Raw genomic sequence first — 230686 nt, 5'->3', positions numbered from 1 at the left:
ACAATGTGGCAAATCACAGGCATGTGCCCGAGATGGTTCAGGAACTTTCCAAGGCATCGGGAGAAAAGGTATCGGTGGTTTTTGCACCTCACTTGACACCTATGACCAGGGGAATTTTGAGTACAATGTATTGCAAGCTAAGAGAAAATTTAAATCAAGAGGAAATTTATGAGGTTTTCGCTGAATTTTATAAAAATGAGTATTTTGTGAAGGTGCTAAAGCCTGGGGCTTATCCTTCTACTAAAAATGTATATGGTTCGAATTTTTGTCACATAGGTTTTGAAGTTGACAAAGCGACAGGTACTTTAGTTGTAATGACTGCCATTGATAACTTAGTAAAAGGAGCATCAGGTCAAGCGATACAGAATATGAACATAATGTTCGAAATAGAAGAAAAAGCAGGGCTTGATATAGTGCCAGTATATCCATAAATAAAGCATTAGTATTAGAAGGGGTGTAAGAACGAGGCGATGGAGCAGATGGAGATTTTAGATGGGAAAATAGAATTGCCCAAAGGTTTTGTGGCTTCAGGTGTATTTGCAGGCATAAAGAGAAGTAAGAAGGATTTGGCTTTAATATATTCTGAGCGATTGGCGAACATATCGGCAGTGTTTACTACAAACAGGGTAAAAGCAGCTCCTGTCATTCTAGATATGGAGAGGGCAAAAAAGGGGAAAGCCCAGGCAATTGTAATAAATAGCGGCAATGCAAATGCGTGTACAGGGGAGAAAGGAATTGAGGACGCAAAATCTATGGCAAAAAAGGTAGCAGAAGTCCTCGAGATAGAGGAAGAAGATGTCCTAGTTTGTTCTACAGGAGTGATTGGCGTACCTCTTCCAATGGAAAAAGTGTTGAAAGGAATTGAAGTGGCGGCATTGAGCCTATCAAAAGAAGGAGGATATGATGCAGCCCATGCTATTATGACGACAGATACATTTTTGAAGGCTGTTACTGTGAAATTTAATGTTGAAGGAAAAGATATTACAATGACAGGTTTTGCAAAAGGTTCCGGAATGATACATCCTAATATGGCTACAATGCTTTCTTTTGTACTTACAGATGCCAGTGTGGAGAAGGCTACGTTGGATAAAGCCTTTAAAAATACTGTCAATAGGACTTATAACATGATTTCTGTTGATGGGGATATGAGCACAAATGATACTGCGATAGTGATGGCAAATGGAATGGCAGAAAATAAAGCCATTCAGGAGGGGACCTATGAATTTGATTTATTTTACAAAGCCTTGGAATACGTCAATAAAACTCTTGCCAGACTCATCGCAAAAGACGGTGAGGGAGCGACTAAGCTTATAGAAGTAAATGTAATAAATGCTAAGACGGAAAATGACGCAAGACTTGCAGCTAAAGCCATTGTAAATTCAAACCTTGTGAAGACAGCTATCTTTGGGGAAGATGCCAACTGGGGAAGGATACTGGCAGCAGTGGGCTATTCTGGAGCAGACTTTGATGTGGACAAAGTGGACATATATCTAAAAAGCGCAAAAGGGGAAGTTAAGGTTTGTGAAAATGGCAGTTTTTTTGCCTTTGATGAATCTTTAGCTAAGGAAGTTTTGAAAGAAAAGGAAATTTTCATAATAGTTGACATGAAAGCCGGAGAATTTATGGCTACTTCATGGGGATGCGACCTCTCTTACGATTATGTAAAAATAAATGGGAGCTACAGGACATGATAAGGAAAGAAAAATTCGGAGATGAAATTTTAAAAGCACATATCCTTGTGGAGGCGCTCCCCTATATAAAAAAATTCTCCGGCAAGACAGTTGTGATAAAGTATGGCGGCAGTGCCATGCTGGACTGTAATTTAAAGAAAATGGTTATGCAGGATGTAGTACTTATGAAATTTGTGGGTTTAAATCCTGTGATAGTTCACGGTGGAGGGCCCGAAATCAGCAGCTTTTTAAAAAAACTGGGGATAGAATCAAAGTTTGTAAATGGGCTGAGGGTAACAGATGAAAAAACTGCAGAAATTGTAGAAATGGTTCTTGTTGGAAAGATAAACAAAGAGATAGTTTCAATGATAAACGAACTGGGAGGCATGGCTGTTGGAATAAGTGGGAAAGACGGAAAACTTTTAAAAGCAGAAAAAGACCTGTCAAACGGAGACCTGGGGTATGTTGGCAAAATAGTTGAAGTAAACATTGAGGTTATAGAGATGCTTATTGATAGAGGCTATATACCTGTTATAGCTCCGGTTTCCTTTGGGGATGATGGAAAGACTTACAATGTCAATGCCGACACGGCTGCTGGCAAGATAGCAGAAGCCTTAAAGGCGGAAAAATTGATTCTCCTCACAGATGTTGAGGGGGTTTTAGAAAATGTGGAGGACAAGACGAGTTTGATTTCCAGAATGGACTTGGAACATGCTAAAAAATTGATGGATTCTGGGCGAATAAACGGGGGAATGATTCCAAAGCTTAAGTGCTGTATAAAAGCTGTAGAAAATGGTGTAAAAAGGGCACACATAATAGATGGAAGGCTTACCCATTCTCTTCTTTTAGAAATTTTTACGGATGAGGGGATAGGGACAATGATAGGAAAGGAATGTTTTGATGATGATAACCTATGAAAAGAAATATTTGATGGATACTTACAATAGATATCCTATTATGCTTGTCAAGGGAGAAGGTACAAGAGTATGGGATAGTGAGGGAAATGCTTACCTCGACTTCGTGGCAGGTATTGCTGTGAATTCTTTGGGGCACTGTCATCCTGCACTGGTCGAAGCTATTAAAAAGCAAGCAGAGACTTTAATTCACTGTTCAAATCTTTACTGGAATGAAAAGCAGATAGAGCTTGCCAGAATGATTTCAGAAAATTCTTTTGGAGGGAAGGTGTTTTTTGCGAACAGCGGTGCAGAGGCAAATGAGGGGGCTATAAAGCTTGCTAGAAAGTACGCCTCGTTAAAATACGGCGGCAAAAGGTATAAAATCATAACCGCCAAAAATTCCTTTCACGGGAGGACATTTGGAGCGCTTACTGCGACAGGGCAAGAGAAGTATCACAAAGGTTTTGGACCGCTCCTTGCCGGGTTTAAATATGTGCCTTTAAATGACATTGAGGCCCTTTATGAGGCTGTCGACGATGAAGTGTGTGCAATTATGCTCGAGGTTATCCAGGGGGAAGGAGGTATCCATGAGGCTACACCAGAGTATGTAAAAGCGGTAAGGAAGATATGCGATGAAAATGACCTCCTGTTTATATTGGATGAGGTTCAGACAGGAATAGGGCGTACAGGAAAGCTTTTCGGATATGAGCATTACGGTGTAGTTCCAGACATTATGACTTTAGCCAAAGGGCTAGGAGGTGGTTTTCCGATAGGAGCGATAGTAGCAAAAGAAGATAAAGCTGTTTTTAAGCCAGGAGATCACGCTTCTACTTTTGGCGGTAATCCTCTAGCTTGTGCGGCTGGGATTGCAGTATTAAATGAGGTGACAAAGGATGGATTTTTAGAAGGTGTTGATAAAAAAGGCAAATATTTTAGAGAAGGGCTAGAAACTTTGCAAAAGAAACATAAAGTCGTGAAAGAAATAAGAGGAAAAGGACTTATGGTGGGATGTGAAGTGGATTTGGAGGATGCATCGGAGATTGTTTTAAAAGCACTTGAAAAAGGACTTTTAATAAATTCCGTAAGTCACAATGTCTTGAGGTTTGTACCTCCACTCATCGTGACGGAGGAAGAAATTGATGAAGCTTTACAGATACTAGATGATGTGCTTAGTGAGATAAGATTTTAAACTTGCTACTCTTAAAATTATCAACGATTTTGCCTGAAAAGTCGGTGTTGATAGATAAGTATATAGAGAGCGAAAAGGCAATATAGAAAATTCTCTTTCGTGAGGAGTGTGAAAAATGTTAAAAGGTGAAAAAGTGGTACTGGCATATTCGGGAGGACTTGACACCTCAGTGATTATACCATGGTTAAAAGAAAATTATGAATGTGAAATAATAGCGGTATGCGTGGATGTAGGGCAAAGGGAAGACCTAAGGTATATAAAAGATAAAGCTTTAGCAAGTGGTGCCAGCAAAGTATATATTGAAGATGTCAAAGAGGAGTTTGTAAAAGACTATATATTTCCTACATTAAAAGCGGGGGCTATATATGAAGGAAAATACCTTCTGGGAACTTCAATGGCAAGGCCTTTAATTGCCAAAAAACTTGTAGAAATTGCTCACAAGGAAGGTGCCAAGGCGATAGCCCATGGTGCGACAGGCAAAGGCAATGACCAGGTGAGGTTTGAAGTTTCAATACGTGCTCTTGATCCTTCAATAAAAATAATAGCACCATGGAGAATATGGGAATTAAAATCGAGGGAAGATGAAATAGAATATGCTAAAAAGAAAGGAATACCTATTCCTGTAACTAAAGAAAAAATATACAGTGTAGACAGCAATCTGTGGCATGTGAGTCATGAGGGAGGAGACCTTGAAGACCCGTGGAATGAGCCTAAAAGTGATATTTACGATATAGTTACTCCTCCAGAGAAAGTCTCAGATAAGCCGGAATATGTCTATATAGAGTTTGAAAAGGGCATTCCTGTAAAGGTAAATGGAAAAACGCTAAGCCCTGTCAAATTAATAGAAGAATTAAATGAAATTGGAGGAAGAAATGGGGTAGGGATAGTTGACCTTGTTGAAAATAGACTTGTAGGAATGAAATCTCGTGGTGTTTACGAGACTCCTGCAGGAACGTTACTTTATATTGCTCACAGAGAACTTGAGTACCTTGTACTTGATAAAGAAACGATGAGGTTTAAAGAGTTGGTAGCACAGAAATATGCGGATCTGGTCTATAACGGCCTCTGGTTTTCACCTCTCAAAACAGCTTTGGATGCTTTTATTGATGAGACGCAGAAAAATGTAACGGGTGTTGTAAGGCTAAAGCTTTATAAAGGAAATGTCATAAATGCGGGTGCAAAATCTCCCTATTCTCTTTACAACGAAGAATTCGCAACTTTTGGTAAAGATGAAGTTTACAACCAAAAAGACGCAGAAGGATTTATAAACCTCTTTGGGCTTTCTTTAAAAATTAGGGCTTTGATGGAAATGGGAAGGAAGGATATGGATGAAGCTGTGGGGAGGTAGGTTTAAAAAGGACTTGGACAAACTGATGGAGGATTTCAATTCCTCCATTTCTTTTGATATAAGGCTTTTAAAGTATGATATAATGGGCTCTATTGCCCATGCAAAGGGTCTTTACAAGGCTGGCGTTTTAACAGAAGAGGAGCTTAATTTGATAGAAAAAGGGCTTAAAGAAATACTTGAGGAATCCGAGTTAAAAGAAATACCTCAGGATGAAGATGTTCATTCCTATGTAGAAAGGCTTCTTGTAGAGAAAATAGGCGATGTAGGGCGTAAACTTCACACAGGAAGAAGCAGAAACGACCAAGTTGCGACGGATGAAAGGCTTTATTTAAGAGATGAGATAGACAAAATAAAAGAGGATTTAATAAAGCTTATAGATACTCTAAAAGAAATGGCTGAAACTTATAAAGAAACAATTATGCCGGGATATACGCATTTACAGAGGGCACAGCCTGTGACTTTTGGACATTATCTTCTTGCCTATGTTGAAATGTTTAAAAGAGATTTGTCAAGGCTTGATGATATGATGAAAAGAGTCAATGTAATGCCTTTGGGTTCTGGTGCTCTTGCAGGTACTACCTTTAATATCGACAGATATTATGTCGCTTCTCTTTTAGGGTTCGATGATATAACCTTAAACAGTATGGACGGGGTTAGTGATAGAGATTTTGTGATAGAATTTTTAAGCTTTGCTTCTATAACAATGATGCATTTGAGCAGATTCTGTGAGGAATTAATTTTGTGGTCTACAAAGGAATTTGACTTTATTGAAATGGACGATAGATTTTCAACAGGAAGCAGTATGATGCCGCAAAAGAAAAATCCTGATGCAGCAGAATTAATAAGGGGCAAAACCGGCAGGGTTTACGGCGATTTGATTACAATACTTACCGTGATGAAAGGACTCCCTCTTGCATATAACAAAGACATGCAGGAGGATAAAGAGGCCTTGTTTGACGGAATAGACACTTTAAAAATGTCTTTGAAAGTATTTACAGAAATGATAAAGACAATTAAAGTAAAAACAGACAACATGGAAAAAGCTGCAAAATATGGTTATATGAATGCTACAGATTTTGCAGACTATCTTGTACAAAAAGGTATTCCTTTTAGGACCGCCCATGAAATTGCAGGCAAAGTTGTCTTATATGCGATAGAACGAAACTTACCAATTGAAGAGTTATCACTTGAAGAACTTAAAAAATTCAGCGATGTAATAGAAAAAGATGTATATGAGGCGATAGATATAAAAAATATTTTAAAAAAGAGAAAGACAATAGGTTCACCGAGGATATTCTAATCTTATCAAGATATATGAGCTCCTGTCTTTGAGAATAAAAAGCAGGAGCTTAAATTTTGCTCTGTCAAATAAACTTAATCCTTTTTGATTAAAGTTTAAGTTATTTTTTGTCTTTTTATGTAAAGATAAATCGAGTGTTAGTTGTAGTAATTTTGTAACCTAATTAAGAATTTTTTAATAAATTTTTGCACTTTAAGTGATATAATAAAGAAAAATGGAATATGCACGGGAACTATAAATGAGATATGGATTTGTCGTCTTATTTTTATTGTTCCTTTCTCTGGTTTTTACTGGATGCGGTGCTAAAGCTGTTGGGCAAGTAAATGTGGAAGAAGCGCTATCCTTACCAGAAAAGCATTATCCTGTTGGTTTTGACCCCTATGGCAAAAGAATTCTTCTTGCAGTGCTGGGTAACGAAGGAGCAAAATTAGAGTTTTATAGCATAAAAAACAAAGAAATAGAAATCGCAGTGGAACCAGCAATAAATGGGAAAAGCATAAAAAATGCGGTTACAGATGGGAAGTACATAGCCTGGGTGGAAGCCACAGATGGCAATAGAATGTGGTCGGATGACTGGAGGATATATGTTAAAAATTTAAAATCTGGAGAAATAAAAAAGTTGGTGAGAGCAGATTTGCAGAAAAAGGAGTTTCAGAGGGGCAATTTAGTGTTGAACCCAAATTGTTAATTGATGACGGCAAACTTGTCTGGTCTATGTACGAATCTGATGGGAGGCATGAATTTAGCTCTATAAAATTGTATGATTTGGTTAATGGAATAGAAATAAACTTGCGCACTTCAGAAGGCGTAGGTGTTTCCAGATTTAGTGATCCAAATATCCATGGCGACTATGTAGTTTGGAGTGAGGACAGCTTAAAGGCAGCAGGTGAGACAGAAGGGGTATACCTTTATAGTATTAAAGAAAATAAAGTTTACAAATTGTCTGATAAAGGAACATCCCCTAATGTATGGGGTAGCAGTGTTGTGTGGATAGAAGGGAATAATAAGCTGGTGCTTTATAATATCAAAAATAAGAAAGAAGTGGATATTCCCACGTATAGTAAAGAGGTATGGGCGATTTCGCTGAATAAAGATTACGTCACGTGGTATAGCAGTGAATACAACATGAAAGTTTATAATATTCAAAAGAACGAGACAAATATCATTAATGTTCCAGTGATAAGTGGAGCGACCATCTATGGGGATATCCTAACATGGGTTCAGGAAGAGGGTAAAAGGGCGATACCAAAATTTTTATTGCTTTATAAATAAGCTATTTTTTAATAGAGGGAGCATTCCTGTAATGAATAAAAAATAAGGGAGAATGGACTTTGAAAAAATAAGTACCTCCTGATAAAATACAGAGTGTAAGTTTAAGAACTTACCTCGAATTATCAAAATAGGTAGCGTCAAGTAAGAACATGAGGATTCCCTAAAAAATAGAAATTGTAGGTAGTAGTTAGCAAAGAAATCAGTGATTATTAAATCAATAACTTAAAATGACACCTAGGGAAAAACTATAAGTAAATAAAATCTAAGCTTTTATGGGCAAAGAAGGCAAATATCACCCTATGGTAAGCTAGACTATTTCAAATACAGTCTAACTTACCACATAAAAGTTGTCAAGATTATAGAGTTTAATTAAGCTCAACAAACCATTGAATCAGTTTAGCCCAATTATCCACTTGGTGGCCATGTTTATCTTTAAGGGGTGCAAGTACTTTGCCATCGGAAGCCTCATGAGGTTTCAAGTGATTGTAGTACAGCTGATATAGCAATGCATGAGCGATAGCACCTTCAAAAGAACTAAAAGACTTATGGCGCTTGTAATGAGCCTTGTAAGAGCCAAATAAGCGTTCTAAACGGTTTTTATACGGTCTGTAAGTATGACTGTCACCACCGGGTGGAGGAGAGATTCCCAACACAGGTCGATGACGGATATTGGCTCCAAAGAAAACCGAAGCGAAATGGACTGCCACATCATAAATAGGCGCTTTATCTGTGACTAAAATGAATTCTCGGTTGTTGTAACGGTCAATGACCTCTTTAAGGATTGTCAAAGCAGCTAAAGCATCCCTATGAGGAGAAAGGTGCTGTGAGATAATAAAACCTCTCAAGCCATCACAGGCAGTAAAAAGGTAATGCCACTTACCTTTGACCTTTATGTAAGTCTCATCAATAACAACAAGGCCTGACAAAGGGAGGTTGATAGACTTAACAAGCGGAGCGAGTTTAGAGGCCAAGGAAACCACCCAGTTTTGTATAGTCTGATGAGAGAGTTGAACTTGCCATATATGCTGTAGTGCAGAGACAGTTTGCCTTAAAGAAAGACCGAGACCTACGTATAAATTAACAGTTTGTGCTATCAAGAATGGGCTAAAATGGCTTTTTGCGAGGTTAACAGGGGCAGCATTTGGAGAAGAAGAAGAGAGTTCATCAAAATCAACATCAAAAGCTCTGAAGCGATATCTTTTACGGTGGTTAAGCCACTTAGGGCAATTATCATTGCGACACTTAAACACAGTAAAATTCTTTCTAGTTTTATCCTGAATAAGTGCAGACCCGCAGAAAGGGCAGCGGTAAGTAGGGCGAGACTTTTTAGGAGCAGGTTTACCAGGAGCCCATTGATGTTTACACACTTTACACTGTAGTTTTTGAAAGCCGTCAGGGTCTTTACCAAAACTGTACAAATAATCAGGAGGGGCACCGCAAACAGGGCACTTATCAACATCAACACAAAGGGGTTTAATACGTCTAACATGAGAGATAGGCTTACCTTGAGCTTCAGCTTCGGCAAGGATTTTCTTGTAATCTTTTTTCTCAACAACTTTTTCAACAAGTGGCAAAGGATCCTCTAAAGGTGACAAAACTTTGTAGCCTGAAGGTTGGAGGTCAACAGGCGGCTGAATATCTACTTTAAAGTGTTTGAGAGCGAATAGAGAAATTTTAAGCAAAAAATTTAATAAATGAGTAAGAAGGAAAACGGGTAGTAGTTGTCGAAACATAAATTAGGATTCCCTCCTTTGGGTTGATGGTGTTTGTTTTTGCTACAACTACTACCTACGACACCAAGGGGAGGGAATCCTCCTTTTTCTCGAAAAAATTTTTATTCCAATGTTTTGGAGACTATAGATACGCGAATTTAAGGCTTTAATTTGACGTTACATCAAAATAAACAGGAGGTACCTAAAATGAAGTATACACAAAATGAAAAGATTTTGCAAGTAACGGAAGACACATGATAGTGTCAAGATACTGTAGGATTTTTTTAAGACAACCCCTGAAACTTAGTTAATTTCAGCCTTCAACTTATCATGCTTTTTTATATAACTTGTGCATATTTTAATGCTCTTAAAACCCTATATATTGGCGTTACTTTCCCTATATTCAAAACCGTAATATTATTTATCTTTTCATTTGTAGACGTTTTAACTCTCCTTACCGCTTCTTTTATTTGCTTCTTCGTTAATTTGTAACTTCCTGCATTTATATTCTTTTTCTTGCCCCATTCTACTTCTCTTAAGTCTCCTCCATTCTTGCTAAATACCCTTAATTTCGCCATTAGTTTTAATCCTTCTCTGCTCCACCCTAATGGATTCCTGCTTAGTCTTGCTGAAAATACATGGCTTATATGTCCTTCTGCACTGCACCCTATTACATCTTCGTCTTCACTGTATATCTTTATCCCTTCCCAATTGTTTAGTATGTATTTCTTTGCTTCTTTTATCTTCTCTTTCTCTCTCTCTTCCTCTGCTGCCTTTATTAACTCATCAAATACCTTCTTTACTCCTTCTTTATCCCCTTCATTTATTGCTCTCCATATCTTATCCCTATACTTTGGCTCTTTTGATGTAGCTTTTAATACGTATTTGTTTAAATGATATCTGTCTAGTACAAACCTTGATTTTACTATCCACTCTAATCCCTCTTTTATCCACGGTGCCCCATCTCCTGCTATGTATATCTTCTCTATCTTCTCTTCTTTGTAATTGTCTTCTATGTAATTTGCTACATCTATCCATATGTCTTCAGGTTTCTCTCCTACATATGCTTTGTAATAGACATTCTTCAGTACGTTCCTTCCGTTTTTCTCTTCTCTACCTTCATGTATGTATACTAATCGTGGAGTTTCATCTCTCCCGTCCTGTAAAGGTACATGGTCCTCGTCTGCCTCTATGTATAAACCCCTTACTTCTTTCTTTTCTTTTATTTCTCTCTTTACTTCTACTTCCCCTATTTCCCTTATTGCATTTAATACCGTCTGTTTACTTAACTCCTCTGGACATGCTTTTTTACTACTTCTCTCATATGATTCTTCTATTGCGTTTTCTACTAACTTTATCTTTACTCCCTTTTCTATCCTATCGTGCCGTCCTATCTCTAATGCATCATCCACCAAATATGTATATCTCCCATCCTCTTTAGATTTGTAATATGTCCTCTCATATTCAATATCCCCAAGGACTGTCGTTAATCTCTTTTTATCTTTCCTCTCTACTACCCATTTTTCTTTCCTTCTCTTGTCTTCTTTTATTATCCTATCTAACTCTTCAATAATTGCTTCTATTGCCTCTCTACCTAGTTTGTCCGTGAGTTCCTTTATCCTTGCTACAAGCTCTGTAATATTCATTCCTTTGTTTAACAAATCACCAAAAATTTCTACTACTTCCTCAGTGAAATTTAGAGCATTTTGTAAGTATAATATCCTCAAAGATATGTTTTTTCACAAGAGACCCCCCTTTCTGTGATGTTTTGTTTCCAAGTTCTATTTTATCACAGGGGTTGTCTCTTGTTTTTTTCACTCAAAAAATCCTACGATAATTTTACACTATGGGTTTCAAAATATTGTATCTTTTATAATGAATCAATCAGATACAGTGAAAATGTTGTTTATAATTGCTTTGGTCCTTATTGTGCTGACAGTTTCATGTCTATTATCTGTTAAATTTTATGAAAATAGGGAGTTTTAAAATATGAAAGGGGACCGCTCTTTGTACAAAACCCGGGTCCCCTTTTAGATATTTTACTTCAAAATAAAATTCGAATGAGAAGAACCTCTTCCAGTGTTTGAATTATATTAAAGATATAAATTGGTTGATTTCTTCTTTTATGACATCTAAAGATTTTCTCCAGAAGTCTTTAGAGTGCAAGTCAAATCCTACGATTTTTCCTAAATCATAGAGATTTTTCTTCCCTGTCTGAGGAAGAAGGTTTTTATATTCTTCTACAAATTTTTTGCCTTCTTGATTGTACTTGTAAATTAGGCCTTTTACAAATAATTCCCCAAATGCATATGGGAAGTTGTAGTAGTTTAAATCGGCATCGTAATAATGGGGCTTGTTTATCCACATGTAAGGGTGCAGGTAATTTTGGTCAAGGCCATCCCCGTATGTTTTCTTCTGAGCCTCTATCATAATTTGTTTTAATTCTTCAACAGATAAAGAATGGTCTTTTCTTCTTTTTATGACTTCATCTTCAAATAAGAATCTTGAGTAAATGTCTACGATGGTTTGTGTTGAGCGCTGCAGTGAGTTTTCTATAATTGATAATTTCTCTTCTTTAGAAGCCGTTTTTAATGCAGAATTCACTATAATATGCTCGTTGAAAATTGATGCTGTTTCCGCTATAGGCATCGGGTATCTTGAATTTATTAATGTTTCATTTGCTAGCAAATGGCCGTGATATCCATGCCCTAATTCATGAGCCAGAGTTAGAACATTAGAAAAACTCCCATCAAAATTTGCCAGTATTCTGCTTTCTTTTATTGGATGGAGGTTGTAGCAAAAGGCTCCTCCTCTTTTGCCTTCTCTTGGCTCTGCATCAATCCAGCTGTTTTCAAAGGCTTTTTTAGCAAATTGTGCAAGGTCCTCACTGAAGGAGTTAAAATTTTCTACTATAAATTCTTTCGCTTCATCAAATGTAAATTTTTTGTCCAATTTTCCTACTGGAGCAAAAAGGTCATAGAAAGGTAGTCCATCTTTATGACCTAAAAGGCGGGCTTTTTCTTTTAAATATCTTCTAAATTCTGGCAAATACTCTTCTATAGCTTCAAGCATTGCCTCAAGTGTTTCAGAGTCCATGCGGGAACGCTGAAGAGTCATCTCTAACGGAGAGGAATATTTTCTTAATTCTGTAACAGTCAGTACCTCGCCTTTTATTCCATTAAGACATGCTGCTGAAGCGTCTTCTATTTTTTTATAGGAATTTAATTCGGCAAAATAAGCTGTCTTTCTTATGTAAGGGTCTTTGTCATAAGCCATATTTCTTACAACGGAAAGAGGCAATTTTTTCTCTTCGCCGTTTATATTTATGTCTACAAGGAGTGTAGAGGTCAAAAGGTCATGAAGTTTTGCCCAAGCTTCTGACCCTGTGTTTTTCATCTTAGCTATTATCATCTCTTCTTTTTCTGAAAGTAGGTGCATTGCTTCTTTGACTGTCTCTTTTATAAAAAATTCGTGTTCCTTAAGATAGGAGGAAGACTGGATTGTTTCTTCCAAGTTCGGCATGTTCAAAAGCCATCTTTTGAATTTGGTCTCTGGCTCTGCAAGCATTGTGCTGATGTTTTCAAGAGATTCCAAAGCTTTTAATGCCTTTTCATTTTTTACATCCACGCTTAAAGATAAAGCAGAATATCCTCTTACTTTTACCATTAAATCTCCCAGTTCATTTTTAAATCTTATGTAGTATTCGAGTTTTTCTTTGGACTTTTCATATGTTGTAAAGTTTTCTTCAGTCCAAGACCGTATGTGTTCGATTGATGAAGTTATTTTTTCGACATCTTTTTGAAATTCTTCACTGTCAAAGGAAGTATAAAGAGCTTCTAAAGACCACCTCATTTACCTCTCCCCCATTTTGTATAATATTTGCCAATTTGATTGTAAAATATTTTTAAAGATAAGTCAAACCTTTTCAGGGAAATGGTGTAAGAGCTTTTTGTTGTGTTTATTTATTCAATGAGGTATAATAAAAATAGCCTTTTGGAATAAAATTTAAAGACGAGAAGGTGGTGTAGCATGTACAAAGTAGTTTTACTTCGCCATGGAGAAAGCATATGGAACATGGAAAACAGGTTCACAGGTTGGACAGATGTAGACCTTTCGCCGAAAGGAATTGAAGAGGCAAAGCAGGCAGGAAAGATTTTGAAAGAGAAGGGATTTACTTTTGATGCGGCGTTTACTTCAGTTTTGAAGAGGGCAATAAGGACTTTGTGGATAGTTTTAGATGAGCTGGACCTCATGTGGATACCAGTTTACAAGTCCTGGCGGTTGAATGAGAGGCATTATGGAGCTCTTCAGGGGCTTAATAAGGCAGAAACCGCAAAAAAATATGGAGAAGAGCAGGTAAAGCTTTGGAGAAGGTCTGCAGAGGTTAGACCTCCTGCTTTGACTAAGGATGACCCGAGATATCCTGGCAATGACCCAAGGTACGCCGACCTTTCTGAGGATGAAATTCCTCTCACAGAGAATTTGATAGACACTATAAATAGAGTTATTCCCTACTGGGAGTCCACAATTGCACCGACTATAAAGTCTGGCAAGAGAGTGATAATAGCAGCTCATGGAAACAGTTTAAGAGGCCTTGTGAAGTATCTGGACAATCTTTCTAATGAGGAAATAATGGAGCTAAATATTCCTACAGGTATTCCTCTGGTTTATGAGTTAGATGAGAACTTAAAGCCTATAAGGCACTATTATTTAGCTGATGAAGAGGAGCTCAAGAAAAAACAGCAGGAAGTTGCGGAGCAGGGCAAAGCGAGGGCTTAAGGGGCCTTTTGGAAAAGGATGATTTTGCGTGGAAAGAAGAGTGTTGAAGAGGCAATGAAAGAATTTGAATAAAGGACTTTTTAATAGATAAGGTAGGTATTTTTTAAATACCTGCCTTTATTTGTTATATTAAGGATTTTTATTTAGTAGGTGCGTTTCATTAATTTTTCCGTATGCGAAACAGTGCAGGAAAAAACAACACTAAAGTTTTAATCAATACCGGGTGGGGGTATATTTTTTTATAAACGATGCTTTCAAAAATTTTTTAGTGAAAAAGACAACGTTTTTATTGTCAGACCATAGACAAAATGTAATTTGTATGATAAAATATTGACTAGAAAAGTTGTTATAATTATATCAATCAAAGAGGTGTTTATATGGGTAATAACAAGAAAATTGTCATCATTGGGGCCGGGTATGGGGGCTTACATGCAGCGAAATTACTGAATAAAAAATTAAAAAATAATCCTGATATAGAAGTAACACTTATAGACAAGAAACCTTATCATACTTTGTTAACAGATTTACATGAAGTAGCTGGTTCTAGAATAGAACCTGACAGTGTCCGCATTTATTTACATAAGGTTTTTGCTGGCAAGAGAGTAAACATAATACTTGACGAAATAGAAAAAATTGATCATGAAAAACAGCAAGTGATTGGGAAAAAAGGCGCATATCAATACGATTATTTGATTTTAGGCATTGGCAGTGAGCCATGTGATTTTGGTATACCAGGTGTATTTGAATATGGCTTTAATGTAGGGAGTTTGGAGGCAGCTATTAGAACGAGGGAACACATTGAGGAAATGTTTAGAAAGGCTAGTGTAGAAAAGGATCCGGATGAAAAAAAGAAGATGCTTACTTTTGTAATAGCTGGAGCGGGATTTACAGGAATTGAGACTGCGGGCGAATTGATGGAATGGACAAAAAGTTTGTGTGATAAATATAACTTAGACCGCAGTGAAATCAAGATTATGGTAGTAGAAGCTTTAAATACAATACTTCCCAATTTAAATGCTAAACTGGCTATTAAAGCGCAAAGGTTTTTAAATAAAAAAGGAGTAGAGGTCTTAACTAATTCCCCTATTGTGGAAGTAGCCAGGGATTATGTTGTGTTAAAAGATGGGAGAAAGATTGAAACAAAAACTTTAATATGGACATGTGGAGTTCAAGGCAATAAATGCGTTGAAAATTTTGGGCTGGAATTAAATAGACGGTGCAGAGTCCAAACAAACGAATACATGCAAGCAGTAGGAAAAGAAAACATTTATGTGATAGGTGACTTGGCGTATTATGAAATAGATGGGAAACCTATACCTCAAGTTGTAGAGACGGCGCTGCAATCAGCGGAAACTGCTGTTCATAATATAGTGGCAGACATAAAAGGGGAAGAGAAAAAACCTTTTAAGCCAAAATATCATGGATTTATGGTATCCATAGGAAGTAGATATGCAGTGGCAGAACTTATGGGTGTGTCTTTGACGGGTTTTTTAGCAATGGCTATTAAACATCTTGTGAACATGCACTACCTTTTTGGGGTAGCAGGCATTGATGCTGTGTTATCGTACATTTATCATGAGTTTTTTGAAGTTAAGAACAATCGATCAATATTGGGAGGGCATATTGCAGCCCATGTTCCTACTTTTTGGCTTGTCCTTTTGAGAATATATGTAGGCGCTTTGTGGCTTATTGAAGGCATAAATAAAATACAGCAAGGATGGCTTGACCCGTCAAAAATATTTATCATAACTGCTTCTGATGTATCCGGCGCAACTGCTAATGCTACTTCTGGAGCTACTGCTGTTCAAACTTTGCAACCTCTATTAAAGGAACCGCCGGCTTTTTATAAGTGGTTTATGGATACTTTTGTAGTACCCCATGCTTTCTTATTCCAAGTTATGGTAGTATTAGCAGAGGTGGCAATAGGATTGGCTTTAATAGCGGGTTTGTTTACTTTCCTTGCATCTGCTGGTTCTATATTTTTAGCACTTAATTTCATCTTGTCAGCAATGGCAGATAAGTCAATATTGTGGTATATCTTCGCTGCTATAGCTTTAATGGGAGGAGCAGGGAGGTCTTTTGGCCTCGACTATTATGTAATTCCATGGATAAAAAATTGGTGGAAGAAGACTACCTTTGCTCGAAAAACATATCTTTATATAAGTTGATAAAAGTTAAAGAGAGGGCTATTTGATGTGAAAAAAGGTGATATTTTTATTATACTTTTTGTGGCGGTTTTATCTGTTGGGTTGTTGGTGTTTTATAGAATATCAGCAACCCAACAGTATCACCATAAATATGCGGTAATAATGATAGATGGTAAAGTGTACAAAAAGGTGTCATTGGATGATGTAAATCATAAAGAAGAAATACCTATAGTTACAAAACAAGGTAAAAATATATTGTTAGTCAAAAATGGGGGAGTTCAGGTTATTCATGCCGAGTGTCCGGATAAAATCTGTATGAAAGAAGGATTTATTGATAAACCAGGGCAAAGCATAGTGTGTCTCCCCTTTAGGATTGTGGTAGAGATAAGGGGGGATAAAAGTGTCGAGGTCGACGAAGTTACCTATTGAATATACAAATATGTCCAGGACTAAGAAAATGGTTTTTTTATCAATACTAGTTTCTACTTCATTGATTTTATATATTATAGAAGGAATGCTGCCTGTTCCTTTTATTGCTCCTGGAGCTAAATTAGGCCTTGCTAATATAATCACTGTTACCTCTTTGTATTTATTTGGTTTTATTGATACATTAATTGTTCTCATTGTGAGAATACTATTAGCTACTTTTTTTGCTTCTTCGCCTTCTACCTTTTTCTACAGTTTAGGAGGGGGCTTGTTAAGTCTTATTGTTATGTATCTTGTCAAAAACATTGGGAAAAATCATGTTAGTGAAGTAGGAGTAAGTGTTTCAGGGGGAGTATTTCACAATATTGGGCAGATGTTGGTGGCTTCTGCAATAGTTCAAAATATAAAGATAATGATATATCTGCCTGTGTTGATGATAGCGGGGATAGGAACTGGTATCTTTGTGGGTTTATCTTCTAAATTTCTTTTAAAACACTGGAACAAATTAAAAATATTAAAATACTAAATTTTTCTTGATAAAGGTTAAAGGTGGTTAAATGGATAAGTTTTGGAATGACAATTTAGAGGTAAAAGAAGAACTTGTAGAAGTTGTAAAAATCATGAAAAAGCGTGTAAAAAGTTCAAACAAATTAATTAGCGATATACTACTAGATATGGTAAATAATAGTGGCAAAATGTTAAGGCCTGCTTTTGTAATTATATCGGCTAAATTTGGAAATTATGATAGAAAAAAGATATTACCTTTAGCAGCTGCTATTGAGATGCTTCACATGGCGACTTTAGTGCATGACGATATAATTGACAATGCTTTAATAAGGCGCAGTAAACCTACTATTCAGGCAGAATATGGTAAAGATTATGCAGTGTTTATTGGAGATTTTCTTTTCTCTCAAAGTTTTTTGCTTTTATCAGACAATATCAATGTTGCGAATTTAAAAAAAGTCTCTAAAGTGGTTTCAAGAATATGCAAAGGAGAGATTGATCAATTTGAAAGCCGATATGACATAAATATTACAATAAACGATTATTTAAAAAGAATAGCTGCAAAAACTGCTGCTCTCTTCGCTTTAAGTTTTTATGTGGGAGCTTATGAAAGCAACTGTGGAGAAGAGTTGGCCAAAATATTGGGTAGTATAGGCTATAATATTGGGATAGCTTTTCAAATTATAGATGATATTTTAGACTATACTGGGGAAGAAAGTGTTGTAGGGAAGCCTTTGTGTAATGATATAAGACAGGGTGTCTTTACACTTCCTTTAATCTATTCTTTAGAAAGGAATAGAGATGAAAAAATTATATCGTTGATAAAAAAGAGAAATTATTGTGAGGATGACATAAAACGCATTGTTGCATTTGTTCAACAAAATGGTGGGATAACCCAATCAAAAATGTTAGCAGAGAAGTATACTAAAAAAGCTTTTGACAAAATAGCTATGTTAAAAGATTCTCCACCAAAACAAATTTTAATTGATGTGACGACTAAGCTTTTATATAGAAATTACTAAAATTGGTTAAAGGCCTTATTTTTGGAGGAGTTATTATATGAAAAAATTTATAGTACTTTTTAGTATTTTTCTACTAATATTTATATTTTCTGGGTGTTCAAATAAAAATTCTCAACCTATATCTGATACTAAATTTGCACTGGATACTTATTGTACTTTGACTGTATACGACAAGGTTCCCAAAAAAGTATTGGATGATGGATTTAAAGCCATTGAAGATATAGAAAAGAAAATGAGCGTCACTATAGAGGATAGTGAAGTAAGTGAAATTAATAAAAACGCAGGGATTAGACCCGTAAAAGTGTCTCCTGATACTTTTTACGTTATAAAAAAAGCAATACATTTTTCTGAAATTGAAAAAGGTTATTTTGATATCACGGTAGGTCCTATAGTAAATCTTTGGAATATTGGTACCGATAAAGCCAGAGTGCCTTCAGCGGAAGAAATAAAAGCTAAACTTCCTCTTGTAAACTATAAAAATATAGTTTTAGATGAAAAGAATATGACCGTTATGTTAAAAGATAAAGGTATGAGCATAGACTTGGGAGGTATTGCGAAAGGCTATGCTGCAGATAAAGTGGCAGAAGTTTTAAAAAAAGAAGGTGTAAAGCATGCTATTATAAATTTGGGCGGTGATGTCCTTACAATTGGTACAAAACCTGATGGAACTAATTGGCGCGTAGGGATTCAAACTCCTTTTAAACCCAGAGGTGAATATTTTGGGATAGTAGAGGTTGGTGAAAAAGCTGTCGTCACTTCAGGGATATATGAAAGATATTTTGAAAAAGACGGGAAATTATATCATCATATATTAAATCCTTTTACCGGTTATCCTGCAGATAATCACTTATATAGCGTTACTATAATAACAGATACTTCTATAGATGGTGATGCACTAGCAAAAATTTTTGTTATGGGTTTAGATGAGGGTCTGAAGGTTGCAGAAAATTTACCTGGAGTAGAAGCAATATTTGTGACAGATGATAAAAAAGTGTATATAACTTCTGGGTTAAAAGGAAATTTTAGGATTACCGATCCAGAATATACTTTAATGACTAAGTAATTCCATTTTTCTGGAGGAAGTTTTATGGATAAAAAGGAATTTTTAAGGGTATGGAAGGGTTTTTGGCAGTTGGCAGACCCTAAGATATGGATAGCATCTACTGTGCCTATGTTTGTAGCGACTGCCTATGCTTATGGTAAAACGGGAGAGTTTGACTTATTCTGGTTTGTTGTCTCAGTTATAGGCATTTACCTTATTGAGATAGGTAAAAATGCAGTCAATGAATTTGTTGATTATAAATCTGGTGTAGATACTTTTGTAACTCCAGATAAAAGAACTCCTTTTAGTGGAGGGAAGAAAACTATAGTCGAAGGTAAACTTACAGTCGAAGAAACAATAATTATTGCTTTAGTAACAATACTTGTTTCTTGTGCTATAGGGCTAGCTATTGTCATATTTAGAGAACCTCGTGTATTTATTGTAGGGCTTGCTGGAGTTTTAATAGCAGTTTTTTATAGTTTGCCTCCTTTTAAATTAAGCTACAGAGGCTTTGGAGAAATAGCTGTAGGAATAACTTTTGGGCCTTTGATAGTTATAGGGATGTATTTAGTGATGACTCATCATGTAAGTATAGATGTTTTATTAGTTTCTTTGCCTATAGGGTTTTTAATAACCAATGTTCTTTGGATAAACCAGTATCCAGATTATGAAGCAGACCTCAAAGGACATAAATACAATTTGTTAGTTAGAATTGGCAAACAAAAAGGAGTGATAGTGTACGCAGCTCTTTATGTAGCAGCCTATCTGTCTCTTGCTTTAATAGCTTTAGTTACTAAAAATCCAATATGGCTTATGACCTTTATAACAATTCCATTAGCTGTGAGGTCTGTAAATGTTGCCCGCAAATATTATGACGAAATACCAAAACTGGTAAAAGCAAATGCCGATACGATAAAAATATATCAAATTGTAGGACTCATAATGATTTTATCTTCACTGGCATCAAGATTTTAGGTTTTATTAAGATATTTTTAGAGGGGAGGTGAAGTGAAAAACATTGACATTATTTTAACAAAACAGTATAATATTTTTACACAAAATTTGTATTAAAAGGGAGGCTGTGATTTTATGAGAAGGATTTTAACACTTGTATTAGTGGGATTATTTTTGTTGTTTGCAATAAGTGGCTGTTCTTCTAAAACAGCAACTGGTACTTACAAAGATGGTACTTACAAAGCGGAACAACCTAATTTTGACGAGCACGGATGGAAGGGACAGATTGAGATAACTGTAAAAGACGGTAAAATAGCATCCGTGACTTATAATGAAGTAAACAAGGATGGCCAGTTAAAGAGAGATGACCAGCAATATGCAGAAAATATGAAGGCTAAGACAGGTGTTACACCAAAAGAAGCATATGAGAAATTGGAACAGCAGCTTATTGAGAAGCAAGACCCTGATAAAGTAGATACTGTTACTGGAGCTACACATACATCCCAAACTTTTAAAGAATTAGCTGCAGAGGCTTTAAAGAGTGCAAAGTAATTTTTGAGTAGATAGAGAAAATAAAGGGGACAGTTTTTAAAGCTGTCCCCTTTAAAATTTATTAAGACATAAGCCTCTTTTCTCCTTCTATTGCTTTTATAGGAGCGATATCCTGTGTCACCTCTAAAGTACCTATGTATTCACCGTTTTTATCTCTTATAGCAAAATATCTTATAAATACATATTTGTCGCCCAACTTTATCCAGAAGTCTTCATGACTTTTTTTGCCTGATTTAAAGTCCTGAAGCAGCTGTTCAACAATATGGACACTTGCAGGTGGATGACAATATTGAACTTTTCTACCAATGACGGATTTTGTCCTTGCAAATATTCTGTCTTTTGTGTTGGAAAAATATTTTACTATGTCATCTTTGTCTACAAATGTTATGTCAAAAGGGAGATTATCAAATATGGCACTTATTTCTTCTGGCTTTAAAATGCCTGTATCAAATTTTATATAACTCTGGGATGCTTCATCACTAAATTTTTCTTTTTTCTCAACATTGACACGTTCTGGGTGCCACTTTATCTCTGGTTCAATAAGGCAATATCCTATTTCATCACTTTCTTCCATTATACTTATCCATTCATCTTCTGTAAGGGTGTCTAATGCCATGGGTAAAAGTATATTTTCTTCTTTAAAAATCATGTCTAATATTTTGTTTAATGTAGCATTGGCATGCTGTAATATTTCTTCTTTTTTTGAATTATCATAATTAATAAGGGTTGTTCTCAAGTCTTTGAGCATTTTCCTTATTTCATCATCAACACCCCACATGACAGAGGGAGGTCCCGTTATGCCGTATTTTTCAAGGTACGGAAAGAGCAAGTTTTCTTTTCTCGAATAATGCTTGTCTATATCCATCAAAAGATTAATATGCTCTAATAGCTTTTGAGCGTCTTCAAAACTTCCGCTGCTTTTTAATTTTTCAAGAGCAGGTTTTATATTTTCATTAATGTGTTTTTCTATTGCTCTGTTTTCTTCTTTAAAGGTGTGTACTGGGTGCCCCGGAATTGTTTCGGGCTTTTTTAGCTGTTCTAATGACTCTCTAAACACTTCAGCATGGACATCACATAGCCTTTGTACTTCTTTTACGTCCAGTCCCTCATTTATTAGTTCTTGTTCTATTGCTGACAATTCTGTAGAAGTTATTCCGTCTATGACATCTTTAAATTTTTCTTTAACTTCCGCAACACTTTTACCTCTATGAAGTTCTTTTATAACTTCTTTTAAAAGTTTTCTCCTGTATTCTCTATTATTAATAACTTCACTCATGGAAAGTACCTCCTCTTTGTTAACATACCTGATTATATTTTACCCTGTATTAAAAATTTTACTGTGATATATCTCACAAATTTAAATAATTTTTATGAATTTTTATAACGAGTTGTTAAACTGTTGACAATCAACTGAGATTGTGATATCTTAAAATAAAATCATAGTATTCCTATCTAAATACTATGAATTAAAAGGAGGCAAAAAAATTATGTCGGGAAGAGAAAATAAAATTTATGAGGATATAACTCAGCTTATAGGCAATACACCTATGATTAGGTTGAATAAAGTTGTTCCTGAAAATTCAGCGGAGGTCATAGTAAAATTAGAGTCTTTTAACCCAGGTGGAAGTGTTAAGGACAGAATTGCATTAAATATGATAAAAAGAGCTGAGGAAGAAGGAAGATTAAAACCTGGTGGGACAATTGTTGAACCTACCAGTGGAAATACAGGCATTGGTCTTGCGATGGTTAGTGCTGTAAAAGGGTATAAGTTGATTCTTGTAATGCCTGATACGATGAGTATAGAACGACGAAATTTACTTTTGTCATATGGAGCAGAGCTTGTTTTAACACCCGGTGCAGAGGGTATGAAAGGAGCCATAAAAAAGGCACAAGAAATTTTGGAATTAAATCCTGATTATATAATGTTAGATCAGTTTAAAAATCCTGCGAATCCAGAAATACATGAACTTACAACGGCAAAAGAAATATTAAAAGATACAAATGGAATAGTAGATGCATTTGTAGCAGGTGTAGGCACAGGGGGAACAATATCCGGAGTAGGGAAAGTTTTAAAGCAATATAACAAAGATATAAAAATTTTTGCAGTAGAACCAGAGGAATCTCCTGTATTGTCAGGCGGCAAACCTGGACCTCATAAGATACAAGGAATAGGAGCTGGATTTATTCCTGACACATTAAATCTTGACGTTATCGATGAAATTATAAAGGTAAAAGAGAGAGATGCTTTTGAAATGTCAATGAAACTTGCAAAACAAGAAGGGATTCTTTGTGGTATTTCTTCAGGCGCAAATGTTTTTGCGGCAGTTGAAGTTGCAAATCGCCTCGGGAAAGGAAAACGAGTTGTAACAGTACTACCTGATACTGGGGAAAGATATTTAAGTATGCACAAATTTTTTGAATATTGAACGCCATAATGAATTTAATCCTAATGGAAGAATGACAGCACTTCGTTGTGGAGCAAATGTTGTAATGCCCAATGTGACAGAGGGAGAATGCAGAAAGTTGTACGCATTATATCCGGCTGTATCCGGGAAAAATTTGTGTTGCTGATACTCCTGCTCATTGCTTTAGTTGTATAACTGCCAGGATAAATAGTATTGGAAGAGTAGTTTCAGAAAGTTTTGGTTATAGAAAAAAGAGAGTGTAAAATCTGCACTCTCTTTTTTTACAGATTATTTTGCAGAGTAATAGCATCTTTTAGGAGACATTATTAAATCTTCTTTTTTTAATTCTTTAATAGCCTTTTCAACTTCTTTTTTGTCAAGGCCTGATTTTTCCACAATATCACTAGGACGCAGAGGCTCTGAAGATTCTCTTAAAGTTTTTAATACTATCTCTTTGGCATCCATTTTATTTTTCCTCCTTAATACACATTACAATTTTATATTGATTACGATTCCATTATAATATCAATTCTTATTTTTGACAAGAACTTCTAAAATAATTTTTTAACGATAAAATTAAGATTTCACTGGCTTCCCCAACTACTGCTTTTGCAGCTTTTCAACAAAGGGTATAACTAAAGATTTAATCTATTATACAAAAGGGGGTTATCAAAAATCTGTGATTATTGTCACTTATTATACTAAAAAAAGGCAAATTATATACAAATACAGCCCCCCTTTTCTGTATTCAGAAAAATGGGGGGTTTTCAATCTGATTATTTAGCTCACTTTTTTAAAGTTTTAGTTATTTCTATATACTCATCTAAGGTGATTTCACCGCGAGCGTACCTTAACTTGGCAATTTCTAATGCTTCATTATTAGGATCTGTATCGTGTTTTTTAAAAAAGTTAACATTTCTAATCTGTTTTACTAGCAAGTAAATTACTACGCCTATTAAAATTAAGAACAATATATTGGTAAGTCCACCACCGAACCAAGTTCCATAACCACAAGGATAATATCCTCCAAACCAACGACCTAAACCACCCATCATATATCCTCCAAACATTATTTTCTCCTCCTCTCCAAATATTTATATTTTACAAAATGCTTTTTAATTTGTTATATTCTTCTACTGTAATTTCTCCCTTGGCTAAACGTATATCAAGTATTTTCTTTGCTTCATTCACTTGGCAATCTTTGTTTGCATTTAAATTATTAATTATTCTTTGCAGATCACCTGTTTTGTACAAATAAAAGCCAATTGCCAAGATTAATATAAGCCCCATACATTTCAACTCCTTTCTATTTATCAAAAAACTGTTAACTTGGGTTCATTTTTATTTTAAGGCTTACTTTTGAAGAAAATATGAAGAGAAAATAAATACAGTTTAATTAAAATAATTTCCAAAAGTAGGCGATTAGATTTTTGCAAACTGTGATGTATAATATATTAAAAGAAGTTTATCAAGCTATCTTCATAAGTTATTCATAATTTTGCTGCAAAATAATAAAGGGTGGATGGAAGATGAATAAGAAAATACTTGTGGTTGATGACGAAATAAAAATACTGGAAGTTGTAAAGTCATACCTTGAGCGTGAGGGATTTAGCGTTATTACTGAAACTAATGGCAATAACGTTTTAGATACATTCAAAAAAGAAAAACCAGACCTTGTTATATTGGACCTCATGTTGCCAGGTATTTCAGGAGAGGAACTGTGTAAAAGGTTACGTCAGTTTTCCAATGTTCCGATATTGATGCTTACAGCAAAAGTTCAAGAAAGTGATAAAATTAATGGATTTTCTATAGGTGCTGATGACTATATTACAAAACCATTCAGCCCACGTGAATTGGTTATGAGAGTGAAAGCAATATTAAGAAGAACAACTGATGATGTGCCTCTTGCTGAAGTAATGTCTTTTAATAATGATGACCTTGTGGTCGATTTAAGAGCACATACAGTGAGGAAAAAGGGTGTGGTTGTAAATCTTACTCCAAATGAATTTAAAATTTTAAAGATTCTAATTCGCAATCCAAATAGGGTCTTTACAAGAGAAGAATTAATTGAAAAAGTTATGGGATTTGACTATGAAGGCTATGACAGGACGATTGATGCACATATTAAAAATTTAAGACAAAAAATTGAAGACGATACGAAAAATCCAGTGTATATTAAAACGGTGTATGGCGTTGGATATAAATTTGGTGATGGAAATGTTTAGAAATAATTTAAGAACAAAGACGGCTATTGTATTTATTTCAATAGCTCTTATATCGATTGTTATTGTAAGTATTACAACAAACATCTTAATAATAAATAGCTTTGGAAATTATGTTACAAAGTCAACAGATAAAGAATTTAGCAATATAGCTAACACTCTTGCTGCAGTGTATAAATCTGAGGGAGGTTGGAAAAGTACAACAGGGCGTGAAATTGGTCATGCAGCTATGATGGAAGGATATGGATTAAGGCTTAGAGATAAAGATGGCAAAATTATATGGGATTTTTCTTCAATGTCATATATGATGAATATGATGGGAAAATGGAATAAGAAAAATATTTCTGAAAAAACTCTTCCCATCATTGTAGATGAAAAAACAGTGGGATATGTAGATATAATTTATTATGGGCCGATAATGATGAGTGACTTGGATTTTAAGTTTTTATGTGATATTAGCAGATATAATGTTATAGCAACGGTGATAGCTATTTTTATAGCATTGACTATAAGTATTTATGTGTCAAATTATATTACAAGACCGTTAATTAATATTACGGAAGTTGCTAAAAAGCTTGAAAAAGGTGATTTTACTGCAAAGGTTTATGATATACCTAAAGAAGATGAGCTATTTAAGCTCACAGCTGCAATAAACCACCTTGGAGAATCTTTAAAAAATCAAGAAATACTAAGAAAACAAATGACCTCTGACATTGCACATGAGCTTAGAACACCATTGACAACATTGCAGAGTCATATTGAAGCAATGCTTGATGGGATTTGGGAGCCGACGCATGAAAGATTGAAGAGTTTAAATGAAGAGGTCTTAAGGCTTATAAATATTGTAAAAGACCTTGAAACATTGAATAAATTTGAATCTGATATGTTAAAGCTTAATAAAATCAAATTTGACGCAAGCGAATTAGTAAAGAGCATTTTGACAAATTTTGAAGCATCTTTTGCTGAAAAAGAACAAGAAGTTGTAAAGAACATCGAAGATAACATTATGTTGTTTGGTGATAAGGACAGGATAGCACAGGTTTTCGTTAACCTAATATCAAATTCAAATAAATATACTCCTGTAGGTGGCAAAATAAAAATAGACTTTTATAAAGATGGCGATTATGCAGTATTTGTAATAGAAGATAATGGAATGGGCATATCAAAAGATGATATTCCTTTTATTTTTGAAAGGTTTTACAGAGGAGAAAAATCAAGAAATCGTGAAACAGGTGGAAGTGGAATAGGGCTTTCGATTGCAAAAGCTATAGTACTAGCCCATGGAGGCGAAATAAGCGTTGAAAGCGAGATAAATAAAGGGAGTAAGTTTACTGTTAAAATTCCTTTGTAAAGGAGGAGAGACAATTGATGCGTATGATGTGTGCATGGGGATATAGAGCGGATGTATTCATTTGGGGTATTATTTGGTCAGCAATAGAAATAGGTTTAATAATTGTAGCAATCTATTTTATTATATCATCATTTCGAGGTACGAAAAGTAGAAGTCACAAGAGTGATGCATTAGAAATTTTAAAAGAAAGATATGCAAGAGGGGAAATAAGCGAAGAAGAGTATCTGGAACGAAAAAAAATACTTGAAGAAAAATAATTATATCATCATTTTTACTCCAGCTCATTTATCATCCTTAATACTTCATCTGCTTGTATTGCGGCAACTGCCATGACTTTGGGTGCCAAAGGTTTCTTTTCATTAATCGATGTAACAAAATCACCCACAATTGAAAAGTTTTTACCCCGTTTTATTTTAATATTTTCGCAATCACCAAATCCTGCGACACCTGAAGCCAAAACCACTTTTTTATTATGTTTTTGGGCTTTTTTAAAAATCAGCGTTTTGGTAAATTCATTGTCAACAGCTTCCACAACTATATCATGTTGAGGGATTAACTCATCTAAATTTGACTCATCAATTTTTATATTTTTGGCTGCTATGTTTGCGTGGGGGTTGATTTTAAAGAGAGTATCTTTAAGGGCTAATACCTTTTTTTCTCCTACCTGGTGTAAAAAGTAATTTTGTCGGTTGAGATTTAAGATGTCTACCTCATCAAAATCGACTATTGTGAGGTTTTTAATACCACTTCTTATAAGCATCACTGCAACATTTGAACCAAGTCCACCACAGCCAATGAGAAGAATTTTTACTCTTGAAAGCTTGTCAAGCATCTTTTCATCAAAATAATTTTTAAGCATTACATCAAAAGGATTCATGCATTTTTCACTCTCCTTACTTTGTTTGTAATTTTAAATGTTGACTTTTGTGTAAGAAAAAAGGCTGGTTTTAAGAATTTTTTATACTACCAGCCTTAGGTACAATCTCTACACTAGCTAACGGTATTAGAAACTTTTGTAAGTCTGCAAAAAGAACATTCTTCCGTTGTTGTGACATGGCCACAAGTTTTGCATTCCTTCAATTCAATATTTTCTACCTCTTTGAAATGCTTTTTGCCCTTTTCAAGGAAGCCAATCAAAAAACGCTGTTTTGTGCCAGGACTTTTTTCTTCCAGTTCATTTAGCAATTCTTTATAAAGAATTGAACGAGCTCCAACTGAATAAGGACACTCTTCATGTAAAAATTCAATTTTGTTTAAAAGTACGTAATACATGTTTTCTTTTTCTGTTAAAGTATAAAGAGGCTTTACTTTTTTTATGAGTTTCGGGTGAGTTTGAGGTAAAACTGGTCCCTGTCTTGCAAGATAGCTTTCTCCCCAATTCAAAATATTGCCTAAAAGTGTTGCTGCTTCGTCATCTAAATTGTGACCTGTTGCAATAACTGAAAATCCATTGTCGTAAGCTACTTTGTTAAACAGGTATCTTTTAATTGTTCCACATACGGAACAGGGGCTTCGTTTTAAAGTCTTTGAAAGCTTGTATATATCAAGCCCGAATTCTTCTTTAATATTTTTTACAATGAGTGGAAGATTATTTTTCTTTGCAAAATTTTCAACCACCTCTTGAGACCTGTTTGAATACTCTCCAATTCCAAGATTTATATACATTGCGACAACGTTATAACCTTCCTTGACTAGAACGTCCCACAGAGCCATACTATCTTTGCCGCCAGATACTACCACTAAAACTTTATCGTCTTTTTTAAACATTTTATTTTTTTGAATGTTTTTTAAGACTTGGTTTCTATAATAATGTAAAAAACACTCAGCACAGAAGGCTGCATTATGCCTTTTTAGAGTGATAACTGCTTTTTTCTTACATCTTATGCACTTCAATTGGTAAAGCCTCCTTCTACTAACCTCCAGAAACTACTGATATTATCTCTACTACATCATCATCTTGAAGAATTTCATCTGGAGTAACTATTTCTCCATTTTTTATAAAGACATGTGATTCTAAATTTATATCCAACTCTTTCGCGAGTTTTTCAACATTTTTTGGAGCTTTTATTGTAATTTGATTGTCTTTTCCTACAAATATTACTGTCATTCTTGATACCCCCGTAGAAACCAAATCTCGAAAATTGTGTGGTAAGATTATTTATAACACATTTGAATTATTCGGTCAAGAATTTTAAAAGGAAATAGAATGTTCAACAAATATTTTAGCTTGGAAGTTGTATTTTAGTTTTTGGATTAGAGATTGAAGTTCTTGAAAGGAAGCAAAAATTATTATATAATAAAGTATGAACAATTATTCATATATTAAAGCAAAGAGGAGATACCTATGAAAAGAGAAGACAGCAAAATCCCAATCTGCGAAGTTAGCGTAATACATGAAGATATTATAAATAAAGTAAAAGAAGCTATGCCAGAGGAAACAAAATTGTATGACCTTGCAGAATTGTTCAAAGTATTAGGAGATACTACAAGGATAAAAATTCTTTATGCATTATTTGAATCAGAAATGTGTGTTTGTGATATTGCTGCACTTCTTGGTATGAGCCAGTCTGCAGTTTCTCATCAGCTTCGGATACTAAGGCAAAATAAGCTTGTTAAATTCAGAAAAGAAGGAAAAGTGGTTTATTATTCTTTGGCGGATGACCATGTAAAGAAAATATTTGAACAGGGTTTTGACCATATTAATGAATGAATCAGGAAAGGTGAATATTATGCAAAATAATAAAAGGGCCTTTGTTTTAGAGAGGTTTGGCTGTAAAAGTTGTGCCCTAGATGCAAAAGAAAGTCCACTGAACGCAAATTGTGATTCTGATAGTTGTAAGCTTTCTTTTGAGAATGATGACTCTAATAAAGTATACAGGAGAATCATTCAATATGGGATTTCTGCTATCTTGTTTGCAATAGCATTGCTATTTAATTTATTGGGTTATATCAAATTTACCTTATTTTTTATAAGTTATATAATCGCAGGAGGAGATGTCGTCTTAAAAGCTACCAAAAATATTTTGAAAGGGCAGATTTTTGATGAGTATTTTCTCATGAGCATAGCGACAATTGGTGCTTTTGCTATTGGAGAGTATCCTGAGAGTGTAGCTGTAATGCTTTTTTACCAAATTGGGGAACTTCTGCAGGATATTGCTGTTGATCATTCGAAAAGGTCTATTAAAGAGTTAATGAATATTCGTCCCGATTATGCTAACTTAAAAATTGGATATAAAATAAAGAGGGTTTCACCACAAGAAGTAAGACCGGGAGACGTCATCATAGTAAAGCCTGGTGAAAAAATACCACTTGATGGGAAGGTAATCGAAGGGGAATCGATGGTGGATACTTCTGCATTAACAGGAGAATCTGTTTTAAAAGAGGTTTATAAAGGCGCGGACGTTTTAAGTGGCTTTATAAATAAAAATGGACTTCTCACAATAGAAGTAACCAGAGAGTTTGCAGAATCAACTGTTTCAAAAATACTAGGACTTATTGAAGAGGCTAGCAGTAAGAAAGCTCCTACAGAAAAATTTATGACAAAGTTTGCCAAATATTACACTCCTATTGTTGTTTTTTTGGCATTGATTATTGCAGTAATTCCTCCTTTAATTATACCAGCAGCAACCTTCAAGGAATTTATATATAGAGCACTTATTTTTCTTATTATATCGTGTCCCTGTGCACTGGTGTTATCGATTCCTTTAAGCTTTTTTGCTGGTATAGGTGCTGCCTCAAAAAATGGCATCCTTGTAAAAGGAAGTAACTATTTGGAAGCGTTAAGCAATGTAGAAACTGTTGTATTTGATAAAACAGGTACCCTTACAAAAGGGGTATTTAAGGTGACGAAAATTAAATCTGTAAATGGCATGAGCAGGGATGCGCTTTTAGAATATGCGGCATATGCCGAAAGTTTTTCAAATCATCCTATAGCAGAATCCATTTTAGAAGCCTATGGGAAAGAAGTAGACAGATCTAAAATAAAAAAGTATGAAGAAATTTCAGGAAATGGCGTAAGAGCAAATATAGAAGGAAAAGAAGTCCTTGTGGGCAATGCTAAATTAATGAAGATGGAAAATATTGATTGTGTTACCGGTGACTCAACAGGCACTATCATCCATGTAGCTATAGATAACAAATACTGTGGTTATATCCTCATATCTGATGAGGTAAAGGAAGATTCCCCAAAAGCTATAGAAAGTCTCAGGAAAATGGGCATTAAAAGGATTGTCATGCTTACGGGGGATAACAAAGTTGTAAGCGATAAAATCGCTGCTTCATTAGGGATTGATGAAGTGTATTCACAACTTCTTCCAAATGAGAAAGTTGGCGTACTTGAGAAATTGTATGCTGACAATAAAAAAGGCAAGCTCATATTTGTCGGTGATGGCATAAATGATGCACCGGTTTTAGCGAGATCTGATGTGGGTGTTGCAATGGGAGGAATCGGGTCAGATGCTGCTATAGAAGCAGCCGATGTAGTTTTAATGACAGATGAACCGTCAAAACTGGTAACAGCTATAAAGATATCCAAAAGGACAAAGTTAATAGTATGGGAAAATATTCTTCTTGCATTAGGAGTAAAAATAGTGGTTTTAGCACTTGGTGCTTTAGGGGTTGCTACAATGTGGGAAGCTGTGTTCGCCGACGTAGGTGTTGCACTCCTTGCAGTCCTTAATTCCTTAAGATTGCTTAATAAAAAATAAAAATATTATTAACTTTTAAAAAAGGAGGATATGAATCATGGGTTTGTTTGGACCTAAGGGTGAGACTATCGTCATAAATGTTAAGGGGATGACATGCAACCATTGCAAAATGTCTGTTGAAAATGCACTAAAGAAGTTAAATGGGGTATTGAAAGCTGTTGTTGACCTTGATAAAGGTAATGTTACGGTAACATATGACCCTGCTAAAGTTTCTGTCGATGATATGAAAAAAGCAATTATTGATACAGGATATGAAGTGTAATACCTATTAAAAAATTTAAAGTGTAAAGTAGGAGGATGTTTTGTGGAATTTGTGAAACATCGATGTTAACTTTTCTAAATAATTTGCAACTGACTAAGGAAAAGATATGTTGGGCGGCTTGATACCGCCCATTCAGTTTGATAAGGAATAGCAATTTGGATGCGTAAATGCACCTATTGACATTGAGATAAGATTGTGATACCTTAAAAAGAGAAAATTTATAATTCTTATCGGAATACTCGGAATTAAGGTACAAGGAATAGGAGCTGGATTTATTCCTGACACATTAAATCTTGACATTATCGATGAAATTATAAAGGTAAGAGAGAGAGGCTTTTGAGATGTCAATGAAACTTGCAAAACAAGAAGGAATTCTCTGTGGTATTTTATATTTAAGTATGCACAAATTTTTTGAATAAAAAATGTAAAATATGAACAGATACTAAGAAGTAGAAAATAATAGAGAGAGGCGATTTTTGTGGATAGAATTTATTTAGACAATGCTGCGACTACACCAGTTGATAAAAGGGTATTAGAGGCGATGTTACCATATTATAGTGATGTTTTTGGTAATCCATCTTCCCTGTATTCATATGGACAAGAAGCGAAAAAAGCTATTGAAGAAGCGAGGGAAAAAGTGGCAAAAGCACTAGGGGCAGATTCTGACGAAATATATTTTACCAGTGGTGGGTCTGAGTCTGATAATTGGGCATTAAAAGGTGTAGCATATGCGTTAAAAGATAAGGGAAATCACATTATTACAACGGAAATTGAACATCATGCAGTACTTAATACTTGTCGATATCTTGAAAAAGAAGGATTCAAAGTAACATATCTTCCAGTTGACGAATATGGACTTGTAAAACCTGAAGATTTAAAAAAGGCAATTACAGATAAAACAATCCTTGTTTCTATAATGTTTGCCAATAATGAGATAGGTACGATAGAGCCAATTGAGGAGCTTGTCAAAATAGCTCATGAGAAAAATGTATATTTTCATACTGATGCTGTGCAAGCAGTTGGTAATGTACCAATAGATGTAAAAAAATTAGATGTTGATTTGTTATCTCTATCTGCCCATAAAATATATGGACCTAAAGGCGTGGGAGCATTATATATAAAGAAGGGTGTAAAGATTCATTCGCTTATACAAGGTGGAACACAGGAAAGGAATAGAAGAGCGGGCACAGAAAATGTTCCAGGAATAGTAGGACTGGGAGAAGCGATGGAGCTTATCACGAAAAATTTGGATTCTCATATAAATAAACTTACATTTTTAAGAGATAAACTTATAAATGGAATATTAGAAAAAATACCATATGCGAGGTTAAACGGGCATCCAACAAAAAGGCTTCCAGGCAATGTTAATGTATCATTTGAATTTATAGATGGCGAATCCCTTATTTTAAACTTAGATATGGCAGGAATATGTGCTTCAAGTGGTTCAGCATGCACTTCTGGTTCATTGGAGCCCTCTCATGTGCTTCTGGCAATTGGGCTTCCTCGCGAATTAGCTCGAGGGTCGTTAAGACTTACAATTGGTAAAGAAAACACGGAAGAAGATATAGATAAAGTTTTAGAAGTACTTCCACAAATTATTAAAAGATTAAGGTCAATATCACAGATTGTATGAGAGAATCTACAAGGAGGTTAGAGAATTTATCTATGCAGAAAAACAACAGAGTAGTTGTGGGAATGAGCGGAGGTGTCGATAGCTCTGTTGCGGCATATCTTTTAAAAGAACAGGGATATGAGGTTATAGGTGTTACGATGCAAATATGGCAGGACAAAGATGAGGAAGCAGTAAGAGTTGAAGGCGGCTGTTGTTCATTGGCTGCTGTTAATGACGCTAGAAGAGTAGCGAATAAGATTGGCATTAAATATTATGTAATGAATTTTAAAGATGTTTTTAAAGAAAAAGTAATAGATTATTTTGTAGATGAATATTTAAGAGGTAGGACTCCCAATCCTTGTATTGCTTGCAATAAATATATAAAATTTGAAGAACTTTTGAAAAGAGCTTGGATGATAGATGCGTATTACGTAGCAACGGGCCATTATGCGATTAAAGAGTACGATGAAGAGAGAGGAAGGTATTTATTAAAGAAGTCTGTAGATACTTCAAAAGACCAGACGTATGTCCTATATAATCTTACTCAGACTCAGCTTGAGCATATTTTGTTTCCACTGGGTAAATATAAAAAAGATAAAGTCAGAGAGCTAGCTAAAAATTTAGGCCTTCCTGTTGCATCAAAGCCAGACAGTCAAGAAATTTGTTTTGTAACTGATAATGATTATGGAAAATTTATTAGAGAAAATGCCAAAGAAGAAATAAAACCAGGAGAATTTCGTGATACGCGAGGCAGATTTTTGGGTTATCATAAGGGAATTATACATTATACAATAGGACAAAGGAAAGGCCTGGGAATCTCAGTAGGTAAACCTCTTTATGTTGTCGATATCGATGCAGAAAATAATGTGGTAGTATTAGGATACGGTGACGAAGTATATGGAGATGAACTCATTTCCTACAATAATAATTTTATTTCAATTGACAAACTTGAAAAAGAAATGAGAGTAAAAGCAAAGATACGGTATACTGCAAAAGAGCAAGATGCAGTAATACGACCACTTGAAGATGGGAGGGTTTTTGTGAAATTTGACAATCCACAAAGGGCTATTACACCGGGGCAGTCAGTAGTTTTTTATGATGGAGATATTGTTGTGGGAGGCGGAATAATAGAAAGAAAAGTTAGATAAAATTTTGGAATTTCCTTTTATGTGGAAGAATTTCCTATAAGAATACTGAGAGATGAAGAGGAGATGAAAATATGGCCGAAAAAGCTAATTTAAAAATAACTGGGATGTCTTGTGCAGCTTGTGCAACCAAAATAGAAAAAGGGCTTAAAAGCTTAGATGGAGTTTTAGACGCAAATGTAAATCTTGCCGTTGAAAAAGCAACAGTTATATATGATCCAGATAAAATTAATATATGCGATATTGAGAAAAAGATAGAAGATATAGGATATGGTGTAATAAAAGATAAAGTAGAGCTTGCACTTATGGGTATGTCCTGCGCATCCTGCGCTGCCAAAATCGAAAAAACCTTAAAAAACCTGCCTGGTGTAAGCAATGCATCAGTTAATTTTGCAGCTGAGACGGCAATTGTCGAATATGATTCAAATGAAATTGATACAGAAAAAATGATTAAAGCGATAAAAGATATAGGATATGATGCAAAAGAAAAGACTGGAGTAGGTATTGACACAGAAAAAGAGATAAAGGAGAGAGAAATAAATACATTAAGGAAACTTGTAATATATTCAGCGATTTTAACTGTGCCGTTAGTAATATCAATGGTTTTGAGAATGTTTAAAATTTCAGGTGGAATACTTGATAATCCATGGTTACAGGTATTTTTATCTTCACCTGTTCAGTTTATTGTAGGTTTTAGATATTATAAAGGTGCTTGGAACAATTTAAAAAATATGACGGCAAATATGGATACTTTGGTAGCTATGGGAACATCTGCAGCATATTTTTATAGTTTGTACAATGTATTTACTAAACCCTCTCATGAGATACACAATTACTTGTATTTTGAGGCATCAGCAGTTATTATAACGCTTGTAACATTAGGTAAGCTGCTTGAAGCTATAGCCAAGGGAAAAACGTCTGAAGCAATAAAAAACCTCATGGGACTACAAGCAAAGACCGCAAGAGTGATAAGGGATGGGCAAGAATTAGATATACCTATTGAAGAAGTCAAAGTCGGGGATATCGTTGTTGTAAGGCCGGGCGAAAAAATACCAGTTGACGGTAAAATAGTTGAGGGTAGTTCCACAATAGATGAATCTATGATAACTGGTGAATCTATTCCTGTAGAAAAAGGCGTTGGTGATGAAGTAATTGGCGCTACGATAAATAAAACAGGAACGTTTAAATTTGAAGCGACAAAAGTGGGTAAAGATACGGTACTATCGCAAATTATTAAAATGGTAGAAGATGCCCAAGGATCAAAAGCGCCAATTCAACAAATTGCTGATAAAATCTCTGGTATTTTTGTACCCACAGTTATAGCCATAGCTGCTACCACATTTTTAATTTGGTATTTTGGGTATGGAGATTTTAATGCGGGCATAATAAATGCAGTATCAGTACTTGTAATTGCCTGCCCGTGTGCGCTTGGACTTGCAGTTCCCACTTCTGTGATGGTAGGGACAGGAAAAGGAGCAGAAAATGGTATACTCATAAAGGGAGGAGAACATCTGCAGAGGGCAGGGAAAATAACGGCAATAGTATTTGATAAGACTGGGACGATAACAAAAGGAGAACCGGAAGTTACAGACATAGTAACTTTTGGAGATTTCACCGAAGATGAGATTTTGAAAATTGCGGGAATTGCGGAAAAAAATTCTGAGCATCCATTGGGACAAGCAATTGTCAATAAAGCAAAAGAAAAATTCAAAATATTGGAAGACCCTGAGAAATTTGAGGCTGTACCAGGCTATGGTATATGCATTACGATAAATGAAAAAGAGTTTTATATTGGCAATAGAAGGCTCATGGACAGACAAAATATTGATATAACGTCAATTGAAGATAAGGTTGAAGAACTAGAATTACAAGGTAAAACAGCAATGATATTGGCATCTCACGACAGAGTTTATGGCATTATAGCTGTTGCAGATACTGTAAAGAGTGACTCGGCAAAAGCAATTCAAAAGTTACAAGCTATGGGTATTGAAGTATACATGATTACGGGAGATAATAAAAGGACTGCTGAGGCAATAGCAAAACAAGTTGGTATAAAAAATGTGTTGGCAGAAGTATTGCCAGAACATAAGGCTTTGGAGATTATGAAGCTTCAAAAAATGGGAAAAGTAGTTGCAATGGTGGGAGATGGTATTAATGATGCTCCTGCTTTAGCTACTGCGGATGTTGGCATAGCGATAGGTACAGGTACAGATGTGGCGATAGAAACCTCAGATATAACGCTTTTAAGTGGAAATCTTATGGGTATTGTGACCGCTATAAAATTAAGCAAAGCTACGATGAGAAATATATATCAAAATTTATTCTGGGCTTTTGTATACAATACAATCGGCATACCATTTGCTGCGATGGGCCTTTTAACTCCAGCTATAGCAGGAGGGGCAATGGCATTTAGCTCAGTGTCAGTTGTAACAAATGCTTTAAGACTGAGAAGATTTAAAGTATAAGTTAAAATCATGTTATGCTAAGCTTTAGAACAAAGGAGTATGGGGATTATGGAGGAAAAGATTTTAAATAAATTTTGTGAAAGTGCCGCTATGGTTTAAGAAAGATGCTAATCCTAAATATGCTTGTTATTGCAGCAGAGTGACAAAAGAAGAAATTATAAAGGCAGTAGTAGAATATGGTGCCAACACTATGGAAGAAGTCATAAATCTTACTGGTGCAATGAGTAATTCTGATTGTCAAAAGAAAAATCCTCTAGACAAGTGCTGTCATAAAATAGTGCAGGATGCCATTGATAAGGGGTTAAATATTCGCAGTAGGTTGGCATAATAGGCGAAAAAGTATTCGCCTATTTTTTATCTTTTTATTTACCTATTTTAGAAAAAATAGTACAATTAAGGTGAAAACTTTTTTTCAAGATAAAAAGAAAATTAACAGGAGGGGTTAGGGTGAATAAAATTGTTACACGACCCAGTGAAATTGACAAAAATATGAGGGTATTGTATGCTGGAAATCACTATATAAGTTTGCCTGAGATAGATATAAATGATGCTTCTATAAAAAGTTTGAATTTTGTTTCTCTTTCAAATAAAGGACTTGTTGAACTTTCTGGAGAAGAAGCTTTGTTTGAACCCCGTTTTTACAAAAAAGGTGAGGGACTTGAAATAGTCAAAAGTGAGATAGAAGAGATATTTTCTTACATTCCTTCTATCAAATTATACCTTTCGGATGGAAGTCGTGTTTTAATAAAAATTTACGCTGATCTGAAAGAAAAAGGTTTTGTCTACGAATTTGAAAGTTCTGAAGAAATGGAAGTATACCTAATAGTTCATCCTGACAAATTGAGCTTTTTGCGTTTTAATTCCCATGAGATTGATTTTAAAAAAGAGTTTAAAATTGACAAATGGCTTAAAAACCCTGCTTTAAACGTCTATTCTTATAATGTAGCCTTTTCTCTAGCCTTTGGAGCAGAAAAGGGGTTTGACTACAGCGATGAGGGAGAAGGTGTTATCCTTAAGCTAAAACTTAATGGCAAAAACTGCTTTTACATAGCGGTAAATTCTGATATGGATGGAGCTTCTACCACTTTGATTCATCTCAAAAGAAAAGGTTTTGAAAGGATATACGAGGAAGTTTACAGATGGCTTGAGAAGAAATACATAAAATACTCCCAAGATGAATATCTGGAGAGATTACTTAACAAGAACCTATTTTTCAACTACTTTTTTGCGGTAGGCAAAGACATGGAATCGGATAGCTATGTGGCTTTAACATCAAGGAGCCCGAGGTATTACGTTTCAGGCGCTTTTTGGGAAAGAGACAGCTTTCTTTGGTCTTTTCCAGCAATAAAGCTTATTGACAGGGAATTCCACAATCTTATTGCGAGGGAGATGATATTAAGGCACAGCAAAAATGCTGGAGACCATGCTCATTACATAGACGGCACAGTGCTTTATCCAGGATTTGAATTAGATGAGGCAGCTAGCTATTTTATACTGCTTAAGGAGATGGATGTGGATTTGGATGATTTGGAGCTTATAAAGGCATTGGAGATGGTGTATAGAAGGATTGAGGAAGAATATGACCCCAAAACAGGGCTTTATAAAACTTTTCTGCTGCCTTCAGATGACCCTTCAGAATATCCTTTTGTGACAATAGACAACGTAATACTCTGGAGAGGGCTTATCAATTTAAGAGACCTTTATGTAAAGCTTAACTGGTACAAAAAAGCAGAAGAAGTTGAAAAGAAGATAAGGGGGATAGAAAAAGGAATATACGAATACTTGGTGGTAGAAGTAGAAGGGAAAAAGATATTTGCCTGGTCTTCTGATGGGGAGGGAAACTATAGGCTTTACAATGACCCGCCAGGCAATCTAGGGCTTATGTATTATTACGGTTTTGTTGACTGCAAGGATGAGATATTTAAGAATACGATTGATTACTATTATTCGCCGAAATACAAGTATTACTTTAAAGATGCGAAGATAAAAGAATTAGCCTGTGACCATCATCCGAATACTCCGTCAGGTTTAGGTCTTTGTGGAAGTCTACTAAATCCTTTAAAGAGGGAAGAGGCTTTAGGCTGGCTTAAGATGGCTAATATGGATTACGGGCTTTTAGCGGAGAGCGTTGACAAAGACACAGGAGAAGCGAAGACCGGGGTTGGCTTTGCGACAGGAGCAGGGTATCTTGCAATGGCTCTTTACAAAGTGCTTTTTGAGGAGTGAATTTTATGAAGGTTGCCTCTGTAGTTTTGAAAAAAGACGTAGTTTACAAGCTGAAATCTCAGAAAGACTGGATTTGCTGGTATGAGGATGTAATAGGGGAGTGCTGTTTGCAAAAAATTGATATTGCGGTTTTCCCTGCTCTTCTGGGGGAAGTGGGGTATTTCAGAGGAGATTTTGTTGAGATAATGAAAGACCTTTCTTCAAAATATAAGAATATTGCCATATGCCCTGGAAGTTTTTTTGAGAGAGAAGATGATGAGATTTTTCACTCTTCTTTTTTGGTGATGGAAGGGGATGTAATGCTTTTTCAACGGCAACTGTACCTTTCAAAATGGGAGAAGTTTTACGGCCTTTCAAGGGGAACTGACCTTGAAATGGCTGAGGTAAAAGGCTTTAAGGTGTCTATAATTCTTCCGACAGACTGGTTTTATCCGCAAGTACCGAGATACGCTGCTTTAAAAGGGGTTAACCTCGTACTTGCACCTATGGCAATTAAAGGGAATAGAAATTTTGCAAGGCAGATAGCTGGTGTATGGCAAAATGTACAGCAAAACCTGTTTTTTGCAGTGGAAAGTGGCTTCAAAGGCAAGTTTGAAGGAATAGAATTTTTTTCTGAGTCCGCAATTCACGCTCCGCTGGAAATGACAAAAGATGATGACGGTTTTTTGGCAAAAGAAGGAGAGGAGACTTTTATATGGGCAGAACTGGATGAAAATGAGAGAAAAAAGGCTGTTTTAAAGTTTGACGTTTTGAGTAAACTCAATGTCAAAGCTTATAAAGGGATTTTTGGGTGATGAAGATGAATGTGTTAAAGTACATTTTTAAGAAGAAAGTGTCTTCCAAAAAGGCAGAGGACTATGTAGGTAGGGTAGTTGGTATTGCGAGGAGAAGTAAGGATTACAGAAAAGTGAGGGTTTCATGCGTTCAGAGGGAAATCAAATTGACCTCTTCTTTTGAAGAATATGCAGAAAGGCTTAAAAATTTTGTGGAGGAGGCTGCTTTAAAAGATAGCGACATAGTAGTTTTTCCGGAGTACAACTTTTTTGACTTATTTGGCATAATTCCTGGATTTAAGAAGATTGATGAATATCTAAACGGCAGATCTAAGAAGGAAGGGGCGAAAGCTTCTCAAGGTGGAGGCGAAGGCCTTCTCAAGTTTATATTTGAGTCTATAGCAGGTCCTTATCAGGAAGCTCTAGAGGAATTAATGAAAGGACTTGCGAAGAAATATGGGATTTACATTTATACTGGAAGTTACATAATAAATGAAAACGGCAGGCTTTACAACGGAGGAGCGTTGATATCGAGGGAAGGAGAAATTTTAGGAAGGCAGAAGAAGATTCACCTCACTGATTTTGAGGAGAAGATAGGGCTTGATAGAGAAAATGAACTTAAAGTGTTTTTACTAGATGTAGGGAAAGTAGCTTGCCCTGTCTGCATGGATGCCACCTATTTTGAAACTTTCAGGATGGCTTATGAAATGGGGGCTGATATAGTCCTTTTGCCAATAGCTAACAATGAGGAATACAATTTCTGGAGGGCATTAAGGGGCATATGGCCAAGGGTTCAGGAGTCCTATGTGTACGGTGCCAAAGCTTCTTTGAACGGGTGGATAGGTGGAATCCACTTTACAGGAAGAGCAGGGATTTTTGCTCCAATAGATATAACTGAAAATGAGGATGGGGTTTTGGCCGTGTCTCCCCACTATGAAGGCGATTTTTTGGTAACAGCTGACCTTGACATGGCAAAGCTTCATGAAGCGAGGAAAAAAGCAGAGTATTTTGGAGATAGAAATGATGCCTTTGAAAGGGACTATTATGAAAAAGTGTATAAACCTTTATTGAAAGGAGAAAGAGGATGAAGGGAAGAAGGTTTTTCGTGCTTTTTATGTATTCTTTGGGGTACATGGGAATATCAATTTTCACTCAGACGGCGGTGAAATGGTATCAATACTATTACACTCCTCCTGCTTTCAACACACAGGGGCTTAAAATTCTTGTGCCTATAGGTCTTATAGGCTTTTCCATGATAGTTGCTCGAATTTTTGATGGGGTTTCTGATCCGATAGTCGCCTACTATTCTGACAAATTGAGGTCTAGATGGGGAAGAAGGATTCCTTTTGTGCTCTTTGGAAGCCCTGTTTTGTTTTTGTCCTTTATAATGATCTGGTTTCCTCCTGTAGAGCATGAATCTATATTAAATTTTGTTTATCTGACCTTTGTCCTTAGCTTGTTTTTTGTGGCTTTCACGGCAGTGGTAGCTCCATATCTTGCTCTTATTCCCGAGATAACAAAAAGCGCAGGGGAAAGAATCACTCTTACGATGATGCAGGGGATAACCCAGATTTTGGGCGTCATGGTGGCAGAAGCTGGTTCAGGAATTTTAATTAGGATTTTTAACTTTAAGGTTATGGGAATTATACTAGGAAGTTTTGCCTTTGTAACGCTTATGCTGACTCCTTTGTTTGTGAAGGAAGAACCAGTAAAAGAAGAGGATATGCCGACAGTCTCGATGTTTGCCTCTATAAAGATGACTTTTTCAAATAAAGACTTCATCTATTACTTGACTGCTATTACGGCATTGTGGTTTGGGCTTAATACCCTTACAATTGCTATGCCTTATATTACGGAAGTTCTTCTGAAGATTCCTGCTGAAAATTCTGGATTTATGATTGCGGGAGCCTTTGTGGTAGCTGTTTTCTTCAGTTTCTTTGTGCCAAAACTAAGCCTTGCATATGGGAAAAAGAAGGTCTTTATGGTGTTTTCAGCATTTTTTGCTCTGATACTAGGGCTTACAGGCCTTTTTGGCACGGTTTTTAGTAAAACTTTGTCTATTGTGATAATTTTGCTTGCAGGTATTCCTCTTTCTGTGTTTTTTGTGATACCCAATGCCATGATTGCAGACATAGCGGAGTTAGATGGCATTAAAGTTGGGCAGAGAAGAGAAGGTATGTTTTTTGGAGCGCAGGGATTTGTGGTAAAGGTGGTCATGGGGATTTCGTCACTTGTTACACCTCTTCTCTTTAGAGCCTTTGGATATAGCGCAGAAAGTCCCTTAGGGCTTATGCTTTGTGGGCCTTTGGCAGGGGTGTTGATACTTTTAAGCTTAGTAGTGTTTAGGAATTATTCCATATCAGAAAAGGAATTAGAGAAGAAAGGTTAAGCCTTCTTTGGTGATAACAGATTCTCAAGTTTTTAAAAAAGTGGGAGCCTGTGTTCCGGAAGATGTGCCTCTTACTTCTTTTTCAATACTCTTTGCTCGGTATAAAGGCGATTTAGAAGAACTGGTGAGGGGCGTGAAGGCGATTGAGAGATTAAAAGATGGGGACAAAGTTTTGATCGCTGAAGGTTGTACCCATCACAGGCAGGAGGATGACATAGGGACAGTGAAAATACCGAGGTGGCTTAAAGAAAAGACAGGAAAGGAATTGAAATTCAGCTGGTCAAGTGGCATGGGCTTTCCAGAAGATTTGGAGACTTACAGCCTTATAGTTCACTGCGGCGCCTGCATGCTAAACAGAAGAGAGATGATGTACAGAATTTCATATGCAAAAGAGAAGAAGGTGCCCATTGTCAATTACGGCGTGCTTATAGCCTATGTGAATGGGCTTTTGCCGAGGGCAATTGAGATGTTTAAAGGGGCAAAGAGAATATACGAAGAGGAGGAAAGCTAGGCACTAAAAATTTTTCTGTATCTTGACAATACGTAAAAGGAGTAGGCCATTGCTATTACACCGCTTACTATAAAGGTGATATGGGGGCCAAATCTTTGCGATAGTGTGCCTGCGTACATCGAACCTATAGGCGTTACTCCTCCAAATACGAGAGAATAAACGCTCATAACCCTTCCTCTGAATTCGTCGGCAGAGTTTATCTGTATTGTGGTGTTTGCAGAGGAAGTGAAGGTTACCATAAACCAGCCGGACAAAGCCAACAAAAAGGCGGTTAGGGTGTAACTATTTTGAATCCCTATAAGTATCTGAAAAAGCCCCAGACCTATGCCTCCCGCGAAGAGGTAGACTGGCTTTACTCCTCTTTTGCTTATTGATGCCAGGGTTAATGCGCCAATTAGTGCTCCTATTCCCATTGCTGACATTAAAAGTCCATAGCCCGTAGCTTCTCTGTGGAGCACATTTTTAGTAAAAACGGGCACTAAGACGTTAAAATTCATAGAAAAGGTGCTTAAAACTGCTATCATTAGGATTGTGTGCAGTATTACAGGCATATTCTTTATATAAGTCATGCCATCTTTCAGGTCTTCAATTATTCTCGTTTTTGCGTCTTTTAATTTTGGAGTTACTCCTTCTACGGTTATAAGTATAAGTCCAATTATAACTGCTATGAAGCTTGCTGAATTTAAGTAAAAGCAAATGGCATACCCTAGCTTGCCTATCAAGATTCCGGCTATAGCAGGGCCTATTATCCTGGCGGCATTGAATACTGCGGAATTCAAAGCTATGGCATTCATAAGGTCTTTTTTGCCTACCAGGTCTATTATAAAGGACTGTCTAGCTGGCACGTCTATCGTGTTTAAAAATCCGTTTATCAATGCTAAAATCAAGATTTCCCAGTAATTTATAACCTTTAAAGCTGTCAGAGTGGCTAGTATAAAAGATGTAACAGCAAAGCTTGACTGAGTAAAGAGTATTAATTTTCTTTTTGGGAATCTATCTACTATTACTCCTGCAAAAAGGGAAAAGAGCATCATAGGGAGAAACTGCACAGCACTTATGAGTCCTAATAAAAAAGAAGAATTTGTTAGTTCAAGAACTAACCATCCTTGCCCTATGTTTTGCATCCACGTTCCTATCAATGACACCATCTGACCTAACCAGAAGAGGCGAAAGTTTCTGTGTTCTAGTGCTGGAAAAGAGTCAGTAATTCTCATATAAAAGCTCTATGGATAGATTGAAATATTTTTTTGCCTCTTCTGGTTTGCTAAGTGCTATATAGAGATTTCCTAATCCTTTGTAGGCTTCTGACAGATCCTTCTTTAGTCCCAATCTTGAGAGTATTTCTGCTGATTTTAAAAGTTCTTTTTCGCTTAGTTCAAAATTGCCTTCTTTTAAGTGCAAATTCCCAAGTATTGTGTAGATTCTCCCAATTTCCTCTTCTTCTCCTAACCTTGTCACTATTTCTAAAGATTTATTTAGATACTCTAAAGCTTTGTTAAGGTCTCCTTTCAGGTAATATATTCTACCAATTTCTGTTAAATTGTATGCCATTCCTCTTTCGTTTTCCAGCTCTTTATAAAGGGAGTAGCTCTTTGTAAAGTATTTTTCTGCGATGTCATATTTTTTGAGGTCTGTGTATACGAATCCCAGGTAGTTGTACTCATTAGCTATGTCTGCTTTTAGGTTAAGGGTTTTGCTAATGAGTATTGCTCGCCTTATGTATTTTATTGCGTCTTTATACTGTTTGAGTTCATAGTTTACAAGCCCTAATCCGTTGTTTGCTAGAGCTATGAAGTCTACAGCTTCAATTTGTGTGGCGTATTCTAAGCATTTCATGTAATAATCTCTTGCTTTTATGAATTCTCCCATTTTGCTGTAGAGGTTTGCAATGCTGTAAAGGATGCGAGCTTTTGAGTGTAAATTTTTGGATGAGTATTTTTCATGAGCTTCTAAGGCTTTTAAGTAGTTTTCAAGAGAAGCTTGGAAGTTTTGCAGGTTACCAAGGCTTAAGCCTTTTATGTGGTATAGTTCTACTAAAATTCCGTCATTGAGCTTTTTTTCAAAATAGGGCAGAATTTTATCAACTACTTCTAAGGCTTTTGAATAGTTTTTAGTTTCAACATAACATTTGGCAAGGTGAAAATTTATTATGTTTGTGGAATACTCGTCTATTGAATTTTCTAAAATTTCAAGGTATAATTTAATCGCTTCCTCGTAGTTTTTATTGTCAAAAAAGCGCTCAGCAGTGAGGAATTTTTCAAGTATTGTCTTGTATTTTTCAAGTTCTTTTTTTAGTTCTTCTTTTTCTACATAGTCTTCATCTAAAAAGTATGTTATGGGTTTATTTAGTCTTTCTGCAATGTAACTTAATGCTTTGAGGGAGGGACTAATTTTCCCCTTTTCAATAAGGCTTATGTAGCCTTTTGAAAATTCTCCTCCCGATAGGTCTCCTTGTTTTAGAAACTGGCGCTTTCTCTCTTCCCTTATTCTTCTTCCTAATTCTGCCATATCCATAAGGACCACTCCTTTAAAGTGTGCTAAAATATATTATAATTTAATTTGGCAACTTTTTCAACAGGGGAGAAAAGAAAAAATTTAACTATATAAAAAATACTGAAAGTGATATAATATTATCCGTAAACACTTTCTCGGGGTGATATTTGTGAGCGAACTAGCTATAGTAGGATTGGGATCAGGGTCAATGGACAGTTTGACAGTAGGAGCTTTAAAGAAATTGGAAGAAGCTGAGCGGATTTTTCTAAGGACTGCCAAGCATTCTGTTGTGAAAGAGCTGGAAAAGAAGGGCTTTATTTTCGAAACTTTTGACAGTTTTTATGAAAAGTACGAGACTTTTGAAGAAGTGTATGAGAATATAGCACGAGAGGTTATAGAAAAGGCAAAAAAATATCAAAAAGTAGTTTATGCGGTTCCTGGACATCCATATGTGGGCGAAAAAACTGTAGAGTACATATTAAACTTTTGCGATGGATGTGCCGATATATCAATAGAACTGGTTCCTGCGGTTTCATCAATTGATGCGATTTTGAACGATTTGAAGGTTGACCCTGTGGAAGGATTAAAAATAATTGATGCTCTCTCTCTAAGTGAGCAAAGGCCGGATAAGAGATGCCACAATATAGTGCTGCAGGTTTATGATAAGTTTGTTGCATCAGAAGTGAAATTGAAGCTGGCAGAAGTTTATGGAGATACTCATGAAGTGGTAGTTATAAAAAACGCTGGGATGAGGGATCGAAAAATTGAAAAAGTGCCTATATACGAGATTGACAGGTTAGATTGGATTGATTATTTGACTTCTCTGTACATTCCTCCTGTAAAAGGATTTTTTCAGGAAAAATACGATATATACGACCTTTTGGATATAATGAAGGCTTTGAGGGCTGAGGATGGATGCCCTTGGGATAGGGAACAAACCCATAAGACTTTAGAGAAGTACTTAATTGAAGAAAGCTATGAGCTAGTTGATGCCATTGAAAAAGAGGCAGAGGACAAAATGGTGGAAGAGCTGGGAGATGTCCTTTTGCAGGTGGTTTTCCACTCTCAAATAGCGGCGGAAAGGGGAACATTCGACTTTGGAGAAGTTGTAGATAGAATATGCAAAAAGATGATTTGGCGCCATCCCCACGTTTTTGGCGAAGAAAAGGTAAAAAATTCTCAGGAAGTTTTGGACAAGTGGGAAAAATTAAAATGGGAAGAGAAAAAAAGAGAAGAAAAGGAACTTAATTCTTACACGGATGTTTTGAGGGATGTGCCAAGGTATGTGCCTGCTTTGATGAGAAGTTTTAAGGTGCAGGAAAAGGCTTCAAGGGTGGGGTTTGATTGGGATCGGGTTGAGGAGGCGTTTTCAAAAATTTATGAAGAATTAGAGGAATTAAAGGAGGTGTATAAAGGAGAAAATAAGGAAAAGATAAAGGAAGAGATAGGTGATTTGATCTTTGCGGTAGTCAATGTGGCAAGGTTTTTAGATGTGGACCCTGAACAAGCTACTCATCAGACGGTTGAGAAGTTTATTGAGAGGTTTTCCTATATAGAGAGGGAAGCCAGAAAGAAAGGCATGAAGTTGGAAAATATGACATTAAGTGACATGGATGCTCTTTGGAATGAGGCGAAGGCGAATAATTTTAATAAAAAAAATGAAAAATAAGCTTAAATTAGCAGGATTTTTCGATTTTGTGAAGAATAAATAAAAAGTAAAAGTATATTTAAAAATAACGAAGGAGGGTATTGATTGTGAATAAGGCAGAGCTTGTTGCGAAAATTGCTGAAAAAAGCGAGTTGACCAAGAAAGATGCTGAGAAGGCATTGAACGCTTTCATCGAAGCAGTTCAGGAAGCATTAAAAAATGGTGACAAAGTCCAGCTAGTAGGTTTTGGGACTTTTGAAGTTAGGGAGAGGGCAGAGAGGAAGGGCAGAAATCCTCAGACAAGAGAGGAAATAACAATCCCTGCATCAAAAGCTCCTATCTTCAAGGCTGGAAAGGCTTTAAAGGATTTGGTGAATTCTTAAAAAGAAAATCAGGTCGGTTTCGACCTGATTTTCTTACTTTTAAGGAGGTGGAAATTTTGAGAGTGGACAAATTTTTGAAAGTTTCAAGGCTTATAAAAAGGCGCACAGTGGCAAAGGAGGCTTGTGATAAAGGGCTTGTTTTTATAAACGGCAAGCAGGCGAAAGGAAGTGACCAGGTGAAAGAAGGAGATATTTTGGAACTGCATCTGGGAGATAGGGTAGTGAAAGTAGAGGTTTTAAAAGTAAAAGAGCATGTATTGAAAGAAGAGTCTTCTGATATGTATAAAGTGTTAGAGGAATGAATTATTTAACAAAATCCCTCAAATACTATTAATAAAAGTATCTGGGAGGGATTTTGTTTGAATAAATTTAGAAAAATTTTGGCTGTTTTTCTTGCAATAAGTATTGCTTTTTCTATTACATCTTGCAAGGGACCTGCTAAGAAACCTGAGCCTGTGAGGAAGCCTAAGATGGATCTTCCTCAAATACCTTCGAAAATAAGCAAAGGGGAAAATAAAGAGCCTGTCCTTAAGGTTTACGTGGTTCAAAAAGGCAGAATAGAGGAAATGCCTTTGGAGAAATACGTCGAGGGTACTGTGGCAGGGGAGATAAAAAATGACTGGCCCATTGAAGCTATAAAAGCTCAGGCTATTTTAGCTAGGACATATGTGCTAAATTTTGTTAAGACAAAAAAGTCCAAGTACAAAGGTGCAGATATATCGACAGATTTTGAAGAGGCACAGGCCTGGAATCCGGCGAATGTGAATGAACGGATAAAAAAAGCTGTTGAAGAGACAAGAGGAGTTGTTGCTGTGTACAATGGCGATTTTATAAATGCCTGGTTTCACTCTCATTCAGCGGGGCGGACAGCTCTTGCAAAAGAAGGACTTAATTACAAAAAGGGAGAGCCTCCTTACATTGTAAGTGTTCAGTCTAAAGAAAGTGATAAAGCTCCACACAATGTAAAAAGTTGGAGTGCTTCTTTTACAAAAGGAGAAGTTTTAAGTGCTTTAAAGAAGATGGGGGTGAGTATAGGCGATTTTAAAGAAGTTAAAATAGGTAAAAGGGGTCCTTCAGGAAGAGTGGTAACTTTACTATTCGATAAGACTCCCGTCAATGCCCCCGATTTTAGGATGGCAATAGGGAGTGAAAGGCTTAAGTCCACTGTGATAGATGAAGTGCGTTACGACGGAAGTAGAGTTTTTTTCAAAGGCAGAGGATTTGGACACGGAGTAGGTATGTCTCAGTGGGGAGCATATCAAATGGCAGAGGAAGGTAAAAAAGCGAAGGATATTTTGAATTACTATTTCAAAGGGATAAATATAGTTAAAATATGGGATTAGGGAATTTTTGTTCTAAAAAATGTACAAGAGTCATAGATAATAGTAGCTGCAAAAATAAAGGGGGAATCTTTTATGGAGGATAAAAGGTTTGTGCAGAAAGGGACAAAGCCCCATAATGTGTCTATAGAAAATAGAGAGAAGATGAGTATCACGGGGGTTGTGAATGTGATAAGTTTTGATGAAGAATCTGTGATTGTGGAGACAGAGATGGGGATTTTGACTGTAAGGGGGCAGGGTCTTCACATCAACAAGCTCAATCTGGATGAGGGACAAGTATCATTAGATGGAGAAATTATAAATCTAAATTACTCTGAAAAAGGAGGACTTGTTTCAAAGTCTGGAGGATTTATAAGCAGGATGTTTAGATAAGTCGCGCAATGCGGCTTTTTTATTTTGCCTTTTCTTGCTATAATAAAAGTGCAAAACTGTTCAGTAAGCTATGAGGTGAGAATATGGCAGAGGAGAAGAAAAACTGGTTTAAAGAGTTGACTTTTAAAGAGAAATTGCACTACATATGGGATTACTACAAAATCCACATAATTGTGGGATTACTTTTGATATACGTTTTGACTACTTTTACTTTGAGCATGATAAATAGAAAGGAATACGTTTTAAACATAGCTTTAATAGGTGAAAGCGTAGATTTTGACAGGTTAAGCCAATTTTCTCATGAAGTGACAAAAGAACTTGTAGGAAATCCCTCAGATAAAAAAGAGGCTTCAGTAGATTTTTACAAGCTGATGAGAGACTCCCAAGGAGAACTTATATTAGATCCAGCTTCTACTCAAAAGTTGATTGCCAGAATTGCAGCAGAGCAGATAGATGTCATCATACTGGATAAAAAGAGCTTTGATGCGCTGGCGGTCCAGGGAGCTTTTTTGAGGCTGGACAAGACTGAAGGGCTAGACCTTAAAGATTATAAAGTGGCGAAAACTTTGAAAGATGTGAATGGCGTCAAAAAAGGCGTTTATGGGATATATGTGAATTCTGATAATCGATGGTTAAAGCAAATTGGCTATGACTATCATGACAAGATAATTGCAGTTCTTTCTAATTCGGAACATAAAGATCTGGCGATAAAATTTGTGAAGTGGCTCTTAAAAGGATGAAGGGAGAGGAGCAGATGAAAAAAGTTTTTTTGGTGGATTTTGATGGAACTGTGACCAAAAAAGATGCTGTCTACATGATGGTAGAGAAGTTTGCAAAGGAAGGTTGGCAGTATTACAATGAGTTGTGGGAAAAAGGAGAGATGTCTACAGAAGAGTGTGCTATTGAGACTTTAAAGCTAATGGAAGTGTCTGAAGAAGAGCTTTTTAAATTTATAATGGAAAATGTAGAAATAGATGACCATTTCCTGGAGTTTTTAGGGGTAACAAAAGAAAAAGAATATGAAGTAGTTATTGTCAGCGATGGATACGATTTTATAATAGAGGCGGTGATGAAAAAGTATAATTTAAAACTTCCCTACTATAGCAATAAAATGTGGTTTGAAGGGGGAAAAATAAAAGTAGCTTTTCCCTATAAAGATAAAGAGTGCGATAAATGTGGAATGTGTAAACTCAATATTTTAAAAGAGTACAGAAAAAAGGGATATAGTGTTGCCTTTGTAGGAGATGGGTATTCTGATTTCTGTGTGGTGGAACATGCTGATGAGGTTTTTGCTAAAGACGTGTTAGCAGATTACTGCGAGGAAAAAGGAATTAAATATTTTCGATTTGGTAGCTTCAAAGACATAATAAGATATGTAAAGCGATAAACACTAATGAGTGTTTATCGCTTTTACAAGAGGGGGAAGTACCTGCTTTTTGCGAGAAATCACGTAAGGAAGATAGAAACTGTTGTTTTGTATCTTTACATCAAAGGCCCTTTCTAGGAGTTCTTTGTTATCGCCTACAAAGAGGATTTCTGACCCTTCGTTTATGATGTCTGTCAGCATAAGAAGCAGTATGTCGTATCCTTTATCACTTCTTACTTTTTCCATGAAGGAGATGAGGTCTTTTTTGAGTTCCCCTGGATCGGCTAAGGTGTTTACCTGTCCTATGCCTATCTTGTATTTGTTTACTGTGAATTCTTTAAAGTCGGTGTAGAAGATTTCTTCTACTGTTTTGCCCTCTAATGAAGTTCCTGCTTTGAACATCTGGTTCCCGAACTCGTTTATATCTATTTCTGCTATTTCTGCAAGCTTTTTCGCGGCTCTCACATCTTCAGGGGTGCAGGTAGGTGATTTGAAAACAAGCGTGTCAGATAGTATGGCAGCGCACATTATGCCAGCTATTTTCGGGTCGGGAATCAGCCCTTTTTCTTCATAAAGCCGGTTTATTATGGTGGCTGTAGAGCCTACGGGATGGTTTCTAAAAAGTATCGGCTGATCTGTTTCGATTGTGCCAAGTCTATGATGGTCAATTATCTCGAGTATTCTCGCTTGTTCTATTCCTTCCACAGCTTGGGAAAACTCATTGTGGTCGACTAAAATTACATTTTTTCTTTCGTAGTCTAGGATGTGCCTCCTTCCTAAAAGCCCTACAACTCTTCCTTCCTCGTCTAATACGGGGAAATTGCGGTACCTATATTTTAACATTACCTCTTTTACATCGTCAATGTAATCAGTGAGTCTGAAGCTCACTATGTCTTCTTTTTTTATGACATAAGACAGAGGAATGCTTTGATTTAAAAGTTTTACCGTATCAAAGGTGTCAGGGGAGACTTTTATTATAGTTACTTCATGCTTTTCAGCTAAGTCTAAAATTTTTTCTGAGACTTGATTGTTTCCCGTTATTATCAAAGCTTTTACGCCTTTTTGAATTGCGGCTTCCTGGATGTCTTCTCTGTCTCCCACTATCAACGTATCTCCTTCTTTTATCCTCTTTAGGACATTTTCTTTTGACATGGCGGCTACCAGTATGTTTCCTTCTATATAGTCTAGGTATCTTAATAAAATCTCTCCTTTTAAAGTTGCAAGTAGGTTTTCAATTGGTATTCTGTATTTAGATAGTTCGTGGGCAGAAGAGAGGTAAGCTTTTGCTAAATCCCCTACTGTTGCTATTCCTATGAGTTTATTCTCGTCATCCACTACTGCAAGTGTCCTTATGTTTTTCTCCATCATTGCGTTCCAGGCTTCGAACATAGAAGTGTTTTCTTTAAATATTAAAGGTTTGTCAAACTTTATATCTTGAACCTGAGTATATACATTTTCAATAAAGATTGGTTCTTCTATGCCAAAGTAATCCAGCACAAACTTTGTCTCTCTATTTATAGGTCCAAGCCGCACGGGGATAGCGTTTATCCCTTCTGTTATTCTTTTTAAGTGAGCATATGCTATAGCAGAGCAAATTGAGTCAGTGTCCGGGTTTTTATGACCACATACATATACCGTCTTCATTTCTGCATCGCCCCTGTTTTTAATTTTCATGGTTGTGGTTGTGGATAAATATAATATAACAGGAAAAGGAGGAGATGTAAATGGTAATTACTATACAAAGCCAAATTTATTCTTTTTTGGTTACGGTTTATGGAGGATTTATACTGGGGGCATTATATGATATTTTTAAAGTGATGCGGAAAGTATTTCATCTGAAAAAAGCTTTTGTCCCAGCTGCTGATATTATATTTTGGCTCATCAGTACAGTTATTATGCTGTACTTCCTCTATATGAGCAATTATATAGAACTGAGGTTTTATAATTTTCTTGGTTTTTTATTTGGAGTTTTGCTGTATTACTTTTTGCTGAGCGAGTTTGTCACAGAGATTTTAATTATAGTCACAACGGGAATAGTGAATTTCTTTAAGTTTGTGGCAGGAATTTTATTAAAACCTTTTGGAACTGCCATTAGGTTTTTTAAAAAACCTTGGGATTTTGCGAAAAATAGTATTGGAGAGGAACTTAAATATTTTAAAATTTTTAAAGGGAAAAAATAGAGGAGTTTTTAAAAATGTGTCGAATTACACTATTATAAAGGCTTTTGGAAAGAGGGAGAGAGATGAAAAAACTAAAGAAGATATTGCTTTTTGGCTTTATCTTTTACCTCGCCTTCACTTTTTTGGGTCAGCAGCTTACTTTGATGAGATTGGATAGTAAATATAAAGAATTAAAGGCTAAAGAGGCTGCTGTGCTTAAAGAAAATGAAAGCCTGAAAAAAACTTTAGAAGAAGTTAACAGCGATAGTTTTATAGAGAGAGAAGCCAGAGAAAAGCTTGGCCTTGTCAAAAAAGGAGAGATAATATACATAGATATTTCAAAGAACAAAGGGGGTGGTGAGGGGAAATAGAGGTCAAAAAATCCTGTTGAAATATTTTCTGTTTTAATATATAATAATTCCATTAGCAAAAACTTGAGAGGGAGGATATTTACTTTTATGCCGTTTGAAGTTGGGGATATTGTCGAAGGAACTGTATTGAACATCACAGACTTTGGAGCTTTCATTAAGCTACCGGAGGGGAAAACGGGGCTGGTTCACATCTCTGAAGTTGCGAACACATACGTGAAAAACATCAGGGACTTCTTGAAAGAAAACGACAGGGTTAAAGTAAAAATTTTGTCCATGGAACCAAATGGAAAAATAAGCCTGTCTATAAAGAAGGCAATGCCGCAAAAAACTCCTAAAGAAAAAGATTTTGCATGGCAAAACAGCAGAAACAACAATAACAGTTCTTTTGAAGAGAAATTATTAAAATTTTTAAAGGATTCTGATGAAAGACAGCAACAGCTTAGAAAGCATTTAGATTCAAAAAGAAGAAATACAAGTTACAGAAGAAGCAATGGATATTAACTTCGGGGCCTCCCGAAGATTTTTCATAAGTTGGGGGTTGTTATGAGAGTCTCTGCGATAGATATTGGAACAAATTCTGTCAGACAATTGATATGCGACGTAGAAGATGGCAGTTTAATTAGATTGCGTAAAGATGTAAAAATAACCCGTTTAGGGGAAGGATTAATAAAAACGGGTAGACTAAACCCTGGTGCTGTTCAGAGAACTGTGGAGACGATAGAGGAATTTATATCAATGGCAGAGAAGGAAGGTGTAGATGAGATTTATGCTTTTGCTACTTCTGCTATGAGAGAAGCTAAAAATAAGGAGCTATTTTTGGATAATTTTTCAAAATTTAATATAGCATTAGATATACTAGACGGTGATACTGAAAGCCTATTTGGCTATATAGGTGCTGTCAAAGGGATAAAATTGGATAAAGCGTTGGTTATTGATATAGGAGGAGGGAGTACAGAGTTAGCCTATAAAGGTTTTGAATTTATAAAAGAAAGTTTTGGTATAGGAGCAGTGAAACTTACAGAAGAATTCGTAAAAAGTGACCCTCCCTCTTTAGAAGAATACAACGATATGAGGCTTTACATAATAGATACAGTGGTAAATTCAATAGGCAAGTATAATGAAATTGAAAGGCTTGTTGGAATTGGAGGGACTATCACAAGTTTAGCAGCAGTATCACAGCAATTGGAAATTTATTCGGAGGAAAAAGTACACGGATATGTTCTAGAGAGGGAGGAAATAAAGAGAATTTTAGATAGATTTATGTCCGTTTCTCTTGAGGAAAGGAAAAAAATAGCTGGTCTTCAGCCAGAAAGAGCCGATATAATAATTGCTGGAACAGCTATTTTACTTACTCTTTTAGAAATATTTAATAAAAAAGAAATTACTGTAAGCGAATGGGACAACCTAGAAGGAGCAGTGTTGTATAAGTTTGGCGGTATGAATATATAATTTGTTTTGTATAGATGAGATATTTTGCTGTCTTTATGACAGCTTTTTTAATAATTGGATGAAATTGTACAAAAGAAAAATAAAAAATAATCGTCATCTCAGAAGAAACAATTCCTACGAGGTGACGATTTTTGTTCTCTACTGGTAGCGGTATTAATGATAAAGAGGGGGCACTTCGAGTGTTACGGATGTGTGGGATATAGGAATAGGTAGATGTGAGTTACCTATTCTTTTTTTATATTTGTCTCTATTTTAAAATTTGAAAATATGCTTTTAGCCGTAACATCTTTAAAATAAAAAGCCTATAATATTTTTCACTTTAACTTATTAAATTATTGAATCAGCGCCACATTAGTATTATAATTTTGAAATATAAAAACATTATCCAAGAAAGGAGGTAACAATCTGAATAAAAGCATAAAAATTGCTGAACTTTTACAAGAAAATGGCAGGCTTACAGAACATCAAATTGCTTCAATTCTAGGGATTAGCGAAGAAGAAGTAAAAAGCACAATAAAAGAATTAGAAAACAAAAAAGTAATTTTAAAATACTCTGCCTTGATAGATTGGGAAAAAATAAATCGCGAAGTAGTGACTGCTCTCATAGATGTAAAAGCAACTCCGCAGCAGGAACTGGGGTTTAATGCTATAGCTCATAAAATATGCCAGTTTGAAGAAGTAAAATCCGTGTCATTAATCTCAGGTACATACGACCTTTCTGTAGAAGTAGAAGGGAAAACAATGAAGGAAATAGCATTATTTGTAGCTGAAAAATTGGTTCCGATCGATGGCGTCCTGAGTATCACAACTCATTTTATACTTAAAAGGTATAAAGAGGACGGCGTATTATATGAAGAGAATCAAGATGATAAAAGACTGGTGATAGCACCATGAATCCTAATAAATACATATCTGATGTAGTAAAGAAAATACCACCTTCTGGGATTAGGAAATTTTTTGACCTTGTTACCAACTCAAAGGATATAATATCACTGGGCGTAGGGGAACCGGATTTTGTAACTCCATGGGAAATAAGAAAAGAGGGGATTGAAACACTGTGCAGGGGAAATACCACATACACATCAAATTTAGGCTTGCTTGAACTGAGGATAGCCATCTCCTATTTTTTAAAGACACATTATGACTTAAACTACGACCCTGAAAAAGAAATTATGGTTACTATTGGTGCAAGTGAGGCTATTGATTTAGCACTTAGAGCTCTTTTAAATGATGGAGATGAGGTTTTAATTCCGGAACCCAGTTACGTTTCCTATGCTCCTTGCGTAATTCTCACAAGAGGTGTCCCAGTGTTTATACCTACAGACGAAAAAAACAATTTTATACTCACTCCTGATGATTTAAGATCCAAAATAACTTCAAAGACAAAAGCATTAATCTTACTCTATCCTAACAATCCTACAGGTGCAATCATGAAAAAAGAAGACCTGGAAGAGATTGTAGATGTAATAATTGAAAAAGACCTTATTGTAATTTCTGATGAAATATACAGCGAGCTGACTTATGAAGGAAAACACGTAAGCATAGCCTCTCTTCCAGGGATGAAAGAAAGGACAATCCTCATAAACGGTTTTTCAAAAGCTTTTGCCATGACTGGATGGAGGTTAGGGTACATTGCGGCAGAGCATGAATTTATAGAAGCGATGAACAAAATCCACCAATATACAACAATATGTGCTCCGATAACTGCCCAGTACGCAGCCATAAAGGGTATATACGAATGCGAAGAAGATATAATAAAAATGAGGGAAACCTACGACCAAAGAAGGCGGTTTATCGTAAATGGATTCCGCGAAATAGGTCTTGACTGTTTTGAACCCAAAGGAGCGTTTTACATTTTTCCTTCAATAAAAAAGACAGGCATGACTTCTGAAGAGTTCTGCGAAAAACTTTTAAAAGAAGAAAAAGTAGCAGTAGTACCCGGAAATGCCTTTGGTCCAAGTGGTGAAGGTTATGTTAGGGTCTCGTATGCGTATTCTATAGATAAAATAGCAAAGGCACTTGAAAGGATAAAACGCTTTGCTGAAAAAATATTATAAAAGAATGAGAAAGTGGGGCTAAATTATTATGAGCCCCATTTTTTAGCAAAGTTAATTTTCTTTATTCAATTTGTACTCTATTGAATCAACGAGAGCTTTCCAGCTAGCTTCGATAATGTCTGGAGAGACTCCAATAGTGCTCCAAGAATCCTTACCATCTGTGGACTCGATTATAACTCTTACTTTAGCAGCAGTTCCAGAACTTGAATCCAAAACTCTGACTTTATAATCTGTCAACCTTATCTATTTTATTTGTAAATAAAACCTTTCCAGTACTTTTCTTACAGCATTATCAAGAGCATATACTGGCCCATCTCCATCTGCAGCACCTATTTCTTCTACCCCATCCACTTCCACTTTTATCACTGCAAAAGAATTAACGCTATTCACAGAAGGCTCGTTTACTATAACTTTAAATTCTTTTAAATCAAAATCTGTATCAGCATTTAAAAGTGAAAACACATTGACATCCTCTTTAACATCCGTGTTTGCTCTTCTTGTACTTCCAAAATTAACTTGGCATTTTTGTTTCAATCCCTTTTAGGTAGGCTAAAAACGCTTATAATGAAGTGCAATATTTTGACAGAGAGAATTTGTTTCAATCCCTTTTAGGTAGGCTAAAAACCTCAATAATATCCTGATACCTATTCAACTCCTCATCGTTTCAATCCCTTTTAGGTAGGCTAAAAACCTAAAGGGGTCCCAATAAAAGGGATTGTTAAGGGATTGTTTCAATCCCTTTTAGGTAGGCTAAAAACACTACATAACAGGACTTCTACATTTCAAAGCAATGCCGTTTCAATCCCTTTTAGGTAGGCTAAAAACCCTGTCTAATTCTCTCAGCGCCTTGGAGGACATGCTCAGTTTCAATCCCTTTTAGGTAGGCTAAAAACAGTACCTGAATACGTTGCGGCATCATCGTAAGGTGCCTGTTTCAATCCCTTTTAGGTAGGCTAAAAACTTTTACATATCGCACAATCCTTTTTCTTTTCCCTGTTGCGTTTCAATCCCTTTTAGGTAGGCTAAAAACCTTTCACTAAAGCGATTATAGCCTGTTTTTGAGCCTCGTTTCAATCCCTTTTAGGTAGGCTAAAAACTTTGGGCCAACACCAGGTTTAGAGGGTCCGCTCAGTTGTTTCAATCCCTTTTAGGTAGGCTAAAAACACGGAAAAATGTGCATACTACCCCAGTTTAGTATATGGTTTCAATCCCTTTTAGGTAGGCTAAAAACCTGTTTTGCGCTTCTTTAAGTGTTTAGACAATGCTGGGTTTCAATCCCTTTTAGGTAGGCTAAAAACTTTTCGCTCTTTCTTCAGGTCTGAGCTGATAAAAAGGAGTTTCAATCCCTTTTAGGTAGGCTAAAAACTAGCTAATCCTTCTACATTTAGCTTGCCACTACCCTGTTTCAATCCCTTTTAGGTAGGCTAAAAACAGGAGTTGTTACAAAGCCTACACCTGCACTAATTGGGTTTCAATCCCTTTTAGGTAGGCTAAAAACTAGCTAATCCTTCTACATTTAGCTTGCCACTACCCTGTTTCAATCCCTTTTAGGTAGGCTAAAAACTTTTTGCACTATGCTCTTTGTTGTGACAATCTTGACAGTTTCAATCCCTTTTAGGTAGGCTAAAAACGATGCAACGTACTTGAAGCTACTTAACTCATTTGTGCGTTTCAATCCCTTTTAGGTAGGCTAAAAACCTAAATACCAAGCCGGAAAATACTTACTTACCAGCTCGTTTCAATCCCTTTTAGGTAGGCTAAAAACTTCTTTCTCTTCTTCGCTTCTTGGGTCTTCAGTTAAGTTTCAATCCCTTTTAGGTAGGCTAAAAACTTTGTGGCTTGCGTCCTGCAAAGAATTCCATTACAGGTTTCAATCCCTTTTAGGTAGGCTAAAAACCAATAGTTTACCTGTCCACAATCTCACGTTAGAACTGTGTTTCAATCCCTTTTAGGTAGGCTAAAAACCATGATGATGACAAGGTCTTCTCCTATGTTTTTATAGGTTTCAATCCCTTTTAGGTAGGCTAAAAACCATTTTGCCTCAGCCTCGCTGAAGGAACACTCTCAAGTTTCAATCCCTTTTAGGTAGACTAAAAACCTATACAGCGGGAAGGTGTTATTAGAATGAAAGGTTTGTTTCAATCCCTTTTAGGTAGGCTAAAAACGCTCAACTGGGCGGGCTTTTTGTTATAGGGACTATAGTTTCAATCCCTTTTAGGTAGGCTAAAAACGGTATTGGTACTTCGCCTATTCCATCTACATATACCAGTTTCAATCCCTTTTAGGTAGGCTAAAAACTTGGATAAGGGACGAATTAAACAACTGGCTAGTACGTTTCAATCCCTTTTAGGTAGGCTAAAAACACGGAAAATGAATTGTCTGAAGAGCAGTTTGAACGCTGTTTCAATCCCTTTTAGGTAGGCTAAAAACACTGCTATCTCTCCACTCTCTACATCGCTTTGTTGTCGTTTCAATCCCTTTTAGGTAGGCTAAAAACGACTCACGGCTGTAGACCGGAGTCACGTCCATGGATGTTTCAATCCCTTTTAGGTAGGCTAAAAACCGTCGTATCCTACCCGCTGTGCTTTTCTAATTAAGGGTTTCAATCCCTTTTAGGTAGGCTAAAAACCTGAGCTGCAAGATGCATTGCCGCAGAGGGTTGAGGGTTTCAATCCCTTTTAGGTAGGCTAAAAACACAGACTACAATAGCAGGTTATAAAAAGCTTATGAAGGTTTCAATCCCTTTTAGGTAGGCTAAAAACAATAGGTTTTTTCATACTTACCGCCTTCCTTTTTGGGCGTTTCAATCCCTTTTAGGTAGGCTAAAAACGACACTGTTGCCCTCACTGGCATGAATGGATTGCCGTGTTTCAATCCCTTTTAGGTAGGCTAAAAACTCGCCTTCGTAGTTGAAGTTGAACTCCGGCAGCTCAGTTTCAATCCCTTTTAGGTAGGCTAAAAACTCCTCTATGACCCCTTCTGGGTAGTAGTTCCACCAGGTTTCAATCCCTTTTAGGTAGGCTAAAAACTAGCCTACCGGTGGGTAATATATCAGCTAACGAAATGTTTCAATCCCTTTTAGGTAGGCTAAAAACGCTGAAATACTACTTCCGAACAGAGATGATGTATTAAAGTTTCAATCCCTTTTAGGTAGGCTAAAAACTAGGACATGCACAAGGTTACATAGTAGAGTGGAAAGTTGTTTCAATCCCTTTTAGGTAGGCTAAAAACAAGCAGCAACATTAAAACTGCCAATAAATCGCCAGTGTTTCAATCCCTTTTAGGTAGGCTAAAAACCAACATGGCGATAGGTAAGTTCGTGGCCGGTGAGGCGTTTCAATCCCTTTTAGGTAGGCTAAAAACCCGGTTTGATATACTGTGGGAAGTGCGGAGGCGCAAGTTTCAATCCCTTTTAGGTAGGCTAAAAACGGCCAAAGAAGGTGAGTGTATGAACCGAACAAAAATGTTTCAATCCCTTTTAGGTAGGCTAAAAACTATAGTGTTCGGATAAGGTGTTTATAATGTCTAGCCGTTTCAATCCCTTTTAGGTAGGCTAAAAACCATATAAAGATGACAGCCAGATTGTGTCGTGTAGCCTGTTTCAATCCCTTTTAGGTAGGCTAAAAACTTTCGATAAAGAATTTGATTTTTTAGGGAGCAGTAATATGTTTCAATCCCTTTTAGGTAGGCTAAAAACCCAGGGCGGGTATAAGTATAGCCAGTAAGTCATAAGGTTTCAATCCCTTTTAGGTAGGCTAAAAACCGCATCTTCTGTTCATTCACTTCGCCTCCTTTCAGTGGTTTCAATCCCTTTTAGGTAGGCTAAAAACTCCAAAACTCAAAGCTATGTCTAACTTGTCCATTTTGTTTCAATCCCTTTTAGGTAGGCTAAAAACTTGAAAAGACTTTTGGTTGCTGTAGATTTGTATGGAAGTTTCAATCCCTTTTAGGTAGGCTAAAAACTATAGCAATCAAGGTTTATGGGGGTCTCGGTTACCAAGTTTCAATCCCTTTTAGGTAGGCTAAAAACCTTACCAATAGCTGATTTAGAAAAAGAAGCTATAGAGTTTCAATCCCTTTTAGGTAGGCTAAAAACGGCGTAATACTTCTTGCCATAGAAGAAGCGGTTAAACAGTTTCAATCCCTTTTAGGTAGGCTAAAAACACTTTTGTGAGATTGTTTGCTATTTCATCTGAAAGTGTTTCAATCCCTTTTAGGTAGGCTAAAAACTGTGCAAAATCAAATGAACTGGAAAGAGCTTATTGCTGTTTCAATCCCTTTTAGGTAGGCTAAAAACCGTGAGGATTTTTGCTTGTCCGCATTCTTTTCCAGTGTTTCAATCCCTTTTAGGTAGGCTAAAAACTAGAAGATTACCGTAAGATTATCACTATAAAAAAATCGTTTCAATCCCTTTTAGGTAGGCTAAAAACTGACGGAGTCCCTTACTCAAACTTAAATCATGGGGCAGTTTCAATCCCTTTTAGGTAGGCTAAAAACGGAACAGGTTCGCAATTGCGAGCCTTTTGTTTTTAGGTTTCAATCCCTTTTAGGTAGGCTAAAAACGCTACATATGGTTTCTGATGTGTCGCCAAAGCCTTGGGTTTCAATCCCTTTTAGGTAGGCTAAAAACGCAATTTGCGTGACGTATAAGCTTACGGTTTTAGATGAGTTTCAATCCCTTTTAGGTAGGCTAAAAACTTTCTGAAACATATTCACAATTGCTTCTTTTGCCCAGGTTTCAATCCCTTTTAGGTAGGCTAAAAACAACCAAGAAATAAGTTTATTAACTTCTTTAGCTATATGTTTCAATCCCTTTTAGGTAGGCTAAAAACCGAGTTGAATATAACCTTTATATCCAATTTGAAACTGGTTTCAATCCCTTTTAGGTAGGCTAAAAACACGTTCAAGCCCTCATAAAAAGTGGATGAAAATTTTACTCTTAATAATGCCTTTGTCAAGTATCTTGGCTTTATTATATCACATTATTCGTTAAAATCAATTACCTTAATAAAACCAAAAAATAAAATTGTCGTCGTTCTCCAAGAATTTTTGCATTATTGGAGATCGACGACAAAAACTTTTTGCCTCTTTATAGGCCATGAAATATCCATAAAAACTACCTCAGCTTGCTTTCTTAAAATTTCTCTATCGAAACATGTAAAAACTTATAAAGATTTCATAATGTCATCTTTTTATATCACGCATCACTAGGATATAGAGCAAATTAATTTTACCCTTGTTGTTGATGTTACTATTAGTTAATCTTTTATTACTTTTGTTTTATCTACGCTTTACTAGGTTCTTCATAATACCAATATGGTAGACTTCGAAAAGTATTTGATGAAGAAATAGTTGATATATTGCTGTTTCCTCTGCTGCGGGCTGTGCAATTTTTTATTTGTGACTTAAAGGTATTGTCCTGCTCTTGCTTACTGCTACCTTTTGGCTACCACGGTAGTTTATTTATTTGTTTTGTATATCGTTATTCCTAATTTTTTCTTGTTTCTTTATAATGTTGACCACGGTTGTTCTTACTTCTACTACAGGATACTACCGCATATTCGAAATTTACTGACTACCTGTTCCTCTATGTGTCCAGGTATGCTAAAAAGCGACACCTCTTTTGCAGAGTTTTTGGAATAGTTAAAAGTTCTTTTTTATTGTATAGAATTTTAACGAAACTTTACAGTACAATTTTCTTAACTCTATACAATGCTCGGCTTTAAATTTTTTAAACAGATTTTAATAGAAAGTTCACTTTAGACTGCTTCTCCTATGAACAAGCAGAGTATTAATCTCTCACAATTACAAAAATTCCATCATATCTTCCTCACACAGACCTTTTCTACGAAAAAATCAGGAAATTTCTTAACTACAAAAGCGTCTCCTCTTTTAAGCCTCTTTATTTCATCGGGATGAACAATAAAGCTTTTCTCTTCTTTAACTGTTCCCATCCCAGTAGGGGAAATCTCATTAACCTGCATGGTAATGGTTATGTCATCTTTTGTTCCTATGAGCGACGATAAAAGCTCAGCTGATACCGGTACATCCTGCCTGTGTAAATTCTCTGCTATTCATCCTTAAGCCCTCGCTTAAATATTTGTGCAAAGTTTTTTCAGCCTCCTGTATGAAGCTTTTACACCTACTTTAAACTTTTTGGAAACCTGGTTAACTGTTACATACTTCATTCTGTTTATCCAGTACAAAATCCTCAAATCCCTTTCAGTAAGCTGCATAAAACCACCTCCTGAAAAATAAAGATAGAGTATGGAGCTTATCCTAGAGAACGATCTCTTTTTTAATGGAAGTTCTATTCCTACAAGCCCTGAAATGGTTTATTCGATTTTAGAGAAGTACAGAAGAGAATGGAGAAAAACAAAAAGCAGCAGACCAGCTATACAGCGCAGAGAATCTATCTTCTTTCAGGGCTTATAGAGTGCGGTGTGTGTGTGGTTTGTCCATGGTTGGTACCCTCAGTAAAGGTCAATATACATACTACCGCTGCAACAATAAAAGCAAAAAGAAGGCTTGTGACAACAAAGACGTAAACAAAGAGATGATAGAGCAGTACGTCATAGATGAACTTCTTCAAAGAGTCTTTTCTGAAGATGCATTACCAAAGCTTGTTGAAAGATTAAATGAGGAAAATAAAAAACTTATCTCGGAAAGAGACGAAGAAAAGAAAAAGCTCTCAAGGCGGTATGAAGAAATCAAAAAAAGCATAAGTTCAATTGTAGATGTAATAGCAAAAGGCTACTTCCATTCCAGCCTCTATGAAAAATTAACAGAATTAGAGCAACAGAAAGCAGAAATAGAAGTGAGAATAAAAGAAATGAACAGCTTGCCCGACACTTCCTCTATAACAGAAGAAAAAATAATACAGTACCTTTTAAAAGACAAAGAAGTGTTGGAAGCGGGTGACCCTCACAAAATTAAGCAAATTTTACCAACATATATCAATAAAATAATCGTCTACCGTGATAGAATTGAAGCACATTTCAGGCTTTCGGTAGACGATACAGTTTGCGCATAGATGGTAGCGGCGAGTGGATTCGAACCACCGACACTGCGGGTATGAACCGCATGCTCTAGCCACCTGAGCTACGCCGCCATGTTTGGTTGCGGGGGTGGGATTTGAACCCACGACCTCCGGGTTATGAGCCCGACGAGCTACCGGACTGCTCCACCCCGCGACAGTGGTGCCGGAGACCGGACTTGAACCGGTACGGGCTTATTCAGCCCCCAGGATTTTAAGTCCTGTGCGTCTGCCAGTTCCGCCACTCCGGCGGAATCCCTTTGGACAGTATTAATTATATTATATAAGCTTTTTTAAGTCAATAGTTATTTTCTCCAAGATAGTGTCAAGATACTGTAGGATTTTTTTAAGACAACCCCTGAAACTTAGTTAATTTCAGCCTTCAACTTATCATGCTTTTTTATATAACTTGTGCATATTTTAATGCTCTTAAAACCCTATATATTGGCGTTACTTTCCCTATATTCAAAACTGTAATATTGTTTATCTTTTCATTTGTAGACGTTTTAACTCTCCTTACCGCTTCTTTTATTTGCTTCTTCGTTAATTTGTAACTTCCTGCATTTATATTCTTTTTCTTGCCCCATTCTACTTCTCTTAAGTCTCCTCCATTCTTGCTAAATACCCTTAATTTCGCCATTAGTTTTAATCCTTCTCTGCTCCACCCTAATGGATTCCTGCTTAGTCTTGCTGAAAATACATGGCTTATATGTCCTTCTGCACTGCACCCTATTACATCTTCGTCTTCGTTGTATATTTTTATCCCTTCCCAATTGTTTAGTATGTATTTCTTTGCTTCTTTTATCTTCTCTTTCTCTCTCTCTTCCTCTGCTGCCTTTATTAACTCATCAAATACCTTCTTTACTCTTTCTTTATCCCCTTCATTTATTGCTCTCCATATCTTATCCCTATACTTTGGCTCTTTTGATGTAGCTTTTAATACGTATTTGTTTAAATGATATCTGTCTAGTACAAACCTTGATTTTAATATCCATTTTAATCCCTCTTTTATCCACGGTGCCCCATCTCCTGCTATGTATATCTTCTCTATCTTCTCTTCTTTGTAATTGTCTTCTATGTAATTTGCTACATCTATCCATATGTCTTCAGGTTTCTCTCCTACATATGCTTTGTAATAGACATTCTTCAGTACGTTCCTTCCGTTTTTCTCTTCTCTACCTTCATGTATGTATACTAATCGTGGAGTTTCATCTCTCCCGTCCTGTAAAGGTACATGGTCCTCGTCTGCCTCTATGTATAAAACCCTTACTTCTTTCTTTTCTTTTATTTCTCTCTTTACTTCTACTTCCCCTATTTCCCTTATTGCATTTAATACCGTCTGTTTACTTAACTCCTCTGGACATGCTTTTTTACTACTTCTCTCATATGATTCTTCTATTGCGTTTTCTACTAACTTTATCTTTACTCCCTTTTCTATCCTATCGTGCCGTCCTATCTCTAATGCATCATCCACCAAATATGTATATCTCCCATCCTCTTTAGATTTGTAATATGTCCTCTCATATTCAATATCCCCAAGGACTGTCGTTAATCTCTTTTTATCTTTCCTCTCTACTACCCATTTTTCTTTCCTTCTCTTGTCTTCTTTTATTATCCTATCTAACTCTTCAATAATTGCTTCTATTGCCCCTCTACCTAGTTTGTCCGTGAGTTCCTTTATCCTTGCTACAAGCTCTGTAATATTCATTCCTTTGTTTAACAAATCACCAAAAATTTCTACTACTTCCTCAGTGAAATTTAGAGCATTTTGTAGTATAATATCCTCAAAGATATGTTTTTTCACAAGAGACACCCCTTTCTGTGATGTTTTGTTTCCAAGTTCTATTTTATCACAGGGGTTGTCTCTTGTTTTTTTCACTCAAAAAATCCTACGATAATTTTACACTATGTTTCTCCAAAGCTCCTGTTTGTTATGAATAAAGGCATGAGTTTGCTTCTGCCTTTGAATTAAGTGAGACAGGAGTTTATAATTATTATAGAAAAATCTATGTGGTCACAAGAAATTTTTCACTTTTTTCTCTACACTCAAACAGAACTAGTGTCAGTAAATTATTTAGTGTAATATGGAGGGATAAACGTGTGTGATGAAAATTCTAAATATTGTATAGTAGATCGGTTTGAAGAGGAATGGGCAGTAATAGAGTATAAAAATAAAACCTTTAATTTTCCAAAAGTTCTTCTTCCATTAAACGTAAAGGAAGGAGATGTAATTAAATTTGAAGTTATGGTAGATGAAGAAGAGACAAAAAGAAAGAAGGAAAGGATTGAAAAGCTTGCAGATGAGCTTTTTACAGAGGAGGAATAGTAGCACATGTTTAGACTAAAGGTAGCAGCACTTTTTACAGTAATGCTTTTAATATTTACTTTTTCAGGATGTACGTCTTTTCCACACAGTGAGTTTTCAAATGCTCAGAAATCTTATGACTCAATTACCGACAATTGCCAATTGCCAGCAATTTCAAGTGAAGATTTATCCTCCAAACTGGTTGTCAGTTTCATAGATGTGGGGCAGGGAGACAGCATATTTATAAAAACCCCTTCTGACAAGACAATGCTAATAGATGCTGGTACTCCTGAGATGGGGGAAAGGGTGGTTAATTATATAAAAAAGCAGGGCGTAAGGAAGATAGATGTATTGGTGGGCACGCACCCTCACACTGACCACATAGGGGGGCTTCCGGAAGTAATTCAAAATTTTGATATAGGTAAATTTTATATGCCAAAAGTAACTACGACTACTAGCGCATTTGAGAATGTATTAAAAGCGGCAAAAGCAAAAAAATTGCCAATATACGTGGCAAAGGCAGGGGTAACACTTTATTTAGGAACGGAAATAGAGGCTAAAATGCTTGCTCCAAACAGCTCTTACTATGAAGATTTAAATAACTACAGTGCAGTTATAAAAATAACTTATGGGGATACTGCATTTCTATTTACGGGTGATGCAGAAAAAGAATCGGAAAGAGAAATGCTTAACGAAAACTATAATTTAAAGGCGGACGTACTAAAAGTAGGGCATCATGGAAGTTCTTCATCTTCTTCATGGAGTTTTCTGAAAGAAGTGAGGCCCAAATATGCAGTTATCTCTTGCGGGAAAAATAATGAATACGGCCATCCCCACGGAGAGACTCTGGAAAAATTAAGTGAGTTGGGGATAACCGTATACAGGACAGATGAATGTGGCACAATTGTGGCAGTAAGTGATGGAAAGACAGTATCTTTTTTTAGAATCAAATAGGGTATAGCGTAAAATAGTTTATAAAATATTAATAGGATTTAGCCTATTTCTATGGAAGGATTGCTCGAGTCAAGGAAAAATGCTGATGTTTTGGTGCCAAAAAATTTTTCAAAATATTCAGCTATTTCATCTCTTGCTTTTAAAACAGCATCTTTATTGCAATCTGTAAAGCCATCTATAGGGATGAAAATATCGGTGCTTTCCTCAGTTATTTTTCCAATTTCTGATTGGCGCCAGATCCACCTGCGAGTTTTTATCATTTTTTCGTCAGCATATACCAGTTCCCCTTTTTCTACATATTCGGGCTCAGTTTGGCCAAAGGGCACAAAAGGTTCTCCTCCTTTTGTAAAACCCACTTTAAGATTTCCCTCTGCCTTTTTAAGGTCATGGGCTCCAATTGGAAGAGTGTATTTTAAGGACATGGCATTCACGAGATTTACTACATTGTTAATAGCAGGGATTTGCCCGTTTTTTAGGACACGTGTTGTTAAAGCTTCTACAGAACAAGGGAATTTATTAGGATTCATTCCTAACTTCTTAAAAGCCTCTCTATAACAAAGAATATCTGGGTGTTCTTTTATATTAGCACCTGAAAATTTTTCTATCGTAAGTTTAATACTTTCGTCAAGTAATGCAAGGATTTCATCATTTGTTCCATGATTGTCTACTCCCTTTGCTACAATTACGCCAAAACAAACATTAGGCAAAACCTTAAATACTTCCTCCTCAATTATGAATTTCACTTTTTATTCTCTCCTTTACAAATTAGCACTTAGTGTAGCAAGAAATACATTGTTTTTATCTTCTTTATTTCTCATTTGTTTTTTACCTCGTTGTGAGAGATAAGATTTGCTTTATTGCTTTAATGTGAATATACGACATAGAATGAAATAATCCTTCTTGTGTAAAAAATAAAAATGTGAATATCCCACATAAAAACTAATCTGTTATTTTGGGGAGGTATTAAATTAAAAGGGAACTGCGTGATCCATCAAAGAGGCAGTTCCCCTCTAATTAGGCCTTTTATTTTTTCTAAAATAATTTCTTGCGAATTACTCAGATTTTGTATATTTTCTTTCAATTTCTTATAAGCTTCTTTTAGTAAATCCCTTTCTTCAGTCATTTGGTTATTTTCTAAGTAAGAAACATATTTGTTAAAAAATTCATCAGAGATTAGTTTTTCAATTTCTACAGTTTCGTCAATTTCTTCAATCTTGTGTGGGAACTCAGCTACGTACCTTAAAATATTAGAAGAAAAGAGATTTTTGAATACTTTAAAATTTTCCGCGTTTGGAGGCAAAGTTAGTAGCTCACCTGTAATTTCAAAGCTCTTTTTTAATTCATCATTTTCAGTTTGCTGGGCTTTGGTGTACAAACTGTCAATAATACTTATTAAAGATTTTTCAAAAACAACCGGTTCGGCTAATATTTCATCTAAAGTATCAACTAAAAAATTAACAACTAAACTAAAAGGTAAGTTTTTTGTGGTGAATATTGAGAGCGTTTTTGATAAAAATTTAAGGTAAAACAAATATACAGTGAAAAAGGGCAGATCCAAAGGTTCTTTGATAATTTTATTCCAATTCTCCTCGATTAAATCACTCATTTTGGCAGTTATATACTCGTTGAAAGAAATATATTGAGAAGCTATTTCAAAGAATTTTTCCTTTCTTTTTTCCTCGTTATCTATTTTAGCAATTTCTTCAAAAGCTTTAGATATTTCCAGCATTGTAGCACCTACAATTACCCTCAAAAATGAATGATATTCATCTGTAATGGAAAGGCTTATTAAATGGAACAAATTTTTTAATTCTTCGTCGGTAAAGTCATAGTTTTGCAAAGCATATGAAATTTCTAAAAGATAGTTTTCTATTATGTATTGGTCGTGAAGCTCCAGCATTAAATTGTCTATTTTTTCTTCTTCATTTTCATTAAAAGTAAATTCAACAAACAACCTGCCGGGTATTCTCAAGTATTTTAACCTTTTGTCTTCAAATATAAAGTTTGTCATCTGCTGGAAAAAAGTTATTACGTCATCTTCAGAGTAATCTTCTTCTTCCATCCATGCTTCATCTACTAACTTCAATAATTTTTCCCCATTGAAGTATTTTTCATTTTTGTTTAATTTAATACCGTACAAGATGCTCAAAATTTTTATAAATTCTTTGCCTTCGCGGGAAATTACTGCATCTTTTCCAAGATAATTTGAAAGTTTTACTTCAAGTTCTTCAACTCTTGACATACAACATTTTTTATATTTTTTCCCGCTTCCGCATATGCATTCGTCATTTCTTCCAATATTAAATATTTTCATTTTCAGCCCCTCTCCAAATTGATAGATTAAATCACTAATTTATCTGTTTTTATTTTAACTTATGTAGCTCCAAAAGTCCAATCATTTTCTGTTAGAAGTTTAACTTAATTTTTATAACTGGATTACATGAGCAACAATATTTTAAAACTATATGTCAAAGTGAAAAAAATAAGGACAATAGGATATGAAATTCTCTACTCCTTATATAAGGAAATGCGTTTGAGCGATTTTGCTTTTAGAGAAACTTCTAAGGCTTTTCTGGCTATATAAAGACTTGTACTTACTTCATGCTGGGGATTTTCAATGGCTTTTAGAAGGTCTTGGAAAGCTTTTTGGACAAGTTCAGAGAAAACTTCATTTTTTTCTCTTTTTAATTTGTATTCTTTAGTGATAACTTGTCCTTCTTCAATTTTTTCGAGCTTAAAAGAAAGTGGGAGCCATCCCTCAAAGGTTATATATCCCTTTTCAAAAGCGATTCCTCCAAAATTTTTTTCAAGTAATCCAGGTTTGTCAAAACAGTGATAGAATTCTCCATAAGCATCTATTTGGGGAAAGTACACAATGCTCATGTCTTCATAAGGGTCATGGCCAAAAGTGGCTACAGGCTCTGGAGTGTCCTCTAAAAGCCAGGAGAACAAATCGTAAAAATGTCCCCCGTGTTCTACAAGTACTCCTCCGCTTTTTTCTTCTTTCCAGAACCAGTGGTCAGGGCCCAGGCCTTCACTGCTGGCAAAATTGTAAAACCATACTTTTTTAACCTTGCCCATATCGGGATTTTCTTTTATGCAGTTTTTCAATTTATAGTAAAGTTGATGATAGCGCATTATATAGTCTACTACGGCTTTTACGCCTGCCTTTTCTACTTCTGAGATTATTTCGTCAGCTTGCTTAAGACTTAAAGCTAGAGGTTTTTCTATAAATAAATGCTTTTTATTTTTAGCTGCTGCTACGGCAATGCTGTGGTGAGAATCAGGTGGAGTTAAGACAAGGACCACGTTCACCTGCGGGTCCGATACGAGTGTCTGCCAGTCGGTGGTCCAGTTGGGGATGTTCATACTTTGAGCAAAATTTTTTAGTTTTTCGGTATTTACACCCGATACCCCGTATATTTCTATATTTGGTATTTTTGATATGGACCTTAGTACAAAGCTTCCGAAAGCCCCATAGCCTACAGCAGCTACTTTGACCATATGTATCCCTCCAATTCAAAATGATATAATTATCTTTAGAAATTAAACTTGGTGAGGGATGTAAATGGAAACAATAATAAAGCCTGATATAGTGATAATAAAAGGGAATTTTTATGGCTTAAGTTCAGGAATCTTAGGAGGTTTTGGAGAAGTAGATTTTGTATTTAATCATACAATTCCTGAGAAGGTGCTGGACGAATTTGATAAATTGAATCCAAAAGAGTATGTCAAAAAAGTTGCGCAAGATAATGGGATAGAAGGAAAGTACTTTGGACTTATAACGGCTGTCTCTATGGAAAGATTGAGAGTTGTTAAGAGAAATGAAGTTACAGCATTTATAACTGCTGGTATTAAAAACCATAACCAGAAAATAAACGCAGGAACCATCAATATTATACTACACTTAGAAGCGAATTTGCAAGACAGTGCCCTTATAAATGCTATAATCACAGCTACAGAGGCAAAGAGTATGGCGCTTCTCGAATTAGGGTATGACTTTACTGGGACAAGCACTGATGCAGTGGTAGTAGTTAGGGATAGAAATTGCAGTAAATTTTATGAATACGCAGGTCCAGAGAGTACTCTTGGCAAGTTCATATGGGAAGCGGTAAAAGAAGGAGTGAAAAGAAGTCTAAAAGATTAAAAGCGGGGGAACCCCGCTTAAAATTTTGAGGAAAAGGCTAGGTGGAATTTTTTCAGTATTATTTCAGTAAAAAGGCATAGAGAGGAACTTGAATAGCTTGTGTTACAATTCTTGGGGGAACGGTTATTTTCATTGGCAGATGAAAGAGCATTTGAATGAAATAGGGCGTGAGTATAATAGAAGAGATGGTCTGCCCTAAGCCTATCGCTATAACAAGCTGCCAGAAAGTGGGGATTTGCGCCTTAAAAGGCTTTAAAAACAATGGAGGAAGAATTCCTACAAGGGCAGCGGTAAAAGTGAAATGGGGCATGTAAGGGCCCATTGGGTTTATAAAATAGCCAATGATATCTCCCAATGCTCCTACAATACCTCCGGCATAGGGGCCAAATGCTATTCCTGAAAAAATTACAGGAAAAGCTCCAAAGCCTATCCTTATTCCTTCCACACCTCCAATCGCTATCCTTATGCTGGCTATTCGCGTGAGCACAATGTTTAGCGCTACTAGCAAGGCAAGAAATGCAATTTCTCTTGTAGTAAATTTTTTCATAAAAAACCTCCCCTTTAATGCCCCATCCTCTGTCACTTAACGCGGGACACCTATTCTGCCAGAATTTGATTTACATGAGATAATTATAGCATAAAAATCAAATTTTACTTTGGGGAAATGCACAAAATTTTACACTATTTTTTCTCTTGATTGTATAAAGTTTTGTTAAGTTTTCATAGACAATTTTACAGAATGAAGTAAAAATTATCCATAAAACTTGTAAATTTTTCTTGCATAGTATATCATAGAATAAAAGAGAAAAATTGAAGGTGGTGGAGAATTTGTTAATAGCTGTAGATCCGGGGCATGGAGGGAAAGACCCTGGGGCTGTTGTAGATGGCTACAAAGAGAAAGACATAAATTTAAATGTGGCTTTAAAACTCAGGGATATTCTTACTAAAAACGGCATAGATGTTATAATGACAAGGGATAAGGATAAAACAGTAGACCTTCAACAAAGATGCGATATAGCAAACAAAGCTCATGCGAACTATTTCATCTCCATTCACTGCAATAGCTTTCAAGATCCTTCAGCAAGTGGTACAGAGACTTATGCTTACCCTGGTAGTGTAGATGGGAGAAACTTGGCTCAATATGTCCAAAATGAAATAGTAAAAATGCTTGGGACAAAAGACAGAGGGGTAAAGTATGAAAAATTTTATGTATTAAAGTACACTGACATGCCAGCTATCCTAGTAGAACTTGCCTTTATGTCAAACCCTCATGACCTAAAATTGCTTTTAGAAAAAGATGAACTTTTTGCAGAAGCTATATCAAGAGGGCTTGAGAATTTCCTAAAAACGACATTTACAGGAGAAGAAATGGCTATACAAAAATTAAAGATGAAAGGAATTATTGATAAAATTCATGACACGAAAAGTTATGTCACATGGGGCGAGTTTGCTTCTGTAATAATAAAAGTATTGGAGGGAATGAAATGAAAGAATTGATAATGACTATTTTAACAGCAGGAATACAGCTTCTTGTAATGGTCGTGTTAGGTTATCTTATTGACTATTTGAGCACAAAAATAGGAATGGAAAAATTAAAAAGGTATTATGAAATAGCGAAGGCTTTTGTGCAGGCTGTTGAACAGCAAGTAGGTTCAGGCAATGGTCCTATTAAGAAAGAACAGGTTTTTAAACTTTTGAAAAAAGTCATTGGGAATAAGCTTACTGATGAAGAGATAGATAAATTAATAGAAGCTGCAGTCTTTGAAATGAATTACGTTTTAAAGCTAAAAGGTCTTCAGAAAGAGCTTCAAAAAAGTGAGTAAAGTGGGCACCCTTTGAAGGGGTGCTATTTTTTTAGTAGCTGGTACTAATTTAATTGCAAGTTTAAGATAAACAACTTTCACCAATGTAAAAGATTACAGAGGAAATGTACGAATATTACAGACACATGTGTAGAGATAACCTTTTATTTATGGATATTTTGCAAAATTAAATTTTGAAATTGCAATTTTGACAAAAATATTGTATAATACTCTTATACTTAATGCTGTGAGGTGGTATAAGTGGGGATTACAGTCACAAAGGCGGAGGAAGCGGTTGATTATTTTCTAAATAGAGTAAATTTGCCACAAGAAGTCAGAGAGATAATAGAAAAAGCTTCATCGATTACAATTCCAGAGAGTCGAAATCACCTCTTAGAGATTTCTATGGGGGGAAAAGAAGACTGGTTCGAAATAGTATATGAAGTCCCTGGGAAGGGGAGAGTATTAGAAGGTACAGTTGCCAAATGCAAAAATGGTTTGGCTGTCAACTTTCCGGAACCTTACATGAGAAGAAGAGAACCTGATTGTCTTGTTGTAGCGGATGAAGGAGAGACAGATAAGCCGCGCTTTAAAGATAGGTATGGCTATGATTTTGATACATTGCGCAAAGAGACTTTTGAGTGGTTAAAAGGCCAAAAATTAATTGTCATGCCTTTTATGTCCGGTGGTGAAGAACTGGGCTATCCTTCCCTTTTAATTGCTCCAGAAAATGCAGGTTTTTTTGCTACAGCTTTAGCTGATATACAGGGTTTTATTCCAGCAAATGAAATTCCTGAGGGTTTTACACCGAGAGCCATAGTATATTTAGCTCCTCCTTTTAGACATACTCATTTTAACGGAAAACAGGTCGTTGTGCACAACCGATTGAAAAATTTACACGAACTTTTTTCATATAATTTGTACCTTGGTCCGAGCGCTAAGAAGGGAATATACGGAGTGCTTCTCACAATTGGAGAAAAAGAGGGTTGGATTACTGCCCATGCTTCAGCTGTAAGGGTGATTACTCCTTATGATAATATACTGACTATAATGCATGAAGGAGCAAGTGGCGGCGGAAAAAGTGAAATGTTAGAGCAAATTCACAGAGAACCGGATGGGCGCATAAAGGTGGCAAAAAATATCGTTACAGGGGAAGAGATTTATGTGGATTTAAAAGAGGCTTGCGAGCTACAGCCAATTACAGACGATATGGCTTTGTGTCATCCAGCCCTACAGCAGGGAAAAAAACTAGTTATAAAGGACGCAGAAAAGGGTTGGTTTATACGAGTAGATCATATAAATGAGTATGGAACAGATCCCCATTTTGAAAAATTATGCATATATCCGCCAGAGCCTTTGATTTTCTTGAATATTGACGGCGTTCCTAAATCTACCTGCCTCATATGGGAACATATTATGGACGCTCCTGGCAAGCCCTGTCCTAACCCCAGGGTTATAATGCCGAGGAGATTTATGCCTAATGTAGTTGACGAGCCTGTAGAAGTAGACATAAGAAGCTTTGGTGTTAGAACTCCTCCTACTTCCAGAGAGAAACCTTCTTACGGCATAATAGGAATGGTTCACCTGCTTCCGCCTGCGCTTGCCTGGCTGTGGAGACTGGTTGCGCCGAGAGGCCATGCAAACCCGAGCATTGTTGGTGCAGAAGGATTGGAGAGTGAAGGGGTAGGGTCTTACTGGCCCTTTGCTACGGGAAAGATGGTTACTCACGCAAATCTTTTGTTAGAACAGATTATAAACACTCCTGGCACAAGGTATATTCTCGTTCCAAACCAATATATAGGGGTGTGGAAAGTAGGGTTTATGCCCGAATGGATAGCTCGTGAATATCTTGCAAGAAGAGGAAGTGTAAGATTTAGACCAGACCAAATTACGCCGGCGAGAAGTAGCCTTTTAGGATATGCCCTAAACACCCTTAAAATAAATGGAAACTTTATACCGAAGGAATTACTGCAAGTGAACAGACAGCCCGAAGTCGGGGATGAGGGGTATGATAAAGGAGCACAGATTTTAAATGAATTTTTTAAGAGAGAATTAAAGAAATTCTTAGTTCCAGAGCTTAATCCTCTCGGCAGAAAAATCATAGAGACCTGTTTGGAGGATGGAACTTTAGAGGATTATATAAAACTTTTGGGAGATTATAGATAATTAAAAGAGCCTGTACTAAGTTGTATGGGCTCTTTTTGTTGTATTGGTAGGACATACATTTCTCATAAAAAAATTTTTCTTTTTTTATATTTTAAAAGAAGGAATTTTTCATTTTACGTCGAATATAATTTAATAGAAAACAAAGCAAAAAGAAATTTAAAAACAAAGAGGGATGCAGATGGATATAATACAAAAATTAGAAAACGGCTTAATAGTCTCATGTCAAGCTTTAGAAGGTGAACCTCTCCATAGTCCATTTATCATGGCGAAGATGGCTAAAGCTGCGGAGATTGGAGGGGCAGTAGCAATTAGAGCAAATGGTTATGAGGATATTGTTGCAATAAAGAAAGAGGTAAGTATTCCAGTAATAGGGCTTATAAAGAAAAGATACGAAGGATATGCCCCTTATATAACTCCAACAATGGAAGAAGTGGATAAAGTTATAGAAGCAGGAGCAGATATTGTTGCAATTGATGCTACTAAAGCTTATAAGCCGGGTGGTTTAACAACGGGAGAGTTTTTAAAAAGGATAAAGGAGAAATATCCAAAAATATTGGTTATGGCAGATATTTCAACATACGAGGAAGGTATAGAGGCGGAAAAGCTGGGTTTTGATCTAATCTCCACTACATTATCAGGTTATACAGAATATAGTCCGGAATTGGAAGGCCCAGATTATGAGTTAATAGAAAGATTGGCGAGAAAGGTAAATGTCCCAATAATAGCAGAAGGTAGAATATGGACTCCGGAGGAAGCTGTAAAAGCCTTAGAAAAAGGAGCGTATGCAGTTGTTGTAGGTACTGCTATTACCCGTCCTCATGAGATCACAAGAAGGTTTGTGACTTTCATTAAGGAGAGGAGATATTCAAATGTCAGAGCAAAATAATGGCAATGTAATATTAAAAATACAAAGTATATATAACTCTCTCACAAATGCGGAGAAAAAAGTGGCAGATTATGTGCTGGAAAATGCTGAAAGCGTTATATACCTTTCGATTACAGAATTGGCTGAAAAATGTGGTACAGGGGAAACAACTATTGTAAGGTTTTGCAGACGTATAGGACTTTCGGGCTTTCAGGAATTCAAGTTAAACCTTGCCAAAGAAATTGCCGAGCCAGAGACAAGCATACATGAAAACATTTCATTTAATGATCCTCTTGATGTATTAGTACAGAAAATAACTACAGAAAATACCTTGGCTATTTCTAATACAGTCAAACTGCTTTCAATGAGCGAACTGGAAAAAGCAGTTGATGCAATAATTAATGCCAGAAAAATTCAGTTTTATGGTGTAGGAGCATCTGGCTATACAGCATTAGATGCTAAATACAAATTTATGAGGCTTGGATTAAACGTAGATGCCAATCTAGATGCACATATTCAGGCTATTTCTGCGGTAAGTCTTACAGATAAAGATGTAGCTGTAGGCATATCTTTTTCAGGGAGCACGAAAGATACAGTTGAGACTTGTAGATTGGCAAAAGAAGCTGGTGCCAGGGTGATCGCTATAACGAATTATGCTAGATCTCCAATTACTTCCGTTGCAGATATTGTCTTACTTACTTCTGCAAAAGAAACCCCGTTGCGAAGTGGTGCTTTAACCTCAAAAATAGCACAGCTTCATATTCTAGATATTTTGTATACTGCAGTGGCAGTAAAGCTTAAGGACAAAGCCGTACAGGAGCTTAATAAGACTGCAAAAGCTGTTTTAGAAAAATTGTACTAGGTGATTGTATATGAAAGTAATAGGTGTTGATATAGGTGGTACAAAAATACTTGGGGGCTTGATTGACGAAAGAGGAAACTTATTGGAAGAGACTTTAGTGTATACCAAAGCACATCTGGGAAGAGAGAAAATTCTTGAAAATCTCTTTATCGCTATAGATAAACTAATTGACAAAGATGTGAAAGGGATAGGGATAGGTTCTGCAGGTAGGATAAACTTTAAAGAGGGGATTGTAGAGTATGCGACAGATAATTTACCAGGTTGGACAGGATGCAATTTAAAGCAGCTATTGGAGGATAGGTATAAAATTCCAGTAATAGCAGATAATGATGTAAATGCTGCAGTAATTGGGGAGATATGGCAAGGAGCAGGTCGAGGGTATAAAGATATAGTGATGATAGCGATAGGTACAGGTGTTGGAGGCGCTATTGTTTATAATGGGGAGGTGATAAGAGGGGGGAGCTGGAGTGCTGGCGAGATCGGACACATGATTTTATACCCTAAGGGTAGGCAATGTAACTGTGGCCAGAGAGGTTGTCTGGAGCAGTACGTTTCTGGGACAGCTATAGCCAGGACATACAGTGAAGTTTCAAAGGAAAAGAAGATTGCAGGAGCTGAAGAGGTATTTTTACTGGCCGAAAAAGGCGATAAGATGGCTCTAGAAATTGTAAACGATTTTGTAAATTCTCTTTCAATAGCAATTTTGAGTTTAAAAAACCTCTTAGATCCTGAAATATTCATAATAGGGGGAGGGGTGATAGGAGCAAAGAGGGTATGGTGGGATAAATTAAAGAAGACTCTAGAAAACAGGGCAAGTATAACACCCGCACAGCTAGAAAATAAAGCCACAATGGTGGGTGCTGCGAAATTGATAATTGACTATCTCAGCAAAAATAATTAATAAAAGGAGGTTTTTAGAAAATGGCAAAAAGAATCTCAAAATTAGTTTCCATCTTTATATCTGTTATGTTGATTTTCACATTGATAAGTGGATGTAGTAAACCTCAAACAGAACCATCTGCTCAAAAGCAGGGAGAAAAAGTAACTATCACTATCTGGCATTACTTGAATGACAGAGATAAACTTATGAAAGAATTTGCTCAAGAGTATGAAAAGAAGACAGGAGTTCATGTGGATTTTCAATTATATAGTGGTGACCAAATGGGCTCAAAGATTCAAGCAGCAGCTCAAGCAAAGACTTTGCCAGATGCATGGACTGGAGTTGGACTTAAGCCCGCTCTTTCCAAATTGATAGAAGGAGGATATGTGGCAAAGGTAAATGATTTAATTCCTAATTTTGGCAATTGGCGCAATAAATTTCCTCAAAATGTACTGGATCAGATAAGCTTTACTCAAGGTGATGGATTTAATGTGCCGCCGGGGACCTATGGAATACCATTGGATGTAAACAATATGCAGTTTTTATATAACAAAGAATTGTTTAAAAAAGCTGGACTTGATCCCGATAATCCCCCCAAAACATGGAACGAATTTTTGGAATATGGGAAAAAATTAAAAGAAGCGGGTATTACGCCATTTGCTACAGGTATTGGTACTTGGGTAGGATTTTCACTACTTGAACCCTATGAATGGGCATATTTAGGACCTGATAAATTAAAAGAAGCTAGGGCTGGCCAGATTACATTTAAAGAAGCTGGTTTTGAGAAAGTTCTCAATTTACTTGTGGAAATGAGAGATGCAAAAATGTTTGCAGAAGGAGTAGCGACAATGGATTTGCCAACGGCTGAGCAAATGTTTGTCAATGGTCAAATAGCCATGATATTTGATGGTTCTTGGGCAATTGGGGTATTTAATTCGATGAATCCCAACTTTAAAGATTATGGAGTATTTTTCCCACCAAAAGACGATAGAGCATCTTATCCCGCATTGATACCGGGTGGTATAGGAGCTTATTTTGTGGTAAATAAAGATTCTAAACACTTAAAAGAAACCGTAGATTTTTTGGTTTGGTTAACAGAAAAAGATCAGCAAATTAAATACGCTAATGAAAGCTTTAATTTACCAGCTAACAAAGATGCAATAGATCCTAACAAATTATTGCCACAAACAGCTGCCTTTGCAAAAGAGATGGATAAAGTTAATCCGGGTATGCCACCTATAAAAAATCCAAGGGCTGAAGAAGTATTAGGCAAAGGCATACAAATGATAGTAATGGGGCAAAAGACACCTCCTGAGGTTGTAAAAGAAATGGATGAAGCAAATAAATAAAAAATGCCAAGGTATAACCTCATAGGGTGGTTATGCCTTGGCTTTGAAGTGAGGTAATAGAATATGAGAAAAAGCCATGTTCTATCGCGACTGAGCAATATGCTTTTTGTGCTACCTGCAGTAGCATTTTTCATCACTTTTAGTATATACCCACTTTATAAAACTTTTCAACTGAGTTTTTTTGATTGGAATGGAATTGCTCCGACGATGAATTTTGTGGGACTTCAAAATTATATTACTGCATTTTCGGATAAAGTTTGGTGGAAAGCTGTATATAATGGATTTTATCTTGCGGTTCTTGCGCTGATTTTTATGAATTCACTGGCTCTGTTTCTGGCTATTTTAGTTAACAATGACATCAGAGGAGCAAGTGTGTATAGGGTTATTTTCTATATACCCCCAATTTTATCTGGCATAGTTGTTGGATATATATGGAAATGGATATATGACCCAACGTATGGAATATTAAATGCAATACTTGAATATTTGCATTTAGGTTTCCTAAAACATGCTTGGTTAAGCGACGTAAAAACGGCATTATTATCTGTTGCAATAGCTTCAATTTGGCAGGGATTTGGAGGGTCATTCATAATATTTCTTGCAGGATTGCAGGGAATTCCACAGGAGCTTTACGAAGCAGCTAAAGTTGATGGGGCATCAGCTTGGGAACAGTTTAGGTGGATAACATTACCACTTTTATCTAAAACTTATACAATAGTTTCAATTTTAACAATTTTAGGAGCAATGCAGCTTCTTACTCTAGTTCTTGCCCTTACAAATGGAGGCCCAGGGTTTGAGACAGAAGTTCCTGCCTTAAGGATTTACAAGGAAGCATTTAGCAGTTATAGATTTGGATATGCCACTGCTTTATCTGTTATCCTGGGATTAATGCTTTTGATCATTTCTTTGATTCAGATAAAACTGCGTAGAGAAGAATGAAGAGGTGTGCTTTATGAAAGTAAAAACTGTTTTAATTCAATTATTTTTGATACTCATATCAGTCACATGTTTGTTTCCTTTAGTATGGATGTTTTCTACTTCTCTGAAAACTCGATCGGAAGTGTATACAAGCAGAAGTCTTATTCCCTCACACTGGAATTTCGATAACTATGTCAAAGCTTGGACTGAAGGCAATTTTTCTATATATTTTCTAAACAGTGTAATATACACAATTGCTATTGTGGCGGGAGTTGTAATAGTCTCCACACTTGCAGCTTATGGCTTTGCTAGACTAGATTTTCCACTTAAGAATCTGTTCTATTATGCTTTTTTGGTGTTTATGATGATACCAATTCCCGGATCTTTTATTCCATTATATGTACTTTTAGTGAAATTAGGAATACAAAACACGAGAATAGGATATATATTGCCAATGATTAATTCAGGTTTAGCAGTGGCCATATTTATACTCAAGGGATTTTTTGAAGAAATTCCAAAAGAGCTGGAAGAAGCGGCTATTATGGATGGGTGTAATAAATTTCAGATTTACTATAAAATTATGTTTCCTTTAGCTATGCCGGCTATCTCTACAATAATAATATTCAATACACTTTCTGCATGGAATGAATATATCCTGGCGGCAGTTAATTTTACGAATCCAAATCTTATGCCCATTCAGCAGGGGTTGGTTGTGTTTCAGGGGCAGTATTTTACTCAATATGAATTACTTATGGCTGCAAATGTTATTACTACTTTGCCCATTATATTAGTATACCTTGTCTTACAGAAGTATATAATAAAAGGAATTACAGCAGGTGCAATAAAAGGATAAAATTTAGGAAAGGAGGGACTTTTGTGAACCTGGAAATTACTGTAATACCAGCCTATAGAGTTTCCAATCAAGTAACCCCAGAGGTGCGGATATATTCAGATGGTGAGGTTAAAATGGTTTTGACTTTACAAAAAGAAGACAAAATAATTAACAAGTTTGAATATGAGATAAATAAAGGTATTAATAAGGTTTTTCCTTCATTTAAAGAGTTAAGTGGAAGATTTGACTTGATTTTTGAGTTTTTTGACAAGAAAAGGAAACTAGTTTATTCTTCAAAGAAACCCTATGAAGTAATAGACTCTTCCTGTAGATCTACTACTTTAATTGATGGGTGCTGGGTGAGCGTTTACCACTGGAGCGAAGATGAGGCGAGGTGGTTTAATAAGGACCTGCGAAGGCTCACAGATGAAGACTGGAAAGAGAAGATTCACGATATGAACAGAGTAGGGATTAAAGGTGTGATTATACAGAACCTGTTTTACTGTAATGAATATGCAGGGCAGCATAATATGACTGTAGAGACTTACAGGGGAAAAGCCTTTTACCCTTCTAAGATTTATCCTGAAAGGTTTGATATTGCTGCAAAAGATCCAGTGGAGGCGATTTTCTCTGCGGCTGATGAGTGCGAGATGAACGTTTTTCTTGGAGTTGGACTTTTTGCTTGGTTTGATTTTTCAGAAGAATCTTTAAAATGGCATAAGAGAATTACAGAAGAGCTATTTGAAATGTATGGGCATCATAAATCTCTGTATGGATGGTATATATCTGAAGAGATGTTTGGTTCTTTGTATTATGAGTACCCTTATCTGAAAGGTTCGGACTACAAAAATATTGTAAATTTCTTTGAAGATTACACATCTTTTGTGAGGAAATTAACCCCCACCAAGCCAGTGGCACTGGCACCTAATAACATAAGATTTCATGAATTTGAGAAAGAATGGAAAGAAATACTTGTAAATGTCGATATACTCATACCTTTTGCTTTTGCAAGGGACCCTGAATACTTAAATATAAAAGAAATTTCAGAGATTTGCAATGCATGCGGCACGCATTTTTGGGTGGATATGGAGATGTTTGCTTGGCCTTTAGATAATGGACTGGTACCGAAATCCACAGAAGAGCTTATAAAAGAAATAAGGATGTACGACGATGTGGAACAGATTTACGGGTATCAATACACGGGTATAATGAACTCTCCTGATTTTAAATATGAGCTGGGAGGAGAGAAAACTCGAGAGCTTTATACAGGGTATTATGAGTATTACAGAAGTGTGATAGAAAAAAATGAGTAGGAAGGAAAGGAAATAATATGCCAGTAATAAGAGAAGAAGATTTAATTTCGGGCTTTAGGGATTTAGGTTTAAAAAATGGAGATATCGTTTTAGTTCACAGTTCACTTAAAAGTTTTGGTTATGTGGAGGGCGGAGCTGATACAGTAATTGATGCGCTTCTTAAAAGTGTGGGGGATGAGGGGACTGTTATGGTACCGACTCTGACGGGAAAACCTACGGATTCAAAGGAAAATCCTCCAGTGTTTGATGTGAGACATACACCCTGTTGGACTGGTAGAATTCCAGAGACTTTTAGGTTAAGAAAAGAGGCAATAAGGTCTCTCCATCCTACCCATTCGGTAGCAGCCATAGGAGCAAAGAAGATAATATTGACAGAAGGGCATGAGAATTCCAAATCTCCTTGCGATGAGAACAGCCCTTACTACAAAAATGCTCTGCTAAAAGGGTATATTATGCTTATTGGTGTGGTTCAGGAGAGCAATACTTCTATACATTCTTGTGAAGAAATAGCATGAGTTCCGTATCATTTACAGAAGGAAATAACAGAGGCTTATGTGATTGGGTATAAGGGAGAGAGAATTATTGTAAGAAACAGGTTGCATGACTGGAATAAACCTCCCACCGATTTCAATAAGTTGGACCGGATATTTTATGAAAAAGGGATAATGAGAATTGGTAAGATAGGAAATTCAATAATCAGATTGATAGAGGCTGACAAAATGTTTGAAATTACCGTGGAATTATTGAGAAAAGATAATTATTTTTTGGTTAAGAAATTAGAATAAAAGGAGGTTTCATATATGGTAAAAAAGATTATTTCCTTTGTACTTATTTTAACATTAGGGTTTGGTGTAAGTGTTAAAGAAGTTTTTGCTGAAAATACCGCAAATATTAGTTCTTATGATCTTGAAAGCATAATGAAAGGAGAAGCTCAATGGTTAAAGGAAATACAATTACCTAATGGAGCAATTCCGATGAATAAGTTGGCAACTGACAATAAGTACAAAGTGATACCTTATTTTTCAAATATTGCATTATTAGGAATTTTAGAGGTGCCGGGTTATGAGGAAGTAGTAAAGAAATATTTAGATTGGTATATTTCTCACTTAAATGCAAATGACTACAATGGTTTAACTGGAACAGTTTATGATTATTATTATAAAATTACAGATAATGGTTTGGTAGAAATTTCAACTAATGATTATGACTCAACTGATTCATATGCTGCAACATTCTTATCACTTGTTAGAAAATATTATGAGAAGACTGGGGATATTGATTATTTAAATTCTCATAAAGAGCAAATAGAAACAATAGCTCAGGTAATTATATCTACATTAGATAGTGATGGATTAACATGGGCTAAACCTAATTATAAAGTTAAGTATCTTATGGATAATTCAGAAGTAAGAAAAGGATTAGAAGATGCCGTATGGTTGTTTAGAGAAGTATATAAAGATGAGGAAAAAGCAACCATGTATAGTTCATATTTAAAAAAAGTTGATAAAGGAATAGAAAGCTTGTGGGATGAGGAACTAGGTATATATCATGCTTATAAAGATGAAAAAGGTAACCTAGGAGCTACAAACATGCAGACATTTTATCCGGATGCAACTGCTCAACTTTTCCCAATTTGGACTGGTCATATTTCACCGAGTAGTGAAAGGGCACTTACCCTCTATAACAAATTTAATCATTATCATAGTGGTTGGCCAGTTTTAAATACGACTGATGAATATCCGTGGGCTATGATTGCTTATACAGCTGCAATATTAGGAGATAAGACAAGAGTTGAAATTTTTTTAGATGCTGTAAAGAAAAAATATATAGATACTGGTAGGAATAATCCAACATGGTATTGTATGGAATCTGGTCTTACTATACTTGCTGCTAAAATTATCTCGAATATACCTTCAGTAGAGAAAAGTATTTCTATCTTGAGTCCGCAAAATCAAGAAACCATAGAAAATTTGCCTTTTAATATAATTGGTAAAAGTAGCGGTGGTGATAAAGTAGAGTTAGAAATTGTACGTGATATAGATAGAGAAACAGAAACGGTAGAGCTACAAGTTTATCAAGATGGAAATTGGGAATATAAAATAAACGATTTGCTGAACAATAGTTATACTATAATTGCGAAATTAAAAGACAAATTTGATAATATATATGAAACAACGTCCATTAAAATAAATGTCAAAGTGGATTATGGCAAAATGCCAGACATCAAGAATGTGGTATTAGAATCTAATAAAAAGGTCTTAAAAAGGTGGGACACTGCCCAATTATCTTTAAAAATTGTATTTGTTGATGGAGAAGAAGTTATAAATTTAGATGCTTCAAATATGGATATAAAATATGTCTGTGATAAGCCAGACATGGTAATGCTTACTTCAAGTGGGAGGTTGACACTCATTAAATTAGATAAAGAGGTAAATATGATAAAAGTGTGGGCGTATCTCACTTTTAATCATTCGCGGCTTAAGTCAGATATTTTAAATATTGAGATAAGTCAAGAACCACCCTCATTTTATGATAAAATTATTGATTTACAGACAGATTATATAGACAAGTATATTTTGCCAAATGGAGCTATTGCTACACAAATAGAAAAAACTAATGATGCTACTAATTTTATAATTGATCCTTATAAGGCCAATATTATTGCTATGGCTCTCTTGGAAAGGCCAGAATATATCGAAAAGGTAAAAGCGTATGTGAAATGGTATATAAATCATTTTAATTGGCCAGATTCTGATGGACTATATGGTACAGTAGATAAATATTGGTTTGATCCCAATACTGGCAAAGAGAAATCTATAGGAAAATCTGATTCACCAGCTGCAACGAGTGCAACATTTATTTCATTGATAAAGAAATATTACGAAGTTACAGGAGATTCACAGTTTTTAATCACATATAAGTATCAAATTGATGTCATTGGTGGTATAATAATTCAAACAATTGATACAAAAACTACTCCTTATTCTAAGTTAGTTAAAAAGGATGATGGTTTGGTTTGGACTAATTTAGTTCAACGAGTAAAGGACATAAAAACAAATTCAGAAGCCTTGAGAGGATTAGAGGATATTGTATGGCTTTTTGAAAAAGTGTATAAAGATAAGAATGGTGCAGATTTTTATAATGTATTTTATGATTTAGTTAAAAATTCTATTGAAGAACATTTTTGGGATAGTAAAAGTAATACTTATATTGTTTTAATAGATGAAGATGGTAAAGTACAAGAAAGTAATGAAAGTTGGAAAATACTTTTTCCAATATTGACAAAAGTCGTTCCAGCGGATAGTAATAGAGCCAAAGAAATTTATGAGAAATTAAATGAGGAATATCCATTGTGGTTTCAAAATATCTTTACAGATTTTTCAGGATATATGGGTTATGTTTCTTCTATAATGAAAGATAAACAAAAGTTAGACAGTTATTTAAATTACGTAGACAAAAATTATCCTTATGGTACTTTATGGAATAGTTATTTAGCTGCTCTGGTTATTTTAAGTTCTGCAAATGGGAAGAATATTTCTAACATTGAAGAGCCACAGCCTACGCCATCGCCAGAGCTACAACCGACACCATCACCGGAGCCAAAGACATCTTCAGAGACTAAAGGTGTAGAGGTAAGCCAAGGCAAAGTAATAGAAAGTGCGGATAAAGCAGTACTTGTAGTTGATGAAATAAAAGTATCGAAAGACATAAAAGATTCCACAAGAAAAGAAGTGCAGTTTGACCTTACAAATATATCCACAAAATCTGTAAAAGCATTAGAAATACCCGTAAGTGTGTTAAATCTCATTGCAGAGAATCAAAAAGATGTAATAGTAAAATCGGATGAAATAGCCCTCAAATTTGAATCGAAGGTACTTGCTGTATCAAAAGAAGTGCTGGATTTAATAAACAAGGAAGGCTCAATAACCCTTACAATAGAGAAGAAGTCAAAACCTGAAGCCAACGCTTATAAGCCTGTGTCAAACGCCTATGACATAACAATAAAAGCAGGAGAAAGCAAGATAAAATTAGAATCCCCTGTTAAACTAACATTTGAAGTGAAAGATGCAAAAGATATAAGAAAAGTTGGAGTATACTATCTAAACGAGGCAACAGGGAAATGGGAATATGTAGGAGGGAAAGTTGATAAAAATACTAACACAGTAACAGCAGAAGTAAAGCACTTCTCAACATACGGAGCGTTTGAATATGACAAGCAGTTCAAGGACGTGCCAAAAGACTTCTGGGCATATGATGTAATAAATGTACTTGCATCAAAGCATATAATAAAAGGCATGGATGATGACAACTTTGCACCAAATGCAAAGATAACGAGGGCAGAATTTGCAGCATTGATGATAAGGGCATTAGGCATACCCGAGGAGCCATATAAAGGAGAATTTGAGGACGTAAAAGCTGGAGCATGGTATGCAAATGCGATAGAAGCAGCCTACAGAGCAGGGATAATGATGGGAGACGGCAAAAAGATGAGGCCAGATGACCCGATAACAAGAGAAGAGATGGCAGCAGTGATAATGAGAGTATACGCAAAAATGACGGGATACAAGGAAGAGAACATAGGCAATACAGTATTCAAAGATAATGACAGTATAAGCGAATGGGCAAGGAATGTGGTGGCAAATGCAGCAAAGCTTGGCATAGTGAAAGGGTATGAGGATAATACTTTCAGAGCGAAGAATAACGCTACGAGGGCAGAGGGTGTGACACTGCTATATAGGATTTTGGAAAAATTGCAGGTGCTATAAATTATAAGTGGAACGGGGTTTAATTACCCGTTCCATTATAGCTTTTTCACACAATGTTTCAAAAAATAAAATTTATTCAATGCAATCGTCTATAAGGATACAGCCCACTTGTAGGGCAACAGGGGAGGCGGCAGGGATTGCAGCAGCATACGCTGTAAAAAATAATATAGGTGTTAGAGATGTCGATGGAAAGATAATACGAGAAATTATGAGAAATTATGGGGCAGATTTGTAAAATTGAGGTGAATAAGATGGAAAAATGGAGGATAATGTATATACCTTTAGATGAAAGGCCTTGTAATTATGAGTTTCCAAAGATGATAATAGATATAAGCGATATTGATATGATACGGCCGCCTAAAGAGATTCTGGGTTGTAAAAAGAAGCCTGCTGATGTTGATAAACTGTGGGAGTGGATGAGACAAAATATAGAGGGAATAACTCATCTTGTAGTTTCAATTGACATGCTGGTGTACGGAGGTATTGTTCCATCAAGGATACACCAAAAACAAGTTGAGGAATGTTTAAGTAAGCTTTTAAGGTTAAGAGAATTAAAGAAAGCTAATAATAATCTTAAAATTTTTGCCTTCAACCTTATAGTGAGAACGCCATCATACAATAGCTCTGAAGAAGAGCCAGACTACTATAAAGAGTTTGGAGAGAGAATATTTAGATTTGGCGCCTTCACTGATAAGATAGATCTAAATATTGCAACAGAAGAAGAGATTAAAGAGTTTAATGCTTTAAAAAGAGAGATTCCAGAAGAGATTCTTGAAGATTACTTAAGAAGAAGAGAGGTCAATCACAAAATAAATTTATCTGTTGTAGACCTTGTAAAAGAAAATGTAATTGATTTTTTAATTATACCGATGGATGACTCTTCAAAGTACGGGTTTTCTCCAATGGAAAGGCGTAAAATTATGAAATACATAGATGAACTTGATTTGACGGATAGAATATATTCTTATCCTGGGGCTGATGAAGTTGGTTGTACGCTTACTGCGAGAGCTTTTAATGATATCAAGGGGGTAAAGCCAGCTGTTTTCACAAGGTATTCTTCTGAAAATGGGAAAAATGTAATCCCTCTTTTGGAAGATAGAAGGCTTGGAGAGACTGTGAAATATCAAATTATAGCTGGAGGGGGTATTGTAACAGAAGATAGTGAAAAGGCGGATTTTATACTGATGATAAATCCTCCATCAGAAATAACCCAGCAAATAGGTGATAGCTGGAATTCTTATCTTACGAGAAGGGATGTAGGGGACCCAGAGAGAAACTTAAATGAATTTGTGGAGGCTATAAAAGACTACATTGAGAAGGGCAAAAATTGCTCGGTGGCAGATGTAGCGTTTTTAAACGGTGCTGATAATTCCCTTATGAAGCTTATTAAAAAATATGGACTTTTCAAAAAGGTTTTGTCTTATGGGGGATGGAATACCTCGGCTAACACTTTGGGTACAGTGATTGCTCACAGCATGGTAAGCTCTTTTTATATAAATAGGGATAATTTTACTGAAGATAGAAAAGAAAGGTCTTATAGGTTTTTGTTTTTAAGATACCTGGAAGACTGGGGATATCAGTATGAGGTTAGGACGAAAGTGGCAAAGGAAATAGATAAATATGGAGTAAGTTATTTTGACCTTGGGGAGAAAGAGAAAATTATTTCAGAGGTCATAAAAGGTGAGCTTGAGAAATTTAAAAAAGAAAATCTCAATGAATTTGATTATGAGTTTGATGTATATATGCCTTGGAATAGGCTTTTTGAAGTAGGAATAGAGGTAAAAAAGTGATAAGGCCCTCTCTCGACTTTGTCAGTTGGAGGTCATTTTTAGGCTGGTAAAAAATATCAGACCCTTGATTTTCAAGGGTTTTTTGTTTTTAGGGTTAAAAAATTTTTCAAAACTGTAGGGACAATTTTACTCCTAATTATTGCCATAATACTTGACTATATTCACTTTTTGTAGTATAATGTAATAAACTAACATAAAGGTGATGCCATATGTTTCTCAAAATAACTAAAGCTGGTGGCTATGAGTATGCCAAAATTGTCCATAATTATCGCGAAAATGGTAAAATAAAGCAAAAAGTCTTGCTTAATCTCGGTAGAATTGATGAACTCAAAAATGATCCCTCTTTCATTAATCTTGTAGATAAATTGCAAAAAATATTTTTAAGCTCCAGTGAAGAAACAGGTCCCATCAAGCTTTTTCCAGAAGATGTTTCAGAAGGGATTATTAAAAACTGGGGATATATTGTGTATAGAAAACTTTGGGAAGAGCTTGAAATAGATAAATTCCTCAAACAGTATATTTCTCAAAATTCCAGGATAAAGTTTGACATTGATAAAGTGACGTTTTTGATGACAGTACAAAGATTAATTCAACCAGTAAGCAAACTTCAGACGTATTACCGCAAAAACAGATACTTTAGATTTGAAGAAGATATTGATTTAAATCAGCTGTACAGGGGATTAGATATTCTGGCCCAGATAAAAGAGGATTTGGAGCTATATCTTTATCACAAGAATAGAGATTTATTTAACATGGTAGTTGATGTTGTTTTTTATGATGTGACAACATTTTACTTTGAAAGCATTAAGCAAGATAACTTAAGGGATTTTGGATTTAGCAAGGATAACAAGGTAAATGAGGTACAAGTGGTAATGGGCATGCTTGTAGATAAAGAAGGAAGACCAGTTGGATATGAACTGTTTCCAGGAGATACTGTTGACAGCAAGACCATGATAGAAATTTTGAGGAAACTGAAAGATAAATTTTGCATAGACCAGGTAATAATAGTTGCGGACAAAGGCCTTAACAGTAAACTTAATTTAAAGCTGATAAAAGAAGCGGGATACGACTACATTGTGGCAAGCAGACTGAAAAACATGAGTAAAGAGATTTTAGATAGAGTATTTGATGAAGAGGGGTATCAAGTTCTTGAGGAGAAAAAGTGGAGATTTGACAGAGAAATATTTGGTGAAGAGTTTAGATTCAAGGTCATAGAAAGAGAGAATATTATCAAAACGGGAGAAGGGGAAATATTCAAGATACCTGAGAATCTAATAATAACCTATTCAAGCAAGAGGGCCAAAAAAGATAAAGAAGACAGGCAAAGGCTAGTAGAAAAAGCAAAAGAACTTTTAGAAAAGCCCGGCAATGTAAGGGCAGCAGAAAAGAGAGGCGGAAGGAAATATTTAAGACGCATTTCCGAATCAGAAGAATATGTACTGGATGAAGAAGCAATAAAGAGAGATGAGAAATTTGACGGTTTTTATGCAATTCAGACCAGCAAGAAAGAAATGAGTGTGACAGAAGTTTTGAATGCATATCATGATTTATGGAAGATAGAGCAGTCTTTCAGAGTAATGAAAAGTTGTCTGGAGGTAAGACCAATATTTCACTGGACGGAAAAAAGGATAAGAGGGCATTTTGTTGTGTGTTATTTAGCATTTTTACTGGAAAGAACTTTAGAATACAGCTTGAGGTCTAAGTGGAAAGAATTAAGCAGTGATAGAATAAAAGAAGCGATAGGTTCAATGAATTTTGTGGAGATAGAGATAAATGGGAAGAAATATTTAATCAAACAAAAGATGGAGGAGGAAGCTGAAGACATATTGAAGGTGATGAAAATAAAAGCACCAAAAAATTTCATTACATATGAGGAAGGCATGGAATTAATTAGCGTGAGAAAGTAATGTAGTGACAAATTTCACGCCCATTTTTTGTCAATACCTGTATTCCCAAGCCTTTTGGGTTTCAAACTGACAAAGTCAAGAAAAAGAAAATCTCAATGAATTTGATTATGAGTTTGATGTATATATGCCTTGGAATAGGCTTTTTGAAGTAGGAATAGAGGTAAAAAAGTGATAAGGCCCTCTTTTGAGATTTAGAGGGCCTTATTTTTACGCTTTCTGGACGGCTTCTTTTGAACTTTTAACTTTTTCAGTCATTTTTTCTTCTCCCAGATTTATCTTGGGAAGCACCAGATTAAGAAGTATTCCTGCTAAGGTGGCAGGGCCTATGCCTTCGAACACAAAGTTGCCCAAGGGTATTTTTATACCGCCTACTCCTAATGTTAATATTACAGAAGCTATTATTAAGTTTCTGCTGTCTGAAAAATCCACTTTGTTTTCTACAAGTGTCCTCATACCTGCTGCTGCAATCATTCCAAAGAGGATTATAGTAACTCCACCCATTACTGCTTGGGGTATTACTTCTATCAAAGCGCCTATTTTTTGTATAAAGCTTAAAAGTATTGCAATGATTGCAGCACCTTGAATAACTTTTGAGCTGTAGACTCTTGTTATTGCGAGGACTCCAATGTTTTCGCCGTAAGTTGTGCTGGGTGGTCCGCCAAAAAGTGCTGCGATTGAAGTTGCAAGGCCATTTCCTAACATTACCCTGTGAAATCCAGGATTTTTTATGAGGTCCCTTTCAACTATATTTCCTATTACCAGAACATGTCCCAGGTCTTCAATTATAGCGACCAGTGCTAGAGGCGCTACTAAGGCTACAGCACCCCATGCGACCTCAGGAGTATGTCCTGTTAAGAAGGAGAATTTGGGAATTGCAATCCATGAAGCTTTTGCAACAGGTCCAAAATCTACAAGGCCTCTTGTTATGGCAAATATATATCCACCTATTGTTCCTAAAAGGATTGGAATCACTTTTATAAAGCCTTTTCCAAACATGCTGAAGATGATTATTAATGCCGCTGTAAACAGAGCTGTAGCTAAATCTTTTTGCGCTTGAGCTATTGCTACAGGAGCAAGGGATAAACCTATTATCATCACTACAGGGCCTACTACTACAGGAGGGAGCAGTTTTTCTAGCCAGTCAATCCCTGTCAGGCTTATTATTATGAAAACCACCACGTATACGAGTCCGGCTGCGAACATGCCGAAGAAGGCGCCTTTTAGGCCGAATTGTTTTGTTGCTGCTATTATGGGAGCTATGAAGGCGAAAGATGAACCAAGATAAGCGGGAACTTTCCCTTTTGTCATGAGGTGAAATATCAGTGTTCCAAGGCCTGAGGTGAATAAGGTTACTGAGGGGTCAAGGCCTGTCAAGAGAGGTACTAAAATGGTTGCTCCGAACATCGCAAAGACGTGCTGCAAGGATAATGGGACCATTTGTTTTATAGGCGGTGTTTCTTCAATTTCGTACACTTTATTAGGCATAAAAAAACCTCCTTTATTATGGGTTACTGAAAAACCCCCAAGGAGGAACTTTTTATATCCTCCTTTTTAGCCTCGCTGGGCTAAATTAAAGGGTTTTTTCAATTTTTCTTTCTAATTATATCACATGAAAAAGGGTTTGTCTATAGAAAAAAGCCCCCGAGGGAGGGGCTTTAATTATTTTTTTCTTTGTAATGCCTTAGAACTTCTAAAACGTAGTCTATATCAGAAGGAGTGTGGTCCGCATTTATCTGAAATCTGATGCTTTCATCGCCTTTGGGCACCACTGGGTAATTAATGGCTGTTGCGAGTATTCCGTTTTCTACGAGATAATTTACTAACTCTACTGTCTTTTTTGTATCTCTCACAAGAAGAGGTACTATAGGATGTTCACTTACGACAGTCTCATATCCCAAATTTAAAAGCCCTTCTCTAAATCTTTTAGCCATCTCCTTCAGATGGGAGAGCTTCTTCTTGCCTTCATCGCTATCTATTATCTCCAAGACTTTTAATACAGAAGCGGCTTCTGAAGGAGTGATGGGGTTGGAGTAAATGTAGGTTATTGCTTTTTCTCTCAGGTAAGTCGTAATAACTTCACTGGATACTACATATCCTCCATTTACCCCATAAGCTTTTCCCATTGTGCCTATTAAAAGGTCTGCCTTTCCTCCAGTGACTTCTTCTGTACCTCTTCCTGTATCACCAAAAGCGCCAACACCGTGGGAATCGTCCACAATGGTTATTATATTTTCTTCAAATTTTTCGTCATATTTAGAGGTAATTTCTTCTATCTTCTTTAAATTCGCGTAGTCTCCTCTCATGCTGAATACTCCATCAGTTACCACTATTACTCGCTTTACTTTGCCTATGAGGCTTTTTATACCGTTTTCTAAGTCATCGTAGTCAAGATGCTTGTATACATACCTTTCTTTAGGCCTTGAAAGCCTTATGGCGTTGATAATGCAGTTGTGATTCAGTTCATCGCTTATTATGCCTGTTTCAGGGGTTGTCAGGGAAGATATTATTCCTACTACTGTCATATAGGCAGAGCTAAAGATCATTGCATCTTCCCTTTGATGGAACCGAGCCAGCCTTTTTTCCAGGTCTCTGTGGGTTACGTAGGTGCCGCTTATAAATCTCACTGCGCCGGGGCCTACACCAAATTTCCTTGCGGCTTCTTCTTCAGCCTTTATTACTTCATCATTAAATTGCATCCCGAGGTAGGAGTTGGAATTCATCCTTATAAATTCTTTATCACCATATCCTTTTAAGAAAAATCGCGGTCCCTTTCCGTTTTGGGGTTTTTTCACGTCCACCACTATAAATTCTTTTCCTTTTGCTCGTCCTTCTGACCTTAATTCTTCTAATTCCTGTGATAAAACCTGGGTTATTCGTGAAAGCGGCATTAAAATCACTCCTTTACGGATATAATACGACTTTACCGCACTGCCCTTTTATCATGAGTTCCATTCCCTTCTGGTATTCGGTAAGAGGGAATGTGTGGGTGATTATTGGCTTTAAATCTTCTGCAAGACCTGATTTTAGTAAGCCCTTTACGGTGTACCAGGTATCGTACATTCTTCTTCCAGTTATGCCTTGTATAGTTATTCCTTTGAATACCACATTATTTGTGATGTCAATTGGAACTTCATTGTCAGGAAGGCCTAGAATAGACATTCTGCCACCTTTTGCAATGTACTCTAGACCCTGCCTTATGGCGGTTGGGTTACCTGAAAAGTCCAAAACTACATCTGCTCCATAGCCTTCTGTTTCACTTTTTATTATGCTGACAACGTCTTCGCGGAGAGGATTTATAACCCTTGTTGCACCAAGCTTGTGAGCCAACTCTCTCCTGTAGTCAGCAGGTTCAATCGCGAATATTGCTGCAGCACCTGTTCTTTTAAGAAGTGGTATTGCCATCATTCCTATTGGGCCGCATCCTATGACAGCTACAGATTTTCCAACTACGTCTCCTGAAAAAACAGTGTGGACTGCGTTTCCAAGAGGTTCCTGTATGGATAGTATCTCTAGAGGTATGTTTTTGTCGTTTATCCACACATTGCTTTCAGGAACTTTGATGTATTCTGCAAAAGCTCCATCTGTGTCAACGCCTAAAATGAGGGTATTTTCACATATGTGAGCGTTGCCGGTTCTGCAGGCTCTGCACTTTCCGCATACTATATGAGTTTCTGCGCTTACTAAGTCTCCCACTTTTACTGATGTGACATTTTCTCCAATTTCTACAACCTCTCCTACAAATTCGTGTCCCATCGTTTTTGGAGGTTTTATTCTACTTTTTGCCCATTCATTCCAGACGTATATGTGAACGTCTGTGCCGCAAATAGAAGTAGCTTTAACTTTTATCAAAACTTCATCAGGGCCTATCTTTGGTATTTCCTTTTTTACTATATCTGCCCCTTCTTTGTGGTATTGTTTTACCACGGCGGTCATAAGTCCATCCATAATAGACATCTCCTTTACTTGTACACTAATTTTACTACATAATATATTCTATATTTTTGTACAAATTCCTCCTTGCAAGTACAAAAAAATTTGAAAAGGTATTATTAAAAGATGTGCTATAATGTTAAGAAGAGCATGCTATGGGGAAAGATTAAAATGGAAATTAGAGGGCACCACTTTTTGTGCATGTTGGGCTTCAGAGGTCTTGGTTATGATGAGGAATTTGTTAAAAACATGAATGAAATTATTGAAAGATTGAATAATGAACAGGATATGTTGATAAAAGTTGTGGATAATGTGGATAACATCTGCGCCCTTTGTCCAAATAATATAGATGGGGAATGCAAGATAGAGAGTTATCCTGGAAGTGTAAGGGAAAAGGATAGGGCTGTTTTGAAGATTTTGGGTATAAAAGTAGGTGAGGTAGTAAGGTATAGGGATATTGTGAATAAAATCAAAGAAAATATGACAGAAGAAAAGATGATGAATATATGTAAGGATTGCGAATGGTTTGGTCTGGGTTATTGTTTGGAAGGGTTTAAAAAGTTAAAAGGCGGCTGAAGCCGCCTTTATAAGTCTCTTTGTGAAAAGCGCTTTGCACCGTAATAGAGGAGAAATACCACGTAGAAAAAGATGTATATGAACATGTAAATACTGGGTTGAGACATGCCCCCAAAGAGTCCTTGTGTCATCATAAAACTTATTCCGCTACTTTGTGTTAAAAGCTCTGCTGTCATTTTTCTGTATATTACATCTGTAGGTAGGATAAGACTTGTAATTATCCCCGCGTTTATGAGGCTTTCTCCGCTTTTTAAGCCAAAGGCACCGACTTGACTTTGCTGAATTGCTGTGCCAATTTGTTCAAGTACGCCTCCAACAAGGGCAATTCCATAGGCCATAATGGCGATTATTCCTGTGTTTATAGTAGAAAAGATTGAACTTGAAGCGATTATAAGAGCTAAAAATACAATTGGACCTAAATCAAAGAAAAAGAGACCTTTTAAAATGTTATCCCACCCGAAGCTTATTTTAGAGCCAAACCATATATTCAAACCTACAACAGATAAAAACATTATAGAGCTGTATAAAACAATCATAATGCTAAGCCCTATAAATTTTCCTAATACCAGTTCATATCTTTTTATAGGTTTAGACAAAATAGAATATATAGTGCCACTTTCTATTTCTCCTGATATGGCATTTACAGACGTCAAAACCACGAGAAAAGCTACTATAAGGTTTGCGAAAAATAGACCAGCAGATAAAATTTCTGATTGAAAGATGATGTCATATATAGAATCGCTGGGACGCTCAAATATTCTACTTAAGCCAAAAGCATATATGGAAAGGTAGAGGAGGGACAAAATAAAGACTAATAGAAAAGCCCGTTTTTTTAGCATCTCTTTAAATGTGTATTTTATTATAGTTATCACGAAATCTCATCCTTTCCAATCAAGTTTATGAATAAGTCTTCCAGTGAAGAAGTTTGGGTATTTAATTGATATAGCTTGGCACCAGCTTCTATTACCATTTTAGCTATAATTGGTATTTTTTCTCTATCCTCTACCTTAAAGGAGAGTTTATTTTCTTTAAACTGGAATTCTTTTGATAAACGAGATATTTTTTCAATCAACTCTGGAGTATAATCTGTTATAACCATTTCTACATGGGTGTGTTCTTTTAATAGGTCATCCAGTTTTCCTTGTGCTATTACTCTACCGTGATTTATTATGGCCACTTCATCGCATACCATTTCTACTTCACTTAATAGGTGGCTGTTTAGAAAAACAGTTTTGCCTTGCGATTTTAATTGTTTTATGATTTCTCTTACGTCAATTCGCCCTACAGGGTCTAAAGCTGAAGTAGGTTCATCTAAAAACACTATTTCGGGGTCATTTAAAAGGGCTATTGCAATGCCAATTCTCTGTTGCATTCCTTTGCTGTAATTTTTTATAAGTTTATTTTCATGACCTTTCAATTTTACCAATTCTAAAAGTTCATCAATTTTTTTGCCTGGATTTTTTATTTTATAAAGCTCTGCATGGAAGGTCAAAAGCTCTTTTCCTGTCATCCAGTCGTGGTACCTAAAATTTTCAGGTAAAAATCCTACTTTTTCTCTGGATTCTACAGTGCCTATGGGTTTCCCTAAAATCCATGCAAAACCGGAGGTGGGGTGTAAAAGCCCCACCATGGTCTTTACAAAAGTGCTTTTTCCTGCACCATTTGGACCTAAGAATCCAAAGACCTGACCTTTTTCTACAGAGAGAGTGACTTCTTTAAAACCGCCTTTTCCATTAAACTGTTTTGTGAGATTTTGTGTTTCTAAAACCATTTGATCACCTCATTGAGTTTGCGATTTGGATTAATGTATTTATTGCCTCTTCTTTTGCAACGAAATCCTGTTTGTCTCCTGCTGGGTTGGGCCAGAGTGTGAGGTTGTACATTACTCCATTTTCACTCCATCCTAAAGCTACAAAATAAGGCCCAGATTTTTCAACAATGAGAATGCCTTTATTTCCTCGAATGGTTATTTCTTTAATTTCAGTGTTGTCACTCGCAGGCATTGGTATGGGCAATGTCTCTTTCCAGTCAGTCACACCAGCGATTTGCCTTTTTATATTTTCAGGTAAAAATGGGAGGTTTACTAAAGCGTCAATTACTTTATCTACATCTACCCCTTCTGGCACCACTATTTCTGGAGCTTTTACTATGTTAAGTGCAACTGTATCTTTTTCACTGCCTTTTTTCTGTAAATTCATATCAATTGCCCTGCCAAAATTTATAATAATGGGTTTTCTGTCAAGTTCTTTTGGGAAAAGGTGTGTACCGCCAAATGTTTTAATGAGCTCATTTATTTTGTCAACTTTTAATATAAATTCTAAGCCTTCATTTTTTGAGATGTATGCATGCTTTATTTCAAAATTTTCATCTGCTGGAAGTTTTATTTTATATCCAAGTTCAGATTCTATTTTGTCAAGCTCATCAGGGGAAATTTGACGCCCTTCCTGAGAACCGTCTTTTATAATCTCTCCGTAATCTTTAAGGCTTATATTTTTTATACCTTTGTTGTAAAACTGATTTTGAATTTGCATCATATCATCTGGTGTTATTGTTATAACCTGCATCTTGTTAAGCCTTAGAAGGTTTAAAAGTTTAGCTTCTGCATTTTTAAGTGGCGGGAAAAAGGCTGAGGCGGCTATAAATACCACTATCAAAGCAGCGGCAATTGACTTTTTGTACTTTGTAAACAAGGATACCACTCCCTTTCTCTTATTATTTTCTTTGCTCAACTTTTCATTAAAGGCTATCCATGCATCATTTAAATCTATATTGGAAGTTTTTAAGGCATTTGCTGTAAATTCATTTATAAACTTTAGTTCTTCTAATTTTTGCCTACATGTGCTGCAGGTTTTTACGTGTTCTTCTATATTTTTTGAGGTGAGTTCGTTCAATTCTCCATCTAAATACGCCTGAAGGGTTCCTTCATCGTAGCACATCCTTTCACACCTCCTTTTCGTATAATTCCTTGAATTTTTTCTGAGCTCTTGCAATGGTTGTTCCTACGGAGGATTTTTTAATTCCCAAAGCGACTGCTATTTCTTCATAACTGTAACCTGAATGCTTAAGTATTAAACACATCATGTCTCTTTTATTCATTTTTAATAGAACTTCTTTCACCTTTGACTTTTCAAAGTTTTTTATAGCTATTTCTTCGGGGTCTTCCAAAAGTTTTTCTTCATTCTGCTGGAAGGCTTCTATTTCTCTTACTCTTGCGCTTCTTTCTGTTCGAAGATAGTTTAATGCATGGTTCATGGCTACTTTTGAAAGCCAACCTCCTATATTTTCATTGTGCCGGGGAGGCTTTTTTAAGAACTTTATGAATACCTCCTGCGCAATGTCCTCTGCTTTAAATTCATCTTTTACAACCCAGGAGATTTGTTTTAAGACTTTTGGATAATACCTTTCAAAGATATCTTTGAAACTCTCCTCTATTTTTAACACCTCCCCTGTCCCTTTTCACTAATAATAACACATCTAAAATCAATTTTGTGACAAAAACTTTTTCAGACAAAGGGGACGGTTCCTTTCGTCTGAATTTTTCAGACGAAAGGAACCGTCCCCTTTGTCTGGGTTTTATTTTTTGGGGAAGTGTTATATAATTATATCGGTGTTTTTAAAAAAACGCGGGGGTGTTAAATTGGAGAGGATAAAGAGCTATTATCCATATTTAGCAGGAATAGGTATGGCATCAATTTTTGGCTTTTCTTTTATGTTTACGGCGATGGGGCTTGAAGTGGCATCTCCTTTGGAGCTTATATCATATAGGTTTCTTTTAGCATCTATTGTCATAACGCTTCTCTGGGCTTTTGGTGTAATTAAGTTAAATTACAGAGGGAAAGATGTGAAGCCATTGCTTTTATTGTCTTTGGCAGAACCTTTTATATATTTTGTTTTTGAGACTTATGGGATAAAGTATACTTCTTCTTCTCTTTCGGGGCTGATGATAGCCTTGATTCCTGTTGCAGTCACAATCCTTGCGGTGATATTTTTAAATGAAAGGCCTTCTTTGTACCAGCTTTTGTTTATTTTGTTATCTGTAGCAGGCGTTATATTCATAATTTTTATGACCGGGTCAGAAGGTGGGAAAAGTTCTCTCTTAGGATTTTTATTTTTGCTGGGAGCGGTTTTGTCTGCGGCTTTTTACACGATTCTGGCAAGGAAATTTTCCTCTGTTTTTTCGCCTATAGAGATAACATTTGTTATGATGTGGTTTGGGGCTATCTCTTTTAATATTTTGAATTTAATTGAGAAAGTGATAAGAGGGGATAGCCTTTCAAGTTACTTTTCAAGTGTGGCTAATTATAAAGTGTTAATTCCAGTACTTTACTTGGGGATTTTATCCTCAATCGTTGCATATTTTCTCAATAATTATGCGCTTTCTAAGCTTCCTGCTTCTCAAGCCTCTGTCTTTGCTAATTTGACTACAGTGATTTCCATTATAGCAGGAGTGACTATAAGGCATGAGGTTTTTTACTGGTACCATGTAGTTGGGGCGATTATGATATTAATAGGAGTATGGGGTACGAATTATTTTGGAAAAGCGTATGAGGTAAAGGCTTTGTCTGAAGAAATCCATTGATGGAGGTATTTACAAAGAAGGGAGGGCTGTGATATACTACTCTTGGCGGAACCCTATACCATACGGGGGCATATCGATGTGGCGAAAAAAGGATGCGGTACAAAAATACCGCATTTAAATTATGGAGGAGTGATTTTATTAGTACATGGGAATACTTTCTAATTCTTTTACTCGATGGTTGACTTTCTTATGTACACCATTGTTTTGGCTTTTGACTATGCAAGGCTGGAATTAGCCTCGCATGTTGATATTATATCATGTTTTTTGAGTTTGTTGAAGAAAATTTTTAAAATTTGGGGTGATAAGATGGAAAGAGATATACAAGATGCACTGGAAATGTTAGGAAGAGGCAAAGGCTTTGCTCTTGATATAGGGACAGGGAGAGGCAGAATGGCTTTAGGGCTTGCTGAGTACGGGTATGATGTGGTTTCTCTGGATGAAAGCCTAGAAGCTTTAAAAAGGGCAAGGGAGTTCATAAGAGAAAGCGGAGTGGAGGAGAAAGTCCTTCTTATGGTTGGGGATGGACATTCCCTTCCTTTTTTGGACGAAACCTTTGACGTCGTGGCAACGTACAATGCGCTTCATCATATGAGGGACTATAAAAGGGTTTTGGATGAGATGGTGAGGGTATGTAAAAAAGGAGGGAAAATTGTCATATCTGAACTCAACGAATACGGCAAAAAAGTTGTGGAGGAGAGTCACAGGAAGAGAGGTAGCCATCACGAGGCAAATATTAGCATCGTGGATGTGTCTTCTTATCTTGAAAAAGAGTATAGGATAGTAGGTGAGATAAAACCTTCTGAAAGGACAGATATCTACATAGCTACGAATATAAGCTTTTAGAGGAAATTTTTATTGTTGACAACAAGAAAAAATATGATAAAATAAAAAATGGCTTTGGGGCCCCGTGGTCAAGTGGTTAAGACACCGCCCTTTCACGGCGGCAACACGGGTTCGAATCCCGTCGGGGTCACCATTTTTTATTCTGCAAAAAAGCCTTTACAGGCTTTTTATTTTTTTATGTCGAAAACAAAAATAAGTGAGATACAAAAAATAGCAAATAAATCCACCACCTTTATGGTATAATTTAGAAAAAATAGAAGGTGGTGGAGGTATGCAAAGCGCAAATGTGTTTCCTTACAAGAAAACTTTGAAAGGAAAGCTAAGTGAAAATGTCGACAAGGGTTTTTATAAAAATGTTTTAAATTCAGTTTTGTTTTTGATTTTTGCTTTTATACTAGGAAGAGCTTCCATTTCCTATGTGCTTTTTCCTTTTGGGATAGCTTTTTTTGCGGCATTAGTCGCTTACAAGAAAAAGTATTTCTTTGTAGGTCTAGGGGTGTGGCTGGCGTTATTGACAGTGCCAGGAGTAAATAGTGCTAAGTATCTTCTCAGCATGGCTATAATTTTTCTATTGGAACTTTTTTTGAGGGTTAGGCCTACTAATGCTTTAAAGGCTTCTTTTATCACTCTTTTTTCTCTTTTCGCTTCAGGGCTGATTTTTAGCTATTCATACAATTTTTTATATTTTGATGTTTTTTTAAGTTCATGTGAGGCAGTTATTGCGATGTTATTAGTTTTTATTTTTAACCACTCTCTTTCTTTCATTGTCAACAGAAGCACAAGGAAAGTAATTTCCAACGAAGAATTGGTTTCTTTAGGGATATTTACTGCAGTTTTTATACTGGGGCTTCACAATTTAAGCATTTGGAAATTTAGTTTAAATAGTATAGCAATAGCCTTTGCGGTGCTTTTTATAAGCTATCTGGGAGGCAGTGGGGCTGGTTCTGCGATAGGGACGACTATAGGGGTATTGAATGTGCTTGCATATGCGGAAGCGCCTTCAATTGTAGGTGTTTTAGCTTTTGGAGGGCTTTTGGGAGGGAGTTTTCGCAAACTGCACAGGATTGGGACTATTGCAGGTTTTGTAATAGGAGCGGCAATAGTAGCTTTTTATACAGGGTTTAAAGTCGGCAATAGTTTAAACCCTTATGGCATTGGATTGGCGGCTTTGCTCTTTGCAGCTTTTCCGAAGAAGTATATTCAAGAAGCTGAAAAATTGATTAAAGGAAATAAAAACTTAAATGACAGAGATTACAGCAGAAAATTAAAGGAAATAATTGCAGCAAAACTGAAAGAGTACTCGGGAGTTTTTGAGGAACTTTCTAAGACCTTTAAGCAGTCAAATGAAAAAATACTGGACCATAAAGATATTTCCTATTTGTTTGAGGAAATTGCCAATAAGACCTGTTCTCAATGTGTTATGTATAAAAACTGCTGGGACAGAGATTTTTACAGCACTTATAAATCTATGTTTGAACTAGTGGAGCATTTAGAGAAGGGGAAAGATATAAATGATAATAGGCTTTATAGGAAGTGCATTAGATTTTCTGAGCTCATGTCAACTACTAAATATTATCTTGGAATCTATAAAATAAGCATGCAGTGGAGAGAGAGGCTAAAGGATGCAAAAGGACTTATTGCGGCTCAGCTCAAAGGTGTTGCTGATGCTATTTCTGACATTGCAAAGGAGGTAAACATGAACATATCCTTTAAAGATGAGCTGGAACAGGTCATTCTATTGGAGTTAGATAAAAATGGGATACAGGTGGAAGATGTTCTGGTGTACGAAACAGATGGTGGAAGCACAAGCGTAAAAGTGTACAGAGAAGAGGGGTATTTGTCAAAGGATTTGGAGAAAAAGATTGCCTCTGTAATATCAGAAGTAATGGGAGAAAGGTATGAAAGGAAAGATAGACTTTACGGGATAGATTCTAAGGGAAGATGCGTTCTTTCTTTTGCCAAGGCAGAAAGCTTGCAGGTCATCACTGGGGTTAGCAAAGTGAGCAAGGCGAAAAACAGGATTTCGGGGGATACCTACTCTTTTATGGACCTTAACAATGGAAAATATGTGGTGGCTTTAAGTGATGGCATGGGAGTTGGATACAAAGCCGCAGCAGAAAGCACAACCGCCATTTCACTTTTGGAGAAGTTTATAGAAGCGGGGTTTGACAGGGAACTTGTCATCCAGACTTTAAATTCCATTCTAGCCTTGCGGTCAGCTGAAGAGATGTTTTCCACTGTGGACATCATGTTTTTAGATAAGTTCACTGGAAAAGCTGAGTTTATAAAGATTGGAGCTTGTGCCAGCTATGTAAAGAGAGGAACTTCAGTAGAGGTTATAAAGTCCAGTTCGCTTCCCATAGGAATTCTCGAAGACATTGAGGCAGACCTTCATGAAAAGAAGTTAAAAGAAGGAGATTTTGTGATATTGGTTACGGATGGGGTGCTGGAGTGCTTTGAGGGAGAAAAGGAGATGGAGCTTTTGAGGGTAATAAGCGAAGCAGATTTTATAAGTCCCCAGGAGATGGCGGATTATATAATGAAAAAATCTTTAGAAAGGTGTGAAAATACACCTAAAGACGACATGACAGTGATAGTGGCAAAAATTTGGAAGAAGATTTATGTTTGATTTAAAGCGAGCTATAGTATATAATCATAGTATAGCGTGACTATGAGTTTTCAGAGGTTTGGTATGATTGAGAAGGTTTTAAGGACCATTGAGAAGTACAATATGATAGAAAAAGATGACAAAATTGTAATGGGAATATCAGGAGGCCCCGATTCCCTGTGCATGTTGGATGTACTTTTTAATCTAAAAGGAAAATTTAATTTGAAATTGTATGTTGTTCATGTAAACCACATGATAAGAGGAGAAGATGCCAAAAAGGATGCGGAGTTTGTGGAGAAGCTGTGTAAAGACTTAGATCTTCCCTTTTTTTTATTTGAAGAAAACATACCTTATCTGGCTAAAAAGATGGGATTAAGCGAAGAGCAAGCTGGGAGATACGTAAGGTACAAGGCTTTTGAGGAAACATTGAAAAGAGTAGGAGGAAACAAAATAGCTGTAGCCCATAACAAAAATGATGTAGCAGAGACAGTTTTATTAAACATCCTGAGAGGGACGGGGCTTAGGGGACTTATTGGTATAAAGCCTGTAAATGGCAATATTATCAGGCCTCTCATTGAGATTGAGAGAAGAGAAATTGAAAAGTATCTGAAGGATAAAAATTTGCATCCCAGGATTGACCATACCAATTATGAAGATTTGTATACGCGAAATAAGATAAGGCTAAAGGTTATTCCGTATATTGAAGAGGTGTTTAAGATAGATTTGGTTGAAAATCTCTCTAGGATGGCGGCGATTTTGTTAGAGGAAGATGATTATTTGGAAGCTAAGTGTGAAGAAGTTTTTAATCAAATATGCGAAATAAATGGGGAAGAGATAAAAGTAGATGTAGATGCTTTAAAGTCACAACATACGGCTATTAAAAGGCGTTTGGTGAGAAGGATGTACTTTTATGTGAAGGGAGAAACTGATGGACTGGAATATGGGCATGTGGAAGATGTATTAAATCTTTTAGATAAACCTACGTCATCAAAAATTGATTTACCTTTTGAAATTGAGGCCTTAAAAATGTATAATAATCTTGTAATCAGAAAAAAGAAGACGAAAGAGAAGGTAAAATTTAAAGAGGTGCTAAAGATTCCTGGAGTTACAACTATAGAAGGAATTGGCAAATTTAAAGCTTATGTAGTTGATATTTCACAGGTTGATGATTTTAACAAGGGGGAGTATATAAAATTTTTCGATTATGACAAAATAAAAGGGGAAATAGTTGTAAAAAGCAGAGAAGATGGGGACAGGTTTTCGCCTCTTGGCATGAGAGGGACGAAAAAATTAAAAGAATTTTTTATTGATGAAAAAATACCCAGAGAAGAGAGGGATTACATCCCGCTTGTAGCTATAGGAAAGGAAATTGTGTGGGTTGTAGGTTACAGGATGAGTGAGAAGTTTAAGGTAGACAAAAATACTTCAAAGGTGCTTGTAATTGAATATACTAAAGAATGAAAGAGGAGGTAGTTTTATGCCAAGTCCTATGGAAGACATAGAAGAAATTTTGATAACAGAAGAGCAGTTGAAGGCGAAAGTTAAAGAACTTGGCGAGATGATAACTAGAGACTATGAGGGTAAGGATTTGGTCTTAATTGGGGTTTTAAAAGGAGCAATAATGTTTATGTCAGATTTATCTCGTGCCATTGATTTGCCTTTGTCAATAGATTTCATGGCTGTATCAAGCTATGGGTCATCTACCAAGTCTTCTGGCATAGTGAAAATAATAAAAGACCATGACATAGATATAGAGGGGAAGGACGTTTTGATAGTGGAAGACATAATAGACAGCGGATTAACACTTGCTTATCTGAGAGAGACACTGTTGGGAAGAAAACCGAGAAGCCTAAAGATTTGCACGATTTTAGATAAACCTGAAAGAAGAGAGGCAGATGTGAAAGTGGATTACTGCGGTTTTAAGATCCCTGATAAGTTCGTCGTAGGGTATGGCCTTGATTACGCGGAGAAGTACAGAAACCTTCCTTTTATAGGGGTTTTAAAGCCAGAGCTTTATAAATGATTTGGTTTTTTGTTCTTTATATGGTATTATAGATTAAAGTAGTGGGACTTGTTTGAAGGAGGGGCCTTATTTGAAAGATAACAATAAAATTTTCAGGAGCATGGTACTTTATCTCCTCATTTTCATAGCTATATATGCGATGGTACAGCTTTATTCCCAAGCTACGCCTCAGGTAACTAAAATAGACTACGGAGAGCTGGTAAGGTATATAAGTGCAAATCAGATAAAAAGTATTACTCTTTCGGGCAATCAGGTGAAAGGCGTATTCAAAAACGGCACCGAGTTTGAAAGCAGTGTGCCTGATATAACCAATTTTATGTCTTTTGTGGACCCGTATATATTGGAAGGCAAACTGGATTTTAAATATGAGCCCCAGGTGGGACCGCCTTGGTGGGTTCAGATGCTTCCTTCCCTGTTCTTGGTAGGTGTGCTCATTCTCTTCTGGTATATATTTATGCAGCAAGCACAGGGCGGGGGAGGAAGCAGGGTGATGTCTTTTGGCAAGAGCAGAGCTAGAATGGTTACAGATAAGGACAAAAGAGTTACTTTTAATGATGTGGCGGGTGCAGATGAAGAAAAAGAAGAACTCCAAGAGATTGTAGAGTTTTTGAAATATCCAAAAAAATTTATTGAATTAGGGGCGAGAATTCCTAAAGGAGTGCTTTTAGTAGGTCCACCGGGCACGGGGAAGACTCTTCTGGCAAGAGCTGTTGCAGGAGAGGCAGGGGTTCCCTTTTTCAGCATAAGCGGTTCTGACTTTGTGGAGATGTTTGTGGGTGTGGGTGCAGCGAGAGTAAGAGACCTTTTTGAGCAGGCGAAGAAAAACGCACCTTGTATAGTGTTTATAGATGAGATAGATGCTGTAGGTAGGCAGAGAGGGGCAGGTCTGGGCGGAGGGCATGACGAGAGAGAGCAAACGTTGAACCAGTTATTGGTTGAGATGGACGGATTTAGTGTAAATGAAGGGATAATCGTAATTGCAGCTACAAACAGGCCTGATATACTGGATCCCGCCCTTTTAAGGCCTGGGAGGTTTGACAGGCATATTGTGGTCAATATTCCTGACATAAAAGGGAGAGAAGAAATTTTGAAAGTCCATGCTAGAAATAAACCTCTGGCGCCTGACGTGTCCCTTCAAGTTATTGCCAGGAGGACGCCGGGCTTTACAGGGGCTGACCTAGAAAATGTGATGAATGAGGCAGCTCTGCTGGCGGCAAGAAAGGGTTTAAAGCAGATAACCATGGCAGAATTGGAGGAAGCTATCACCAGAGTCGTAGCTGGGCCTGAAAAAAGGAGTAGAATCATGTCTGAAAAAGACAAAAAATTGGTAGCCTATCACGAAGCAGGGCATGCTGTTGTTGCGAAGCTTTTGCCCACGACTCCGCCTGTTCACGAGGTTACCATCATTCCAAGAGGGAGAGCTGGAGGTTACACGATGCTTCTCCCCGAAGAAGACAAGTACTACATGTCAAAGTCAGAGATGATGGATGAAATAGTTCACCTTTTGGGAGGGCGCGCTGCTGAGAAGTTGGTGCTAAATGATATAAGCACTGGCGCTCAGAATGATATAGAAAGAGCTACCAATATTGCCAGGAAAATGGTGACAGAGTATGGAATGAGCGACAGATTAGGTCCTATGACTTTTGGCACAAAAAGCGAAGAAGTGTTTTTAGGAAGGGATTTAGGAAGGACGAGAAACTACAGTGAGGAAGTGGCTGCAGAGATAGACAGAGAGATAAGGAGAATAATAGAGGAAGCTTATAAGAGAGCGGAAAGCCTTCTACAAGAGAATATAGATAAACTTCACAGAGTGGCGAAGGCCCTTATGGAAAAAGAGAAGCTCAATGGAGAAGAGTTTGAAAAAGTATTTAATGGAGAAGAAATAGAAGGGGTTTCTTTTGCCTGAATTGTATAAGTCGCAAGACTTATACAATTTTTTTTATAAAAACTTTAGTTAACAATAAAAAAATTATTGAAAAGAAGAAGGAATTTTGCCTGTTTATGTCTAATATAATTAGTAGAAGCGTTTTTCCTACAGAAGATGAGGGAGGAAAGCGGAGGGAACAGCCATGAAAAGCCATAAATCATCTTCTACACAGAAAAATTCGCTGCAGTGGATATGCAATCTTCTTGACAATGCTCATGATTTTTTTGTCTTAAAAGACTTAAAAGGAAAAGTAGTTCACATAAATACCAGGTTGTTAGAAATTTTAGGCTATACCCATGAGGATGTGGAGGACTACGACTATTTTTTTCACAGCGTGTTGAAATATAAGGAAATAGGCCCTTATGAAGAAGGGCTTATAATAGAATTAACTGGAAAATACAATATACGCATGTCTTTTGGGATAAAGTTCAGTCCTATTACAAATACTGCTGGTGAAAAAGTAGCCTATTTGGGATTTGTAAAGTTAAGGGATTATGTAAAGGGACATTTGGATTATCCGCTCGATTTGTTTAAGGCTTCGGCAAATGTGCTTGAGGTGACAGAAGAGGGGGTAATAGTAGTAGATGGAAAGTTTAATGTAGTTTATGTCAACAACAAGGCCTGTGAGCTTTTTGGGATAAAGTACGTAAAGTTTATAAATACCAAATTTTTAGACCTCATCAAAAGATACAAACCTGATTTTTCGGAAATAAGCCTTTTGAGGGGAGATAAAATTGTTGTACCTTCTCGTGACGGGAATGAAGAAAGGGTGCTTTTATTAAAATACGGAAAACTTATGAACAATCATTGGAAGATTATTATTGCAAAAGACATCACTGAAGATTTAAGGTATAAAAAATTGATGGAGCAGACGGAGAAATACACTATTGCAGGGGAGTTTGCAGCTACTACTATTCATGAAATAAAAAATTCTTTAACCTCCATAAAAGGGTTTATACAGCTTTTGCAAGTGAAGCATCCCGATAGTTTTACCTACTATGAGACTATACTAGACGAAGTGGACAGAGTTCTAGGGCTTATCAGAAACTATTTGGGGATAATAAAGAGCAATGAAGAAGGGGAGGAAGGAAAAGAGATAGATGTAAATGCGGTGATAAATCAATATCTGCTTCTTTTTGAAGCGGAAATGGTCAAAAAAGGGATTAAACTTGAAAAGAGGTTTGGAAATGTACCTCTTATGAAGATAGACAAAAATCACATAAAACAGCTCATACTAAATATTGTTCAAAACTCTATGCACGCTGTTGAAAACAATGGTAAAATAGTATTGAGCACAAAATACAGCCCGTACTTAAAGAAACTGATTTTGAGAATAGCTGATAACGGGGGTGGTATAGAGAAAAAGCATTTAAAAAGAGTGATAGAACCGCTTTTCACTACTAAGAAAGATGGGACAGGATTGGGGCTTGCCATCTGTAAGAGCATTGCTGATATGTACAACGGAGACCTTAAAATTTACAGCAAGAAAGGGAAAGGAACTCTTGTAAAGGTTGTTTTGGGAGAAAAATAAAAAGCTGGAGGGGATTTGTTATGAAATCAGATATTGAAATAGCTCAGGAAGCGAAGATGCTGCACATAAGAGATGTGGCAGCAAAATTGGGCATTGAGGAGGATTATCTGGAATATTACGGCAAATACAAAGCTAAGATTTCCCCCGCTTTGTGGGATAAAATTAAAGACAGGAAAGACGGAAAACTCATCTTAGTTACAGCTATAACTCCCACTCCTGCTGGAGAGGGAAAGACCACGACGACTGTAGGACTGGGGCAAGCTCTTGCAAAATTAGGGAAAAAAGCCATGATTGCCTTGAGAGAGCCTTCTTTAGGTCCTTCCTTTGGAATAAAAGGAGGAGCAGCTGGAGGCGGTTATTCTCAAGTAGTACCTATGGAAGATATAAATTTGCATTTTACTGGAGATATACATGCCATTACAGCGGCTCACAATTTGCTGGCTGCTATGATTGACAATCACATTCACCATGGGAATGAGCTAAATATCGATATAAGGACTATAACGTGGAAAAGAGCAATGGACATGAATGACAGGGCTTTAAGGGAAATAATAGTAGGGCTAGGAGGAAAAGCTAACGGCTATCCAAGGCAGGACGGCTTTATAATAACTGTTGCCTCGGAGATAATGGCAATTCTGTGCCTTTCTCACGATTTAATGGATTTAAAGAGAAGGCTGGGGGATATAATAGTAGCTTATGACAAAGATGGAAGTCCTGTAACTGCAAGGGATTTAAAAGCAGACGGGGCAATGGCAGTGCTTTTAAAGGATGCTATAAAGCCTAATTTGGTACAGACGATTGAAAACGTTCCAGCTTTTGTCCATGGAGGCCCTTTTGCAAATATCGCTCACGGATGCAACAGCTTGATTGCGACAAAATATGGGTTAAAGCTTGCAGATTATCTGGTGACAGAAGCAGGTTTTGGAGCAGATCTGGGAGCAGAAAAATTTTTCGATGTGAAGGCGAGGTTTGGAGGTCTCACTCCAAATGCTGCTGTAGTTGTGGCAACGGTAAGGGCTTTGAAAATGCACGGGGGAGTGAAGAAGGAGGATTTGCAGAAGGAGGACGTAGAGGCAGTAAGAAGGGGAATAGAAAACCTTGAAAAACAAGTGGAAAATGTAAGGAAATTTGGCGTGCCTGTGGTGGTTGCGCTTAACAAATTTGTCTTTGATACAGAAAGAGAAATTGAAGAAGTGAGAAAAGCTTGTGACAGAATAGGTGTAGATATGGCGGTGGCAGAGGTTTGGGAGAAAGGTGGAGAAGGCGGAATAGAACTTGCCGAAAAAGTGATAAAAGCTGCGGACACTCCCTCTAATTTCAGATTCCTATACGATGTAAACTTGCCTATAAAGGATAAGCTCCACATAATCGCTACTGAGATATACGGAGCTGACGGCGTAGAATATACTGCAAGTGCTTTAAAGGATATAGCTAATATAGAGAAATTAGGACTTGACAAGATGCCTATAGTAGTAGCTAAGACCCAGTATTCCCTGTCAGATGACCCCAAGCTTTTAGGGCGTCCTAGAGGATTTAAGATAACCGTAAGAGAATTAAGAATTTCTAGAGGTGCCGGGTTTATAGTTGCTCTGACAGGTGACATAATGACAATGCCAGGGCTTCCAAAACACCCTGCCGCTGAGAACATAGATATAGATGAAAATGGTAGAATAAAGGGGTTGTTCTAGGGACTGAAAATGAGGAGAGAGGTTTTGAAGATAGATAATTTATCGGAGGCCAAAAGAGAGCTAAGCCAAATAAAAGCTGAAGAGATTTCTGTTGATATAATGGCTCCAAAGGCAGTTTTCAGGGTGGTCAAGCTTTACGATGTCCACCCTGCTGCCGCTAACATTGTAAAACAGGAGATGCTGGCGGCTGGTGGAGAAGCTGCTGTTGCAAGAGGCTGTGTGAACATGAGTGTAGATAGTTCAGATGTCATTATAATGGGGACTCTCAAGCAGTACAGAAGGCTACTTTCCAAGCTAAAAATGCAAAAAAGCTATTTTGGAATAAGCGAAATAGTGAAGGAATTAGAAGAAGTTATAAGAGAAATGTCTAAGTAGCGGCAGACTTTTGCCGCTTTTCTTTTTATTTTTTTTGAAAAGGTAAACAATTGTTAAAAATTATGCTATAATGTAAGAGGGAAACTTAAAGGAGGGAATTGATGTATGTACGATGAAAAGAAGCTAGAGGAAATAAAAATGAAAAAAGAGGATTGGGAGAAAAATCATAGGGGAAAAGCCATTGCAAAATTCCCTGAGAGGAAAGAAGAGTTTAAGACATCTTCAGAGATAGAGATAAAGCCTATCTATACGCCGGAAGACGTTAAGGATATAGATTACCTTGAAAAGCTGGGGTTCCCAGGGGAATATCCGTATACCAGAGGCGTACAGCCCACCATGTACAGAGGAAAATTTTGGACAATGAGGCAATACGCTGGTTATGGCACTGCCGAAGAATCTAATAAGAGATTTAAATACCTCTTAGAGCAAGGACAGACAGGGTTAAGCGTAGCCTTTGACCTTCCAACTCAGATAGGATATGATTCAGACCACCCTATGGCAGAGGGAGAGGTGGGGAAAGTAGGAGTAGCGATAGATTCACTTTACGACATGGAAATACTGTTTGACGGGATCCCACTTGACAAAGTCAGCACTTCCATGACCATAAATGCTCCAGCCGCTATACTTCTTGCCATGTACATTGCGGTTGCTGAAAAGCAAGGGGTGTCTCCTGATAAACTGAATGGCACTATACAGAACGACATATTAAAGGAGTATGTGGCAAGGGGTACTTACATCTTTCCTACAGGTCCTTCTATGAGGCTCATCACCAATATATTTGAGTACTGCTCCAAATATGTGCCTAAATGGAATACAATAAGCATAAGCGGTTACCACATGAGAGAAGCAGGAGCGACAGCTGTACAGGAAGTTGCATTCACCCTCGCAAATGCAATAGCATACGTAGATGCAGCAATAAAAGCAGGGTTAGATGTGGACGAGTTTGCACCGAGGATTTCCTTCTTTTTCAGCGCTCACAACGATTTGTTTGAAGAGGTGGCTAAATTTAGAGCCGCTAGGAGAATGTGGGCAAAAATAATGAAGGAGAGATTTGGCGCTAAAGACCCCCGTTCTATGATGATGAGATTCCACACTCAGACGGCTGGGTCTACTTTGACTGCCCAGCAACCTGACAACAACATAATAAGAGTGACCATTCAGGCTTTGGCTGCAGTATTAGGCGGAACTCAGTCACTTCACACAAACAGCAGAGATGAAGCGCTAGCTCTTCCTACGGAGGATTCTGTCAGGATTGCATTAAGGACGCAGCAGATAATAGCTTATGAAAGTGGCGTCTGTGACACGCCAGACCCGTTGGCGGGATCTTACTATGTCGAATACCTGACGGATGAGATAGAAAAGAGAGCTTTTGAGTATATAAAAAAGATAGATGAACTGGGAGGAGCAGTAAAAGCGATAGACCTCGGGTATATGCAGAGGGAGATTCAGGAAAGCGCCTACAGGTATCAGATGGAAATAGAGTCAGGGAAGAGAATAATAGTAGGGCTTAATAAATTCCAGATGGAAGAGGAACCTCCCAAGAATCTCTTGAAAGTGGACCCTCAAGTGGAAATAGTGCAGAGGGAAAAGATAAAGAAAGTAAAGGAAATGAGAGATAATGCACGGGTGGAAAAAGCTTTAAAGGCTTTGAAAAAGGCGGCAGAAGGCGATGACAATTTGATGCCATGGATACTGGATGCAGTGAGAGAATACGCTACGCTAGGGGAAATAACAGATGTTTTAAGGTCTGTTTTTGGTGAGTATCAACAGCAGATAATATTCTGAAATAGGAGGTTATAAGCATGGAAAGGCCTATAAGGGTACTGGTGGCGAAACCCGGCTTGGACGGGCATGACAGGGGCGCAAAGGTGATAGCAAGAGCCTTAAGAGATGCCGGCATGGAAGTGATATACACAGGATTAAGGCAGACACCTGAGCAGATAGTGGAGGCAGCCATACAGGAAGACGTGGACGTAGTTGCATTGAGTATACTCTCAGGTGCTCACAATACACTTTTTCCCAAAATAACAAAGCTTCTAAAAGAGAGAGGGGCAGAGGACATATTGGTGATAGGCGGAGGTGTGATACCAGAAGAAGACATTCCCTTTTTGAAAGAGCACGGCATAGCAGAGATATTCACCCCTGGCACTCCCACTTCAGCAGTCATTGAATATATAAAAGCCAATGTTAAGAGGTTGGCAAAAAAATGATGGAATTAGAAAAGCTGCTTCTTAATAGAGACAAAAGAGCAATAGCAAGAGCCATAACCTACGCTGAAGACGACGAAGAAAAAGCCAGGGAGATAATAAGAAAACTTTACAAAAGGTCCGGCAATGCCTATATAGTTGGCATTACCGGACCGCCAGGGGTTGGCAAGAGCACTTTGACTGACAGATTGGTAAAGAATTTGGTGGAAGAGGGGAAAAAAATAGGAATAATAGCTGTTGACCCTACGAGTCCTTTTACTGGCGGGTCTATACTTGGCGACAGGATAAGGATGCAGGATTTGACCACACATCCCAATGTCTACATAAGGAGCATGGGGACAAGAGGACATCTCGGAGGGCTTTCAAAAGGAACCTATATGGCGGTGAGAATTTTAGATATAGCAGGGATGGACTACGTGTTTGTTGAGACTGTAGGAGTAGGCCAATCAGAGGTAGACATAATAAAAATAGCTGATACAGTGGTGATGGTTTTAGCGCCCGGACTTGGAGATGATATACAGGCCATAAAGGCTGGAATAATGGAGATAGCAGATGTATTCGTTGTAAACAAAAGCGACAGAGAAGGAGCTGATAAAACTGTATTAGAGCTTAACATGATGCTTGACTTAGATATGCCAAAGGAGTGGAGACCTCCTGTTGTAAAAGCAGTAGCACAGGAGGGAAAGGGTATAGGTGAGGTGCTTGAAAAAATTCATTCTCATAAAGAGTACCTCATCTCAAGCGGTCAGCTTGAAGAGAGGAGAAAAAACAGAATAAAAATGGAAATAACAGAAAGTGTAAAAAATAAGCTTATGAAAGACGTGTTTGCAAAAATGGGAAACGAAGAATTTGACCAGAAAATTCAAAAAGTCATGGCTAAAGAAATTGACCCTTATACAGTTGCAGAAGCTCTCTATAGGCAAATACTTGAGAGGAGGGAATGATGTGATTAAAAAGGTAGACCATATAGGGATAGCAGTAAAGAGCATAGAAGAAGCGAGAAAGTTTTATGAAGAAGTGCTGGGCTTGAAAGTGACAGGGATAGAAGAAGTTAAGGAGCAGAAGGTAAAGACGGCCTTTATTCCAGTTGGGGAGAGCGAGATAGAGCTTTTAGAGTCCACATCAGAGGATGGGCCTGTCGCTAAATTTATAGAAAAAAGAGGGGAAGGCATACACCACATAGCACTTCAGGTAGATGACATTGAAAAGGCGTTAGAGGAGTTGAAGGGAAAAGGAGTAAAGCTCATAGATGAAGTGCCAAGGTATGGGGCAGGAGGGGCGAAAATTGCCTTTGTCCACCCAAAGAGCGCAAATGGAGTATTGTTGGAGCTTTGTGAGAGGAAGTGAAAGTTGTTGAGCTTTTTCTTCTAGTATGTTATATTATAGTAGGTACTAATAATAACTGCTACTAAAACTTTATTTTATTAAGGAGGCGTCTTGATGAGCGTCCAGGAAAAGATAGAAGAGCTGAAAAAGAGGAGGGCAAAAGCAGAAGAGGGCGGCGGAGAAGCAAGAATTAAAGCGCAGCACGAAAAGGGGAAGCTCACAGCGAGAGAGAGAATAAATATCCTCCTTGACAAGGGAAGTTTTGTAGAGCTGGACCCTTTTGTGGAGCACCGCTGCTATGACTTTGGAATGGAAAAACAAAAGTACCCGGGAGAAGGAGTTGTGACAGGGTACGGAACGATTGATGGAAGGCTCGTTTACGTGTATGCTCAAGATTTTACCGTCTTAGGAGGGTCTTTGGGAGAATACCACGCAAAGAAAATAACAAAAGTCATGGACATGGCTATGAAAATGGGAGCACCCTTAATTGGGCTAAATGACTCGGGAGGAGCCAGAATACAGGAAGGTGTGGATGCTCTTTCAGGCTACGGCCAAATATTTTACAGAAATACTCTGGCCTCAGGAGTTATACCTCAGATTTCCGTAATAATGGGCCCCAGTGCAGGAGGAGCAGTGTACTCTCCAGCCCTTACTGACTTTATATTCATGGTAGACAAAACCAGCCAGATGTTCATAACAGGCCCTCAAGTGATAAAAGCTGTTACAGGAGAAGAGGTTACTCCAGAAGAGTTAGGTGGTTCTATCACTCACAACAGAGTGAGCGGAGTTGCTCATTTTAGAGGACCCAATGACGAAGAAGTATTAAAAATGGTCAGAAAGCTTCTAAGCTACCTCCCTTCAAATAATCTGGAAGACCCACCTCGGTATGAAACGGGAGACGATCCCAACAGGACTTCAGAAAGGCTTATGGAAATAGTGCCAGACAATCCTAATAAACCCTATGACATGAAGGAATTGATTAGGGAGATAGTGGATAGAGGCGAAATCTTTGAATCACAGGAGATGTACGCAGAAAATATAATTACCGCTTTTGCGAGGTTGAACGGCAGAACCATTGGAATTGTCGCCAATCAGCCTAGGGTTTTAGCAGGGGTACTTGATATAAATGCTTCTGACAAGGCAGCGAGGTTTATACGGTTTTGCGATGCCTTCAATATTCCAATATTGAGCATTGTAGATGTTCCAGGTTTTTTACCGGGGACAAATCAAGAGTACGGCGGAATAATAAGGCATGGGGCTAAGATGCTTTACGCGTATTCAGAAGCCACAGTTCCAAAAGTCACTCTAATTGTGAGAAAAGCCTATGGCGGAGCCTATCTTGCTATGTGCAGTAAGGATTTAGGAGCAGATATAGTTTTTGCATGGCCCACTGCTGAAATTGCAGTTATGGGTCCAGAAGGAGCAGCTAATATAGTGTTTAAAAATGAGATAAACGAAGCGGAAAATCCAGCTGAAGTAAGAGAGCAGAAAATAAAGGAGTACAGAGAAAATTTTGCAAATCCCTACAGGGCTGCAGCAAGAGGCTATGTGGACGATGTGATAATTCCGTCTGAGACAAGGCCGAGACTCATTTCTGCTTTTGAGATGTTAAGAAGTAAAAGAGAAACAAGGCCAGCTAAGAAGCATGGCAATATTCCTCTATAGGGTGATAAAATATGGAAGGGATTTTAAAATTTTTTAAAAAGGCGTTTGAAGAAGAAAAAAAGCAGGAAATAGAAGAAAGAGAAGAGGTAAAGGATGAACTTAGTGACGAAGTAGTCGCAGCGATTATGGCTGCTATTTCCTATTATATGGATGAAGGGACGACCTTTTACATAAGGTCTATACGGGAGACCTCAGAGGCAGTTCCTCTGTGGTCTGTAGTTGGAAGAGTAGAGCAGATGCAAGCACGGTTTTTAAGGAGGTATTGTTGATGAGGAAATTCAAAGTTACAGTAAATGGCAAGACTTATGAAGTAGAGGTAGAAGAGATGAAGGCAGAAGAAGAGAAAGAGCTAAGCAAAAAAGAGGAAATAGTGGAGGTTAAAGAGGTTCCTAAACAGGAGGAGAAAGTTTCTACAGGAAAAGGCTCTAAAGTAGTTTCTGCTCCTATGCCTGGTACAATTCTAGACGTCAGAGTAAAAGAGGGAGATAGAGTAAAAAGAGGGGATGTGCTACTGATTTTAGAAGCCATGAAGATGGAAAACGAGATAATGGCTCCTGAAGATGGGATTGTAGCTAGTGTGAATGTGTCAAAAGGGGCTTCTGTAAATACAGGAGATGTCCTTGTCACTATGGAATAAAAACTTCTTGATAAATTAGCATTTTTTATGGTAAAATGAAAACTGCGGGTATCGGTTTCGAACCTGACAGCTTTTAAAAATTTAATATTGTCATGCGTTCGGAACGGTATCCTTAATAAGGAACCGGAACGGAGGTGTGGAATGTGCAGATCAGAACTTTAAGAGAGAAGCAGGTATTTGCGAAGCTTACGCTGAGGCAGATGGCTGTTGCGGGAATGCTCTCAGCAATTGCTATTGTGCTGTCCACCACAGTCTTAGGCTATATTCCTTTAGGCATTGCCAGTGCCACTACTATGCATATTCCAGCTATAATAGGAGGGGTACTGGAAGGACCAATTGTTGGCGCTTTTGTCGGGCTCATATTCGGCATAACCAGTTTCTTAAGAGCTAATACGCCTCTTTTTGCAAACCCTGTGGTGGCCATATTGCCGAGAATATTCATAGGTGTTGTAGCTTACTACGTTTACAGGTGGACTAAAAACAGCGCCATTGCTGCAGCAGCCGGTACATTGACCAATACTATTGGTGTTTTAAGCCTGGCGGTAATTTTTAAATATCTGCCTTGGCAGGTAGCAGCTTTTGTGGCTTTAAGGAATGGGATACCAGAAATAATTGTTGCTTCTCTCCTTGTAACTGCTGTAGTAAAGTCAGTTAAAAAAGCGTACAATAGATAAAAAGCAGGCTTTTTGCCTGCTTAATTTTAATTAAAGAAGGTGATAAATTTGCTTTTAGCTTTTGACGTGGGCAACACCAACATAGTCATGGGCGTATTTAAAGGGAAAAAGCTCCTTCACTCCTTCAGGATTTCGACAGACAAAAATAAAACTTACGATGAATACGGGATGCTGGTAAACCAGCTTATCGGTTACAACGGGATAAGTCTTACGGAAATTGATGATGTGATAATTTCTTCAGTAGTTCCACCCCTTATGAATACTCTGCAGGTCATGTCTTTGAAGTACTTCAGGACAAAGCCTATAGTAGTAGGTCCGGGAATAAAGACGGGGATAAACATAAAATACGACAACCCAAAAGAGGTTGGAGCAGACAGGATAGTTAACGCTGTGGCGGCGTACGAGCTCTACGGTGGACCTGTAATAGTCATAGACTTTGGAACTGCTACCACCTTTTGCGCGATATCAGAAAAAGGGGAGTATTTAGGAGGAATAATTGCTCCCGGGCTTATGATTTCTGCAGATGCGCTTTTCCAAAGGACTGCAAAGCTTCCGAAGATAGACCTTACAAAACCTCCCACAGTTATAAACAGAAACACTGTCGCCAGCATGCAATCAGGTATAATCTACGGGCATGTGGGAATGGTGGACTACATAGTCACGAGGATGAAGGGAGAATTTGCACCTTCTGCCTATGTAGTGGCAACAGGGGGCTTTGCAAATATGATTGCAGAGGAATCGAAGACAATAGATACAGTCAATGAAATGCTCACATTAGAGGGATTGAGGATTATATATGAGAGGAATAAAGAATAATTCCTCTCATTTTATTTTTCTAATTTTTGCAATTGTGTAAAGGAGTAGGGGGAAGAACACCTCAAACCAGAATCCCTCAAAGGGGAAACACCTCTGAAAATATGTGTACAAGCCATCCAAACTTTCGGATACATTTTCGGCTAGCGGTATTAACAATGTGGCAAGGGGGAGAAGTATAAACCTGTAATCAGTAGATTTAATGGTCTCGGCTAATCCTTTAGCAAAGAGATAGGTGAATATTACGATCTTTATATAAATTCCCATAAGCCACATGGCCATAACGAGAGAGTCAAACCTCTGGATGTAGTCGCTTATCCTTATATTTCTCACCATTTCGAGAGCTGTAAACTGAAAATTGGCAGCCGTCTTTACCCCGAATATGCCTATAGCTAGTACCCCCAGCATCATGCTCAGAGCAAGTATTCCAAGGCTTATAATTCCTCCTTTTAGAGCTTTTTCTTTTTGAGAGATATGTGGGAAGATGAAAAGTATTATCACTGTCTCCAGCATAAAAGGCGTTATGAGCACAGAACCGATTATGGGAGCCATTATCCCGTTTTCAAGTATTGGGAGAAAATTTCTCATGTCCACCTTTGGGAGGTCAAGGACTATTACAAAAGCTAAAAGAAGCATTCCAAAAGGGAAGAGCAGTTCATTCAATTTCACTATCGCGAGAAATCCCTTTGATACAGTATACATAACTGACACCATTAAAACTACGTAAAACACTATAGGTGGGGTATGAGGCATAAAAGCGTTTACCATTATTTCTATTAATTCTCTCATCACAAGGGAAATTCCGTGAAGTATAAAAAGGAGATAAAGAAAAGATATCACTTTCCCTAAAAAACTTCCTACAATTTTGTCAACATAAGAAAAAAGTATTTCTTCTTTAAACATCATTGCAAGCTTGTAGTAAAATACAAAAATACCGCTTGAGACAAGAAAGGAAATTATTACAGAAATCCAGGAGTCCTGCTTTGCAGCCAATGCTACAAAAGAAGGCAAGAATACATCTGCTGTAGATATAACTGTGGTGACAAGGAAAAATACCAGTTGTTTTGTCGATATTTTCTTTTCGCTTGTCCTTTCAAATTGTTCCATTCCTTTAAGCATATCCCAGCCCTCTGTGCCTTTTTTTATATTATTTGCATCAAAAAAACATAATATTCTCCAAAAAATGAAATAATAATCTTTGGAGGTGAAAAAATGGCTCGCAAACTGCCGGACCCCCAGTACATTCGAGACAATTACGAGTACATGTATTTGACAAAAGATTTAAAAGAAAATACTTACATCTTTAACACGCTTTTAGCTGGCAATAACGATGTGGTTTTTAGAAATATAAAAATTGGGAGGAGAAAGATACCTGCCTGTCTTATTTACATAGATGGATTGGCAGACAAGTCCTTAGTTGCCCACAATGTTTTATTTCCCCTCATGATTGAGACTCAGAAAATTGATGAAAACCCAGGAACAGGAGACGAATTTTTTGAAAGGGTAAGAGAACTCTTTGTCACTATAGGAGAGGTGAATGTAAAAGACAAGATTGGCGATGTGATGGATGACCTGCTGTCTGGAGAAACTGTCCTTTTAATCGATGGAATTAAAAAAGCATTAATCCTTTCCACAAAAGGTTGGGAAGGGAGAAATATAAGCGAATCTACTACTGAGTCCTATGTGAGGGGACCTAAAGAGGCATTTGTTGAAACCTTAAGGATTAACACTTCTATGTTAAGAAGGAGGATAAAGCACCCTGATTTTGTGATTGAGGACATGAAAATAGGAAAATACTCAAAGACAGATGTGGCAATCGCTTACATAAAATCAATCGCAGATGATAAAGTTCTTCAAGAAGTCAAAAAAAGGCTTAAGAAGATACAGATTGATGGGATAATTGACAGCGGATATATTGAGGAATTTATAGAAGATAATCCGTTTTCTCCTTTTCCCCAGATCGCTCATTCGGAAAAGCCAGACAGGATAGCCGCAGAGATTTTAGAGGGAAAAGTAGCTATAATTGTGGACGGTTCACCTTTTGTATTGACTGTTCCGGCTGTATTTGCACAATTTTTTCAGGCAGGAGAAGACTACTACGAAAGATATTTTTTGTCTTCTGCCCTCAGAGTATTGAGGATAATAGCCATGATAACAGCTCTCCTTTTTCCTTCTATATACATAGCAGAAACCACATTTCATCAGGAGATGATACCAACGCAGTTGGCCATATCAATTGCTGCCCAGAGGGAAGGAGTTCCTTTTCCGGCCCTTTTAGAAGCTTTGTTTATGGAGGTCACCTTTGAAATACTGAGGGAAGCAGGAATCAGGCTTCCAATGCAGGTAGGTCAAGCAGTGAGCATCGTCGGGGGCCTTGTGATAGGGCAGGCAGCTGTTCAAGCTGGCCTTGTCTCCCCTGCCATGGTCATTGTAGTGGCTATGACAGGTATTGCTTCCTTTGCCATACCTGCCTTTAATGTAGCTATAACTTTTAGGCTTCTTAGGTTTATCATAATGATAGCGGCAGGGACCTTGGGCTTTTTTGGGATAATAATGGTGATAATGATGGTGCTGGCTCACATGGCCTCTTTAGAATCTTTTGGGGTTCCCTATCTTTCACCAATAACCCCGTGCAGATCTCAGGAACTGACTGATGTGTTTATGAGAGTACCGTGGTGGGCAAAAATACTAAGGCCTAGAACTATACAGAGGAAAAACATAATAAGGCAGGAGGATAAAAGAGGATAATGAGAGGGAAAAAAGTTGTAGCGATGATATTAATTCTTTTGACGACTTTACTCGTTATTGAGGGATGCTGGGATAAAAGAGAGATAAATCAGCTGGCCTTTGTGCAAGGTTTGGGAATTGAAAAAGGAGAAGATGGAATGATTCACCTTGTAGTGGAGATTTTAAAACCTGGGCTTTTAGCGAGCGGCGGAGGACCTGGAGGTGGAACAGGGGGAGGAAGCGCTGTTGGAAAGCCTTACGCTGTTTTTCAAGCAAATGGAGTGGACTTTGCCAAGGCTTTTGCCAATTTAAATGACGAGCTTCCCCGCTCTTTGTTTATGCAGTATAACGAGATAATATTTTTAGATGAAAAATTTGCTAGATCAGGCATATATCAGACTCTTGACTTTATGACGAGAAATCCGGAGTTTAGAAGAACGGCGTACATTTTAGTTGTCACAGGAGGCAGCATACACGAGCTTTTTAATATTCCTTCTTCAAGTACCTTGGAAAGGTATCCTTATAAAGAAGTCCTTGGGATTATATCAAATCAGGCAAACACTTCTTCCTCTTATGTATGCGACTTAAATGAATTTATCCAGACACTGGAAATACCTAAAAAAGCCCCTATCACAGGTAAGCTTGAGATTGTAAAGAAAGATGGCAAAGCTGTGGGAGTAAGGCTTGTAGGTTCAGCAGTTTTTGACAATGATAAGCTCATAGGCTTTTTAGAAGAGCAGGATACAAAAGCTGTAACTGTGCTAATGAACAAGTTAAAAAGGAGCACTTTAACACTTGATAAAGGATTAAAAGGCGAAAAAGCTCACATCTCCCTTGTGATAACCAAAGCAAAAACAGAGATTAAGCCTGTAGTTGAGGGGGATAAAATCTCATTTAACATAAAAGTAAATGTAGAAGCTTATTTAAATGAACAGGAGACCAAGTATGACATCACAGAGCCTGAAAAACTACAGCAATTAGAAGTTATTGTGAGCAGTAAAATAAAATCTGCTATAGAGAGAGCTTTGAACATACTTCAAAAAAAATACAATGCAGATGTAGTAGGATTTGTAGAAATTCTTCACAGAAGCAAGCCTAAAGTGTGGAAAAAAGTTGTGGAAGACTGGGAAAATATTTACCCTGATATAAAATTTAATGTAACTGTTAAGACGCACATCCGCCGTTCTGGACTTTCATCCAAACCAATACATCCGAGGTGATATAGATGGCTTTTAAAATTTTGGGTTTGACTCTCTTGTTTATCTTTTTTTCTATGCTGGAAGTTCCAAGGCTTTTAAGAGAAAAAAGACTAAAAGAAGTCGTAGTGTTTTTTATATTCCTTATAGCTGGGTATGTGCTCAATCTTTTCTATGTCCTAAATATACAGATTATTCCTGCAAATCGCATAATAAGTTTTCTTCTAAAGCCTATAGAAAAATTTTGGGGGCAGTGAATCTGCCTTGAAATTTTTTTTAAAAAGTAGTAAAATTGTAATCAGTGTGAGCACAAAATGTGCACATCGGAGGTTGTGAGATGAAATTTGTAAAAGTGGGGGACAAAATAATTAATTTAAACAAACTTCACAGCATCATAGACAAGATGATTGAAATGCGGCAGAACGGTTTTTCGCAGCAAGAGGTGGCAGACCGCTTTAAAGTGGACAGAAGCTTTATATCACGTCTTGAAAATCTAGCAGAGGTAAGAAAAGGCGGAAATATTGCGGTGGTTGGTTTCCCAATAAAAAACAAGGGAGAGCTTGAGGAGCTTTTGAAAGAATGGGGGGTTAATTTTACTCTTCTCTTATCGGAAAAAGAAAGGCTTAGCATAGCTGAAAGCATGAGCGGTGCAGAGCTCTTTAACATGGTGATGGACCTTATTGCTAAGGTTCAGTCTCATGACGTGATAATATTTTTAGGGTCAGACAAGAGAAGCCAGCTTATGGAAGCCATTTTTGACAAAGACATAATAACTGTAAACATTGGACATTCTCCGCTTACAGAAGATGTGTATGTAGATCCGAAGGTAATAAAAGACATATTAGATTCTTTGAGAGGGTGAAAAAATGAAGAGGGTCGTAAGCATAAGTTTAGGGTCTTCTACTAGGAACAAAAAAGCAGAGATAGAGATTTTGGGGGAAAAGTTTATAATCGAAAGAATTGGCACTGACGGAGATTTAAAAAAGGCTGTAGAGATGATAAAAGAGCTTGACGGAAAAGTGGACGCTTTTGGTATGGGTGGAATAGACTTATATCTTTCTGCAGGAAACAAGAGGTATGTGATAAGAGATGCTCTGCCTTTAAAGAATGCTGCGAAAATTACCCCTATTGTAGATGGTTCGGGACTTAAGAATACCCTTGAAAGAAGAGTAATAAAATACATACAGCAAAAAGGAATAGTTGACTTAAGAGGGAAAAAAGTGCTTATCACCAGTGCAATGGATAGATACGGAATGGCAAAGGCTTTTGAAGAAGAGGGGGCTTCCCTCATAATAGGGGACCTGATGTTCGCACTCAATGTGCCTATTCCTTTGCATTCCTTGAGGCTTGTCTATTTTCTCTCTTTTATAATCGTTCCAGTAGTGGTTCGTCTGCCCTTTGAAATGATATATCCTACTGGAGAGAAGCAATTAAAAATGGACAGCAAAAAATATGAAAGATTTTATAAAGAGGCGGACATAATAGCAGGCGACTTTTTGTTTATAAAAAGGTTCATGCCTGAAGATTTAAAAGGGAAGGTCATAGTTACAAATACTGTAACTCCAGAAGATGTTGAAACTTTGAGGCAGAGAGGGGTTGAAATTTTGATTACCACCACCCCTAATATAAATGGGAGATCCTTCGGTACAAATGTGATGGAAGGAGTTCTTGTGGCAATAGCAGGTAAAAAGCAGGAGGAGATGACGACTAAAGATTATGAGGAGCTTTTGGACAAAATAGGCTTTGAGCCGAGAGTAGAGTATTTACAAAAAAAGGGGGGTAATGAGAGTGCATAAATTCGGCTTTATAATTCATCCTATAGAATACGAGGATGTAAGTCGCAAGTTTAAAGTGATGCAAAAATTCCCTAAATGGGTGGTGGAGGGCTTCACAAGGCTCCTTCCGCCGATGAAGGTATCTGAAATTACAGGGGTAAGAAGCGAATATGCCGAGACAGAAGGATGGTTTGTAGCGGTTCCTCTGACTTCTGAACAAATGCTTAAACTGCCTGAAGATTATGTTTTAAAGAAAATAATAAAAGCAGTAAAGATTGCTGAAAATTTAGGGGCAGAAATTGTAGGTTTGGGTGCTATGACCTCTGTTGTAGGAGATGCAGGAATTACAATTGCAAAAAATTCAAACATTGCAGTCACAACTGGCAACAGCTACACAGTAGCAACAGCTATAGAGGGGGCCATAAAAGCAGCTGAACTAATGGGCAAGGATGTAAGAGATTCTCATGTAGTGGTCATCGGAGCGACAGGCTCCATAGGGAAGGTTTGCGCTGAAATTCTCTCAAGGGATGCCAAATACATGACTTTAGTTGCGAGAAACAAAGAAAAATTGCAGAATTTCAGAGATTACCTGATGCAAAAAACAGGAATGTCTGCTCACATAACTTCAGACGTAAAAGAGGCACTTGAGGATGCTGACATAATAATAACTGTGACAAGCGCAGTGGATACTGTAATAAAGCCAGAATACTTAAAGCCCGGGGCAGTTGTATGCGATGTGGCAAGGCCAAGAGATGTATCAAAAGAAGTTGCAGACAAAAGGGATGACGTGCTTGTGATAGAAGGAGGAGTAGTGGAAGTACCGGGAGACGTAGATTTTCACTTTAATTTTGGCTTTCCACCCAAGACGAGTTATGCCTGCATGGCAGAGACAATGATTTTGGCTATGGAGGGGCGCATTGAAAATTACTCTTTAGGAAGAGACCTTACAGTCGAGCAGGTAGATGAAATAGCAAGGCTTGCAAAAAAACACGGATTCAAATTGGCAGGTTTCAGGAGCTTTGAAAGAGAAGTTACGATGGAAAAGATAGAAACTGTGAGAAAAAACGCTAAAAAGAAGTTAGAGACGTGGAAATTCGCTTAATTTGGACTTGACTTTATTTGCTACCTGGTTTATAATATTCCACATGAAAAATACACAAGCACTGCGGAAGCAGTGCTTGTGTATTAATATATTGAATACATAAAAATTTTAAACCCTACATAAGAATAAAAATACCTTTTAAAATATTTTAAGAAAAAGGAGAATGCCTATGAGCAAGCCTGTGATTTTGACCTATGAAGGACTTAAAAAATTAGAAGAGGAACTTGAGTATTTAAAAACAGTAAAAAGGGCAGAAGTAGCTGAAAAAATAAAACAGGCAAGAGCCTTTGGGGATTTGAGTGAAAACTCAGAGTACGATGAAGCAAAGAACGAGCAAGCCTTCATTGAGGGAAGAATTGCCACACTGGAAGCCATGCTTAAAAACGCAAAAGTAATTGACGAAGAAGATATAAAGCTTGACGAAGTAAGCATAGGGTGTACCGTTAAAGTATTTGATGAGACTTACAACGAAGAAGTGGAGTACACTATAGTTGGGTCGGCGGAAGCAGACCCTATGAATAACAAGATTTCTGATGAATCTCCAATTGGAAAAGCGCTTTTAGGCAAAAAGGTTGGAGAAACAATTTCTGTAGAAGTGCCTGCGGGAGTTATTAAACTCAAAATACTCGAAATACGAAGGTAAAGGGTGATGGAGGTATAATATGAGTAATTCTAATGAGAACATTTTGAATGACCTTGAGAATTTGAATGAACTTTTAAGGGTGAGAAGAGAGAAACTCAATATCTTAAGGAGCATGGGGATAGAGCCCTATGGCATAGATAGGTTTGAAAGAACTAATCTTTCCTCAGACATTAAAAACGATTACGAAAATTTTGAAGGGAAAACTGTAACTCTAGCAGGAAGGATAATGACCAAGAGGAGCCACGGAAAAGCTTCTTTTGCAGATATACAGGACAGGGACGGAAGAATTCAAATTTATGTGAGATATGATAATGTCGGAGGAAAAAACTACGAAATCTTTAAGCTCCTTGACATAGGTGATATTATAGGGGTTACAGGAGAAGTCTTTAAGACAAAGACCGGAGAAATTACTATAAACGTGAAAGACTTTAAGCTTTTATGCAAGTCACTGCAAGTTCTCCCTGAAAAGTGGCATGGTTTAAAAGACCCGGATTTAAGGTATAGGCAAAGATACGTAGACCTAATAATAAATCCAAGCGTAAGGGAAGTATTCTTAAAAAGGACCAAGATAATAAAAGCAATAAGAGAATTTTTAGACAATAGAGGATTTCTGGAAGTTGAAACTCCAGTTTTGCACACAATCGCAGGTGGAGCAGCGGCAAGGCCCTTTATCACCCATCACAACGCTTTAGACATAGACATGTATTTACGAATTGCGCTGGAGCTTCACTTGAAGAGGTTAATTGTCGGGGGATTTGAAAAGGTCTATGAAATAGGCAGAGTCTTTAGAAATGAGGGAATGGATATAAGGCACAATCCGGAGTTTACACTCCTGGAACTTTATGAAGCTTATACGGATTATCACGGTATGATGGAACTTACTGAACAGCTTTTTGCGTATGTGGCTGAAAAAGTAAATGGCAGCACAAAAATAATCTATCAGGGCACTGAAATAGATTTGACGCCGCCGTGGAAGAGAATCACCATGGTGGATGCTATAAAAGAATATGTGGGGATTGACTTTGAAAAAGTTGCTACAGATGAAGAAGCGAGAAAAATAGCAAAGGATTTAAATCTGGAGTTGAAAAAGCCTGATATGAAAAAAGGAGAAGTAATAGCACTTGTTTTTGACGAACTGGTAGAAAAGCACCTTATACAGCCTACTTTTGTCATGGACTATCCAGTGGAGGTTTCTCCTTTGGCTAAAAGAAAGCGCGACAACCCTGCTTTTACTTCCAGGTTTGAAGCTTTCATTTACGGCAGAGAAGTTGCAAACGCATTTTCAGAGCTAAATGACCCGATTGACCAGAAAGAGAGATTTTTGGAACAGTTAAGGCAGAGAGAAGCGGGAGATGAAGAAGCTCACATGATGGATGAGGACTTTATAAATGCCCTTGAGGTAGGTATGCCACCTACAGGAGGTTTGGGTATAGGTGTAGACAGGCTTGTCATGTTTATGACAGATTCTTATTCTATAAGGGATGTAATACTCTTCCCTACAATGAAACCCAAAGATTAAAAGCAGTCGCAGGACTGCTTTTAACTTTTATATGCTGGCTTTTTTTCGCAAAAAGTAATATAATTAAAGCTGTGCACAACAAAAAAGAAGGGGTATCAAAAATGATAGACAAAGAAAAGATTAAAAAAGCTGTAAGAGAGATACTTGAAGCCATAGGCGAAGACCCCGATAGGGAGGGGCTCCTTGAGACTCCTGACAGAGTAGCCAGGATGTACGAAGAAATTTTTTCTGGACTTCACACAGATGTAAAAGACGTTATAAAAATTTTCCAAGAAGATGAGCATCAAGAGATAATCCTGGTAAAAGATATTCCCCTTTACTCTATGTGTGAGCATCATCTTCTTCCTTTTATAGGTGTTGCCCATGTGGCATACCTTCCAAGAAAAGGGCGAATTTTAGGCCTTTCAAAAGTTGCTCGTATAGTAGACGTTTTATCAAAAAGGCCTCAGCTCCAAGAAAGGCTCACTAGTGAAATTGCGGATACCATAATGGAAGCCGTCAATCCTTTGGGAGTTGCTGTTGTCATAGAGGCAGAGCATCTGTGCATGACTATGAGGGGGGTTAAAAAGCCGGGCTCTAAAACTGTTACCTCTGCCCTAAGGGGAATATTTAGAACGGACCAGAAAGCCAGAGCGGAAGTGATGGCTTTGATAAATTCCAAGAGATAGGGGGAAGGCTATGATTTTAAAGTGCAGGGATAAGACTTTAGAGATTGGCAAAAGGACCTACATAATGGGTATTTTGAACATGACTCCTGATTCCTTTTCAGACGGAGGCAAATACAATACTTTGGAAAAAGGGATTGAAAGAGCTTTGCAGATGATTGAAGAGGGAGCAGATATAATAGATGTAGGAGGAGAGTCTACAAGGCCCGGATACACTCCTGTCGATGAAGAGGAAGAAATTAGAAGGGTTATACCTGTAATCGAAAGGCTTTCTAAAATTTCAGATGTGATAATTTCTGTGGATACTATGAAGGCGAATGTAGCTTTAAGGGCGCTGGAGGCAGGAGCCCATATAGTAAATGATGTGTGGGGGCTTCAGAGAGACCCCAAGATGGCAGAAGTAGTTGCCAAATATAAAGCAGGGGTTGTCATGATGCACAACAGCAATGTGGCTGAGTACGGCGATGTAGTAAAATCTATCATAGAATTTTTGAAAAAGAGCATAGAAATTGCTGAGAAAGCTGGAATTGAAAGAAACCAGATGATAGTTGACCCTGGCATAGGCTTTGGAAAGACTTTAGAGCATAATTTGGAAGTCATGAATCGCCTGGAGGAATTAAAAGTTCTGGGACTTCCTGTCCTTTTGGGTACTTCCAGAAAATCTATGATAGGCAAAGTCTTAAACGTAGATGTAGAGGATAGATTGGAGGGGACAGCGGCGACTGTAGCTGTGGGAATAGTAAAAGGAGTGGATATAATAAGAGTCCACGATGTAAAAGAGATGTCAAGAGTAGCTAAAATGACTGATGCGATGGTGAGAAGATGACAGAGGTATACCTTTCTTTGGGTTCAAATTTAGGAGATAGAGAAAAGTATTTAAAAGAGGCGGTCAAAAGGCTTAAGTCAAATAAAAACATAGTTTTAAAGAAGCTCTCTCCCATATATGAGACAAAGCCTGTAGGATATTTAGAACAGGACAATTTTTTAAACGCTGCAATTTTAATAGAAACAGACCTAACGCCCTATGAACTTCTAGATGTCACTACAAGTATTGAGGCAGAACTCAAAAGAGAGCGCACAATAAAATGGGGACCCCGAACCATTGACATAGACATTCTTTTGTATGATGGACTTATTCTAAATGATGAGAAGCTAACTATTCCTCATCCTCACATGTGGGAAAGAGCTTTTGTGCTGATACCATTAAGGGATATAAATCCTTCATTGAGTAAAAACGGTTTATCCATCGATGAGTTGATACAAGGCCTTATAGACAAGCAGGGCGTATGGCTCTACAAAAAGGATTGGTGTGGAGAGGTGTAAAAAGTGAGAGTTACAAAAATATTTACCTTTGACAGTGCCCACAACCTTGTTAATTACCATGGGAAATGTGAAGAGTTGCACGGCCATACTTATAGGTTAGAGGTCACAGTTGAGGGCTATCCTGATGAGGAAGGAATGGTTTTGGACTTTGTAAAGCTAAAAGAAATTGTCAATGAAAAAATTATAAAAAAGCTTGACCACAAATATTTAAATGAAGTGCTAGGCTTTAACACAACTTGTGAAAATATACTCCTGTGGATGTGGAAGGAATTAGAAGGAGAACTCAAAGGACCCAATTACAAACTCTACAAGCTTACTCTCTGGGAGACTCCAACCAGTTTTGCAGAAGTTACAGCAGAGGATTTGAAATGAGGGTTTATGATGATTATTAAAAATCCGATAATAAAAGGGAAATTCATAGAAAGGTTAAATAGATTTGAAGCCTATGTTGAAATAGATGGCATTAAAACCCTGGTTCATGTCCCAAATACAGGGCGACTGAAAGAGATCCTCGTAAAAGGGGCAGATGTGCTTTTAGAAGTGAGAGAAAAAAAGGGGAGAAAAACTCCTTATGAGCTTGCCTTTGCCTATAAAGGGAAAAGGCTTATATCAATTGATTCTCAAGTGCCAAATAAAGTGTTTCTGGAGAGCATAAAAAAAGGGATAGTTGAAGAGTTTAGAGGATATGAACTGGTGGAAAAGGAAAAAAGCTTTGGGAACAGTAAATTTGACATAAAACTTACAAATGGAAAGGAAATTTGCTACATAGAAGTGAAGGGTGTTACTTTGGAGGTAGATGGAGTAGCCAAGTTTCCTGATGCGCCGACAGAAAGAGGTAGAAAGCATTTAAAGGAGCTCATAAAAGTCAAAGAAGAAGGGATGAGAGCGGCAGTTGTTTTCTTAATTCAAATGGATGACATCAAATACTTTACTCCAAATGACGAACAGGACCCTCAATTTGGACAATTTTTAAGAGAAGCTTTCACAAAAGGCGTAGAAGTTTATGCCTATACCTGCGATGTGGGAGAAAATTTTATTAATTTAAAAAACAGGGTACAGGTAGTGCTGTAACCCTGTTTTTTACCTGCTTTTTATGAATAAAATCTTATTAAGCCATTAAACACGGCCTGAGCTACTTTTTCTCTGTAATCTACATCCCTCAAATGAGCATCATCTATTCTCACATCTTCCATTGCTGGCACAATACCCACAGGAATGATACTTTCTTTGTACTCAAATCTTTTTTGAAAAATTCCTAAGTTTGGAAGTTGCAATTTTTCTTCCATTGCTTTGTTTATATGTTTAGCAAGCTTAAAAGAAGCGTCGTTCTGGTCTTCATAGTACACCTTAAATCCGCTCTCTTTCTTAGATGACAATTCAGTATAAAGGTCAATTAGAATTTCACAATCCAAATCTTTTAAATTTTTCTCTTGAGGGTCTTTTTCCCAGGTTATTTTGCTTTCTGCTCCGCAATTACTCAGCAGAAAATTTAACTTTTTTGCTATCCCCATTATTGGAATGTGCATCAAGAGTCCTGTAGGGCTTTTAGTTTTTTTACTAAAACCGGGATTTATTGCTATTTTTCTTCCTTTTAATACTTCTATGAGCGGACTTCTATCTATGTACACTTCAAATTGCGAAGGTATTCCTTTTATTGTCTTTACCTCAAAGTTGGATGGAAAATCAAGATGTACGCAAGCCACAATGTCTTCTCCTTGTTGTTTTATTTCGACAAAAGATATAATGCCATCCAAAACTTTGTATATGCCTTCTGGCATATTAAGGGGAACACTAGAGAATATTATTTTTATGGTGTTTTCATGAATTTCTGCCTGGTGTGAAGGGATGTCTAGAGAGAAGTCAAAGACCAGCAGGCTCTTGTGCTCTTTTATTGATGGGCTGTTGCAGGCAGAATCAATCCTTATATTTGTCAGCTTGTTTAACATTTTCCCCTCTCCAATTTAAAAAAATTGTGAGAAAAGTGTGATAAAATTATGGTATAATTGTGATAAAACTAAATATATTTTACCACAGCAAGAAAAAAATAAAAGATATTTACTAAAAATTTTAGTGTTACAATTTTTAGGATAAATGGAGGCTTAAACTATGAATGGGAAAATATCAATAAGAACTCACATTATAACAGAAAAGGACGATATAGTAGAGGTGGTATACCATTATACCAAGGATATAGCTGAACCAGGAGATTTGATATCTGTTGCAGAAAGCGTAGTTGCTATAAGTCAAGGGAGAGCTTATCTCCCTGAACAGATTAAACCAGGGCTTTTGGCGAAGATACTGTGCAAATTTACGGATAGGAAAGGCAGCCTCACTTCTCCTTATGGCATGCAGTGTGCTATAAATGAAGTGGGATGGTTTAGAATCTTAATAGCTGCAATCATAGGTGGCATAGGAAAACTCTTGGGGAGAAAAGGCTGGTTTTTTATAATAGCTGGAAGGCAAGTTGCTTTAATCGACGATTTTGCTGGTACAATGCCACCATATCATAGACATGTAGTTTTAGGCCCCAAAGACCCGGACAAAGTTTGCGACATGATAAAAGAAAAAACAGGAGTGGATGCTGTAATAATTGACGCAAATGATTTACATAAAGCTGACTGCGTTGGCGCCTCAAAAGGAGTAGATAAGAAATACGTAGAAAAGCTTTTTTTGGACAACCCTTCAGGTAACTCAGAACAGCAAACACCTATTGTGGTCATAAAAAATTACAAAAGCCATATTCCTACTAGTGCCTGACGGCAGGGAGTAAAATATTGCTCCTTGCTGTTTTTTATATTAGAGTTTTTGAAAATTTTCCAGGTCTATATTGTAAATTTTCTTGCAACTTTCTATAACCATTTTCTTTAATTTTTCATGCCCACATATTTTTGAAAGATTTACAGCCTTTAAAAGAGAGTCCATGTAGTTTTCTCTATTAAGCTTAAATTCGGCAATTCCCTTTCTGAAGTATAAAAGGGCTAAGCCATTTAAAGTCTTGTTTTCTGCACAAGTTTTAATACCCTGCTCTGCGTAGTAAAGCGCCTTATCATATATGGAAGCCAGGTAATACGCATAGGAGAGGTTATAATATACCCTAACTCTTTCTTCTACATTGTCTGGCTCCAGTGCTTCCAAGCAGAAAAGGAGCATCTCTATGCTTTTTTCGGATTCTTTTTCTCTTACTATAAGAGCTATATTCATCAAGATTCTAACTTCCATACTGCTGTACACAAAGCGGGTATAGTTAGAAAGAGAAAAATCTGGTATAGTGAGTTTCATGGCTTCAATCAATTTTTCTAAAGCCTTTTCATAATCATTATTTACAGTTTTTTCAATAACAGACTCCACTAACAAGAGAAGTTGTTTCAATAATCGAATGTAATAAAGGCTCATTTTCCCTTCATCAATTATTTTTTTAAGTTCTTCAACATCCTTTTTCAAATCTTCAAATTCTCCACCTTCAAGCTTATCTTCAATAGAAGTTTTTATTTTATAAAAAGAAGAGTAATCTTTAAGTCTGTACTTAAGCAAGAGCTCATTTAAGTCTCTTTTAAAGATGACAGACATCAAATCAAGAGTTTCCTGTTTAGGCATAACCTTTCCATTTTCAATTCTCCTTAGAGTATCTGTGCTTACAAGAGTTTGATCTGCTACATCTTTTTGAGTAAGCCTTAAAGATTTACGTATATCTCTCAATTCATTTCCAAAAGCCTCTAAGTCATAATAGAATCCATCCATTTTTTTACACACCACCCAGAATCAATTCGGGTTGAAATTGTTTAACTTACCATATATTATATAGGTAAGAGAAGGAAAAGTAAAGGGAGGCGGTAACGTTAAATAGGGTTAAAAGGGGTGGGTAGTAGTTAGCTAAGATAGACTATTTCAAGTATAGTCTATCTTACCACACAAAAATTGTCAAAATTATAGAGTTTGATTAAGTTCAACAAACTATTGAATCAGTTTAGCTCAATTATCCACTTGGTAGCCATGTTTATTGAAGGAGGGTTCACGATGAAAAATAGAAGAAAAATCTTAAGTAGTATCTTTTTAGCTATGGTTATGATTGTAACTTTTTGTATTCAAGCTATGGCAACTGAAATCGAAAATGAAACTTATATTGAGGTTCCTATTGTCACAGTTAATGAAAATCTTAACGTGGCAGAGATTGGTAAAATACTTTCGGATTCAGCAAAAACATCCACAAATGATATCACAACGGCATCTACTCCTACTATAATTTATGCTACTATAACCCGATCCGGAAATACTGACACTTGTCATGTGTATTTAACCTGGAGTGGAACTGATCTATATTACGCTTGGCGTTTCAAATCTTTAACCATAGAGGATACGAGCTTTCTCTTTCCAAAAACGTATGCAACATTTGGGGATGGGAAGACGTACAGTACATACTATACTGGTGTCTCCAGCGTAGGTACAGTTTTTATTGGATATGCTACAATACCAACTCATGTTAATAAGGTAAAGGTAAGTGTTAAGGATTTACAGGGGTATAATCTGACTTCTGGTGGTTGGCTTTCAGCATTAACATTTACAGGTACAGTTACAATAAACTAAATAAAGAATTAAAACTTTTCAATGAAAAGGAGCTAAGACAATGAATAACAGAGAGAACTTAGTAAAAAAATATAAACATAAAATTACTCCTGGTGAAAAAAGTATTGAAGAGCTAATTGATTTCTTGAAACAGAAAGTGGATATTATAGAAATTTCCACAACAGACTTGCCAAAATCTATTATGCAGCACATTGTATTTAATGTCGTTCATTGTTTGCGAAATCAGCAATTAAATCTTACTGCTGATGAATTGAATTTCATTGCATACAAACTTTCCAAAAATGATAAAAGTAATTTGTACTATCAGTCCAATTATGCGCACATATCCAATAATGAAAAAGATGATATAATTTATGTTGTTTTTGAAACAAAAACAGGATGCATCCATTCAAATTGTAACAGATTGCTTTTAGAATTATTCATTGAACAAGGAATTAGTGAGTTTGATTATAAAAACAAAACACCTATGTTCTATGCTTACTTGGGCTATTTGGATGCGTATAATAATGGAGAATATTGAGTTTACAATAAGGTAAGCATAAAACAATCCACCTCATACAAATGTCAAGCATCCAGAAGTAAGAGCAGAAATATTAAAACAAAAGACAGTGGAAGTAATTAAGTCTCTTGAAAAGTGATAAAGTTTGAATTTTAATAATTGTTGGAATGTATTAGAATATAATTAAGAAATTTGTAATGGTTGTGTTTAAAATGACAAATTTTGATAATGATAAACTTGATGATATTATTTATTAAAATGCAAGGATGTTGCCTAAAAATGCTAAAAAAGAAGTTTTAGATTTTATAGAATATCTTATTCAAAAGAGAATGAGAATTGTGAAAGAATTATTTGAAACAACAAAAGAAACTAAACAAAGGTTGGAAGAATTGGGTTATACAGAAGTGAGTATTTCTAAATTTGTGGAAGGAATAAGGGATAACTCCAAGAAAGTTCCTACAAATAATTGAGGGGAGTTAAAGAGCGGCAGAACCGATGATTTTATAGTCAGCAAGGAGTAGAATGCTAACATTTTACTCTCTGCTGTTTTTTTATATTAAAGCTTTTGAAAATTTTCCAGGTCTATATTATAAATTTTCTTGCAATTTTCTATGACCATTTTCCTTAACTTTTCATGCCCACATATTTCTGAAAGATTTACAGCCTTTAAAAGAGAATCTATGTAGTTTTCTCTATTAAGCTTAAATTCGGCAATTCCCTTTCTGAAGTATAAAAGTGCCAACCCATTTAAAGTCTTGTTATCTATACAAGTTTTAATACCTTCTTCTGCGTAATAAAGCGCCTTATCATATATGGAAGATAGGTGATACGCATAGGAAAGGTTATAATATACCCTAATTCTTTCTTCTACATTGTCTGGCTCCAGTGCTTCTAAGCAGAAAAGAAGTATTTCTATACATTTTTCGTATGATTCTTTTTCTCTTAGTATAAGGGCGATATTCATTAAAATTCTAACTTCCATACTGCTGTACACAAAGCGGGTATAGTTAGAAAGAGAAAAATCTGGTATAGTGAGTTTCATGGCTTCAATCAATTTTTCTAAAGCCTTTTCATAATCATTATTTACAGTTTTTTCAATAACAGACTCCACTAACAAGAGAAGTTGCTTCAATAATCGAATGTAATAAAGGCTCATTTTCCCTTCATCAATTATTTTTTTAAGTTCTTTGAGGTCCTTTTTCAAATCTTCAAATTCTCCGCCTTCAAGCTTATCTTCAATAGAAGTTTTTATTTTATAAAAAGAAGAGTAATCTTTAAGTCTGTACTTTAACAAAAGCTCATTTAAGTCTCTTTTAAAGATGACAGACATCAAATCAAGAGTTTCCTGTTTAGGCATAACCTTTCCATTTTCAATTCTCCTTAGAGTATCTGTGCTTACAAGAGTTTGATCTGCTACATCTTTTTGAGTAAGCCTTAAAGATTTACGTATATCTCTCAATTCATTTCCAAAAGCCTCTAAGTCATAATAGAATCCATCCATTTTTTTACACACCACCCAGAATCAATTCGGGTTGAAATTGTTTAACTTACCATATATTATATAGGTAGGAGAAGGAAAAGTAAAGGGAGGCAAGGAGGGGGCATGAAGAAAAAATTATTAATTGTTTTTTCCATAGTTACTCTTTTACTGTCTTCATGGTGTTTTAATGTGATAGGAAATGTCGAAAGTATAGGACCAATGGGAGAAAAGGATATAATAGATTGGCATTCAGTAGTTGTAGATAAGTAAAAAGATGCAAAGCCAAGATAGATTTCAAGCAGGCCAAAGGCACATCTTAAAACTTTTCTATATTTGCATATTAATATTGGAAGTTTTAAGATGTGCTCAGCATAGAAATTCGTTTAGGTAGCGTCAAGTAAGAACATGAGGATTCCCTAAAAAATAGAAATTGTAGGTAGTAGTTAGCAAAGAAATCAGTGATTATTAAATCAATAACTTAAAATGACACCTAGGGAAAAACTATAAGTAAATAAAATCTAAGCTTTTATGGGCAAAGAAGGCAAATATCACCCTATGGTAAGCTAGACTATTTCAAATACAGTCTAACTTACCACATAAAAGTTGTCAAGATTATAGAGTTTAATTAAGCTCAACAAACCATTGAATCAGTTTAGCCCAATTATCCACTTGGTGGCCATGTTTATCTTTAAGGGGTGCAAGTACTTTGCCATCGGAAGCCTCATGAGGTTTCAAGTGATTGTAGTACAGCTGATATAGCAATGCATGAGCGATAGCACCTTCAAAAGAACTAAAAGACTTATGGCGCTTGTAATGAGCCTTGTAAGAGCCAAATAAGCGTTCTAAACGGTTTTTATACGGTCTGTAAGTATGACTGTCACCACCGGGTGGAGGAGAGATTCCCAACACAGGTCGATGACGGATATTGGCTCCAAAGAAAACCGAAGCGAAATGGACTGCCACATCATAAATAGGCGCTTTATCTGTGACTAAAATGAATTCTCGGTTGTTGTAACGGTCAATGACCTCTTTAAGGATTGTCAAAGCAGCTAAAGCATCCCTATGAGGAGAAAGGTGCTGTGAGATAATAAAACCTCTCAAGCCATCACAGGCAGTAAAAAGGTAATGCCACTTACCTTTGACCTTTATGTAAGTCTCATCAATAACAACAAGGCCTGACAAAGGGAGGTTGATAGACTTAACAAGCGGAGCGAGTTTAGAGGCCAAGGAAACCACCCAGTTTTGTATAGTCTGATGAGAGAGTTGAACTTGCCATATATGCTGTAGTGCAGAGACAGTTTGCCTTAAAGAAAGACCGAGACCTACGTATAAATTAACAGTTTGTGCTATCAAGAATGGGCTAAAATGGCTTTTTGCGAGGTTAACAGGGGCAGCATTTGGAGAAGAAGAAGAGAGTTCATCAAAATCAACATCAAAAGCTCTGAAGCGATATCTTTTACGGTGGTTAAGCCACTTAGGGCAATTATCATTGCGACACTTAAACACAGTAAAATTCTTTCTAGTTTTATCCTGAATAAGTGCAGACCCGCAGAAAGGGCAGCGGTAAGTAGGGCGAGACTTTTTAGGAGCAGGTTTACCAGGAGCCCATTGATGTTTACACACTTTACACTGTAGTTTTTGAAAGCCGTCAGGGTCTTTACCAAAACTGTACAAATAATCAGGAGGGGCACCGCAAACAGGGCACTTATCAACATCAACACAAAGGGGTTTAATACGTCTAACATGAGAGATAGGCTTACCTTGAGCTTCAGCTTCGGCAAGGATTTTCTTGTAATCTTTTTTCTCAACAACTTTTTCAACAAGTGGCAAAGGATCCTCTAAAGGTGACAAAACTTTGTAGCCTGAAGGTTGGAGGTCAACAGGCGGCTGAATATCTACTTTAAAGTGTTTGAGAGCGAATAGAGAAATTTTAAGCAAAAAATTTAATAAATGAGTAAGAAGGAAAACGGGTAGTAGTTGTCGAAACATAAATTAGGATTCCCTCCTTTGGGTTGATGGTGTTTGTTTTTGCTACAACTACTACCTACGACACCAAGGGGAGGGAATCCTCCTTTTTCTCGAAAAAATTTTTATTCCAATGTTTTGGAGACTATAGATACGCGAATTTAAGGCTTTAATTTGACGTTACATTCGTTTAAGGGGGAGGTGAGATATATGGAACCGATATTAATGAAAAATGAAATTCTAAAACAAAATGAAGTTAGTACCATTATAAGGAATAGTTCTCAAGTGGCACCAGATGGCGTGGGTTTTGGATGTGTCGGTTTAGGAGTTATTTGTATTGGGCCAATAGGTATTATTTGTGTTCCATCTGTTCCATTACCACCAAAAGGAAACTAAACATTTCCTTGGATAAAGATGTTATATTCTAGTGAATATTTGTTAAGAAAATTAAAATTACATTGGGAGGAGATGAAACTTATGGAAAAGATTGATTTAGGTAATTTAGATATAAAAATCACTCCGAATGAAACACCAGGCGTAACTTTGGGAAATTGTATTCCTGAACCCCCTAAATTTACGGGAAGTGGTTGTCGTGGCTGTAATTGTGGAAGCAACTGTACAGGTTTTGTATGTGGATGGTCATGTTTTGGTTTTGGTTGCGTTTAACGATATAAAATAAAAATTGTATTATCAATTTTACTACAAGGGATAACTTTCTCTCAATTGAGAGGAAGTTATCCCTTTCCGGGGAGGAGAAGAGTAAAACAATGGGAAGAGATTTGTATAAGGATTTTCATTATATACAAAACGAAAAAACAGGTGTTCTTTTTCATAATAAGTCATTAAATTACTATAGAGTGTTTGATGAAAACATAAAAAAATATTTTAAAAGTTATTTTATAGACCACGAAACTAGATTTTATAAAGAAGTTGAAAGTATTTTAGATACTGTAACAAACGAAATAAATAACTCTTATTTAGATAATTATTTTTCACAAGAAAGCTATAATGGATATATACTTGAAAAATTAGTTATAATTGTTACGAATAATTGTAATTGTAGATGTAAATATTGTTATGCCAATGGAGGAAGTTATGGATTAGATGTTAATAACATGAAACGAGATGAAGCAAAAAATATTATTGATTATTTTGTTAAAAATTTTAGAGTGATTTATAATATACAGATATTTGGTGGAGAACCAATGTTAAATTATGACGTTATCAAGGTTATATGCGAATATTTTGAAAATTTAAGAAATAATAACATTATAGATTATATGCCGCAGTTTGGGATAGTGACTAATGGAACGTACTTACCATCTGAAGCTATTGATATAATGAAAAAATTTCGTTTTAACATTACTATTAGCCTGGATGGAGATAAAATAATACATGATAGTTTGAGAATTAAGAAAACTGGGGAAGGAACTTTTAATTACATTAAAACTAATTATATTAAGATGATAGAAAGTGGAATAAACAAGGAGAAAATTTCTTTTGAGTGCACCTATACACACAAGCATATTGAAAATAATATAAGTTTTGTTGATTTATTTAAATTTTTTAGAAACGAGTTTGATTGCTTAATAACCCATATTACGCCTGTTTGTATTGAAAAAAATAACTTTTTATCACTAAATAAAGATAAAGAAATAATTAAAAAATACATTAAGGAAGCAGTAGAATATACTTTTGATACTATACTTAAAGAAAGAATTATTAATTCTTGTGCAATTATCACAGAAGTAATACAGCGATTAATTAGAAAAATACCTATGCAGTACATTTGCCCAGCAGGAGTTAATAATCTCACGGTTACACAAGATGGAACAATATATCCTTGTTTTATGTTCATAGGTACTGACCTATCTGTTGGAAATATAAATATTTCATCTGATGAAATTATGAGTAACACAAAAATGTTCAACTTAAAATTTAATGCCAAATTTTTAGATGATTCATGTAAAACTTGTTGGGCTAAATATATATGTTCTTTTTGTTTAGGGAGTTTTGGGGATATTAAAAATAAAGATAGGTCATATGGAGCTGAGATAATGTGCATAATGATGAAAGAAATACTAGAGAATGTGTTATTAAAATTAGCAGAGTTAAAAGCTTCAGAAGAAAATTGGCAGATTTTACATAAGGTTCTGTTTTATCAAGATGAGCAAAATAGAAAGACCTACTCATAAATATGAATATGATAAAAATAATCGTAGAAGAAAAATAAAATTTTATAATTAGGGAGGGAATAAAGTAATGGAGTATAAAAGTAATAGAAACATAAAAGGAACGTTAAAAACAATCTATTTTCTCATCGCCGAGGGAGGGCTAGTGTGTCTTCTGGCAGTAGGGTTTAATACATTGAAGATGGAATATAATTTTGTATATGGTATACTGCTTGCGATTTTATCTTTTCCTGTTTTTGCAGGTGTTGCTTATTATCCTCTTAGGAAATACGCCAGTGAAAATTTGCGGTTTATTAACGCTTCCGTTGACGGATTTATTTCTGATTTAATATTGGTACTATCTTTCCTTTTCTTCGTATTGACATTTAAGATTCCACTATTAAAATTGGGTTAAAAATATATAGGAGGCAGAGTGCATGTTTAGAAAAAGGATTATAAAAATTGTATTAGCAGTAATAATGGTCATAGGAGCTGCTTTTTTTCTCAGCTATATGATATTTTACAATCCATCATATTCATACTCAGAGGTATACAATAAATATTACAAAAACTTAAAAGATATCGATTTAGCCAAAGGGCTGACTGCTGAGCAAAAATTGGAAGATTTTGAATATCTATATAATACCCTGCAGAAAAATTTTCCCTTCTTTGAGATGGGAAAAAGAAAGACGGGATTTGACTGGCTGTCTCATAAAGAAGAGTTTGAAAAGAGAATTAGAGAAACAAAAAATAATGTTGAATTTTACAATGAAATAAAAAGAATGGTAACGCTTTTACAAGTTGCTCATGCTCGTTTAGTAAGTCCAGAGCTTTTTGAAAAATTCCAGAAAGCGTTTAACGAAGTTGTTAAAAGTGAAGAGAAGCAATTAGATCCTTTAACGAATTCTATAATTATAAAAAATTATGAATACTGGAAACAAACTATTAAAGAAACAACCTATATTTTGCCAATAGTTTTTTCATATATAGAAGGGAAGTACGTTGCTATACCATATAATAAGAACGAATCATTAGAGGAATATGGTGTACCTGAGGGTTCAATACTTTTAAAAGTAAATGAGCTAGCGGCTGATGAATACGCAAAATCTTTGATGGATAAAGCCTTTTTAAACTATGATTTCAAGAGAAATAAAATAGTAAAGTATAAACTTTACGTATTCGCTGATAGTTTAGAAGATACAATAAAACTTACTTTTTTAAGCCCTAAAGGGGAGGAAATAGAAAAAACTTTACAGCCAATTGAAGTGAAGATAAATCAAAGTATGCTTGATAATAAATTACCTTTAGTAAAAGGTATGTTGGTAAAAGGCAAAGTAGCATATTTAAAAATACCAGAAATGAAAATGTCACAAAATGATATTAAAAAAGATGGAAAAGAAATATACAGCTTTTTTAAAGAAATTAAAGACTATCCTTATTTAATAATTGACATAAGAGGAAATGGGGGAGGGAACGTAATGTACTGGATAGAAAATATAGTTAAGCCCCTAACAGATAAAAAAATTGCTTATAAAGCATATACAGTAGTGAAAAATTATGACATTAAGTATACAAAAACACTAGATAAATTACCGAAAGGGAAAAACTACCCACCTGAACTGAAAGACGATTTTGGATATTTTGCTGAGATTTCATATACAGTGACTCCAAAAAATTATGTGGGATTTAAAGGGAAGATATATTTACTCACTGATGCAGGGGTTTATTCGGCGGCAGAAGGCTTTGCTTCATTTGCAAAGGCTACTAAGTGGGCGACTGTCGTTGGTACGCCTACCTCAGGTGGACTTGGTTTTAATCCAGACCTTCTTGTACTTCCAAACAGTGGGCTTATAATAAGATATCCTAATAACATGGCATTAAACCCTGATGGTACGGCAAATGAAGAAGTAGGCACACAGCCTGATATTTACGTGGAAGAGTCTTATGACGACTTTGTAAATTACCTTAAAGACAGAGAAAAGATTGATGAAAATAATATTTTAGATATGGTAAAATATGACACGGTATTAAAGAGAATTTTAGAGATGGTAAGATAATGTAATATAAATGGGCATCAGCCATTGGCAAACTTTGTGGCATTTACGTACATAATGCTGTTTTTTATTTTGAAACAATCTGGTGCCCATTTAAGTTACATCTTGAACTATTTTATTTTGACTTCGTCAGTTTGAAACCCAAGAAGTAGGGTATTTGCCTTTAGGCAACCTTAGAGCAAGTCTCTTTTTTTCAGCTGATAAGTGCATGGTATCAGAGAGGGGGATAATACTTACAAGCAACAAAGGATTTGGGGAATGGGGTGAACTAATGGGGGGATGTTAGACTACAGAGTGTCTTCTTTACTAGATGTTACTAAAAGGATGTGATAGTAATGGGTAAGAAACTATCAATTTCTATGATTACTTTTATATTTTTTCTATTTGTAATATTTTCAGCAGGATTTTTTACCGGTATATATACTTCAAACACTCTATTTGCATCAAAGGAATTAAAAGATTTAACAGAGAAAGAAAAGATAGAAGATTTTGAGTACATGTATAACATTTTAAAAGACAATTACGCACATTTTTATGAAGTAAAGAAAATGTATGGCTACGACTGGCTAGCCCATAAGGAAGAGTTTATAGAAGAGATAAAAAATACAAGGAATAATATTGAGTTTTATAATAAATTAAATGAAATTTTACGGAAATTGCATGATGGGCACCTTTATGTAGCAAGTCCTAGCTATTTTAATTATCTTTTAAAGTTAATCGAAGGTGAAGAGATAAGAAATTTTATTGAATTTAAGCCTTTTATAAAAATGTTTAAAGATTCTAAGAAAAATTATGAAAAATGGAGTGAATTGCTAGGAAGTGTAAATCCCAGTCATAATAGTAGCTTTTTTGTTCAAATGAGGAGAGGACAGAAAAATATAAAAACAGAAATTTTAGAAGAGGATAAAATAGCGTATTTAAGAGTTAATTCTTTTTTGATAGATAAAGATCAGAACAGTAAAAATTATCGGGAAGAGAAAAAAGAAATATACAACTTTTTAAAAACTATCAAAGATTATCCTTATTTAATTATAGACATTAGTGGAAATGAAGGAGGTTCTTCAGAATACTGGATAGATGCTATAGTAGCTCCACTGATAGGAGAAAAAGGTTTCAGATACTCTGAGGATAAAAATACATGGTTTTATCTATCGAGAAAGGGAAAATATACGAAAAAAAATTTCGAGAAGTATGTAATATTTTATGACGAAGATAAATTCAAAGAGAGTCCTATATACGATAAACTTTCAGAAGAGATGAAAAAAGATTTTACAATCTGTGAATTTAAAGAAAACCTATCTAAACAAAAAGAAAACTACATAGAAAAGTTTTTCAAATCAAATGAATATGTAAATTTCAAAGGAAGGATATTTCTAATAATAGACAGAGGAACTTTTTCTGCAGCCACAAGATTTGCCATGTTCTGCAAAGAAACTGGTTTTGCTACATTGATAGGAAGAAGTACTTCAGGAGATGGTTCACTTACTTCATATATGAGGCTTCCTAACAGTGGATTGATTGTGAGATTTGAAGCCGGCACAATTTTAAACCGAGACGGGGGTTCATTTTTTATAGAAGGTGTGAAACCAGACATAGAATTAGACGTTCCAGATACAAATGCTGGCTATCCAGAAGTAAGAGCAGAAATATTGAAGCAAAAGACAGTCGAATTGATTAAATCTTTAGGAAAAGAGAAGTAATTTCTAAAAATGCAAGAGAGTTGATCAATATGAAAATATTTAACTTTGTTAAAAAATTCATATTTAAGTACAAAAGCTCCCTGATAGTATTTCTATTTTTTAGTATCATTGGATGGCTCATGTCAATTATAGTACCTTACATTACAGGTAATTATATTGACCTTCTATTGCAGAGTAAAGATTTTAAAGTAATTTATGATTTTACAGCAAAGATAGTATTAATTGGAATAATCACTATAATTAGTTCTTTTGTAATGAACTACACCTATGTTAAAATTCAGACCAAATCAATGACAGACTTAAACTTTTACGTATTGGACCATGTAACTAAATTGCCTATTCTTTACTTTAAAGGGGTAGACAGTGCATATCTAAATCAAAGAATAAACTTTGACAGCAATACTGTAGTTTCTTTTGTATTAGCCAATATGCTAGATATTCTTACTAATGCTTTAACTATTATTTTCTTGGCTTATATTTCCATGAGAATAAATGCCAAATTGACTTTAGAATTAATGGCTTTGATTCCCTTATATATATTGCTTTACTTTGTGTTTAGAAAACCTTTATATATACGAGGCTATGAATTAAAAGAAAAACAGAACGAATTTTTTTCAAAAATGAATGATAATTTGCAAAATGTAAAAGTTATAAAACTAAATGCGACTTTTAAGGAAGAAAGGGCAAGATTAAATAGCGCATTTGAAAAAATGTTTAATTCATTACTAAGATATACAAAAGTTTCTTATCTTTTTAATAGCAGCAATTCAATGGTGACTACTATTGCAAGGGTAATAATATTTTTTGTTGGCGGAATGGAAATAATAAATGGAAATTTGACAATAGGAGATTTTACGATAATTAGTAGTTATTTTTCAATGATGATAGGAAGTGTAGGATACTTTTTAAACTTAGGTAAGTCATATCAGGATGCTTTAATTTCCTATGATAGATTAAGACAAATATTGGATGAGCCCCAAGAGATAAATGGTACTATTAGATTAGAGGGTATAGAGACTATTGAACTTAGAAATGTTTCCTTTGCTTATGACAATTCTAAAAAAATTATACACGATTTCAATTATGAATTTGAAAAAGGGAAAATATACTGCATTGTAGGTGATAATGGAGCCGGCAAAAGTACTCTCATTAATGTAATTCTTGGGATTTTAGTAAATTACTATTCAGGTGAGATATATTACAATTCAATAGAAATTAAGGAACTAGACATGTATTACATAAGAAGGAAAATTATTGGAGTCACAGAACAGGAACCAAAATTAGTTAATGACACAATTATAAATAACTTAATATATGGGGTGGAGGTTTACGATTATAAAACTATTGATAAACTGCTAAAAGATTTAAATGTAGATATAGATAAATTTCATGAAGGATTGAATACAAAACTAAATGAAGCCTCCAGCAACATTTCAGGAGGAGAAAAATTAAAGATAGCGATTGCCAGGACATTTTTAAAAGATCCAGATGTCATAGTGTTAGATGAGCCCACGTCTGCCTTAGATGTTGTTAGTATTGAGAAATTAAAATCTATGCTAACAGCACTCAAGAAGGAAAAAATAATTTTAATTGTTACTCATAACCAAGAGTTTTTAAATATAGCGGATGAAGTGATAGATTTAAATAGAATTTCTAAAAAGGTGGAATATTTGGTGTAATAAGATGTCAATAAATGGCTTTTACATTTGGGTTGTAGCTGAAATTGTAACTTACAGTTACAAAATTAAAATTTTGCACTGGTGATATATGAAAAAATGAGAAAAATGAAGGGAAGTATGGATAAGTTTACCAAAATGAAATATCAGGAAAGTTTATAGACATTTTTGATATTTTACTGGGAGAGATAAGAATGTTAGGATAAAATTGAAAAAGTTGTGGCTTTATTGATGATATTGACTTTTTTGTTTGAGATTTTGAGATACTGACATATATTGCACAATTTCAGCTTGTATAAAGAACGAATTATCTTAATCTATAGGGGAAAATTTGATTTGATATTACAAATCTCATTCTATGGAGGTCGTATAAATGGAGACGATAAAGAAGTACATCTTAAAATATAAGCTTTTAATTCTGATAAACGCTATACTTATAATTTTTGTATCAGCCCTTAAAGCCCTGCAGGCAATACTTTTTAAAATAATCGTTGACACATCTGTTGGAAATTTAAATTACAGCATTTCTACGTTAATATGGTATTCAGTAGGCTTTCTGATAGCAGTATTTACAGCTGAGACCTTGTCAAAGGCAGCTTCGGCAGCTTTTAACAAGAAAGTATTGATAGACTACAAACAATCCATTATAGAAAGCTTCATAAACTCTAGAAGAAGAAAAATTACAAGTTCAGAATTGATATCTTTACTTAGCAATGATGTGAGGATGATAGAGACTAATTACCTCACCAGTTTGATTAACATTATGGAAGACGTTTTACTATTTATTGTGTCTTTATATCTAATACTTCGAATAAACGTTTATCTCACTATAGTCATTTTCATTTTTGGCTGGGTTCCAGTGATTGTGCCTCAGCTTTTCACAAAAATAAATCAGGAACTAAAGGGGCAGTACCTTAAAAAGCTTGAGAGGTTTACCAACAGGATAAAAGAGATGGCTCAGGGATTTGAAGTAATAAAAGCCTTTAACATAGAAAATAAAATTCTCAATATGGCATCAAAAGACAATAAAGATGCAGAAATGGCGGGGTATAAATCTGACGCATTTCAAGGATTTCAAGGAGCTTTATCTATCGTGTCAGGATTTGCAATGTTTTTTGTAAATATACTCGTAGCCACATATTTGGTCTTGAGAGGTTATATCACAGTAGGTTCTATGATTGCTGCTGTACAGCTTATGAACTACATAGTAAATCCTTTAATTTCTGCATCTGTATATGCTACAAAAATAAAATCTGTTGAAAAAATAGCGGATAAAATCCAAAAAGAAATAATAGAGGTAGGCAAAGAGGAAGTCTCACAGGGAGATAAACCTTTTGAATTTAGAAATTCCATAGAAATCAAAAACCTAACCTTTTCTTATGATGGCAAGAGGAATGCTTTGTCAAACATAAACATAAAGCTTGATAAAGGCAAAAAGTATACATTAGTTGGAGAAAGCGGGTGTGGGAAGACCACACTGCTTAGAGTTTTATTAAATCACATTACAGATTATGAGGGGCAAGTGCTCATTGATGGAGTAGATATAAGAGAATTTGACCCTGCCTCCTATTACAGGAAAGTTAGTATCATACAACAGGATGTCTTTATGTTTGGTGACACATTAAAGAATAACATTTGTCTGTATAGTGAATGCAGTGAAGAGGAACTCAATGAGGCATTGAAACAATCTGGTTTAATTCAGGTTGTTGAGAAACTCCCCAAAGGACTCGATACAATAGTAGGGGAAGGGGAAGTAGAACTATCGGGAGGAGAGAGACAGAGGATAGCAATTGCAAGAGCGTTAATCAAGAAAGCTGAAATACTGCTTATAGATGAAGCTACGGCGGCTTTAGACAAAGTTACGGCGAGCGATATAGAGAGGACACTTATAAATTTAGATGCGACAGTACTCGCTGTAACGCATAAATTAGACCCGGAGATACTTAAAAGGTATGATGAAATATTTGTAATGAGAGATGGGGAAATCATTGAAAGAGGTACATTAGATGAGCTATTAGAAAAGAGAGGGTATTTCTATTATATGTATAATTATGGGATTGATGAGAAAGAAGAGATTGAGACTGTAGAAGAAACTGTATGAAAAAGAATTTGTGTGAAATGCCAGAGAAACGAAAAAGAAAGATATTTATAGTTTAAAAGGTGCACTAATGTAGGCTGTAAAGGGTCTAGATTGGTGTGTTTTCTGCACAGATGAAAGATGTGCAATTGAAGAGAAGAAGAGCCAGCAGTAGTTGGATGGTTAAATAGAACAACTCGATTTCATTACATGAAAAAAACTTTGATATACCTAAAAGACAGGTTATTTAGAGCAATCATTAAAAAGGATGTGGAACATTTTAATGAAGTTAATACAGGTAAGTACATTTCAATTATTTCAAATGATGTAAAGATTGTAGAAGAGGATTATTTTAACAATTTCTTTAGGCTTTTAGGCAGTGCAGTAGGATTTGTGGCTGCATTAATTTCTCTATTTATATTAAGTTACAAAATAACTGTGATGATAATACTCATGGCAATTCTTAGTGTAATAATTCCTCGCGTTTTTGATGATAAGATTGCTAAAATGAGAAACGATTATTCTGAGAGCTTAGAACTTTTTACTATAGAATCTAAAGATACTCTTACAGGACTTGAAGTGATAAAGAGCTTCGGGATAGAGGATAAAGTACATGAGAAGTTTTCAAAAGTTAATGAAGATGTGGAAGATAAAAAGCTTAAATACAGCGTACTTTTAAATACCTCTGACACCATGTCAGAAATTTTAAGTAGCTTTATTTTCCTCTCTGTATTTGCAGTAGGTTTATACTTTACCATAAAAGGAGAGATGACTTTAGGAACGATGATTGCCTGTGTACAGCTTACCAATAACATAATTATGCCAATATACAGTATGGGTCAAAATCTCAACAGGATACTCTCATTAAAGAGCATATCACAGAAGATAAATGAAGTATTACAGGAAAAGGAAGAGAGGAATGATTATATACCAGTAAAATCTTTTAACGACTCAATAGAATTTAAAAACGTATCTTTTAGCTACACAGGGGAGACAAAAGCTTTGGATAATATAAACTTTACAATCAAAAAAGGAGGAAAGTACGCATTAGTAGGGACAAGTGGAGCAGGGAAATCCACAATACTCAAGTTATTGTTAAAACAATATGAAAACTATGAAGGAGAAATAAAATTAGATGGGATAGAATTAAGAAGAATAGACAAGAAAGACTTATTCAAGATAATAACCCTATTACATCAGAATGTATTCATATTTGACGGGACAGTAAAAGACAACATAACTCTATTTAATGACAGATACACGGATGAAGAAGTAGTAAAAGCGGCGAAGGTGCAGGATTAGGGCAGTTGTTAGAGAAATTGCCAGAGGGCATATTAAGCGATGTAGGGGAAGGGGGAAAACTTCTTTCAGGAGGGGAAAGGCAGAGGATAGCGATAGCGAGGTCAGTAATAACAAATGCGTCAATATTGGCTCTGGATGAGGCGACAGCAGCGTTGGACAATGAGACGGCGTATTTGATAGAGAAGACAATACTGGATATGGACATAACAGCGATAGTGGTGACACACAGATTGTGGGGTGAGCTACTCAAAAGGTATGACGAGATAATAGTATTAAGGGATGGAAGGATTGTGGAGAAAGGAAGGTTTGATGATTTAATGAAGATAAAAGGGTACTTTTACAGTTTGTTTAATATAGAGAAGCTGGATAAGGTAGAGGAGCGTATAGAAGAAGAGGGAATATATGTGGTGTAGGTGGTGATAGGACGTGAAAAATAAAGTCTATGTCCTTATCATCGTTTCTTTTTGTCTATTAAGCTTTTTTATGTTGTTTTATATAAACTCTTCAGATATGGTACCTATTTCTAACACATCGGAGGAATTAACAGAAAAGCAGAAAATAGAAGACTTTGAATACATGTACAACATTTTAAAAGACAATTACGCACATTTTTATGAAGTGAAAAAAATGTATGGCTATGACTGGTTAGCATATAAAGAGCAATTTAAAGAAAAGATAAAGAAGACAAAAAATAATTTAGAATTTTATTATGCATTAAATGATATTCTACTAAAATTGCATGATGGGCATACACATGTTTTAAGTCCTGGGTATTATAAATATTTATTTGGGCCATTGGGTTTTAAACCTTATGAAGATATGTTTAGGGAATCAGAAAGTTCTTATAAGATGTGGGAAAAAATCTTTAAGAATACATATAGACAGGGCGAACTAGAAGATTATTATTCACTGAAGAAAAGAAGAGAAAACGTTGTGACAGACGTTATAGAACCTGGGAAGATCGCTTATTTGAAAATCTATTCTTTTTTAATTGATTATCACAAAGACGGAGAAGGATATAAAAAGGAGAGAGATATGATATATGATTTTTTGAGAAATATAAAGGATTATCCATATTTAGTCATAGATATTAGTGATAATGAAGGGGGTAATAGGGAGTACTGGTTGAATGCTATAGTAGCACCTTTGAGGAATAAGTTAAAAGAAGTTAAAAACTTGTCAGTAGAAAAGACTTATCTTATAAAAGGCGGGGAATATATTGTTAATCTGCTTGAAAATTATATACCAGATTTGAAAAATAATACTATAGATAAATTTCCTATGTATGATTTGCTTCCTGCAGAAGTAAAAGAAAATTTCATGTACTATGCGATCACAGATATAGTAAAAGATTTTGAAAAATTTTCTAAATATATAGAACCTGTAGATTTTAATGGGAAGATATTTTTAATCGTTAGTAGAACCACTTATTCAACAGCAAATATATTTGCAGAATTTTGTAAAGAAACGGGCTTTGCTACAGTAATAGGTGAAAGAACCAGAAAAGGAGATGGAGGATGGCTTATGCCAGGTTTAATGCGCCTTCCCAATAGCGGGTTAATTGTGAGATTTGACGGGGAAATGCTTATAAATCAGGATGGTACTTCATATTTTGAAACAGGCACTATACCGGATATAGAGATAAAAATGATTCCTAAAAACCCTTTTGAAAAAGAGGAGGAGATAAAACAGAGGGTATTGAAAGTAATTGAATCATTAGAAAACATATAAAAGAGTGTTAAAATAAAACAGGAAAAGCTAAGAAAAACTATTTTAAAAATACGCACCAATCTAGAAAATATTTTCTAGATTGGTGCGTTGTTATAGAGTTATCAGCGATTTGCTAATATTAACTCAAAAGCTTCCCATGCACCTTTTACTTTGTCTCTATTTGCAATTAATGGATCTTTGCCAGCGTTTTCAGCGCATACGTATTTGTTGTTTGCTAATGATTTAAGTGCTATATCATTTTCTCTTTCCAGTATCTCAACATCAAATATTTCCCAATTTCCTATAGATTCTCTGTTTGCAACTAAAGGTAATGAACCGGCATTTTCTGCAGAAACAAATTTATTATTTACTATAGATTTCAAAGCAATTCTACCATTATCCAAAGGTATAACTTCGAATTTAGTATTTAAAGTAATTTGTGATTGAGAAGCTTTTAAGTAATAGTTTTCTGAGGCTTCAACTGATACAAAAAGATTATTTGCTCTGGACCTTAAGGATATTATATCTTTTATCGTAGGCTCATATTTCCATTTATAAGTTGCAACAGTCTTTGCTGGTATTATAGTTTTTATTTGCCCCATAGATGTTAATATGCGAAATTTTTGGGTTGAGTTAGTGGCATTTACGACTACAACCACAATAGTATTATCTGGGTTTAGAAAAGCTACATTACTTAAAGCGTCTGGATTACCGCTATTGGTATAAATTCTTTTTGCACCGGGAAGGATAAATTTTGAAAATTGACCTAATAAATAGTATTCAGGTGTGTGCCAATAATAATCAGGATTTTGAGCGTTTTGAATTAATATAGTGGGATCAGGAGCAAAAGTCCATTTTTCGGGTTGTTTATTGCTGTCTAACATCGTGACCCATGCGACATAAGTTTTTGCCCAATTTCTAAAATATTGAATTATTCTAGCTGCTCCTTCTATACCCCATACAGACCTTTCTGTAAAGTACATTCCCTTTTCTGGGTAAGTATTTCTTATTCGAGTCATCTCAGAAGGTTCCCCACCGTAGTCGTGAAAAGCCACGCCATCGACAGCTTGGTAAGCTTCGGGGTCAGAAAAGACTGTGTTTACATAGCTCCATGCATTAAGTCCCCAACGAGTGATATATGCATACCAATCGAAGAAAGTGTGATCATAAATCCATAACTTTGTTTTCAACTGGTTATTTTTTAATTCTCTACTTAGTGCTTTGGCTAGATCTCTTTCTTGTTCAGGAGAAACGAAACATCCTGGATAATCGGGTGGTTCATATAAAGGTTCGTTTTGCAACGTCATAGCATATATTGGTATACCTTCTTGTTGATATGCTTGAATTGCTTTCCTGTAATATTTTGCTAATGTAGGTATCCATTCAGACTTTAATCTCCCTCCTATTAAGGTTTCAGGACTTTTCATCCATGCAGGTGGTGACCAAGGAGATGCGAATACTTTTATATTATTATCGATTTGTAAAATCCCTTGCAAAGTGCTAATAATATTGTAGTCCTTATCCTTTTGAATTGTAAAATATTGTAATTCAGAGTCGGTGTTACCTTTTGGCAGGTCATCATAAGTGTAAAAATCTCTTGCTGTAAAATCAGAGCTGCCGAAGCAAATTCTAATTAAACTAAGTCCAATTCCATTTTGACGATCAAATAATTCTCTTAAAACTGTGCTACGGACTTCACTTGACATTTTTGAAAGGTTAAATATAGTAGATTCTTCTAAAGATGTCCCTATTCCTTCAATAGTTTGATATTGGATGCTAGGGATTACAGTAATAGTTGGTAGTAACTCTTCATCGGGGGATGTAAAGAATAAATCTGGTTGAGGGGATAGCTTAAAAGTAATATTGCTTTCCCAATTATTTGTGTACCAACCATGGTCTTTTGGTTTATATTCAGAAGAAAACCATACTTTAACGGGGTCATTTGAAGCATTTACTGGTCTGATATAAAGTGAGGGGAACAAAAATGCTATAATCAATAAAAGTAATAAAGCAATTTTAATCTTACTTATCATCCCTTTCACCTCGCTTGATTTTAACTTTCTTTTAATTAATTACAAAAGTTTCAATAGACTTTTTAATAGAGGGTGCATTATAAAGGTCACCGCCTATATCAAGAAGTATATCTATATTTTCTTCCGTTTTATTCATTACCACCACAATTATTTTACCCTCAGGAGTTTTGGCTGAAAGGATTTCTAACCTTGGGTCAAGGATTTCAGATTTTATTGTTTTTGACCCGGGCTTTATGAATTTGGAAAAATGCCCTATATAGTAGTAGGAACTTTGGTAAAAAATTTCTTTTTTCTCTGTATCCACAATGATAGGAGCATCGCAGTAGTTTTTGACGTGATTAGGTCCTCCCATTGTATCTAATACTATATTCCAGTCAAAAAAGCCGATTGTGTAGTTGTTAAAATCGCCTATTATTTCATGGGCATATCTTTCACCAAGATTCCAGGAACCCAAGTTTACTCCTCCCTCTTGGGTTCCTTCTGTAAATACTAGTTTTATGTGAGGGAATTCTTCTTTTATCTTTTTTAATTGTTCAAAATGGTCTCCTGCGTACCAGTGAAAGCCTACACCCCAGACGTATTTTGCAGCTTCTTTATCTTCTAAGATAGTTTTTACTCTTTCGTATATTATGTCTTTGTTATGGTCCCATATAAGAATCTTGATATGAGAAAGGCCGTTTTCTAAAAGAGTTGGTCCTAAATAGTATTTTACAAAGTCTCTTTCTTCTTCAGCGGTGTATATGCAGGATTCCCATATTTGCACAGCCATTGGCTCATTTTGAACTGTGACAGCCCATATGTCAATACCTTCTTCCTGATAGGCTTTTATAAATTTAACAAAAAATTCTGCCCACGTCTTTTTGTATTCTTCTTTTAATTTTCCTCCGTATTTCATATCGTTATTTGTCTTCATCCATGCGGGAGGACTCCAAGGGGAGACAAGCACTTTTAGGTCAGGGACATAGCGTTTTATTTTCTTTAAAAGAGGTATTACCCATTTTTTATCTCTTTCTATGTTGAAGTGCTTTAACTCCACATCTCCTTCCACATCATCACAGCTGTAGCTCTCTAATGAAAAATCGCAGCTATTCATATGAATTCTGACGAGCTTGTAGCCTAATCCTTCTTTTTCATCAAAATAGGCTTTTAATATTTTCTCTTGTTTTTCCTCAGGAAGGCTTAGTATATTGAAGGCAGCAGCTTCAGTTAAAGCGCCTCCGAACCCTATTACTTCTTCTAATTCTTCATCAGGGTATATTTTTACAAAAGAGTCTGGCCTTTTTGTATCTGCTTTTTCTATTTTTTCAAGTTTTGAAAAAGGAATATTATAATCTCTTGCAGTTACATACCCGGTAATCTTCATATTATCACCCTTTCAGAAGTTTTATCCTTTCAAAGCTCCTAATGTCACACCTTTTGTTACCTGTTCATTTAGTAGTATATAGACTATCAAAGAAGGCAAAGCCACAATGGTCATAACTGCAAACTGGACAGCGTAATTTGAAGCGTACTGCCCCGCGAAGTTGTAGACTGAGAAGGGAAGAGTCCTGAATTTGTCTGAAGTTAAGTAGGTAGCTGCCATTATGAATTCGTTCCAGGTGGTCAGGAAAGTTGTCACAGTGACAGTTACTATTGCAGGAGTCGAAAGTGGAAATATAATTTTAAAAAGTATTGTGAATATCCCCGCTCCGTCCATTACGGCTGACTCTTCTATTTCCCTTGGAATGCTTCCAATAAAGCCTGTCATCAAAAATACTGCCTGAGGAAGTGAAAATGCTACATAGGGCAAAATTAAGGCCAAGTAAGAGTCCAATATGTGGATTTCTTTGAATATTATAAAGTTTGGAAGCAATGTTGCGTGTATGGGTATCATAAGCCCTAAGAGAACGTACATCAATACTTTATTGCTTAATTTCCACTTCATTCTGACAAAGGCGTATGCCATCATGAGAGATAAGATTACGGTCAATCCTACTGATGTGACATTGACAATTACGCTGTTTATAAAGTAATGAGGAATTTTCCCGTCTTTCCAGGCTATATAGTAGTTTTGAAATTGCGGCGGGGAGGGGATTTTGAGTATATTTGCCCCATACACATCACCACTTTTACAGAGGGAAAAATCTATAAGCCATACAAGAGGGAAAAGCTGGCCTATGGAAAAGATTATTAAAATTAGAAGTAGTATTATTCTGCTGTTGTGAAAAATTGACTGTTTTTTTTGCACGTTTTTTACCTCCCAGCTAATATTCATAGTTTTCTGCCTTAAATACTTTTAGGAATAGGATGTTTATAAGCAGAGTTATTATCACAAACAATACAGAAATTGCATTGGCATAGCCGTACTGATACGAGCTGAAAGCCTTTATATAGAGGTAGTTTGCAATAAACTGGCTTGCATCGCCTGGTCCGCCGTTAGTTGTTAAGTAAACTGTTTCCATTTGTTTTAATGCGTATATTATGGCAATTGTGAAGTTTACTTTAATGACGGGTTTTAAAAGGGGTAAGGTTATTTTTGTGTATAGGTTAAAACCTGTCGCTCCGTCAATTCTTGCCGCTTCATATAGCTCTTCTGGAATGCCTTTTAAGCCTGCGTAATATATCAAAAGAGCCCATCCAAATCCCTGCCACATCATAATCACAATTAATGAGGCTAAGACTGTCTTTGGGTCTCCCAGCCACTGCTGTTTTAAAAAGCCTAGATGAAAAAGGTCTAAAGCCTTGTTTATTAAACCGTATTGAGGGTCATAGAGGCTTACCCACATGCGGGAAGTGACAATTATAGGTATTATGGCAGGAATAAAAAAGATTGTGCGAAATATTTTTTCTGCCCTTCCTCCTATTTTATCTATAAGTATTGCAAAGGTTAATGCTATTGGATGCTGGATAAATAGGTATGATAGGGCGAGGAGCAAAGCGTGGTACAGGGATTTCCAGAAAGTCATGTCAGAAAACAGTATAGTTTTAAAGTTTTTAAGGCCAATGAATACTGGCTTGTCTATACCTGACCAGTCAGTCATGCCTATATACACACTTAAAAATATTGGGGCTAAAATTGCAAATGTGTATACGAATAGTCCGGGCAGAGTGAGAAGTAGAATAGTCTTTTTATCAGTTAAAACTTTGTGCATGTTGTCACCTCTTTGATGAATTTACCTACTTCCGGGTTGCCCCGGAAGTAGGCATATTTTACTGTATTTCAGCTTTTGCCAGCTCTTCAAGTTTTGATAAAAACTGCTCAGGGGTTATAGTCTTTGCTGCTAACATTTGTATTAAAGTTTCAGCTTCAGTCTTAAAATTTGGAGTGTAAGAGTCCTGCCACACTGTTCCGCTTACTGAGGTTGCGCTTGAGAAGATTTGTGTGAGCTTTTTCTGAAGTTCGGTTTCATTTCCTGTCATGAATTTGCTCCAGTCTTGTCCAGGCACTACTAAACCTTCCTGCCAGCCTATCTTTGTCCATCTGTTGGGTTCCATCATGAAGAGCAATAACTTCATTGCTTCTTCTTTTACTGGGGATTTAGAAGATACAGCATACCCACCACCGTGCCATGCGAGTATGTCAGTATTTTTGGCTTTTCCGCCAGAAATGATTGGGAAGTAAGTAACGTCTAAATTTTTCTTAAATGAATCAGAAAAATTGGGATTTGTGGCCATTCCCACTTCCCATGAGCCCATGTAGTACATTGCAGCCTTTTCCTGTGCAAAGAGGTTGTTTGCTGCTCCATAATCTGCTGCTATGAAGGAATCCTGGAATCCGCCTGCATTTACAAGCTCAACAAAATCTTTAGCAGCTTTCAAAAGTATAGGGTCTTTAGATATGTTGTTCTTTTCAGAAAGAACTCTGTAGATATATTCTTGGTCTCCAGATTCTTTTAATACTAAATCCTGATAGAGTATTGCTAAGGACCATTTGTCTTTCCCGTTTATTGATATTGGAGCTATGTTATTTTTTCTAAAAGTTTTTACAGCTCCAAGTAACTCATCAAAAGTATTAGGTACGTTTACACTGTACTTATCAAATAATCCTTTGTTGTAATAAAGGACCATAAAGTCAGTGTTTCTCGGAAGTCCATAGAGCTTTCCTTCATACATGAAATCTTTTAACGAGGAAGTTTTAAAGCCGTAATCTTTTATCTGGTCCATTTTGATTTCTTCCACCAATCCTGCTTTCATGACGGGAAGGAAGAAGGAAGGCTGTCCCCACACCATGAAAATGTCAGGCATTTCATTGGAAGCCGCATATACTTTAAATTTCTGTTTGTAGGGTTCGTCCTGCAAAGCCTCTACTTCAATTTTTACATTTGGATGTTCTTTCATATATTCGTCAATTAGCATCTGTTCTAGCTTTCCTTGACCTGAAGTTCTATCAGGCAGATTGGAGAGAAACTTGATTTTTATCGTTTGTTGCTGTTGTTTTGCATCTTGCTGAGTGTTGGATGTAGCTTCACTAGAAGGTGATTTTGCTGACTGGCTACATCCGACCGCTCCCACAATCAAAGCAAAGATGACTAAAAAAGCAGTCAATAGCTTAAAAGATTTTCTTGACATCAAAAATTTCCCCCTCTTTTTAGAATTTCCTGAGGCGCCTCAGTTTCCATGGATTTGTTTTCATTATATCAGCATTTTTGTAAATGTTTAAGTAGACAATTTTTAAATTTGGTTTGTAATTTTTATGTATTTTTGTAAAGGTTGAAGGCAAAAAGATTTTAGTTGTATAATAAATCTACAGGAAATTTTGAAAGGATGTACATAGGATGGTTTTAAAGCTTAAGAATTGGTTTATGGGGCTTAATATAAGGCATAAAATTTTAATCTTGTTTTACGGGATAGTCGTCATTACATCCTTGTTAATTGTGTTTTTTTCTTACACTATCTCAATAAACCAGCTTAAAAAAGAGGTAGGGAATTCACTTTTAAGAGATACAAAGAGAATTGCAGCAAGCATTGATTTTCTGCAAAGGGATGTCAATGAGCTTTCTTCCTTTCTGGTTTTGGACCAGAGGATTCAGAACTTCATAAGTCCTCATTCCGATTTTACCAAGTATTCCCTTGGACCGCTAGCCAGTTTACTTGCTTCCAAAGATTATATAAGCTTTATAGCTTTGTATTCCTTTCAAGGGGACAAATATTATTTTTCCAATGACAGCAGTACTTTAATAATGGATTTAGAACTTATTAAAAGAACCAGCTTTTACAGAGAAGTGTTAGAGAAAAATGGTGCTCCTATGTGGCTAAGTTTGGAAAATTTGCCTTTTGACTTAATAATCAAAAACAATTACCCTAAAATTGCTATGGCAAGGGTGCTTTTGGATTTTAATACATACAAGCCGGAGGGCTTATTGGTAATATGTATAAACATACCTACAATTGAAAAGGTTTATTCTGAAAACTTAAAAGAAAAAGAGTCTGCCTTTTTCATAGCAGACAGAAATGGAAATATAATATCTTTTAAGAGCACTTTCTCAGGGTTTACTCCAAAATCGGCTCAAAATATACTCGCAAAATACCTTAAAGATAAGCAAAATGTGGTGATAAATATAAATTCATCCAAACTCCTTGTGACGTCAAGTCCGATACCTACTTCTGATTGGAGGCTTGTAAGCGTTGTCTCTTTAAAAAATGCCATTAATTCTATAAGAATTTCTTTTATTGAGTTTTACTTGAGGATATTAGTTTTTTGTCTGCTTTTTGCTTTTCTGGTTTCCATGTATTTTTCAAGGGCTTTAACTCATCCATTGGAAAGGCTGGCTAATTCCATGAAGAAGGTCAGGCAGGGAAATTTGGAAGAAAAGGTGGAGTTTGAATATCATTCAAAGGATGAGATTGCTATAGTTATAAAGGAATACAATAGAATGGTTGAGAGGATAAACGACCTTATTAATAGGATTTTAAAACTGGAAATCAATAAAAGAGAAGCGGAGTTAAAGGCGCTGGAAGCTCAGATTAACCCACATTTTCTGTACAACACTTTGGATACTATTTTTTGGAAAGCCGAGAAGGCGAAGGATAGGGAACTCAGTGAGATGATTTACTCTCTTTCTCGGCTTTTCAGACTCACTTTAAACAGGGGTGAGGAATTTATACAGGTAAGGGGAGAAAAAGAGCTTATAGAAAGGTATTTATTCTTGCAGAGCAAGAGATATAAGAATAAATTTAAATATTCTGTAAAAATTTCCGATGAAATTTTGGATTATTATATACCAAAGCTTATTCTTCAACCTTTTGTAGAGAATGCCATTGTGCACGGATTGGAAAACAATTCGGAGGAGAGTTTTGTGGAAGTGATAGGTGAAAAAGAAGGGGAAAATTTAAAGTTTATCATTAAGGACAATGGGCCTGGCATGTCAGAAGAGACTTTAGAAAAGTTAAAAAGATTTATAGAATCAGAGAATATTGAAGAAAAAGTGGGATATGCGATTAGAAATGTAAATGAGAGGTTAAGGCTTTATTATGGAGATAAGTATGAGCTTAAAATAGAGAGTAGGCAAGGAGAAGGGACAACCATTTCCCTTATATTGCCTGAAAGTATATCTTAAGGGGGAGGGCGTATGAAGCTATTTATAGCCGATGATGAAGTGGAGGTTGTGGAGGGAATTTTGACACTTATTGATTGGAAAGGGAATGGGATTGAACTTGTAGGATATGCCATGGATGGAGAAGAAGCTCTTTATAAGATAAAAAGTTTAAAGCCCGATATTGTGCTAATAGACATACGGATGCCTAAATTAGATGGGCTTGAAGTGATTGAGAAGGCGCAAGGAGAGGGAATAAGGTTTAAAAGTATAATTTTGAGCGGATATGATGACTTTTACTTTGCCAAGAAAGCTATAGAGCTTAAAAGCTTTAGCTACCTTTTAAAGCCATGTAGACCTGAAGAAATTTTAAAAGAGGTTTTAAAAGCCAGGGAAGATATTGAAAAAGAGATAGAAAAGGAAAATACTTTAAAGGAGTTTATCAATTACTACAATGATACTCTTCCGGTGATTAGAGAAAGGGTACTAAGTGAAGTGCTATATAGAGTGAGGTCTTCTTCTGAAGTGGCAGAAGATTTCGTGAAATATAAAATAGATTTTCCTTATAAAAAGTACTGCGTGGTTTTGATGAAAATTGAAATAGAAGCTCAAAATGAAATAGAAGAAGCCTATAAGCTCGCTTGTGCTGATGTAATAAGGAAAAAGGCTGGGGATATGAAGATTGAGGTAATAAGGGATAGAGAAGAAATTGCAATTTTGATAAATTCTGAAGAGGAATTTAAAAAAGAGAGTATTGAAGGGTTTTTAAATGATGTGAAAAGCGAGATATATGATAAGCTTGAAGTTCGTGCATATTTTGGGATTGGCAAGTGGGTAGAAGGAGCGGACAAGATAAAATATTCTTATTATCAGGCAAAGGAGGCGCTGGAGCTTAAGTTTTTTGCAGAGGAATTTGATGCGATTTTTTATGAAGATATATGGCCTCATCAGGATAACCTTTACTATCCTGTAAATGAAGAGAGGGAAATAATAAACAGTGTGATTTTAAACAAAAGGGAGGATTTGAATAAAAAAGTGGAGAATTTTTTAAATGCCCTTTATACGGGTGGTTTTAACCAGTGGTTTGTCAAGGCTTCTATTTTGGTTTTGCTGGGAAATTTGATAAAAGCTTGCTATGAGAAGAATGTGGATATTGGAGATATTGCAGGAGAAAAGGCCTTTGAGGGCATTTTAAAAGCCGACAGAAAAGAGACATTAAAGTCCCTCTCTTTAAGCGTAATTTACAAAATTGCCGAAAAAATAGAAAGAGCGGGAGATAAGAACCCCATAATAAAAGACGCCGTAGAGTATATAGACAAAAATTATGATAAAGATATAAGTTTGGAAAGTGTTGCAAAAGAAGTATATGTAACTCCTGCATATCTTAGCATTCTGTTTAAAAAAGAGATGAATATAAATTTTGTGAGTTATTTACACAAAGTTAGAGTGGAAAAGGCTAAGAAGCTTCTTGAAGATAGGAGTTTAAAGACATATCAAGTAGCAAATATGGTGGGGTTTGGAGATGAGAAATATTTTTCACAGGTATTTAAAAAGTACACAGGGCTTACTCCTTCTCAGTATAGAGACAGCCTTTAGGAGTTTTTATTTTTTTGTGCTATAATATTTTTGAAAACATTTTATTAGGGGGCGTTTTTAATGGAGAAGTTACAATTAGAAGATTTTACAAAATTTAAATTTTTGTCAGGATTAAAATATTCACCAAGTGGTAGCTGTGCAGCATTTGTGGTACATAGAATGGATGTTGAGGAGAACAAGTATTTGTCTAACATATGGGTTTTGGATACAAAGACTAAAAAATATTTTCAGCTGACTTCCTTTAATGAGGAGAGAGGATTTGTATGGCTTGACGATGATTACATACTTTTTGCAGGTAGCAGAAATCCAAAGGACAAAGAAAAGGCAGAAAGTGGAGAGGAATTTACAAAGTACTACAAGATTAATATACACGGAGGAGAAGCTGTTGAGGCTTTTGTGATACCTAAAAAGGTTACAGAGATTTTGCCTGTTGATGACGATACTTTTCTCTTGATTGCACTTTATAATGTGAATAAAAAGGATTTGGAGGGTTTGAGTGAGGAGGAGAAGAAAAAAGAGCTTGAAAGGAGAAAAGAGGAGAAAGATTACGAAGTATTTGATGAGATTCCTTTTTGGGCGAATGGCGAAGGAGTCATCAATAAAGACAGGGGAAGGCTCTATGTTTATAAATTAAGTGATAATAAATTGCAGCCTATAACAGATGAATACACTGATGTGTATTCTTTAAAGCTCAACAAAGATAAGACAAAAGCTGTGTTTATAGGAAAAAGTTATAAGGGCAAAATGCCTTTGACAAGTGATGTTTATATATACAATTTAAAGGTTGGAGAACTTAAGAAAGTGAATAAGGATTCAGATTTTTCCTATAGGTATGTGGATTTTTTAGGAGATAAGATAATATGCGCTGGAACAGATATGAAAAAATACGGTATAAATGAAAACAGCAAGTTCTACATTTTAGAGGAGTCAGGCGAAAGAAGGTGCATAACCCCTGAGCTCGATATGAGTTTAGGAAATTCTGTAAACTCTGATGTGAGGTACGGTTCAGGCTTTAGTTTTAAAGCAGAAGGAGATTATTTGTACTTCATATCTACAGAGAGGTACAATGCTTATCTTAACAGGATAAATTTAGAAGGGAAAATAGAAAAAGTGATAGATAAAGATGGATCTGTGGATATGTTTGATGTATGTGGCGATAATATTCTTTTTATCGGTTTTAGAGGATTAAAGCTTTTGGAGCTTTATGAGTACAAAGATGGGCAGGAGATACAGATTACTGACTTTAATGAGTGGGTGCAGAAAGAAAAGAAACTTTCAAAGCCTGAAAGAGTAGAGGTAGAGACGAGGCCAGGGCATTTTATAGATGGTTGGGTTATAAAGCCTGTAGACTATGAAGAAGGGAAGAAGTATCCTGCAATATTAGATATACATGGTGGTCCTAAAACAGTATATGGTGAAGTATACTTCCATGAAATGCAGTACTGGGCTTCAGAAGGGTATTTTGTGTTTTTCTGCAATCCGGTAGGAAGCGATGGCAGAGGAAACGAATTTGCTGATATAAGAGGAAAATATGGGACAATTGACTATGAAGATATAATGAAATTTACAGATTATGTGCTTGAAAATTACAAAGACATTGACCCCGAAAGAGTTGGGGTTACAGGTGGATCTTACGGTGGATTTATGACAAACTGGATAATAGGGCATACAGATAGGTTTAAGGCAGCAGTATCTCAAAGGAGCATATCAAACTGGTTTACAGAGTTTGGAACTACAGATATAGGTTATTACTTTGTGCCAGATCAGGTGGGCGGTACTCCCTGGGACAACTTTGAGAAATACTGGGACAATTCTCCGCTTAAATATGCTGATAAAGTGAAGACTCCGACATTGTTCCTGCATTCTGATGAGGATTTTAGGTGCTGGCTTGCTGAAGCTCTTCAAATGTTCACGGCCCTTAAGTACTTTGGTGTAGAGTCAAGGTTGGTGATCTGTCATGGTGAAAACCACGACCTTTCAAGGAGCGGAAAACCAAAGCACAGGATAAGAAGGCTTAAAGAGATAACTGATTGGTTTAATAAGTACCTTAAAGGATGAATAAAAGAGGCATCTTGAGTGGTTCAAGATGCCTCTTTTTATGCAAGTAGTGCGGCCACTACTCCGACTAAAAATATTCCATCAAATATTCCCGCACCACCAATACTTATGGCATAAGAGTGCAAATCTTTAAAATGAGGTATGTTTAAAAGGTCTGCTCCAATTAGTGTTCCTAAAACTCCTGAAATATATGCAACAGGTGCCGCATTGTGATAAGACAGTAAAATTGCAGAAGCAGCTGCCACAAGAGGCGGTATAAAAGCAGGAAGAGTAATGCCTACTCCAGGAACAGGCTTTGCTAGAGCTTTTGCTACAATTGTTACTATTATGGTAGCTATTATAGTCGGGAGTAGTGGTGTCCTTGGCAAAAGGTACAAACTGAGAATGACGGGGACTACAGCTCCTCCTACATTTACTGCAATTACTTGTTCTTGTACGCGGGGAGGATAGTAAAAAAGGAATGGGGAAAAATACCGTTCTTCTTCATGGACAATAATTTTTTTTCGAGATATAGGAATGTTGATTACACTTCCTATTAAAGATAAACTAAAAACAAAAACTGCCATTTGGGGAGATAATCCCAATTTTGCAAAAGAAAAAGTTGTTGCGTGTACAAAAAAACTAAATATAAAAAAAGGAAACAACAGTATTAGAAAAAATATCCAAATTAAAGGCATTTCAAAAACCTCCTTAGAATTTGCTACTATATTGTTATAATATCATAAAAGCGATGAATACATCCATTATTTTATAAAATTCTTTTGTTTTTTATCAAAAAAGAATATAATATATTTGTCAATACTTATTTTGTGTGCTCTGTGCAAAACTTTGGAGGTAAACTGTGAACATTTGGCACGAAGCGACTGTGATAAAGGGGTGAGAAAATGATAACCAAAGAGATGATTGACAGGATAAATTTTTTATATCATAAATCTAAAAGTGAAGGACTTACAGAAGAGGAAAAAGAAGAACAAAGAAGATTAAGAGAAGCCTATGTTAAGGAAATTAAAGAAAGAGTGAAAAGAGAGTTAGACAATCTATTTGCTGATGCTTCTCATCATCACCATCATTGCCATCATCATGAGCACTAAGTAAGGGGGAGAGGAAAATGGATGAAAAAGTAAAAATAAAAGAGGAAATTCCTGAATACATTACTTTGGAGGAAGCTTTAACTTTAAATAAAAATCAAGTGAAGGAAAATTATAAGGAGTATATAAATTCAGTTTTTGTATCAATGCTTTCTATGCTTCAATTTGATAAACTTTTTGTAAGAGCCAAAGGGGTTTCTGTATGGGACAGTGAAGGAAATGAGTATTATGACTTTTTAGGTGGGTATGGTGCCTTAAATTTAGGGCACAATCCTGATGAGGTAATTGAAGCAGTTGAAAAAGTGAAGGACATGCCTAACCTTTTGCAGGCTTCTATAGGGAATCTTCCAGGTGTTCTTGCTCACAACCTTGCAAGAGTTACCCCAGGAAATTTAAAGAGGAGCTTTTTTTGCAACAGCGGGGCAGAAGCAGTTGAAGGAGCTTTAAAGCTTGCCAAGATTGCATCGGGGAAGAAAAAGATAGTTTACTGCGAGAACTCTTTTCACGGAAAGTCAATGGGGGCCCTCTCTGTAACCGGTAGAAGAAAATACCAAAAATATTTTGAACCTTTGGTGCCAGAGACTGTAGCTGTTCCCTTTGGGGATGAAAAAGCGTTGGAGGAAGCTTTAAAAGAGAAAGATGTAGCTGCTTTTATAGTTGAGCCCATTCAAGGAGAAGGTGGAGTTATCGTGCCGCCTGAGGGGTATTTAAGAAAAGCAAGAGAGCTTTGTACAAAGTACGAAGCATATCTCATTGTGGATGAGATACAGACAGGTTTTGGAAGAACAGGAAAAATGTTTGCTTGTGAGCATGAGGAAGTTGTGCCAGACATAATGACTCTTGCAAAATCTCTAGGTGGAGGAGTTATGCCAATAGGGGCATATATTACCACCGATGAGATATGGCAAAAAGCCTATGGTACAATGGAAAAAGCATTACTGCATACTTCTACTTTTGGCGGTAATACCTATGCTTGTGCAGCTGCGATTGCTTCAATACAAGCTATTATAGAGAAAAAACTTTCTGAGGCTGCCAAAGAAAAGGGTGAATACTTTTTAGGTCGACTGAAAGAATTAAAAGAAAAACATCCAAAACTTATAAAAGATGTTAGGGGAAAAGGACTTTTGATAGGAATAGAATTTAATCAACCGGAAGGAGGGCTTTTAGATAAGCTTTCAGGAGGAGCTATTTCTAAACTTTCAAGTGAATATATAGGCTCTTTGATTGCGGCAGAGCTACAGAACAAGCATAGAATTATAACGGCTTATACTTTAAACAATCCAAATGTTATAAGATTGGAACCGCCTTTAATTGTCACGAAAGAGCAAATTGACAAAGTGGTAGATGCTTTGGATGAAATTTTAACGCGCAATAGCAGTTTCTTGGGGATAACTGTTTCAGGTGCAAAAACAGTGTTAGGCTCTTTATTTAAAAGACAGTAAAGGAGGAAAGCTCTTTGAGCTTAAAAGATTTATTTGAAAAAGGGCTTACTTTTGATGAATTTATAGAGACTTCTGAAGATGATATTACAAGACAGCGTATCAGGGAAAGATATGATAAGACTGTTTTAGAAAAAGATGTGGCGCAGAAGATTGTTTCTTTACCTAAGGTAAATATTTTGGCCTTTGCTGAAACCTGGTGTCCAGATTCTCAAGTGAATGTGCCTATTGTGGCTAAAATTGCGAGTTATAATAAAACTTTTGAACTTAAAATTGTCAAGAGAGAAGGAAATGAAGAGTATATGAAACCTTACTATGTGGAAGGAAAGCCTAGGATACCTACATTTGTGTTTATGGATGAGAATTTTAAAGAATTTGGGCATTGGGTTGAAAGGCCACAAATTGTTAGGGAATTGGAGAAGAAAGAAGTTGCAGATTGGAAGAGAGATTACTTAAAAGGGAAGTATGATAGTGAAATAATTAGAGAAATTGTATATATTTTTCTCCGGCGTTAAGCCGGACTTTAAATTTTTTTCTGGGTTTAATTTAATAAGATTTTAGACGAAATTTAATATAAAAGGGCAAAAAAGGGTTTTTATTTATTGCATTTAAAACTTGAAAAAAACACAACAAAATGTATAATAGAAGACGTCGATATACAAAATATTGTGTTTTACACAAAGGGAGGTAAAATAAATGCTTCCAGCGTGGAACGAACAGAGGGAGAAGGTTTTTCTGGACAGGTATGCCTTAAAAGACAGAGAGGGCAAACCCGTTGAAAAAAAGCCTGAAGAGATGTTTAAAAGAGTTGCAAAAGCTATCGCTACAAATGAAAAAGAGGAAGAGATGTTTTATAAGGTGATGAGTGAATGGAAATTTATTCCTGGTGGTAGGATATTGGCTGGGGCGGGGACTGGCAGAGAGGTTACATATTTCAACTGCTTTGTAATACCCGTGGAAGCAAATGACCCTAAGAAGGGGAATGACAGCCGTGCCGCTATAATGGATACAATAGCTAAAATGTTGGAGATTAATTCAAGGGGCGGCGGCGTTGGAATTAACTGGAGCACATTAAGGCCCAGAGGTGCGTATGTGAAAGGGGTAGGGGGAACTTCATCGGGAGCAGTTAGCTGGATGCTAGCAGCCAATGAAGTTGCTACACAAGTTGAGCAGGGTGGAAGTCGTAGGGCAGCTTTGATGTTCATGCTCTGGGATTGGCATCCAGACATAGAAGAGTTTATAAAAGTAAAAAAAGACCTTACAAAGATGCAGCAGGCTAACCTTTCTGTGGCTGTTTCTGACGCTTTTATGGAAGCAGTAGCACAGGACAAGATGTGGAAGCTTGAGTTTCCAGATACTTCACATCCCAATTACGATGCCGAGTGGAAAGGAGACCTCAATGAGTGGAAAGCTAAGGGTTACCCTACTGTAGTATATAAAGAGATTCCTGCAAGAGAGCTCTGGAACAAAATTGTGACTGCTGCGTGGGAGTCTGCAGAACCGGGAGTAGTCTTTTTAGAAAGGTATAATAAATTGAGCAATACTTACTACATCACGAAGATAATTTCTACAAATCCTTGCGGAGAATTAGGCCTTGAACCTTACGGTGTTTGCAATTTAGGGGCTATAAACTTAGTTGCATTTGTAGAAAATGGGAAAATTAATTTTGAGGAATTAGAGGAAACTGTAAAGATCGCGGTGAGATTTTTAGATAATGTGCTTGATTTGGGAGCATATGTGCTTCCGCAAAACAAAGAGATGGCGCAGAAGCTTCGCAGAGTGGGATTGGGCTTGATGGGGCTTGCGGATGCTTTAATTCTTATGAACTTAAGGTATGGAAGTGAGGAATCCCTGAAGGCGACAGAAGAGATTGTGAGGAGAATAAGAGATGCGGCTTATAGGGCTTCTGTAGAATTAGCTAAAGAAAAAGGGCCTTTTCCTGAGTTTGTGGCTGATAAGTATTTGAAAGGCCAGTTTATACAAAGATTGCCAAAGGACATAAGGGATGAAATTGCTAAATACGGCATAAGAAATGCTACTATTCTCACACAAGCTCCTACTGGTACCACTTCCATTCTTGCAGGAGTGAGTTCGGGGATAGAGCCCAATTTTGCGAAGGAGTACGTAAGGAAAGACCGTACAGGTACTCATACAGTAAAGCACTGGTTGGCGGATTATCCTGCTTTTGTAAGCGCTCATGAAGTTACTCCAGAAGAGCACGTAAAAATGCAGGCCGTACTGCAGAAATACATTGATTCAAGCATTTCTAAGACTATAAATCTGCCAAGAACCGCCACGGTTGATGATATAGATAATATATATAGACTAGCTTATGAACTTGGATGTAAAGGGATAACGGTTTACAGAGACGGGTCAAGAGAAGGAGTGCTTGTGACAGATACTAAGCCTCAGGAGAAGACAAAGATAACTGAAAGGCCACCTGTGTTAAAGGGAATTACAAAGAGGATAGAAACTCCTCTAGGAAGAGCGTATGTGACTATAAACTTTATAGACAACAAGCCCTTTGAAGTATTTGTAAATATTGGACGAGCAGGCTCAGATGTGGCGGCCTTTACAGAAGCTATAGCAAGGCTAATTTCTCTTGCGCTAAGGGGAGGGGTAGCAGTAGAAGACATAATAGAGCAGTTAGTAGGAATAGGAGGAGCGACGACCATAGGCTTTGGAGAGAATAGGGTGCTCTCTGTTCCTGATGCTATAGGAAAAGCTCTGAGAAACGGATATGAACAGCAAGGAAATTCTGTTAAAGTGTCAGCTACAAATGTGGATATATGTCCTGTATGCGGCATGGCTACTTTTGTGTACACAGAAGGATGTAAGACCTGCCTTAACTGCGGTTATTCCCAGTGTTAACAATTGGGTCCCCTTGTCAAGAGGGGACCTAAATTTTTTTACACATGTTACACAGTTCGACATATTGCGATGGGTATTTGTGGTACAATTTCCTGTGACAGATGTCGTAAACAATTGTAAGCGTAAGAAGGATTTTTAAAATAAATGTAGAATACTTATATAATTCGGAAAAACGAGGGGATTAGTATGGGAAAGTACAGAGAGTACCTTTTCAATACTGCTCTAATTGCCACAGGTGGGTTGGTTTTTGCATTTGCGCTTTATCACTATGGATTAGGGATAGATTTTAGACTTTTTTTGATACTGCTCTTATTTGCTATAATTTTAGACAATCTTGGCATAATGTACACAGATATTAAGCTGTCTTTAAGCCCAAGTGTTGGAATTGCAGCCTTTTTGATTTTTGGTACAGTGGGTGCGGCTACTTTGATGGTGACATCTGTAATGTTTGATACCATCGTAATGAGAAGGAAGATAAAAAATGGCTTTTTAAATGGAGCGATGTTTGCGCTGTCTTACCTTCCTGCAGGATGGTTGTATGAATTCATGGGGGGAAAAATAGGCGAAATTTCTATTGCACAGGTTAAGTACATTTTAGTTTACGTGATTGTGAGCTTTTTGATAAACAATTTTATACTCTATTATGCTCTTAAGGTGCAGGGGAAAATATTGTTCAAAGAGTACTGGAATGAGAGTGTACTTTTAGAACTTGGCACATATGTGTTAATGGTGCCAGCAGCTATGTTGCTTGCATATGTGTATTTTAAACACAGCTTAATGTTCTTTGTATTGTCCCTTACGCCCCTCGTATTTATAGCTTATGTATTCAGAATGGTTAGAGATTTAGTTAAGGCAAATAAAAGGCTGAATGCCATATACGAAATGGTAAAAATGATAAATTCAAAGCTGGAGCTGGACCAGATATTAGATACTATCGTAGAAGTTATATCTCAAGTTGTAGCTGTTTCCGCAGCAGCTATATACCTCACAGATTCTAACGGAATTGCTACTTTAGTCAAAGCTGTTGGCGGTAAAGGGAAAGAAGGGTTTAGAGAGAGCTATTTCAAAGGAGAGGGCTTGATAGGCAAAGTAATATCTTCTAATAAGATAGTTGCCATAAAGAATTTAAAAGAAGATAGAAGCCTAGATAGAGAAAAGATTTTTGCCAATTACGGAAGCTTGATTGCTGCACCGTTAAGAAGTTCTGGAGTACCTATAGGATGCCTTTTGATATTGCATGTTGAAACGAATGCATTTGATGACGATTCAGTAAGAATTATAGAAATCATTGTAGATCAGGCTTCTGTCGCAATAACAAACGCTAAAAAGTATTACGAAGTAACGAGAAAGTCTATAACTGATCCCCTTACAAAAACTTATAACAGGCGCTACTTTAACGACGCTCTTATGGAAAATATAATGAGGGCAGATGAAAACAATGAGCCTGTAAGCCTTATAATGTTTGATTTGGACAATTTTAAGCAGATAAACGACACATACGGGCATTTGATTGGCGATGAGGTGTTAAAAGAAGTGGCAAGGCGCATAAAAAACAATGTGAGGAGCAATGACATTGTAGCGAGATTTGGCGGAGAAGAATTTGCTGTGATTTTGCCAAAGCTTACAGCAGAGCAAGCCTATATGATTGCAGAAAGAATCAGGACAGAGGTTTCTTCCAAGCCTATAAAAACTGAAAAAGGAGACATATACGTTACAATAACAGGTGGAGTTGCTGATTACCCGAGTAAAGCTGATTCTGCAGAAAAGCTTGTAAGCCATGCAGATAGAGCTTTATACGCGGGAGGAAAAAGCAAGGGCAGAAATAAAATTGCCATATATGAAGTCTAGAGGCCAGGGAATTTTTTCTTGGCTTTTTTATTTTACCTTTGTGCAAAAGTTTCGCATTGAAGTGAAAACTGTGCTATAATAAACCTTAGAACTAATTTCGGGGAGGTTTTTTCAAATGTTAAAAGGAGTTGCGGCATCGCCTGGAATAGCTATAGGCAAAGCTTTTTTGTATACCAAAGAAAAAGTGACAATAAATGTAGAAAAAATTGAAGAATCGAAAGTGGAAGAGGAAATTGCGAAATTTAGAAAGGCTTTGGAAGTTACACAGGAGGAGATAGAGAAAATCAAGGAAAAAGCTTTGAAAGAATTTGGAAAAGAAAAAGCAGAAATTTTTGAAGCACATTTGATGCTGGCAAGTGACCCCGAACTTATTGAAGGGGTAGAAAACATGATTAAAACAGAACTTGTAACAGCTGATAACGCAGTTAATAAGGTTATAGAGCAAAATGCTTCTGTGATGGAAAGTTTGAATGACGAATATTTGAAAGAGAGAGCTGTTGATTTAAGGGATGTGGGCAATCGCATAATAGAAAATTTATTGGGGGTAAAAAGTGTCAATCTTTCTGACCTTGAAGAAGAGGTTGTGGTCATTGCGAGAGACCTTACTCCTTCAGATACAGCTACTATGAAGAAAGAAATGGTTTTAGGGTTTGCTACAGACGTGGGAGGAAGGACTTCACATACAGCTATAATGGCTCGCTCTTTGGAAATCCCTGCAGTTGTGGGCTTAGGCAATGTGACTTCTCAGGTCAAAGCCGGGGACCTCGTTATAGTAGACGGATTAGAAGGGATTGTAATTGTAAATCCTGATGAAAAGACTGTAGAGGACTACAAAAGCAAAAAAGAGAGCTATGAGAAAAAGGTGGAAGGATTAAAGCAGTTAAAAGATTTGCCTGCAGAAACACCCGATGGAAAGAAAGTCATGTTGGCAGCAAATATAGGGACTCCCAAAGATGTAGCCTCAGCGTTAGCTAATGGAGCAGAGGGAGTAGGGCTTTTTAGGACAGAATTTTTGTACATGGACAGAAATAGCCTCCCTAGTGAAGAAGAGCAATTTGAAGCTTATAAGGAAGTTGTAGAAAAAATGGGAGGGAGGCCTGTCACTATAAGGACACTGGACATAGGAGGAGACAAAGAGCTTCCTTACCTTGATATGCCAAAAGAGATGAATCCTTTTTTGGGATACAGGGCTATAAGGCTTTGTTTGGATAGACCGGATATTTTCAAGACTCAATTAAGGGCTATTTTAAGAGCAAGCGCTTACGGAAATGTACAGATAATGTATCCCATGATTTCGTCTGTAGAGGAAGTGAGAAAAGCGAACTCTATTTTAGAAGAGGTAAAAGCTGAGCTTGATAGAGAAGGAGTAAAATACGATAAGGAGATAAAAGTGGGCATAATGGTAGAAATTCCTTCTGCGGCTGTGACGGCAGATATTCTTGCTAAGGAGGTAGATTTCTTTAGCATAGGGACTAATGACCTGACGCAGTATACGCTTGCGGTAGACAGGATGAACGAACATGTAAAAGAATACTATCAGCCCTTCCATCCGGCTATTTTGCGACTTGTAAAAATGGTGATTGACGCTGCCCATAAAGAAGGGAAGTTTGCCGCTATGTGCGGGGAAATGGCAGGAGACCCTCTTGCGGCTGTCATTCTTTTGGGATTAGGCCTTGATGAATTTTCCATGAGCGCAACTTCCATACCGGAGATTAAGAACATAATAAGAAATGTGGAGTATGAAAAAGCGAAAGAAATTGCAGAAAAAGCCTTAAACATGTCGGAAGCGAGAGAGATAGAAAAAATGATGAAGGACGTGATAAAAGATATTGGCTAAGTCTCTGGCTCTGCCAGAGATTTTTTATTAAAAAATTATCAAAAAAATAAAGGAAAATCTCAAAATGTATAGAATAATAAATATTAAAGACTATTTGCTAAAGAACAGGGGGATAATTATGAAGGATTACAAAACTAGCCAAATAAGGAATGTAGGATTAGTTTCCCATGGGGGAGCTGGAAAAACTACACTGGCAGAAGCACTTCTTTTTACCACAAAGGCCATCGATAGAATGGGAAGAGTAGAGAATGGCACAACGGTTTCCGATTACGACCCGGAGGAGATTGCAAGGCAAATTTCTATTTCTACTTCTGTAATTCCCATTGAGTGGAAAGACTGTAAAATTAATATATTAGACATGCCGGGATATTTTGACTTCTACGGGGAAGTGATGAGCGGTTTGAGGGTTTCAGACAGCGTAGTGATACCTGTGTGCGCTGCATCAGGAGTAGAAGTTGGAACAGAAAAAGTTTTTGACCTGGCCAAAAAGAGCAAATTGCCTATCATGTTTTTTGTAAACAAGATGGATAGAGAAAATGCGGATTTTTTCAAGACTCTAGACCAGTTGAGAGAGAAATTTGGGAACAAAGTAATTCCTCTGGCGTTTCCTATAGGGAAAGAGCAAAGCTTTACAGGATATGTTGACGTTATTACTCAGAAGGCATACGTTTACGACGAGAAAGGGGTAAAAGAGGCGGAAATACCTGCTGACTTAATGGATAAAGTGCTGTCTGCCAGAGAAGAATTAATTGAAAGCGTTGCTGAAAACGATGAAACTTTGATGGAAAAGTATTTTAACGGCGAAGAATTCACTTTGGAAGAAATAAAAGAAGGGATTAAAGCTGGTATTAAAATGGGAGATTTGATGCCTGTACTCTGCGGTTCTAGCCTTAAGAACATAGGTGTAGATAATTTGCTCAATGCAATAGTGGAGTTTCTGCCATCGCCTTTGGAGATAGAAAGAGAAGGGGAGAAAGTTAAAGAGGATGGCCCTCTCTCTTTAGTAGTTTTCAAAACAATAGCAGACCCTTATGTGGGCAGGCTTTCAATATTTAAAGTGATTTCTGGGGTTTTGAAGCCAGATACAGTCCTTTTTAATTCTAATAAAAAAGCTCAAGAAAAAATTTCACAGATATTCTTTTTAAGAGGTAAAAAGCAAATACCTGCTTCTCAAATAGTTGCTGGAGATATAGGAGCAGTCTCAAAGCTACAGGTCACTCTCACAGGAGATACTTTGTGCGACCCATCTAATCCTATGGTTCTCCCTTCCATCGAATTTCCCGTCCCTAATCTGGCTTTAGCAATTGAACCAAAGTCCAAGGGAGATGAAGAGAAAATAAGCAATGGGCTTCAGAGATTACAGGAGGAGGACCCCACTTTTAAAGTAGAGAAAAATCTGGAGACAGGGCAAGTGATAGTTTATGGCATGGGTGAACAGCACATTGAAGTGATTTCCAAAAAGCTCATGAGCAAGTTCGGTGTAGAATGCACTCTTTCTGACCCCATTGTTCCATATAGGGAGACTATTAAAGGGAAAGTCAAAGTTGAAGGAAAGCACAAGAAACAGACAGGTGGACACGGTCAGTACGGCCATGTGTGGATAGAGTTTGAGCCTAATCCCAACAGCGAATTTGAATTTGAGGACAAGATTTTTGGCGGAGCGGTTCCCAAGCAGTACATCCCAGCGGTAGAAAAGGGTTTGAGGGAGAGCATGAGAGAAGGAGTGCTGGCTAGATACCCTGTTGTGAATATTAAAGCTACACTGGTGGATGGGTCTTATCATCCAGTAGACTCTTCAGAGTTGGCTTTTAAGATTGCAGCCTCCATTGCGTTTAAAAAAGGTATGGAACAAGCAAATCCAGTGCTTTTAGAGCCCATCATGAGAGTCGAGGTGATAGTGCCTGAAGAATATATGGGAGACATCATAGGGGACCTGAACAAGAGAAGGGGAAGAATACTTGGAATGGAAGCCCATGGAGGAATGGAGATAATTACAGCAGAAGTGCCTTTGGCAGAAATGAATAGGTATGCGACGGATTTACGGTCTTTGACACAAGCAAGAGGAGATTTTAGAATGAGTTTTGCGCGCTATGAAGAGGCTCCGCCTAACGTTGCTCAGAAAATAATAGAGGAAAGGAAAAAATTAAAAGAAAAAGAAGAAGGCTAAGCCTGCTTAAGCAGGCTTCTTTTTTCTTGAGGGGAAATAAGGTATAATATAAGAAAACCCTTTTTATTAAGGAGGATTTTATGGATCTTAAAAAAGAAGCATTAAAACTTCATAGAGAAAATAAAGGGAAAATAGAAGTTGTAAGTAAAGTACCTGTAAAAAATGAGGAAGACCTTTCTTTAGCTTATACTCCTTATGTAGCAGAGCCGTGTAAAGAAATTGAAAAGGATAAAGACCTGGTCTATGAATATACTGTGAAAGGACACATGGTAGCAGTAGTTACAGATGGTTCTGCGGTGCTAGGGCTTGGCAATATTGGACCTTACGCGGCGCTCCCTGTCATGGAAGGGAAAGCAGTTTTGTTTAAGGAATTTGGCGGTATTGATGCTATTCCAATATGCCTTGCGACGCAAGATGTAGATGAAATCATAAGAACAGTGCTAAATATCGCTCCTACTTTTGGAGGAATTAACCTTGAGGATATTTCTGCTCCTCGTTGTTTTGAAATAGAGAAAAGACTCGATGAAATGCTGGATATACCTGTATTTCACGACGATCAACATGGGACAGCTATAGTGACTTTCGCAGCTTTAGTAAATGCCTTAAAAATTGTAAAAAAGTCTCTTTATGAAATTGTTGCGGTAGTGAATGGAGCTGGAGCGGCAGGTGTTGCTATTTCTAAATTTTTAGTTAATGCTGGGGTAAAAGATGTAATAGTTTGCGACAGAAGTGGCATCATATATGAAGGAAGAAAAGACCTGGATTCTTCAAAACAAAAGATTGCTAAAATTACCAATAAAAAGAAAATTAAAGGGACATTGAAGGAGGCTTTAGAAGGTGCTGATGTTTTCATAGGAGTATCAGGACCTAATCTCTTGACAAAGGAAATGGTAAAAAAGATGGCTAAAAAACCTATTGTCTTTGCACTGGCTAATCCAGTTCCCGAAATACACCCTGAAGAGGCAAAAGAAGCGGGAGCTTATGTGGTGGGGACGGGCAGGTCTGACTTTCCTAACCAGGTCAATAATGTGCTGGCTTTTCCAGGAGTTTTTAAAGGTGCTTTGAGGGTAAGGGCGACTACTATAAACGAAAGGATGAAACTTGCAGCAGCGTATGCTATAGCTAATACTATCTCAGAAGAGGAACTTTCGAGTGAATACATACTACCGAAGCCTTTTGATAAAAGGGTAGCTGAGAATGTGGCTTATGCTGTTGCAAAAGAAGCAATTAATACAGGTGTTTCTAGAATTACTAAATTTGATTAGAGGTGTTGTGGTATGAAGAAAGGTCAAAAATTTTTTAAAGGCAAACTTTACAAATCCCTTCGCTCAGGTTTTTTTGAAGAAGAAGTATATGAAGTTTCGAATAAAAAGGCATTTAAGAATAAAAGCAATTTTTCTAACCTCCTAAACCAGGAAGAGGTGCAGGAAACCTTGGATGAAAGGGAAGAAAACTATGAAAATGAATGAAAATTGAAGAAAATTTTAGAATGAAAGAGATATTTTTATTATTCGATGAAAATACTAGCAAAAATGGCTTGTTTTAAGCCAAAAAAGAAATTGACGGGGGAGAGGAAAAGTGAAAAAATATAAGTGAAAGTCAAAGAAAGTCAAAGTAAAATACGCAGGAAATGTGGTGATGGGGATGGCGAGGCTTAGTGACTTGATTGAAAATTTCATTAAAGAGTTGATGGAGGAAGCAGGGAAGCATTATGTGGAAATTCAGAGGAATGAATTGGCAAATGTGTTCAATTGTGCGCCATCTCAAATAAATTATGTACTGGAAACGCGCTTTACTATAGACAAAGGCTACATCATAGAGAGCAAAAGAGGTGGCGGCGGATACATCAAAATCTACAAAGCTTCTGTTTCAAATAACTGGATAAATCAGGTTATAGAAAATGTAGGAGATAGCATTTCTGAGAGCAAAGCCAAGTATTATATTGATGCACTGCTGGACCACAATTTCATAACGGCCAGAGAGGCTAGTTTAATGAAAGCTGTAATGAATGATAAAATTCTTCCTTTTTCGCAGGAAGAGAAGAACGCCTTAAGGGCAATACTTTTAAAGGCCTTTTTAATGGAAGTTGCCCGCCACAAGTAGAGGAGGGATTCTTATGATGTGCGATAAATGCAAGATAAGGCCTGCTACTGTTCACTATACTAAGATAGTAAATGGCGTAAAGACAGAAATGCATCTTTGTGACCAATGTGCTGCTGAAGAGGGAATTTTGAATACAGAAGTCTTCTCCAGCTTTACTCCGTTTTCAGTGCAAAACCTCCTCTCCGGGTTGATGGATTTTCTGCCCGGAATAGAGGATTTTACGAAAAAGCCCTTGAAGTGTAACTACTGCGGAATGACTTACGAGGATTTTAAAAGGATTGGGAGACTTGGATGCAGCCATTGTTACACAGCTTTTGCAGAAGAATTAAATCCTCTTATACGCAGAATACACGGTAGCACTGAACACAGAGGGAAAATTCCTAAAAAAGCCGGCGGTAAGATGAGAGTAAAGAGGCAGATTGAGGAATTAAGGCAGCAGCTTGAAAAAGCCATAAAAGAAGAAGCTTATGAAAAAGCGGCAGAGCTCAGAGATAAAATAAGAGAACTGGAAAAAGAACTAGGAAAGTAGGTGAGAACATGCTACAATATGATAAAGACGTAGTGTTATCCAGTCGAATTAGGTTGGCTCGCAATGTAAAAGACATTCCTTTTCCAACTGTCATGACTGAAGAACAAGGCAAAAAAGTCATTGAGCTCGCCAGGAAGGCAATTCTAGGCAGCAATACTATCCTATCCACCCAATTTACGGAGTATGAGATGAAAAAGTTGACCCCTTTAGACAGGCAGGCATTGGTTGAAAAACACCTTATAAGCCCTGACCTTTCTCAAAATATAAAAACCGGATATGCTCTTATAAAAGACGATAATACTGTGAGCATCATGGTAAATGAAGAAGACCATTTGAGGATACAATGCATTCTGCCGGGTTTGAAGCTTGATGAGAGCTGGGATATGGCTGACAAAATTGATGATTTAATTGAAGAGACGATTGACTATGCTTACGACGAAAAGATAGGATACTTAACTTCATGCCCTACAAATGTCGGCACAGGGATAAGAGCTTCAGTTATGGTACATCTTCCAGCTTTAACAATAACCGGGCAGATAAGCAATATTCTAAATTCTGTTTCTAAAATAGGGATGGCAGTAAGGGGTATATACGGAGAAGGCACTCAAGCTTTAGGAGATATATACCAGATTTCCAATCAGGTAACTTTGGGGCAGAGTGAAAAAGAGATAATAGAAAATATCGAAGGAGTTGCTAAACAGATAATTTCAAGCGAAAGAAGAGCAAGGGAGGAACTTTACAAAAAACAAAGAGTTCAGATAGAGGACAGAGTAGGAAGAGCATTTGGTATCTTGTCTCATGCCAAAGTGATGTCCACCAAAGAGTACATGACTTTGATGTCTGACGTAAGGCTTGGGATTGTTTTGGGAATATTAAGTGTGGACCTTGATAAACTCGACAGACTCACCACTCAAATACAGCCTGCTAATCTCCAGAAGATTTACGGCATGCAACTTAACCCTTATGAGAGGGATGTGAAAAGAGCTGAATATGTGTCCACTCAGTTAAATAAAAAAGAATAATTTCGGGAGGTGTTAATATGGCCATGTTTGGCAGGTTTACAGAAAGGGCTCAAAAGGCTCTTTATCTAGCTCAAGAGGAAGCAAGGTCTTTTTACCATAACTATGTTGGAACAGAGCACATCCTATTAGGTTTACTTAAAGAGGACGAAGGGATTGCAGCAAGAGTTTTAAAAAAATTGGGAGTGACTTATGAGGCTACAAGAGAAAAAGTCCTTTCTTTAATTGGAATGGGGAACATTCCTGGAGATGTAGTAGGCTATACGCCGAGAGCTAAAAGGGTTCTGGAACTTAGCTTGAGTGAAGCCAGGAGATTTAACACAAGCTATGTGGGCACAGAGCACATTTTGCTTGGGCTTTTAAGAGAAGGAGAAGGAGTTGCCGTAAGGATTTTAATGGAGCAGGGAATAGATTTTAACAGAGTGAGAGAAGAGATTGTAAAAATGCTAAGCGAGGAACCAGCAGCTGGGCCTTCTAAAGTTTCAAAAGCTAAAAACACCAATACTCCTACTCTCAATCAGTTTGGAAGAGACTTGACTGACCTTGCAAGAGACGGAAAACTTGACCCTGTGATAGGAAGAGAGAAGGAAATTGAAAGGGTAATACAGATTTTGAGCAGGAGGACAAAAAACAATCCTGTGCTCATAGGAGAGCCGGGAGTTGGTAAAACTGCCATCGTAGAAGGACTGGCTCAAAAAATTGTCGAGGGTGAAGTTCCTGAGATATTAAAGGATAAAAGAGTGGTTACCCTAGATTTAGCTTCACTGGTTGCTGGAACTAAATACAGAGGAGAATTTGAAGATAGATTAAAAACTGTAATAAATGAGGTAATAAAGGCAGGAAATGTTATACTTTTTGTAGATGAGATGCACACATTAATAGGTGCTGGAGCTGCTGAAGGTGCAATAGATGCTTCCAACATCTTAAAGCCTGCTCTGGCAAGAGGAGAAATTCAGGTAATTGGTGCTACCACATTGGATGAATACAGAAAATATGTGGAAAGAGACCCGGCTTTAGAAAGAAGATTCCAACCCATAATGGTAGAAGAGCCTACTGTAGAAGAGACGATTGAAATACTAAAAGGGCTAAGAGACAAATATGAAGCTCACCACAGAGTTAAAATTACTGATGAGGCATTGGAAGCAGCAGCAAAGCTTTCTCACAGGTACATCACAGACAGGTTCCTTCCAGATAAGGCGATTGATTTGATAGATGAAGCTGCCTCTCGAGTGAGATTAAAAACCGTCACTGCTCCTCCTGAGATAAAAGAATTGGAGGACAAGATTAACGACCTCATAAAGGAAAAAGAAGAAGCTATAAGGACTCAGGAATATGAAAAAGCTGCTAAAATAAGGGACGAAGAACAGAAATTGAGAGAACAGCTGGAGGAATTAAAAGCTAAATGGCAGCAGAATTCTCTCTCTGAAGAAAAGAGCGTTGGTCCAGAAGAAATAGCCCAAGTCGTATCCATGTGGACTGGAATACCTGTGAAGAAGCTAGCAGAAGAAGAGTCAGAGAGACTCTTACACTTGGAAGAAATACTGCATGAAAGAGTAATCGGACAGGACGAAGCAGTAGAGGCAGTGGCAAAGGCTATAAGAAGGGCAAGAGTAGGGTTAAAAGATCCAAAAAGGCCGATAGGGTCCTTCATATTCTTAGGACCTACAGGTGTTGGTAAGACGGAGCTCAGTAAGGCTTTAGCAGAAGCTCTGTTTGGCGATGAAAATGCCATGATAAGATTAGATATGTCAGAATACATGGAAAGGCATACAGTTTCAAAACTCATAGGCTCTCCTCCAGGTTATGTGGGCTTTGAAGAAGGAGGACAGCTTACAGAAAAAGTAAGAAGGAGACCTTATTCAGTGATACTCTTGGACGAGATTGAAAAAGCGCATCCAGATGTTTTCAACATTCTCCTCCAGATACTTGAAGACGGAAGGTTGACTGACTCTAAGGGAAGGACTGTAGATTTCAAAAACACAGTTATAATCATGACATCAAATGTCGGTGCAGAACTATTGAAGAAGCAGACTACACTTGGATTTATGCCACAGGAAAAAGAGGACAAGGCTTCTTTTGAGAAGATCAAAGAGACATTGATGGCAGAGCTTAGAAAAACCTTCAGACCAGAGTTTTTAAACAGGGTAGACGAAATAATTGTCTTCCATCCGCTTTCTAAAGAGCACATTGAGAAGATTGCCGACATAATGATAAAGGAATTGAATAAGAGGTTAGAGGAAAACAACATTAAGCTAGAGTTTACTCCGGAAGCTAAAGAAGAAATCATCAAACAAGGTTACGACCCCAACTACGGCGCAAGACCTTTGAGACGGGTTATACAGAGGATTGTAGAAAATCAGCTGTCTGAATTGATGCTTCAGGGAGAAGTCAAACCAGGTGATGAGCTCATCGTCACAGCTGAAGATGGAAAGATAAAGTTTGTCAAAAAGGATGTGGTTCAAAAGGCTTAGCCGACTGGCTAGGCCTTTTTTATTTTTTTGCACAAGGACAAATAAAAGCACATATTGTTAGTAAAGTGAGCTGGTGTGTTTTTTAAGATGAGGGGGGATTTTGTTGGAGACGAGGGAAATTGCGTCTCAAAGAAGAAAAAATTTGTATTTGGGAATAGAGTTAAAAAAATTTCTAAAATATTTAGGACCCGCTTTTATTGTGAGCGTTGCCTATGTTGACCCGGGGAATTTTGCGACAAACATAAGCGGAGGTTCTCTTTTTGATTATCACTTGATATGGGTCATACTCTGGAGCAATGTCATAGCCATATTTCTGCAGATACAGTCGGCAAAGCTCGGTATTGCCACAGGATACAATTTGCCAGAGATGTGCAGCATAATATTTCCGAGGAAGTGGAATTGGTTTTTGTGGATAACGGCAGAATTAGCTGCTATGGCTACAGACCTTGCAGAATTTTTAGGGGGGACTATGGGACTTTACTTGCTTTTTCACATTCCCATGACGTATGCTGCTTTCTTGACAGGAGTGGTGACATTTGCAATAGTGTACATGGAAAAATATGGGCAGAAAGTGGTGGAGGGTATTATTTTTGGTTTAGTGGCAGTCATAAGTCTTGCTTACGCCTTTGAGCTTTTTATTGCAAGGCCTGATTGGAGCAAAGTTTTATACCATACTTTCATTCCTTCTATTCCCAATAAAGACGCTATGCTGATTGCCGTAGGTATATTGGGTGCTACTGTAATGCCTCATGTTATATATTTGCACTCTCAATTAGTGCAGTACAGAAACAAGGATGGCAGTCTACAGGCTAAGAAAGAGCATTTAAAAATGGAGAAAATAGATATACTTGTTGCTATGAACACAGCGTTTATAATAAATGCAGCAATGCTTATAGTGTCAGCGGCAGTTTTTTACAAAAACGGTATTGTCATTGAATCCATAGAAGAAGCTCATAAAACGCTGGAACCGCTGTTAGGGGTCTTCTCAAGCTGGGCTTTTGGAATTGCTCTTTTGGCGTCAGGTTTTTCTTCCTCTGCAGTAGGGACTATGGCAGGACAGACGATAATGAAAGGATTTGTAGGTCTTAATATTCCGCTTAATGTAAGAAGGCTTGTCACAATGGTTCCAGCTATTACAATAATTGCTCTGGGAATTGATCCGTTGAAAAGTTTGATAGTGAGTCAGGTGGTATTAAGTTTTGAACTGCCTATGGCTATCATCCCTCTCCTTCTTATTACCTCTAATAAAAAATTTATGAAGGAATTTGCTGATACGCCTTTGGAGAGGATTATGGGAGTGTTAGTGGCCTCTTTTGTGATGATATTGAACGGGTTACTTCTTTATTTAACTTTAAAGGGAGAAGTTTAAGTGGTATAATTTAAACAAGCAAAGCATTTTTGAAAGATGGTGGAGAGATGAAGAAGTCGACCACAAAATTTGTATGCAGAGAATGCGGATTTGAGAGCAGTAAATGGCTGGGCAGATGCCCTAATTGCGGCAGCTGGAATTCTTTTGATGAAGAGATAGTAGGGGATTTCAAAGAAAAAAAGGTTAAAAGCAGGAATAGCAAAAACTTATACTTGTTAAGAGAGGTTGTATCTTCTGAAGAAGAGAGGATAAAGACAGGTATTGAAGAATTTGACAGAGTACTAGGGGGCGGCATTGTAAGAGGTTCCTTGGTGCTCATAGGAGGAGACCCAGGGATAGGGAAGTCAACGCTTTTGCTTCAGGTAGCTGGAAATGTTTCAGAAAAGTTTACGGTGTTATATGTATCTGGTGAGGAATCCCCCCAGCAAATCAAGCTGAGGGCTGATAGAATTTTAAAAGAGAGGCAGGATTTATACCTTTTGTGTGAGACGAATATAGATGTGATAGAGGAAAAAATTGAAGAGATACGTCCGGATTTTGTGATAGTAGATTCTATTCAGACCATGTACACAGAGGAAAGTGAGACAATACCTGGCAGCATTTCTCAGGTGAGATACGCTTCTCAAAAGCTTATGGCTATTGCGAAAGAAAAAAATATAAGCGTTTTTTTGATAGGGCATGTCACAAAGGAAGGAGCTATAGCAGGGCCCAAGGTTCTTGAACACATGGTGGACACGGTTCTCTATTTGGAGGGCGATGCCAGCCATTCTTTTAGAGTGTTAAGGGCTGTTAAAAATAGGTTTGGAGCAACTCACGAAATAGGAGTTTTTGAGATGCAAGATAAAGGGCTTGAGGAAATCCGCAATCCCTCTGAATTTATACTGATGAGCAGGCCTAAAGGGGTTGCCGGTACAGCGATTGTGTCTTCTCTCCAGGGGACGCGCCCTATTTTGATGGAAGTTCAGGCGCTTTTGAGCTACACATCTTTTGGTATGCCGAGGAGAATGGCGACAGGTTTTGATTACAACAGGTTTATTCTGCTTCTTGCGGTAATGGAAAAAAGATTGGGGCTTAATTTTTCAAATTTTGATGCGTATGTAAATGTGACAGGGGGGATAAAAATTCAGGAGCCGGCAGCCGATTTGGGCGTAATAGCTGCTTCTTTGTCAGGATATTATAACATCCCTTTGCCAGAGGATGTTTGTTTCGTCGGAGAAGTAGGTTTAGCTGGAGAAGTAAGGGGTGTTGGCAATATTGACAAGAGAATCAACGAAGCTAAAAAGATGGGGTTTTCTAAGGTTTTTATACCTCATATGAAAGCCAAAGAAGAAGGGATTGAGGTAATAAAGGTCAAAGATATAAAAGAGGTAATGGAATTTGTAAGAGGGTTGTAAAAAAAGCGCCTTAAAAGGCGCTTCTTATAACATGTTAAAAATTCCTAGAGTATTTAGCTCTTTGTGCTTTTTAAGGAGTATGTCGTAAAAATTAAGGCCTAATACATTGCATAAAGCGATTATGTAGAAGATGTTATTGCCTATTTCAGCTTCCAGCACTTCTTTGCAATTTTCACAGAGCTGACCTTCTACATGGGTTTTAAAATATTTGCGGGCATCCTCTAAAGTGGCATCAGGAGGAGTTTCCTGCTTGCTGGCATTTATTCTTATGCAACCGCATTCGGTCACCGACTTCGCTACTGCTCTGTTTATACGGGCACTGCTTTCTTGAATTTTAGTGAGAATGTCTATTATGCTTCTGTGGCGCAAAAGATATTCATCTACTGTGTTTTGGAGGTCGTCTACAATAATGTCTTTCATTTTGGTCCACTCCCGTTCTTTTTAGGTTTTCTTGATTTTATTATAGACTCAAAGATGATGCATGTCAATATTTAGAATGGCATTTCATAGTATTAATTGCAATTTTAATCATTTGTATCTTAACACATAAATTGACAATTGCTCCACATAAGTAGTATACTGAAGGTAAGCCCTTCATTATTCATGTAAAAATTTTGGCAAATTTTCTTCCAATTTGCTTATAATATTTAAAAAAATAGCCAATAATATAGGATAGGAGGTGAGATGGTGTTTTATAAAATTGCAAGAGGAGTTATAGGTATATTAGGATTAGCGTTGGGCTTTGAATTGGTAAAATTTCTATTGAGTTTAAGCGTATTTCAAAGTTTTGTACCAAGTAAATTGCCTTACCTGACTACCACGATAATTTATGGGGCAGGAACTCTTATAGTCGGAATTATATTTTATATAGTGTCACCTGTTTTCATAAAGTGGGCAAGAGACTTTGAGCAGTGGCTGGAAGCGAAATTGCAGAATATGCCGATTGACGAGATTTTGATAGGGGCTTTTGGCTTGATAATAGGCCTTATCGTGGCGAATTTGCTGAGTGCTCCCTTGTATCCGATTTTCATAGTTGGGAAAATAGTTCCTATACTGCTGAATTTATTTCTTGGTTACCTGGGGATAAGGATTTCTCTCAAGAAAAAAGAAGAGCTTTTGAATATTTTTTCTTTCATGAAAAAATTGGGGTCTCAGAAGGGCAATAAAAATGAATACGGTGGAATACCCAAAATTTTGGATACTAGCGTCATTATTGATGGGAGGATATTTGATATATGCAAGACTGGGTTCATTGAAGGGCCGCTCATCATACCGTCTTTTGTACTAGAAGAGTTGAGGCACATCGCTGACTCTTCTGATACTTTAAAAAGAAACAGAGGAAGAAGGGGATTGGATGTACTAAATAGGATACAGAATGAGCTTAACATAAAAGTGGAGATAGTGGATAAGCATATAGATGCTACAGAAGTGGATACAAAGCTTTTGAAACTAGCTCAGATGCTGAAGGGCAAGATAATCACAAATGACTATAATTTAAACAAAGTGGCAGAATTTCACAGAGTACCTGTCCTCAACATAAATGAGCTTTCCAATGCAGTAAAACCCATTGTGCTGCCGGGAGAAGAAATGGTGGTGCAGATAATAAAAGATGGCAAAGAAGCAGGGCAGGGAGTGGGTTATCTAGATGACGGAACCATGATTGTGGTGGACGGAGGGAAAAAATTTATTGGAAGCACTATTGAGGTGCTTGTGACAAGCGTTTTGCAGACTGCTGCAGGAAGAATGATATTTGCAAAGCCAAAGCAGGCAGAACAGGAAAAAGCGATTTGACACAGGGTTTCCTGTGTTTTTTTGTTTAGAAAATGGTATAATTGGTTTGTAGAATATTTTATAAGAGGGATAGTAAATGAATGTGAGCGCTGTAATAGTAGCCGCTGGAAGAAGCACTAGAATGAATAAAAGTTTGAATAAAGTTTATCTTTCAATTGCAGGTAAACCAGTGCTTTATTACTCTATTAAGGCATTTGATGAAATTGAATGGATTAAAGAAATAATTGTGGTCACTTCTCCAGAAGAGACGGAGTATTGTCAGGAGAACGTCTTGGAGAAATTTTATTGGAATAAGCCTTTTAAAATTGTAAAGGGGGGTGAAGAAAGGCAGTATTCTGTTTACAACGGAATTTCTGTGGTAGATAAAGATTGTGAAATTGTCGCTATACACGACGGAGCAAGGCCTTTGGTGACTAAAGAGATTATAATGGAAGCTATAAAAGCAGCTTATCTTTACAAGGCTGCAGCTGTTGGAGTTCCTGTGAAAGACACCATAAAAGTGGCAGATGAAGATAATTTCATTTTAGATACTCCTGACAGGAGATACCTGTGGGCTATTCAAACTCCCCAGGTATTTGAAAAAGAATTGATAGTGAAAGCTCACAGGAAAGCTCTTGAAGAGGGCTTTTTGGGTACAGATGACAGCGTTTTGGTGGAAAGGATGGGATTTAAAGTTAAACTAGTGGAAGGGGATTATAAAAATATCAAAATAACTACTCCAGAAGATTTGGTCGTGGCAGAACTTTTTTTGAGAAAATAACCTTTTTTGAGTTTCCTCATATAATTTAGTAGGACTGTTACCTACTAAATTGTATGAGGGTGATATCTATGAATAATCCTGTGGTTTTTTTACACGGAATATTTGGATCTATTTTTACTCCAACGCCTTTAGGCAAGATATGGAGCTTTGGGCCAGCGGCTAACATATATGCACCTTTTATAGAAGATTTGCAAAAGATAGGCTTAGTAGAAAATAAGAACTTATTTGTATGCTACTATGAATGGTGGAGAAAAATACCTGATGCTGTTGATAAGCTTATACTGGCGATTGAAGAGGCAAAGGCAAAGACAGGAAGCAGCAAAGTAGACCTCGTCTGTCACAGCATGGGTGGGCTTTTAGCAAGAAGTTACCTTCAAAGCGATAAGTACCAGTTTGACGTGGATAAGCTGATACTTTTGGGTACGCCTAATCTCGGCGCTGCCAATGCATATTATGGTTGGGAAGGCGGAACAGTACCTCCAGATGATGAGGATTTTGTAAATATGCTCTTTAGAGGATTTTTGTGGATTTTTTCTAAGATTAAAGGAGAAAAAGATGCGGTAACTGTGATAAGAAAATACATCCCGTCAATAAAGGATTTGATGCCCTCTAAAGAGTACGGCAGTTATCTTTTCATGTATCCTGTAAGGTATGAGAAGATATTGTTTAAAAATATCGAATACATGAAGGTGATTAACGATTTTTTAAATGACCTCAATGAGAAGGCGGACATATTGTATGAAAGGGTGAGAAGTGTTTATCTTTTTGCTGGAGAAGGCGTTTATACTAATAAATTCATTCAGGTGGAAAAGTCTGAGAGCGAAGTGGTGTGGCCAGATGGAAAGCCTGTCGGGGTTATAAGGGATGACAAAGGGGATGGGACAGTTTTGACAAAAAGCGCCTTGGGGATAAACGGCGAGGAAATTGTGCTGAAATCAAGTCACATAGGAATCTTGAAAGATTCTGTCTCTTATTTGGGGGAGATTTTGGGTATTAGAGAAAAACCTTCCATATCTCTTTTGGAGAAGGCTATTTCATACTTGAGCATTATAACGGATAAGAAGATTGTTGTGCTTGATAGAAGCAAAAAAATAAAAACTTACGATGTGTTTGGAAAGTACAATTGGCATGTGTGCTTTGAGCCGGAAGGAGTTTATAAAATTTCAATAAAGGAGCCTGGGATGTCTGAATTTTATATTGAGACTAATAAAAAAACCGTAGAGAAAAAATTTAAGTCCTCTCGCCTGTCAAGAGGGGCAGAATTTACTTTAGAAGTGGATGAGGAAGGAAACTTTAAAATGAGGGATGGGTAAAATGAGAGTAGGGATAGGATATGATGTCCACAGGTTTGAAGAAGGAAAAAAATTGATGCTCGGAGGGATAGAAATCCCCTTTGAAAAAGGGTTAAAGGGGCATTCTGATGGAGATGTTCTTATTCACGCTTTAATTGATGGGATTTTGGGAGCTGCGGGTTTGGGAGATATTGGAGAACATTTTCCTGATACAGATGTGGCCTATAAGGAAGTAGACAGTAAAATACTTTTAAAAAGGGTGTTGGAATTAGTGAGTGAGCACTATGTTGTGAACAACGTGGATTGCATAGTTGTAACCGAAAGGCCCAAGCTTTCTCCTTATAAAGACAGAATAAGGACAAGCCTTGCAGAATTGCTTGGTGTTAGCAAAGAAAGAGTGAATGTCAAAGCAAAGACGGAGGAAGGATTGGGATTTACAGGAAGAGAGGAAGGCATAAAGGCTTATGCTGTAGTATTACTGGAGGAAAGGTATTGACATATAACCTGCCGTAAAATACAATCTACTTAAAAAATCTCGTACATAGGAGGGTAAAGAGAGTGAGACTGTCACAGTTACTAATGCCAACTTTAAGAGAAGTTCCTGCTGATGCTGAAATTCCAAGCCATGTCCTTATGTTAAAAGCAGGATTGATGAGGAAATTAGCAGCTGGAATATATGTGTATCTGCCTTTAGGAAAAAGAGTACTAAAAAAAGTGGAAGAGATAGTTAGAGAAGAAATGGACAGAGAAGGAAGTCAGGAAGTCTTGATGTCTGCTTTGATTCCTGCAGAGCTTTTTAAGGAAACGGGAAGATGGGATGTGTTTGGACCCGAAATGTTTAAGCTTAAAGACAGAAATGAGAGAGATTTTTGTTTGGGACCAACTCACGAAGAAGTCTTTACAGACCTTGTAAGAAATGAAGTGAAATCATATAGACAGCTTCCCCTCATACTTTACCAGATTCAAACTAAATTTAGAGACGAGAGGCGTCCGCGCTTTGGTGTGATGAGGAGCAGAGAGTTTATAATGAAGGACGCTTACAGCTTTGATGCTGATTGGGAAGGACTAGACGAATCTTTTAATAAAATGTACAGGGCGTACTGCAGAATATTTGACAGGTGTGGTCTTAAATATCTGGTGGTGGAAGCCGACCCTGGAGCCATGGGAGGAAGAGATTCAAAAGAATTCATGGTGATATCCAGTGTTGGAGAAGCGGTGATAGCTTACTGCGACAGCTGTGGATACGCTGCCAATGAGGAGAAGGCCGAGTGTTTAATAGAAAGTCGGGATGAGGAGATGCTTGAGATTGAAAAAGTTTATACTCCCAATGTCAAGACTATAGAAGAACTGGTAGACTTCTTAAAAATTTCTCCTAGCAAATTTGTAAAAACTCTCATATACAAAGCAAAAGGCAAAGTTGTAGCAGCTTTGGTTAGAGGCGATAGAGATATAAACGAGACAAAGCTTTTGAATGTTTTGAGCATAAGGGAAGAGGAACTGGAATTGGCTGATGGAGCTTTAGTGGAAGAAGTCACAGGGGCGAAGGTGGGCTTTGCTGGTCCCTTGGGATTGAAAGGAGAAGTGACTTTAGTTGTAGACAGCGAAATACCACAGTTGAGGAACTTTATCGTGGGAGCCAACGAGACAGATTACCACATAAAAAATGTAAATTATGGCAGAGATTTTAAAGGCGATATCGTAGCAGATATTAAAAGCGTCGTAGAAGGAGATAGGTGCCCAAGGTGTGGTGCTCCTCTTAAAATTGCTAGAGGAATTGAGGTTGGTCATATTTTTAAGCTAGGCACAAAGTACAGCGAGGCGCTAGGAGCTACTTACACAGATGAGGAAGGGAATGAAAAGCCAATTGTAATGGGATGCTACGGCATTGGAATTAACAGAACTGTAGCTGCAATTATAGAACAGCACCACGATGAAAAAGGCATAATATGGCCTATGAGTGTAGCGCCTTATCATGTCATTGTAGTACCTGTGAATGTATCAGATGAAGAGCAAAAACAGATTGCAGAAAAGATATACAATAAGTTGCTTGAAGAGAAATTAGAGGTTTTGATTGATGACAGGGATGTAAGAGCTGGCGTTAAATTTAATGACGCAGATTTGATAGGAATACCTGTAAGAGTAACTATAGGCAAAAAGGTAAAAGAAGGAATTGTTGAAATAAAATTAAGAGAAAGAGAAGAAGTGGAAGAAGTAAAGGTGGAAGAGGTGGTAAAAAGAGTAAAACAAATTGTAGAGGAGAAGTTGAGAGAGCTCTCATGAGCTCTTTTTTGCATAAAATTCTTTTACAGTGAAAAAATATTTGTTAAAAGATTGATAAAAATGGGGTGAAGGTTGTGTCATTGTACATCGTAGGGATAAGCGTGGACAACAGGAGCGAATTTGGAGTGAAGGTTCAAGAGGTGCTTACAAAACATGGAGAAAATATAATTGCGAGATTTGGAATACATGATTCTCAAAACGGCAGTGGGATTATAACTTTAAATGTAAGAGGGGATAAAAAATTCATGGAGGAGCTAGCAGAGGAATTAACGGCGATTCCAACTGTGACTGTAAAATATGTGGATTTAAAATAGGATTGTCACTTCATCTATTAAATGAGCATAAAATCTGTTATAATTAAATCAAACAACAAACGAGGATGGAGTGACAAAAATGAAAGAATTTAGGGTGAGATTCGCACCAAGCCCTACAGGACCGATACACATAGGTAACATGAGAACAGCTCTTTTTAATTATCTTTTTTCGAGGAGCGAAGGAGCTACTTTTGTATTAAGAATTGAAGATACTGATTTAGAGAGGTCTTCAAAGGGGTTTGAAGAATTAATATTCAAAGAGTTAAAGTGGCTGGGCATAGAGTGGGATGAGGGGCCAGATAAACCAGGTCCATATGGCCCTTACAGGCAGAGTGAAAGGCTTGAGATCTACCACAGATTTGCTCAAAAGCTTATTGAAGAGAAAAAAGCTTACAGGTGCTACTGCACGCCAGAAGAGCTGGAAGAAGACAGGAAGAAAGCGATAGAGAGGGGAGAAATCCCCCGTTATTCTGGCAGATGTAGGTACCTCACAAAAGAGCAGGAAGAAACTTTTATAAGGGAAGGAAGAAAGCCTGTCATAAGGTTTATGGTGCCAGACGATGAAGTCATAGAATTTGAAGACATGATAAAGGGAAAGATTACAATAAAAAGTGACACATTAGGCGGAGACATGGTGATTATAAAGTCTGACGGCATGCCAACTTATAATTTTGCTGTGGTGATTGACGATGCTTTAATGAAAATCACCCATGTGATAAGAGGGGAAGACCACATATACAATACTCCAAAGCAGATTTTGATATATAAAGCTTTAGGATTTGAGATTCCTAAGTTTGCTCATGTTCCTTTGATATTGGGGCCTGATAGGACAAAGCTTTCCAAAAGGCACGGCCATACCTACATAGGTCAGTACAGGGAATTAGGGTATTTGCCAGAAGCCATGTTTAATTTCTTATCACTTTTGAGCTGGTATCCTGAGGATAATGTGGAATTGATGTCAAAAGAAGAGATAATAAGAAAGTTCAATTTTAAGAGGATTCACAAATCAAATCCAGTATTTGACATTGAAAAGTTAAACTGGATGAACCAGCAGTACATACAAAAAAGCCCTGTAGAAAGGATTGTGGATTTGGCAATTCCTCATCTTAAGAAAGCAGGCTACATTGACGAAATAGACGAGTTGAGGTATAATTGGCTAAAGGATGTGATAAGCCTCTATAAAGATGGACTATCTTATGTAGCTCAAATTGTAGACATGGCAAAGACTTTCTTTGTTGAAGAAGTAGATTACACTGGAGAAATGATAGAGTTTTTAAAAAGTCCCAATTCTATAAAAGTATTGGAGGCTTTTAAAGGTTATTTGAAGGATAAGAGCGAAATTACTGAGGATGATGTTAGGGAGTGGATGAAGAAAGCTCAGAAAGAGCTTGGGGTAAAAGGAAAAGAGTTTTTCATGCCTATAAGGATAGCAGTAACGGGAGAAGAGCACGGCCCTGAGCTTGTAAAAGTCCTCGCACTTTTGGGGAAGAATAGGGTAGTAAAAAGGCTTGACAGAGTTTTAAACTTAATAGAGTAAAAGGCGATGACAAGAAGAGTATTATGGCACAAGCCTTCCAGAGAGGAGCCATCGTGGGCTGGAAGTGGCTCTAAGGATGTGCCATAAGAAGTGCGTCTTCGAGCTTGTATCCCTGAAGTTTTAGTAGGGGGTTACCGGTTTATGCCGTTATCTTAAATGAGTGGAGCGTTATGCTCAAGCAGAGTGGAACCGCGGGAGGCCCCCCTCGTCTCTGAGATGAGGGGGGTAAATTTTTAAGGAGGTGTTTTGCATGTTTAAAACTTTAAAAGAAGACATTGAAGTAGTTTTTGAAAGAGACCCTGCTGCAAAGAGCGTTTTGGAGGTTTTACTGTGTTATCCCGGGCTCCACGCCATAATACTTCACAGAATTGCCCATTACTTCTATAAAAAAGGTTTTATACTGCTGCCGAGGTTGATTTCACATATAAACCGTTTTTTGACAGGCATTGAAATACATCCAGGTGCAAAAATTGGGCGCAGATTTTTCATAGACCACGGCATGGGAGTTGTAATAGGAGAGACTACGGAAATTGGAGACAATGTGACGATATATCAAGGAGTGACTTTGGGAGGTACTGGTAAAGAAAAGGGAAAAAGGCATCCTACGATAAAGGACAATGTAGTTATAGGCAGTGGAGCTAAAGTTTTGGGACCTATTGTGGTAGGGGAAAATTCAAAAATAGGAGCAGGAGCTGTCGTTTTAAAAGATGTGCCCCCAAATAGCACTGTAGTTGGCGTTCCTGCAAGGTGCGTCAAAAAAGACAACATACGCATAGCAAGATCTTATGAAGTGGACCTGGAACATGGCAAGCTCCCTGACCCTGTAGAGGAAGAGCTAAGAAGGTTAAGAGAGAGGATAGAGAGGCTTGAAAAAATTTTAATGGAAAGGGATGAGGAAGATGAGGCTGTATAACACAATGACTAGAACTAAAGAGGAATTTAAGCCTTTGAAGGATAAAGTGGTAAACATGTATGTCTGTGGGCCTACAGTTTACAATTACATCCACATAGGGAATGCTAGAGCTTTTATCGTCTTCGATACTGTGAGAAGGTATTTGGAGTACAAGGGTTACACTGTAAACTACGTTCAAAATTTTACAGATATTGACGATAAGATAATAAATAGAGCGAAGGAGGAGAATACTACAGAAAAGGAAATAGCAGAAAGGTTCATAGAGGAGTATTTTAAAGATGCAGATGCTCTTGGGATAAAGAGAGCTACAGTTCACCCCAGGGCCACAGAGCATATAGATGACATAATTGAATTCATAAAAATACTCATTGACAAAGGGTATGCATATGTGGTAGACGGCAATGTGTATTTTGAAACGGCTAAATTTAAGGATTATGGGAAACTTTCTCATAAAAATATAGATGAACTGATGGCGGGTGCAAGGGTGGAGATAGACGAGAAAAAGAAAAACCCTCTAGACTTTGCACTGTGGAAGGCTCAAAAGCCCGGAGAACCTGCTTGGGACAGTCCGTGGGGGAAAGGAAGGCCTGGCTGGCATATTGAGTGCTCTGTCATGTCTACAAAGTATTTGGGGAAGACCTTGGACATTCACGCAGGAGGGCCAGATTTAATTTTCCCTCACCATGAAAATGAGATCGCTCAAAGCGAAGCAGCCTATGACCAGCCGTTTTCTAAATATTGGATGCATATAGGGTATTTAAATGTGAACAATGAGAAGATGTCAAAGTCAAAGGGTAATTTCTTTACAGTGAGGGAGCTTACGGAGAAATATGACCCTGAAGTTTTAAGGCTTTTCATGCTTATGGCCCATTACAGGAGTCCTATAAACTTTAGCCTTGATTTGCTAGACCAGGCGAAATCCGCCTATGAAAGACTTAGTAACGCTGTGGTCAATTTGAAGCACTTGGCAAATATTACCAAAGACAGGGAGTTAAGCGATGAAGAAAAAGATTTGATTGTCAAGTTTGATGAGTATAAAAAGCAGTTTGAAGAGGCTATGGACGATGATTTTAACACGGCAGATGCTATTTCTGTGCTTTTTGAAATGGCTAAAACTGCCAATGCAAATTTAAGTGGAAATTCTTCTAAGAAATTGGTAGAATATATTCTGGAGATGTTCTTAAAGCTTTCTGATGTATTAGGGCTGTCTTACAAAAACGCTGAGACAGAGATTGAAGATGAAGAAATACTCAGGTTGATAGAGGAAAGGCAAAAGGCCAGAAAAGAGAAAAACTGGAAGTTAGCTGATGAGATAAGGGATAAATTGAAAGAAAGAGGTATAATTTTAGAGGATACGCCAGAGGGAGTAAGATGGAAAAGGATAAGATGATTCTTGTAAAGGAAAAGGGGGTTTTAGACTTATCCCCCCTTGTTTTGGCTTTCATTGGAGATGCGGTTTACAGCCTTTATGTCAGAACTAAGATTGTGGAGAAAGGGAATATGAAATTGGCTCATTTAAATGAGCAAACTGTGAAGTACGTTAAGGCATCTTCACAGGCTAGGTCTCTTGAGCGAATTTACGACCTTCTCACTGAAGAAGAAAAGGAAATTGTGAGAAGGGGAAGAAATGCCAAAGCTTCTACAGTTCCAAAAGGAGCAAGTGTTAAAGAGTATAAGTATGCCACTGCCTTTGAAGCATTAGTGGGATATTTGTACCTTTTAGAAAGATTTGATAGGCTTTACTTTCTTTTGAGCCTTTCTATGGAATACACGGAAGAATAGGTGAAAATTATGAGAAATGGCGATATTATATATGGAAGAAACCCTGTTATAGAAGCGATAAGAAGCGGTAAGGAAATAGAAAAGATATACGTGTCCAAAACTGCCGGTGGCAATATTTCTAAAATAATAGGTATGGCGAAAGAAGCCGGAATTGTAGTTTCTACTGCTGACAGTGATACCTTGAAGAGGTTAGCGCAGACTCCTAATCATCAAGGAGTAGTTGCAGTTGGAGCTTTGTATAAATATTTTGATGTGACGGATATTTTAAACTATGCAGAAGAGAAGAAAGAAAAGCCTTTTTTGTTGATTTTAGATGAGATAACTGACCCTCACAATATGGGTGCTATAATAAGAAGTGCGGAAGCTTTTGGAGTGCACGGGGTGATAATTCCCAAAAGGCGTTCTGCAGGGATAAATGCCACAGTGGTAAAGGCCTCAGCTGGTGCGGTAGAATACATAAAAGTGGCAAAAGTTTCAAATATTAACAGCACCATAAGGGATCTGAAAGAAAAAGGACTTTGGATTATTGGGACTGACGCAAAAGCTGAGAAGAGTTTTGAAGAGCTAGATTACGATTTTCCTCTGGCTCTGGTCATTGGAAGTGAGGGAAAAGGAATTTCGAGGTTGGTTTTAGAGAATTGTGATTTTGTAATTAAAATTCCCATGAAGGGTAAAATCAATTCTCTTAACGCTTCTGTTGCTGCTTCTATTTTGATGTACAACATTTTATCAAAAAGGCAAGGTAAGGCGTGATGCCCTTGTATATGCTGGTAGACGGTTATAATGTCATAAACAACTGGCAGATGCTCAAGGAAATTGCAAAGAGAAGTCTGGAAGATGCGAGAGACAAATTAATAGATTTGCTGGCAGATTTTAAAGGATATACAGGCATAAATATAATATTGGTTTTCGATGCCATGTATGTAAAAGGGAGTTTGGAAAAGCATGAAGAGATAAATGGCATTGAAGTAGTGTACACAAAAGAAGGAGAATCGGCAGACCATTTTATAGAGTCGAAAGTGGTAGAGCTCGTCAAAAAAGAGGATGTGGTAGTGGTAAGCTCAGACTGGATTGTGCAGCAGGTAGTCATGGCTCACGGTGCCATTAGGATGTCAGCTAGGGAACTTTACGAGGAGATGAACAGGTACATTGAAAAGCACAAAAAGGAGTATATGAATACTTTTTACAAGGACAATCTGGAAAATAGGTTAGATGAGGAAACTGTAAAGAAGCTTCGTCAAATGAGGGAAAACTAGTAAAATTAGCTTGACTACCTTTACCAATATAATGTATAATTATAACGTGTAAGGTTGCGGGAATAACAAATGGGGGCGGTATTAGTGAAATCTGGGGCGCAACAGGATTACTATCAGGCTTATGAGCAAATGGAGGAGGAGGAGATAGTTTCAAGAGCGCAACAGGGTGATGAGCTGGCTTTAGAGTATCTCATTGAGAGGTATAAGAATTTTGTTAAGGCTAAAGCTCGCACTTATTTTTTAGTTGGAGCTGATAAAGAAGACATAATTCAAGAAGGAATGATAGGACTTTATAAAGCTATAAGGGATTATAAAAACAACAAGCTCACTTCTTTCAAGGCTTTTGCAGAGCTATGTGTGACCCGTCAGATTATTACTGCCATTAAAACCGCTACCAGGCAAAAGCACATTCCACTTAATTCTTACGTCTCCCTGAATAAACCCATCTTTGATGAAGAATCTGACAGGACTCTGATGGATGTAGTTTCTACCCAGTGCATTGCTGACCCTGAGGAATTAATAATAAGCAAAGAGGAATACGTTAACATTGAAAACAAGATGGAGGAACTTTTAAGCGGTTTAGAATGGGAGGTCTTGGTGGCATACCTGGATGGGAAGTCTTATCAGGAAATAGCTGAGGATTTAAACAGGCATGTGAAGTCCATAGACAATGCCTTGCAGAGGGTGAAAAGAAAATTAGAAAGATATCTTGAAATGAGGAACAGCTAGCTATTGACATTTAGAAAACTTTATAGTAAAATCAGAAAGCGGAAGTTTTAAGCTTCCCTTTTTGCCCACGTAGCTCAGTAGGCAGAGCGTCGCCTTGGTAAGGCGGAGGTCACCGGTTCGATCCCGGTCGCGGGCTCCATTTTAATTTACGCTTTAGTTGTTTTTTTTTATCAAAGAAGTGTTCTTCACTTTATTAATAAGAAACACTTGGATAAGTTTATTAGAAGTAAGGAGGAAGAGAGGATGGCAAAGCAGAAATTTGAGAGGACGAAGCCGCACGTAAACGTAGGGACGATAGGGCACGTAGACCATGGTAAGACGACATTAACAGCAGCGATAACATTAATACTTTCGAAAGCGGGATTAGCACAGGCGAAGGGATATGACGAGATAGACAAGGCGCCAGAGGAGAAGGCAAGGGGTATAACAATAAACACGACGCACGTAGAGTATGAGACAGCGAAGAGGCACTATGCGCACGTAGACTGTCCGGGTCACGCGGACTATGTAAAGAACATGATAACAGGGGCAGCGCAGATGGACGGAGCGATACTGGTAGTATCAGCAGCAGACGGTCCGATGCCGCAGACGAGGGAGCACATATTATTGGCAAGGCAGGTAGGAGTGCCATATATAGTAGTATTTTTGAACAAAGCGGACATGGTAGACGATCCGGAGTTAATAGAGCTAGTAGAGATGGAGGTAAGGGACTTACTGAACCAGTACGAATTTCCAGGGGATGAGACACCGATAGTGGTAGGTTCAGCATTGAAGGCATTAGAGTGCGGATGTGGCAAGAGGGAGTGCCAGTGGTGCGGCAAGATATGGGAGTTAATGGATGTAGTAGACGAATATATACCGACACCGGAGAGGGATATAGACAAGCCGTTCTTGATGCCGGTAGAGGACGTATTTTCGATAACGGGAAGAGGTACAGTTGCGACAGGTAGAGTAGAGAGAGGGAAAGTGAAAGTAGGGGACGAAGTAGAGATAATAGGATTGACGACGGAGTCAAGGAAGACAGTAGTGACAGGAGTAGAGATGTTCAGGAAGACATTAGATGAGGCACAGGCAGGAGACAACATAGGGGTATTGTTAAGAGGGATACAGAAGGATGAAGTAGAGAGAGGGCAGGTACTGGCGAAACCAGGGACGATAAAGCCGCACACGAAATTTGAGGCACAGGTGTACGTATTGACGAAGGAAGAGGGAGGAAGGCACACACCATTTTTCAATGGATACAGGCCGCAGTTTTACTTTAGGACGACGGACGTGACAGGGACGATACAGCTGCCAGAGGGAGTAGAGATGGTAATGCCAGGGGACCACGTGACATTGAGAGTAGAGCTTATAACGCCGATAGCGATGGAAGAAGGGCTTAAGTTTGCTATAAGAGAAGGCGGAAGGACAGTTGGCGCTGGTGTCGTGTCTGCTATAATTGAGTAAAACAGGAAGCCGGGTGCAAACCTGGCTTCTTTTGGGTTAATTTATTTTTGTTTAAGGATTGACAACAAGTTTTATTTATGATAAATTTGTCTAAGTAGTCGCATCACCGGGAGGTGTAACAATTGAGAGTAAAAATTGCACTGGTTTGCACTGAGTGCAAGAATAGAAATTACCATACGACAAAAAATAAGAAAAATGACCCGGATAGGTTAGAGCTCAAGAAGTATTGCAAACACTGCAAAAAGCATACCCTCCACAGAGAGACTAAATAAAGCAAAACATAAAGAGGATGTGAGGAAATGGCCGGTGAAGGAAGGAAGATTGTAAAGTTTTTTAGAGAAGTAAAGGCAGAAATGAAAAAAGTGACGTGGCCCGGAAGGGATACGATGATAACTTATACGGAAGTTGTGCTCGTTGTAATGGTCCTCTTTACGATATTTATTTTTTTGGTAGATTCTGTTTTTAGCTATATATTGAAACTCATCCTCAAATCATTTTAAAGGAGGTTGGGGATTTTCCCCGGAGCTCACTATGTCTGAAAAGGAAACTGCGAAATGGTATGTTGTCCACACATATTCAGGGTATGAGAACAAAGTAAAAGCTAATCTGGAAAAGATTATAGAAAACAGAAATTTACAGGATAAAATTCTTCAAATAGTAGTTCCGACTGAAAAAGTTACAGAGATAAAAGATGGAAAGAAAAAAGTGGTGGAGAGAAAGATTTTTCCTGGGTATGTGCTGGTGAAGATGATAATGACAGATGAGACCTGGTATGTAGTTAGAAACACAAGGGGAGTAACTGGTTTTGTAGGGCCTGGCTCAAAGCCTGTGCCTTTGACGGATGCTGAAGTAAGGGCTTTGGGTATAAAAGATGTTTCTACGGCTGTTGACCTCAATGTGAAGGACACAGTAAGGGTTGTTTCTGGGCCATTTGAGAATTTCATAGGAGTTGTACAGGAAGTTTATCCTGAAAGACAGAAGGCAAAAGTTTTAATTTCAATGTTTGGGAGAGAGACACCGGTTGAATTTGACCTTGTGCAACTTCAGAAAATATAGCATATAAGGAGGTGTAGTCATGGCAAAGAAGGTTGTAGCTGTTGTGAAGATTCAACTGCCAGCGGGCAAAGCCACTCCTGCGCCACCAGTGGGTACTGCGTTAGGTCCCCATGGTGTTAATATAATGGCTTTTTGTAAAGAATTTAACGAAAGAACAGCAAAAGACGCAGGGCTTATCATCCCTGTTGTGATAACAATATACTCAGATAGGTCCTTTAGTTTCATAACAAAGACTCCTCCAGCGTCTGTTTTGCTCAAAAAAGCTGCTGGAATTGAGTCTGGTTCTCCTCAGCCAAATAAGCAGAAAGTCGGTAAAATTACGAAGCAGCAATTAAGAGAGATTGCTGAGATAAAGATGAGAGATTTAAACACCACAGATATAGAGGCTGCTATGAGGATGATTGCTGGAACTGCTAGAAGCATGGGAATAGAAATTGTGTAAAGTGAAGTGGGAGGCAGATGCCCGATAATACCACGAAGGAGGCTTTAAGATGAAGAGAGGAAAAAGATATTTGGAAAATCTTAAACTTTACGACAAAACCCAGCAGTACTCAAGTGATGAAGCAATGGATATAGTTCTTAAAACGGCCAATGCCAAATTTGATGAGACAATTGACTTAGCAGTGAGACTTGGCGTTGATCCAAGGCATGCAGATCAGCAGGTGAGAGGTACAGTGATACTTCCTCACGGTACAGGAAAAACCGTAAAAGTGTTGGTCTTTGCCAAAGGTGAAAAGGCTAAAGAGGCAGAAGCAGCTGGCGCAGACTATGTTGGAGCAGAAGAGCTCGTGGAGAAAATTCAGAAGGAGAACTGGTTTGACTACGACGTTGTTATTGCAACCCCTGATATGATGGGCGTTGTAGGAAGATTGGGTAAACTTTTAGGACCAAAAGGGTTAATGCCAAACCCCAAATCTGGTACAGTTACTTTTGAAGTTGAAAAAGCCGTTAAGGAAGCTAAAGCGGGGAAAATAGAGTACCGCATTGATAAGGCAGGTATAATTCACGTTCCAATCGGGAAAAAGTCCTTTGGCAAAGAGAAGCTTTTAGAGAATTTCAGAACTGTCATGGATGCGATTATAAAATCTAAGCCTGCTGCTGCAAAGGGTCAGTATATAAAGAGTGTAGTGCTTTCTTCTACTATGGGACCAGGCGTCAAAGTAAATCCTGCAAGAATATTTGAATAAGCGTATTGACATCCTGTAAAGACTAATGTTATAATAGACACCGTTGAAATTGAATATGAGAAAGACCGTAGACAGTGGGTTGTGCGTACTGCACGTAAATCCCACCGAGGTTTTTTTAAGATAAATTCCCTCTGGGGATCCTCGTGTCTACGGGATCCTTTTTAAATTTTTAAGGAGGTGGGAAGGTGGGCGCCAGCCGAGAGAAAAAGCAGCAGATCGTCGCAGAATTCAAAGATAAGCTGTCAAAAGCTCAGACAGTGATTTTCACCAGCTTCAGCGGTCTGACTGTTGAAGATGAAACAGTTTTAAGGCGCAAATTTAAGGAAGCGAACTCCGAGTACAAAGTCTACAAAAACACTCTAATGACAATTGCAGCAAGAGAGCTAGGTTATGGAGATGACCTCATAAAATACTTTGAAGGGCCTACCTCTGTAGCTTTTGGGTATGAAGATCCTGTTGCGCCTGCAAAAATTTTAACTGAATTCATGAAAGACCACAAAGGTCTTGAGCTAAAAGTAGGTATAGTGAACGGCAAGATAGTATCTCCCCAGGAGATAGAAGCCTTGGCCAAGCTTCCTTCCAGGGAAGAACTTCTGGCAAAGGCTTTGGGCAGCATGAAAGCTCCTATCACAAATCTCGTTTTTGTGCTCTCTGGCACATTGAGAAGCTTGGTCTACGCGCTAAATGCTATAAAAGAGAAAAAGCAAGCTGAAGCGTAAAAAAATTTGAATGGAGGTAGAGAAGATGAGCAAAGAGGAAATTTTGCAAGCCATAAAAAACATGACAGTTTTAGAGCTAGCTGAATTAGTAAAAGCTTTGGAGGAGGAATTTGGAGTTTCTGCAGCAGCTCCTGTAGCAGTTGCAGCAGCACCAGCAGCTGGTGCACCAGCAGCAGCACCTGCTGAAGAGAAGACAGAATTCGATGTAATCTTGCAAGAAGTAGGAAGCGACAAGATAAAAGTAATCAAAGTAGTAAGAGAGATAACAGGATTGGGACTTAAAGAGGCAAAGGACTTAGTAGACAGCGTGCCAAAGCCAATAAAGGAAGGCGTAAGCAAGGAAGAGGCAAATCAGATCAAAGCAAAATTCGAAGAAGTTGGTGCAAAAGTAGAGATAAAGTAAGGGCAAGCAATTTGCCCTTATTTTTTATGGGGGAGTTGTTGACATAAAAGATTTGTTGTGTTATTATATAAAATTGCATTAATAGTGGCCTTTTTTATTTGTCAAGGTATAATTTTTGGATAGTTGGTGCATAATACCAAATATAATAGGGTCTTTGTGCGCGAATCCAAAAGTGTTGAACTTTTGGTAATTTACATTTTTAAGGGGTGAAATGGATGGTACGGCCTGTACAAGCGGGCAGTAGGACGAGGATGAGCTTTGCCAAGATAGATGAGGTCTTGGAGATTCCAGATCTTATTGAGGTTCAGAAGAAGTCCTATCAGTGGTTCTTGGAGGAGGGTCTTAAAGAAGTCTTTCAGGAAATTTCCCCTATAGAAAGTTTCACTGGCAATTTAGCACTGGAGTTTGTAGATTATAGACTGGAAAATAATCCCAAATACTCTGTAGAGGAATGCAAGGACAGAGATACAACTTATGCGGCTCCTCTTAAAGTAAAGGTAAGGCTTACAAACAGGGAAACGGGTGAGATAAAGGAATCTGAAGTTTTCATGGGAGACCTTCCTTTAATGACAGACAAAGGTACGTTTATCATAAACGGTGCAGAGCGCGTAATTGTAAGCCAGCTGGTCAGGTCACCAGGTGTATATTATGACCAGCAATTTGATAAATTTGGTAAAAAGCTCATTTTTGCGACTGTCATTCCCAATAGAGGTGCATGGCTTGAATATGAAGAGGATTCAAACGATGTTATATATGTTAGAATAGACAGGACTAGAAAAGTTCCGATTACCGTATTGCTAAGGGCTATAGGGTACAACACTGACATACAGATATTGGACCTTTTAGGAGAGGAAGAAAAGTTAAAGGCTACATTGGACAAGGATACCACAAAATCTGAAGAGGAAGCTTTGATAGAAATTTACAAAAGGTTAAGACCTGGCGAACCACCTACTGTGGAGAGCGCAAGAAGCCTTTTCAATGCCCTTTTCTTTGACCCAAAAAGATACGATCTGGCAAAAGTGGGTCGTTATAAGTTTAATAAAAAACTAGCGCTTAAGGCAAGGATTGCCAACCACAAAAGCGCTAAAAGGATTGTCAACCCGATTACAGGAGAGGTATTAGTAGAGGAAGGAGAAAAAATTACAAGGGAGAAAGCTGAAGAGATTCAAAACTGTGGAATAAATGAAGTTGAGATTTTAGTTGATGGGAAAGTAGTAAAGGTAGTTGGGAATAACACAGTTGACATAAACAAATATCCTATGCCTTACGATGTTTCAAGTCTTAACATAAAAGAGCTGGTAAATGTTAGGGTTTTGAGAGAGATACTGGATAATTTTAGCGATGAAGAAGCTGTTTTGAATGAAATAAAAAATAGGATGGATGAACTTGTTCCTAAGCATATAACTAAAGACGATATAGTAGCTACTATAAGCTACCAGCTGAATTTGACCCATGGCGTTGGTTTTGTGGATGACATTGACCACCTTGGCAACAGAAGAGTGAGGTCTGTTGGCGAGCTTTTGCAGAACCAGTTCAGAATTGGCCTTGCCCGCTTGGAAAGAGTTGTGAAAGAGAGGATGACAATTCAGGATGTTAATGAGGTTACTCCTCAAAACCTCATAAACATCCGCCCTGTAGTTGCAGCTATTAGGGAATTTTTTGGAAGTTCCCAGCTTTCACAGTTCATGGACCAGACAAACCCTCTTTCTGAGCTTACCCACAAGAGAAGAGTTAGTGCTTTAGGTCCTGGAGGGCTTAGCAGAGAAAGAGCTGGCTTTGAGGTAAGAGACGTGCACTATTCCCATTACGGAAGGATATGTCCTATAGAAACGCCTGAAGGTCCTAACATCGGTTTGATAACCTCCCTTACTACTTATGCCCGTGTGAACGAGTACGGATTTATAGAAACGCCTTATAGGAAAGTCGATAAGGCAACAGGCACGGTAACAGATGAGATTGTGTACATGACCGCCGACGAAGAAGATGAGTACATCATAGCTCAGGCGAACGAGCCTTTGGACGAAAACAACAGGTTTATAAATGATAGAGTCGTATGTAGGTTAAGAGAAGAGATAATAAGTGTTCCGCCTACAGAGGTCGACTTTATGGACGTATCTCCTAAGCAGATAGTATCTGTTTCTGCATCCCTTATACCTTTCTTAGAAAATGACGACGCAAATAGAGCTTTGATGGGTTCTAACATGCAGAGGCAGGCAGTGCCTTTGTTAAAACCAGAAGCTCCAATAGTTGGTACAGGCATGGAGTATAAGGCTGCTGTTGACTCTGGGGCAGTGATTTTAGCAAAGAATGATGGAATAGTCGAAAAGGTGACAGCTGACAAAGTGGTAATAAGAACTAAGGACGGAAAGAGAGACGAATACCATTTATTGAAGTTTAAGAGGTCAAACCAGGGCACCTGCATCAATCAACGGCCTATTGTCAATGAAGGAGACGAGGTCAAGAAAGGGCAGGTAATATGTGATGGTCCTTCTACAGACCATGGAGAGCTTGCTCTTGGGAAAAACGTCCTGGTCGGATTTATGCCCTGGGAAGGTTACAACTACGAGGACGCTATTTTGATAAGCGAAGAGCTGGTAATGGATGATTCTCTCACTTCTATTCACATAGAGGAATACGATGCAGAAGCTAGAGACACAAAATTAGGTCCTGAAGAGATAACAAGAGAGATTCCAAATGTCGGAGAAGATGCACTGAAAGATTTGGATGAAAGAGGAATAATAAGGATTGGTGCAGAAGTCAGAGCCGGAGATATACTTGTAGGAAAGGTTACCCCTAAAGGAGAGACAGAGCTTACTGCAGAAGAAAGACTTTTAAGAGCAATATTTGGTGAAAAGGCAAGGGAAGTGAGGGATACATCCTTAAGAGTTCCTCACGGTGAATCAGGTATTGTGGTAGATGTTAAAGTGTACTCACGCGAGAATGGAGATGAACTGCCTCCGGGCGTCAACCAGATGGTAAGAGTTTTTGTCGCTCAGAAGAGAAAGATTTCTGTTGGAGACAAGATGGCAGGTCGCCATGGTAACAAGGGTGTAATTTCCAGAATACTGCCTGTTGAAGATATGCCCTTCCTGCCAGATGGCACGCCTTTGCAGATATGCTTGAATCCGCTGGGAGTTCCTTCTCGTATGAACATAGGTCAGGTGTTGGAGACTCACCTGGGGCTGGTGGCAAAAGCTTTGGGCTGGTATATAGCTTCACCTGTATTTGATGGAGCTACAGAGAAGGATATAGAAGAACTACTTGCAAAGTCCGGATTTTCTCCAGACGGCAAGGTACAGCTTTACGATGGAAGAACGGGAGAGCCTTTTGACAATAAAGTCACTGTTGGATACATGTATATGCTAAAACTTCATCACCTGGTAGATGACAAGATGCACGCAAGGTCTACAGGACCTTATTCACTTGTCACTCAGCAGCCTCTGGGCGGAAAGGCTCAGTTTGGCGGACAGAGATTTGGAGAGATGGAAGTTTGGGCGCTGGAAGCTTACGGTGCTGCTCATACCCTGCAGGAAATGCTTACAGTAAAATCTGACGATGTAACCGGACGTGTGAAAGCTTATGAAGCGATAGTGAAAGGAGAAAATATACCAGAGCCTGGAATACCTGAATCCTTCAAAGTGCTTGTAAAAGAGCTTCAGAGCCTGGCATTAGACGTAAAAGTCATCACAGAAGATGGACAGGAAATTCCAATTAAGGAATTTGAAGATGATGACGATGATGTTCCAGATGCTACGCTTAATATAAACATTGAAGGAAGAGAAGATGCGCCTCCAGAGGAAGTGTACGAAGAAGAATACGAAGAAGAGCCAGAAGAACTGCCAGAGGATATTGATTTTGAGCCTGATAATTTTGACATTGACAGCGAGGATTTGTTCATGGATGACGACTATGATGGGTGAAGTCAAAATTTATTGAGGAAAGGAGCGACACTCCTTGTTTAAGCTTAAGAATTTTGAAGCCATAAAAATTGGTCTAGCTTCTCCTGAAAAAATAAGGGAATGGTCTCGGGGTGAAGTGAAAAAGCCCGAGACCATCAACTACAGGACTTTAAAGCCGGAAAGAGATGGGCTTTTCTGCGAGAGGATTTTTGGACCTACTAAGGACTGGGAATGCCATTGTGGAAAGTATAAAAGAGTGAAGTACAAAGGAGTTGTGTGCGACAGGTGCGGTGTTGAAGTGACCAGGTCCAAGGTCAGAAGAGAGAGAATGGGGCACATTGAGCTTGCTGCCCCTGTCGCTCACATATGGTATGTGAAAGGCATTCCCAGCCGCATGGGGCTTTTGCTTGATATGTCTCCAAGGGCCTTGGAGAAAGTTTTGTACTTTGTATCTTACGTAGTCATTGACCCAGGGGATACTCCTCTTACTAAAAAACAACTCCTTTCTGAAAAAGAGTACAGGGAATATTTGGAGAAATATGGAAATAGATTTAGAGCTGGAATGGGAGCTGAGGCGATAAAGGAACTCCTCCAGGAAATAGATCTGGAAAAACTTAGCAAAGAATTAAGGGCAGAGATAAAGGAGTCTACAGGGCAGAAAAGGGTAAGGGCTATAAGAAGGTTGGAAGTAGTTCAGGCTTTCATAGACTCTGGCAATCGCCCAGAATGGATGATTTTGGAGGTTCTTCCTGTTATTCCGCCAGACTTAAGGCCTATGGTACAGCTAGACGGCGGCCGGTTTGCTACCTCTGATTTAAATGACCTTTACAGAAGAGTAATCAACAGAAACAATAGGCTTAAAAAGCTTTTGGATTTAGGGGCTCCAGATATAATAGTGAGAAATGAAAAGAGAATGCTTCAAGAAGCAGTAGACGCTCTTATAGACAATGGCAGAAGAGGAAGACCGGTTACAGGTCCTGGAAATAGACCTTTGAAGTCTCTCTCTGATATGCTCAAAGGAAAACAGGGAAGATTTAGACAAAATCTCTTGGGTAAAAGGGTTGACTATTCTGGCCGTTCAGTTATCGTAGTAGGACCTGAACTTAAAGTTTATCAGTGCGGTCTTCCAAAGGAAATGGCCTTAGAGCTCTTTAAACCATTTGTGATGAAGAGGTTAGTAGACAAAGGGCTTGCACAGCATATTAAAAGTGCAAAAAGGATGGTAGAAAGAGTAAGGCCTGAAGTATGGGATGTCTTAGAAGAAGTCATAAAGGAACATCCAGTGCTTTTAAACAGAGCGCCTACACTTCACAGGCTGGGGATTCAGGCTTTTGAGCCAGTTCTTGTAGAGGGAAGAGCCATAAAGCTTCATCCGCTGGTATGTCCTGCTTACAATGCTGACTTTGACGGAGACCAGATGGCTGTTCACATACCTCTTTCAATGGAAGCTCAGGCAGAAGCTAGGTTTTTGATGCTGGCAGCCAACAACATTTTAAAGCCGCAGGACGGAAAACCTGTTATGACGCCTACACAGGACATGGTGCTCGGTTGCTATTACCTCACTGCAGATGAAGACGGTGTGCCGGGTGAAGGAAAGTATTTCTCAAGCCCTGAAGAAGCTCTTATGGCTTATCAGTTGGGATATATTCACATCCACGCGAAAATAAAAGTTAAAATGACAAGAGAAATAAATGGAGAGAAAAAGTCCAAAGTTATTGAAACTACAGTAGGGAAAATCATATTTAACGAAGCGATACCTCAGGATTTGGGGTTTGTCGACAGAAACAATCCTGAGACAGCCTTTAATCTTGAAATAAATGACCTTGTGGACAAATCCAAACTAGGCAAGATTTTAGATAGGGTGTATAGAATACACGGGCCTACAAAGACAGCAGAGACTTTAGATAAGATAAAAGAGCTAGGCTTCAAGTACTCAACTAAGGCAGCAATTACAATAAGCGTTTCTGACATGGTAATACCGAAAGAAAAAGAGAAGCTTCTAAAAGAAGCAGATGAAATGGTAGCTAAAATTGAAGCTCAGTTCAGGCGCGGTTTAATATCCGAGGAGGAAAGGTATGAAAAAGTCATTGAAACATGGAATATGACTACTGAAAAGGTCACAGAAGCCTTAATGGCAACTTTAGATAAATTCAACCCTATATTCATGATGGCTCACTCAGGAGCTAGAGGTAGTAAAAACCAGATAAGGCAGTTAGCAGGTATGAGAGGCTTGATGGCAGACCCATCTGGACGAATCATTGAACTTCCTATAAGGTCTAACTTTAGAGAAGGTCTTAACGTTCTGGAATTCTTCATATCCACTCACGGTGCTAGAAAAGGTCTTGCTGATACGGCATTGAGGACAGCAGACTCCGGTTATTTGACAAGAAGGCTTGTAGATGTCAGTCAGGATGTGATAGTGAGAGAAGAAGACTGCGGAACTGATGAGGGCATTTACGTCGAAGAGATAAGAGAAGGAAATGAAATAATTGAAAAGCTCTCAGATAGAATAATAGGAAGAATTGCCGCTGAAGATATCGTAGATAGTGAAGGAAATGTGATTGTAAGAAGAAATGAGATGATAAATGAAGAAGAGGCGGAAAAGATAGATAAAGCTGGAATTACAAGAGTTAAGATAAGGTCTCCTCTGACCTGCAGATCCAGACACGGCGTATGCAGAATGTGCTATGGAAGAGACCTTGCTACGGGAGAGCTAGTAAATATTGGAGAAGCTGTCGGCATAATCGCTGCTCAGGCCATAGGTGAACCGGGTACGCAGCTTACAATGAGGACTTTCCACACAGGTGGAGTTGCAGGAGTTGATATTACACAAGGTCTTCCAAGGGTTGAAGAGCTGTTTGAGGCCAGAAAGCCCAAAGGGCTTGCGGTAATCACTGAAATATCTGGTGTTGTGAGAATTAATGAATCTAAGAAAAGAAGAGAAATTACGGTGGTAGACGAGGAAAACAATATTTCTAAGACTTACCTTATACCATACGGTTCAAGGCTCAAAGTGAGAGATGGGCAGTGGGTTCAGGCAGGAGATGAGCTCACAGAGGGTTCAGTGAATCCGCATGACCTTCTCAAGATAAAGGGAATATATGCAGTGCAGAGCTATTTGCTGCAGGAAGTCCAGAAAGTTTACAGACTCCAGGGTGTTGAGATAAATGATAAACACATCGAGATAATAATAAGGCAGATGATGAAGAAGGTTAAAGTAGAAGACCCAGGAGACACCTCAATGCTTCCTGGAGAATTAATAGATATGTTCAAGTTTGAAGAAGAGAACAAGAAGGCTATAGAAAAGGGATTGAGGCCTGCTACAGGAAGAAGAGCATTGCTTGGTATCACAAAAGCAGCTTTAGCGACAGACTCCTTCCTGTCAGCTGCTTCCTTCCAGGAGACGACGAGAGTTCTCACAGATGCGGCAATAAAAGGAAAAGTAGATCCTCTGATAGGACTTAAAGAGAACGTGATAATAGGAAAACTCATACCTGCGGGTACAGGGCTTTCCAGATACAGGAATATAACTGTGGTGAAGAAAGAGGATCAGGAAAAGAAAGAAGAAGTTAAAAAAGAGGCTGTTGATGCAAAAGCGAGTAGTTAAGTAAAATAATTTTCTCTGACAGGGGAGGCTTTTTAAGCTGCCCCTGTCAGAATAATTCATTGTTGACAGGGAAAATCTTTAATGATAAAATTACTAAGTGTGTCAAAACCCCTGTCCTGATAGGAGGAAGGCAAATGGCGGAACAATGCCCTCCCAAAAGGGTGGTTGGGGCTAAACAGACTTTAAAAGCAGTGTTAAACTGCAAAGTAGCTCAGGTGTACATTGCAAAGGATGCAGAAGAGCATGTGGTCAAAAAGATAAAAGAAGCGTGCGAAGAAAAGGGTATAAAAATAGTTTACATTGATACTATGAAAGAGCTTGGCAGGATGTGCGGTATTGATGTAGGTGCTGCCACTGCGGCAGATGTAATAGGGGAAAGATAAAAGGAGGTGCAATAATGCCAACAGTAAACCAGCTTGTGAGATTTGGAAGGCAAAGTGTTAAAAAGAAATCTGCTGCTCCAGCTTTGCAGGGCAATCCTCAAAAGAGAGGAGTTTGTGTAGTTGTAAGGACTACAACTCCTAAAAAGCCTAATTCCGCATTGAGAAAAATAGCGAGAGTAAGGCTTACAAATGGAATAGAGGTTACTGCATATATTCCAGGAATAGGTCATAACCTTCAGGAGCACTCTGTTGTTTTAGTGAGAGGTGGAAGAGTTAAGGACCTGCCTGGTGTTAGGTATAAGATTATAAGAGGAGCCCTTGATGCAGCAGGTGTTGCTAACAGGAAGCAAGCTCGTTCAAGATATGGTGCTAAGAAGCCAAAGAAGTAATAAGGAGGGATGAGAATGCCTAGAAAAGGTCCGGTGCCAAAGAGAGAAGTTCTACCAGACCCTGTATATAACAGTGTCAAGGTTGCCAAATTAATTAATAAAGTGATGTGGGATGGCAAAAAGAGCTTAGCTCAAAAAATTTGCTATGGAGCTTTTGATATAATAAGAGAAAAAACAGGAAGAGATCCTCTTGAAGTTTTTGAAGAGGCTTTAAACAATGTGATGCCTGTTTTAGAAGTAAGGCCAAGAAGAGTTGGCGGCGCAACATACCAAGTTCCTATGGAAGTGAGGCCCGAAAGAAGATTATCTCTTGGGATTAGATGGATTGTGGAGTATGCAAGGCAGAGAAGCGGGAAATCCATGATGGAAAAACTGGCTGCCGAAATAATAGACGCAGCTAACAACACTGGCGGCAGCGTGAAGAAGAAAGAAGATACCCACAGAATGGCAGAAGCAAACAAAGCCTTTGCTCATTACAGATGGTAAGAGAGAGGATAGGGGGGTAGTGAAGGAAGTTACAAGAAAGGAGGATAGAAAATGCCAAGGGATTTCAGCTTAGATAAAGTTAGGAACATTGGTATAATGGCGCATATAGATGCAGGAAAAACCACTACTACCGAGAGAATCCTTTTTTATACTGGTAAAACCCATAAGTTAGGTGAAGTCCACGAAGGAACTGCTACGATGGACTGGATGGTACAGGAGCAGGAAAGGGGTATCACGATAACCTCTGCGGCGACCACTTGTTACTGGAAAGGTCATAAAATTAACATAATAGATACGCCGGGACACGTGGACTTTACTGTGGAAGTAGAGAGGTCCTTAAGGATATTAGATGGGGCAGTTGCGGTTTTTTCTGCAAAAGAGGGAGTAGAGCCTCAGTCTGAAACTGTGTGGAGACAGGCGGATAAATACCATGTGCCTAGGATTGCCTATGTAAACAAGATGGATGTTATAGGTGCTGACTTTTTTAACGTAATAGACATGATAAGAGAAAGGCTTGGTGCAAATCCTGTTGCTATTCAAATTCCTATAGGAAAAGAGGATACTTTCCGGGGAATCGTAGACCTCATAAAAATGGAAGCAATAATTTATAAAGATGACTTGGGGACTGTTATGGATGAGACAGAAATACCAGAAGATTTAAAACCTCTTGCAGAAGAGTATAGAGAAAAATTGCTGGAAGCAATTGCTGAAGTAGATGAGACTATCATGGAAAAGTATTTGGAAGGGGAAGAGATAACAGAAGAAGAAATTCACGCGGCTTTGAGGAAGGGGACAATAAATGGAGAACTTGTACCTGTAGTTTGTGGGTCTTCCTACAAGAACAAGGGAGTACAGCCTCTTTTGGATGCTATTGTGAATTATTTGCCGTCTCCTTTAGATTTGCCACCTGTTAAAGGTATGTCTATAGATGGTGGCGAGGAACTTGAGAGAAAGCCTGATGACAATGAGCCTTTCTCAGCTCTTGCCTTCAAAATCATGGCAGACCCTTATGTAGGTAAACTGGCTTTTTTTAGAGTATATTCAGGGACATTAAAGGCAGGCTCTTATGTTTTAAATTCTACAAAGGGAAAGAAAGAAAGAATAGGAAGAATCTTGAGAATGCACGCAAATCACAGAGAAGAGATTGATGCCGTATATACTGGAGACATTGCTGCAGCAGTTGGACTTAAAGATACGACTACAGGAGACACTCTTTGCGATGAAAATCATCCAATACTATTAGAGTCAATGGACTTTCCTGAGCCGGTTATTTCTGTAGCAATTGAGCCAAAGACAAAGGCAGCTCAGGAAAAGATGAGCATAGCTTTGTCAAAACTTGCTGAAGAGGACCCAACTTTCAAGACGTACACTGACCAGGAGACAGGGCAGACTATAATAGCTGGAATGGGAGAATTGCACCTTGAGATAATCGTGGACAGGTTGAGAAGGGAATTTAACGTAGAGTGCAATGTGGGTAAGCCTCAGGTTGCTTACAAAGAAACTATAACAAAACCTGTAAGAGTAGAAGGAAAGTTCATAAGGCAGTCAGGCGGTCGCGGCCAGTATGGACATGTATGGCTTGAGATGGAACCTGCTCCAAGAGGAGAGGGCTATATATTTGAAAATAGAATTGTTGGAGGTGTCATTCCAAAAGAATTTATTCCAGCTGTAGATGCAGGTATACAGGAAGCTATGCAAAACGGCGTGCTAGGGGGCTACCCTGTGATTGACGTTAAAGTAGCATTAGTCGACGGTTCTTACCATGAGGTTGACTCTTCTGATATGGCTTTCAAAATTGCAGGTTCTATAGCCTTTAGAGAAGGTATGAAGAAGGCGGACCCTGTGCTCTTAGAGCCTATCATGAAAGTAGAAGTAGTAGTTCCAGAAGAATACATGGGAGATGTCATAGGAGATTTGAACGCAAGGCGTGGAAAAGTAGAAGGTATGGAGACAAGGTCTGGAGCTAGGGTCATAAGAGCTTTTGTGCCTTTGGCTGAAATGTTTGGATACGCTACTGATTTAAGGTCAAAGACACAGGGTAGAGGAACTTACACGATGCAGTTCCATCACTATGAAGAAGTGCCTAAAAATATTGCTGAGCAAATATTATCAGCAAAAAAATAAACTAAAAGGAGGAGGAAGAGAGGATGGCAAAGCAGAAATTTGAGAGGACGAAGCCGCACGTAAACGTAGGGACGATAGGGCACGTAGACCATGGTAAGACGACATTGACAGCAGCGATAACATTAATACTTTCGAAAGCGGGATTAGCACAGGCGAAGGGATATGACGAGATAGACAAGGCGCCAGAGGAGAAGGCAAGGGGTATAACAATAAACACGACGCACGTAGAGTATGAGACAGCGAAGAGGCACTATGCGCACGTAGACTGTCCGGGTCACGCGGACTATGTAAAGAACATGATAACAGGGGCAGCGCAGATGGACGGAGCGATACTGGTAGTATCAGCAGCAGACGGTCCGATGCCGCAGACGAGGGAGCACATATTATTGGCAAGGCAGGTAGGAGTGCCATATATAGTAGTATTTTTGAACAAAGCGGACATGGTAGACGATCCGGAGTTAATAGAGCTAGTAGAGATGGAGGTAAGGGACTTACTGAACCAGTACGAATTTCCTGGGGATGACACACCGATAGTAGTAGGTTCAGCGTTAAAGGCATTAGAGTGTGGATGCGGCAAGAGGGAGTGCCAGTGGTGCGGCAAGATATGGGAGTTAATGGATGTAGTAGACGAATATATACCGACACCGGAGAGGGATATAGACAAGCCGTTCTTGATGCCGGTAGAGGACGTATTTACGATAACGGGAAGAGGTACAGTTGCGACAGGTAGAGTAGAGAGAGGGAAAGTGAAAGTAGGGGACGAAGTAGAGATAATAGGATTGACGACGGAGTCAAGGAAGACAGTAGTGACAGGAGTAGAGATGTTCAGGAAGACATTAGATGAGGCACAGGCAGGAGACAACATAGGGGTATTGTTAAGAGGGATACAGAGGGATGAAGTAGAGAGAGGGCAGGTACTGGCGAAACCAGGGACGATAAAGCCGCACACGAAATTTGAGGCACAGGTGTACGTATTGACGAAGGAAGAGGGAGGAAGGCACACACCATTTTTCAATGGATACAGGCCGCAGTTTTACTTTAGGACGACAGACGTGACGGGTACGATACAGCTACCAGAGGGAGTAGAGATGGTAATGCCAGGAGACCACGTGACATTGAGAGTAGAGCTTATAACGCCGATAGCGATGGAAGAAGGGCTTAAGTTTGCTATAAGAGAAGGCGGAAGGACAGTTGGCGCTGGTGTCGTATCTGCTATAATTGAGTAGTCATATTTTTGTGCTAATAGCGTTTCGCTATTAGCACAAAAATATTGACATGTCAAGTCTTGCAATAGCGCAAGAATTGGGATAAAATAATAAAGCTGGTTTGTGAATAGATTTTTTTTTGACAATAAAACACCTGGATATGTGTATATATGTAAGGTCAGTAGGATTTGATAGTAAGGAGGGAAAATCATGCCCAAGCAGAAAATTCGCATACGCTTAAAAGCGTTTGACCATGCAATTTTAGACCAATCAGCTCAAAAGATAGTTGAAACAGCTAAGAGGACAGGTGCAGAAGTTTCTGGTCCTATTCCGTTGCCTACAAAAAGGGAAGTTATAACAATTTTAAGAGCACCTCATAAGTACAAGGATTCAAGAGAGCAGTTTGAGATAAAGACTCATAAAAGACTTATAGATATTTTGAATCCAACCCCTAAAACAGTAGATGCTCTTATGAAATTGGATTTACCTTCAGGTGTAGACATTGAGATAAAATTATAAAAAACGAAATTATGACGCAGTTGCGTCCGCTGATTTCAGGAGGTGTGAGGAATGAAGAAGGGTATTTTAGGCAAAAAGCACGGGATGACGCAAATTTTCGATGAAAAAGGAGAAGTCATTCCTGTAACAGTGATTGAAGCAGGGCCTTGCGTGGTAGTTCAGAAAAAGACTGTAGAAAAAGATGGCTATAATGCTATCCAGGTTGGATTCGGCGATGTAAGTGAGAAGAAACTTAACAAGCCTCTTTTAGGTCATTTTAAGAAAGCAGGAGTTTCTCCTAAAAGGTATTTGAGAGAGTTCAGATTAGATGATATAAGCGGTTATGAGGTTGGAACGGAGATAAAAGTAGATATATTTAAGCCAGGGGATAGAGTAGATGTTACAGGCATTTCAAAGGGTAAGGGATTTGCAGGTGTTATAAAAAGGTATGGCGCCAGAAGAGGGCCTATGTCCCACGGTTCCAAATACCACAGGAGAGTAGGTTCAATGGGTGCTACGACAGATCCCGGTAGAACTTTTAAGGGCAAAAAGATGCCTGGTCGCATGGGAAGTGACAGGGTTACTATACAAAACCTAGAGGTTGTGAAAGTGGATCCTGAGTTGAACCTTTTAGTTGTCAAAGGTTCAGTGCCAGGGCCAAAAGGTTCCTTGCTCATCATAAGGGATTCAGTAAAGAGCAAGTGATGAAAGGAGGAAGAAGAATGCCAAAAGTACCAGTCTACAACGTGAAAGGGGAACAGGTAGGCGAAATAGAACTAAAAGACTCTGTCTTTGGCGTTCCAGTAAATGTGGCTGTTATGCACCAAGCAGTTGTTAACTACCTTGCAAATCAGAGACAGGGCACTCACTCTACCAAGACTAGAGGAGAAGTAAGAGGAGGAGGAAGGAAACCCTGGAGGCAAAAAGGGACAGGTAGAGCTCGTCAGGGAAGCATAAGAGCTCCTCAGTGGATTAAAGGTGGAGTGGTTTTCGGACCTAAGCCGAGAGACTACAGTTATAAATTGCCTAAAAAGGTAAAAAGACTGGCTTTAAAGTCAGCTCTTTCTTCTAAAGTAAGGGACAATGAAATCATTGTGCTGGACGAATTTAAGCTAGAACAGCCAAAGACAAAGAAAGTTGCAGAGCTTTTAAAGAATTTTAACGCTAAGAGTGCTCTTATTGTGGTTCCTCAAGGAGAAAAGAACGTAGAGCTTTCAGCAAGGAACATGCCAAATGCAAAAGCCTTGTACGCTAATCTTTTGAACACTTACGACGTTTTAAAATACGAAAAATTCATCATAACAAAAGACGCTGTCGCTATAGTGGAGGAGGTGTTTGCTTAAAATGGAGGCTCGCGATATAATAATTCGCCCTGTGATAACAGAAAAAAGTATGAACCTCATGGGCGACAGAAAGTATACTTTTATTGTGGATAAGAGGGCTAACAAAATTGAAATTAAAAAAGCAGTAGAAGAGATATTTGGTGTGAAGGTAGAAAAAGTGTACACTATGAATTATAAAGGCAAACCTAAGAGAATGGGCAAATACGAGGGTAGAACGGAATCCTATAAAAAAGCGATAGTAAAGCTTGCACCTGATAGCAAGGGAATAGAGTTCTTTGAGGGATTACAGTGATTTTAGTCTAAAGGAGGGACAGAAATGGGCATTAAGGCATATAAACCTACATCCCCTGGTCGCCGCCAGATGACAGTGCTGACATTTGAGGAAATTACCAAAAAAGAGCCAGAGAAGTCACTATTGGCGCCATTGACAAAGAAAGCGGGAAGAAATGTATACGGAAGAATTACAGTAAGGCACAGAGGCGGCGGCCACAAGAGGAGATACAGAATTATAGATTTCAAAAGAGACAAGGACGGTATACCGGGCAAAGTAGCTGCTATTGAGTATGACCCAAATAGGACAGCTTTTATTGCCCTTATTCACTATGCAGATGGAGAAAAGAGGTATATAATAGCACCTCATGGACTGAAAGTTGGAGATATAGTAGAATCTGGTGAAAATGTAGATATCAAGGTAGGAAATGCACTGCCTCTTAGGAATATCCCTGTTGGTACTATAGTTCACAATATTGAGCTCATACCTGGGAAGGGCGGTCAGCTGGTAAGAGCGGCAGGTGCAGCAGCTCAGCTTATGGCAAAAGAAGGAGATTATGTTCACATAAGGATGCCTTCTGGAGAGATAAGGCTTATAAACGCTAATTGCCGCGCTACCATTGGACAAGTGTCTAATATAGACCACGAAAATGTCAAAATAGGAAAAGCTGGAAGGTCCAGATGGCTTGGGATAAGACCTACAGTGAGAGGTTCTGCCATGAACCCTGTAGACCATCCACATGGTGGTGGTGAAGGTAAGGCTCCTATTGGGCATCCAGGACCGCTTACACCATGGGGTAAACCTGCATTGGGTTACAAGACGAGAAAGAAAGGCAAAGCTTCTGATAAATTTATAGTAAAAAGGCGCAAATAGCTGAAAGGAGGTCAGTGCTTTGAGCAGATCTGTAAAAAAAGGACCTTTTGTAGATCCAAAGCTTTTGAAGAAGATAATTGAGATGAACAAGAAAAATGAAAAAAAAGTGATTAAGACTTGGTCCAGGGATTCAACAATTGTGCCCGAGATGGTAGGTCATACTATAGCAGTCCACGATGGGAGAAAACACGTACCTGTTTATATAACAGAAGCCATGGTAGGACATAAGTTGGGAGAATTTGCTCCAACACGTACCTTCCGTGGCCATGCAGGTTCAGAGAAGACCACGAAGGTGAAATAGGCGAAAGGAGGAGATACCGTGGAGGCAAGAGCGATAGCCAGATATGTGCGAATTTCGCCTCGAAAAGCAAGGTTGGTCTTAAACCTTATTCGCGGCAAGCATGTAGATGAGGCGTTGGCCATTTTGAAATTCACGCCTAAAAAGGCTTCCAAGATAGTAGAAAAAGTGCTCAAATCAGCAATTGCCAATGCTGAGAATAATCACAATATGAACAGAGATAATTTATATGTCGCTAAGGCTGTGGCAGATGAAGGGCCGACGATGAAAAGAGTTTTGCCAAGGGCTATGGGAAGAGCGGATATAATGAGAAGAAGAACTAGCCATATCACCATAGTCGTAAAGGAAAAGGAAGAGTAAGGAGGGATATGCGTGGGACAAAAGGTACACCCTTATGGACTTAGAGTCGGAGTTACAAAAGACTGGCTTGCCAAGTGGTATGCCAAAGACAAAGATTTTCCAAATATTTTAGTTGAAGATATCAAAATAAGGAATTATATAAAAGAAAAGTTATACGCTGCAGGCATTCCACAAATAGTCATTGAAAGAGCTTCTAACAGGATAAAGATTGACATATATGCGGCAAAGCCTGGAATGGTAATAGGGAAAGGCGGTACAGGTGTAGATAGGCTAAGAGAAGAGCTGGAGAAGATGACGAATAAGACTGTGATCCTAAACATCATAGAGGTAAAGACTCCTGAACTAAGTGCACAGCTTGTGGCAGAAAATATAGCGGCTCAGATTGAAAAGAGAATATCCTATAGAAGAGCGATGAAACAGGCCATAGCAAGGGCTATGAAGCTTGGTGCAAAAGGTATTAAAATTGCATGCTCTGGAAGACTTGCGGGAGCTGAAATTGCTAGGACGGAAAGATACCATGAAGGGGTAGTACCGCTTCAAACTTTGAGAGCAGACATAGATTACGGTTTTGCAGAAGCAAATACCACCTATGGGAAAATAGGTGTTAAAGTCTGGATAAACAAAGGGGAGATACTGCCACAGCCTAAAAAGCAGGTAACTGCGGAAGGAGGTAAGTAAGACAATGTTAATGCCCAAAAGAGTGAAATACAGGAAGCAGCAGCGCGGCAGAATTAAAGGGAATGCTACTCGCGGAAACACTTTGACATATGGAGAATACGGACTTCAAGCCTTAGAGCCTGGTTGGATTACGGCGACACAGATAGAAGCTGCGAGAGTCGCTATGACTAGGTACATCAAAAGGGGAGGTAAAGTTTGGATTAAAATTTTCCCTGATAAACCTGTGACTAAAAAACCTGCAGAGACTCGTATGGGTTCTGGTAAGGGTTCCCCAGAGTTTTGGGTTGCAGTAGTAAAGCCGGGCAGAGTGCTTTTTGAGATAGGCGGAGTTTCAGAAGATGTTGCTAAAGAAGCCTTGCGATTGGCTATGCATAAGCTTCCCATAAAGACAAAGTTTTTAAAACGTGAAGAATTGGGTGGTGAAAGCAATGAAAGCTAAGGAGATAAGAGAACTTTCTAACGAAGAATTGCAGCAAAAATTGTCGGAACTGAAGGCAGAACTTTTTAACTTGAGATTTCAACTTGCAACAGGACAATTGGATAATCCTATGAGGATAAGAGATGTGAGGAAGACAATCGCAAGGATAAAGACAATATTAAGAGAAAGGGAACTCGGAATTAAGAGATAGGAAGGAGGGTCTCACTTGGAAAGAGGGCAGAGAAAAGTAAGAATTGGAACGGTTGTTAGCAATAAAATGCAGAAGACCATTGTAGTTGCAGTGGAAGACAAATTCAGACATCCCCTTTATGGAAAGATTGTCAAAAGGACAAAGAAATATAAGGTTCACGACGAGAATAACATCTGCAACGTAGGAGATGTTGTAAAGATAATGGAAACAAGGCCTCTTAGCAAAGAAAAAAGGTGGAGATTGGTAGAGGTCATAAAAAAAGCCGAGTAAATCTGAAAGGAGGTACGCAAAAATGATTCGCCCTCAGACTCGATTAAAAGTTGCCGACAATACTGGCGCAAAAGAGATAATGTGTATCCGCTTGTTAGGCGGTTCAAATAGAAAATACTCCAATGTTGGAGATATAATAGTGGCTTCTGTAAAAAGTGCAACACCCGGTGGGGTTGTGAAAAAAGGAGAAGTTGTTAAAGCGGTGATTGTGCGCACCAAGAAGGGAATTGCTAGAAAAGACGGAACCTATATAAGGTTTGACGATAATGCGGCAGTGATAATAAGGGATGACAAACAGCCTAGAGGTACTCGTATTTTTGGCCCAGTAGCAAGAGAGCTGAGAGACAAAGACTTTATGAAGATAATTTCTTTGGCTCCTGAAGTGCTGTAAGGAGGGTTGAGAATGGCACAGAACAAGTTGCACGTCAAAAAAGGAGATATGGTTGTAGTAATATCTGGTAAGGACAAAGGAAAAAAAGGCAGAGTATTGCAGGCTTTTCCTAAAGAAGGGAAGGTCATTGTCGAAGGGGTAAATGTGGTAACCAAGCATAGAAAAGCTACAAGGCCGCAAAAACCTGGTGGAATAATCCATCAGGAGGCTCCTATACACAGCTCAAAAGTTATGCTTTACTGTGAGAACTGCGGAAGAGGAGTAAGGTATGGCATAAAAATTCTCGAAAACGGAGAAAAAGTACGTTACTGCAAGAGGTGCAATGAGACCCTATAATTTACTGAGGAAGGAGGCGCGTTATGTCTAGGCTTAGGGAAAAATACGAGAAAGAGGTCGTTCCAGCCTTAATGGAAAGATTCGGATACAAGAATATAATGCAGGTGCCAAAGCTAGAAAAAGTAGTAATAAACATAGGTGTTGGTGAAGCCAAAGAAAATCCAAAGGCTTTAGAAGCTGCTATGAACGACCTTATGATGATATCAGGGCAGAAGCCTGTTATCACTAGAGCCAAAAAGTCAATTTCTAATTTTAAAATAAGAAAAGGCATGCCTATAGGTGTGAAAGTAACGTTGAGAAGAGAGAGAATGTACGAATTTTTGGATAAACTTTTCAATATTGCATTGCCCCGTGTGAGAGACTTCAAAGGAGTATCTCCTAACTCATTTGACGGAAGGGGCAATTATGCGTTGGGAGTAAGAGAACAGCTAATTTTCCCAGAGATCGATTATGACAAGATCGATAAAGTAAGAGGCATGGATATAATAATCGTAACCACCGCTAAGACTGATGAGGAAGCAAAAGCGCTTTTAGAGTTATTAGGTATGCCATTTGCAAAATAAAAGGAGGGTAGCGATAGATGGCGAGAAAGGCATTGATTGTAAAGCAGCAGAAACCTCAGAAATATAAAACAAGAGAATACAATCGCTGCAAAATATGCGGCAGACCTCGCGCATATTTAAGAAAATTTGGAATGTGCCGTCTCTGCTTCAGGAAATATGCCCATCAAGGGATGATCCCTGGCGTCAAAAAAGCAAGCTGGTAATAGAGGGGAGGTAATAGAAAATGGTTATGACAGATCCTATTGCTGATATGCTCACAAGGATAAGAAACGCAAACTTGGCAAGGCACGAAACAGTAGAGATACCTTCATCAAAGATGAAGAAGGCAATTGCAATGATTTTGTTAAAAGAAGGTTTTGTAAAAGCAGTAGAAGAGATAGACGATGGAAAAGGCGGAATTCTAAAGATCACTTTAAAATACGGTCCCAATAAAGAAAGGGTTATATCAGGGCTTAAGAGAATAAGTAAGCCCGGTTTGAGAGTTTACGCAAAGCACGACGAGTTGCCGAGAGTTTTAGGCGGTTTAGGTATAGCTATAATTTCAACTTCAAAGGGAATTATGACAGATAAAGAGGCGAGAAAGGCAGGGCTTGGAGGAGAAGTTATCTGCTACGTTTGGTGATTTTAAACGAAGAGGTAGGAGGTGTGACAGGTGTCTAGGATTGGCAGATTACCAATACCCATACCAAAAGGCGTAGAAGTCAAGGTAAGTCCAGACAATGTGGTTACCGTAAAGGGTGCAAAGGGCACTCTTGAGAAAAAATTTCCACCTATTGTAAACATAGAAGTAAGAGATGGAGAAGTGGTTGTCACTAGAAAAGGCGATGATAAAGAAGAAAGGGCTATGCACGGCACTACAAGAGCGATAATAGCCAATATGGTAAAGGGAGTTACGGAAGGGTTTGAAAAGGCTTTGGAAATTGTCGGAGTTGGTTATCGTGCGGCAAAGCAGGGCAAAAAATTGATTTTAAACGTGGGATATTCTCATCCTGTTGAAATAGAAGAAGAGCCGGGTATTGAGATAATCGTAGAGGGTAACAACAGGATTATAGTGAGAGGCGCTGACAAGGAAAGAGTGGGCCAGGTTGCGGCTAATATAAGGAGAGTAAGAGAACCTGATGCATATCAGGGCAAAGGCATAAGGTACGTTGGAGAAGTTGTCAGACTAAAAGAAGGCAAAACTGGTAAGAAGTAAGGGGTGAGAGAATGATTATAAAGCCGAGCAGAAACGAGCTGAGGAAAAAGCGCCATTTAAGGGTTAGAAAGAAAGTGTTTGGTACGCCAGAAAGACCTCGTTTGAATGTTTACAAGAGTTTAAAGCACATTTACGCTCAAATCATTGACGACACAAAAGGTCATACACTGGTTTCAGCTTCAACTTTGGATCCCGAACTGAGGGATGTTGCAAAGGGCGCAAATAAGCAGTCAGCTAAGCTGGTAGGAGAGCTAATCGCTAAGAGGGCGTTAGAAAAAGGAATAAAGGATGTAGTATTTGACAGAGGCGGTTATCTCTATCACGGTGTTGTAAAAGAATTAGCTGATGCTGCACGACAAGCAGGGCTAAATTTCTAACAAGGAGGGAAATGAATGGCTCGGGTTGACTGGACAAAGCTAAACTTAAAAGAGAGAGTAGTTAGCATAAACCGTGTTTCTAAGGTCGTAAAGGGTGGTAAAAATTTCAGATTCAGCGTCACTGTTGTGGTCGGAGACCCTGACAAAGGATATGTAGGAGTAGGAAGAGGAAAAGCAGCCGAAATTCCTGACGCTATCAGAAAAGCCATTGAAGATGCGAAAAAGCACTTGATAAAAGTTCCTGTTGTAGGCACTACAATTCCCCATGAAGTGATAGGCGAGTTTGGCGCAGGAAAGGTTTTGTTAAAGCCAGCAAGAGAAGGTACAGGAGTTATTGCAGGAGGCCCTGTGAGAGCGGTGCTGGAATCTGCTGGTATTAGAGATGTGCTCAGCAAATCTCTAGGTTCTTCTAACGCCACCAACATGGTTTATGCTACTATAGAGGGTCTCAAAAGGTTGAAGACGGCAGAAGAAGTAGCAAGGTTAAGAGGAATTCCTGTGCATCAACTATTTGAATAAACAATCCATTAGGAGGTGCCAAAATGAGACTGCACGATTTAAAGCCAGCTGAAGGTTCCACGAAAAAGAAAAAAAGAGTCGGAAGAGGAATAGGCTCGGGTCATGGCAAGACTTCTGGAAGAGGTCATAAAGGGCAGAATGCTAGAAGCGGTGGCGGAGTGCGTCCAGGTTTTGAAGGTGGACAAATGCCTCTTACGAGAAGAATACCCAAGAGAGGGTTTACCAATATATTCAAGAAAGAGTATGCTATAGTGAATGTCGGAACATTGGAAGAGAGGTTTGAAGATGGAGCAGAGATTACTCCAGAAGTTTTAATAGAAAAAGGAATAATCAAGGATGTGAAGGACGGAGTTAAAATTTTAGGGGATGGGGAGCTTACCAAGAAGTTGACTGTCAAGGCCCATAAATTCAGTCAAAGCGCCGTGGAAAAGATTCAAGCCGTTGGGGGAAAGGCAGAGGTGATATAGAGTGTTTCAAACTCTTGTAAATGCTTGGAAAGTTGATGATATAAGAAGGAGAATACTCTATACACTAGGAATGCTGGTGATATTTAGACTAGGGTCTCACATTCCTGTGCCGGGGATTGACCCTAAGCAGATTGCCAATATTTTGGGGCAGGGGCAGCTGTTTGGTTTTTTTGACATAATCTCTGGCGGTGCTTTCCGCAATTTTACGATTTTCGCGATGAGCATTGTGCCCTACATTAATGCCTCAATTATAATGCAGCTTTTGACAATTGCCATTCCTTCCCTTGAGCAATTGGCGAAAGAAGGGGAGGAAGGTAGAAAAAAGATTGCACAGTATACTAGGTACTTGACGGTTGTTTTAGCTCTTATACAGGCGATAGGAATGACGATAGGACTAAGAAGTGCGGTCATAAATCCTACTTTCTTCAGATTAACAGTAATTGTCATAACCCTTACAGCAGGTACTACTTTCTTGATGTGGCTAGGTGAGAGAATCACGGAAAACGGCTTGGGTAACGGAAGCTCTTTGATAATTTTTGCAGGGATAATCTCCAGGATTCCGAACATGATATATTTAACACACGAGTACATTAAAGCTGGAACTTCCAACATATTTGGCGCGATTGCATTTGTAGTGGCAGAGCTTATCATGATAGTGCTTATAATTTTGGCAACAGAAGGGCAAAGGCGAATACCAGTTCAATACGCTAAAAGAGTTGTAGGTAGGAGAGTGTACGGGGGACAGAGCACACACATTCCTATAAGGATAAACATGGCAGGCGTTATCCCGATTATATTTGCAATTTCCTTGTTGCAATTTCCACAGCAGTTAGCGACATTTTTCCCGCATTCTTCTTTCTACAATTTTGTTCAGAAATGGCTAAGCACAAATGGGCTCATATACAACCTTTTAGATATATTCTTGATAATAGGTTTTACCTATTTTTACACAGCAGTCATATTTAACCCGCAGGATATTTCTGATAACTTGAAAAAATACGGAGGCTTTATTCCAGGCATAAGACCTGGCAAACCGACTACCGAGTATCTGACCAAAGTTTTAAATAGAATCGTATTTGTAGGGGCATTGTTCCTAGCGTTTATTGCCACAATGCCAGTGGTTTTGATGAATGTGACAGGATTGCAGCTTTACTTTGGAGGCACGGCTTTATTGATAGCAGTAGGTGTGGCTTTAGATACCATGAAGCAAATAGAAGGTCACCTGATTATGAGAAATTATCAGGGATTCTTGAAGTAAAGGGGGAGAAATTATGCGGGTGGTGCTTCTGGGCCCCCCTGGTGCCGGAAAAGGGACCCAAGCGCTTAAAATTGCTAAGGAGTTTGACATTCCTCACATATCTACAGGCGATATTTTTAGGCAAAATCTGAGAGACAATACAGAGTTAGGTAAACTGGCAAAGGAGTATATGGACAAAGGACTTTTGGTCCCCGATGAAGTGACTAACAGGATAGTAGAAGACAGGCTGGAAAAAGAGGACTGCAAAAAGGGGTTTTTGCTGGACGGATATCCGCGGAATATACCTCAGGCGGAGGAACTGGATAAATTTTTGGAGGAGAGAGGGCATTCTCTTACTGCTGTTATAAATATTCAGGTTGAGAGAGAGGCTTTGATAGACAGGATAACAGGCAGAAGGGTATGTCCTGTGTGCGGTGCTACTTATCACATAAAAACTTCTCCTCCGAAAGTAGATAATGTGTGCGATAAGTGTGGCAGTGAGCTTATACAAAGGTCAGATGATAAATTGGAGTCTGTGGTAAAAAGGTTGGAAGTGTACGAGAAAGAGACAAAGCCATTAATTGATTATTATACAAAAAAAGGTATTTTGGTAAACATCGATGGAAATAAATCAATTGATGAGGTATTTGAAGACATAAAAAAGGCTTTGTTAGGAGATAGGAGAGATGATATACATTAAATCTGAAAAAGAAATTGAGCTCATGAGAGTAGCTGGGAAAGTGATAGCAAACCTCTTTGAGGTTTTAGAGAAGGTGATAAAGCCTGGTGTTACTACTTTAGAGCTTGATAGAATTGCAGAAGAGTTTATAATAAAAAATGGATGCATTCCTGCTTTTAAAGGACTTTATGGCTTCCCAGCGAGCATATGTGCTTCTGTGAATGACGAAGTTGTGCACGGGATACCTGGTTTAAGAAAGCTTCAAGAAGGCGATATTATAAGTATAGACCTGGGAGCCAATTACAAGGGCTACAATGCTGATGCAGCGAGGACCTTTCCTGTAGGGGAGATATCTGATGAAGCTAAAAAGCTTATTGAAGTGACAAGAGAGAGTTTTTTTGAAGGCATAAAATACGCTAGAGAAGGCAATAGATTGTCAGATATTTCCCACGCAATACAGGTATATGTGGAAAGCCACGGCTTTTCAGTGGTGAGAGATTACGTGGGGCATGGAATAGGGAGAAAAATGCATGAAGACCCCCAAATTCCCAATTTTGGACCTCCAGGCAAAGGGCCAAGGTTAAAAAGAGGGATGACTCTTGCAATAGAGCCCATGGTGAATGCAGGGCATTACTCTGTTAGAACTTTAGAAGATAACTGGACAGTGGTAACAGTAGATGGCAGTCTTTCGGCTCACTATGAAAACACGATTGTCATTACAGAAGGGGAGCCGGAAATACTGACCATTTTGTAAGAGGTGAAGAAGTTAATGGACGATTTGCAACTTGGCCAGGTAGTGAGGAGTAAAGCTGGTCGAGACAAGGGCAGAGTATTTGTTGTAGTAGGTAGAGTAGATGAACAGCATGTTTTAATTGCTGACGGGGACCTCAGAAAAATTGAAAAGCCCAAGAAAAAGAAGTATAAACATCTGCAAAGGTATAACGACGTACTGCTTGCAGTAAAAGAAAAACTCGAAAAAGGTGAAAGCTTAACAAATGAGGAAATTAGAAGGTTGTTAGAGCCTTATAAATCCTAAGGCGGTAAGGAGGAATGGATATCCTTGGCAAAAGATGATGTTATTGAAGTTGAGGGGACAGTTATTGAGGCTTTACCAAATGCCATGTTTCAGGTACAATTAGATAACGGGCATAAGGTGTTGGCTCATGTATCGGGTAAGCTCAGGATGAACTTCATTAGAATCTTACCTGGAGACAGAGTAAAGGTAGAATTGTCGCCTTATGACCTTACGCGTGGCAGAATTGTATGGCGCGGAAAGTAAGAAAAGGAGGTAGCTTAAGATGAAGGTGAGACCGTCTGTTAAGAAAATGTGCGAAAAATGCAAGATCATAAAGAGAAAGGGAAGAGTAATGGTAATTTGTGAAAACCCTAAACACAAGCAAAAACAAGGCTAGGAGGTGTTACGATGGCGAGGATTGCTGGAGTTGACTTGCCTAGGGATAAAAGGGTAGAGATCGCTCTTACCTATATATATGGTATAGGTCGCTCTCGTTCAAAGGAAATACTAGCTAAAGCGGGAGTAAACCCAGACACGAGAGTGAGAGACTTGACTGAAGATGAAGTTTCGAAATTAAGAGAAATTATAGAAAAAGAGTACAAAGTAGAAGGCGATTTGAGAAAAGAAGTGGCGATGAACATCAAAAGGTTGATAGATATAGGCTGTTACAGAGGTATAAGGCATAAACTCGGTTTACCCGTAAGAGGACAGAGGACCAGAACCAATGCTAGGACGAGAAAAGGTCCTAGAAAAACTGTTGCTAAGAAGAAGAAGTAATCTTTCTTAAGGAGGGGAAAAGATGGCCAAGAGAGTAAAAAGGGCTGGAAGAAAACGCGAAAAAAAGCATGTGGAGAGAGGTATCGCTCACATCCACTCCACTTTTAACAATACCATTGTGACGATAACTGATCCAGCAGGCAATACCATTGCATGGGCTAGCGCTGGAACAGTCGGATTTAAAGGCTCAAGAAAATCTACTCCATTTGCTGCTCAGATGGCGGCTGAATCTGCTGCAAAAGCGGCAATGGACCATGGGATGAGAACTGTAGATGTATATGTGAAAGGGCCAGGGGCAGGAAGAGAAGCGGCAATAAGAGCCTTGCAGGCAGCTGGTCTTGAGGTAAGTCTTATAAAAGACGTAACTCCAATACCCCATAACGGCTGCAGACCACCAAAGAGGAGAAGAGTGTAAGGAGGTGTAACTATGGGAAGATACTTGGGGCCAAGTTGCAGACTTTGCAGAAGAGAGGGAATAAAACTATATCTAAAAGGGGAAAAGTGCTATACAGATAAATGTCCGCTTGCAAAGAGAGGATATGCTCCTGGGCAGCACGGTCAAGAGAAGAAAAAATTGACCCAGTATGGTATGCAGTTGAGAGAAAAGCAAAAGCTCAAAAGATATTATGGAATTTTAGAAAGGCAGTTTGTGAGGTATTATGAAAGAGCTGAAAGAATGAGAGGCATCACAGGCGAGAACTTGTTACAGCTTTTGGAAAGAAGGCTTGACAATGTAGTTTACAGATTGGGCTTTGCTGTATCTCGTGCTCAAGCAAGGCAGTTAGTAAGCCATGGGCATATTGAGGTAAATGGCAAGAAAGTAGATATACCTTCATATTTAGTAAAGCCTGGGGATGTGATATCTGTAAAAGAGAGCAGCCGTTCTATGGAACTTATAAAGAACAACCTCGAAATGGGAAGAAACGTTCCTGATTGGCTGGAGCTTAACAAGGATGCCTTTGAAGGCAGAGTTGTTTCACTTCCGAGAAGAGAGCATATAGACTTGCCTGTGCAAGAACACTTAATTGTTGAGCTTTATTCTAAGTAATGACCTTCGGTTACCCTCATAAAAGTGCAAAGGGAGGGTCTATAGAGTGTTTGAAATAATAGAACCTAAAATAGAGATTGTAGAGCAATCAGAAGATGGCAGGTACGGGAAATTTGTAGTAGAGCCCCTGGAGAGAGGATATGGTATAACTCTCGGCAACTCTTTGAGAAGAGTGCTTTTATCCTCTATTCCAGGTGCGGCTCCTAAATCTGTGAAGATTGATGGAGTGCTGCACGAATTTTCCACATTACCTGGCGTAAAAGAGGATGTAGTTGAAATCATATTGAACTTGAAAGAAGTTGCAGTGAAACTGCATTCTGACGAGCCAGTGATAGGTAGAATAGATGTGGAAGGAAAAGGAGAAGTTACAGCAGGACATATAAAGGGCGGGCCTGAGTTAGAAATTCTAAATCCAGATCACCACATTGCAACTTTAAGTGATGACGGAAAAATTCACATGGAGATAGTGTTTGTAAAAGGCAAAGGATACGTACCTGCCGAAAAAAACAAAGAACCAAATCAGCCAATAGGGGTTATCCCTGTGGATTCTATCTTTACCCCTATTAGGAAAGTAAATTATACGGTGGAAAATACCCGTGTAGGGCATGTTACTGACTATGACAAGCTGACATTAGAAGTGTGGACAAATGGAACAATCACTCCTAAAGAAGCTGTAAGCATGGCAGCAGATATGCTGATAAAATACTTCCAGAAATTTATCTCCTTTACGGGAGAATATAAGAGCCCTGATGTGTTTGTAGAAAAGCAGGAGAAAAAAGTAGAGAAACCCCTTGACATGACTATAGAAGAGCTGGACCTCTCTGTTAGGTCGTATAACTGCTTGAAGAGAGCAGGTATAAACACTGTACAGGAATTGACGCAGAAGACAGAAGAAGAAATGATGAAAATAAGAAACTTGGGCAAAAAGTCTTTGGAAGAAGTCAAGCAAAAGCTTGCAGCACTTGGGCTTAGCCTCAAGAATTCTGACGAATGAAGGAGGGTTGCAAATGAGCTATAGAAAATTGGGTCGTCCTTCTGACCAAAGAAGAGCCATGCTGAGAAACTTAGTTACAGATTTCTTAAGGTATGAACGCATAACTACTACAGAGGCACGAGCAAAAGAGGTTCGCAAGATTGCCGAAAAAATGATTACCCTTGGCAAAAGAGGAGATTTACACGCCAGGAGACAGGCTTTAGCTTATATATTGGATGAAAGCGTCGTAAAAAAACTCTTTGATGACATTGCACCGCGATATAAAGAAAGAAATGGAGGATATACTCGAATTTTCAAATTAGGGCCTAGAAGGGGAGATGGAGCACCGCTTGCAGTCATTGAATTAGTTTAACCGTTGCAGGGGTTAAGTTTGTCTCCACAACTTAATCCCTATTTTTTGGCAAAGAAGGTGCTTTACATGGCTTTTATAATACGCGCCCAAAATGTCTCCTTTTGCTATTCAGAGGGAGAAAGCAAATCGCCGCCGGTGCTTAAAGATATAAATTTGCAGTTTGAAAAGGGGCAGTTTATTGGCATAATTGGCCATAACGGTTCTGGCAAATCTACTTTGGCAAAGCACTTCAACGCACTTCTTTTGCCGACGAAAGGCAATGTTTATGTTAAGGACATGGATACAAAGGATGCGAAGCACCTTTGGGATATAAGGCAGACGGCGGGTCTGGTGTTTCAGAATCCAGACAATCAAATAGTTGCAGCAATAGTTGAAGAGGATGTGGCTTTTGGGCCAGAGAATTTGGGAATACCTCCAGAGGAAATAAGGAAAAGAGTGGAATATGCCCTTAAGGCTGTAGGCATGTGGGAGTATAAAGACTTTCCACCCCATATGCTTTCAGGCGGTCAAAAGCAGCGGGTAGCCATTGCAGGAATTATTGCCATGAAGCCAGAATGCATAGTTTTGGATGAACCTACAGCAATGCTGGACCCAATCGGTAGAAGAGAAGTAATTTCTACTATCAAGAAGCTCAATAAAGAAGAGGGCATAACTGTGATACTCATAACTCACTTCATGGAAGAGGTTGTAGATGCAGACAGAGTGATAGTTATGGACGACGGAAAAGTAGTTTTGGATGGAACGCCTAAAGAAGTTTTTAAAGAGGTAGAAGTCCTTAAAAAAATAGGGCTTGATGTCCCACAGGTTACAGAATTGGCTCATCAACTCAGAAAAGAGGGAATAGACATTCCTTCTGATATTTTGACCATTGAAGAAATGGTGGAGTTCATATGCCGATAAAAGTAGAAAATGTAAGTTTTATATACAATGAAGGAACTCCATATGCGACAGTAGCACTTAAGGACATAAATTTTTCAATAGATGACGAAGAATTTGTAGGAATTATTGGCCACACAGGGTCTGGAAAGTCTACATTAATTCAGCAGTTAAATGGGCTGTTAAAGCCTAGCAAGGGTAAGATTTATATAAACGGCATAGATATAACAGACAAGAAGGTAAGTTTAAAAGATATAAGAAAGCAGGTAGGATTGGTTTTTCAGTATCCAGAATATCAGCTTTTTGAAGAGACAGTGTTTAAAGATATAGCCTTTGGCCCTTCTAATTTAGGACTTAGCGAAGAAGAAGTAAAAGAAAGAGTATACGAGGCAATGGAAATAGTTGGTATAAGCAAAGAATTGGCAGATAAATCACCTTTTGAGCTATCTGGCGGTCAAAAAAGGCGAGTAGCGATTGCAGGCATTCTTGCAATGAGGCCAAAAATTTTAATACTTGACGAACCTACCGCAGGGTTAGATCCCAAAGGGAAACAGGAAATTTTGAATAAAATAAAAGAGATTCACGACAAATATAAAATGATAACAATCTTGGTGTCCCATAACATGGAAGATATAGCCCGAATCGCGGACAAAATAATTGTAATGAACAGAGGCAAAATTGAGCTCATAGGAACCCCCAGAGAAGTTTTCAGAGAAGCTGAAAGACTAGAGAAAATAGGGCTTTCAGTTCCTCAAATTACTTCTTTAGCGAGAGAACTTAGAAAGAGGGGAGTGCCAATACCGCCAGATGTTTTGACGATTGAAGAGGCAAAAGAGCATATTCTTCGCTATCTCAGGGGGACAAAAAATGTTTAGGAATATAACTATTGGCCAATATGTTCCCGGTGATTCGGCAATCCACAAATTAGACCCTAGGGTAAAAATCATAATTACATTTATATTTATAATAGCCATCTTTTTCATAAACAAATTTTCTGGCTATATTTTTGCGATGCTTTACTTGTGGCTTGTGATCAGGATTTCCAAAATACCATTTTCTTACGTCCTGAAAGGTTTAAGGCCTGTAATTGTGATACTTTTACTTACAGTGAGCTTAAACATGTTTTTTACTCCTGGGGGCACTGTGCTTTATACCCTAGGTCCTTTAAAGATTACTAGTGCAGGATTAAAATTTGCTGTATTTATGGGGCTAAGGCTTATTTTCTTGATAATAGGAACTTCACTGCTTACATTGACAACTTCTCCCATTTCTCTTACAGATGGGATAGAACATATTTTAAAGCCTTTTAGTAAAATCGGAGTACCGGCTCATGAACTGGCGATGATGATGACTATTGCTTTGCGGTTTATACCTACTCTCATAGAAGAAGCTGAGAAGATAATGAAGGCTCAAATGGCAAGGGGAGCAGATTTTGAAAGTGGGAACATAGTAAATAGGGCGAGAGGATTAGTGCCTCTTTTGGTTCCGCTTTTTATCAGTGCTTTCAGGAGAGCCGATGAACTTGCAATAGCTATGGAGTCGAGGTGCTACAGAGGAGGCCACAACAGAACTCGAATGAAAAAACTTGAAGTGCACACAAGAGACTATGCAGCTCTTTTCATAACAGGTGTAATTGTGGTGCTAATTGTGTGGAACAGAAGTTGGGCGTGGTAGTATGAAGAACATAATGCTTATCATTGAATATGACGGGACCAATTATCACGGCTGGCAGTACCAAAAGAATGCCATAACTGTTCAGGAAGTGCTTGAAAAAGCTATAGAAAAAGTAACAGGAGAAAAAGTTAACCTAATAGGAAGCAGCAGAACAGATACTGGTGTTCATGCTTTGTACCAAGTTGCCAATTTTAAGACGAAAACAAAGATCCCGCCAGAAAAACTTCCTTACGCTTTAAATGCTGTACTGCCTGATGATGTAGTTGTAGTCAAAGCAAAAGAAGTTGACAAATCATTTCACGCTCGTTACAGTGCAAGAAGTAAAAGATACAGGTACTTGATTTTAAATAGACAGTTTCCAATGCCTACTATGAGAAATTATTGCTGGCATGTCCCATACCCCTTAGATGTTGAGGCGATGAAGAAAGCGGCTTTCTTTTTTAGAGGGACCCATGACTTTTCTGCTTTTAAAGCCTCAGGAAACAAAAAGGTGAATCCTGTAAAAACTATCTTTGATTTGACGGTAGAAAAAGAAGGGGATCTGATTAAAATAGAGGTAGAAGCAGATGGATTCTTATACAACATGGTAAGAATAATAGTGGGAACGCTAGTGTACGTGGGACTTGGCAAAATAAAGGCAGGAGAAATTCCAGCTATTATAGAATCAAAAGACAGGACAAAGGCCGGCATAACAGCTCCTCCTCAAGGCCTATACCTTGTCAGGATTGTCTATTGACAGTTGACATACTGTGAATTAAAATAATATTATGCGAAATTGTGACCAGAATAAGGAGGTTGTAGAGCAAAATGAAATCCTATATGGCTAAACCCAGTGACGTGGAAAGAAAATGGTTTGTCATAGATGCAGAAGGAAAAGTATTGGGAAGATTAGCGAGCCAGATCGCTAAAATACTGATGGGAAAACACAAACCCACATATACTCCCCATGTGGATACAGGTGATTTTGTTGTGGTTATCAATGCCGATAAAGTAGTATTGACAGGCAAAAAATTGGAAGATAAATATTACAAATATTATACAGGTTATCCAGGTGGACTAAAACAGATTCAATATAAAAAATTAATGCAGACAAAACC

At 37.5% G+C, this 230686-nt stretch carries 228 protein-coding genes, 5 tRNA genes, 9 pseudogenes, 1 CRISPR repeat array and 2 other annotated features (2 of these 245 only partly in view); of the genes and pseudogenes, 199 read left to right on the top strand and 43 right to left on the bottom strand.

Annotated features, from left to right (window positions below; all coding sequences use genetic code 11):
• From argC to TTE_RS11920, 8 genes are all read left to right on the top strand, one after another.
• Window positions 1–431, top strand: partial view of an N-acetyl-gamma-glutamyl-phosphate reductase gene (gene argC / locus TTE_RS11955; RefSeq protein WP_011026511.1) — the final stretch only. Its footprint begins 604 nt before the window's first position; the window shows 431 of its 1035 coding nt (coding positions 605–1035); the start codon falls outside the window, past its left edge; the stop codon is at window positions 429–431.
• A gap of 39 nt (window positions 432–470) precedes the next feature.
• Window positions 471–1691, top strand: a complete 1221-nt coding sequence (gene argJ, locus TTE_RS11950; protein ID WP_041587229.1) for a bifunctional glutamate N-acetyltransferase/amino-acid acetyltransferase ArgJ — start codon at window positions 471–473, stop codon at window positions 1689–1691.
• Complete coding sequence (argB, locus tag TTE_RS11945) at window positions 1688–2587, top strand: acetylglutamate kinase (RefSeq protein ID WP_009609716.1); 900 nt, start codon at window positions 1688–1690, stop codon at window positions 2585–2587. Before argJ ends, argB begins: the two co-directional genes overlap by 4 nt.
• Window positions 2574–3755, top strand: coding sequence for an acetylornithine transaminase (locus TTE_RS11940; protein WP_011026509.1), 1182 nt, complete (start codon window positions 2574–2576; stop codon window positions 3753–3755). The genes argB and TTE_RS11940 overlap by 14 nt, the downstream gene beginning before the upstream one ends.
• Before the next feature lie 115 nt (window positions 3756–3870).
• On the top strand, window positions 3871–5103 hold the full coding sequence (locus TTE_RS11935; RefSeq protein ID WP_011026508.1) for an argininosuccinate synthase: 1233 nt from the start codon (window positions 3871–3873) through the stop codon (window positions 5101–5103).
• Window positions 5084–6403: an argininosuccinate lyase gene (gene argH / locus TTE_RS11930; RefSeq protein WP_011026507.1), complete on the top strand. Its 1320-nt coding sequence runs from the start codon at window positions 5084–5086 to the stop codon at window positions 6401–6403. Before TTE_RS11935 ends, argH begins: the two co-directional genes overlap by 20 nt.
• 238 nt (window positions 6404–6641) lie before the next feature.
• Entirely contained in the window at window positions 6642–7091 is a 450-nt protein-coding gene (locus TTE_RS11925) for a hypothetical protein (RefSeq protein ID WP_011026506.1), read from the top strand.
• A complete protein-coding gene (locus tag TTE_RS11920) occupies window positions 7085–7675 on the top strand; it encodes a hypothetical protein (protein ID WP_011026505.1) in 591 nt (196 codons plus the stop codon). Before TTE_RS11925 ends, TTE_RS11920 begins: the two co-directional genes overlap by 7 nt.
• A gap of 365 nt (window positions 7676–8040) precedes the next feature.
• Here the strand turns inward: TTE_RS11920 and TTE_RS11915 are convergent, their stop codons facing one another.
• The 3 genes and pseudogenes from TTE_RS11915 to TTE_RS11905 all read right to left on the bottom strand — a co-directional run bounded on the left by TTE_RS11915 (window position 8041) and on the right by TTE_RS11905 (window position 13239).
• Window positions 8041–9408, bottom strand: coding sequence for a DDE-type integrase/transposase/recombinase (locus TTE_RS11915; RefSeq protein WP_011024557.1), 1368 nt, complete (start codon window positions 9406–9408; stop codon window positions 8041–8043).
• Window positions 9409–9725: 317 nt separating this feature from the next.
• A pseudogene (locus TTE_RS11910) lies at window positions 9726–11130 on the bottom strand (ISLre2 family transposase).
• 345 nt (window positions 11131–11475) lie between these two features.
• Window positions 11476–13239 carry a M3 family oligoendopeptidase gene (locus TTE_RS11905; protein ID WP_011026503.1) on the bottom strand — a complete coding sequence of 588 codons (1764 nt, stop codon included), beginning with the start codon at window positions 13237–13239 and terminating at the stop codon, window positions 11476–11478.
• A gap of 177 nt (window positions 13240–13416) precedes the next feature.
• Here TTE_RS11905 and gpmA point away from each other — a divergent pair, with 177 nt between their 5' ends.
• The 8 genes from gpmA (at window position 13417) to TTE_RS11865 (ending at window position 20813) form a co-directional block, all read left to right on the top strand.
• Complete coding sequence (gpmA, locus tag TTE_RS11900) at window positions 13417–14166, top strand: 2,3-diphosphoglycerate-dependent phosphoglycerate mutase (RefSeq protein WP_011026502.1); 750 nt, start codon at window positions 13417–13419, stop codon at window positions 14164–14166.
• Between the two features lie 377 nt (window positions 14167–14543).
• Window positions 14544–16334 carry an FAD-dependent oxidoreductase gene (locus TTE_RS11895; RefSeq protein WP_009609712.1) on the top strand — a complete coding sequence of 597 codons (1791 nt, stop codon included), beginning with the start codon at window positions 14544–14546 and terminating at the stop codon, window positions 16332–16334.
• A 27-nt stretch (window positions 16335–16361) separates the two neighbouring features.
• Window positions 16362–16742: a NusG domain II-containing protein gene (locus TTE_RS11890; protein WP_011026501.1), complete on the top strand. Its 381-nt coding sequence runs from the start codon at window positions 16362–16364 to the stop codon at window positions 16740–16742.
• A 10-nt stretch (window positions 16743–16752) separates the two neighbouring features.
• Window positions 16753–17265, top strand: coding sequence for a Gx transporter family protein (locus tag TTE_RS11885; protein WP_193328925.1), 513 nt, complete (start codon window positions 16753–16755; stop codon window positions 17263–17265).
• 31 nt (window positions 17266–17296) lie between these two features.
• Complete coding sequence (locus tag TTE_RS11880) at window positions 17297–18265, top strand: polyprenyl synthetase family protein (RefSeq protein ID WP_009609724.1); 969 nt, start codon at window positions 17297–17299, stop codon at window positions 18263–18265.
• Between the two features lie 37 nt (window positions 18266–18302).
• The gene (locus TTE_RS11875; protein WP_009609688.1) at window positions 18303–19328 is read left to right on the top strand and encodes an FAD:protein FMN transferase; all 1026 of its coding nucleotides are present in this window, start codon (window positions 18303–18305) and stop codon (window positions 19326–19328) included.
• A gap of 24 nt (window positions 19329–19352) precedes the next feature.
• Entirely contained in the window at window positions 19353–20282 is a 930-nt protein-coding gene (locus tag TTE_RS11870) for a prenyltransferase (RefSeq protein ID WP_011026499.1), read from the top strand.
• A 114-nt stretch (window positions 20283–20396) separates the two neighbouring features.
• Window positions 20397–20813: an FMN-binding protein gene (locus TTE_RS11865; RefSeq protein ID WP_011026498.1), complete on the top strand. Its 417-nt coding sequence runs from the start codon at window positions 20397–20399 to the stop codon at window positions 20811–20813.
• A gap of 61 nt (window positions 20814–20874) precedes the next feature.
• On the opposite strand, the gene TTE_RS11860 is transcribed toward TTE_RS11865, so the two are convergent.
• Window positions 20875–22089 (bottom strand): DUF438 domain-containing protein, encoded by a 1215-nt coding sequence (locus TTE_RS11860; RefSeq protein WP_011026497.1) that lies wholly within the window; start codon window positions 22087–22089, stop codon window positions 20875–20877.
• Between the two features lie 211 nt (window positions 22090–22300).
• Between TTE_RS11860 and cysK the strand changes: the two genes are divergently transcribed.
• Together cysK and TTE_RS14660 are read left to right on the top strand one after the other, a co-directional pair.
• Entirely contained in the window at window positions 22301–23239 is a 939-nt protein-coding gene (gene cysK / locus TTE_RS11855; RefSeq protein ID WP_011026496.1) for a cysteine synthase A, read from the top strand.
• A 16-nt stretch (window positions 23240–23255) separates the two neighbouring features.
• Window positions 23256–23481, top strand: a pseudogene (locus TTE_RS14660) ([FeFe] hydrogenase H-cluster radical SAM maturase HydE); the annotation flags it as partial.
• A 25-nt stretch (window positions 23482–23506) separates the two neighbouring features.
• Here TTE_RS14660 and TTE_RS11850 read toward each other — a convergent pair.
• From TTE_RS11850 to TTE_RS11840, 3 genes are all read right to left on the bottom strand, one after another.
• Window positions 23507–23683: a MarR family transcriptional regulator gene (locus tag TTE_RS11850; RefSeq protein ID WP_009052708.1), complete on the bottom strand. Its 177-nt coding sequence runs from the start codon at window positions 23681–23683 to the stop codon at window positions 23507–23509.
• A gap of 320 nt (window positions 23684–24003) precedes the next feature.
• Window positions 24004–24288: an SHOCT domain-containing protein gene (locus tag TTE_RS11845; RefSeq protein WP_009052707.1), complete on the bottom strand. Its 285-nt coding sequence runs from the start codon at window positions 24286–24288 to the stop codon at window positions 24004–24006.
• A 31-nt stretch (window positions 24289–24319) separates the two neighbouring features.
• Entirely contained in the window at window positions 24320–24508 is a 189-nt protein-coding gene (locus tag TTE_RS11840; RefSeq protein WP_011026495.1) for a hypothetical protein, read from the bottom strand.
• A gap of 239 nt (window positions 24509–24747) precedes the next feature.
• On the opposite strand from TTE_RS11840, the gene TTE_RS11835 reads away from it, so the two are divergent.
• Genes TTE_RS11835 through TTE_RS11825 form a run of 3 tightly spaced genes read left to right on the top strand, consistent with a single transcriptional unit; the run spans window position 24748 to window position 27048 of the window.
• A complete protein-coding gene (locus TTE_RS11835; RefSeq protein WP_011026494.1) occupies window positions 24748–25443 on the top strand; it encodes a response regulator transcription factor in 696 nt (231 codons plus the stop codon).
• Complete coding sequence (locus TTE_RS11830; RefSeq protein WP_193328911.1) at window positions 25406–26791, top strand: sensor histidine kinase; 1386 nt, start codon at window positions 25406–25408, stop codon at window positions 26789–26791. Before TTE_RS11835 ends, TTE_RS11830 begins: the two co-directional genes overlap by 38 nt.
• 17 nt (window positions 26792–26808) lie before the next feature.
• Window positions 26809–27048 (top strand): SHOCT domain-containing protein, encoded by a 240-nt coding sequence (locus TTE_RS11825; RefSeq protein ID WP_226990138.1) that lies wholly within the window; start codon window positions 26809–26811, stop codon window positions 27046–27048.
• A gap of 14 nt (window positions 27049–27062) precedes the next feature.
• Here the strand turns inward: TTE_RS11825 and thiF are convergent, their stop codons facing one another.
• The 3 genes from thiF to TTE_RS11810 form a co-directional block, all read right to left on the bottom strand.
• The gene (gene thiF, locus TTE_RS11820; RefSeq protein WP_011026491.1) at window positions 27063–27668 is read right to left on the bottom strand and encodes a sulfur carrier protein ThiS adenylyltransferase ThiF; all 606 of its coding nucleotides are present in this window, start codon (window positions 27666–27668) and stop codon (window positions 27063–27065) included.
• A 113-nt stretch (window positions 27669–27781) separates the two neighbouring features.
• Window positions 27782–28684, bottom strand: coding sequence for an ATP-binding protein (locus TTE_RS11815; RefSeq protein ID WP_009610387.1), 903 nt, complete (start codon window positions 28682–28684; stop codon window positions 27782–27784).
• A gap of 19 nt (window positions 28685–28703) precedes the next feature.
• Window positions 28704–28898 (bottom strand): MoaD/ThiS family protein, encoded by a 195-nt coding sequence (locus tag TTE_RS11810; RefSeq protein ID WP_011026490.1) that lies wholly within the window; start codon window positions 28896–28898, stop codon window positions 28704–28706.
• A 237-nt stretch (window positions 28899–29135) separates the two neighbouring features.
• On the opposite strand from TTE_RS11810, the gene TTE_RS11805 reads away from it, so the two are divergent.
• The 13 genes and pseudogenes from TTE_RS11805 to TTE_RS14425 form a co-directional block, all read left to right on the top strand.
• Window positions 29136–29501, top strand: coding sequence for an ArsR/SmtB family transcription factor (locus tag TTE_RS11805; protein WP_011026489.1), 366 nt, complete (start codon window positions 29136–29138; stop codon window positions 29499–29501).
• 19 nt (window positions 29502–29520) lie between these two features.
• Entirely contained in the window at window positions 29521–31497 is a 1977-nt protein-coding gene (locus TTE_RS11800; protein WP_011026488.1) for a heavy metal translocating P-type ATPase, read from the top strand.
• 37 nt (window positions 31498–31534) lie between these two features.
• Complete coding sequence (gene copZ, locus TTE_RS11795) at window positions 31535–31759, top strand: copper chaperone CopZ (RefSeq protein ID WP_011026487.1); 225 nt, start codon at window positions 31535–31537, stop codon at window positions 31757–31759.
• Window positions 31760–32006: 247 nt separating this feature from the next.
• Window positions 32007–32178, top strand: a pseudogene (locus tag TTE_RS14345) (cysteine synthase A); the annotation flags it as partial.
• 59 nt (window positions 32179–32237) lie between these two features.
• Window positions 32238–33392: a cysteine desulfurase NifS gene (gene nifS / locus TTE_RS11790; protein WP_011026486.1), complete on the top strand. Its 1155-nt coding sequence runs from the start codon at window positions 32238–32240 to the stop codon at window positions 33390–33392.
• Window positions 33393–33424: 32 nt separating this feature from the next.
• Complete coding sequence (mnmA, locus tag TTE_RS11785; protein WP_011026485.1) at window positions 33425–34519, top strand: tRNA 2-thiouridine(34) synthase MnmA; 1095 nt, start codon at window positions 33425–33427, stop codon at window positions 34517–34519.
• A gap of 71 nt (window positions 34520–34590) precedes the next feature.
• Entirely contained in the window at window positions 34591–36981 is a 2391-nt protein-coding gene (locus tag TTE_RS11780; protein ID WP_011026484.1) for a heavy metal translocating P-type ATPase, read from the top strand.
• A gap of 76 nt (window positions 36982–37057) precedes the next feature.
• A pseudogene (locus tag TTE_RS11775) lies at window positions 37058–37309 on the top strand ((2Fe-2S)-binding protein); the annotation flags it as partial.
• A 119-nt stretch (window positions 37310–37428) separates the two neighbouring features.
• Window positions 37429–39207 (top strand): glycoside hydrolase family 125 protein, encoded by a 1779-nt coding sequence (locus tag TTE_RS11770; RefSeq protein ID WP_011026482.1) that lies wholly within the window; start codon window positions 37429–37431, stop codon window positions 39205–39207.
• 5 nt (window positions 39208–39212) lie between these two features.
• A complete protein-coding gene (locus TTE_RS11765; RefSeq protein WP_009610378.1) occupies window positions 39213–40001 on the top strand; it encodes a carbon-nitrogen hydrolase family protein in 789 nt (262 codons plus the stop codon).
• Window positions 40002–40006: 5 nt separating this feature from the next.
• On the top strand, window positions 40007–41068 hold the full coding sequence (locus TTE_RS11760) for a nitrilase-related carbon-nitrogen hydrolase (RefSeq protein WP_407636730.1): 1062 nt from the start codon (window positions 40007–40009) through the stop codon (window positions 41066–41068).
• The gene (locus TTE_RS11755; RefSeq protein ID WP_011026481.1) at window positions 41065–42369 is read left to right on the top strand and encodes an MFS transporter; all 1305 of its coding nucleotides are present in this window, start codon (window positions 41065–41067) and stop codon (window positions 42367–42369) included. The genes TTE_RS11760 and TTE_RS11755 overlap by 4 nt, the downstream gene beginning before the upstream one ends.
• A pseudogene (locus TTE_RS14425) lies at window positions 42368–42880 on the top strand ([FeFe] hydrogenase H-cluster maturation GTPase HydF); the annotation flags it as partial. The gene TTE_RS11755 and the pseudogene TTE_RS14425, both read left to right, overlap by 2 nt.
• On the opposite strand, the gene TTE_RS11745 reads toward TTE_RS14425, so the two are convergent.
• Together TTE_RS11745 and TTE_RS11740 are read right to left on the bottom strand one after the other, a co-directional pair.
• The gene (locus tag TTE_RS11745) at window positions 42877–44094 is read right to left on the bottom strand and encodes an MFS transporter (RefSeq protein ID WP_011026479.1); all 1218 of its coding nucleotides are present in this window, start codon (window positions 44092–44094) and stop codon (window positions 42877–42879) included. The pseudogene TTE_RS14425 and the gene TTE_RS11745 overlap by 4 nt on opposite strands.
• Entirely contained in the window at window positions 44081–45394 is a 1314-nt protein-coding gene (locus TTE_RS11740) for a tetratricopeptide repeat protein (RefSeq protein ID WP_011026478.1), read from the bottom strand. The genes TTE_RS11745 and TTE_RS11740 overlap by 14 nt, the downstream gene beginning before the upstream one ends.
• 148 nt (window positions 45395–45542) lie before the next feature.
• Between TTE_RS11740 and mazG the strand changes: the two genes are divergently transcribed.
• The 7 genes from mazG to TTE_RS11705 all read left to right on the top strand — a co-directional run bounded on the left by mazG (window position 45543) and on the right by TTE_RS11705 (window position 50503).
• Window positions 45543–47042: a nucleoside triphosphate pyrophosphohydrolase gene (mazG, locus tag TTE_RS11735; RefSeq protein ID WP_011026477.1), complete on the top strand. Its 1500-nt coding sequence runs from the start codon at window positions 45543–45545 to the stop codon at window positions 47040–47042.
• Window positions 47043–47128: 86 nt separating this feature from the next.
• Complete coding sequence (locus TTE_RS11730; RefSeq protein WP_011026476.1) at window positions 47129–47404, top strand: HU family DNA-binding protein; 276 nt, start codon at window positions 47129–47131, stop codon at window positions 47402–47404.
• 56 nt (window positions 47405–47460) lie between these two features.
• A complete protein-coding gene (locus TTE_RS11725) occupies window positions 47461–47706 on the top strand; it encodes an RNA-binding S4 domain-containing protein (RefSeq protein WP_031313922.1) in 246 nt (81 codons plus the stop codon).
• Window positions 47707–47763: 57 nt separating this feature from the next.
• The gene (locus TTE_RS11720) at window positions 47764–48747 is read left to right on the top strand and encodes a SpoIID/LytB domain-containing protein (RefSeq protein ID WP_011026474.1); all 984 of its coding nucleotides are present in this window, start codon (window positions 47764–47766) and stop codon (window positions 48745–48747) included.
• A gap of 72 nt (window positions 48748–48819) precedes the next feature.
• Entirely contained in the window at window positions 48820–49116 is a 297-nt protein-coding gene (gene yabP / locus TTE_RS11715) for a sporulation protein YabP (RefSeq protein WP_011026473.1), read from the top strand.
• A gap of 83 nt (window positions 49117–49199) precedes the next feature.
• Window positions 49200–49856, top strand: coding sequence for an ABC transporter substrate-binding protein (locus TTE_RS11710; protein ID WP_011026472.1), 657 nt, complete (start codon window positions 49200–49202; stop codon window positions 49854–49856).
• 14 nt (window positions 49857–49870) lie between these two features.
• Complete coding sequence (locus TTE_RS11705) at window positions 49871–50503, top strand: MtnX-like HAD-IB family phosphatase (RefSeq protein ID WP_041587375.1); 633 nt, start codon at window positions 49871–49873, stop codon at window positions 50501–50503.
• Window positions 50504–50506: 3 nt separating this feature from the next.
• Here the strand turns inward: TTE_RS11705 and TTE_RS11700 are convergent, their stop codons facing one another.
• Entirely contained in the window at window positions 50507–52126 is a 1620-nt protein-coding gene (locus TTE_RS11700) for a putative manganese-dependent inorganic diphosphatase (protein WP_011026470.1), read from the bottom strand.
• Window positions 52127–52206: 80 nt separating this feature from the next.
• On the opposite strand from TTE_RS11700, the gene yabQ reads away from it, so the two are divergent.
• The 6 genes from yabQ (at window position 52207) to TTE_RS11670 (ending at window position 56518) form a co-directional block, all read left to right on the top strand.
• The gene (yabQ, locus tag TTE_RS11695) at window positions 52207–52662 is read left to right on the top strand and encodes a spore cortex biosynthesis protein YabQ (RefSeq protein ID WP_011026469.1); all 456 of its coding nucleotides are present in this window, start codon (window positions 52207–52209) and stop codon (window positions 52660–52662) included.
• A 62-nt stretch (window positions 52663–52724) separates the two neighbouring features.
• Window positions 52725–53012, top strand: coding sequence for an FtsB family cell division protein (locus TTE_RS11690; RefSeq protein WP_041587227.1), 288 nt, complete (start codon window positions 52725–52727; stop codon window positions 53010–53012).
• A gap of 87 nt (window positions 53013–53099) precedes the next feature.
• Window positions 53100–53513: a S1 domain-containing RNA-binding protein gene (locus tag TTE_RS11685; protein ID WP_011026467.1), complete on the top strand. Its 414-nt coding sequence runs from the start codon at window positions 53100–53102 to the stop codon at window positions 53511–53513.
• Between the two features lie 42 nt (window positions 53514–53555).
• Complete coding sequence (locus tag TTE_RS11680) at window positions 53556–54461, top strand: Ppx/GppA phosphatase family protein (RefSeq protein ID WP_011026466.1); 906 nt, start codon at window positions 53556–53558, stop codon at window positions 54459–54461.
• 405 nt (window positions 54462–54866) lie between these two features.
• Window positions 54867–55355 carry an Lrp/AsnC family transcriptional regulator gene (locus TTE_RS11675; protein ID WP_041587226.1) on the top strand — a complete coding sequence of 163 codons (489 nt, stop codon included), beginning with the start codon at window positions 54867–54869 and terminating at the stop codon, window positions 55353–55355.
• A complete protein-coding gene (locus TTE_RS11670; protein WP_011026464.1) occupies window positions 55352–56518 on the top strand; it encodes an aminotransferase class I/II-fold pyridoxal phosphate-dependent enzyme in 1167 nt (388 codons plus the stop codon). The genes TTE_RS11675 and TTE_RS11670 overlap by 4 nt, the downstream gene beginning before the upstream one ends.
• 51 nt (window positions 56519–56569) lie before the next feature.
• Here the strand turns inward: TTE_RS11670 and TTE_RS13590 are convergent.
• The 3 genes and pseudogenes from TTE_RS13590 to TTE_RS13965 form a co-directional block, all read right to left on the bottom strand.
• Window positions 56570–56956 (bottom strand): annotated as a pseudogene (locus tag TTE_RS13590) (alpha-isopropylmalate synthase regulatory domain-containing protein); the annotation flags it as partial.
• Window positions 56957–57045: 89 nt separating this feature from the next.
• A CRISPR array of direct repeats spans window positions 57046–61417; the repeat unit is 30 nt; unit sequence GTTTCAATCCCTTTTAGGTAGGCTAAAAAC.
• A gap of 920 nt (window positions 61418–62337) precedes the next feature.
• Window positions 62338–62472, bottom strand: coding sequence for a hypothetical protein (locus tag TTE_RS14510; RefSeq protein WP_259082483.1), 135 nt, complete (start codon window positions 62470–62472; stop codon window positions 62338–62340).
• 138 nt (window positions 62473–62610) lie between these two features.
• Entirely contained in the window at window positions 62611–62754 is a 144-nt protein-coding gene (locus tag TTE_RS13965) for a hypothetical protein (RefSeq protein WP_157858523.1), read from the bottom strand.
• 200 nt (window positions 62755–62954) lie between these two features.
• Here TTE_RS13965 and TTE_RS11655 point away from each other — a divergent pair, with 200 nt between their 5' ends.
• Window positions 62955–63551: a recombinase zinc beta ribbon domain-containing protein gene (locus tag TTE_RS11655; RefSeq protein ID WP_226990137.1), complete on the top strand. Its 597-nt coding sequence runs from the start codon at window positions 62955–62957 to the stop codon at window positions 63549–63551.
• A gap of 1 nt (window position 63552) precedes the next feature.
• Here the strand turns inward: TTE_RS11655 and TTE_RS11650 are convergent.
• The 4 genes from TTE_RS11650 to TTE_RS11635 form a co-directional block, all read right to left on the bottom strand.
• Window positions 63553–63629: transfer RNA gene (locus TTE_RS11650), tRNA-Met, on the bottom strand.
• Between the two features lie 5 nt (window positions 63630–63634).
• Window positions 63635–63711, bottom strand: a tRNA-Met gene (locus tag TTE_RS11645).
• Window positions 63712–63715: 4 nt separating this feature from the next.
• Window positions 63716–63805: transfer RNA gene (locus tag TTE_RS11640), tRNA-Leu, on the bottom strand.
• Between the two features lie 149 nt (window positions 63806–63954).
• Window positions 63955–65358 carry an ISLre2 family transposase gene (locus TTE_RS11635; RefSeq protein WP_011025025.1) on the bottom strand — a complete coding sequence of 468 codons (1404 nt, stop codon included), beginning with the start codon at window positions 65356–65358 and terminating at the stop codon, window positions 63955–63957.
• A gap of 294 nt (window positions 65359–65652) precedes the next feature.
• On the opposite strand from TTE_RS11635, the gene TTE_RS11630 reads away from it, so the two are divergent.
• Window positions 65653–65880, top strand: coding sequence for a DUF3006 domain-containing protein (locus TTE_RS11630; protein WP_011026459.1), 228 nt, complete (start codon window positions 65653–65655; stop codon window positions 65878–65880).
• A 6-nt stretch (window positions 65881–65886) separates the two neighbouring features.
• Window positions 65887–66813, top strand: a complete 927-nt coding sequence (locus tag TTE_RS11625; protein WP_011026458.1) for a ComEC/Rec2 family competence protein — start codon at window positions 65887–65889, stop codon at window positions 66811–66813.
• A 38-nt stretch (window positions 66814–66851) separates the two neighbouring features.
• Here TTE_RS11625 and TTE_RS11620 read toward each other — a convergent pair whose 3' ends face one another.
• The 3 genes from TTE_RS11620 to TTE_RS11610 form a co-directional block, all read right to left on the bottom strand.
• The gene (locus tag TTE_RS11620; RefSeq protein WP_011026457.1) at window positions 66852–67556 is read right to left on the bottom strand and encodes a B3/B4 domain-containing protein; all 705 of its coding nucleotides are present in this window, start codon (window positions 67554–67556) and stop codon (window positions 66852–66854) included.
• 248 nt (window positions 67557–67804) lie between these two features.
• Window positions 67805–69127 carry a YecA family protein gene (locus TTE_RS11615; RefSeq protein ID WP_011026456.1) on the bottom strand — a complete coding sequence of 441 codons (1323 nt, stop codon included), beginning with the start codon at window positions 69125–69127 and terminating at the stop codon, window positions 67805–67807.
• A gap of 194 nt (window positions 69128–69321) precedes the next feature.
• Complete coding sequence (locus tag TTE_RS11610) at window positions 69322–70317, bottom strand: Gfo/Idh/MocA family protein (RefSeq protein ID WP_011026455.1); 996 nt, start codon at window positions 70315–70317, stop codon at window positions 69322–69324.
• Window positions 70318–70381: 64 nt separating this feature from the next.
• On the opposite strand from TTE_RS11610, the gene TTE_RS11605 reads away from it, so the two are divergent.
• On the top strand, window positions 70382–70960 hold the full coding sequence (locus tag TTE_RS11605) for an adenosylcobinamide amidohydrolase (RefSeq protein WP_011026454.1): 579 nt from the start codon (window positions 70382–70384) through the stop codon (window positions 70958–70960).
• A gap of 58 nt (window positions 70961–71018) precedes the next feature.
• Here TTE_RS11605 and TTE_RS11600 read toward each other — a convergent pair whose 3' ends face one another.
• Window positions 71019–71507: a folate family ECF transporter S component gene (locus TTE_RS11600; RefSeq protein WP_011026453.1), complete on the bottom strand. Its 489-nt coding sequence runs from the start codon at window positions 71505–71507 to the stop codon at window positions 71019–71021.
• Window positions 71508–71788: 281 nt separating this feature from the next.
• Between TTE_RS11600 and TTE_RS11595 the strand changes: the two genes are divergently transcribed.
• The 15 genes and pseudogenes from TTE_RS11595 to TTE_RS11525 all read left to right on the top strand — a co-directional run bounded on the left by TTE_RS11595 (window position 71789) and on the right by TTE_RS11525 (window position 90410).
• Window positions 71789–72448, top strand: a complete 660-nt coding sequence (locus TTE_RS11595; protein WP_011026452.1) for an N-acetylmuramoyl-L-alanine amidase family protein — start codon at window positions 71789–71791, stop codon at window positions 72446–72448.
• Window positions 72445–72783, top strand: a complete 339-nt coding sequence (locus TTE_RS11590; protein ID WP_011026451.1) for a phage holin — start codon at window positions 72445–72447, stop codon at window positions 72781–72783. Before TTE_RS11595 ends, TTE_RS11590 begins: the two co-directional genes overlap by 4 nt.
• 300 nt (window positions 72784–73083) lie before the next feature.
• Complete coding sequence (locus TTE_RS11585; RefSeq protein WP_050724096.1) at window positions 73084–74928, top strand: DUF4914 family protein; 1845 nt, start codon at window positions 73084–73086, stop codon at window positions 74926–74928.
• Window positions 74929–75100: 172 nt separating this feature from the next.
• On the top strand, window positions 75101–75814 hold the full coding sequence (locus tag TTE_RS11580) for an N-acetylmannosamine-6-phosphate 2-epimerase (protein ID WP_041587223.1): 714 nt from the start codon (window positions 75101–75103) through the stop codon (window positions 75812–75814).
• Window positions 75798–76655, top strand: a complete 858-nt coding sequence (locus TTE_RS11575) for a MurR/RpiR family transcriptional regulator (RefSeq protein ID WP_011026447.1) — start codon at window positions 75798–75800, stop codon at window positions 76653–76655. The genes TTE_RS11580 and TTE_RS11575 overlap by 17 nt, the downstream gene beginning before the upstream one ends.
• A 10-nt stretch (window positions 76656–76665) precedes the next feature.
• Complete coding sequence (locus TTE_RS11570; protein WP_011026446.1) at window positions 76666–77556, top strand: ROK family protein; 891 nt, start codon at window positions 76666–76668, stop codon at window positions 77554–77556.
• Window positions 77557–77576: 20 nt separating this feature from the next.
• On the top strand, window positions 77577–78884 hold the full coding sequence (locus TTE_RS11565) for an ABC transporter substrate-binding protein (protein WP_011026445.1): 1308 nt from the start codon (window positions 77577–77579) through the stop codon (window positions 78882–78884).
• A gap of 207 nt (window positions 78885–79091) precedes the next feature.
• Window positions 79092–79823, top strand: coding sequence for a carbohydrate ABC transporter permease (locus tag TTE_RS11560; RefSeq protein ID WP_226990136.1), 732 nt, complete (start codon window positions 79092–79094; stop codon window positions 79821–79823).
• Between the two features lie 13 nt (window positions 79824–79836).
• Complete coding sequence (locus TTE_RS11555; RefSeq protein ID WP_011026443.1) at window positions 79837–80655, top strand: carbohydrate ABC transporter permease; 819 nt, start codon at window positions 79837–79839, stop codon at window positions 80653–80655.
• 23 nt (window positions 80656–80678) lie between these two features.
• Window positions 80679–81947 carry a DUF4434 domain-containing protein gene (locus TTE_RS11550; RefSeq protein ID WP_011026442.1) on the top strand — a complete coding sequence of 423 codons (1269 nt, stop codon included), beginning with the start codon at window positions 80679–80681 and terminating at the stop codon, window positions 81945–81947.
• Window positions 81948–81964: 17 nt separating this feature from the next.
• Window positions 81965–82732 (top strand): annotated as a pseudogene (locus TTE_RS11545) (aminoglycoside N(3)-acetyltransferase).
• 2772 nt (window positions 82733–85504) lie between these two features.
• Window positions 85505–86713 (top strand): annotated as a pseudogene (locus tag TTE_RS14340) (S-layer homology domain-containing protein); the annotation flags it as partial.
• Between the two features lie 7 nt (window positions 86714–86720).
• Window positions 86721–86948, top strand: coding sequence for an FAD-dependent oxidoreductase (locus TTE_RS11535; RefSeq protein WP_011026440.1), 228 nt, complete (start codon window positions 86721–86723; stop codon window positions 86946–86948).
• 16 nt (window positions 86949–86964) lie between these two features.
• Window positions 86965–88503: a DUF4127 family protein gene (locus tag TTE_RS11530; protein ID WP_011026439.1), complete on the top strand. Its 1539-nt coding sequence runs from the start codon at window positions 86965–86967 to the stop codon at window positions 88501–88503.
• Window positions 88504–88712: 209 nt separating this feature from the next.
• Window positions 88713–90410: an IS1634 family transposase gene (locus TTE_RS11525; RefSeq protein ID WP_011026438.1), complete on the top strand. Its 1698-nt coding sequence runs from the start codon at window positions 88713–88715 to the stop codon at window positions 90408–90410.
• A gap of 207 nt (window positions 90411–90617) precedes the next feature.
• Here the strand turns inward: TTE_RS11525 and TTE_RS11520 are convergent, their stop codons facing one another.
• The 3 genes from TTE_RS11520 to tdh all read right to left on the bottom strand — a co-directional run bounded on the left by TTE_RS11520 (window position 90618) and on the right by tdh (window position 94355).
• Entirely contained in the window at window positions 90618–91895 is a 1278-nt protein-coding gene (locus TTE_RS11520; RefSeq protein ID WP_011026437.1) for a uracil-xanthine permease family protein, read from the bottom strand.
• Between the two features lie 170 nt (window positions 91896–92065).
• Window positions 92066–93298 carry an aminotransferase class I/II-fold pyridoxal phosphate-dependent enzyme gene (locus TTE_RS11515; RefSeq protein WP_011026436.1) on the bottom strand — a complete coding sequence of 411 codons (1233 nt, stop codon included), beginning with the start codon at window positions 93296–93298 and terminating at the stop codon, window positions 92066–92068.
• Between the two features lie 13 nt (window positions 93299–93311).
• Window positions 93312–94355 carry an L-threonine 3-dehydrogenase gene (gene tdh, locus TTE_RS11510; RefSeq protein ID WP_041587222.1) on the bottom strand — a complete coding sequence of 348 codons (1044 nt, stop codon included), beginning with the start codon at window positions 94353–94355 and terminating at the stop codon, window positions 93312–93314.
• A 156-nt stretch (window positions 94356–94511) separates the two neighbouring features.
• Here tdh and TTE_RS11505 point away from each other — a divergent pair, with 156 nt between their 5' ends.
• Entirely contained in the window at window positions 94512–94916 is a 405-nt protein-coding gene (locus tag TTE_RS11505) for a DUF1284 domain-containing protein (RefSeq protein WP_011026434.1), read from the top strand.
• 8 nt (window positions 94917–94924) lie between these two features.
• Here the strand turns inward: TTE_RS11505 and TTE_RS11500 are convergent, their stop codons facing one another.
• From TTE_RS11500 to TTE_RS11485, 4 genes are read right to left on the bottom strand one after another with little or no spacing between them, the layout of a single operon-like run.
• Window positions 94925–95788, bottom strand: a complete 864-nt coding sequence (locus TTE_RS11500; protein ID WP_011026433.1) for an ABC transporter permease — start codon at window positions 95786–95788, stop codon at window positions 94925–94927.
• Complete coding sequence (locus TTE_RS11495) at window positions 95785–96687, bottom strand: ABC transporter ATP-binding protein (RefSeq protein WP_011026432.1); 903 nt, start codon at window positions 96685–96687, stop codon at window positions 95785–95787. The genes TTE_RS11500 and TTE_RS11495 overlap by 4 nt, the downstream gene beginning before the upstream one ends.
• Window positions 96688–96691: 4 nt before the next feature.
• A complete protein-coding gene (locus TTE_RS11490; RefSeq protein ID WP_011026431.1) occupies window positions 96692–97852 on the bottom strand; it encodes a DUF2275 domain-containing protein in 1161 nt (386 codons plus the stop codon).
• A 4-nt stretch (window positions 97853–97856) separates the two neighbouring features.
• Window positions 97857–98357, bottom strand: a complete 501-nt coding sequence (locus tag TTE_RS11485; protein ID WP_011026430.1) for an RNA polymerase sigma factor SigX — start codon at window positions 98355–98357, stop codon at window positions 97857–97859.
• Window positions 98358–98553: 196 nt separating this feature from the next.
• On the opposite strand from TTE_RS11485, the gene TTE_RS11480 reads away from it, so the two are divergent.
• The 19 genes from TTE_RS11480 (at window position 98554) to TTE_RS11390 (ending at window position 117815) form a co-directional block, all read left to right on the top strand.
• Window positions 98554–99495 (top strand): DMT family transporter, encoded by a 942-nt coding sequence (locus TTE_RS11480; protein ID WP_011026429.1) that lies wholly within the window; start codon window positions 98554–98556, stop codon window positions 99493–99495.
• Window positions 99496–99669: 174 nt separating this feature from the next.
• Window positions 99670–100338: a class I SAM-dependent methyltransferase gene (locus TTE_RS11475; RefSeq protein WP_011026428.1), complete on the top strand. Its 669-nt coding sequence runs from the start codon at window positions 99670–99672 to the stop codon at window positions 100336–100338.
• 58 nt (window positions 100339–100396) lie between these two features.
• A tRNA-Glu gene (locus TTE_RS11470) sits at window positions 100397–100471 on the top strand.
• A 138-nt stretch (window positions 100472–100609) separates the two neighbouring features.
• A complete protein-coding gene (gene spoIIE / locus TTE_RS11465) occupies window positions 100610–102967 on the top strand; it encodes a stage II sporulation protein E (protein WP_011026427.1) in 2358 nt (785 codons plus the stop codon).
• A 63-nt stretch (window positions 102968–103030) separates the two neighbouring features.
• Window positions 103031–104407, top strand: coding sequence for a tRNA lysidine(34) synthetase TilS (gene tilS, locus TTE_RS11460; protein ID WP_041587221.1), 1377 nt, complete (start codon window positions 103031–103033; stop codon window positions 104405–104407).
• A gap of 16 nt (window positions 104408–104423) precedes the next feature.
• The gene (gene hpt / locus TTE_RS11455; RefSeq protein ID WP_011026425.1) at window positions 104424–104969 is read left to right on the top strand and encodes a hypoxanthine phosphoribosyltransferase; all 546 of its coding nucleotides are present in this window, start codon (window positions 104424–104426) and stop codon (window positions 104967–104969) included.
• Between the two features lie 70 nt (window positions 104970–105039).
• Complete coding sequence (gene ftsH, locus TTE_RS11450; protein ID WP_011026424.1) at window positions 105040–106875, top strand: ATP-dependent zinc metalloprotease FtsH; 1836 nt, start codon at window positions 105040–105042, stop codon at window positions 106873–106875.
• A gap of 163 nt (window positions 106876–107038) precedes the next feature.
• Window positions 107039–108427, top strand: coding sequence for an ATP-binding protein (locus TTE_RS11445; RefSeq protein WP_011026423.1), 1389 nt, complete (start codon window positions 107039–107041; stop codon window positions 108425–108427).
• 20 nt (window positions 108428–108447) lie between these two features.
• Window positions 108448–110115: a formate--tetrahydrofolate ligase gene (locus TTE_RS11440; RefSeq protein ID WP_011026422.1), complete on the top strand. Its 1668-nt coding sequence runs from the start codon at window positions 108448–108450 to the stop codon at window positions 110113–110115.
• Window positions 110116–110124: 9 nt separating this feature from the next.
• A complete protein-coding gene (locus TTE_RS11435) occupies window positions 110125–110490 on the top strand; it encodes a hypothetical protein (RefSeq protein ID WP_011026421.1) in 366 nt (121 codons plus the stop codon).
• Between the two features lie 105 nt (window positions 110491–110595).
• Entirely contained in the window at window positions 110596–112275 is a 1680-nt protein-coding gene (locus tag TTE_RS11430; RefSeq protein WP_011026420.1) for an acyl-CoA mutase large subunit family protein, read from the top strand.
• 17 nt (window positions 112276–112292) lie between these two features.
• Window positions 112293–112700: a cobalamin B12-binding domain-containing protein gene (locus TTE_RS11425; protein ID WP_011025548.1), complete on the top strand. Its 408-nt coding sequence runs from the start codon at window positions 112293–112295 to the stop codon at window positions 112698–112700.
• Entirely contained in the window at window positions 112697–113641 is a 945-nt protein-coding gene (gene meaB, locus TTE_RS11420; protein ID WP_011026419.1) for a methylmalonyl Co-A mutase-associated GTPase MeaB, read from the top strand. The genes TTE_RS11425 and meaB overlap by 4 nt, the downstream gene beginning before the upstream one ends.
• 1 nt (window position 113642) lies before the next feature.
• The gene (mce, locus tag TTE_RS11415) at window positions 113643–114044 is read left to right on the top strand and encodes a methylmalonyl-CoA epimerase (protein WP_011026418.1); all 402 of its coding nucleotides are present in this window, start codon (window positions 113643–113645) and stop codon (window positions 114042–114044) included.
• A 93-nt stretch (window positions 114045–114137) separates the two neighbouring features.
• Window positions 114138–115688 carry an acyl-CoA carboxylase subunit beta gene (locus TTE_RS11410; protein WP_009611078.1) on the top strand — a complete coding sequence of 517 codons (1551 nt, stop codon included), beginning with the start codon at window positions 114138–114140 and terminating at the stop codon, window positions 115686–115688.
• Window positions 115689–115699: 11 nt separating this feature from the next.
• Window positions 115700–115957, top strand: coding sequence for a hypothetical protein (locus TTE_RS11405; RefSeq protein ID WP_011026417.1), 258 nt, complete (start codon window positions 115700–115702; stop codon window positions 115955–115957).
• Window positions 115957–116325: a DUF2118 domain-containing protein gene (locus TTE_RS11400; RefSeq protein ID WP_011026416.1), complete on the top strand. Its 369-nt coding sequence runs from the start codon at window positions 115957–115959 to the stop codon at window positions 116323–116325. The genes TTE_RS11405 and TTE_RS11400 overlap by 1 nt, the downstream gene beginning before the upstream one ends.
• Window positions 116326–116468: 143 nt before the next feature.
• Window positions 116469–116999: an ECF transporter S component gene (locus tag TTE_RS11395; protein ID WP_011026415.1), complete on the top strand. Its 531-nt coding sequence runs from the start codon at window positions 116469–116471 to the stop codon at window positions 116997–116999.
• A 48-nt stretch (window positions 117000–117047) separates the two neighbouring features.
• The gene (locus TTE_RS11390) at window positions 117048–117815 is read left to right on the top strand and encodes a type III pantothenate kinase (protein ID WP_009611077.1); all 768 of its coding nucleotides are present in this window, start codon (window positions 117048–117050) and stop codon (window positions 117813–117815) included.
• A gap of 6 nt (window positions 117816–117821) precedes the next feature.
• Here TTE_RS11390 and TTE_RS11385 read toward each other — a convergent pair whose 3' ends face one another.
• On the bottom strand, window positions 117822–118931 hold the full coding sequence (locus TTE_RS11385; protein WP_011026414.1) for a GerAB/ArcD/ProY family transporter: 1110 nt from the start codon (window positions 118929–118931) through the stop codon (window positions 117822–117824).
• A 93-nt stretch (window positions 118932–119024) separates the two neighbouring features.
• Between TTE_RS11385 and TTE_RS11380 the strand changes: the two genes are divergently transcribed.
• From TTE_RS11380 to sfsA, 13 genes are all read left to right on the top strand, one after another.
• Window positions 119025–120560, top strand: a complete 1536-nt coding sequence (locus TTE_RS11380) for a spore germination protein (RefSeq protein ID WP_009611076.1) — start codon at window positions 119025–119027, stop codon at window positions 120558–120560.
• Entirely contained in the window at window positions 120560–121759 is a 1200-nt protein-coding gene (locus tag TTE_RS11375) for a Ger(x)C family spore germination protein (RefSeq protein ID WP_011026413.1), read from the top strand. The genes TTE_RS11380 and TTE_RS11375 overlap by 1 nt, the downstream gene beginning before the upstream one ends.
• Before the next feature lie 5 nt (window positions 121760–121764).
• Window positions 121765–121992, top strand: coding sequence for a hypothetical protein (locus TTE_RS11370; RefSeq protein ID WP_011026412.1), 228 nt, complete (start codon window positions 121765–121767; stop codon window positions 121990–121992).
• A gap of 80 nt (window positions 121993–122072) precedes the next feature.
• Window positions 122073–122597: a transcriptional regulator gene (locus TTE_RS11365; RefSeq protein ID WP_011026411.1), complete on the top strand. Its 525-nt coding sequence runs from the start codon at window positions 122073–122075 to the stop codon at window positions 122595–122597.
• A 4-nt stretch (window positions 122598–122601) separates the two neighbouring features.
• On the top strand, window positions 122602–123531 hold the full coding sequence (locus TTE_RS11360; protein ID WP_009611072.1) for a hypothetical protein: 930 nt from the start codon (window positions 122602–122604) through the stop codon (window positions 123529–123531).
• Window positions 123524–124612: an NAD(P)H-binding protein gene (locus TTE_RS11355; RefSeq protein WP_041587372.1), complete on the top strand. Its 1089-nt coding sequence runs from the start codon at window positions 123524–123526 to the stop codon at window positions 124610–124612. The genes TTE_RS11360 and TTE_RS11355 overlap by 8 nt, the downstream gene beginning before the upstream one ends.
• 169 nt (window positions 124613–124781) lie before the next feature.
• The gene (greA, locus tag TTE_RS11350; protein WP_011026409.1) at window positions 124782–125255 is read left to right on the top strand and encodes a transcription elongation factor GreA; all 474 of its coding nucleotides are present in this window, start codon (window positions 124782–124784) and stop codon (window positions 125253–125255) included.
• A gap of 19 nt (window positions 125256–125274) precedes the next feature.
• Window positions 125275–126774 carry a lysine--tRNA ligase gene (gene lysS, locus TTE_RS11345; RefSeq protein WP_009610316.1) on the top strand — a complete coding sequence of 500 codons (1500 nt, stop codon included), beginning with the start codon at window positions 125275–125277 and terminating at the stop codon, window positions 126772–126774.
• A 101-nt stretch (window positions 126775–126875) separates the two neighbouring features.
• On the top strand, window positions 126876–127442 hold the full coding sequence (gene folE, locus TTE_RS11340; protein WP_011026408.1) for a GTP cyclohydrolase I FolE: 567 nt from the start codon (window positions 126876–126878) through the stop codon (window positions 127440–127442).
• Between the two features lie 10 nt (window positions 127443–127452).
• Complete coding sequence (gene folP / locus TTE_RS11335; protein ID WP_009610305.1) at window positions 127453–128265, top strand: dihydropteroate synthase; 813 nt, start codon at window positions 127453–127455, stop codon at window positions 128263–128265.
• Window positions 128262–128762: a 2-amino-4-hydroxy-6-hydroxymethyldihydropteridine diphosphokinase gene (gene folK, locus TTE_RS11330; protein ID WP_011026407.1), complete on the top strand. Its 501-nt coding sequence runs from the start codon at window positions 128262–128264 to the stop codon at window positions 128760–128762. Before folP ends, folK begins: the two co-directional genes overlap by 4 nt.
• Before the next feature lie 3 nt (window positions 128763–128765).
• Window positions 128766–129134, top strand: coding sequence for a 6-carboxytetrahydropterin synthase QueD (gene queD / locus TTE_RS11325; RefSeq protein WP_011026406.1), 369 nt, complete (start codon window positions 128766–128768; stop codon window positions 129132–129134).
• Window positions 129135–129143: 9 nt separating this feature from the next.
• Window positions 129144–129833 carry a DNA/RNA nuclease SfsA gene (gene sfsA, locus TTE_RS11320; protein ID WP_011026405.1) on the top strand — a complete coding sequence of 230 codons (690 nt, stop codon included), beginning with the start codon at window positions 129144–129146 and terminating at the stop codon, window positions 129831–129833.
• Window positions 129834–129853: 20 nt separating this feature from the next.
• Here the strand turns inward: sfsA and TTE_RS11315 are convergent, their stop codons facing one another.
• Window positions 129854–130708, bottom strand: a complete 855-nt coding sequence (locus TTE_RS11315; protein ID WP_011026404.1) for an N-acetylmuramoyl-L-alanine amidase family protein — start codon at window positions 130706–130708, stop codon at window positions 129854–129856.
• A 160-nt stretch (window positions 130709–130868) separates the two neighbouring features.
• Here TTE_RS11315 and TTE_RS11310 point away from each other — a divergent pair, with 160 nt between their 5' ends.
• Complete coding sequence (locus TTE_RS11310; protein WP_009610322.1) at window positions 130869–131519, top strand: coenzyme F420-0:L-glutamate ligase; 651 nt, start codon at window positions 130869–130871, stop codon at window positions 131517–131519.
• A 39-nt stretch (window positions 131520–131558) separates the two neighbouring features.
• On the opposite strand, the gene TTE_RS11305 is transcribed toward TTE_RS11310, so the two are convergent.
• Window positions 131559–132500, bottom strand: coding sequence for a helix-turn-helix domain-containing protein (locus TTE_RS11305; RefSeq protein ID WP_041587220.1), 942 nt, complete (start codon window positions 132498–132500; stop codon window positions 131559–131561).
• A 276-nt stretch (window positions 132501–132776) separates the two neighbouring features.
• Between TTE_RS11305 and TTE_RS11300 the strand changes: the two genes are divergently transcribed.
• The 3 genes from TTE_RS11300 (at window position 132777) to TTE_RS11290 (ending at window position 134312) form a co-directional block, all read left to right on the top strand.
• Window positions 132777–133343, top strand: coding sequence for a hypothetical protein (locus TTE_RS11300; RefSeq protein ID WP_011026402.1), 567 nt, complete (start codon window positions 132777–132779; stop codon window positions 133341–133343).
• A gap of 40 nt (window positions 133344–133383) precedes the next feature.
• A complete protein-coding gene (locus TTE_RS11295; RefSeq protein ID WP_011026401.1) occupies window positions 133384–133863 on the top strand; it encodes a hypothetical protein in 480 nt (159 codons plus the stop codon).
• A gap of 245 nt (window positions 133864–134108) precedes the next feature.
• Window positions 134109–134312, top strand: a complete 204-nt coding sequence (locus tag TTE_RS11290; RefSeq protein WP_011026400.1) for a DUF2281 domain-containing protein — start codon at window positions 134109–134111, stop codon at window positions 134310–134312.
• A gap of 86 nt (window positions 134313–134398) precedes the next feature.
• On the opposite strand, the gene TTE_RS11285 is transcribed toward TTE_RS11290, so the two are convergent.
• Entirely contained in the window at window positions 134399–135343 is a 945-nt protein-coding gene (locus TTE_RS11285) for a helix-turn-helix transcriptional regulator (RefSeq protein ID WP_041587219.1), read from the bottom strand.
• A 102-nt stretch (window positions 135344–135445) separates the two neighbouring features.
• On the opposite strand from TTE_RS11285, the gene TTE_RS14050 reads away from it, so the two are divergent.
• Window positions 135446–135592 (top strand): hypothetical protein, encoded by a 147-nt coding sequence (locus TTE_RS14050; RefSeq protein ID WP_162828799.1) that lies wholly within the window; start codon window positions 135446–135448, stop codon window positions 135590–135592.
• A 351-nt stretch (window positions 135593–135943) separates the two neighbouring features.
• Here the strand turns inward: TTE_RS14050 and TTE_RS11280 are convergent, their stop codons facing one another.
• Window positions 135944–137311 (bottom strand): DDE-type integrase/transposase/recombinase, encoded by a 1368-nt coding sequence (locus TTE_RS11280; RefSeq protein WP_011024557.1) that lies wholly within the window; start codon window positions 137309–137311, stop codon window positions 135944–135946.
• A gap of 186 nt (window positions 137312–137497) precedes the next feature.
• On the opposite strand from TTE_RS11280, the gene TTE_RS11275 reads away from it, so the two are divergent.
• The 12 genes and pseudogenes from TTE_RS11275 (at window position 137498) to TTE_RS11225 (ending at window position 149998) form a co-directional block, all read left to right on the top strand.
• Complete coding sequence (locus tag TTE_RS11275; protein ID WP_041587218.1) at window positions 137498–137683, top strand: hypothetical protein; 186 nt, start codon at window positions 137498–137500, stop codon at window positions 137681–137683.
• An 81-nt stretch (window positions 137684–137764) separates the two neighbouring features.
• Window positions 137765–137953 carry a hypothetical protein gene (locus tag TTE_RS11270; protein ID WP_041587217.1) on the top strand — a complete coding sequence of 63 codons (189 nt, stop codon included), beginning with the start codon at window positions 137765–137767 and terminating at the stop codon, window positions 137951–137953.
• Between the two features lie 101 nt (window positions 137954–138054).
• Window positions 138055–139482: a radical SAM/SPASM domain-containing protein gene (locus TTE_RS11265; protein ID WP_011026398.1), complete on the top strand. Its 1428-nt coding sequence runs from the start codon at window positions 138055–138057 to the stop codon at window positions 139480–139482.
• Window positions 139483–139549: 67 nt separating this feature from the next.
• Window positions 139550–139873, top strand: a complete 324-nt coding sequence (locus tag TTE_RS11260) for a hypothetical protein (RefSeq protein WP_011026397.1) — start codon at window positions 139550–139552, stop codon at window positions 139871–139873.
• Window positions 139874–139895: 22 nt separating this feature from the next.
• Entirely contained in the window at window positions 139896–141515 is a 1620-nt protein-coding gene (locus tag TTE_RS13355; protein WP_011026396.1) for a S41 family peptidase, read from the top strand.
• Window positions 141516–141666: 151 nt separating this feature from the next.
• A pseudogene (locus TTE_RS14335) lies at window positions 141667–141798 on the top strand (AAA family ATPase); the annotation flags it as partial.
• Between the two features lie 49 nt (window positions 141799–141847).
• On the top strand, window positions 141848–143212 hold the full coding sequence (locus tag TTE_RS11250; RefSeq protein WP_011026395.1) for a S41 family peptidase: 1365 nt from the start codon (window positions 141848–141850) through the stop codon (window positions 143210–143212).
• 29 nt (window positions 143213–143241) lie between these two features.
• The gene (locus TTE_RS11245) at window positions 143242–144891 is read left to right on the top strand and encodes an ABC transporter ATP-binding protein (protein WP_011026394.1); all 1650 of its coding nucleotides are present in this window, start codon (window positions 143242–143244) and stop codon (window positions 144889–144891) included.
• 370 nt (window positions 144892–145261) lie between these two features.
• Window positions 145262–146989: an ABC transporter ATP-binding protein gene (locus TTE_RS11240; RefSeq protein ID WP_011026393.1), complete on the top strand. Its 1728-nt coding sequence runs from the start codon at window positions 145262–145264 to the stop codon at window positions 146987–146989.
• 186 nt (window positions 146990–147175) lie between these two features.
• Entirely contained in the window at window positions 147176–148267 is a 1092-nt protein-coding gene (locus tag TTE_RS14330; RefSeq protein WP_259081736.1) for an ABC transporter ATP-binding protein, read from the top strand.
• A gap of 5 nt (window positions 148268–148272) precedes the next feature.
• Window positions 148273–148680, top strand: a complete 408-nt coding sequence (locus TTE_RS14505) for an ATP-binding cassette domain-containing protein (RefSeq protein WP_259081737.1) — start codon at window positions 148273–148275, stop codon at window positions 148678–148680.
• 13 nt (window positions 148681–148693) lie between these two features.
• Window positions 148694–149998 carry a S41 family peptidase gene (locus TTE_RS11225; RefSeq protein WP_011026392.1) on the top strand — a complete coding sequence of 435 codons (1305 nt, stop codon included), beginning with the start codon at window positions 148694–148696 and terminating at the stop codon, window positions 149996–149998.
• Window positions 149999–150099: 101 nt separating this feature from the next.
• On the opposite strand, the gene TTE_RS11220 is transcribed toward TTE_RS11225, so the two are convergent.
• The 5 genes from TTE_RS11220 to TTE_RS11200 are packed head-to-tail and all read right to left on the bottom strand — an operon-like array spanning window position 150100 to window position 156558.
• The gene (locus TTE_RS11220) at window positions 150100–152010 is read right to left on the bottom strand and encodes a glycoside hydrolase family 30 beta sandwich domain-containing protein (RefSeq protein ID WP_011026391.1); all 1911 of its coding nucleotides are present in this window, start codon (window positions 152008–152010) and stop codon (window positions 150100–150102) included.
• 31 nt (window positions 152011–152041) lie between these two features.
• On the bottom strand, window positions 152042–153373 hold the full coding sequence (locus tag TTE_RS11215) for a glycoside hydrolase family 30 protein (protein WP_011026390.1): 1332 nt from the start codon (window positions 153371–153373) through the stop codon (window positions 152042–152044).
• 21 nt (window positions 153374–153394) lie between these two features.
• Window positions 153395–154264, bottom strand: coding sequence for a carbohydrate ABC transporter permease (locus tag TTE_RS11210; protein ID WP_011026389.1), 870 nt, complete (start codon window positions 154262–154264; stop codon window positions 153395–153397).
• On the bottom strand, window positions 154254–155141 hold the full coding sequence (locus TTE_RS11205) for a carbohydrate ABC transporter permease (RefSeq protein WP_011026388.1): 888 nt from the start codon (window positions 155139–155141) through the stop codon (window positions 154254–154256). The genes TTE_RS11210 and TTE_RS11205 overlap by 11 nt, the downstream gene beginning before the upstream one ends.
• 58 nt (window positions 155142–155199) lie before the next feature.
• Window positions 155200–156558 carry an ABC transporter substrate-binding protein gene (locus tag TTE_RS11200; protein ID WP_041587215.1) on the bottom strand — a complete coding sequence of 453 codons (1359 nt, stop codon included), beginning with the start codon at window positions 156556–156558 and terminating at the stop codon, window positions 155200–155202.
• Window positions 156559–156764: 206 nt separating this feature from the next.
• Between TTE_RS11200 and TTE_RS11195 the strand changes: the two genes are divergently transcribed.
• From TTE_RS11195 to TTE_RS11185, 3 genes are read left to right on the top strand one after another with little or no spacing between them, the layout of a single operon-like run.
• Entirely contained in the window at window positions 156765–158546 is a 1782-nt protein-coding gene (locus tag TTE_RS11195; RefSeq protein WP_011026386.1) for a sensor histidine kinase, read from the top strand.
• 12 nt (window positions 158547–158558) lie between these two features.
• Window positions 158559–160118 (top strand): helix-turn-helix domain-containing protein, encoded by a 1560-nt coding sequence (locus TTE_RS11190; RefSeq protein ID WP_011026385.1) that lies wholly within the window; start codon window positions 158559–158561, stop codon window positions 160116–160118.
• Window positions 160119–160178: 60 nt separating this feature from the next.
• Window positions 160179–162176 carry an alpha/beta hydrolase family protein gene (locus tag TTE_RS11185; protein ID WP_011026384.1) on the top strand — a complete coding sequence of 666 codons (1998 nt, stop codon included), beginning with the start codon at window positions 160179–160181 and terminating at the stop codon, window positions 162174–162176.
• Between the two features lie 38 nt (window positions 162177–162214).
• On the opposite strand, the gene TTE_RS11180 is transcribed toward TTE_RS11185, so the two are convergent.
• On the bottom strand, window positions 162215–162853 hold the full coding sequence (locus TTE_RS11180; protein WP_009610318.1) for a DUF1614 domain-containing protein: 639 nt from the start codon (window positions 162851–162853) through the stop codon (window positions 162215–162217).
• 207 nt (window positions 162854–163060) lie between these two features.
• On the opposite strand from TTE_RS11180, the gene TTE_RS11175 reads away from it, so the two are divergent.
• From TTE_RS11175 to radA, 15 genes are all read left to right on the top strand, one after another.
• The gene (locus tag TTE_RS11175) at window positions 163061–163267 is read left to right on the top strand and encodes a DUF896 domain-containing protein (RefSeq protein ID WP_011026383.1); all 207 of its coding nucleotides are present in this window, start codon (window positions 163061–163063) and stop codon (window positions 163265–163267) included.
• A 17-nt stretch (window positions 163268–163284) separates the two neighbouring features.
• Window positions 163285–164706, top strand: a complete 1422-nt coding sequence (locus TTE_RS11170; RefSeq protein WP_011026382.1) for an aspartate aminotransferase family protein — start codon at window positions 163285–163287, stop codon at window positions 164704–164706.
• A gap of 14 nt (window positions 164707–164720) precedes the next feature.
• A complete protein-coding gene (locus TTE_RS11165; RefSeq protein WP_011026381.1) occupies window positions 164721–165218 on the top strand; it encodes a thioredoxin family protein in 498 nt (165 codons plus the stop codon).
• Between the two features lie 181 nt (window positions 165219–165399).
• Window positions 165400–167574 (top strand): adenosylcobalamin-dependent ribonucleoside-diphosphate reductase, encoded by a 2175-nt coding sequence (locus tag TTE_RS11160; RefSeq protein WP_041587214.1) that lies wholly within the window; start codon window positions 165400–165402, stop codon window positions 167572–167574.
• A 186-nt stretch (window positions 167575–167760) separates the two neighbouring features.
• Window positions 167761–169422 (top strand): GGDEF domain-containing protein, encoded by a 1662-nt coding sequence (locus TTE_RS11155; protein ID WP_011026378.1) that lies wholly within the window; start codon window positions 167761–167763, stop codon window positions 169420–169422.
• A gap of 115 nt (window positions 169423–169537) precedes the next feature.
• Window positions 169538–171259: a phosphoenolpyruvate--protein phosphotransferase gene (gene ptsP, locus TTE_RS11150; protein WP_011026377.1), complete on the top strand. Its 1722-nt coding sequence runs from the start codon at window positions 169538–169540 to the stop codon at window positions 171257–171259.
• A gap of 118 nt (window positions 171260–171377) precedes the next feature.
• Window positions 171378–173426 carry an elongation factor G gene (fusA, locus tag TTE_RS11145; protein ID WP_041587213.1) on the top strand — a complete coding sequence of 683 codons (2049 nt, stop codon included), beginning with the start codon at window positions 171378–171380 and terminating at the stop codon, window positions 173424–173426.
• An 80-nt stretch (window positions 173427–173506) separates the two neighbouring features.
• Window positions 173507–174691 (top strand): NAD(P)-dependent malic enzyme, encoded by a 1185-nt coding sequence (locus TTE_RS11140; protein WP_011026375.1) that lies wholly within the window; start codon window positions 173507–173509, stop codon window positions 174689–174691.
• 12 nt (window positions 174692–174703) lie between these two features.
• Window positions 174704–174895: a hypothetical protein gene (locus TTE_RS11135; RefSeq protein WP_011026374.1), complete on the top strand. Its 192-nt coding sequence runs from the start codon at window positions 174704–174706 to the stop codon at window positions 174893–174895.
• 169 nt (window positions 174896–175064) lie between these two features.
• Window positions 175065–175529 carry a CtsR family transcriptional regulator gene (locus tag TTE_RS11130; protein ID WP_011026373.1) on the top strand — a complete coding sequence of 155 codons (465 nt, stop codon included), beginning with the start codon at window positions 175065–175067 and terminating at the stop codon, window positions 175527–175529.
• A 13-nt stretch (window positions 175530–175542) separates the two neighbouring features.
• A complete protein-coding gene (locus tag TTE_RS11125; protein WP_011026372.1) occupies window positions 175543–176058 on the top strand; it encodes a UvrB/UvrC motif-containing protein in 516 nt (171 codons plus the stop codon).
• An 8-nt stretch (window positions 176059–176066) separates the two neighbouring features.
• The gene (locus TTE_RS11120; protein ID WP_011026371.1) at window positions 176067–177080 is read left to right on the top strand and encodes a protein arginine kinase; all 1014 of its coding nucleotides are present in this window, start codon (window positions 176067–176069) and stop codon (window positions 177078–177080) included.
• A 17-nt stretch (window positions 177081–177097) separates the two neighbouring features.
• Window positions 177098–179548, top strand: coding sequence for an ATP-dependent Clp protease ATP-binding subunit (locus TTE_RS11115; protein ID WP_009610307.1), 2451 nt, complete (start codon window positions 177098–177100; stop codon window positions 179546–179548).
• Between the two features lie 103 nt (window positions 179549–179651).
• Window positions 179652–180917, top strand: a complete 1266-nt coding sequence (locus tag TTE_RS11110) for an Nramp family divalent metal transporter (RefSeq protein ID WP_011026370.1) — start codon at window positions 179652–179654, stop codon at window positions 180915–180917.
• A gap of 47 nt (window positions 180918–180964) precedes the next feature.
• Window positions 180965–182311 carry a DNA repair protein RadA gene (radA, locus tag TTE_RS11105; protein WP_009610309.1) on the top strand — a complete coding sequence of 449 codons (1347 nt, stop codon included), beginning with the start codon at window positions 180965–180967 and terminating at the stop codon, window positions 182309–182311.
• Between the two features lie 24 nt (window positions 182312–182335).
• Here the strand turns inward: radA and TTE_RS11100 are convergent, their stop codons facing one another.
• Window positions 182336–182731 (bottom strand): hypothetical protein, encoded by a 396-nt coding sequence (locus tag TTE_RS11100; RefSeq protein WP_011026368.1) that lies wholly within the window; start codon window positions 182729–182731, stop codon window positions 182336–182338.
• 267 nt (window positions 182732–182998) lie between these two features.
• On the opposite strand from TTE_RS11100, the gene TTE_RS11095 reads away from it, so the two are divergent.
• The 65 genes from TTE_RS11095 to rplM form a co-directional block, all read left to right on the top strand.
• Window positions 182999–184102 carry a PIN/TRAM domain-containing protein gene (locus TTE_RS11095; RefSeq protein ID WP_041587212.1) on the top strand — a complete coding sequence of 368 codons (1104 nt, stop codon included), beginning with the start codon at window positions 182999–183001 and terminating at the stop codon, window positions 184100–184102.
• Between the two features lie 76 nt (window positions 184103–184178).
• Window positions 184179–184862, top strand: a complete 684-nt coding sequence (gene ispD, locus TTE_RS11090) for a 2-C-methyl-D-erythritol 4-phosphate cytidylyltransferase (RefSeq protein WP_011026366.1) — start codon at window positions 184179–184181, stop codon at window positions 184860–184862.
• A gap of 68 nt (window positions 184863–184930) precedes the next feature.
• A complete protein-coding gene (locus TTE_RS11085; protein WP_011026365.1) occupies window positions 184931–186175 on the top strand; it encodes an esterase/lipase family protein in 1245 nt (414 codons plus the stop codon).
• Window positions 186168–186650 carry a 2-C-methyl-D-erythritol 2,4-cyclodiphosphate synthase gene (gene ispF / locus TTE_RS11080; RefSeq protein ID WP_011026364.1) on the top strand — a complete coding sequence of 161 codons (483 nt, stop codon included), beginning with the start codon at window positions 186168–186170 and terminating at the stop codon, window positions 186648–186650. Before TTE_RS11085 ends, ispF begins: the two co-directional genes overlap by 8 nt.
• Window positions 186651–186712: 62 nt before the next feature.
• Window positions 186713–188434 carry a proline--tRNA ligase gene (locus tag TTE_RS11075; RefSeq protein WP_011026363.1) on the top strand — a complete coding sequence of 574 codons (1722 nt, stop codon included), beginning with the start codon at window positions 186713–186715 and terminating at the stop codon, window positions 188432–188434.
• A gap of 74 nt (window positions 188435–188508) precedes the next feature.
• Window positions 188509–188748, top strand: coding sequence for a hypothetical protein (locus tag TTE_RS11070; protein WP_011026362.1), 240 nt, complete (start codon window positions 188509–188511; stop codon window positions 188746–188748).
• A 79-nt stretch (window positions 188749–188827) separates the two neighbouring features.
• On the top strand, window positions 188828–190285 hold the full coding sequence (gene gltX, locus TTE_RS11065; protein ID WP_011026361.1) for a glutamate--tRNA ligase: 1458 nt from the start codon (window positions 188828–188830) through the stop codon (window positions 190283–190285).
• Window positions 190283–190501, top strand: a binding site (T-box leader). It overlaps the preceding gene by 3 nt.
• Window positions 190502–190535: 34 nt before the next feature.
• Window positions 190536–191198 (top strand): serine O-acetyltransferase, encoded by a 663-nt coding sequence (gene cysE, locus TTE_RS11060; RefSeq protein WP_011026360.1) that lies wholly within the window; start codon window positions 190536–190538, stop codon window positions 191196–191198.
• Window positions 191185–192588, top strand: coding sequence for a cysteine--tRNA ligase (gene cysS, locus TTE_RS11055; RefSeq protein WP_011026359.1), 1404 nt, complete (start codon window positions 191185–191187; stop codon window positions 192586–192588). The genes cysE and cysS overlap by 14 nt, the downstream gene beginning before the upstream one ends.
• Window positions 192570–192980 carry a Mini-ribonuclease 3 gene (locus TTE_RS11050; protein WP_011026358.1) on the top strand — a complete coding sequence of 137 codons (411 nt, stop codon included), beginning with the start codon at window positions 192570–192572 and terminating at the stop codon, window positions 192978–192980. Before cysS ends, TTE_RS11050 begins: the two co-directional genes overlap by 19 nt.
• A gap of 9 nt (window positions 192981–192989) precedes the next feature.
• A complete protein-coding gene (gene rlmB, locus TTE_RS11045; RefSeq protein ID WP_011026357.1) occupies window positions 192990–193733 on the top strand; it encodes a 23S rRNA (guanosine(2251)-2'-O)-methyltransferase RlmB in 744 nt (247 codons plus the stop codon).
• Window positions 193733–194236, top strand: coding sequence for an NYN domain-containing protein (locus tag TTE_RS11040; protein WP_011026356.1), 504 nt, complete (start codon window positions 193733–193735; stop codon window positions 194234–194236). The genes rlmB and TTE_RS11040 overlap by 1 nt, the downstream gene beginning before the upstream one ends.
• Window positions 194237–194320: 84 nt before the next feature.
• The gene (gene sigH, locus TTE_RS11035) at window positions 194321–194965 is read left to right on the top strand and encodes an RNA polymerase sporulation sigma factor SigH (protein WP_031314302.1); all 645 of its coding nucleotides are present in this window, start codon (window positions 194321–194323) and stop codon (window positions 194963–194965) included.
• Between the two features lie 63 nt (window positions 194966–195028).
• Window positions 195029–195104: transfer RNA gene (locus TTE_RS11030), tRNA-Thr, on the top strand.
• Between the two features lie 104 nt (window positions 195105–195208).
• The gene (tuf, locus tag TTE_RS11025) at window positions 195209–196411 is read left to right on the top strand and encodes an elongation factor Tu (protein ID WP_011026354.1); all 1203 of its coding nucleotides are present in this window, start codon (window positions 195209–195211) and stop codon (window positions 196409–196411) included.
• Between the two features lie 122 nt (window positions 196412–196533).
• Window positions 196534–196683: a 50S ribosomal protein L33 gene (gene rpmG / locus TTE_RS11020; RefSeq protein ID WP_011026353.1), complete on the top strand. Its 150-nt coding sequence runs from the start codon at window positions 196534–196536 to the stop codon at window positions 196681–196683.
• 27 nt (window positions 196684–196710) lie between these two features.
• Window positions 196711–196911, top strand: coding sequence for a preprotein translocase subunit SecE (gene secE, locus TTE_RS11015; protein WP_011026352.1), 201 nt, complete (start codon window positions 196711–196713; stop codon window positions 196909–196911).
• Window positions 196912–196942: 31 nt separating this feature from the next.
• A complete protein-coding gene (nusG, locus tag TTE_RS11010) occupies window positions 196943–197467 on the top strand; it encodes a transcription termination/antitermination protein NusG (RefSeq protein ID WP_011026351.1) in 525 nt (174 codons plus the stop codon).
• A 19-nt stretch (window positions 197468–197486) separates the two neighbouring features.
• Entirely contained in the window at window positions 197487–197909 is a 423-nt protein-coding gene (gene rplK, locus TTE_RS11005; protein WP_011026350.1) for a 50S ribosomal protein L11, read from the top strand.
• Window positions 197910–197958: 49 nt separating this feature from the next.
• Window positions 197959–198654, top strand: a complete 696-nt coding sequence (gene rplA / locus TTE_RS11000; protein ID WP_011026349.1) for a 50S ribosomal protein L1 — start codon at window positions 197959–197961, stop codon at window positions 198652–198654.
• A gap of 47 nt (window positions 198655–198701) precedes the next feature.
• Window positions 198702–198827: a sequence feature (ribosomal protein L10 leader region), on the top strand.
• Window positions 198828–198839: 12 nt separating this feature from the next.
• Entirely contained in the window at window positions 198840–199373 is a 534-nt protein-coding gene (rplJ, locus tag TTE_RS10995; RefSeq protein ID WP_011026348.1) for a 50S ribosomal protein L10, read from the top strand.
• Between the two features lie 25 nt (window positions 199374–199398).
• Window positions 199399–199776: a 50S ribosomal protein L7/L12 gene (rplL, locus tag TTE_RS10990; RefSeq protein WP_011026347.1), complete on the top strand. Its 378-nt coding sequence runs from the start codon at window positions 199399–199401 to the stop codon at window positions 199774–199776.
• Window positions 199777–199991: 215 nt separating this feature from the next.
• Complete coding sequence (gene rpoB / locus TTE_RS10985) at window positions 199992–203696, top strand: DNA-directed RNA polymerase subunit beta (RefSeq protein ID WP_011026346.1); 3705 nt, start codon at window positions 199992–199994, stop codon at window positions 203694–203696.
• A 34-nt stretch (window positions 203697–203730) separates the two neighbouring features.
• Complete coding sequence (gene rpoC, locus TTE_RS10980) at window positions 203731–207282, top strand: DNA-directed RNA polymerase subunit beta' (protein ID WP_011026345.1); 3552 nt, start codon at window positions 203731–203733, stop codon at window positions 207280–207282.
• A 134-nt stretch (window positions 207283–207416) separates the two neighbouring features.
• The gene (locus TTE_RS10975) at window positions 207417–207665 is read left to right on the top strand and encodes a ribosomal L7Ae/L30e/S12e/Gadd45 family protein (RefSeq protein ID WP_011026344.1); all 249 of its coding nucleotides are present in this window, start codon (window positions 207417–207419) and stop codon (window positions 207663–207665) included.
• Window positions 207666–207679: 14 nt separating this feature from the next.
• Window positions 207680–208054: a 30S ribosomal protein S12 gene (rpsL, locus tag TTE_RS10970; RefSeq protein ID WP_011026343.1), complete on the top strand. Its 375-nt coding sequence runs from the start codon at window positions 207680–207682 to the stop codon at window positions 208052–208054.
• 15 nt (window positions 208055–208069) lie between these two features.
• Window positions 208070–208540: a 30S ribosomal protein S7 gene (gene rpsG, locus TTE_RS10965; protein WP_011026342.1), complete on the top strand. Its 471-nt coding sequence runs from the start codon at window positions 208070–208072 to the stop codon at window positions 208538–208540.
• Window positions 208541–208591: 51 nt separating this feature from the next.
• A complete protein-coding gene (fusA, locus tag TTE_RS10960; RefSeq protein WP_011026341.1) occupies window positions 208592–210664 on the top strand; it encodes an elongation factor G in 2073 nt (690 codons plus the stop codon).
• Window positions 210665–210687: 23 nt separating this feature from the next.
• Entirely contained in the window at window positions 210688–211890 is a 1203-nt protein-coding gene (gene tuf / locus TTE_RS10955) for an elongation factor Tu (RefSeq protein ID WP_011026340.1), read from the top strand.
• 189 nt (window positions 211891–212079) lie between these two features.
• A complete protein-coding gene (rpsJ, locus tag TTE_RS10950; RefSeq protein WP_011026339.1) occupies window positions 212080–212388 on the top strand; it encodes a 30S ribosomal protein S10 in 309 nt (102 codons plus the stop codon).
• Between the two features lie 51 nt (window positions 212389–212439).
• Entirely contained in the window at window positions 212440–213072 is a 633-nt protein-coding gene (gene rplC, locus TTE_RS10945; protein WP_011026338.1) for a 50S ribosomal protein L3, read from the top strand.
• 17 nt (window positions 213073–213089) lie between these two features.
• A complete protein-coding gene (gene rplD / locus TTE_RS10940) occupies window positions 213090–213710 on the top strand; it encodes a 50S ribosomal protein L4 (RefSeq protein ID WP_011026337.1) in 621 nt (206 codons plus the stop codon).
• 1 nt (window position 213711) lies between these two features.
• Window positions 213712–214002, top strand: a complete 291-nt coding sequence (rplW, locus tag TTE_RS10935; protein ID WP_011026336.1) for a 50S ribosomal protein L23 — start codon at window positions 213712–213714, stop codon at window positions 214000–214002.
• A gap of 24 nt (window positions 214003–214026) precedes the next feature.
• Window positions 214027–214854: a 50S ribosomal protein L2 gene (rplB, locus tag TTE_RS10930; protein WP_011026335.1), complete on the top strand. Its 828-nt coding sequence runs from the start codon at window positions 214027–214029 to the stop codon at window positions 214852–214854.
• A gap of 19 nt (window positions 214855–214873) precedes the next feature.
• Window positions 214874–215155, top strand: coding sequence for a 30S ribosomal protein S19 (gene rpsS, locus TTE_RS10925; RefSeq protein ID WP_011026334.1), 282 nt, complete (start codon window positions 214874–214876; stop codon window positions 215153–215155).
• 18 nt (window positions 215156–215173) lie between these two features.
• Complete coding sequence (rplV, locus tag TTE_RS10920) at window positions 215174–215512, top strand: 50S ribosomal protein L22 (RefSeq protein WP_011026333.1); 339 nt, start codon at window positions 215174–215176, stop codon at window positions 215510–215512.
• A 12-nt stretch (window positions 215513–215524) separates the two neighbouring features.
• The gene (rpsC, locus tag TTE_RS10915) at window positions 215525–216190 is read left to right on the top strand and encodes a 30S ribosomal protein S3 (protein ID WP_011026332.1); all 666 of its coding nucleotides are present in this window, start codon (window positions 215525–215527) and stop codon (window positions 216188–216190) included.
• A 4-nt stretch (window positions 216191–216194) separates the two neighbouring features.
• A complete protein-coding gene (gene rplP / locus TTE_RS10910) occupies window positions 216195–216629 on the top strand; it encodes a 50S ribosomal protein L16 (protein ID WP_011026331.1) in 435 nt (144 codons plus the stop codon).
• On the top strand, window positions 216619–216819 hold the full coding sequence (gene rpmC, locus TTE_RS10905; protein WP_011026330.1) for a 50S ribosomal protein L29: 201 nt from the start codon (window positions 216619–216621) through the stop codon (window positions 216817–216819). Before rplP ends, rpmC begins: the two co-directional genes overlap by 11 nt.
• A 15-nt stretch (window positions 216820–216834) precedes the next feature.
• Entirely contained in the window at window positions 216835–217089 is a 255-nt protein-coding gene (gene rpsQ, locus TTE_RS10900) for a 30S ribosomal protein S17 (RefSeq protein WP_011026329.1), read from the top strand.
• A 22-nt stretch (window positions 217090–217111) separates the two neighbouring features.
• Window positions 217112–217480: a 50S ribosomal protein L14 gene (gene rplN / locus TTE_RS10895; protein WP_011026328.1), complete on the top strand. Its 369-nt coding sequence runs from the start codon at window positions 217112–217114 to the stop codon at window positions 217478–217480.
• A 12-nt stretch (window positions 217481–217492) separates the two neighbouring features.
• The gene (rplX, locus tag TTE_RS10890) at window positions 217493–217816 is read left to right on the top strand and encodes a 50S ribosomal protein L24 (RefSeq protein WP_011026327.1); all 324 of its coding nucleotides are present in this window, start codon (window positions 217493–217495) and stop codon (window positions 217814–217816) included.
• A 23-nt stretch (window positions 217817–217839) separates the two neighbouring features.
• Window positions 217840–218379, top strand: a complete 540-nt coding sequence (rplE, locus tag TTE_RS10885; RefSeq protein WP_011026326.1) for a 50S ribosomal protein L5 — start codon at window positions 217840–217842, stop codon at window positions 218377–218379.
• Between the two features lie 17 nt (window positions 218380–218396).
• Entirely contained in the window at window positions 218397–218582 is a 186-nt protein-coding gene (locus tag TTE_RS10880) for a type Z 30S ribosomal protein S14 (RefSeq protein ID WP_011026325.1), read from the top strand.
• Between the two features lie 20 nt (window positions 218583–218602).
• On the top strand, window positions 218603–219001 hold the full coding sequence (gene rpsH / locus TTE_RS10875; protein WP_011026324.1) for a 30S ribosomal protein S8: 399 nt from the start codon (window positions 218603–218605) through the stop codon (window positions 218999–219001).
• A gap of 30 nt (window positions 219002–219031) precedes the next feature.
• On the top strand, window positions 219032–219574 hold the full coding sequence (gene rplF, locus TTE_RS10870) for a 50S ribosomal protein L6 (protein WP_011026323.1): 543 nt from the start codon (window positions 219032–219034) through the stop codon (window positions 219572–219574).
• Between the two features lie 11 nt (window positions 219575–219585).
• Window positions 219586–219951, top strand: a complete 366-nt coding sequence (rplR, locus tag TTE_RS10865; protein WP_011026322.1) for a 50S ribosomal protein L18 — start codon at window positions 219586–219588, stop codon at window positions 219949–219951.
• A 15-nt stretch (window positions 219952–219966) separates the two neighbouring features.
• Window positions 219967–220470 carry a 30S ribosomal protein S5 gene (gene rpsE / locus TTE_RS10860; RefSeq protein WP_011026321.1) on the top strand — a complete coding sequence of 168 codons (504 nt, stop codon included), beginning with the start codon at window positions 219967–219969 and terminating at the stop codon, window positions 220468–220470.
• Between the two features lie 23 nt (window positions 220471–220493).
• The gene (gene rplO / locus TTE_RS10855; protein ID WP_011026320.1) at window positions 220494–220937 is read left to right on the top strand and encodes a 50S ribosomal protein L15; all 444 of its coding nucleotides are present in this window, start codon (window positions 220494–220496) and stop codon (window positions 220935–220937) included.
• Window position 220938: 1 nt separating this feature from the next.
• The gene (gene secY, locus TTE_RS10850) at window positions 220939–222195 is read left to right on the top strand and encodes a preprotein translocase subunit SecY (RefSeq protein ID WP_011026319.1); all 1257 of its coding nucleotides are present in this window, start codon (window positions 220939–220941) and stop codon (window positions 222193–222195) included.
• Window positions 222196–222208: 13 nt separating this feature from the next.
• Window positions 222209–222874, top strand: coding sequence for an adenylate kinase (locus TTE_RS10845; protein ID WP_011026318.1), 666 nt, complete (start codon window positions 222209–222211; stop codon window positions 222872–222874).
• Window positions 222861–223607: a type I methionyl aminopeptidase gene (map, locus tag TTE_RS10840; protein ID WP_011026317.1), complete on the top strand. Its 747-nt coding sequence runs from the start codon at window positions 222861–222863 to the stop codon at window positions 223605–223607. The genes TTE_RS10845 and map overlap by 14 nt, the downstream gene beginning before the upstream one ends.
• A 15-nt stretch (window positions 223608–223622) precedes the next feature.
• Complete coding sequence (locus TTE_RS10835; RefSeq protein ID WP_011026316.1) at window positions 223623–223889, top strand: RNA-binding protein; 267 nt, start codon at window positions 223623–223625, stop codon at window positions 223887–223889.
• Window positions 223890–223913: 24 nt separating this feature from the next.
• Complete coding sequence (gene infA / locus TTE_RS10830; protein WP_011026315.1) at window positions 223914–224132, top strand: translation initiation factor IF-1; 219 nt, start codon at window positions 223914–223916, stop codon at window positions 224130–224132.
• 19 nt (window positions 224133–224151) lie between these two features.
• Window positions 224152–224265: a 50S ribosomal protein L36 gene (gene rpmJ / locus TTE_RS10825; RefSeq protein ID WP_011026314.1), complete on the top strand. Its 114-nt coding sequence runs from the start codon at window positions 224152–224154 to the stop codon at window positions 224263–224265.
• An 11-nt stretch (window positions 224266–224276) separates the two neighbouring features.
• Window positions 224277–224645 (top strand): 30S ribosomal protein S13, encoded by a 369-nt coding sequence (rpsM, locus tag TTE_RS10820; protein WP_011026313.1) that lies wholly within the window; start codon window positions 224277–224279, stop codon window positions 224643–224645.
• 22 nt (window positions 224646–224667) lie between these two features.
• Window positions 224668–225060 (top strand): 30S ribosomal protein S11, encoded by a 393-nt coding sequence (gene rpsK / locus TTE_RS10815; protein WP_011026312.1) that lies wholly within the window; start codon window positions 224668–224670, stop codon window positions 225058–225060.
• A gap of 12 nt (window positions 225061–225072) precedes the next feature.
• Window positions 225073–225693: a 30S ribosomal protein S4 gene (rpsD, locus tag TTE_RS10810; protein ID WP_011026311.1), complete on the top strand. Its 621-nt coding sequence runs from the start codon at window positions 225073–225075 to the stop codon at window positions 225691–225693.
• A gap of 46 nt (window positions 225694–225739) precedes the next feature.
• Window positions 225740–226687, top strand: coding sequence for a DNA-directed RNA polymerase subunit alpha (locus tag TTE_RS10805; protein WP_011026310.1), 948 nt, complete (start codon window positions 225740–225742; stop codon window positions 226685–226687).
• Between the two features lie 13 nt (window positions 226688–226700).
• Entirely contained in the window at window positions 226701–227039 is a 339-nt protein-coding gene (gene rplQ, locus TTE_RS10800; RefSeq protein WP_011026309.1) for a 50S ribosomal protein L17, read from the top strand.
• Window positions 227040–227105: 66 nt separating this feature from the next.
• Window positions 227106–227939, top strand: a complete 834-nt coding sequence (locus TTE_RS10795; RefSeq protein ID WP_041587365.1) for an energy-coupling factor transporter ATPase — start codon at window positions 227106–227108, stop codon at window positions 227937–227939.
• On the top strand, window positions 227930–228790 hold the full coding sequence (locus TTE_RS10790; protein WP_011026307.1) for an energy-coupling factor transporter ATPase: 861 nt from the start codon (window positions 227930–227932) through the stop codon (window positions 228788–228790). The genes TTE_RS10795 and TTE_RS10790 overlap by 10 nt, the downstream gene beginning before the upstream one ends.
• Window positions 228783–229589 (top strand): energy-coupling factor transporter transmembrane component T family protein, encoded by an 807-nt coding sequence (locus TTE_RS10785; RefSeq protein WP_011026306.1) that lies wholly within the window; start codon window positions 228783–228785, stop codon window positions 229587–229589. Before TTE_RS10790 ends, TTE_RS10785 begins: the two co-directional genes overlap by 8 nt.
• 1 nt (window position 229590) lies before the next feature.
• Window positions 229591–230325, top strand: coding sequence for a tRNA pseudouridine(38-40) synthase TruA (truA, locus tag TTE_RS10780; protein WP_041587210.1), 735 nt, complete (start codon window positions 229591–229593; stop codon window positions 230323–230325).
• 71 nt (window positions 230326–230396) lie between these two features.
• Window positions 230397–230686, top strand: partial view of a 50S ribosomal protein L13 gene (gene rplM, locus TTE_RS10775; protein ID WP_011026304.1) — the 5' portion only. Its footprint extends 142 nt past the window's final position; 290 of the gene's 432 nt are visible here — the first part of the coding sequence; its start codon is at window positions 230397–230399; the stop codon falls past the right edge of the window.

The organism is Caldanaerobacter subterraneus subsp. tengcongensis MB4 (assembly GCF_000007085.1).
GTDB lineage: Bacteria > Bacillota > Thermoanaerobacteria > Thermoanaerobacterales > Thermoanaerobacteraceae > Thermoanaerobacter > Thermoanaerobacter subterraneus.
The sequence above is the reverse complement of the archived record's forward strand: the minus strand, read 5'-3'. Positions and strand labels throughout refer to the sequence as shown.

Bases quoted from the DNA above. Each gene is read 5' to 3' on its own strand.
- TTE_RS11865 (WP_011026498.1), top strand. From the start codon at position 20,397: ATGAGAAGGATTTTAACACTTGTATTAGTGGGATTATTTTTGTTGTTT.
- TTE_RS11210 (WP_011026389.1), bottom strand. From the start codon at position 154,264: ATGAATATTAGCTGGGAGGTAAAAAACGTGCAAAAAAAACAGTCAATT.
- meaB (WP_011026419.1), top strand. From the start codon at position 112,697: ATGATGGAATTAGAAAAGCTGCTTCTTAATAGAGACAAAAGAGCAATA.
- TTE_RS11120 (WP_011026371.1), top strand. From the start codon at position 176,067: ATGCTACAATATGATAAAGACGTAGTGTTATCCAGTCGAATTAGGTTG.
- mnmA (WP_011026485.1), top strand. From the start codon at position 33,425: ATGCAGAAAAACAACAGAGTAGTTGTGGGAATGAGCGGAGGTGTCGAT.
- TTE_RS14050 (WP_162828799.1), top strand. From the start codon at position 135,446: ATGAAGAAAAAATTATTAATTGTTTTTTCCATAGTTACTCTTTTACTG.
- TTE_RS11245 (WP_011026394.1), top strand. From the start codon at position 143,242: ATGAAAATATTTAACTTTGTTAAAAAATTCATATTTAAGTACAAAAGC.
- rplC (WP_011026338.1), top strand. From the start codon at position 212,440: ATGAAGAAGGGTATTTTAGGCAAAAAGCACGGGATGACGCAAATTTTC.
- rpsM (WP_011026313.1), top strand. From the start codon at position 224,277: ATGGCGAGGATTGCTGGAGTTGACTTGCCTAGGGATAAAAGGGTAGAG.
- TTE_RS11050 (WP_011026358.1), top strand. From the start codon at position 192,570: ATGGAAAAGGATAAGATGATTCTTGTAAAGGAAAAGGGGGTTTTAGAC.
- sfsA (WP_011026405.1), top strand. From the start codon at position 129,144: ATGATTATTAAAAATCCGATAATAAAAGGGAAATTCATAGAAAGGTTA.
- tilS (WP_041587221.1), top strand. From the start codon at position 103,031: ATGATTGAGAAGGTTTTAAGGACCATTGAGAAGTACAATATGATAGAA.
- TTE_RS11850 (WP_009052708.1), bottom strand. From the start codon at position 23,683: ATGGATGCCAAAGAGATAGTATTAAAAACTTTAAGAGAATCTTCAGAG.
- TTE_RS11100 (WP_011026368.1), bottom strand. From the start codon at position 182,731: ATGAAAGACATTATTGTAGACGACCTCCAAAACACAGTAGATGAATAT.
- TTE_RS11250 (WP_011026395.1), top strand. From the start codon at position 141,848: ATGGGTAAGAAACTATCAATTTCTATGATTACTTTTATATTTTTTCTA.
- TTE_RS10785 (WP_011026306.1), top strand. From the start codon at position 228,783: ATGTTTAGGAATATAACTATTGGCCAATATGTTCCCGGTGATTCGGCA.
- greA (WP_011026409.1), top strand. From the start codon at position 124,782: ATGAGCAAGCCTGTGATTTTGACCTATGAAGGACTTAAAAAATTAGAA.
- TTE_RS11195 (WP_011026386.1), top strand. From the start codon at position 156,765: ATGGTTTTAAAGCTTAAGAATTGGTTTATGGGGCTTAATATAAGGCAT.
- TTE_RS11160 (WP_041587214.1), top strand. From the start codon at position 165,400: ATGCTTCCAGCGTGGAACGAACAGAGGGAGAAGGTTTTTCTGGACAGG.
- TTE_RS11290 (WP_011026400.1), top strand. From the start codon at position 134,109: ATGTTGCCTAAAAATGCTAAAAAAGAAGTTTTAGATTTTATAGAATAT.
- rplW (WP_011026336.1), top strand. From the start codon at position 213,712: ATGGAGGCTCGCGATATAATAATTCGCCCTGTGATAACAGAAAAAAGT.
- TTE_RS11400 (WP_011026416.1), top strand. From the start codon at position 115,957: ATGAGGAAATTCAAAGTTACAGTAAATGGCAAGACTTATGAAGTAGAG.
- TTE_RS11780 (WP_011026484.1), top strand. From the start codon at position 34,591: ATGGCCGAAAAAGCTAATTTAAAAATAACTGGGATGTCTTGTGCAGCT.
- TTE_RS11845 (WP_009052707.1), bottom strand. From the start codon at position 24,288: ATGTTTGGAGGATATATGATGGGTGGTTTAGGTCGTTGGTTTGGAGGA.
- TTE_RS11240 (WP_011026393.1), top strand. From the start codon at position 145,262: ATGGAGACGATAAAGAAGTACATCTTAAAATATAAGCTTTTAATTCTG.
- TTE_RS11570 (WP_011026446.1), top strand. From the start codon at position 76,666: ATGAAAGTAATAGGTGTTGATATAGGTGGTACAAAAATACTTGGGGGC.
- TTE_RS11825 (WP_226990138.1), top strand. From the start codon at position 26,809: ATGCGTATGATGTGTGCATGGGGATATAGAGCGGATGTATTCATTTGG.
- TTE_RS11810 (WP_011026490.1), bottom strand. From the start codon at position 28,898: ATGACAGTAATATTTGTAGGAAAAGACAATCAAATTACAATAAAAGCT.
- rplQ (WP_011026309.1), top strand. From the start codon at position 226,701: ATGAGCTATAGAAAATTGGGTCGTCCTTCTGACCAAAGAAGAGCCATG.
- folP (WP_009610305.1), top strand. From the start codon at position 127,453: ATGATTTTAAAGTGCAGGGATAAGACTTTAGAGATTGGCAAAAGGACC.
- hpt (WP_011026425.1), top strand. From the start codon at position 104,424: ATGCCAAGTCCTATGGAAGACATAGAAGAAATTTTGATAACAGAAGAG.
- folK (WP_011026407.1), top strand. From the start codon at position 128,262: ATGACAGAGGTATACCTTTCTTTGGGTTCAAATTTAGGAGATAGAGAA.
- TTE_RS11490 (WP_011026431.1), bottom strand. From the start codon at position 97,852: ATGTGCTACGATGAAGGAACCCTTCAGGCGTATTTAGATGGAGAATTG.
- TTE_RS11265 (WP_011026398.1), top strand. From the start codon at position 138,055: ATGGGAAGAGATTTGTATAAGGATTTTCATTATATACAAAACGAAAAA.
- TTE_RS11515 (WP_011026436.1), bottom strand. From the start codon at position 93,298: ATGCCGCTTTCACGAATAACCCAGGTTTTATCACAGGAATTAGAAGAA.
- TTE_RS11130 (WP_011026373.1), top strand. From the start codon at position 175,065: ATGGGGATGGCGAGGCTTAGTGACTTGATTGAAAATTTCATTAAAGAG.
- TTE_RS11220 (WP_011026391.1), bottom strand. From the start codon at position 152,010: ATGATAAGTAAGATTAAAATTGCTTTATTACTTTTATTGATTATAGCA.
- TTE_RS11870 (WP_011026499.1), top strand. From the start codon at position 19,353: ATGGATAAAAAGGAATTTTTAAGGGTATGGAAGGGTTTTTGGCAGTTG.
- TTE_RS11300 (WP_011026402.1), top strand. From the start codon at position 132,777: ATGAAAAATAGAAGAAAAATCTTAAGTAGTATCTTTTTAGCTATGGTT.
- TTE_RS11260 (WP_011026397.1), top strand. From the start codon at position 139,550: ATGGAGTATAAAAGTAATAGAAACATAAAAGGAACGTTAAAAACAATC.
- TTE_RS11285 (WP_041587219.1), bottom strand. From the start codon at position 135,343: ATGGATGGATTCTATTATGACTTAGAGGCTTTTGGAAATGAATTGAGA.
- TTE_RS11305 (WP_041587220.1), bottom strand. From the start codon at position 132,500: ATGGATGGATTCTATTATGACTTAGAGGCTTTTGGAAATGAATTGAGA.
- rplR (WP_011026322.1), top strand. From the start codon at position 219,586: ATGATTATAAAGCCGAGCAGAAACGAGCTGAGGAAAAAGCGCCATTTA.
- TTE_RS11590 (WP_011026451.1), top strand. From the start codon at position 72,445: ATGAAAGAATTGATAATGACTATTTTAACAGCAGGAATACAGCTTCTT.
- rplD (WP_011026337.1), top strand. From the start codon at position 213,090: ATGCCAAAAGTACCAGTCTACAACGTGAAAGGGGAACAGGTAGGCGAA.
- rpsH (WP_011026324.1), top strand. From the start codon at position 218,603: ATGGTTATGACAGATCCTATTGCTGATATGCTCACAAGGATAAGAAAC.
- TTE_RS11685 (WP_011026467.1), top strand. From the start codon at position 53,100: ATGCCGTTTGAAGTTGGGGATATTGTCGAAGGAACTGTATTGAACATC.
- TTE_RS11575 (WP_011026447.1), top strand. From the start codon at position 75,798: ATGTCAGAGCAAAATAATGGCAATGTAATATTAAAAATACAAAGTATA.
- TTE_RS11560 (WP_226990136.1), top strand. From the start codon at position 79,092: ATGAATTTTGTGGGACTTCAAAATTATATTACTGCATTTTCGGATAAA.
- TTE_RS11760 (WP_407636730.1), top strand. From the start codon at position 40,007: ATGAATGTGTTAAAGTACATTTTTAAGAAGAAAGTGTCTTCCAAAAAG.
- TTE_RS11405 (WP_011026417.1), top strand. From the start codon at position 115,700: ATGGAAGGGATTTTAAAATTTTTTAAAAAGGCGTTTGAAGAAGAAAAA.
- rpoB (WP_011026346.1), top strand. From the start codon at position 199,992: ATGGTACGGCCTGTACAAGCGGGCAGTAGGACGAGGATGAGCTTTGCC.
- radA (WP_009610309.1), top strand. From the start codon at position 180,965: ATGAAGAAGTCGACCACAAAATTTGTATGCAGAGAATGCGGATTTGAG.
- rlmB (WP_011026357.1), top strand. From the start codon at position 192,990: ATGAGAAATGGCGATATTATATATGGAAGAAACCCTGTTATAGAAGCG.
- TTE_RS11525 (WP_011026438.1), top strand. From the start codon at position 88,713: ATGTTTCTCAAAATAACTAAAGCTGGTGGCTATGAGTATGCCAAAATT.
- TTE_RS11740 (WP_011026478.1), bottom strand. From the start codon at position 45,394: ATGGATATGGCAGAATTAGGAAGAAGAATAAGGGAAGAGAGAAAGCGC.
- TTE_RS11905 (WP_011026503.1), bottom strand. From the start codon at position 13,239: ATGAGGTGGTCTTTAGAAGCTCTTTATACTTCCTTTGACAGTGAAGAA.
- TTE_RS11680 (WP_011026466.1), top strand. From the start codon at position 53,556: ATGAGAGTCTCTGCGATAGATATTGGAACAAATTCTGTCAGACAATTG.
- TTE_RS11360 (WP_009611072.1), top strand. From the start codon at position 122,602: ATGAAGAGGGTCGTAAGCATAAGTTTAGGGTCTTCTACTAGGAACAAA.
- TTE_RS11425 (WP_011025548.1), top strand. From the start codon at position 112,293: ATGGAAAGGCCTATAAGGGTACTGGTGGCGAAACCCGGCTTGGACGGG.
- TTE_RS11935 (WP_011026508.1), top strand. From the start codon at position 3,871: ATGTTAAAAGGTGAAAAAGTGGTACTGGCATATTCGGGAGGACTTGAC.
- copZ (WP_011026487.1), top strand. From the start codon at position 31,535: ATGGGTTTGTTTGGACCTAAGGGTGAGACTATCGTCATAAATGTTAAG.
- TTE_RS11310 (WP_009610322.1), top strand. From the start codon at position 130,869: ATGAATGGGAAAATATCAATAAGAACTCACATTATAACAGAAAAGGAC.
- TTE_RS11745 (WP_011026479.1), bottom strand. From the start codon at position 44,094: ATGAGAATTACTGACTCTTTTCCAGCACTAGAACACAGAAACTTTCGC.
- TTE_RS11295 (WP_011026401.1), top strand. From the start codon at position 133,384: ATGAATAACAGAGAGAACTTAGTAAAAAAATATAAACATAAAATTACT.
- rpsE (WP_011026321.1), top strand. From the start codon at position 219,967: ATGGCTCGGGTTGACTGGACAAAGCTAAACTTAAAAGAGAGAGTAGTT.
- TTE_RS11385 (WP_011026414.1), bottom strand. From the start codon at position 118,931: ATGCTTAAAGGAATGGAACAATTTGAAAGGACAAGCGAAAAGAAAATA.
- TTE_RS11840 (WP_011026495.1), bottom strand. From the start codon at position 24,508: ATGGGGCTTATATTAATCTTGGCAATTGGCTTTTATTTGTACAAAACA.
- TTE_RS11180 (WP_009610318.1), bottom strand. From the start codon at position 162,853: ATGCCTTTAATTTGGATATTTTTTCTAATACTGTTGTTTCCTTTTTTT.
- rpmJ (WP_011026314.1), top strand. From the start codon at position 224,152: ATGAAGGTGAGACCGTCTGTTAAGAAAATGTGCGAAAAATGCAAGATC.
- TTE_RS11555 (WP_011026443.1), top strand. From the start codon at position 79,837: ATGAAAGTAAAAACTGTTTTAATTCAATTATTTTTGATACTCATATCA.
- truA (WP_041587210.1), top strand. From the start codon at position 229,591: ATGAAGAACATAATGCTTATCATTGAATATGACGGGACCAATTATCAC.
- rplE (WP_011026326.1), top strand. From the start codon at position 217,840: ATGTCTAGGCTTAGGGAAAAATACGAGAAAGAGGTCGTTCCAGCCTTA.
- TTE_RS11365 (WP_011026411.1), top strand. From the start codon at position 122,073: ATGAAATTTGTAAAAGTGGGGGACAAAATAATTAATTTAAACAAACTT.
- map (WP_011026317.1), top strand. From the start codon at position 222,861: ATGATATACATTAAATCTGAAAAAGAAATTGAGCTCATGAGAGTAGCT.
- TTE_RS13355 (WP_011026396.1), top strand. From the start codon at position 139,896: ATGTTTAGAAAAAGGATTATAAAAATTGTATTAGCAGTAATAATGGTC.
- TTE_RS11710 (WP_011026472.1), top strand. From the start codon at position 49,200: ATGGCAGAGGAGAAGAAAAACTGGTTTAAAGAGTTGACTTTTAAAGAG.
- TTE_RS11435 (WP_011026421.1), top strand. From the start codon at position 110,125: ATGAGGAGAGAGGTTTTGAAGATAGATAATTTATCGGAGGCCAAAAGA.
- TTE_RS10845 (WP_011026318.1), top strand. From the start codon at position 222,209: ATGCGGGTGGTGCTTCTGGGCCCCCCTGGTGCCGGAAAAGGGACCCAA.
- TTE_RS11040 (WP_011026356.1), top strand. From the start codon at position 193,733: ATGCCCTTGTATATGCTGGTAGACGGTTATAATGTCATAAACAACTGG.
- yabP (WP_011026473.1), top strand. From the start codon at position 48,820: ATGGAGGATAAAAGGTTTGTGCAGAAAGGGACAAAGCCCCATAATGTG.
- folE (WP_011026408.1), top strand. From the start codon at position 126,876: ATGATAGACAAAGAAAAGATTAAAAAAGCTGTAAGAGAGATACTTGAA.
- rplO (WP_011026320.1), top strand. From the start codon at position 220,494: ATGAGACTGCACGATTTAAAGCCAGCTGAAGGTTCCACGAAAAAGAAA.
- TTE_RS11275 (WP_041587218.1), top strand. From the start codon at position 137,498: ATGGAACCGATATTAATGAAAAATGAAATTCTAAAACAAAATGAAGTT.
- TTE_RS10790 (WP_011026307.1), top strand. From the start codon at position 227,930: ATGCCGATAAAAGTAGAAAATGTAAGTTTTATATACAATGAAGGAACT.
- TTE_RS11125 (WP_011026372.1), top strand. From the start codon at position 175,543: ATGATGTGCGATAAATGCAAGATAAGGCCTGCTACTGTTCACTATACT.
- TTE_RS11440 (WP_011026422.1), top strand. From the start codon at position 108,448: ATGAAATCAGATATTGAAATAGCTCAGGAAGCGAAGATGCTGCACATA.
- TTE_RS11430 (WP_011026420.1), top strand. From the start codon at position 110,596: ATGTACGATGAAAAGAAGCTAGAGGAAATAAAAATGAAAAAAGAGGAT.
- TTE_RS11175 (WP_011026383.1), top strand. From the start codon at position 163,061: ATGATAACCAAAGAGATGATTGACAGGATAAATTTTTTATATCATAAA.
- TTE_RS10835 (WP_011026316.1), top strand. From the start codon at position 223,623: ATGGACGATTTGCAACTTGGCCAGGTAGTGAGGAGTAAAGCTGGTCGA.
- TTE_RS11615 (WP_011026456.1), bottom strand. From the start codon at position 69,127: ATGAAAATATTTAATATTGGAAGAAATGACGAATGCATATGCGGAAGC.
- TTE_RS11475 (WP_011026428.1), top strand. From the start codon at position 99,670: ATGGTTGACTTTCTTATGTACACCATTGTTTTGGCTTTTGACTATGCA.
- fusA (WP_011026341.1), top strand. From the start codon at position 208,592: ATGCCAAGGGATTTCAGCTTAGATAAAGTTAGGAACATTGGTATAATG.
- TTE_RS11315 (WP_011026404.1), bottom strand. From the start codon at position 130,708: ATGTTAAACAAGCTGACAAATATAAGGATTGATTCTGCCTGCAACAGC.
- TTE_RS11835 (WP_011026494.1), top strand. From the start codon at position 24,748: ATGAATAAGAAAATACTTGTGGTTGATGACGAAATAAAAATACTGGAA.
- TTE_RS11565 (WP_011026445.1), top strand. From the start codon at position 77,577: ATGGCAAAAAGAATCTCAAAATTAGTTTCCATCTTTATATCTGTTATG.
- TTE_RS11505 (WP_011026434.1), top strand. From the start codon at position 94,512: ATGGAAATTAGAGGGCACCACTTTTTGTGCATGTTGGGCTTCAGAGGT.
- rplK (WP_011026350.1), top strand. From the start codon at position 197,487: ATGGCAAAGAAGGTTGTAGCTGTTGTGAAGATTCAACTGCCAGCGGGC.
- TTE_RS11765 (WP_009610378.1), top strand. From the start codon at position 39,213: ATGAAGGTTGCCTCTGTAGTTTTGAAAAAAGACGTAGTTTACAAGCTG.
- TTE_RS11200 (WP_041587215.1), bottom strand. From the start codon at position 156,558: ATGTCAAGAAAATCTTTTAAGCTATTGACTGCTTTTTTAGTCATCTTT.
- rplA (WP_011026349.1), top strand. From the start codon at position 197,959: ATGAAGAGAGGAAAAAGATATTTGGAAAATCTTAAACTTTACGACAAA.
- ispF (WP_011026364.1), top strand. From the start codon at position 186,168: ATGGGTAAAATGAGAGTAGGGATAGGATATGATGTCCACAGGTTTGAA.
- tuf (WP_011026354.1), top strand. From the start codon at position 195,209: ATGGCAAAGCAGAAATTTGAGAGGACGAAGCCGCACGTAAACGTAGGG.
- TTE_RS11135 (WP_011026374.1), top strand. From the start codon at position 174,704: ATGAAGAAAGGTCAAAAATTTTTTAAAGGCAAACTTTACAAATCCCTT.
- TTE_RS11445 (WP_011026423.1), top strand. From the start codon at position 107,039: ATGAAAAGCCATAAATCATCTTCTACACAGAAAAATTCGCTGCAGTGG.
- TTE_RS11805 (WP_011026489.1), top strand. From the start codon at position 29,136: ATGAAAAGAGAAGACAGCAAAATCCCAATCTGCGAAGTTAGCGTAATA.
- TTE_RS11705 (WP_041587375.1), top strand. From the start codon at position 49,871: ATGAAAAAAGTTTTTTTGGTGGATTTTGATGGAACTGTGACCAAAAAA.
- TTE_RS11600 (WP_011026453.1), bottom strand. From the start codon at position 71,507: ATGAAAAAATTTACTACAAGAGAAATTGCATTTCTTGCCTTGCTAGTA.
- TTE_RS11580 (WP_041587223.1), top strand. From the start codon at position 75,101: ATGCAGATGGATATAATACAAAAATTAGAAAACGGCTTAATAGTCTCA.
- ispD (WP_011026366.1), top strand. From the start codon at position 184,179: ATGAATGTGAGCGCTGTAATAGTAGCCGCTGGAAGAAGCACTAGAATG.
- cysS (WP_011026359.1), top strand. From the start codon at position 191,185: ATGAGGCTGTATAACACAATGACTAGAACTAAAGAGGAATTTAAGCCT.
- lysS (WP_009610316.1), top strand. From the start codon at position 125,275: ATGAGTAATTCTAATGAGAACATTTTGAATGACCTTGAGAATTTGAAT.
- argH (WP_011026507.1), top strand. From the start codon at position 5,084: ATGAAGCTGTGGGGAGGTAGGTTTAAAAAGGACTTGGACAAACTGATG.
- TTE_RS11800 (WP_011026488.1), top strand. From the start codon at position 29,521: ATGCAAAATAATAAAAGGGCCTTTGTTTTAGAGAGGTTTGGCTGTAAA.
- TTE_RS11860 (WP_011026497.1), bottom strand. From the start codon at position 22,089: ATGAGTGAAGTTATTAATAATAGAGAATACAGGAGAAAACTTTTAAAA.
- TTE_RS11140 (WP_011026375.1), top strand. From the start codon at position 173,507: ATGGATCTTAAAAAAGAAGCATTAAAACTTCATAGAGAAAATAAAGGG.
- TTE_RS11375 (WP_011026413.1), top strand. From the start codon at position 120,560: ATGAGAGGGAAAAAAGTTGTAGCGATGATATTAATTCTTTTGACGACT.
- TTE_RS11520 (WP_011026437.1), bottom strand. From the start codon at position 91,895: ATGCCTAATAAAGTGTACGAAATTGAAGAAACACCGCCTATAAAACAA.
- gpmA (WP_011026502.1), top strand. From the start codon at position 13,417: ATGTACAAAGTAGTTTTACTTCGCCATGGAGAAAGCATATGGAACATG.
- rpsJ (WP_011026339.1), top strand. From the start codon at position 212,080: ATGCCCAAGCAGAAAATTCGCATACGCTTAAAAGCGTTTGACCATGCA.
- thiF (WP_011026491.1), bottom strand. From the start codon at position 27,668: ATGAATCCTTTTGATGTAATGCTTAAAAATTATTTTGATGAAAAGATG.
- TTE_RS11880 (WP_009609724.1), top strand. From the start codon at position 17,297: ATGGATAAGTTTTGGAATGACAATTTAGAGGTAAAAGAAGAACTTGTA.
- cysE (WP_011026360.1), top strand. From the start codon at position 190,536: ATGTTTAAAACTTTAAAAGAAGACATTGAAGTAGTTTTTGAAAGAGAC.
- TTE_RS11940 (WP_011026509.1), top strand. From the start codon at position 2,574: ATGATAACCTATGAAAAGAAATATTTGATGGATACTTACAATAGATAT.
- rplL (WP_011026347.1), top strand. From the start codon at position 199,399: ATGAGCAAAGAGGAAATTTTGCAAGCCATAAAAAACATGACAGTTTTA.
- nusG (WP_011026351.1), top strand. From the start codon at position 196,943: ATGTCTGAAAAGGAAACTGCGAAATGGTATGTTGTCCACACATATTCA.
- TTE_RS11215 (WP_011026390.1), bottom strand. From the start codon at position 153,373: ATGAAGATTACCGGGTATGTAACTGCAAGAGATTATAATATTCCTTTT.
- TTE_RS11380 (WP_009611076.1), top strand. From the start codon at position 119,025: ATGGCTCGCAAACTGCCGGACCCCCAGTACATTCGAGACAATTACGAG.
- rplN (WP_011026328.1), top strand. From the start codon at position 217,112: ATGATTCGCCCTCAGACTCGATTAAAAGTTGCCGACAATACTGGCGCA.
- spoIIE (WP_011026427.1), top strand. From the start codon at position 100,610: ATGCAAAGCGCAAATGTGTTTCCTTACAAGAAAACTTTGAAAGGAAAG.
- tdh (WP_041587222.1), bottom strand. From the start codon at position 94,355: ATGGATGGACTTATGACCGCCGTGGTAAAACAATACCACAAAGAAGGG.
- fusA (WP_041587213.1), top strand. From the start codon at position 171,378: ATGAAGGATTACAAAACTAGCCAAATAAGGAATGTAGGATTAGTTTCC.
- TTE_RS11915 (WP_011024557.1), bottom strand. From the start codon at position 9,408: ATGTTTCGACAACTACTACCCGTTTTCCTTCTTACTCATTTATTAAAT.
- argB (WP_009609716.1), top strand. From the start codon at position 1,688: ATGATAAGGAAAGAAAAATTCGGAGATGAAATTTTAAAAGCACATATC.
- TTE_RS11830 (WP_193328911.1), top strand. From the start codon at position 25,406: ATGGCGTTGGATATAAATTTGGTGATGGAAATGTTTAGAAATAATTTA.
- TTE_RS11280 (WP_011024557.1), bottom strand. From the start codon at position 137,311: ATGTTTCGACAACTACTACCCGTTTTCCTTCTTACTCATTTATTAAAT.
- TTE_RS11625 (WP_011026458.1), top strand. From the start codon at position 65,887: ATGTTTAGACTAAAGGTAGCAGCACTTTTTACAGTAATGCTTTTAATA.
- tuf (WP_011026340.1), top strand. From the start codon at position 210,688: ATGGCAAAGCAGAAATTTGAGAGGACGAAGCCGCACGTAAACGTAGGG.
- secE (WP_011026352.1), top strand. From the start codon at position 196,711: ATGGCCGGTGAAGGAAGGAAGATTGTAAAGTTTTTTAGAGAAGTAAAG.
- TTE_RS11190 (WP_011026385.1), top strand. From the start codon at position 158,559: ATGAAGCTATTTATAGCCGATGATGAAGTGGAGGTTGTGGAGGGAATT.
- TTE_RS11700 (WP_011026470.1), bottom strand. From the start codon at position 52,126: ATGAAGACGGTATATGTATGTGGTCATAAAAACCCGGACACTGACTCA.
- rplX (WP_011026327.1), top strand. From the start codon at position 217,493: ATGGCACAGAACAAGTTGCACGTCAAAAAAGGAGATATGGTTGTAGTA.
- TTE_RS11670 (WP_011026464.1), top strand. From the start codon at position 55,352: ATGAATCCTAATAAATACATATCTGATGTAGTAAAGAAAATACCACCT.
- ptsP (WP_011026377.1), top strand. From the start codon at position 169,538: ATGTTAAAAGGAGTTGCGGCATCGCCTGGAATAGCTATAGGCAAAGCT.
- TTE_RS14510 (WP_259082483.1), bottom strand. From the start codon at position 62,472: ATGGGAACAGTTAAAGAAGAGAAAAGCTTTATTGTTCATCCCGATGAA.
- rpsG (WP_011026342.1), top strand. From the start codon at position 208,070: ATGCCTAGAAAAGGTCCGGTGCCAAAGAGAGAAGTTCTACCAGACCCT.
- TTE_RS11690 (WP_041587227.1), top strand. From the start codon at position 52,725: ATGAAAAAACTAAAGAAGATATTGCTTTTTGGCTTTATCTTTTACCTC.
- TTE_RS11410 (WP_009611078.1), top strand. From the start codon at position 114,138: ATGAGCGTCCAGGAAAAGATAGAAGAGCTGAAAAAGAGGAGGGCAAAA.
- yabQ (WP_011026469.1), top strand. From the start codon at position 52,207: ATGGTAATTACTATACAAAGCCAAATTTATTCTTTTTTGGTTACGGTT.
- TTE_RS11895 (WP_009609712.1), top strand. From the start codon at position 14,544: ATGGGTAATAACAAGAAAATTGTCATCATTGGGGCCGGGTATGGGGGC.
- TTE_RS11925 (WP_011026506.1), top strand. From the start codon at position 6,642: ATGAGATATGGATTTGTCGTCTTATTTTTATTGTTCCTTTCTCTGGTT.
- TTE_RS11170 (WP_011026382.1), top strand. From the start codon at position 163,285: ATGGATGAAAAAGTAAAAATAAAAGAGGAAATTCCTGAATACATTACT.
- TTE_RS11755 (WP_011026481.1), top strand. From the start codon at position 41,065: ATGAAGGGAAGAAGGTTTTTCGTGCTTTTTATGTATTCTTTGGGGTAC.
- rplB (WP_011026335.1), top strand. From the start codon at position 214,027: ATGGGCATTAAGGCATATAAACCTACATCCCCTGGTCGCCGCCAGATG.
- TTE_RS11610 (WP_011026455.1), bottom strand. From the start codon at position 70,317: ATGGTCAAAGTAGCTGCTGTAGGCTATGGGGCTTTCGGAAGCTTTGTA.
- TTE_RS10880 (WP_011026325.1), top strand. From the start codon at position 218,397: ATGGCGAGAAAGGCATTGATTGTAAAGCAGCAGAAACCTCAGAAATAT.
- argJ (WP_041587229.1), top strand. From the start codon at position 471: ATGGAGCAGATGGAGATTTTAGATGGGAAAATAGAATTGCCCAAAGGT.
- TTE_RS11085 (WP_011026365.1), top strand. From the start codon at position 184,931: ATGAATAATCCTGTGGTTTTTTTACACGGAATATTTGGATCTATTTTT.
- TTE_RS11185 (WP_011026384.1), top strand. From the start codon at position 160,179: ATGGAGAAGTTACAATTAGAAGATTTTACAAAATTTAAATTTTTGTCA.
- TTE_RS11270 (WP_041587217.1), top strand. From the start codon at position 137,765: ATGGAAAAGATTGATTTAGGTAATTTAGATATAAAAATCACTCCGAAT.
- rplP (WP_011026331.1), top strand. From the start codon at position 216,195: ATGTTAATGCCCAAAAGAGTGAAATACAGGAAGCAGCAGCGCGGCAGA.
- TTE_RS10795 (WP_041587365.1), top strand. From the start codon at position 227,106: ATGGCTTTTATAATACGCGCCCAAAATGTCTCCTTTTGCTATTCAGAG.
- rpsL (WP_011026343.1), top strand. From the start codon at position 207,680: ATGCCAACAGTAAACCAGCTTGTGAGATTTGGAAGGCAAAGTGTTAAA.
- TTE_RS10975 (WP_011026344.1), top strand. From the start codon at position 207,417: ATGGCGGAACAATGCCCTCCCAAAAGGGTGGTTGGGGCTAAACAGACT.
- TTE_RS11155 (WP_011026378.1), top strand. From the start codon at position 167,761: ATGGGAAAGTACAGAGAGTACCTTTTCAATACTGCTCTAATTGCCACA.
- TTE_RS11875 (WP_009609688.1), top strand. From the start codon at position 18,303: ATGAAAAAATTTATAGTACTTTTTAGTATTTTTCTACTAATATTTATA.
- TTE_RS11605 (WP_011026454.1), top strand. From the start codon at position 70,382: ATGGAAACAATAATAAAGCCTGATATAGTGATAATAAAAGGGAATTTT.
- TTE_RS11115 (WP_009610307.1), top strand. From the start codon at position 177,098: ATGGCCATGTTTGGCAGGTTTACAGAAAGGGCTCAAAAGGCTCTTTAT.
- TTE_RS11885 (WP_193328925.1), top strand. From the start codon at position 16,753: ATGTCCAGGACTAAGAAAATGGTTTTTTTATCAATACTAGTTTCTACT.
- TTE_RS14330 (WP_259081736.1), top strand. From the start codon at position 147,176: ATGAAAAAAACTTTGATATACCTAAAAGACAGGTTATTTAGAGCAATC.
- TTE_RS11495 (WP_011026432.1), bottom strand. From the start codon at position 96,687: ATGGTTTTAGAAACACAAAATCTCACAAAACAGTTTAATGGAAAAGGC.
- rpmC (WP_011026330.1), top strand. From the start codon at position 216,619: ATGAAAGCTAAGGAGATAAGAGAACTTTCTAACGAAGAATTGCAGCAA.
- TTE_RS11205 (WP_011026388.1), bottom strand. From the start codon at position 155,141: ATGCACAAAGTTTTAACTGATAAAAAGACTATTCTACTTCTCACTCTG.
- TTE_RS11530 (WP_011026439.1), top strand. From the start codon at position 86,965: ATGGAAAAATGGAGGATAATGTATATACCTTTAGATGAAAGGCCTTGT.
- rpsK (WP_011026312.1), top strand. From the start codon at position 224,668: ATGGCCAAGAGAGTAAAAAGGGCTGGAAGAAAACGCGAAAAAAAGCAT.
- rpsD (WP_011026311.1), top strand. From the start codon at position 225,073: ATGGGAAGATACTTGGGGCCAAGTTGCAGACTTTGCAGAAGAGAGGGA.
- TTE_RS11370 (WP_011026412.1), top strand. From the start codon at position 121,765: ATGGCTTTTAAAATTTTGGGTTTGACTCTCTTGTTTATCTTTTTTTCT.
- gltX (WP_011026361.1), top strand. From the start codon at position 188,828: ATGAAAGAATTTAGGGTGAGATTCGCACCAAGCCCTACAGGACCGATA.
- TTE_RS13965 (WP_157858523.1), bottom strand. From the start codon at position 62,754: ATGCAGCTTACTGAAAGGGATTTGAGGATTTTGTACTGGATAAACAGA.
- cysK (WP_011026496.1), top strand. From the start codon at position 22,301: ATGTCGGGAAGAGAAAATAAAATTTATGAGGATATAACTCAGCTTATA.